This is a genomic window from Chitinophaga filiformis (genome assembly GCF_023100805.1).
GTDB lineage: Bacteria > Bacteroidota > Bacteroidia > Chitinophagales > Chitinophagaceae > Chitinophaga > Chitinophaga filiformis_B.
Genome location: NZ_CP095855.1, coordinates 5694332 through 5925017 on the forward strand (window position 1 = coordinate 5694332; position 230686 = coordinate 5925017).

At 47.9% G+C, this 230686-nt stretch carries 186 protein-coding genes (1 of these 186 only partly in view); 84 read left to right on the forward strand and 102 right to left on the reverse strand.

All coding sequences use genetic code 11. From position 1 onward, the window contains the following. Positions 1–52: 52 nt before the first annotated feature. Together MYF79_RS22055 and MYF79_RS22060 are read right to left on the reverse strand one after the other, a co-directional pair. On the reverse strand, positions 53–1288 hold the full coding sequence (locus MYF79_RS22055) for a vWA domain-containing protein (protein WP_247810000.1): 1236 nt from the start codon (positions 1286–1288) through the stop codon (positions 53–55). A 168-nt stretch (positions 1289–1456) separates the two neighbouring features. Beyond that, on the reverse strand, positions 1457–2254 hold the full coding sequence (locus MYF79_RS22060; protein ID WP_247810001.1) for a DUF1080 domain-containing protein: 798 nt from the start codon (positions 2252–2254) through the stop codon (positions 1457–1459). Between the two features lie 310 nt (positions 2255–2564). Here MYF79_RS22060 and MYF79_RS22065 point away from each other — a divergent pair, with 310 nt between their 5' ends. Beyond that, complete coding sequence (locus MYF79_RS22065; protein WP_247810002.1) at positions 2565–3059, forward strand: hypothetical protein; 495 nt, start codon at positions 2565–2567, stop codon at positions 3057–3059. A 66-nt stretch (positions 3060–3125) separates the two neighbouring features. Here the strand turns inward: MYF79_RS22065 and MYF79_RS22070 are convergent, their stop codons facing one another. After that, positions 3126–5078 (reverse strand): M1 family metallopeptidase, encoded by a 1953-nt coding sequence (locus MYF79_RS22070; RefSeq protein ID WP_247810003.1) that lies wholly within the window; start codon positions 5076–5078, stop codon positions 3126–3128. A 349-nt stretch (positions 5079–5427) separates the two neighbouring features. On the opposite strand from MYF79_RS22070, the gene MYF79_RS22075 reads away from it, so the two are divergent. The 3 genes from MYF79_RS22075 to MYF79_RS22085 all read left to right on the forward strand — a co-directional run bounded on the left by MYF79_RS22075 (position 5428) and on the right by MYF79_RS22085 (position 10866). Then, positions 5428–6171: a hypothetical protein gene (locus MYF79_RS22075; protein ID WP_247810004.1), complete on the forward strand. Its 744-nt coding sequence runs from the start codon at positions 5428–5430 to the stop codon at positions 6169–6171. Between the two features lie 627 nt (positions 6172–6798). Beyond that, entirely contained in the window at positions 6799–7809 is a 1011-nt protein-coding gene (locus MYF79_RS22080) for an SDR family NAD(P)-dependent oxidoreductase (RefSeq protein WP_247810005.1), read from the forward strand. Between the two features lie 327 nt (positions 7810–8136). Further along, positions 8137–10866 (forward strand): glycoside hydrolase family 78 protein, encoded by a 2730-nt coding sequence (locus MYF79_RS22085; protein WP_247810006.1) that lies wholly within the window; start codon positions 8137–8139, stop codon positions 10864–10866. Between the two features lie 147 nt (positions 10867–11013). On the opposite strand, the gene MYF79_RS22090 is transcribed toward MYF79_RS22085, so the two are convergent. Further along, positions 11014–11154, reverse strand: coding sequence for a hypothetical protein (locus tag MYF79_RS22090; protein WP_247810007.1), 141 nt, complete (start codon positions 11152–11154; stop codon positions 11014–11016). On the opposite strand from MYF79_RS22090, the gene MYF79_RS22095 reads away from it, so the two are divergent. Together MYF79_RS22095 and MYF79_RS22100 are read left to right on the forward strand one after the other, a co-directional pair. After that, positions 11155–12147 carry an SDR family oxidoreductase gene (locus MYF79_RS22095; RefSeq protein ID WP_247810008.1) on the forward strand — a complete coding sequence of 331 codons (993 nt, stop codon included), beginning with the start codon at positions 11155–11157 and terminating at the stop codon, positions 12145–12147. After that, entirely contained in the window at positions 12137–12583 is a 447-nt protein-coding gene (locus MYF79_RS22100) for an SRPBCC domain-containing protein (protein WP_247810009.1), read from the forward strand. The genes MYF79_RS22095 and MYF79_RS22100 overlap by 11 nt, the downstream gene beginning before the upstream one ends. 129 nt (positions 12584–12712) lie before the next feature. Here MYF79_RS22100 and MYF79_RS22105 read toward each other — a convergent pair whose 3' ends face one another. Beyond that, positions 12713–13465 (reverse strand): SDR family NAD(P)-dependent oxidoreductase, encoded by a 753-nt coding sequence (locus MYF79_RS22105; RefSeq protein ID WP_247810010.1) that lies wholly within the window; start codon positions 13463–13465, stop codon positions 12713–12715. A gap of 166 nt (positions 13466–13631) precedes the next feature. Between MYF79_RS22105 and MYF79_RS22110 the strand changes: the two genes are divergently transcribed. Both MYF79_RS22110 and MYF79_RS22115 read left to right on the forward strand, forming a co-directional pair. Further along, positions 13632–14522, forward strand: a complete 891-nt coding sequence (locus MYF79_RS22110) for an NAD(P)H-binding protein (protein WP_247810011.1) — start codon at positions 13632–13634, stop codon at positions 14520–14522. Positions 14523–14536: 14 nt separating this feature from the next. Further along, positions 14537–15451, forward strand: a complete 915-nt coding sequence (locus MYF79_RS22115; protein WP_247810012.1) for a helix-turn-helix domain-containing protein — start codon at positions 14537–14539, stop codon at positions 15449–15451. A gap of 44 nt (positions 15452–15495) precedes the next feature. Here the strand turns inward: MYF79_RS22115 and MYF79_RS22120 are convergent, their stop codons facing one another. The 7 genes from MYF79_RS22120 to MYF79_RS22150 form a co-directional block, all read right to left on the reverse strand. Continuing rightward, positions 15496–17016, reverse strand: coding sequence for a family 43 glycosylhydrolase (locus MYF79_RS22120; RefSeq protein ID WP_247810013.1), 1521 nt, complete (start codon positions 17014–17016; stop codon positions 15496–15498). 230 nt (positions 17017–17246) lie between these two features. Next, positions 17247–20411, reverse strand: coding sequence for a DNA/RNA non-specific endonuclease (locus tag MYF79_RS22125; protein ID WP_247810014.1), 3165 nt, complete (start codon positions 20409–20411; stop codon positions 17247–17249). 172 nt (positions 20412–20583) lie between these two features. Further along, positions 20584–22770 carry an alpha-N-acetylglucosaminidase gene (locus MYF79_RS22130; RefSeq protein WP_247810015.1) on the reverse strand — a complete coding sequence of 729 codons (2187 nt, stop codon included), beginning with the start codon at positions 22768–22770 and terminating at the stop codon, positions 20584–20586. A 69-nt stretch (positions 22771–22839) separates the two neighbouring features. Beyond that, the gene (locus MYF79_RS22135) at positions 22840–24309 is read right to left on the reverse strand and encodes a RagB/SusD family nutrient uptake outer membrane protein (RefSeq protein ID WP_247810016.1); all 1470 of its coding nucleotides are present in this window, start codon (positions 24307–24309) and stop codon (positions 22840–22842) included. Positions 24310–24330: 21 nt separating this feature from the next. Beyond that, the gene (locus MYF79_RS22140; protein ID WP_247810017.1) at positions 24331–27750 is read right to left on the reverse strand and encodes a TonB-dependent receptor; all 3420 of its coding nucleotides are present in this window, start codon (positions 27748–27750) and stop codon (positions 24331–24333) included. Positions 27751–27951: 201 nt separating this feature from the next. Further along, complete coding sequence (locus MYF79_RS22145) at positions 27952–28902, reverse strand: FecR family protein (protein WP_247810018.1); 951 nt, start codon at positions 28900–28902, stop codon at positions 27952–27954. 126 nt (positions 28903–29028) lie between these two features. Continuing rightward, the gene (locus tag MYF79_RS22150) at positions 29029–29577 is read right to left on the reverse strand and encodes a sigma-70 family RNA polymerase sigma factor (protein ID WP_247810019.1); all 549 of its coding nucleotides are present in this window, start codon (positions 29575–29577) and stop codon (positions 29029–29031) included. A 202-nt stretch (positions 29578–29779) separates the two neighbouring features. Here MYF79_RS22150 and MYF79_RS22155 point away from each other — a divergent pair, with 202 nt between their 5' ends. The 9 genes from MYF79_RS22155 to MYF79_RS22195 all read left to right on the forward strand — a co-directional run bounded on the left by MYF79_RS22155 (position 29780) and on the right by MYF79_RS22195 (position 38581). Next, a complete protein-coding gene (locus MYF79_RS22155) occupies positions 29780–31039 on the forward strand; it encodes a dihydroorotase (protein WP_247810020.1) in 1260 nt (419 codons plus the stop codon). An 18-nt stretch (positions 31040–31057) separates the two neighbouring features. After that, the gene (locus MYF79_RS22160; RefSeq protein ID WP_247810021.1) at positions 31058–31588 is read left to right on the forward strand and encodes a DUF4199 domain-containing protein; all 531 of its coding nucleotides are present in this window, start codon (positions 31058–31060) and stop codon (positions 31586–31588) included. Between the two features lie 59 nt (positions 31589–31647). After that, positions 31648–32595, forward strand: a complete 948-nt coding sequence (locus tag MYF79_RS22165; protein WP_199655361.1) for a glycosyltransferase family 2 protein — start codon at positions 31648–31650, stop codon at positions 32593–32595. A 6-nt stretch (positions 32596–32601) separates the two neighbouring features. Next, the gene (locus MYF79_RS22170) at positions 32602–33735 is read left to right on the forward strand and encodes a glycosyltransferase (protein ID WP_247810022.1); all 1134 of its coding nucleotides are present in this window, start codon (positions 32602–32604) and stop codon (positions 33733–33735) included. A 939-nt stretch (positions 33736–34674) separates the two neighbouring features. Next, complete coding sequence (locus MYF79_RS22175) at positions 34675–35694, forward strand: dehydrogenase (protein WP_247810023.1); 1020 nt, start codon at positions 34675–34677, stop codon at positions 35692–35694. A gap of 26 nt (positions 35695–35720) precedes the next feature. Then, positions 35721–36296, forward strand: a complete 576-nt coding sequence (locus MYF79_RS22180) for an SIS domain-containing protein (RefSeq protein ID WP_247810024.1) — start codon at positions 35721–35723, stop codon at positions 36294–36296. Continuing rightward, a complete protein-coding gene (locus tag MYF79_RS22185; RefSeq protein WP_247810025.1) occupies positions 36293–36988 on the forward strand; it encodes a nucleotidyltransferase family protein in 696 nt (231 codons plus the stop codon). The genes MYF79_RS22180 and MYF79_RS22185 overlap by 4 nt, the downstream gene beginning before the upstream one ends. An 18-nt stretch (positions 36989–37006) precedes the next feature. After that, positions 37007–37546, forward strand: a complete 540-nt coding sequence (locus MYF79_RS22190) for a D-glycero-alpha-D-manno-heptose-1,7-bisphosphate 7-phosphatase (protein ID WP_247810026.1) — start codon at positions 37007–37009, stop codon at positions 37544–37546. A gap of 57 nt (positions 37547–37603) precedes the next feature. Next, positions 37604–38581: a hypothetical protein gene (locus tag MYF79_RS22195; RefSeq protein ID WP_247810027.1), complete on the forward strand. Its 978-nt coding sequence runs from the start codon at positions 37604–37606 to the stop codon at positions 38579–38581. Between the two features lie 389 nt (positions 38582–38970). Here the strand turns inward: MYF79_RS22195 and MYF79_RS22200 are convergent, their stop codons facing one another. The 4 genes from MYF79_RS22200 to MYF79_RS22215 all read right to left on the reverse strand — a co-directional run bounded on the left by MYF79_RS22200 (position 38971) and on the right by MYF79_RS22215 (position 44864). Further along, the gene (locus tag MYF79_RS22200) at positions 38971–41505 is read right to left on the reverse strand and encodes a DNA gyrase/topoisomerase IV subunit A (RefSeq protein ID WP_199655368.1); all 2535 of its coding nucleotides are present in this window, start codon (positions 41503–41505) and stop codon (positions 38971–38973) included. 4 nt (positions 41506–41509) lie between these two features. Beyond that, positions 41510–41908, reverse strand: a complete 399-nt coding sequence (locus MYF79_RS22205; RefSeq protein WP_247810028.1) for a cupin domain-containing protein — start codon at positions 41906–41908, stop codon at positions 41510–41512. 149 nt (positions 41909–42057) lie between these two features. Then, positions 42058–42921 carry a DUF1835 domain-containing protein gene (locus tag MYF79_RS22210; RefSeq protein ID WP_247810029.1) on the reverse strand — a complete coding sequence of 288 codons (864 nt, stop codon included), beginning with the start codon at positions 42919–42921 and terminating at the stop codon, positions 42058–42060. 38 nt (positions 42922–42959) lie between these two features. Beyond that, positions 42960–44864, reverse strand: coding sequence for a DNA topoisomerase IV subunit B (locus tag MYF79_RS22215; protein WP_247810030.1), 1905 nt, complete (start codon positions 44862–44864; stop codon positions 42960–42962). Positions 44865–45285: 421 nt separating this feature from the next. On the opposite strand from MYF79_RS22215, the gene MYF79_RS22220 reads away from it, so the two are divergent. Then, entirely contained in the window at positions 45286–45441 is a 156-nt protein-coding gene (locus MYF79_RS22220; protein ID WP_199655372.1) for a hypothetical protein, read from the forward strand. Positions 45442–45674: 233 nt separating this feature from the next. On the opposite strand, the gene MYF79_RS22225 is transcribed toward MYF79_RS22220, so the two are convergent. After that, positions 45675–46307 (reverse strand): response regulator transcription factor, encoded by a 633-nt coding sequence (locus tag MYF79_RS22225; RefSeq protein WP_233259880.1) that lies wholly within the window; start codon positions 46305–46307, stop codon positions 45675–45677. A gap of 105 nt (positions 46308–46412) precedes the next feature. Further along, positions 46413–49526: a triple tyrosine motif-containing protein gene (locus MYF79_RS22230; RefSeq protein ID WP_247810031.1), complete on the reverse strand. Its 3114-nt coding sequence runs from the start codon at positions 49524–49526 to the stop codon at positions 46413–46415. Between the two features lie 314 nt (positions 49527–49840). On the opposite strand from MYF79_RS22230, the gene MYF79_RS22235 reads away from it, so the two are divergent. The 4 genes from MYF79_RS22235 to MYF79_RS22250 all read left to right on the forward strand — a co-directional run bounded on the left by MYF79_RS22235 (position 49841) and on the right by MYF79_RS22250 (position 55186). After that, positions 49841–50746 carry an oxidoreductase gene (locus tag MYF79_RS22235; protein WP_247810032.1) on the forward strand — a complete coding sequence of 302 codons (906 nt, stop codon included), beginning with the start codon at positions 49841–49843 and terminating at the stop codon, positions 50744–50746. Positions 50747–51051: 305 nt separating this feature from the next. Continuing rightward, a complete protein-coding gene (locus MYF79_RS22240) occupies positions 51052–53445 on the forward strand; it encodes a glycoside hydrolase family 31 protein (RefSeq protein WP_247810033.1) in 2394 nt (797 codons plus the stop codon). A gap of 569 nt (positions 53446–54014) precedes the next feature. Further along, positions 54015–54395, forward strand: coding sequence for a KGG domain-containing protein (locus MYF79_RS22245; protein ID WP_247810034.1), 381 nt, complete (start codon positions 54015–54017; stop codon positions 54393–54395). Between the two features lie 122 nt (positions 54396–54517). Further along, positions 54518–55186, forward strand: a complete 669-nt coding sequence (locus MYF79_RS22250) for a phosphatase PAP2 family protein (RefSeq protein WP_247810035.1) — start codon at positions 54518–54520, stop codon at positions 55184–55186. 573 nt (positions 55187–55759) lie between these two features. Here the strand turns inward: MYF79_RS22250 and MYF79_RS22255 are convergent. The 15 genes from MYF79_RS22255 to MYF79_RS22325 form a co-directional block, all read right to left on the reverse strand. Beyond that, positions 55760–56362 carry a toxin-antitoxin system YwqK family antitoxin gene (locus MYF79_RS22255; protein WP_247810036.1) on the reverse strand — a complete coding sequence of 201 codons (603 nt, stop codon included), beginning with the start codon at positions 56360–56362 and terminating at the stop codon, positions 55760–55762. Positions 56363–56459: 97 nt separating this feature from the next. Further along, on the reverse strand, positions 56460–57359 hold the full coding sequence (locus MYF79_RS22260) for a DUF4382 domain-containing protein (protein ID WP_247810037.1): 900 nt from the start codon (positions 57357–57359) through the stop codon (positions 56460–56462). Positions 57360–57516: 157 nt separating this feature from the next. Next, entirely contained in the window at positions 57517–59457 is a 1941-nt protein-coding gene (glgB, locus tag MYF79_RS22265) for a 1,4-alpha-glucan branching protein GlgB (protein ID WP_247810038.1), read from the reverse strand. A gap of 211 nt (positions 59458–59668) precedes the next feature. After that, positions 59669–61405 (reverse strand): DEAD/DEAH box helicase, encoded by a 1737-nt coding sequence (locus tag MYF79_RS22270; RefSeq protein WP_247810039.1) that lies wholly within the window; start codon positions 61403–61405, stop codon positions 59669–59671. 119 nt (positions 61406–61524) lie between these two features. Continuing rightward, positions 61525–62832: a 30S ribosomal protein S12 methylthiotransferase RimO gene (gene rimO, locus MYF79_RS22275; RefSeq protein WP_247810040.1), complete on the reverse strand. Its 1308-nt coding sequence runs from the start codon at positions 62830–62832 to the stop codon at positions 61525–61527. 173 nt (positions 62833–63005) lie between these two features. Then, complete coding sequence (locus MYF79_RS22280) at positions 63006–63890, reverse strand: cupin-like domain-containing protein (protein WP_247810041.1); 885 nt, start codon at positions 63888–63890, stop codon at positions 63006–63008. A 284-nt stretch (positions 63891–64174) separates the two neighbouring features. Continuing rightward, entirely contained in the window at positions 64175–65137 is a 963-nt protein-coding gene (gene ftsY / locus MYF79_RS22285; protein WP_247810042.1) for a signal recognition particle-docking protein FtsY, read from the reverse strand. Positions 65138–65350: 213 nt separating this feature from the next. Continuing rightward, positions 65351–65524 carry a DUF4295 domain-containing protein gene (locus tag MYF79_RS22290; protein WP_089835999.1) on the reverse strand — a complete coding sequence of 58 codons (174 nt, stop codon included), beginning with the start codon at positions 65522–65524 and terminating at the stop codon, positions 65351–65353. A 109-nt stretch (positions 65525–65633) separates the two neighbouring features. After that, on the reverse strand, positions 65634–65816 hold the full coding sequence (gene rpmG, locus MYF79_RS22295) for a 50S ribosomal protein L33 (RefSeq protein WP_012790733.1): 183 nt from the start codon (positions 65814–65816) through the stop codon (positions 65634–65636). A 31-nt stretch (positions 65817–65847) separates the two neighbouring features. Then, positions 65848–66084: a 50S ribosomal protein L28 gene (gene rpmB / locus MYF79_RS22300; RefSeq protein WP_089836001.1), complete on the reverse strand. Its 237-nt coding sequence runs from the start codon at positions 66082–66084 to the stop codon at positions 65848–65850. A 243-nt stretch (positions 66085–66327) separates the two neighbouring features. Continuing rightward, positions 66328–66915 carry a carboxymuconolactone decarboxylase family protein gene (locus tag MYF79_RS22305; protein ID WP_247810043.1) on the reverse strand — a complete coding sequence of 196 codons (588 nt, stop codon included), beginning with the start codon at positions 66913–66915 and terminating at the stop codon, positions 66328–66330. An 84-nt stretch (positions 66916–66999) separates the two neighbouring features. Then, positions 67000–67563 carry a peroxiredoxin gene (locus tag MYF79_RS22310; protein ID WP_199655386.1) on the reverse strand — a complete coding sequence of 188 codons (564 nt, stop codon included), beginning with the start codon at positions 67561–67563 and terminating at the stop codon, positions 67000–67002. A gap of 740 nt (positions 67564–68303) precedes the next feature. Then, positions 68304–69035 (reverse strand): bacillithiol biosynthesis deacetylase BshB1, encoded by a 732-nt coding sequence (gene bshB1 / locus MYF79_RS22315; protein WP_247810044.1) that lies wholly within the window; start codon positions 69033–69035, stop codon positions 68304–68306. Positions 69036–69076: 41 nt separating this feature from the next. Then, positions 69077–69601, reverse strand: a complete 525-nt coding sequence (locus MYF79_RS22320) for a hypothetical protein (RefSeq protein ID WP_247810045.1) — start codon at positions 69599–69601, stop codon at positions 69077–69079. 263 nt (positions 69602–69864) lie between these two features. Then, a complete protein-coding gene (locus tag MYF79_RS22325; protein ID WP_247810046.1) occupies positions 69865–70485 on the reverse strand; it encodes a DUF4294 domain-containing protein in 621 nt (206 codons plus the stop codon). Between the two features lie 428 nt (positions 70486–70913). On the opposite strand from MYF79_RS22325, the gene MYF79_RS22330 reads away from it, so the two are divergent. Then, the gene (locus MYF79_RS22330; RefSeq protein ID WP_247810047.1) at positions 70914–71114 is read left to right on the forward strand and encodes a hypothetical protein; all 201 of its coding nucleotides are present in this window, start codon (positions 70914–70916) and stop codon (positions 71112–71114) included. Here MYF79_RS22330 and MYF79_RS22335 read toward each other — a convergent pair. From MYF79_RS22335 to MYF79_RS22345, 3 genes are all read right to left on the reverse strand, one after another. Then, entirely contained in the window at positions 71107–72111 is a 1005-nt protein-coding gene (locus MYF79_RS22335; RefSeq protein WP_247810048.1) for an alpha/beta hydrolase, read from the reverse strand. The genes MYF79_RS22330 and MYF79_RS22335 overlap by 8 nt on opposite strands. Positions 72112–72178: 67 nt before the next feature. Further along, a complete protein-coding gene (gene ccsA / locus MYF79_RS22340) occupies positions 72179–74689 on the reverse strand; it encodes a cytochrome c biogenesis protein CcsA (RefSeq protein WP_247810049.1) in 2511 nt (836 codons plus the stop codon). A gap of 84 nt (positions 74690–74773) precedes the next feature. Continuing rightward, complete coding sequence (locus MYF79_RS22345) at positions 74774–75166, reverse strand: cytochrome c maturation protein CcmE (protein ID WP_247810050.1); 393 nt, start codon at positions 75164–75166, stop codon at positions 74774–74776. 318 nt (positions 75167–75484) lie between these two features. Here MYF79_RS22345 and MYF79_RS22350 point away from each other — a divergent pair, with 318 nt between their 5' ends. From MYF79_RS22350 to MYF79_RS22360, 3 genes are all read left to right on the forward strand, one after another. Next, positions 75485–76531, forward strand: a complete 1047-nt coding sequence (locus MYF79_RS22350) for an agmatinase family protein (RefSeq protein ID WP_247810051.1) — start codon at positions 75485–75487, stop codon at positions 76529–76531. A gap of 309 nt (positions 76532–76840) precedes the next feature. After that, complete coding sequence (locus MYF79_RS22355; RefSeq protein WP_247810052.1) at positions 76841–77431, forward strand: hypothetical protein; 591 nt, start codon at positions 76841–76843, stop codon at positions 77429–77431. Between the two features lie 47 nt (positions 77432–77478). Continuing rightward, the gene (locus MYF79_RS22360; protein ID WP_247810053.1) at positions 77479–78774 is read left to right on the forward strand and encodes a radical SAM protein; all 1296 of its coding nucleotides are present in this window, start codon (positions 77479–77481) and stop codon (positions 78772–78774) included. 541 nt (positions 78775–79315) lie between these two features. On the opposite strand, the gene MYF79_RS22365 is transcribed toward MYF79_RS22360, so the two are convergent. Further along, positions 79316–80446 carry an MFS transporter gene (locus MYF79_RS22365; RefSeq protein WP_247810054.1) on the reverse strand — a complete coding sequence of 377 codons (1131 nt, stop codon included), beginning with the start codon at positions 80444–80446 and terminating at the stop codon, positions 79316–79318. Between MYF79_RS22365 and MYF79_RS32445 the strand changes: the two genes are divergently transcribed. From MYF79_RS32445 to MYF79_RS22380, 4 genes are all read left to right on the forward strand, one after another. Beyond that, complete coding sequence (locus tag MYF79_RS32445; protein WP_262922335.1) at positions 80445–80570, forward strand: hypothetical protein; 126 nt, start codon at positions 80445–80447, stop codon at positions 80568–80570. The genes MYF79_RS22365 and MYF79_RS32445 overlap by 2 nt on opposite strands. A gap of 144 nt (positions 80571–80714) precedes the next feature. Further along, the gene (locus MYF79_RS22370; protein ID WP_247810055.1) at positions 80715–81602 is read left to right on the forward strand and encodes a hypothetical protein; all 888 of its coding nucleotides are present in this window, start codon (positions 80715–80717) and stop codon (positions 81600–81602) included. A gap of 180 nt (positions 81603–81782) precedes the next feature. Next, positions 81783–83201, forward strand: a complete 1419-nt coding sequence (locus MYF79_RS22375) for a DUF5723 family protein (RefSeq protein WP_247810056.1) — start codon at positions 81783–81785, stop codon at positions 83199–83201. Between the two features lie 78 nt (positions 83202–83279). Continuing rightward, the gene (locus MYF79_RS22380; RefSeq protein ID WP_247810057.1) at positions 83280–84566 is read left to right on the forward strand and encodes a bifunctional folylpolyglutamate synthase/dihydrofolate synthase; all 1287 of its coding nucleotides are present in this window, start codon (positions 83280–83282) and stop codon (positions 84564–84566) included. 386 nt (positions 84567–84952) lie between these two features. On the opposite strand, the gene MYF79_RS22385 is transcribed toward MYF79_RS22380, so the two are convergent. The 5 genes from MYF79_RS22385 to fbp all read right to left on the reverse strand — a co-directional run bounded on the left by MYF79_RS22385 (position 84953) and on the right by fbp (position 88845). After that, complete coding sequence (locus MYF79_RS22385) at positions 84953–85510, reverse strand: NUDIX hydrolase (protein WP_247810058.1); 558 nt, start codon at positions 85508–85510, stop codon at positions 84953–84955. Positions 85511–85529: 19 nt separating this feature from the next. Next, positions 85530–86066 (reverse strand): YfiT family bacillithiol transferase, encoded by a 537-nt coding sequence (locus MYF79_RS22390; protein ID WP_247810059.1) that lies wholly within the window; start codon positions 86064–86066, stop codon positions 85530–85532. Between the two features lie 192 nt (positions 86067–86258). Further along, complete coding sequence (locus MYF79_RS22395) at positions 86259–87023, reverse strand: ABC transporter ATP-binding protein (RefSeq protein ID WP_247810060.1); 765 nt, start codon at positions 87021–87023, stop codon at positions 86259–86261. Between the two features lie 190 nt (positions 87024–87213). Beyond that, positions 87214–87744: a CAP domain-containing protein gene (locus MYF79_RS22400; RefSeq protein ID WP_247810061.1), complete on the reverse strand. Its 531-nt coding sequence runs from the start codon at positions 87742–87744 to the stop codon at positions 87214–87216. 93 nt (positions 87745–87837) lie between these two features. Then, positions 87838–88845, reverse strand: coding sequence for a class 1 fructose-bisphosphatase (gene fbp / locus MYF79_RS22405; protein WP_247810062.1), 1008 nt, complete (start codon positions 88843–88845; stop codon positions 87838–87840). Positions 88846–89022: 177 nt separating this feature from the next. On the opposite strand from fbp, the gene MYF79_RS22410 reads away from it, so the two are divergent. The 3 genes from MYF79_RS22410 to MYF79_RS22420 are packed head-to-tail and all read left to right on the forward strand — an operon-like array spanning position 89023 to position 92968. Further along, on the forward strand, positions 89023–90288 hold the full coding sequence (locus MYF79_RS22410) for an aspartate kinase (protein WP_247810063.1): 1266 nt from the start codon (positions 89023–89025) through the stop codon (positions 90286–90288). Between the two features lie 60 nt (positions 90289–90348). Further along, positions 90349–90546 carry a hypothetical protein gene (locus MYF79_RS22415; RefSeq protein ID WP_247810064.1) on the forward strand — a complete coding sequence of 66 codons (198 nt, stop codon included), beginning with the start codon at positions 90349–90351 and terminating at the stop codon, positions 90544–90546. A gap of 4 nt (positions 90547–90550) precedes the next feature. After that, the gene (locus tag MYF79_RS22420) at positions 90551–92968 is read left to right on the forward strand and encodes an outer membrane beta-barrel protein (RefSeq protein ID WP_247810065.1); all 2418 of its coding nucleotides are present in this window, start codon (positions 90551–90553) and stop codon (positions 92966–92968) included. Here the strand turns inward: MYF79_RS22420 and MYF79_RS22425 are convergent. Further along, positions 92965–93405 carry a CBS domain-containing protein gene (locus tag MYF79_RS22425; RefSeq protein ID WP_199655409.1) on the reverse strand — a complete coding sequence of 147 codons (441 nt, stop codon included), beginning with the start codon at positions 93403–93405 and terminating at the stop codon, positions 92965–92967. The two genes, MYF79_RS22420 and MYF79_RS22425, sit on opposite strands and share 4 nt — an antisense overlap. A 188-nt stretch (positions 93406–93593) precedes the next feature. On the opposite strand from MYF79_RS22425, the gene MYF79_RS22430 reads away from it, so the two are divergent. After that, a complete protein-coding gene (locus MYF79_RS22430) occupies positions 93594–94724 on the forward strand; it encodes a glycoside hydrolase family 105 protein (protein ID WP_247810066.1) in 1131 nt (376 codons plus the stop codon). 35 nt (positions 94725–94759) lie between these two features. After that, entirely contained in the window at positions 94760–96706 is a 1947-nt protein-coding gene (locus tag MYF79_RS22435; protein WP_247810067.1) for a glycoside hydrolase family 97 protein, read from the forward strand. A 270-nt stretch (positions 96707–96976) separates the two neighbouring features. On the opposite strand, the gene MYF79_RS22440 is transcribed toward MYF79_RS22435, so the two are convergent. The 9 genes from MYF79_RS22440 to MYF79_RS22480 form a co-directional block, all read right to left on the reverse strand. Next, entirely contained in the window at positions 96977–98782 is a 1806-nt protein-coding gene (locus MYF79_RS22440) for a glycoside hydrolase family 35 protein (protein WP_247810068.1), read from the reverse strand. A gap of 99 nt (positions 98783–98881) precedes the next feature. Further along, a complete protein-coding gene (locus tag MYF79_RS22445) occupies positions 98882–102430 on the reverse strand; it encodes a hypothetical protein (RefSeq protein ID WP_247810069.1) in 3549 nt (1182 codons plus the stop codon). A gap of 247 nt (positions 102431–102677) precedes the next feature. Further along, on the reverse strand, positions 102678–103139 hold the full coding sequence (locus MYF79_RS22450) for a hypothetical protein (protein ID WP_247810070.1): 462 nt from the start codon (positions 103137–103139) through the stop codon (positions 102678–102680). A gap of 105 nt (positions 103140–103244) precedes the next feature. Next, positions 103245–104942, reverse strand: a complete 1698-nt coding sequence (locus MYF79_RS22455) for a GMC oxidoreductase (RefSeq protein WP_247810071.1) — start codon at positions 104940–104942, stop codon at positions 103245–103247. Positions 104943–105024: 82 nt separating this feature from the next. Continuing rightward, positions 105025–106722: a GMC oxidoreductase gene (locus MYF79_RS22460; RefSeq protein WP_247810072.1), complete on the reverse strand. Its 1698-nt coding sequence runs from the start codon at positions 106720–106722 to the stop codon at positions 105025–105027. A gap of 53 nt (positions 106723–106775) precedes the next feature. Continuing rightward, on the reverse strand, positions 106776–107351 hold the full coding sequence (locus tag MYF79_RS22465) for a gluconate 2-dehydrogenase subunit 3 family protein (RefSeq protein ID WP_247810073.1): 576 nt from the start codon (positions 107349–107351) through the stop codon (positions 106776–106778). Positions 107352–107512: 161 nt separating this feature from the next. After that, positions 107513–108289, reverse strand: coding sequence for a murein L,D-transpeptidase family protein (locus MYF79_RS22470; RefSeq protein WP_247810074.1), 777 nt, complete (start codon positions 108287–108289; stop codon positions 107513–107515). 578 nt (positions 108290–108867) lie between these two features. Beyond that, a complete protein-coding gene (hppD, locus tag MYF79_RS22475) occupies positions 108868–110004 on the reverse strand; it encodes a 4-hydroxyphenylpyruvate dioxygenase (protein ID WP_247810075.1) in 1137 nt (378 codons plus the stop codon). 383 nt (positions 110005–110387) lie between these two features. After that, positions 110388–110972, reverse strand: a complete 585-nt coding sequence (locus tag MYF79_RS22480) for a TlpA family protein disulfide reductase (protein WP_247810076.1) — start codon at positions 110970–110972, stop codon at positions 110388–110390. A gap of 283 nt (positions 110973–111255) precedes the next feature. On the opposite strand from MYF79_RS22480, the gene MYF79_RS22485 reads away from it, so the two are divergent. Both MYF79_RS22485 and MYF79_RS22490 read left to right on the forward strand, forming a co-directional pair. After that, positions 111256–111852 carry a TetR/AcrR family transcriptional regulator gene (locus tag MYF79_RS22485; protein ID WP_247810077.1) on the forward strand — a complete coding sequence of 199 codons (597 nt, stop codon included), beginning with the start codon at positions 111256–111258 and terminating at the stop codon, positions 111850–111852. A 21-nt stretch (positions 111853–111873) separates the two neighbouring features. Continuing rightward, positions 111874–113022, forward strand: a complete 1149-nt coding sequence (locus MYF79_RS22490) for an FAD-dependent oxidoreductase (protein ID WP_247810078.1) — start codon at positions 111874–111876, stop codon at positions 113020–113022. Here MYF79_RS22490 and MYF79_RS22495 read toward each other — a convergent pair whose 3' ends face one another. Together MYF79_RS22495 and MYF79_RS22500 are read right to left on the reverse strand one after the other, a co-directional pair. Then, positions 113023–113616 carry a fatty acid desaturase family protein gene (locus MYF79_RS22495; RefSeq protein ID WP_247815095.1) on the reverse strand — a complete coding sequence of 198 codons (594 nt, stop codon included), beginning with the start codon at positions 113614–113616 and terminating at the stop codon, positions 113023–113025. A gap of 568 nt (positions 113617–114184) precedes the next feature. Continuing rightward, positions 114185–115177: an aldo/keto reductase gene (locus MYF79_RS22500; RefSeq protein WP_247810079.1), complete on the reverse strand. Its 993-nt coding sequence runs from the start codon at positions 115175–115177 to the stop codon at positions 114185–114187. A 140-nt stretch (positions 115178–115317) separates the two neighbouring features. On the opposite strand from MYF79_RS22500, the gene MYF79_RS22505 reads away from it, so the two are divergent. Continuing rightward, complete coding sequence (locus MYF79_RS22505) at positions 115318–115518, forward strand: hypothetical protein (RefSeq protein ID WP_247810080.1); 201 nt, start codon at positions 115318–115320, stop codon at positions 115516–115518. Between the two features lie 5 nt (positions 115519–115523). Here the strand turns inward: MYF79_RS22505 and MYF79_RS22510 are convergent, their stop codons facing one another. Next, positions 115524–116681: a homogentisate 1,2-dioxygenase gene (locus tag MYF79_RS22510; protein WP_247810081.1), complete on the reverse strand. Its 1158-nt coding sequence runs from the start codon at positions 116679–116681 to the stop codon at positions 115524–115526. A 971-nt stretch (positions 116682–117652) separates the two neighbouring features. Here MYF79_RS22510 and thrA point away from each other — a divergent pair. The 5 genes from thrA (at position 117653) to rpe (ending at position 124203) form a co-directional block, all read left to right on the forward strand. Beyond that, complete coding sequence (thrA, locus tag MYF79_RS22515; RefSeq protein WP_247810082.1) at positions 117653–120100, forward strand: bifunctional aspartate kinase/homoserine dehydrogenase I; 2448 nt, start codon at positions 117653–117655, stop codon at positions 120098–120100. 40 nt (positions 120101–120140) lie between these two features. After that, a complete protein-coding gene (locus MYF79_RS22520; protein ID WP_247810083.1) occupies positions 120141–121076 on the forward strand; it encodes a homoserine kinase in 936 nt (311 codons plus the stop codon). A gap of 6 nt (positions 121077–121082) precedes the next feature. After that, complete coding sequence (thrC, locus tag MYF79_RS22525) at positions 121083–122390, forward strand: threonine synthase (RefSeq protein WP_247810084.1); 1308 nt, start codon at positions 121083–121085, stop codon at positions 122388–122390. Positions 122391–122500: 110 nt separating this feature from the next. Further along, entirely contained in the window at positions 122501–123508 is a 1008-nt protein-coding gene (locus MYF79_RS22530; RefSeq protein ID WP_247810085.1) for a tetratricopeptide repeat protein, read from the forward strand. A gap of 29 nt (positions 123509–123537) precedes the next feature. After that, the gene (rpe, locus tag MYF79_RS22535; RefSeq protein WP_262922398.1) at positions 123538–124203 is read left to right on the forward strand and encodes a ribulose-phosphate 3-epimerase; all 666 of its coding nucleotides are present in this window, start codon (positions 123538–123540) and stop codon (positions 124201–124203) included. 288 nt (positions 124204–124491) lie between these two features. On the opposite strand, the gene MYF79_RS22540 is transcribed toward rpe, so the two are convergent. After that, positions 124492–124872: a response regulator gene (locus tag MYF79_RS22540; protein WP_247810087.1), complete on the reverse strand. Its 381-nt coding sequence runs from the start codon at positions 124870–124872 to the stop codon at positions 124492–124494. Between the two features lie 23 nt (positions 124873–124895). Beyond that, positions 124896–127109, reverse strand: coding sequence for a sensor histidine kinase (locus tag MYF79_RS22545; RefSeq protein ID WP_247810088.1), 2214 nt, complete (start codon positions 127107–127109; stop codon positions 124896–124898). 711 nt (positions 127110–127820) lie between these two features. On the opposite strand from MYF79_RS22545, the gene MYF79_RS22550 reads away from it, so the two are divergent. From MYF79_RS22550 to MYF79_RS22560, 3 genes are all read left to right on the forward strand, one after another. Beyond that, positions 127821–128780 (forward strand): PhoH family protein, encoded by a 960-nt coding sequence (locus MYF79_RS22550; protein ID WP_247810089.1) that lies wholly within the window; start codon positions 127821–127823, stop codon positions 128778–128780. A gap of 216 nt (positions 128781–128996) precedes the next feature. Then, positions 128997–129464 (forward strand): DUF4878 domain-containing protein, encoded by a 468-nt coding sequence (locus tag MYF79_RS22555; RefSeq protein ID WP_199655436.1) that lies wholly within the window; start codon positions 128997–128999, stop codon positions 129462–129464. A gap of 222 nt (positions 129465–129686) precedes the next feature. After that, on the forward strand, positions 129687–130232 hold the full coding sequence (locus MYF79_RS22560; RefSeq protein WP_089839101.1) for an inorganic diphosphatase: 546 nt from the start codon (positions 129687–129689) through the stop codon (positions 130230–130232). A gap of 105 nt (positions 130233–130337) precedes the next feature. Here MYF79_RS22560 and MYF79_RS22565 read toward each other — a convergent pair whose 3' ends face one another. Then, on the reverse strand, positions 130338–131111 hold the full coding sequence (locus tag MYF79_RS22565) for a C40 family peptidase (RefSeq protein ID WP_247810090.1): 774 nt from the start codon (positions 131109–131111) through the stop codon (positions 130338–130340). Between the two features lie 80 nt (positions 131112–131191). On the opposite strand from MYF79_RS22565, the gene MYF79_RS22570 reads away from it, so the two are divergent. The 4 genes from MYF79_RS22570 to MYF79_RS22585 all read left to right on the forward strand — a co-directional run bounded on the left by MYF79_RS22570 (position 131192) and on the right by MYF79_RS22585 (position 134081). Further along, entirely contained in the window at positions 131192–131764 is a 573-nt protein-coding gene (locus tag MYF79_RS22570) for a hypothetical protein (RefSeq protein WP_247810091.1), read from the forward strand. Then, positions 131757–132869: a tetratricopeptide repeat protein gene (locus tag MYF79_RS22575; protein WP_247810092.1), complete on the forward strand. Its 1113-nt coding sequence runs from the start codon at positions 131757–131759 to the stop codon at positions 132867–132869. The genes MYF79_RS22570 and MYF79_RS22575 overlap by 8 nt, the downstream gene beginning before the upstream one ends. A gap of 234 nt (positions 132870–133103) precedes the next feature. Further along, entirely contained in the window at positions 133104–133670 is a 567-nt protein-coding gene (locus MYF79_RS22580) for an RNA polymerase sigma factor (RefSeq protein WP_247810093.1), read from the forward strand. Between the two features lie 57 nt (positions 133671–133727). Continuing rightward, on the forward strand, positions 133728–134081 hold the full coding sequence (locus tag MYF79_RS22585) for an anti-sigma factor family protein (protein WP_247810094.1): 354 nt from the start codon (positions 133728–133730) through the stop codon (positions 134079–134081). A 76-nt stretch (positions 134082–134157) separates the two neighbouring features. Here the strand turns inward: MYF79_RS22585 and MYF79_RS22590 are convergent, their stop codons facing one another. Next, positions 134158–135411, reverse strand: coding sequence for a tetratricopeptide repeat protein (locus MYF79_RS22590; RefSeq protein WP_247810095.1), 1254 nt, complete (start codon positions 135409–135411; stop codon positions 134158–134160). 131 nt (positions 135412–135542) lie between these two features. Then, positions 135543–138131, reverse strand: a complete 2589-nt coding sequence (gene gyrA, locus MYF79_RS22595) for a DNA gyrase subunit A (protein WP_247810096.1) — start codon at positions 138129–138131, stop codon at positions 135543–135545. Positions 138132–138538: 407 nt separating this feature from the next. Here gyrA and MYF79_RS22600 point away from each other — a divergent pair, with 407 nt between their 5' ends. Next, on the forward strand, positions 138539–139864 hold the full coding sequence (locus tag MYF79_RS22600; RefSeq protein ID WP_247810097.1) for a saccharopine dehydrogenase C-terminal domain-containing protein: 1326 nt from the start codon (positions 138539–138541) through the stop codon (positions 139862–139864). A 95-nt stretch (positions 139865–139959) separates the two neighbouring features. Here the strand turns inward: MYF79_RS22600 and MYF79_RS22605 are convergent, their stop codons facing one another. Continuing rightward, complete coding sequence (locus MYF79_RS22605) at positions 139960–140646, reverse strand: SIR2 family NAD-dependent protein deacylase (protein WP_247810098.1); 687 nt, start codon at positions 140644–140646, stop codon at positions 139960–139962. A 77-nt stretch (positions 140647–140723) separates the two neighbouring features. Here MYF79_RS22605 and MYF79_RS22610 point away from each other — a divergent pair, with 77 nt between their 5' ends. Next, positions 140724–141581, forward strand: a complete 858-nt coding sequence (locus tag MYF79_RS22610; RefSeq protein WP_247810099.1) for a phosphatase PAP2 family protein — start codon at positions 140724–140726, stop codon at positions 141579–141581. A 32-nt stretch (positions 141582–141613) separates the two neighbouring features. Here the strand turns inward: MYF79_RS22610 and MYF79_RS22615 are convergent, their stop codons facing one another. The 6 genes from MYF79_RS22615 to pdhA form a co-directional block, all read right to left on the reverse strand. Beyond that, positions 141614–142555 (reverse strand): DUF4349 domain-containing protein, encoded by a 942-nt coding sequence (locus MYF79_RS22615; RefSeq protein ID WP_247810100.1) that lies wholly within the window; start codon positions 142553–142555, stop codon positions 141614–141616. Positions 142556–142618: 63 nt separating this feature from the next. After that, positions 142619–143029, reverse strand: a complete 411-nt coding sequence (locus MYF79_RS22620; RefSeq protein WP_199655448.1) for an EVE domain-containing protein — start codon at positions 143027–143029, stop codon at positions 142619–142621. Between the two features lie 30 nt (positions 143030–143059). Beyond that, positions 143060–143779, reverse strand: coding sequence for a (Fe-S)-binding protein (locus MYF79_RS22625; RefSeq protein ID WP_199655449.1), 720 nt, complete (start codon positions 143777–143779; stop codon positions 143060–143062). 120 nt (positions 143780–143899) lie between these two features. Beyond that, a complete protein-coding gene (gene ribH, locus MYF79_RS22630; protein WP_247810101.1) occupies positions 143900–144397 on the reverse strand; it encodes a 6,7-dimethyl-8-ribityllumazine synthase in 498 nt (165 codons plus the stop codon). 19 nt (positions 144398–144416) lie between these two features. After that, a complete protein-coding gene (locus MYF79_RS22635; protein WP_199655451.1) occupies positions 144417–145121 on the reverse strand; it encodes a tetratricopeptide repeat protein in 705 nt (234 codons plus the stop codon). Positions 145122–145259: 138 nt separating this feature from the next. After that, positions 145260–146270 carry a pyruvate dehydrogenase (acetyl-transferring) E1 component subunit alpha gene (gene pdhA / locus MYF79_RS22640; RefSeq protein WP_199655452.1) on the reverse strand — a complete coding sequence of 337 codons (1011 nt, stop codon included), beginning with the start codon at positions 146268–146270 and terminating at the stop codon, positions 145260–145262. 182 nt (positions 146271–146452) lie between these two features. Between pdhA and recF the strand changes: the two genes are divergently transcribed. The 3 genes from recF to MYF79_RS22655 all read left to right on the forward strand — a co-directional run bounded on the left by recF (position 146453) and on the right by MYF79_RS22655 (position 148434). Further along, positions 146453–147535, forward strand: coding sequence for a DNA replication/repair protein RecF (gene recF, locus MYF79_RS22645; RefSeq protein ID WP_247810102.1), 1083 nt, complete (start codon positions 146453–146455; stop codon positions 147533–147535). 24 nt (positions 147536–147559) lie between these two features. Then, positions 147560–147847 carry a DUF721 domain-containing protein gene (locus MYF79_RS22650; protein ID WP_247810103.1) on the forward strand — a complete coding sequence of 96 codons (288 nt, stop codon included), beginning with the start codon at positions 147560–147562 and terminating at the stop codon, positions 147845–147847. A 167-nt stretch (positions 147848–148014) separates the two neighbouring features. After that, positions 148015–148434 (forward strand): DUF3828 domain-containing protein, encoded by a 420-nt coding sequence (locus MYF79_RS22655; protein WP_247810104.1) that lies wholly within the window; start codon positions 148015–148017, stop codon positions 148432–148434. Positions 148435–148649: 215 nt separating this feature from the next. On the opposite strand, the gene MYF79_RS22660 is transcribed toward MYF79_RS22655, so the two are convergent. From MYF79_RS22660 to MYF79_RS22685, 6 genes are all read right to left on the reverse strand, one after another. Further along, complete coding sequence (locus MYF79_RS22660) at positions 148650–149159, reverse strand: DUF4252 domain-containing protein (RefSeq protein ID WP_247810105.1); 510 nt, start codon at positions 149157–149159, stop codon at positions 148650–148652. 29 nt (positions 149160–149188) lie between these two features. Next, positions 149189–149716: a DUF4252 domain-containing protein gene (locus MYF79_RS22665; RefSeq protein WP_247810106.1), complete on the reverse strand. Its 528-nt coding sequence runs from the start codon at positions 149714–149716 to the stop codon at positions 149189–149191. A gap of 36 nt (positions 149717–149752) precedes the next feature. Continuing rightward, a complete protein-coding gene (locus tag MYF79_RS22670; RefSeq protein ID WP_247810107.1) occupies positions 149753–150253 on the reverse strand; it encodes a hypothetical protein in 501 nt (166 codons plus the stop codon). Next, positions 150243–150758 carry an RNA polymerase sigma factor gene (locus tag MYF79_RS22675; RefSeq protein WP_247810108.1) on the reverse strand — a complete coding sequence of 172 codons (516 nt, stop codon included), beginning with the start codon at positions 150756–150758 and terminating at the stop codon, positions 150243–150245. Before MYF79_RS22675 ends, MYF79_RS22670 begins: the two co-directional genes overlap by 11 nt. A gap of 232 nt (positions 150759–150990) precedes the next feature. Next, positions 150991–152043: an ABC transporter permease gene (locus MYF79_RS22680; protein WP_247810109.1), complete on the reverse strand. Its 1053-nt coding sequence runs from the start codon at positions 152041–152043 to the stop codon at positions 150991–150993. A 4-nt stretch (positions 152044–152047) separates the two neighbouring features. Next, positions 152048–153136 carry a BT_3928 family protein gene (locus MYF79_RS22685; RefSeq protein WP_247810110.1) on the reverse strand — a complete coding sequence of 363 codons (1089 nt, stop codon included), beginning with the start codon at positions 153134–153136 and terminating at the stop codon, positions 152048–152050. 91 nt (positions 153137–153227) lie between these two features. Here MYF79_RS22685 and folP point away from each other — a divergent pair, with 91 nt between their 5' ends. After that, positions 153228–154091 (forward strand): dihydropteroate synthase, encoded by an 864-nt coding sequence (gene folP / locus MYF79_RS22690; protein WP_247810111.1) that lies wholly within the window; start codon positions 153228–153230, stop codon positions 154089–154091. A gap of 30 nt (positions 154092–154121) precedes the next feature. Then, positions 154122–154931 carry a diadenylate cyclase CdaA gene (cdaA, locus tag MYF79_RS22695; RefSeq protein ID WP_247810112.1) on the forward strand — a complete coding sequence of 270 codons (810 nt, stop codon included), beginning with the start codon at positions 154122–154124 and terminating at the stop codon, positions 154929–154931. A 429-nt stretch (positions 154932–155360) separates the two neighbouring features. On the opposite strand, the gene MYF79_RS22700 is transcribed toward cdaA, so the two are convergent. Together MYF79_RS22700 and MYF79_RS22705 are read right to left on the reverse strand one after the other, a co-directional pair. Further along, on the reverse strand, positions 155361–156242 hold the full coding sequence (locus tag MYF79_RS22700) for an FKBP-type peptidyl-prolyl cis-trans isomerase (protein WP_199655464.1): 882 nt from the start codon (positions 156240–156242) through the stop codon (positions 155361–155363). Between the two features lie 27 nt (positions 156243–156269). Then, the gene (locus MYF79_RS22705) at positions 156270–157274 is read right to left on the reverse strand and encodes a DHH family phosphoesterase (protein WP_247810113.1); all 1005 of its coding nucleotides are present in this window, start codon (positions 157272–157274) and stop codon (positions 156270–156272) included. Between the two features lie 157 nt (positions 157275–157431). Between MYF79_RS22705 and MYF79_RS22710 the strand changes: the two genes are divergently transcribed. From MYF79_RS22710 to MYF79_RS22720, 3 genes are all read left to right on the forward strand, one after another. Further along, the gene (locus MYF79_RS22710; protein ID WP_199655466.1) at positions 157432–157851 is read left to right on the forward strand and encodes a nucleoside-diphosphate kinase; all 420 of its coding nucleotides are present in this window, start codon (positions 157432–157434) and stop codon (positions 157849–157851) included. Between the two features lie 89 nt (positions 157852–157940). Beyond that, positions 157941–158837, forward strand: coding sequence for a site-specific tyrosine recombinase XerD (gene xerD, locus MYF79_RS22715; protein ID WP_247810114.1), 897 nt, complete (start codon positions 157941–157943; stop codon positions 158835–158837). A 1023-nt stretch (positions 158838–159860) separates the two neighbouring features. Beyond that, entirely contained in the window at positions 159861–160832 is a 972-nt protein-coding gene (locus MYF79_RS22720; protein WP_247810115.1) for a phosphatidylinositol-specific phospholipase C, read from the forward strand. A gap of 131 nt (positions 160833–160963) precedes the next feature. Here the strand turns inward: MYF79_RS22720 and MYF79_RS22725 are convergent, their stop codons facing one another. Then, a complete protein-coding gene (locus MYF79_RS22725; RefSeq protein WP_247810116.1) occupies positions 160964–161830 on the reverse strand; it encodes a hypothetical protein in 867 nt (288 codons plus the stop codon). A gap of 430 nt (positions 161831–162260) precedes the next feature. Here MYF79_RS22725 and MYF79_RS22730 point away from each other — a divergent pair, with 430 nt between their 5' ends. The 5 genes from MYF79_RS22730 (at position 162261) to MYF79_RS22750 (ending at position 165870) form a co-directional block, all read left to right on the forward strand. Next, complete coding sequence (locus tag MYF79_RS22730; RefSeq protein ID WP_247810117.1) at positions 162261–162671, forward strand: hypothetical protein; 411 nt, start codon at positions 162261–162263, stop codon at positions 162669–162671. A 58-nt stretch (positions 162672–162729) separates the two neighbouring features. Continuing rightward, positions 162730–163371, forward strand: coding sequence for a hypothetical protein (locus tag MYF79_RS22735; protein WP_247810118.1), 642 nt, complete (start codon positions 162730–162732; stop codon positions 163369–163371). After that, on the forward strand, positions 163368–164171 hold the full coding sequence (locus MYF79_RS22740; RefSeq protein WP_247810119.1) for a sensor histidine kinase: 804 nt from the start codon (positions 163368–163370) through the stop codon (positions 164169–164171). Before MYF79_RS22735 ends, MYF79_RS22740 begins: the two co-directional genes overlap by 4 nt. Positions 164172–164309: 138 nt before the next feature. Beyond that, the gene (locus MYF79_RS22745) at positions 164310–164969 is read left to right on the forward strand and encodes a response regulator transcription factor (protein ID WP_247810120.1); all 660 of its coding nucleotides are present in this window, start codon (positions 164310–164312) and stop codon (positions 164967–164969) included. Between the two features lie 64 nt (positions 164970–165033). Continuing rightward, positions 165034–165870: a DUF2911 domain-containing protein gene (locus tag MYF79_RS22750; RefSeq protein WP_247810121.1), complete on the forward strand. Its 837-nt coding sequence runs from the start codon at positions 165034–165036 to the stop codon at positions 165868–165870. A gap of 332 nt (positions 165871–166202) precedes the next feature. On the opposite strand, the gene MYF79_RS22755 is transcribed toward MYF79_RS22750, so the two are convergent. The 5 genes from MYF79_RS22755 to MYF79_RS22775 form a co-directional block, all read right to left on the reverse strand. After that, entirely contained in the window at positions 166203–167930 is a 1728-nt protein-coding gene (locus MYF79_RS22755; RefSeq protein WP_247810122.1) for a sodium:solute symporter, read from the reverse strand. A 134-nt stretch (positions 167931–168064) separates the two neighbouring features. Beyond that, a complete protein-coding gene (locus MYF79_RS22760) occupies positions 168065–168226 on the reverse strand; it encodes a hypothetical protein (protein WP_199655476.1) in 162 nt (53 codons plus the stop codon). A 9-nt stretch (positions 168227–168235) separates the two neighbouring features. Continuing rightward, positions 168236–170713, reverse strand: a complete 2478-nt coding sequence (locus tag MYF79_RS22765; RefSeq protein ID WP_247810123.1) for a PIG-L family deacetylase — start codon at positions 170711–170713, stop codon at positions 168236–168238. A gap of 80 nt (positions 170714–170793) precedes the next feature. Further along, positions 170794–171123, reverse strand: coding sequence for a DMT family protein (locus MYF79_RS22770; protein ID WP_247810124.1), 330 nt, complete (start codon positions 171121–171123; stop codon positions 170794–170796). 297 nt (positions 171124–171420) lie between these two features. After that, positions 171421–171735 carry a carboxypeptidase regulatory-like domain-containing protein gene (locus tag MYF79_RS22775; protein ID WP_199655479.1) on the reverse strand — a complete coding sequence of 105 codons (315 nt, stop codon included), beginning with the start codon at positions 171733–171735 and terminating at the stop codon, positions 171421–171423. Positions 171736–172119: 384 nt separating this feature from the next. Between MYF79_RS22775 and MYF79_RS22780 the strand changes: the two genes are divergently transcribed. The 3 genes from MYF79_RS22780 (at position 172120) to MYF79_RS22790 (ending at position 177274) form a co-directional block, all read left to right on the forward strand. Beyond that, complete coding sequence (locus MYF79_RS22780; RefSeq protein WP_199655480.1) at positions 172120–172659, forward strand: RNA polymerase sigma-70 factor; 540 nt, start codon at positions 172120–172122, stop codon at positions 172657–172659. 146 nt (positions 172660–172805) lie between these two features. Continuing rightward, positions 172806–173816: a FecR family protein gene (locus MYF79_RS22785; protein ID WP_247810125.1), complete on the forward strand. Its 1011-nt coding sequence runs from the start codon at positions 172806–172808 to the stop codon at positions 173814–173816. Positions 173817–173830: 14 nt separating this feature from the next. Beyond that, positions 173831–177274, forward strand: a complete 3444-nt coding sequence (locus tag MYF79_RS22790) for a SusC/RagA family TonB-linked outer membrane protein (RefSeq protein ID WP_247810126.1) — start codon at positions 173831–173833, stop codon at positions 177272–177274. Between the two features lie 142 nt (positions 177275–177416). Here MYF79_RS22790 and MYF79_RS22795 read toward each other — a convergent pair whose 3' ends face one another. Beyond that, positions 177417–178358, reverse strand: coding sequence for an aspartate carbamoyltransferase catalytic subunit (locus MYF79_RS22795; RefSeq protein WP_247810127.1), 942 nt, complete (start codon positions 178356–178358; stop codon positions 177417–177419). Between the two features lie 85 nt (positions 178359–178443). Then, positions 178444–178965: a bifunctional pyr operon transcriptional regulator/uracil phosphoribosyltransferase PyrR gene (gene pyrR, locus MYF79_RS22800; RefSeq protein ID WP_247810128.1), complete on the reverse strand. Its 522-nt coding sequence runs from the start codon at positions 178963–178965 to the stop codon at positions 178444–178446. Positions 178966–179068: 103 nt separating this feature from the next. Between pyrR and MYF79_RS22805 the strand changes: the two genes are divergently transcribed. Further along, positions 179069–179578 (forward strand): peroxiredoxin, encoded by a 510-nt coding sequence (locus tag MYF79_RS22805; RefSeq protein WP_247810129.1) that lies wholly within the window; start codon positions 179069–179071, stop codon positions 179576–179578. A gap of 297 nt (positions 179579–179875) precedes the next feature. On the opposite strand, the gene pruA is transcribed toward MYF79_RS22805, so the two are convergent. Then, entirely contained in the window at positions 179876–181510 is a 1635-nt protein-coding gene (gene pruA, locus MYF79_RS22810) for an L-glutamate gamma-semialdehyde dehydrogenase (protein WP_247810130.1), read from the reverse strand. A 247-nt stretch (positions 181511–181757) separates the two neighbouring features. Then, a protein-coding gene (prfB, locus tag MYF79_RS22815) for a peptide chain release factor 2 (protein WP_199655486.1) occupies positions 181758–182847 on the reverse strand; the annotation gives its coding sequence in 2 pieces (ribosomal slippage) (positions 181758–182786 and positions 182788–182847; 1089 coding nt in all). An 87-nt stretch (positions 182848–182934) separates the two neighbouring features. Here prfB and MYF79_RS22820 point away from each other — a divergent pair. Both MYF79_RS22820 and pgi read left to right on the forward strand, forming a co-directional pair. Further along, positions 182935–183741, forward strand: a complete 807-nt coding sequence (locus MYF79_RS22820) for a hypothetical protein (protein WP_247810131.1) — start codon at positions 182935–182937, stop codon at positions 183739–183741. A 156-nt stretch (positions 183742–183897) separates the two neighbouring features. After that, complete coding sequence (gene pgi / locus MYF79_RS22825; RefSeq protein ID WP_247810132.1) at positions 183898–185550, forward strand: glucose-6-phosphate isomerase; 1653 nt, start codon at positions 183898–183900, stop codon at positions 185548–185550. A gap of 951 nt (positions 185551–186501) precedes the next feature. Here the strand turns inward: pgi and MYF79_RS22830 are convergent. The 5 genes from MYF79_RS22830 to MYF79_RS22850 form a co-directional block, all read right to left on the reverse strand. After that, a complete protein-coding gene (locus MYF79_RS22830) occupies positions 186502–186930 on the reverse strand; it encodes a DUF3276 family protein (protein ID WP_247810133.1) in 429 nt (142 codons plus the stop codon). A 159-nt stretch (positions 186931–187089) separates the two neighbouring features. Next, entirely contained in the window at positions 187090–188937 is a 1848-nt protein-coding gene (locus MYF79_RS22835) for an ABC transporter ATP-binding protein (protein ID WP_247810134.1), read from the reverse strand. A gap of 42 nt (positions 188938–188979) precedes the next feature. Beyond that, positions 188980–189909 (reverse strand): phosphoribosylaminoimidazolesuccinocarboxamide synthase, encoded by a 930-nt coding sequence (locus MYF79_RS22840; protein WP_247810135.1) that lies wholly within the window; start codon positions 189907–189909, stop codon positions 188980–188982. Positions 189910–190045: 136 nt separating this feature from the next. Further along, positions 190046–191416, reverse strand: a complete 1371-nt coding sequence (locus tag MYF79_RS22845; RefSeq protein WP_247810136.1) for an exonuclease domain-containing protein — start codon at positions 191414–191416, stop codon at positions 190046–190048. Positions 191417–191580: 164 nt separating this feature from the next. Next, positions 191581–192153: a DUF4142 domain-containing protein gene (locus MYF79_RS22850; RefSeq protein ID WP_247810137.1), complete on the reverse strand. Its 573-nt coding sequence runs from the start codon at positions 192151–192153 to the stop codon at positions 191581–191583. Between the two features lie 304 nt (positions 192154–192457). On the opposite strand from MYF79_RS22850, the gene MYF79_RS22855 reads away from it, so the two are divergent. Continuing rightward, positions 192458–193030 (forward strand): TetR/AcrR family transcriptional regulator, encoded by a 573-nt coding sequence (locus tag MYF79_RS22855; RefSeq protein ID WP_247810138.1) that lies wholly within the window; start codon positions 192458–192460, stop codon positions 193028–193030. 56 nt (positions 193031–193086) lie between these two features. Continuing rightward, positions 193087–194118 carry an alkene reductase gene (locus tag MYF79_RS22860; protein WP_247810139.1) on the forward strand — a complete coding sequence of 344 codons (1032 nt, stop codon included), beginning with the start codon at positions 193087–193089 and terminating at the stop codon, positions 194116–194118. A 559-nt stretch (positions 194119–194677) separates the two neighbouring features. On the opposite strand, the gene uxaC is transcribed toward MYF79_RS22860, so the two are convergent. The 7 genes from uxaC to MYF79_RS22895 are packed head-to-tail and all read right to left on the reverse strand — an operon-like array spanning position 194678 to position 208029. Next, positions 194678–196111, reverse strand: coding sequence for a glucuronate isomerase (gene uxaC / locus MYF79_RS22865; protein WP_247810140.1), 1434 nt, complete (start codon positions 196109–196111; stop codon positions 194678–194680). 28 nt (positions 196112–196139) lie between these two features. Next, positions 196140–197807 carry a UxaA family hydrolase gene (locus tag MYF79_RS22870; protein ID WP_247810141.1) on the reverse strand — a complete coding sequence of 556 codons (1668 nt, stop codon included), beginning with the start codon at positions 197805–197807 and terminating at the stop codon, positions 196140–196142. 12 nt (positions 197808–197819) lie between these two features. Continuing rightward, a complete protein-coding gene (locus MYF79_RS22875; protein ID WP_247810142.1) occupies positions 197820–199265 on the reverse strand; it encodes a tagaturonate reductase in 1446 nt (481 codons plus the stop codon). Between the two features lie 15 nt (positions 199266–199280). Continuing rightward, on the reverse strand, positions 199281–201173 hold the full coding sequence (locus MYF79_RS22880) for a DUF4350 domain-containing protein (RefSeq protein WP_247810143.1): 1893 nt from the start codon (positions 201171–201173) through the stop codon (positions 199281–199283). Positions 201174–201178: 5 nt separating this feature from the next. Then, complete coding sequence (locus MYF79_RS22885; protein ID WP_247810144.1) at positions 201179–203374, reverse strand: glycosyl hydrolase family 28 protein; 2196 nt, start codon at positions 203372–203374, stop codon at positions 201179–201181. A gap of 19 nt (positions 203375–203393) precedes the next feature. Further along, positions 203394–205043 carry a RagB/SusD family nutrient uptake outer membrane protein gene (locus tag MYF79_RS22890; RefSeq protein ID WP_247810145.1) on the reverse strand — a complete coding sequence of 550 codons (1650 nt, stop codon included), beginning with the start codon at positions 205041–205043 and terminating at the stop codon, positions 203394–203396. Between the two features lie 25 nt (positions 205044–205068). Further along, positions 205069–208029, reverse strand: coding sequence for a SusC/RagA family TonB-linked outer membrane protein (locus MYF79_RS22895; RefSeq protein WP_247810146.1), 2961 nt, complete (start codon positions 208027–208029; stop codon positions 205069–205071). A 346-nt stretch (positions 208030–208375) separates the two neighbouring features. Here MYF79_RS22895 and MYF79_RS22900 point away from each other — a divergent pair, with 346 nt between their 5' ends. Further along, positions 208376–209398 (forward strand): LacI family DNA-binding transcriptional regulator, encoded by a 1023-nt coding sequence (locus MYF79_RS22900; protein ID WP_247810147.1) that lies wholly within the window; start codon positions 208376–208378, stop codon positions 209396–209398. Between the two features lie 9 nt (positions 209399–209407). Here MYF79_RS22900 and gap read toward each other — a convergent pair whose 3' ends face one another. After that, the gene (gene gap / locus MYF79_RS22905) at positions 209408–210415 is read right to left on the reverse strand and encodes a type I glyceraldehyde-3-phosphate dehydrogenase (RefSeq protein ID WP_410688420.1); all 1008 of its coding nucleotides are present in this window, start codon (positions 210413–210415) and stop codon (positions 209408–209410) included. 14 nt (positions 210416–210429) lie between these two features. Continuing rightward, on the reverse strand, positions 210430–211434 hold the full coding sequence (locus MYF79_RS22910) for a GlxA family transcriptional regulator (RefSeq protein ID WP_247810149.1): 1005 nt from the start codon (positions 211432–211434) through the stop codon (positions 210430–210432). 187 nt (positions 211435–211621) lie between these two features. On the opposite strand from MYF79_RS22910, the gene MYF79_RS22915 reads away from it, so the two are divergent. The 10 genes from MYF79_RS22915 (at position 211622) to MYF79_RS22960 (ending at position 225983) form a co-directional block, all read left to right on the forward strand. Then, the gene (locus MYF79_RS22915) at positions 211622–212206 is read left to right on the forward strand and encodes an RNA polymerase sigma factor (RefSeq protein ID WP_247810150.1); all 585 of its coding nucleotides are present in this window, start codon (positions 211622–211624) and stop codon (positions 212204–212206) included. A gap of 118 nt (positions 212207–212324) precedes the next feature. Then, on the forward strand, positions 212325–213509 hold the full coding sequence (locus MYF79_RS22920; RefSeq protein WP_247810151.1) for a FecR family protein: 1185 nt from the start codon (positions 212325–212327) through the stop codon (positions 213507–213509). Positions 213510–213772: 263 nt separating this feature from the next. Beyond that, positions 213773–217072 carry a SusC/RagA family TonB-linked outer membrane protein gene (locus MYF79_RS22925; protein WP_247810152.1) on the forward strand — a complete coding sequence of 1100 codons (3300 nt, stop codon included), beginning with the start codon at positions 213773–213775 and terminating at the stop codon, positions 217070–217072. 10 nt (positions 217073–217082) lie between these two features. Beyond that, on the forward strand, positions 217083–218507 hold the full coding sequence (locus MYF79_RS22930; protein WP_247810153.1) for a RagB/SusD family nutrient uptake outer membrane protein: 1425 nt from the start codon (positions 217083–217085) through the stop codon (positions 218505–218507). Between the two features lie 22 nt (positions 218508–218529). Continuing rightward, positions 218530–219285, forward strand: coding sequence for a DUF4843 domain-containing protein (locus tag MYF79_RS22935; protein ID WP_247810154.1), 756 nt, complete (start codon positions 218530–218532; stop codon positions 219283–219285). 33 nt (positions 219286–219318) lie between these two features. Further along, positions 219319–220851, forward strand: a complete 1533-nt coding sequence (locus MYF79_RS22940; protein ID WP_247810155.1) for a PKD-like family lipoprotein — start codon at positions 219319–219321, stop codon at positions 220849–220851. Between the two features lie 22 nt (positions 220852–220873). Next, entirely contained in the window at positions 220874–222862 is a 1989-nt protein-coding gene (locus MYF79_RS22945) for a TlpA disulfide reductase family protein (protein WP_247810156.1), read from the forward strand. A 1-nt stretch (position 222863) separates the two neighbouring features. Further along, positions 222864–223946 carry an alpha/beta hydrolase family protein gene (locus MYF79_RS22950; RefSeq protein WP_247810157.1) on the forward strand — a complete coding sequence of 361 codons (1083 nt, stop codon included), beginning with the start codon at positions 222864–222866 and terminating at the stop codon, positions 223944–223946. Positions 223947–224046: 100 nt separating this feature from the next. Beyond that, positions 224047–224889 (forward strand): helix-turn-helix domain-containing protein, encoded by an 843-nt coding sequence (locus MYF79_RS22955; protein WP_247810158.1) that lies wholly within the window; start codon positions 224047–224049, stop codon positions 224887–224889. Between the two features lie 89 nt (positions 224890–224978). Continuing rightward, complete coding sequence (locus MYF79_RS22960; protein ID WP_247810159.1) at positions 224979–225983, forward strand: NADP-dependent oxidoreductase; 1005 nt, start codon at positions 224979–224981, stop codon at positions 225981–225983. A gap of 78 nt (positions 225984–226061) precedes the next feature. Here the strand turns inward: MYF79_RS22960 and MYF79_RS22965 are convergent, their stop codons facing one another. The 3 genes in view from MYF79_RS22965 to MYF79_RS22975 are tightly spaced (at most 33 nt apart) and all read right to left on the reverse strand, a layout consistent with a single transcriptional unit that may run on beyond the window. After that, positions 226062–227183, reverse strand: coding sequence for a glycoside hydrolase family 76 protein (locus MYF79_RS22965; protein WP_247810160.1), 1122 nt, complete (start codon positions 227181–227183; stop codon positions 226062–226064). 33 nt (positions 227184–227216) lie between these two features. Further along, positions 227217–229016: a RagB/SusD family nutrient uptake outer membrane protein gene (locus tag MYF79_RS22970; protein WP_247810161.1), complete on the reverse strand. Its 1800-nt coding sequence runs from the start codon at positions 229014–229016 to the stop codon at positions 227217–227219. Positions 229017–229031: 15 nt separating this feature from the next. Then, positions 229032–230686, reverse strand: the 3' portion of a protein-coding gene (locus tag MYF79_RS22975) for a SusC/RagA family TonB-linked outer membrane protein (protein WP_247810162.1). Its footprint extends 1726 nt past the window's final position; the window shows 1655 of its 3381 coding nt (coding positions 1727–3381); the start codon falls outside the window, past its right edge; its stop codon occupies positions 229032–229034.

Consider the following 230686-nt stretch of genomic DNA (forward strand, 5'->3'; position numbering starts at 1 on the left):
TTTATAGTCTTTATGTTTGTGATCGGGTACTGTTCAGATGCCCAATAGGCCTCTAAAACTTGGCATTGGCCTTCAGGTGGATATTCTTCTTTTCAGTTTGCTTCTGTATGCTTTTGTATATCCTGTTTGTAAACGAGCTATCTACGCTCGCAGCTTCGCGGCTTTTCAGATCTTTCTCTATATACTCCTGCCGCTGTTTGGTGAATTTGACCAGTTCCCTGTTGAGGCTATCTCTCTCAGCTATTTTTTGCTCAAGGAATACCTTCCGCTGTGCAGCTGTCATGTTTTTAATAAGATCAGGCAATTCCTCTTCTTTTATAGAATCAAGGCTTACTGATTTGTCTTTATAACTCTCCAGCAGTTCTTTCTGACCATAGTATGCAACTTTACCCGCTTTGGTTGAATTATACTCTGCCCTTTGCGCCTTTACGTTCGCTTTGGTTCCACTGGCAATTATTTTGCTGTTGGATACTTTTTCATATGCAGCTGACTTTTCTTTTGCACTGCCATAATAAATCCTGGTATTATCCAACTTGTCTGACAGATCGGCAATCGCCTCATCATACGGGGTGTTCACTTCTATATCATTGGCATCCATCCCTACCTGTGCATAGCTACCCTGGTTGCATGCCGCTATCTCCTTCCATATACGCATTGCCTTACTGTCGTTCCCCATCAGGATCGTATTTAATACAATGTCCCTTTTTTTAGCCAGCCCACAACTTACCGGGTATTTTATATCGTCCTGGTAATCCATATGCGGAGCACGATCCCCCACCAGGAATACTGTTTTATACGTATTGTAAGCGGTATCCCAGCTAAATTTTGTCACTGCCTCATACAGGGCCTGGTTCACGCTCTCCGGCTCATCTCCCCCACCTTCTGCCGCTATCTGCATCAGTTTTGCATATACGTCGTCTATGTCGCTGGATAAAGCGACCTTCCTGGTGACAAATACATCTCCTTTGTCGCGGTAAAACAATAATCCCATCTCAATTACGGGCGCCGGTTCAGCCTGCGCAAGACTGCCCGCAATAGACCATATCTTCTCCTTTGCAGCGCCTATCAGGCCACTCATGCTGCCCGTGGCATCTAAAGCGAATACTATCTGGATTTTAGCCTGAGTGGTATTGCGTTTATCCTGCACCTTATCCAAAGCAGTATCCGCCGGCACTGTTATAGATCGCCGGTCTGTAATACTGTTTTTCTGCGTGTAAGGATTAAAGTTACTGGTAAACAATGAGGCTCCAACAATTGTCAGAATAGGAAAGAGAATTCTCTGGCTCATGAAAAGTTGATTTTAGGTGATACCTAACAGGATTCCCTGAAAATCAGATTTCCATAAATGCAGTTGTTAAGAATATCTTAAAAGAAAAAACAGCTTGATTTTCATGCAATTGCTGAATTGAAGAAATACATCTTTTTGTGGATACAAGATCAAACTTTAACGCTGTTCTTATTCTTTCCGGAACACACCTTCCAGGTTCAGTATCCTGATATTCCTGAAATCTATCGGTTGTCCTTCACTCTGCAGGGCAATAAATCCGCTACTCAGCAATTTCCCGTCCTGCTTCTGCGTAGCGTCAAATCCGTTCACCACTGGTCCGCCTATTTGTGGTTTCGAATACCTCAATACCGTGTCGCCGTTGATAATATGTGTGATCAGCGAATCTCCCAGCACGATCAGTTCTGCCTGTATCCACTCGTCCTTACCATAGGTCTTTGAACTGGAGTTTATACAATGCCGGGTATCCAGTTTTCCTTCATATACGATATGTGTACCGGGAGAGCACATATTACCCGTAGGTCTGGGTTTTCCGTCGTCCAGCCCCGCCAGGAACTGCATTTCGATAGAAATAGGCCAATCCTGCTCTTTGGGCATAGTACGGGGATCCTGCGAATGATACATCAATCCGCTGTTAAGCATCGTATAAGAAGGCGCTGTTTTCACCCATTCTCCCGTAAAACGGTACTCCAGTTTCAGATGGTAATAAGAAAAGGGAACTTTATAATACAAGTGTCCAAACTGCTCATTAAAATTACCGTATTGATCATAGCGCACCTGTATAGTACTGTCCTGCACCCGGAAGGTATTACCAAAATTATCACCGGTTTCATGATGGTGGATCTTTACGATCCAGTCATTAATATCTTTACCATTAAATAACGGCGTCCATTGCTCCTGCGCCCGGGCAACATACTGAAAGATGACAGCCGGCAGCAGGAAAGCCAGCATTCGTAATGTGTTTATCATAACGGAAAATAAGTGCTAAACCTAAATATAAACAGAAATTATTGCTTTTTCATTTCTCTTTGGTAACCCACCGCTCAGGTATCCTGTCATCGATTAATATTCCGGTCGGGTAACACCGCCAACGTTGTGACATAATACACCAGGGAAATCACCATTAAATTAAATATGGACAGTTGCCGGAACTCCCGTACCTTTGATCCAACTTTTCTCCCTATAACCAGCTCTTAGCACCAAACATCCCATCTTATTTAAACCCCGTTTTACAACAGCGCTTTGCAGAAATTATCAGATCAACCTATAAATTTTTGCGATGAAAAAGAACTATTACCTGCTGCTGCTCCTGCTGCTCTGTAGCGTAAGCCCCATAGCGGCCCAAAAACGGTTTATACGGATTTACGACCAACAGGGGCAATTGATTGCCAAAGGCGATTTCACGGCCACCACAGACACCTCCATCATACTTCAGGGTCATAAGACACAGACTGAGGTTCCCCTGAGAGACATCGGCACCATCAAAACCAAAAGAACATTTGGTCATGCCATCGCTATAGCAGCAACTATTGGCGTAGTATCGGGTGCTATTCTTGGCCTGGCAACAGGACAAGCCAGTGAGGATGTATGGGGAGGATTGGGGTACGAGAGCTCTCCCGGCGATGACATTGCTACAGGTGCATTAAGCGGTCTTGCGATCGGCGCTACCGTGGGTACCATTATCTCCGTGAGCCAGAAAAGAAAAACAATCATTATAAATGGGAATATGACTGACTGGCAGCTGAAAAGGAAAGTCCTGGACAATTGGCGCTGACGAGGATCTGCCGGTGACGGACATTCAATACAAGTCACGGAATTCACCATTCAGACTGTCCCACGTTTATTTCTTCAACTCATACACATTATTACTTCTGTCTACATCCGGATAAACCTGGTCGGGATCAATAACAACCCTGGAAACAGTCTCATTCCTGTCAGCCGCAAAGGTATAAGCCGTATTATACTGCCATATCTCTATGGGAAAAGACCTCCGCTCGTGTATGCCATTCACGTACGTAATGTCTACCAAAAGAGGCATGGCCGCCCTTTCAATATTCTCGATAGTCACCATGGTCTTGTTCCCGCCACTATTCTCAACTTTAGCGATCTTCTGGTCCAGCCTGAAGTTCTCCATAAACATGGACTTCCAGAACCAGGTCAGGTCTTCCCCTACTGAAGCGTTCATACTTCTGAAAAAGTCCCATGGCGTAGGGTGTTTATATGCCCAGTCGTTGATATATTTCCCGAAAGCTGCGTCAAAACGTTTGACGCCAACAATTTCATTACGCAGCAAGGCCAGCAGATATGCTACTTTCTGGTACTGGACATTATACACCTGGTTACCGGGAGTTATGTCAGGCCTGCTTAAAATAGGTAATAATGAATCGGCAAAAAGAGCTGTAACAGGCATGTCAATCTCCGCATATCCCCTGAACTCACCTTTGTTAAACTCCTTTGTTGCGATATTATCTATAAAGAGGTTGAACCCTTCGTCCATCCAGGCATATTTTCGCTCATTACTGCCGACTACCATAGGGAACCAGGTATGCCCCAATTCATGATTTACAACGGCCCAGTAGATGTTACCTGTGTCTCTCGCGGAGCAGAACACGATACCGGGATATTCCATACCATCCAGGTTGGATGCAACATTGACCGCCTTATTGAATGGATATGTAAACCATTTTTCTGAAAAGTGCTGCAGGGTGAATTTAATGTACTCGCCAGACCTTGCCCAGCTATTCGGCTTGTCTGATTCCAGGGGGTACAAAGAACTACCCATTACTTTTTTCCCGTTTCCCAGGCTGAATGAGGACGCTTCCCATATAAATGATTTAGATGCTGTCCATGCGAAATCCCTGGTGCGGTCCATCTTAAACTTCCAGGTACATGTTGGTTTCGCTGGCCGGGAAGAAGCTTCCGCCACCTCTTTTGCCGATCTGATAAACACAGGGTCTGAACCAGCTTTGGCAGCCTGCCACCGTTTGAGTTGAACAGGCGTCAACACTTCCTCAGGATTCAACAGATCGCCGGAGGCCTCTACAAGGTAGGATGAAGGCAGGGTGATATTCACCTGGAAATTACCGAAGTCAAGATAGAACTCACCGTTGCCAAGATATGGTAGGGTATTCCAGCCTTCTGCATCATCTAAGACACACATCCGCGGATACCACTGCGCTACAGCATAAATATCACCATTCTTCGAGGGCATAATATCCGTTCTGTTCACCTGGAAATCCGCATTCTTATAATTGACCGGGAAGAGATAACTGTATTGTATCCGGAAAGTTAACTGCTGACCTTTTTGCAGCGGTTGTGACAGCGACAACTTCATTCTTGTATCGTAAACATCATAGGTAATACTGCCTGCAGAAGCGCCGGCGGGTTTTACATCTTCAATCTGAAATCCACCATCGGCTACTTTTTTTTCAGCATCCTTATACTGAAATAACCCCGACAGGATCCCCCTGGAATCATGTTTGTAGACATTCTGGTCCAGCTGCAGCCACAAAGAAGAAAGCGCCTTCGGACTATTGTTCGTGTAAGTAATCGTTGCCGTCCCTTTAATAACATTTTTATGGTCATCCAACGTTACATCCAATACATAATCAGATTGGTTCTGCCAATAGGCGGGCCCTGGTTCTCCGGTGGCTGTGCGGTACTCATTGCCCGGCGGCAGTAAGGGGAGTGCGGGGAATAATGTAGCCGGATGATACCTGGATTGACTACGTGATATGTGACCGGTAAAAACGAGGATAGTGATGGCGGCAATTTTTGCAAAACGCTTATACATGTTGTAATCAGGTTATGAATATTATCGGAAAACAAGCATTCAGCCTCTCTTCTATACGGAAAGCAGTTCATCATCTCATTGTTCACCTGCCAGCGCATTTCAATGACAGCCCGGACGGCGGAATCCTGATCCGGGGACGTTCAATCCGGGTAAACTACAATATTTTTTTTCACCGGCAAAGCCCCATCCATCGCTTCACCCAATGAAAAAAACGGCATCCTGACATCGTTCACACAGGTAAATAAAAATTCGGCCATTAAATTAATATAATTTAACTTTATTACTCATTATCTACCTAGTAATTACCCCTCCTCTCTACCTATTTTTTAATTTTAAAAAACCAAAATCGATGAAGCAGTTAAGATTCTCATGTATGCTCGTTTATGCAACTGTGATAGGTTTACTGACCTCCTGTGGTGGCGGGGGCAAAGAGAAAACCAACACAGACACCACCGCAATGGACACCACTACGCCAACCGCTGAAGTGGCACCTGTAACCAATACTGTTGTTACAACCCCCCAAAGTATGATGGTTGCAAAATTCAAGGTCAGCAGTTTCGAAAAATGGCTGCCCTCCTATGAAGGGCATGATTCCGCACGCCTGGCCAGTAAAATACATAACTATGTAGTGGGCCGTGGCGTACAGGATCCGAACATGGTACTGGTGGCGGTAAAAGTGGAGGATATGGACAAAGCAAAAGCATTTAGCAAAGACGCCAGCCTGAAAGAAGCCATGAAAAAGGGCGGTGTTATGGGCACCCCGACCTTTAATTATATTACCATGGTATATCAGGACACAGCACAGCTGAGTACAGACCTCCGGTCCAGTGCTATGTTTAAAGTGAAAGACTGGGATGCCTGGCAGAAAGCATTCGAAGAAGGCAAACAGGATAGATTAGATAATGGTTTAATGGTAAGGGCCTACGGTCACGATGTAGACGATAACCACAAAGTAGTGGTGGTAGCCGCATTAACAGACAGCGCCAAGGCACATGCCTACTGGAAATCAGATATGCTCAAAAAGAAAATGAAAGATTCAGGGGTGGAAGGTGAACCTGAACGTTTCCTGTTCCGTGTAGTAAAGCGTTACTGACAACAACACGCCCACATAGATCAGCAGTCGCTAACCCGGTTGCGGGGTAAGCTACCCACTGTAAGGTGTTTTGCATAATAAAACAAAAAATACTAAAGCCTCACTGTCAGCAGGAGGCTTTAGTATTCATCTTATCCCTTTTAATGCTCCCTGTCCCTTTCTTCCGGAACAGTACTTCACGCTCACTGTTCTGATCCCGGCGGCGGTGTTATTCCCCGGCCAGCGTTCTTTTTCGGGCGAATGCCTACATACTCGCAAAACTCTTCACTTTCCCATCAGGTACTATCTTCGTCATCCAGGCGGCACCTATCTCGAATATACCCACAATCAGGTGCGGCAACCATACAACATCGGCGCCGCAATCAGCAGTATAGCCACGATGTAGTCAAGATACCCGTGCGCCTTTGTTCCGATAATTTTCATAATAATGATATTTCTCTATGCGGGAACAGAAGTTATGCCAGGAAGCCATTTAAGCGCTTCAACCAGGCTGCGGGGAAAGAAGTGTTGACAAACATACATGCTAGGTGTAATTAATGCCTTATCCGGCTGCCAATCGCATATCCACCTGCGTATTGTTCACCCATGGTATGTAATTGGCTACTATTCCATGTATTCTGATGTTTTATGAGCAAATTTCCACTCCTCTTTCTGCTGGCATGCATCTGCACGCTGGCCAGCTGTAATACCTGGAAGCCGGGGAAATCCGGCCAGCATAAACTTGCGCAAAAGACCTTTGTAATACTGGGTGCATCAAGCGGTTTTGGACGCGGTGTTGCAGAGCAGTTGGGAAGGTATAGGGCACGTGTTGTTATTGCTGCAAGACGAACAGATCTGCTACATGAAATAGCGGATACTATCCGGAAATATGGAGGGTCTGCCCTGGTTGTGACTTGCGACATCTCAAAACCGGAAGATATAAAGCACCTCGCTGATACAGCTGTTAAAACATATGGCAAGATAGACGTCTGGATCAATATGGCAGGCATTGCTACCATCGGGAAATTTTGGGACACGCCTCCCGCCGACCAGGTGAGGGTTATTGACGTTAATCTCAATGGCTTTGTTAACGCGAGCTATGCAGCTATAGACATCTTCCGCAAACAGGGTTATGGCACGCTGATCAACATGGGCTCTGTCGACAGCGAGGTGCCATTAGCCTACCAGGCCGCCTACGCAGCGTCAAAGGCGGGGGTGAGAAGCCTAAGCCTCGCACTCAGCCAGGAGCTGCGTATTGCAGGATATACACGCATAAAAGTAGTCACTATCGAGCCCTGGGCAGCCGATACTCCTTTCTGGCGACATTCGGCCAACTATACCGGCGGCACTCCCTCGATGGCATTACTGGACCCACCACAAAAGATCGTGAACGCAGTACTCCGTAAGTCGCTTCGTCCCCGCCGGGAAGTGCCCGTGGGCTGGAAAGCACACAGCATATCAATGTTACATCGCCATTTCCCCAGGCTTACAGAGCGGATCTCTGCCAACGTGGCCCACCACTACCAGATAAAGGCCGGCCCGCCGGTACCGGATACTGTAGGTGCTATTTATCACCCGATGCCAACGGGAAGAGGTATTGATGACGGTGTACGGGCAAGGGAAAAGAAGGAGAAAAGACAACGGAAGGGGCAAAAGTAAATGTATTCTTCTGGTATAGGGTTATTACTGATGGTATGAGAAAAGTGTCTTCGTTGTTATCGCATAATACTGAATAAGAAAGGGGCTGTATATAGCCCTTTTTTATTCGGATACCTGATTGAGATTGTCAGGCATATAGGCGATTTCCTGCGCCTGCTTTTATTTTTGGGTCTTCCTTTTCTATATTTCAGCTTGTACAGGTCATTAAATCATTCACCATTACCGCCGTAGCCAGCACCTTATCGCCACCACTATGAAAGTACAGGACAGTTAAAAACGGCCATTCTTTATATTTAGCCCTCAGATTATTAACCAAAATTTCGCGTTATGCAAAAACTGGTGCTTTTGTGCCTTATCTTCTTTAACTTTTTTGCCGGCGCCCTGGGCCAAACCCAGGTAAACAGCCTGCTCTGCGAAAACCGCATTAATCCGACCGGTATCGACGTATCTCAGCCCCTGCTTAGCTGGCAGTTATCGGGTAACCGGAGGAATATCCACCAGTCAGCATACGAACTACGTGTCGGTACCTCCTCAAAATCGCTCAGCCAGGGTAAAGGACTGGTATGGAACAGCGGTAAGGTAAGCGCCGATCAATCCGTTCACGTACCATACGGAGGCAATCCTCTTTCTTCCGGTAAAAAGTATTACTGGCAGGTCAGGGTATGGGACGATAAGGGACAGGCTTCGGGATGGAGCCCCGTAGCGGAATGGCAAATGGGATTGCTGCAGCCGGGCGACTGGAAAGCCAGCTGGATAGAACCGGGGTTCATACAGGATAGCGTTTCACGTCCCAGTCCCCTGTTCCGTAAAACATTCCAGGCCTCCAAAAAAATACAGTCTGCCACAGCCTATATCACCGCCCGGGGTATGTATGAGGCGCGTATTAATGGTCAGCGCGTTGGAGATGCCCTTCTCACTCCCGGCTGGACCAGCTACCGGACAAGGTTACAATACCAGCAGTATGACGTAAGCAACCTGCTTCGCCAGGGCGCCAACGCAATTGGCGTAACATTGGGCGTTGGCTGGTACAGCGGTCACCTGGTATGGGAAAACAGTAAGAATCACTATGGCGCCAGAACAGCACTGCTGTTCCAGTTAAACATCCAATATACTGATGGTACGGAAGAAGTGATCAGCTCCGACAACAGCTGGAAATCGTCCACCGGCAGTATCCTCTATTCTGAGATCTACCATGGAGAGACCATCGATGCCAGGAAGGAAAAGGAAGGCTGGTCTGATCCCGGTTATGACGACCATACCTGGTCAGGGGTTCAGCTAAGCGGCGATAATAATAAAAGTAACCTGATCGCTACCATAAATGAACCGGTAAAAAGGCATGAGCCATTCAAACCGATAAAGATATTTACTACCCCGGCCGGCGAGAAAGTGATGGACTTCGGACAGAACCTGGTGGGATGGGTACAGGTAAGGATCAGGGGTAATGCGGGCGACAGCATCGTGCTTCAACATGCAGAAGTGCTGGATAAGAACGGGAACTTCTACACTGAAAACCTCCGTCTGGCCAGGCAAAAAAACACTTACATCTTCAAAGGGAACGGTACCGAGCTTTTTGAGCCCCACTTCACGTTCCAGGGTTTCCGTTATGTTAAGGTAACAGGCTTTAACGGTGAAATAAGCCCGGACAATTTTACCGCTTACGCGCTCTATTCCGATATGCCTGCCACCGGCGAATTCAGTTGCTCCAATCAGCTGATCAACCAGTTGCAGCACAATATTCAATGGGGCCAGCGCGGGAACTTCCTCGATGTTCCAACAGACTGCCCGCAACGTGACGAACGACTTGGCTGGACCGCCGATGCCCAGGCCTTCTCCCGGACAGCAGCATACAATCGCCAGGTGAATAATTTCTTCGCCAAATGGCTGAAAGATGTAGCGGCCGACCAGCGTGCCGACGGCAGCGTTCCTTTCGTTGTTCCGAATGTACTGGGACCATCCGACATGGGCTCCGCCGGCTGGGCCGACGCGGCTACTATCGTTCCCTGGAATATGTACCTGGCCTACGCCGACAGGCGATTGCTGGAACAGCAATATCCCAGCATGAAAGCATGGGTGGAATATATTCGTGGTAAAAGTCAGCAGGACCTCTGGAATTCCGGCTTCCACTTCGGCGACTGGCTGTTCTATCATCCCGATGATGACCTGGACGGACGCGCTGCCGTTACTGATAAATATCTTATTACACAATGCTACTATGCCCATTCCACACAGTTGCTCATCAATGCAGCACAGGTATTGGGTAAAACGGCTGATGTGGCCGAATATACTGCCCTGCTGCAACGTATCAAGGCGGCGTTCATGAAGGAATACGTTACCCCCAGCGGACGCCTGGTATCCAGCACCCAGACAGCTTACGTGCTGGCATTGAACTTTGATATGTTACCGGAAGATCTGCGGGAGCAGGCTGCCCTCCGCCTGGTAGAAAATGTCAAAAGCTATAATAACCACCTTACAACAGGCTTCCTGGGCACGCCCTATTTATGCCATGTTTTAAGCCGTTTCGGGCATCTGGATGTAGCCTATACCCTGCTACTGCAAGAGAGTTATCCTTCCTGGTTATACCCCGTTAAAATGGGCGCTACAACCATCTGGGAAAGATGGGATGGACAAAAGCCGGATCACACCTTTGAAAATGCCAGTATGAACTCGTTCAATCACTATGCTTATGGCGCTATCGGCGACTGGATGTACAGGGTGATCACCGGCATTGATACAAAAGAAGATGCACCAGGCTACCGCCAGATCATTATCCGCCCACGTCCCGGTGGCTCGCTTACGCAGGCAAGCGGTACCCTGCAGACTTATTATGGACAGATTAAATCGTCCTGGCAGTTGCAGAACGGACAGTTTATACTCGATGTGGAGGTACCGGCAAATACAACTGCGACTGTTTATGTGCCGGTAAAAAATGGTGGTACCGTAATGGAGAACGGGAAAGCTGTCAGCGAACTGAAAGATATAAAACTCCTGAATAATGATAAAGACCAGGCCTTGTTTGAAATAGGGTCAGGTAAATACCATTTTACAACGGCGCTGTAAGCCGGTATTAAAAACAAGTGGCCCCGCAATTGTCGTACAATTGCGGGGCCACTTGTTTTTCAATCCTTGTTGCATTCCTGATACCAGGAATTTCAGCTTTCATCGCTGCCGCCATTGCCGGCGGAACAACGGCTGCTTCAATATCAGTTACCCTGGCTGTAAGCCGGTACCCGCATGCTTATTGAACCGGTCATAACTCAGCTCGTCCTGTACCCATAAAAAAATAAGCAGGCTGCAGGATGGCACACAGGCCTTACCGATTGGCGCAGGTTTTGATTTCCTATACATATGGAAAATAATATCACAGGCAAAGTCATCGTAATAACAGGCGCCTCCAGCGGCGCGGGCCGTGCTATTGCCCTTCATCTCGCACAGGATGGTGCATTTCTTGTACTGGCATCGAGGAACGAGACTGTGCTGGAAGAACTTGCCACAGAATGCAGGGACTTAGGTACAAAGGCGCTGGTTGTACCCACAGACGTCACCGACCATTCATCTGTCTGGCAGCTGGCACGCACTGCCTACGACTGGAAAGGCAGGATCGATGTATGGGTCAACAATGCAGGCGTGCTTGCTGCCGGCACTTTTGAGAAAATGCCCTGGGAAAACCACCAGCGGGTGATCGCTACCAACCTGCTCGGTTATATGAGCGGCGCACATGCCGTACTTCCCTACTTCAAATACCAGCAAAGAGGCATTCTCATCAACAATATCTCTATTGGCGGTTTCCTGCCAGTTCCATTTGGTGGCGCCTATAGTGCCAGTAAATTCGCTTTAAGGGGCTTTTTTGAAGCATTAAAGGCCGAGTTGACCGACTGGCCCCATATTCATGTAGTTGACCTGTTTTCCGCCTTTCTGGACACACCAGGCATACACCACGCCAGCAACTATACTGGTAAGGTGTTAAAGTCTGCGCCCCCGGTATACGACCCGATGATAATAGCCCAGGCTGCCAAAGCGGCTATCCTGCATCCGAAATCTACGAAGTACCCGGGAGCGGCCTCCCTGTTATTCAAACTCGGCCATGCCATTGCCCCGGAACTGACGGTGAAGCTGGCCGGCCGGCTCATGAAGATGTACCTCAGAAAGGCGGAAAGCGCCTCTTCTACTGACGGTAACCTCTTCAATACGGTAAATTTCGCTATGAGTACGAATGGCAACACAAAGCCACGTATTAAACCCGGTACCAAACGCCTGTTAAAAGCATGGGCGCTGCTCGCCGGAGCCGGGTTTGCCGTATATTTGATAGCAGGAAGAAAAAATAAACGACATGCCAGATAAATACCCCGTACATGCAGTTATAACCGGTATCTTCTCAGCAACACCGGACGAGGCTTTCAGCGCATTTCTCGATACCCGGCAGATCGGGCAGTTTATGTTCGGCCCCTGCGTCAGGGACGAAGAGATCGTTAGTCTTATCAACGAGCCTGTTGTCGGAGGTAAATTCACCTATTCGGTACGCAGGCAGGGCAACCAATTTGACCATATCGGTGAATTCCTTGCCATAGACAGGCCACGTCATATGGCATTCACCTGGTCAGTGAAACAAGACCCCGGCGGCAAACAGTCGAGGGTACTGATCGACATTGCCCCGATCCTGGAGGGATGCGAGTTGACATTAACACATCAGATGCCTCCCGGATCGGAGGATTTTATCGAGCAATCCAAACAGGCATGGGGTAAAATGCTGGATGTATTGACTGAAGTACTGGCTTAAATCCCTTGCAGATACATCAGCGGATTTTCAACTGTGGCAATGAGTCACAGCTGTATCCATATGCCTGAAGAACCGCTTTATCTGCACATGCTGATGAGGCATTCCCGGGCAGGCTGCCGGCGCCAGTCGTCAGAACGGATGATGCCGCATACCTCCATCCACTACTGCTACCGACCCCGTTACATACTTTGCCCTGGGCGATACAAGAAATACCGCCATATTCGCCAGATCCTCCGGCTCACCAAAATCACCCAGTGGAATCTCCCTGCTTGCAAACTCCCTCCTTTCGCCGCCTGGAAAAAAACGACGGATATTGTTTGTATCGATAAGTCCCGGCTGCAGACAATTGATCCTGATACCATACTTACCCAACTGCCCCGCAAGCTGCTTGGACCATACCACTACAGCCGCTTTTGCAACAGCCGAACCATTCACCGAGCGTAATTCGTAGGTACTGATCACATTCAGGATGGCCCCCTGCCTGCGTGCCATAAAATGAGGCAAAAACTGTTGTGTCAGTTGCCGGTGACGGTCGAAATCCAACGTCATCGCAGCTTCCCAATCCTCCTCTGCCCCCACTACTTCCATTGGTGCGCTACGCCCGGTGTTATTGACAAGAATGTCTATATGACCCAGTGCCGACAGCGCCGCTGTGGCAATGTTTTGCGGGGCATCCGCTGCCACAAAATCCTGCACGAAAATGACAGGCTCCGCTCCTCCCGCAGCTACTATTTCATCTCTTAAACTGCCCAGCAGGTCTTCATTCCTTGCGGTGGCAAAAACCTTCACGCCCTCTATGGCCAATTCCTTTGCTATGGCGCGCCCAATGCCCTGGCTTGCGCCGCTTACTACCGCTGTTTTCCCATTTAAATACAAGTCCATATCGAAAAATTTCGATCAAATATATTCAGTATTATCTGATTGCCGGATACCTACAAATTTGTTAGTACTACAGGATAAGTACCCCTGTTTTGACTACAACAATATTAGATCTGGCTACGTCTGTTCTTTCACTACCACTGACCTTTGTAACATAAAAATCAGCACTATGAAAGTCATTGTAACAGGCTCCCTGGGCAATATCAGCAAGCCGCTCACAAAGGAATTATTACAGAAAGGTCACGCAGTTACAGTTATCAGCAGTAACCCGGAAAAGCAGAAAGACATTGCAGCTTTAGGCGCCACTGCCGCTATTGGTTCAGTGGAAGATGCTGATTTCCTTACGGAGACATTCAGGGGTGCAGATGCAGTATATGTGATGACGCCACCCAACTACTCAAAAACGGAGGACCCGAGGGCTTATTACCGGGGCATGGGCATTCAATATGCAAAGGCTATCCAGGCCTCAGGCGTAAAAAGGGTCGTTCACCTGAGCACGATGGGCGCACACCTCGATAAAGGCACCGGCCTCCTCCTCGGCGCACATGATGTAGAACAGGTACTGGGCCGGTTACCAGGCATCTCCCTTACCAGCCTGAGACCGGGTTACTTCTACTACAATCTTTACAACTATGTTCCGATGATAAAGGCAGCCGGTTTCATACAGGCAAATTATGGCGGGGAAGATAAGATCGTGCTGGTATCGCCAAAAGATATTGCCGCTGCCGCTGCAGAAGAACTGACCACCACCGGCGCTACCAAAAAAGTGAGGTATATTGCAAGTGATGAACGTACCGTCAACGAAATTGTCCACCTGTTGGGTACCGCCATCGGAAAACCTGATCTGAAATGGGAAGTATGCACAGACGAACAAATGCTGGAAGGCCTGCAAAAGGCCGGCGTACGACCTCCCATTGCCGCCAGTCTCGTTGAGATGTATGCCTGCGTTCATAGTGGCGCATTTGCCGAAGACTATGAGCGGCACAAGCCAATTCCTCCCGGCAAGGTAAAACTGGAAGATTTCGTGCGGGAATTTGCCGCTGCTTTTCAACAGGGATAATAATGCTTTAAGGAATGAAGAACAAAGAACCACATCTGCTCAAAACAATATCTGACTACCACCAGTTCAGGGAATTACCGAAACCGGAGCATCCCCTGATCAGTGTCATCAAAATGGAAGCGGTAAGACAATTGCGGGAAAATGAACCGAAAGGCATCATACAGAATTTCTATGCCATCGCATTGAAAAGGAATTTCACCGGCAAGCTGAAATATGGTCAGCAGGAATATGATTTCGACGAAGGTGTGATGTTCTTTATTTCCCCGGGACAGGTTTATTCTATCGAAGCAAATAAGGCATTGGAACATTCGGGATGGTTGTTGCTCATCCATCCCGATTTTCTCTGGAATACGCCGCTGGCAAAGACTATAAAACAGTATGAATATTTCAGCTATGCGGTCAGTGAAGCCCTGCACCTCTCAGAAAAAGAGGAAGCCGTCATTGCCGCGATCATGCAGCAGATAGAGCAGGAATATCATTCCAATATCGACAAATTCAGTCAAAGTGTGATCATTGCTCAGTTGGAATTATTGCTTACTTACGCGGAGCGGTTTTATCACCGCCAGTTCATTACCCGGAAGATCAGCAACCACAAGATACTTGCCCGCCTGGAGGAGCTCCTGAACAGCTACTTCAACAGCGAGGACCTCCTGAAAAAAGGTCTGCCCACTGTTCAGTATATCGCCCAATCCCTGAACGTATCTCCCAACTATTTAAGCAGCTTACTGAAAGTGCTGACCGGGCAGAATACCCAGCAGCACATTCACAGTAAGCTGATTGAAATAGCCAAGGAAAAACTCTCCACCACGGCGTTGTCTGTAAGCGAGATCGCCTACGAATTAGGCTTCGAACATCCTCAGTCATTCAGCAAGTTATTCAAGACAAAAACGAACCTTTCACCTTTGGAATTCAGACAAACATTCAATTGAACAGCTCATTTGTTGTTGCCGGTGCGTAACGGGTATCTGTCTTTTTAAGGTATGATCTGCCATAGTTCGGCATCATACTGGTTCTCATACCATTGTTCCAGTTTGGTGCCCGGCGTCTGGTTGCTGTATGGTACATTCAAAGCGAGCAGGCTTCTGCGATTGATCAGCTTAAAATAACCGTTACCCATGTCCTGCACCCGCCAGTGCTGTGCGATGTTCTGGTTATCCGTCCACTGGATCAGGATATTCCCCGCGTTCAGCTGTCCGCCGGCATCATCCAGGTTCAGACCAGAGGCCACACAGGTTATCTTATAATAGCCGTTACCCAGGCTGGTGAAGTTCCACTTTTGCGCGGTGACGCCATTATCGGTCCATTGCTGTATCTGTAATCCTGGTGTTGGCGCTCCGTCAGGAACATCTACACATTGTCCTGTCACCTTCGACTTTATCCTGTACACGCCATTCGCTATTGGCATGGCATAATCCGGCCCGATAGACGGCGCCGCTACAGGAATACCCTTTTCTATCGGATAGCCGAAATAAGGGATGTTTCCGTCCCAGGAAAACTGTTGCGCCATCACTCTCCTGTTCCATCCGGAGCCATCCGAATTGGCGGCATGATATACGATCCACCACTGAATGTTGTCCGGCGACTTCACAAACGAAGCATGCCCGGGCCCATATACATTGCCGAACCTTGAAAATGCGGGCGTGGATGCCTTTGTCCAGGCACTTTTTGATAACAGGTCGCCATTGGTACAGGTCAGTCTTCCCAGGCAGTAATCGTTCGTCCAGCTGCCGCTTGCGGAATAAATAATGTTCACCGTGTTCCCACTGATGAGAGCCGTAGGGCCTTCATTGACGGTCGGCGACCCCACCTGTTCCCAGGCATGATCCGGCCTTGATATTTCCACCCTTTCACCGGAAATAGTATAAGGATTGCTCATTCTCGCTATGTAGATGTACTGGGAAACATTGGAAGTTCCCTCCCACCCGGACCAGATGAAGTACTGCTGCCCGTTGAAGTCAAAAACAGATCCGTCAATGGCCCATCTGTCGGTCGCCGCACTCAGCCTGGCCTTGTACGCATATCCGCCGTCCAGCGGATCGTTGGCATTGCTGCCGCCCTCCAGTACAAACATCCGGTGATTGTCATTATTACCATCATCCGCAGCAAAGTAAACATACCACCTTCCGCTACGGTAATGCAGCTCCGGCGCCCATAACTCCGACGAATATCCGGTACCCGGAGGCGGTGTAAAAATATAGGTCTTGGGTTGCAGCAGGATATCCTGCAGGGTTGCTGATTTTGTGATCCATAAACGACCACCGTCAGACCCGCAGTAATAGTAAAATCCGCCTACCGTGATGACCCAGGGATCATAATAACTGCCATTGTCTGAGGAAGGCAATGGATTGGTGAAGATCACGGAAGTGCTTAAAGTGCCTGATGTTGAAGCCCGCGTGCCGGTAAGTGGCGCTTTGTCTGCCTGTGGCTTCCTGCAGCCTGCAACTGACGCAAACAGGGCAAGCATGCAGAAGGGTAACAAATAGTTGTTTTTCATATCGGTTATTTTGAGGTGAATAAATGCGGTAATTCCGCTATGTAATGCAATGTTAAGAAAGATTTGCAAGCCATGCGTAGGATTATCCGCAGGATGTAAAATGGCGTGTACAAGACGCAGGAACGTGGAAACAAAACGTAAAAACATGCACCTCCCTTTTGACCAGAAAATTAAGGGAGGACGAGCCTGTCAAAGCGTGGTAAAGTTATTCGGGAGAGTAAGGACCGATTTTACAGATCTTTCCTGTCGTTCCGGTTAAACCAGTCGTCCTGATTGTTTCCCTGATCGCGCCTGCCATACTGATCGTGCTGATCGCGCTGATTATACCGGTTCGGTAAACCACGCTGGTTATACCGGTTCCCGTCATGCTGGCCATGCTGCTGCGGTGGCGGCTGTCTCCGCGGTGAATGATGCCGTGGTCTCTTACGCTCCCTCTCATCTGTAGGAGGACGATCAGTACCACGGTCTCTCTGCCGCTGATCCTGATTTGTTCTCGTTTCATTGGGGAGGGGTCTTTTTTTAAGCGGCAGGGGGCTCTCTTTTCGTTCTTCACGCCGCCGGTCGCGCGGTTCTTTCAGAGAATGACGCCGGTCACGTGTATCCGGTTTAAGTCTGTCTCTTTCGAAACTCCCCGAAGTAGAAGGCTGCTCATCCCTTTCCCGGCTATTACCCCGGCCGCCCCTTCCTTCTCTTCGCCGCTGCTTGTCATTGCTATCCCTTCTGCGGGAACGTTTGTCCGTGTCACCGTCTCTTCTCCCCCTTTCAGGATCAAGATCGATCAGATGGTCATGATTTGAATGGGACCGCCTGGTATCTTGTGTTGGAGTGCGGTATGAATCTACCATAGAAGTGACAAACGAACCCCTGTCGTCCTGCTGCGGATAGTTACTTCCGGGCGGCGGCGGATACCCACCGTTATCCCTTCTCCGGTCATTGTTTCCGCGCCCCTGCAGATTGATGGTAAGCAGGTGTTGCTGCTCCCGCCTGAGTCCCTCTATCTCCCTGTCCCGTATTCCCTGTACAAAGCCTGACTTGTAGGCTGGCGCCAGGTTGCTTATTCCATCAGTGAATCCATTATTATAAGCATCGCCATTATCCCAGGCTCCTTTATTCAGGTAAGACAAACGAAATAATAATACCGATGGGATATTATCCGGCAGTATATCAGTCTGCTGTGCGTCCATCCATCCAAGCTTATGCGCCTCCTGCTGGTACCGCGAGGCCATTGCAAACCCTCTGTAATACTCTTTTTCGCTATGCAATTGATCCACCTCTTTCCGATGTTGTTCTCCACGGCTCCAGCCTTCTTCATATATGCTGTTGCTTATCGGACTACGTGGCTCATATATTTCAGGTGAATCTTCGTTTCTATAGGCAGACTCAAATCCATATCCGCCGATATGCCGCCGGTTCAGGCGCTGGTAGTGATCACGCTCTATTTCTACGCCCTCCAGTTTTTTCCTGGTAATGTAAAGTTCTTCTTTTAGCTTTTCGATTTCAAGCCGCTGCCGCTCTGCCGCTCCCAATACCACTTCCAACCGCTTCTCCAATTGGGCCAGATCAAATTTGTCGATTTCAGAGAGTTCAATATCTGAAGACTTCTTATCCTGTTCAATTTCGCGACCAATCTTATTCAGGCCCGAGAAAAGCTTTTCCAGCAATTCCCTGTTCTTTTCAATATCTCCTTCCAGTTTGTTTATTTCCGCTACCCCTTCACCTAACAGCTTATCTTTATAACTTCCTTCTTTCTGGTAATGCTCTATTTCCTCCTCTTTCCTGTTGATTTCCGTTACTCCTTCACCCAATAGCTGATCCTTATAACGGCCTTCTTTTTGGTAATGCGTTATTTCATCTTCTTTTTCGCCGATTTCCTTCGCCCCCAAACCCAACAATTTGTCCTTATACAAACTCTGCTTTTCCAGGTCTGCAATTCGTTCATTTAATTGCCTTATCGGCAGGGAATAGATGGCATAGGAAATAAATTCGAGCTTTATCTGTTTAGTATCTTTTAAAAGAATATGGTCCTGTACATTTACATTGTACGTTGCCCTTTTTGCGCCCGGCGTAAGTCCCGTTAAATTAGGGGCCGGGTCGCGCAAGCCACCCGAAGTATAATGCGTGTCGGAAGATGATAAATATCCCTTTCCGGTACTATAGGCGGTGGGACTTTGTATAGGAAGATTATGTTCATAAAAATCTTCCAGATCTGCTTTAGGTATACTGTTAAAATTATTGAACTTGGGATCAGTAAAATCAGTACCTTCTTTATAAGTACCAAAAGAAGATCTGAGGTTACTGGCATACCACGTTGTGTTATCCTGTGCATAAGTTACTTCCACCTGGTAAAAAACAACTTCGTGCAGACTGTTTACCCGCAGCTTGACCTTCTCTTCAATTTTATCTGACTGCTCGGTATTTACATCTTTGGGGATAGCTGTTATATTCCGCTTATCGTTTCCAGGCCCTCCCAGATGGTCATTCAGCAGGTGACCCGCTATATAACCTTTGCCTGTAGTCTTCTGCAGCTTGGCAGCTTTTTTCTTTGCTGCTTTTGATGGCGTAGTGCCCAGCGGGTGGTCCGGGCCCAATAGCAATGCCGTTACCTTTTTGCCTTCACCTGAACCATCAACCGGCTCCCATTGTATCTTTGTCTTTACGTCTGTCTGCAGACTTGTTTTGGCGCCCACCCCATCTGCATTTGCAACGAACGTCTCCTTATTTTTTTTCCGGCTTCCCGCAAATTCCGGCTTGTACTGATCCCAGGAGGCTTCATCTTCAACAAGCCGTATGCCGTCCATCAGTAAACCGCTCGTCTGTAAGGCCTTGAAAGTGATCCCTTTCAGTCCGGTATCTTTTTCCTGCAAATAAAATGCTTCCTGGGTGATCCGCTTATTTTTCGGGTGTTTGACCTTGCTCCTTTGCTTCAGCCTCTTCTTGTTGATCAGGCCCAATTTAGCCAGGGCGTCTACATAGTATTGATTATCTTCTGCGTCAGTTGTACCGTAATGATAGATCCCTTTCATCACATGGAACTTTATCTGATCCATGAAAACATCTTCCTTCGTCTTCAATGCCCGTTGTACAACAGGCTTTGAGGGAGATACCTGCTTCATTGCGGGAGCAAGGTGCCCCTGCTTTTGCTGAACAACATGCCAGGCTTCATGTGACTGGTGCTGCCCCTGTAAGTCAGCATCATTCCTTTTCAGCTGAAAACGGCCTGGCTCTTCCTGGCGCCCATCATACATCTGAATAGCCCCTTTATCTCCTTTCTGCTTTTCAACAGGCACTTTTTGCTGCTGAACCGCTTGTCTGGATATACCCGAAGAACTTTCGCTATTGGCTGCTGCACGGGAAGAAGTATGTATAGCTTTGGTACTTTTGCTCTCGGTGGGCATGGGCGTGAGGGATTGTGTTAAAATACTGTTGTAATATACAGTAAAGTTTTTATGAAAACGAATTCCACGGGTGGCGTTGCGGAGACATAAAAAAAGGGCCCCCGGAGTAGAAGGGAGGCCCAACATGCAGTGGTCGACGTCTCACGATCGACCGACTACAATCATTTTATAATTATATCATTTTTCTATACTTCCCGTACAGTCTCACCACTGTTTTCACTGCATCCCCCTTCGGCACTGCCGCGTATTTATCATGACTGTTCACCCATTTCCACTCGAATGCCCTTACCTGCGTTTCAAAAGCCGCTAAATCGGCTGTTTTACCACTTTGCAGGCTGGACTCGAGCAATTTAAAGAACTGTGCCCAGCGGGGCTTATAAAAGCCTTTAATGAGGCCGTTCCACTGACGGTTGGAATACTCGTGCAGCGGACTGTCTTTATCGCCCCACAAAGTTACCAGGTCTTTCGCATTGAGCTCATACAGGTTACGTTCCGCTTCGGTAATACCATTGCTGCGTGCATCGCTCACCCATTTGCCCAACAGGAAGCCTTCCTGCGTACCCAGTAAGGTATCCATATCGTCCAACAATGCTAAGAACTGCTTGCTGTATTGCTGAAAAGCAGCCAGGTCCTTCTGCTGATAGGCCGTAGCAACTTTCTGCTGTAAGGGGCTGGCATAATTGCCCAATACCTGTCTTGTAAGATCTACCAGGTCGTACCTGAATCCGGCAGTAGGTTTTACCTGCGGAATAGCCTTTACGAACAGGTCCCAGGCAGGTATCAGTTTTGCCGGATCATAATTGAGCTTCGTTTTCACCCTTTCCGCTGCAATGTCCAGCGTAGGACGGGCCACGATAATAGACTCAGGCGCTCCTTCTGTAGGGCCACCGCTGTATACTGTATGGTACAGTATCTGCCAGGCCTGGTCTATCTGCTCATTATGCGTATTATAACGGCGTCCGGCATAGGTTTTCAACCACTCGTCCACATTCAGCGGCTGGTCGCGCCATACATTATCCAGCATCAGATGATATAAAGCCGGGTTCTGTTCAATGCCTTCCGGCGTAAGACCAATACCCGCCAGTTGCTTAGACCCCGGATGATGTAATGCTGCCGCCGGGTTGTGTGCTACGGAATCCATTCCTCCCCACATGCCGGTATTCCCCCCAAAGTTATGTAACATATTCCAAATCCAGGGCTTTCCGTAGTAGGCTTCTGTGTTATACCATACCGGGTGACTCTCACTGTACAAATCCAGTATGATCATATTATCGTCTGGCACCGCCTTCAGCAATGCACTGATCTGCGTTGGATGCCAGTAACTTGCGTTATAATGGAACATCCATCCCTGCATCACCCAAACCGCTTTAGGGTCTGCTGATGCCATGGAAGCAAATACTTTTTTACTCATCGCATCCAGGAAACTGGAATCGTTGGACGGGGGTACATTCTCATTAAAAGTATCCGCAGAATAGAAGTGATCAGTACCAAATGCCTTTGTCTGTACCTCGATGAAACGTTTACCGATCTTATCAAACATCGGGCTGCCGGGGTCAAGGATATAAACATCCGGGAATCCTGCATCCCAGTTCGTTTTCTTAACGGTCTCACCTGGGAATTTATCTTTGAAAGCCGGCGGTACATGCCCTGTAAAAGCCGGGAGTACGGGCATCATACCCATATTGCGTTCCGCCGCCAGTATCTTTTGCTGTAAAGCCTTGTGACTGTCCTTCCAATACTTCGGAAGAGGACCGCCCCAGGCATCAATGTTGCCCATCCATAACCAGGAGAAATAAGCAGGGCCGCTGAAGAATTTATCCAGCTCAGCATCCGTAAAACCCATCTCCTTATACACTTCCTGCCAGATGGCTTCTTCACCGGTAAGCGCCAATGGCATGTTGATGCCATTCATCGCCATCCAGTCAATTTCCTGCTGCCATCTTTCCCAGTTCCACCAGCACATACTGTAGTTGAACGTACAGTAGTTAATGTAATAACGGTATTTATAAGGCGTAGCATGATGTTCTTTCTGCGTCACTGCCGGTAACTTCGCCGGCAATTGCAGGTTACTGCCATTCCAGGTAATAATGCTGTTACAATAGTTCTTCAGGTAATAATTCAAGGCTGATGCAATGCTGACGCCATTGTTACCACGCAATACGATCCGGCCCGCCTTACTCTCTATCTCAAATACATCCCTGCCGCTGTCTGCAGCCAGGTATTCAAAGGTAAATGCAGCAGCCCTGTCTTTCACGATCCTCTTCAGAAATGCTTCCGTGGCTGTCTTGTTTAGCTGCGCCATGGCTGGTATACTCAGACCGCTTACCAATAAGGCAACAATGATTCTTTTCAATTGCATGAAGGAAAATTACTTTAAAGGGAGATGGCTGCAATGTATCAGCCATCTCCCCCACAAATTTATAAAATGCTATTTATAGTTTTCATTCTGGATCAGCACACCATTACTCCTGTCTATTTCAGACTGTGGCAGCGGGAAGTAATAGTGCTTGGGACGGATAAACGTACGGGCGGGTACCAGTACATTGCCGCCTTTTCCATACTTAGGCTTGTTATAATAGGTAGTGATATCGATCAAACCTGCTTTGTCCCAACGCATCAGGTCCTGGTGGCGTTCATTCTCACCACTCAGTTCGCAGCGACGCTCATGGATCACAGCTGCCATACCTGCACCGCTTACATCATTCAGGCCGGTCCTTTTACGCACCATGTTGATCTCTTTATCGCCCGCACCTGCACCCTGTGTACGGATCTTTGCTTCTGCTACCAGCAGGGCAATATCAGCTGTCCTTAACAGGGGCGTTTTCAGGGAATAGTTCAGACCACCATTCGGTTTCCAGTAAGAGAACTTATGGAAGTGATAGCCGGTTTCTGACATATCAGCGCTATAGGTAGCGATGCCTGAACCGATGTTGATCTTATCGCCGGGCGACATAATAGATACCGCTTTACGTACATCTCCCGGTTCAAACTCATCCACCAGGCTTTGTAACGGCTGATGGAAGTTCCATCCGTTCCATTCACGCGGTGTATAATAAGTGGTAAAATCTGAATAACCCCAGGTATCACTGGTCTGTACAGCAAACAGCATTTCGTCGTTGTTGCTGGTCTCTGGTGTGAAGTTAGCTACATAAGTAGGCGCAAGATTGTAATCGCCGCTGTTCAGCACTTTCTCACCATATATGAGTGCCTGGTCCAGTTTGTCCCAATACATGTACAGCTTACACAGCAATCCCCAGGCAGAGCCCTTGGATGCGCGTCCCCTGTCAGCACCCTCATTCTTGGCCGGCAGCAGATCTGCTGCTGCCAACAGGTCTGACTGGATGATGCCACGCAGACTATCGGCACTCACTTTAGGCTTCACATAGTTGCTCTGCGCAACATCTTCTTCCGTCACTACAGGCGCTTCTCCATATACCAGCAACAGGCGCCAGTAAGCGAATGCACGCAGGAAACGCGCTTCACCCAGGCAGCGGTTCTTGATGGTCTCATCCATGCCTTCTATCTTCGGAATGTACATCAGCGCACTGTTTGCACGGTTGATCATTTCATATTTCCATCTCCAGCCAAATCTTACCTGTGCATTGGCTGCATCATAGGTAAGGTTCTCAATGGCCACATCCTCAGAGTGGTCGCCCGCACGGTACTGATCATCAGAAGGGTCGTCAAAGGTAAACTCCGCATGACCGGTGAAATCTTCTTCCAGCAGTACGTTATAGATACCGGTAATACCGTTCACTGCATCAGATTGCGAACGCCAGTAAGTGGCGGTTGTATAGGTGCCTTTCGGCGTTACGTCCAGGATGCTGTCGCATGAAGACATGGACAGTAACAGGCCCGCAGCTATTATTAAAAACTTATTGTGAATACGTGTTGTCATGATCCATTAGTTAAATGAAGCTTAGAAATTCATTGAAGCACCTGCGGTGAAACTTCTTGCCTGTGGGTAAGTGGCTACGTCCACACCTCTCTGTTTATTACCGTCTGTATAACCCAGTGCAGGGTTCAGACCGGAATAATTGGTGATGATGAACATGTTCTGGCCTGCTACATACACACGGATGTTTGTAGAAGACTTGCTACCCCATAAGCGGGAAGGAATGGTATATCCCAATGCTGCATTACGGAGCGTAAAATAGTTACCACTTTCAATAAACCTGTCTGACGTACGGTAGTTACCGTTATTATCACTTAACGTCATGCGTGGTACGCTGTTGCTGGTACCTTCACCATGCCAGCGCTGCAGTTCTTCTGCGTAGTAGTTATAAGAATAGGTTGGATCCAGGCCCTGCATTTTATCGGCGTTGTACAGTTTCACACCTGCAACACCTGTAAAGGACAGGCTCAGGTCAAATCCCTTGTAGCTGGCGCCGGCCTGCAGACCGTACTGGAGACGCGGATTAGGATCACCCAGGTATACCCTGTCAGCTTCGGTGATAGCACCATCGCCGTTCACATCCACAAAACGTACATCGCCTGGTTTAATATTATCCTTTCTGCCATCTTTCGCAATATTGGGATCGCTGTCGATCTGTGCCTGGTTCTGGTAGATACCGGCAGTTTTCCATCCATAGAAGGAAGCGATCGGCTGTCCTTCATAGGTACGGGAGATTTCCTGGTTCTGACGGCCGTAGCTGCTGGAACCAATGTAAGTATTGGCAGAGTAGAGCTTTGTTACTTTGTTTTTGATAAGGGTAGCATTTGCCGCAATGTTGTAGGTAAATGCTTTTTTACCGCCCTGGTAAGACACTTCAAATTCCCAACCGTGGTTGTTCAGTTTACCGATGTTTTCATCAGGCACCACGGAAGTACCATGCAGGTCTGGCTTTGCAGCAGGCACCAGCATGTCGATCGTGTTCTTATCGAAGTAAGACACCGTTGCATTCAATGCATTGTTCAGGAATCCAAGCTCCGCACTGATGTTGGTCATATGTGCCTTTTCCCAGGTGATGTTAGGGTTGGCCAGACTGGAGTTCCAGATACCGGTGAATGGCTGATCGCCAAAATTGTATTTACGGTTTTTGATGATAGTAGCCAGGTACTGGAATTCAGTTACGTTCTGGTTACCCAGTACACCCCAGCCACCTGTCACTTTCAGGTTATTCATGAAGTGTACATTATCCTTGAAGAAGTTCTCGTCAGATATACGCCAGCCCACAGATACTGCAGGGAAGTAACCCCAGCGGTTGCCTTCAGCAAACCTGGAAGAACCATCCGCACGCATGGTCGCAGTCAGCAGGTATTTACCTTTATAGCTGTAAAAACCTCTCGCAAATCCTGATGCCAGGATATTGGTAGCATAATAGTTACCGGCAGCGTTGTAAACAATACTACCGTTGTCCAGCACCAGTACATAAGGCGATTCATCATCGAAACCATTACGCTGTGCGCTGAAATAGTTACCACTGTATTTCTGGTAGGAAATACCACCGGTCAGGCTAAGCTGGTGTACTTTATTCAGTGTTTTGTTATAAGACAGGAATGCCTCGCCCAGGTGAGTGCTGGTGCTGGTATTGCTCTGTGTTAATTCCGCATCATCACGGGTACGTACCTGTGTTAATGTTTTAGGCAGGAAGTTGAAAGAGTTGCTCAGTGTACCATCAAATGCATAGTTCAAACGCAGTTTCAGGTCTTTGATGATCTCTACTTCAGCGAAGGCGTTCGCCAGTATGCGATAGTTCTTGGTCCATGCGTCTGTTGTTTCTGCAGTATACACCGGGTTGTTGATATCGCCCAGTTCATTGTTTGCCTGTGCAGAACCATAGTTACCCATATCATCCTTCACAGGAATAGCAGGATTGAAACGCAGTGCGCTGAATATCAGACCTGTCTGGGAAGAATAGGTGTCCAGCGAGTTACCTTTACGGGCAGTCAGCTGGAGGTTCTCTCCTACCTTCAGGCGACTGTTGATGCGGTGCTCAGAGTTGATGCGGACAGTATATCTTTTGAAATAGGTATTGGTGATCAGCCCTTTCTCATCATAATAACCCATAGAGAACAGGTAGTTGGAATAGGCGCTGCCACCTTTGATGGAAACATCTGCATTCGTTACATGTCCTGTATTGAACAATGCCTTCTGCCAGTCAGTACGCTGTACTGCATAGTATGGGTCCTGCCAGAATGCAGGCACGGTAAGACCATCGTTGGTGTAACGTTCCTGTTTCAGTTTTACCAGGTCAGGAGCGGTCAGCAACGGTATATAGCGGTTTACATTGGAAATACCGCGGTAGATGTTTACGTTGGTATTTAATTTCTCATTGTAAGATCCTTTTTTAGTCGTGATGATGATCACACCGTTTGCCGCACGGGTACCATAGATAGCGGAGGAAGATGCATCTTTCAGTACTTCCATGGAAGCGATATCGTTGTTGTTGATATCACTGAGACCGCTGAGGTTAGGAGCAGGCACACCATCGATGATGATCAGTGGTTCTGCGTTGTTGATGGTACCTGTACCACGTACGCGGATGCTGGGAGTAGTACCCGGCGATCCATCGGAACGAACGATGTCCACACCGGCCACACGACCCTGAATAGCCTGGGCGGCATCACTTACAGGCAGGTTTTTGATATCAGCGCCTTTTACGGTAGAAATAGCACCGGTGAGGTCGCGGCGGGTCTGTACACCATAACCCACTACTACCACATCACTCAGGCTGGTAGTGGCTGGCAGCAGTGTGATGTTATCCAGGTTACCGGAAGCACTCACCGTCACGCTGGCAAAACCGATGGTTTTAAACACCAGGGAATCTCCATGGTCTGCCTTCAGGGTAAAGTTACCATTGGGTTCTGTTGCAATGCCCCTGTTCTTGCCTTTCACACTTACAGTCACACCGATCAGGGGCTGACCTTTGTCATCCCTCACCTTTCCTCGTACCGTAATGGAGGTATCTGCCGCCATTGCAGGCGCAATACCGGTCAGGTTAAGACCGAAAGCGGGCGTTTCAAATTTGCGGGTAATAATGATCTGTGTCTTGTTCTGTTCAAAGTTCAGATCATTAGGCTCCAGTAACTGGAGCAGTATTTTCTCCACAGAGGTATTGCTGGCATTGATGCTCACGGGCCCTGCAGCTTTAACCTGGGACGAATTGTATACAAAACGGAAAGGCGTGACCTGCTGGATCCTCTCCAGGACCGTTTCCAGCTTCATTTTGCTGGCTACGAGATTGATCTTCACCTCTTTAATATCCTGACCTTCAGTGCTCTTGGCGAACAGCGAAAGCGAAAAGGTATAGAAAAATACCAATATATAAGCCGAACATCGCATGAGGAATAATAAGTATTGGATACACGTCTCCCGTGTATACGCTGTTTTTTTCATAACTTTAATACGATTTGTTGTTATAAAATGATGAATTCAGGGTATGCAGGTTTGGCGACATGAAATACCCTGCCATAAAACGCTCCCTGTACTTTCTTTGCAGGGACGTTTTATTTATGCTACGTGCTGTTTGTCATTTTTAGCATATGATGTCCTGATATTTTGGTATACTTCCTTAATTTGTGACAATCTTTTCCCCCGTTACTGACACCCCTTTCCTTCCAAAGTAATAGTACTACTGTCTGCGCTAAAGGTATAGGTCGCATTGTTGATCTTACATAAGAGATCTATGACCCGTGACACCGGCGATTCCTTCTCGAAGGTGGCGGTGATCATGCATTGCTCCAGTGATTTGTTGGCAAAAACTATATTCACATTGTACTTTCGGTTGATGGTCCTGGCAATTTCCTCAAATGACTGGTCATAAAATGCCAGTTGTCCCTTTGTCCAGGAGTAGGCCATATCCGCCTTTACTGCTACCAGTACCGGTGACTGCCGGTTCGCATATTTTACCTGTTTATTCGGTGTTAAAAAGGTAACGATTTTGGTCTTCTTATCCTCCAGCTTTATTTTACCCTTTGTTACGGTAACGGCGAACGGCTCGCCGGGATATGCTTTTATATTAAAGGCGGTTCCCAGCACCTGTGTCACCATATTGCCCGACTGGATAATGAAGGGCTTATCCGGATCGCTTGCTACATCAAAATAGGCTTCCCCTGTCAGGCTAAGCCGGCGTTCTCCCATAAAAGGAAAATCTGTATAAACCAGCCTGGTAGCAGAATTGAGCCATACCCTGCTGCCGTCTTTCAGGACGACAAACCTGGGCTGCCGTTGTGCATTGTAAACCTGACGGCCACTGAAAAATACGGACAGTAACGCGGCGGTGAGCACCAGGAAAACAGCAGCGACTATCCGGAAAGGTCTTACCTGCATTAATATGCGCTTCCGGCTGCCTGCCCGGGCGTTCAGCTCATCGATCTTCGCCTTCATCCTGCTTTCCAGCGCCTCCTCGTCCTCTCCTTCCGGCAGTTCCACCGCCAGTTCCCCTCCCTCAAAGGAATAATACCACTGTTCGAGTATCTTCCTTTCAGCAGCTGTTGCAGTGCCATCCAGGTATTTTGTAGTTAAGTCAGTCAACTGCGCTTTAGTCATAATTTGATAGTAATGCAGATAAAAAAAACTACGTGACCAGATCACAGCAAACTGTATCCAATATAATAGTGTGAGAAAAAGCAGGCTACCCTACCTCATGATAAAAAAAAATTTCCGGAGGAAGATTCAGAACAATAATGACATCAACATGTGTTTAAACTGTACCCTTAACTGGCGGAGTGCCCGGGTCATATGCTTTTCTACAGCTTTGGTCGAGATATTCAGCTTTTCAGATATTATTTTATTGGCCAGCCCCTCTTCCCGGCTGTAACGGAATACCAGCCTGCACTTCTCGGGCAGCCGGTCTATTTCACGCCGGATCTCTTCTTCCAGCAGGCGGGAATCCGCCGTGCTCTGTTCTGCCGCCAGGGCATGCAGTTCTTCCAGGGATCCTGTGTTCCTGGCCGGCTGGGCAAAGTAATGGAAAACGGAATATTTGGTGGCTGTAGCCAGGTAGGTATATAAATGTTTGATCTCAGATCTTTCGCGGGAGGCCCAGAGGCTCGCAAAGATCTCCTGTACTATATCTTCAGCAGCGTTGCTGTCTCTCAGATGGTACAAGGATAAAGCGTATAATTTACGCCAGTAGCGGCGATAAATCTCGTCAAAGGCCTTCCCGTCAGAAAGCCTGACCTTGTCCATTAATTCATTGTCCTCCAATATGCTGTACGACATATGTGCCTATAAAGTGCCTTAAGGTAGCAATAATAATCTTTAAATCCAACCCTTCCTTTTTTTAGAGGGCGGCGCAAAGGTGCAGTATTTTTCGATAATAGAAAGTAAATCCCTTCACTTGCACGCCCTATTCTGAATTTCTATTACTTTTGCTGCCGGTATTTTTTCTCAGACAAGGTATAGACACAGTTAGTATTAAAGCATGCACATATTACTCAAAAGCGTACAGATAGTCGCACCATCATCCCCTTTTCACGGGCAACAGCAGGACATTCTGATTGAGAACGGCATCATCCGCCAGATCGGGAAGGACATTTCTTCCGCTCAGGCCCGGGTGGTGACGGGCAACAACCTGCATGTATCTCTGGGATGGACGGATATCTTCGCGCATTTCTGCGATCCTGGCCAGGAATATAAGGAAGACCTCCAGAGCGGGGTTGCCGCTGCTGCCAGGGGTGGATATACCACCGTACTGATAGTGCCCAATACCCAGCCGGCGCTTCACACCAAACCGCAGATGGAGTATGTGCTCAGCCGCACGCGTAACAGTGTTGTACAGGTGCTTCCTATAGGGGCGGTGACCAAAAACCTGGAAGGCACCTCCCTTGCCGAAATGTATGAAATGCAGCAGGCGGGAGCTGTAGCCTTCTCCGACGGACTGAAACCGATCCAGTCGCCCGGTATCATGCTGAAGGCCCTGCAATATGTAAAAGCTGTTAACGGCACCATTATCCAGCTTCCTGATGACCTGAGCATCTCTGCCCATGGCCTGATGCACGAAGGTATTTACAGTACCCAGCTGGGTATGCCGGGTAAACCTGCCATTGCGGAAGAACTGATCATCCAGCGCGACCTCGAGCTGGCACAATATACCGACTCACGTATCCACTTCACTGGCATCAGTACACGAAAATCGGCAGAGCTCATTGCCAATGCCAAAGGCAAAGGTATCAAAGTGACCTGCTCTGTAACCCCCTATCATCTTTCCCTTACCGATGCACACCTGGTTACCTACGATACTCACCTGAAGCTCAATCCTCCGCTGCGTAGCGCCGAAGACGTGAAAGCACTGCAGGATGCGGTAAAGACGGGAGTGATCGACTGCTTCGCTACCCATCACCTGCCGCAGGACTGGGATGCCAAACAGGTAGAGTTTGAATATGCAAAGAATGGCATGATAGGACTGGAAAGCGCTTTCGGCGTATTCCGTAAACATCTGCCGGAAGTATCTGTGGAAAGGCTGGTGGAAATGCTTTCCGCACAGCCCCGCAAAATATTCAATCTGCCGGAGCTGAGCCTTACCGAAGGTGCAACGGCCAATCTGACCATATTCGATCCTGAAGAGGATTGGGTGCTCACAACAGATCACCTGGCCAGCAGGTCGAAAAATTCAGCGTATATTGGCGCGGAATTGAAAGGAAGTGTGAAAGGGACCATCAATGGCCAATATGCCCAACTTTAATTAAGTCATTCGTGTACTATGAGTAATGCATCATATCCTAATCCCGGTGTAAAATGGGGACTGATAGCCGGTTTTGTAGCCATCGCTATTGGCGTCGCCCTCTATTTTACCAATATACCTATGTTGTTTAGCCTGAAATACGGCATCCTCCTCCTGATCGTTTTTGGCGTGACCGGCGTATTGGCTGGTCTGGAACGGAAAAAAGCCAATGGTGGCCTTATTAATTTCAAAGAGGCCCTGCAGCCTGTTTTTACCACTTTCGTGATCGGCTCGCTGCTGAGCAGCATTTTTATCTATGTGCTGGCCAATTTTATCGACCCGGGTATCATTGTGAAGATGAAAGAAGCCGCTATTAAAAGCTATGAAAGCATGGCGCCCATGCTGCGCACAATTGGCACACCGAAAGACGAATATGAGAAAGGATTGGCAGATATCCGGAACCAGGACTTCTCTGTGACGCTCTCCGGCAGCTTTATGTCCTATCTCATGGGCCTTTTCCAGTATTTTGTGGTGTCTGCCATAATAGCACTTGTACTCCGTAAAAAGTAGCGGACTCAGATTGGCACTTTATTAGATAGAAAAGCATCCTAAACACATTGCTATATAACATGGATATTTCCGTTATCGTTCCTTTAAAAAACGAAGAAGAATCACTGCCCGAACTGGCTGCATGGATTGACCGCGTCATGCAGGAACATCACTACTCATATGAGGTATGGATGATAGACGACGGCAGCACTGATAATTCCTGGAATATCATCCAGCAGCTGGCAGCAGCCAACCCGAATGTGAAAGGGATCAAATTCCAGCGCAACTACGGCAAGTCTGCGGCCCTCAATGAGGGCTTCCGTGCCGCACAGGGCGATGTGATCATCACCATGGACGCCGACCTGCAGGATAGCCCCGACGAGATACCGGAACTCTACCGTATGATCAGGGAAGACGGTTTTGACCTCGTCAGCGGCTGGAAGAAGAAACGCTATGACAGCGCCCTTACCAAAAATCTCCCTTCCAAACTATATAACTATACCACTACCCGCATGAGCGGAGTAAGGCTGCATGACATGAACTGCGGACTCAAATCCTACCGCAGGAAAGTGATCAAAAGCATCGAGGTATATGGAGAAATGCACCGCTATATTCCTGTGATCGCCAAATGGAACGGTTTCAGGAAGATCGGTGAAAAAGTAGTGGAACACCGTGCGCGTAAGTACGGCACTTCCAAGTTTGGCCTGGAACGCTTTATTAACGGCTTCCTGGACCTGGCTTCCATTATGTTCATCAGTAAGTTCGGGAAACGTCCGATGCACCTCTTCGGCGCCCTGGGCACTCTTTCCTTCGTGATTGGTTTTGGCATAGCATTATACCTGGCGATCGAGAAAATTATCTATTCCCAGTATAAGATGACCGAACGTCCTATTTTCTTCCTGGCATTGCTGGCGATGATCATAGGGTCGCAGCTGTTCCTTACCGGCTTCATCGGAGAACTGGTGACCAGGAACGCACCTGAAAGGAATGAATATCTCGTGGAAACTATCCTGGACCGAACCAAATAATAGCTGATGGGCAAAAAGAAAATCCTCTTTCTCGGACCGGCCTGGCCTTACAGGGGTGGACTAGCCGCCTACAATGAAAGGCTGGCGGAAGAACTGCAAAAGGATGCAGAAGTAGAGATCTGGACATTCACCGTACAGTATCCTTCTTTCCTGTTTCCCGGTAAAAGCCAGTACGCTACGGAACCGGCGCCTCCCCACCTGAAAATACGCAGGCTGATCAACTCTGTCAATCCGCTGAACTGGTTGAAAGTAGGCCGCATGATCCGTAAATGGGGACCAGACCTTATCGTCACCAAGTACTGGTTACCGCTCATGGGCCCCTGCCTGGGCAGCTTGCTGCGCCTTGGGAAAGGTAAAAATACCCGGGTGGTATCCATCCTCGACAACGTGATACCGCACGAAAAAAGGCCCGGCGATATACCCTTCACCAGGTATTTCCTGAAACCCGTGGATGCCTTCATTGCCATGAGCCAGTCTGTACTGGACGACCTCCGGCTGTTCGAGCCCGGCAAACCTGCCTCCCTGATCCCCCACCCGATCTACGACAACTACGGCCCTGCCGTATCTAAATCAGTGGCCAGGGAACAACTGAAACTACAACAGGACAAAAAATATATCCTCTTCTTTGGCTTTATCCGCCAGTATAAGGGACTGGACCTCCTGCTCCGTGCCATGGCCGACGAGCGCATGAAGCAGCAGGACGTACACCTTATCGTAGCAGGAGAGTTCTATGAAGATGCCGCCCCCTATCACCAGTTACTGGAACAGCTCCAGCTGGGCGACAGGGTGCTGATGCACACCGATTTCATCCCCAACGAGGCTGTCAAGAATTACTTCTGCGCAGCCGACCTGGTAGTACAGCCTTATAAGAGCGCCACCCAGAGCGGTATCTCGCAGATCGCCTACCATTTCGAAAAACCAATGGTCGTGACCCGGGTTGGCGGCCTGGTAGAAATGGTGCCAGACAACATCGTAGGTTTCCAGTGTGAACCGGAACCAGCCGATATTGCCGCCGCCATCGAAAAATATTACCGCGACAACCGCGAAGCCGATATGACCGCCGCCGTACGCGTGGAAAAGAAACAATACTCCTGGGAACGCCTGGCCGCTGAAATACATAAGTTGGCCGCCAGCAAATAGTTTGAGCAGTCTGGGTAATGGAAGAAGGTTGATGAGAATGGGGAGTGTGATGAATGTGGAAAGTATGAGATAGGATGAGGTGAGGATAAAAAGTATGAATATGATGAGAAGTATGAAGAGGATGAGGAGCGTGAGGACTATGAGGTGGTTTGAGGGGGGCTGAAAAGAATGAATATGATAAGAAGTATGAAGAGGATGAGGATGAGGAGCGTGAGGACTATGAGGTGGTTTGAGGGGTCTGAAAAGTATGAATGTGATGAAGAGGATGAAGAGCGTGAGGAGTATGGGAAGTAGATGGTATCAGGCAGTGAGCAATATTGTTATGTAGTATATTGACGCAATAACATAATTTGAAGACCGTACGCAACGAGCGGCAGGAGGGAATCGCTGGCCTTGGTTGTTTGAAGTATGCTGAAGCGACCTACCAGGAGTTTAATAGCATTACCAAAGCCAACCCGTCTTCCACAGCCTCATCGTAAGGAACTTCAAAGAACCACAGCCAGCGATCCCAGCCTGCACCGCGAGCAGGAGGTCGGCGCTATAATCACTGTAAGCCGACAAGCCACCTACCATACCTTCATTAGCACATCCAAAGCCAATCCGTCTTCCGGCGCTCCATCGTAAGGAACTTCAAAGAACCACAGCCAGCGATCCCAGCCTGCACCGCGAGCAGAAGGTCCGCGCAAGAATCACTGTTAGCCGGTAAGCCACATGCCATGGGTTCCAAAGCCAAATCCAACTTCCAGAGTTCATACAAAGAACCACAACCATTGCCCCCAATGACGTCCACGCAAGAATCACTGTAAGCCCCTAACCAATCCTTCCAGTTATCTTTTCACCACCAGACATATAAACATATTTTAACTTCTTTTAAACAAGATAGCCTTATATGCATGCGCAATTGTTTTATCTTGCATCACTTATAAAAACGGAAATACTGTGATTTATCGTAGCAAAGCACCTTTACGCATAGGCCTGGCCGGAGGCGGAACAGATGTAAGCCCTTACTCAGACATGTACGGGGGCGCCATTCTGAACGCCACTATTTCGCTCTACGCGCGTGCAGCCATAGAGCCAATAGCTGATAAAAAAGTCCTGTTCGAATGCGCCGACAGGAATGAAACCCTGGTTTGCGACGCCACCTTTCCGCTACCCCTCGACGGTAAGCTGGATATCCTGAAAGGTGTGATCAACCGCGTAGCGAAAGATTACGGCATTCCTTCCGGCTTTAAGCTCACCACTTTCGTAGATGCACCCGCCGGTTCCGGTCTCGGTACCTCCTCTACCCTTGTAGTGGCTGTGCTGGGCGCCTTTGCTGAATGGCTGAAACTTCCTTTGGGAGAATACGATATGGCGCACCTGGCCTATGTGATCGAAAGAGAAGACCTGAAACAGGCCGGCGGTAAGCAGGATCAATATGCAGCAACATTCGGGGGCGTAAATTTCATGGAATTCTACAATGGCGATAAAGTGATTGTGAATCCCCTCCGTATAAAAGAAAAATACCTGGATGAACTGGAGAATAACCTGGTACTGTACTACACTTCTACCAGCCGTTTGTCCAGCAGCATCATTTCCGAGCAGCAGAAGAACGTACACGAGAAAAAGGAAGCAAGTATCGAAGCGATGCACCACCTGAAAGAGCAGGCCGTAATGATGAAAGAAGCCCTGCTTCGCGGCAGCATCGACAAGATCGGCGAGATTCTTGATTTTGGTTTCCAGCACAAAAAGAACATGGCAAAAGGTATTACCAATTCCCAGCTGGACGACATCTACGAAGCAGCCAAACGCGCAGGCGCTTCCGGAGGTAAGATCTCAGGCGCCGGCGGCGGTGGTTTCATGATCTTCTACTGTCCGGGTAACACCCGCTACAGTGTGGTGGAAGCCCTCAAAACTTTCGGCGGGGACGTAAAACGTTACCATTTTACACACAATGGGATCAATACCTGGTGTATCTGATCTGCTAACCAAAACGACTTACAGCTATGGCGAACAATATTATCAAAACAATACAGGAAAGCATTGCAGTAAAGCAGGCCATCTGCCAGGACGAAACGCTGATCAGCACTATCCAGCAGGTAGCCAACGTTATCACAGGCAGCCTGCAGCAGGGACATAAGATCCTCTTCTGTGGCAATGGTGGCAGCGCAGCAGATGCACAACACCTGGCAGCAGAATTCTCCGGCCGTTTTTATAAAGACAGGACGCCCCTGTATGCAGAGGCCCTGCATTGTAATACTTCTTACCTCACCGCGGTAGGCAACGATTATGGCTATGACCAGGTATATGCGCGCATCCTGCGGGGTATCGGCCAGCCGGGCGATGTGCTGGTAGGTATTTCCACTTCCGGCAATTCTGCCAATATCCTGGAAGCCTACAAAGTGGCCAAAGGCAAGGGTATGATCGTCGTAAGCATGACCGGCCATTCGGGCGGTAAAATGAAAGATGACAGCGATTACCTGCTGAATGTGCCTTCCGCTGATACACCACGTATCCAGGAATCACATATCACCATCGGACATATCATTTGTGAAATCGTTGAAAATAATCTCTTCCCATGATCAGGGAATGTATAGTACTGGCCGGCGGACTGGGAACACGCCTGCGCAGCGTGGTAGCCGATAAACCGAAATGTATGGCGCCGGTCAATGACAGGCCCTTCCTCTATTACCTGCTGCAATACCTGGTTAAACAGGGCATTGGGCATGTAGTGCTCTCCCTGGGTTACAAGTCGGAACAGGTCATTGAATGGTGCGAACAGGCCGATCTGCCGCTACAGTTCTCCTACGCTATAGAAGCGGAGCCCCTGGGTACCGGTGGCGCCATCCTGAACGCCGTTTCCCACCTGAAAGAAAATGAGTGCTTTATCGTAAACGGAGACACCTTTTTTGATGTATCCTTGCCTGATTTTTACAGCTTCCACCAGCAGGCCCACAGCAAGCTGTCCCTGGCGCTGAAGCCTATGCGGCAGTTTGAACGCTATGGCAGCGTACAGCTGGATAAAGACGCACGTATCACCGCATTCCTGGAGAAGAAATACTGCGAGGAAGGACTGATCAACGGCGGCGTTTACCTTACTTCCAGGCAATACATGGAAAGTCTGCAGTTGCCTGCACAGTTCTCCTTCGAAAAGGAAGTCCTGGAACCGCAGGTAAGAAACGGACAGCTCTACGGCTTCATCAGTGATACTTATTTTATCGATATCGGAATTCCGGCTGATTACGAGCAGGTACAAACAGATTTCCGTTCATAAAACCTGCACTATAAGATTATGCATATCGACGCTTCATGGACATTATTCCTGGACAGGGACGGGGTGATCAACAACGAGATCAAAGACGGGTATGTGCTCAGCTGGGATATGTTCCGCTTTGAAGAGGGCGTCCTTTCCGCCTTACCCGCCCTCGCGGGGAAATTCGGCCGTATTGTGATGGTTACCAACCAGCGCTGTATAGGTAAAGGCCTTTTAACAGAGCAGGGCCTTCATGATATCCATGCAAAAATGCTGGAAGTTATCACGCAGGGAGGAGGACGGATAGATAAGATCTACTATTGCCCGGACCTTGACAATGACAGCCCCTGCCGTAAACCGAACGGCGGCATGGCCCTGCAGGCAAAGGCCGACTTCCCGGATATTGACTTCTCCCGTGCAGTAATGGTCGGGAATACCCTGAGTGACATGAAATTCGGTAAGGATAAAGGAATGACCACCGTATTCATTCCCTCCACCAAACCGGATCTCCCCTTTCCCCACCCGCTGATGGACTATCGCTGCAAGGGACTACTGGAATTTTCGGCCATCATACAATAATTTTGTATTATATAACGTAATAAGCCTGTAGATAAAGTTTTCATTTCAAATAAAATTATGATCAGAGCCTGTCTTCTATTGTTATGCTGCACTTTCTTCACGTACACCGGCCTCCGGGCGCAGCGTGTAAGAATAAGCCCTGCTAACGAAGCTGCCCTGCGTTCACAGCAGGATTCCCTACAGGTCCTCTCCGCCACCATACTGAGAGGCAGGGATGAAGCCACGAGGCAGCAGGCAAATGACCGTTTTATTCCCAAACTGGTACAAGCGCTGAAAACGCCTTACTCATTCGATTTTAAGTTCGATTCCCTGACCACTGTCTCCATCCAGTACCCGGCCGACAGCACCTTCCGGATCTTTACCTGGGGACTGGAACAGGAAACCAGCTTTTATCATCACTATGGCGCTATCCAGATGAGAACTGAAGGAGGTGAACTGAAACTGTTCCCCCTCTTCGACGATTCCGATTATATGCAAAACACCGACACCATTGCCGGCAATAAAAACTGGTATGGCTGTCTTTACTATAAGGTGCTGCAGCGCCGTTACTTTAACCAGAACTATTACACGCTCTTCGGCTGGGATCCTAACAATATCCGCAGCCAGAAGAAGCTGCTGGATATGCTGACCTTCAAAGACGGCCAGCCCGTATTCGGAGGTCCGTTCTTCAGTTTTATGGAAGACACTATTCCTAAAAAAACACGCAACCGTTTCATACTGGAATTTAAAAAAGACGCTACCATCAGTTTAAGTTATAATCCTGATATGGATATGATCGTATACGATCACCTTATTTCGGAAAGTAACCAGCCGGGTAAGCCATCCACCTTCGTGCCGGACCTGGACTATGAAGGGTTTAAGTGGAAAGCAGGCAAATGGGTACACATCGAAAAAGTATTCCATGATGCGCTGCCCCAGGGCAAAGTACCTGTCGCAGAACCATTGAATCAGAAACAGAAGAAAATGACCAAACCCCGAACAGCGGAAGAGATCAATGAAGAGTTACAACCGAAGCCGAAAAAACCTAAACAATAAATAAAAGAGACTGCCTTTCTATATGGAAAAGCATTCCCTGAGATAAAAAAGATTTATAAAGGCTGGTTCTTAAAGACCCGGCCTTTATTGTTCCTGAAACATTCCTCCTTAAACCGACATCGTTATGCAAGCTGCAATTTCTTCCATTAACTTCTATGAGATGTCGCATACAGGCTCAAAAGAGCTCTAATAGTAAGTCACACGCAGACTCATACATTGACTGAACAGGCGTTATACAAGAACTTATTTTTAAAAATTGCTTACGGATATCAGATGATTGTTGCTCGCAGGAATATCTCCAACAGCGGGCAGGGGTAGCATGCAGATCGTAATTAATAAAAAAGCCGTCCGCTTGCGGCGGACGGCTACTATAGATCGATAAGATATTATCAGAACAATTCTCCCTGAACACCGTCGCCATCCGGTTCTTCCTCTTCAGACGCCAGCTCAGCGCTGATCAGCTCTTCACCTGCTATACGGGTACCTACGGTTCTGTAGCTTGTCACCTCCACAAATTCAGCCAGGTCCACTTCCTCCTCTTCCGGATTCCGTTTCTTGCCTGTCTTCAGCAGCACCACGGGTTCTGCATGGGTGGTGATCATCTCGAGGTAGTTACCTGCGCCTTCCTTGATGAACAGGAACTTGTTGTTCAATGTCTGCGTTTCAACCTTGAAACGTTTGGCGTTGAATTGTTTCTTGTCTGCATCAAAGTAGATGGCGGAAACGATCTTTTCAGGATTGAATTTCTCAATATAAACAAGCTCATTCGGATCGTAACGGTTCGTCAGCTCAAAATTGGTCAGCTCATAAGTACCGTTCTTGAAGGCTACAAAGATCTTGTCGTCTCCTTCAAAAGAACCGATATACACACCTCTTTCTTCCGTGTTGAGACGGCCTACTTCTGTATCGTACCAGAGCTTCTGACCAGACAGGGTGGATACGCCTTTCTCCTTGAATTTCACACTGCGGATCGGGTATTTCGTTACCTGGTTACCCTGTGAGTTACGTCCCTTAATGGCGATCGTCTCAAAGTACAGGTCAAACTCTTTATTTCTTGCCGCACAGTTAGGGCTCAGGCGGATGCTCACCACTTCCGCTTCCCCGTTCGGGTTGGCAGAGAAATAATGTACTTTGGAGTTCTTCTCACCTTTGATGGTCAGGTCGTATTCCTTGTCGCGCGTAATACCTGTTACATTGAAGCGTTTGGCATAACTCATACCGGTTTTGCCATCCACATAGATCATGTTATAGGTGGTACGCTCATCGTTCTTTCTGAAGACGTCGACATGAATGATGTCTTTACCTACGAATACCTTATCTGCCACCTTGGTAACGATCATCTTACCATCTCTGCGGAAGATGATGATGTTGTCCAGGTCAGAACAATCTGCCACGAACTCATCTTTCTTCAGTGATGTACCGATGAAACCTTCTGCCCTGTTCACATAGATCTTGGTATTGGCCATTGCCACCTGCTGTACCTGGATGGTGTCGAAGGTCTTGATCTCGGTAATACGCTCACGGCCTTTACCGTATTTCTTCAGCAGGTTTTCATAATAGTTAACAGTGAAATCAACCAGGTTGGCCAGGTCGTGTTTCACCTGTTTGATGTCGGCCTCAAGATTTTTGATCTGCTCATTCAGCTCATTGATATCCAGTCTGTAGATACGGCGTACCGGTTTTTCTGTCAGTTTCAGGATATCTTCACGGGTGATCTCCCTTTTCAGGTTTTTCTTATAAGGCGCAAATCCTTTGTCGATGGCTACTATTACAGCTTCCCAGTCTTTATGTTTCTGCTCCAGTTCCTTATAAATACCCTTTTCGAAGAAGATCTTTTCCAGGGAGGTGTAGTGCCATTTGTCCTGCAGTTCCTGCAGTTTTATTTCCAGCTCCTTTTTCAGCAATGCCTGGGTAAAGTCAACAGAGTACTTCAGCAGTTCGCCTACTGTCAGGAAGCGTGGTTTATCGTCAATGATCACACAGGCATTCGGTGAAATAGAGATCTCACAATCAGTGAAAGCATACAGGGCATCGATAGTGATATCCGGAGAGATACCAGGCGCCAGCTGTACTTCTATTTCCACGTCTTTAGCGGTGTTATCTACCACCTTTTTGATCTTGATCTTGCCGGTATCATTCGCTTTTACGATAGACTCCATCAGGGTCGTTGTCGTAACGCCATAAGGCACATCCTTGATCAGCAATGTCTTCTTATCCTTCTCCTCGATATGCGCACGCACACGCACTTTACCGCCGCGTTTACCATCATTGTAGTTAGCTACGTCTATCATGCCCCCGGTAGGGAAGTCAGGATAGAGGTCAAACTTCTTCCCTCTCAGGTGTTTGATGGAAGCCTCCAGCAGTTCTATAAAGTTGTGTGGTAATATTTTGGTAGACAAGCCCACGGCAATACCTTCCGCTCCCTGTGCCAGCAGCAGCGGGAACTTCATGGGCAGCGACAATGGCTCGTTCTTACGGCCATCATAGCTCAGCTGCCATTGTGTGGTCTTGGGATTGAATGCTACATCCAGTGCAAATTTAGACAGGCGTGCCTCGATATAACGTGCAGCAGCGGCATCATCGCCGGTACGCACATCGCCCCAGTTACCCTGGGTCTCGATCAGCAGGTCTTTTTGTCCGAGGTTAACAATCGCATCGCCGATAGAGGCGTCACCATGCGGGTGATATTGCATGGTAGAACCTATGACATTGGCCACTTTATTGAAACGGCCGTCGTCCATTTCCTTCATCGCATGCAGGATACGGCGCTGCACGGGTTTTAAACCGTCTTCCACGCTGGGCACTGCACGCTCCAGGATCACGTAGGAAGCGTAATCCAGGAACCAGTTCTCATACATGCCCCCCAGGTGGAGGATGTTATGTAATGACTCGTCTGTCGGTTGTGTATTATCGATGTCGCTCATAATCTTATTTATTGATCATCTTTTCAAATTCATCTCTCCAGATGCGTATGGAATCTTTCCGTACGTCAGCCATCGAGTTCAGTTCAATAAAGCAGCAGTCGGTCACTGCTATCAGCTGATGCCAAACATTGACCGGCACCTCTATTCTTGCCGGCGCTTCCATCTCCACCCTTTCAATGCTGCTGCCGCCCAGGGGGCACCAGTCCATTGCTGCTTTACCACTTAACAGGTACAGGACTTCCGGATTCTTATAATCCGCCTTCCCTTCATGATAATGTTGTCCGCTGCTGCTGCCGGCCTTCCGGTAACACAGAATGAAATCGCCGCTACGGTCGGTATTCCATTCGTAGTTGCTGCCTCTCTCATCTTCCCCCACCAGCTGTACAGGCGTTACTTTTACCATGTGTTTATCTATTATCTGTAATTACCTTTTCCGTTTTTAATACTGGTGATATTTCACTCACTACCGCCCTGTCAATATACCGGCTTACATGCACCACTGCCCTGCTTTCATCACCGGCAGCTGTTTACTTCCTGAGTGTTTGCAAGCTGCTATTCTGCAGGTGGCAGTTTCACTTCAAAATCCCTGATCGTTTTCAGTTCTCCCTTGCTTTCCAGTTTACCCTGTTTGATCAGTTCTTTCAGGCGCCATCCCAGGAACTGGTCCATAACAGGATATTTCAGTTTGCCGGTTACCAGCCCTACTACCTTCGATGCTTTCTGGAATTCTGCAGTACTTTGCTGCAAGAGTTCCTTATCGTAGAAGACGGCAGGTTCTCCCTTGATCTTCTTACCACCTTCCAGTAAACGCACACCGGCGTTCTCATTCATCATCCTGCTCCATTCATCTCCGTCTATTTCAAATTCAGCCAGGGAAACAGGCCTTGCGAGTTTCTTTGCTTTCAGGAACTCTTTTGCCAGGATTTGATGCAGATGGGTAGGATAAAATACGCTTCCCTTCTCATTGAGGAAAGGAAGGTTATTGAGGTAGATAATGTGAATGCGTCCTGCAAAGTCGTACAGCTGGCTTACCAGCCAGTAATATCCGCATACGTCCCTGGAATTCTGTCCAGCCCAGACGTATACCTGCTGTTCTGGTTCAGACTTCAGCAGGGCTTTCAGCTGCCGGAACTTCTCCTGGTCGCCCGCCTCCTCTTCCGCGACAGCCGGAGCCGGCGTTACCATCTGCGCTTCTGCCGCTCCCTCTGCCACTTGTTGCGGTTGTATGCCTGCCAGCTGATTCCACCACTGTTTACGGGCGGCCTGACCATCTTTAGTGTCAAGGATGAAAAGAGGACCTACTGAGAGGTCATCTTCAAAGTAAAGTATGTCTCCTTTCAGCTGCTCATCCAATTCAAATGCACCTGCCAGTGCTGTAGCGGATGATTCACCGAAAACGATATGTAACAGTGCCATTGATCTTGTTAAAATAATGCTGATTTAAATACCTGCTTCTATTCCGCTACCAGTTCATCAACCAGGTCCTTCTCATAACGCAGGTTGCTGATAATGAACTCCTGTCTCGTCTGTGTATTCTTACCCATATAGTATTCCAGCAGCTTCTGGATATGCGTGTCTGTAGAGAGGATCACCGGTTCCACCTTCATATCTTCGTTGATGAAGGCGCCAAACTCCTGTGGAGAGATCTCACCCAGTCCCTTAAAGCGGGTGATCTCAGGCTTGCCTCCCAGTTTTTTGATGGCTTTCTGCCTTTCCTCATCGCTATAGCAATAGATGGTCTGCTGCTTGTTGCGTACGCGGAACAAAGGTGTTTCCAGGATATACAGGTGACCGTTCTTTACCAGGTCAGGGAAGAACTGCAGGAAGAAGGTCAGCATCAGCAGGCGGATGTGCATACCGTCCACGTCGGCATCAGTGGCTATCACGATCCTGTTGTAACGCAGCCCTTCCAGCCCTTCTTCTATATTCAATGCATGTTGCAGCAGGTTGAACTCTTCGTTTTCGTATACGATCTTCTTGGTAAGACCGAAACAGTTGAGCGGTTTACCCCTGAGACTGAATACCGCCTGTGTTTCCACGTTGCGGGACTTGGTAATGGAACCACTCGCAGAATCACCCTCTGTAATGAAGATGGTAGTGTTCAGGCGTTTGGTTTCCAGGTCGTTCTTATCCTTACCGCTCACTTCTTCGTTGAGGTGGATGCGGCAATCGCGCAGCTTACGGTTATGCAGGTTCGCTTTCTTGGCCCTTTCGTTCGCCAGCTTTTTAATACCGGCCAGCTCCTTACGCTCACGCTCACTCTGCTCAATACGTTTCTTCAGCGATTCTGCTGTAGTAGGATTCTTATGCAGGAAGTCGTCCAGGTGTTTGGAAAGGAAGTCCAGCACAAACGCCTTCATAGACGGACCGTTCTCAAATACGGTAAGAGAGCCCAGTTTCGTCTTGGTCTGGGATTCGAACACCGGCTCCTGTACCCTTACTGAAATAGCGGCACAGATAGATGCACGGATATCCGTAGCGTCATAATCCTTTTTATAGAAATCGCGGATAGTTTTTACGAATGCCTCACGGAAGGCTGCCAGGTGCGTACCGCCCTGGGTGGTATGCTGACCGTTCACGAAAGAATAATACTCTTCTCCGTATTGGTTCTCATGCGTGATCGCCACTTCTATATCTTCTCCCTTCAGGTGAATGATAGGATAACGCAGCTCATCCTCATTGGTTTTACGCTGTAACAGGTCCAGCAAACCATTCTTGGAAACGTATTTTGTGCCGTTGAAGTTAATGGTCAATCCCGCGTTCAGGAAGCAATAATTCCAGATCTGGTTTTCCAGGAACTCAGGAATAAACCTGTAGTTACGGAAAACGGTATCATCAGGCGTGAAAGTCACCAGGGTACCGTTAGGCTCCTTGGTAGCTGCCTCTTTATGTTCTTTTGTCAATACCCCACGCTCGAACTCTGCTACTTTAACCCGGCCATCACGCACAGATTCCACCCTGAAGTAGCTGGACAGTGCATTCACCGCTTTGGTACCCACACCGTTCAATCCCACAGATTTCTGGAAAGCCTTACTATCGTACTTAGCCCCGGTATTGATCTTGCTCACCACATCCACCACTTTTCCCAATGGAATACCACGCCCGTAGTCACGGATGGTGACGCTGTGTTCCGTTACCTTGATGTCGATCTGCTTGCCAAAACCCATGGTGTGCTCGTCAATACAGTTGTCAGCCACCTCCTTTAACAGGATGTAGATACCATCGTCCATGCTGGAACCATCTCCCAGCTTGCCGATGTACATACCCGGACGAAGACGGATATGCTCACGCCAGTCGAGTGACCGTATCGAATCTTCGGTATAGGAGTTCTGGAGATCTTTCTTATCCGTAGTAGCCATAATTATATAGAAATTCCAATTTACTTTGTTACAATGCCCGGTTTCGATGCACCATTTATGCCAGGTTCCTCAAGATCAGTCAAATGGGGCATTTTCTTCCGGAAGGCAAATTTACTAAAACTTTTAGCAAAAGCCGGTTGCTGGCAAAAATAAAGGTTTCAGCGTATCATCCCAAGTATTAGTTATACACTATGCTTAAATAAATGAATAACAATTATTTGAGGGTAGCGCCAAAAAGAATTTTCGCTCCTGGCAAGGTTTTCCCGGTTTACGACGATAAAACAAATATAATTTCTTCAAATATTGTACAAAAGGGCATAAAAATTTATTCACAAAAGTGATTCAGAAATGACAATTTATATAATTAAATATTTTATATTTACAAAGTCGTCTTTTTGAAAACAAACCTCTGTCCTAAACTATGAAAGCTACATTCTTTATCACACTGTTAGCAGTGCTTACCATTGCACTCCTCATTACTTATATGGTTAATAAAGAGCAACGCTCTATGAACCGTTTAAGCAGCAGATTCATCAGATTGCTGGAAAGATTCAATTCCTGGCAGATGATGAGGTAACAACATTTCATTATCTTAATAAGACTTTTACCTATGAAAGCCGGTCTCTTATTTAAGTTGGCCTGTTTACTGATTGCCTCAATGGCCCTCGCGGTACATTTTATGCGCAAAGCGCTGGGGAAACTCGGGACAAGCAATGAACAGAAGTAAATCACTCATTATCCAGTAAAATTATAAAGGGCGCAAAGACAATCTTTGCGCCCTTTTCTATGCAATAAGTTAAAAGTAGTTGATTACCTGTTATAATATTTGTTCACCGCGTCAGTCCGGCTTCTCACATGCAGTTTCTCATAAATATTGTGTACGTGCCTGCGTACCGTTTCAATGCTGATAAACAGGTTGCTGGCGATCTCCTTGTACAGGAATCCCTTCGACAACTGGTCGAGGATCTCTTTTTCCCTGGAAGTCAATGCCTCCAGTGCCGGGTTAGGCTTGGCCTGCTTCTGGAAATATGCCACCACCCTGCGCGCTATCTGTGAGCTCATGGGAGAACCACCTTCATGCAGGTCGCGAATGGCGCCCAGCAGCTCGCTCGGCGGCGTTTTTTTCAGGATATATCCGCTGGCGCCCGCTTCCAGTGCCTGAAATATTTTATCGTCGTCTTCGTATACCGTCAACATCATGAAATGCATATCCGGGTATTCCCCCTTTAAACGGGCAATACACTCGATCCCATTCATACCGCCGGGAAGATTAAAGTCCATCAGCACCACGTTAGGCAACAGATTGGGGATCTGCTCCACCGCTGTCTCCCCATTGTTGAACGCTCCTATGCAGGCATACCCATCCGAGCCATTAATCAGTAATTCCATGGCTGTACGGATATCATGGTTGTCTTCTACAATCGCCACAGAAATAATATCCATGTTATCCTGAGATTTCTTTTTCGAGTATACAGTCATTTATAATCAGTTGTTATGTTTAGACAGAGGTCAACGAAATACCACATTTATGTTATTTACAAATCTAGACTAAATTAACGGGATATCTAACAAAACTATCGTACCGTGATGCGATGTGATATCAGCATGTCCCCCTACCGCCTGCATTCTCTTCTGAATGTTCTTCAGGCCATTTCCGAACAACCTCACTTTCTCCTGATCAAAGCCTTTGCCATTATCTTTTATCATAATCGTCATGTTCTTATGCATCTCTATTTGTATTACTACTTCCGAGGCCTGGGCATGTTTTACCACATTATGTAAGGATTCTTTTACTGCCAGGTATATATTCCGCCTGGTTCCACCGCTTAGTTTAATATTGGGGATAGATTCCGGGATATAGAACTGATGGGTGATATGCGCATGTTCCAGGAAGTCGGCTGCAAAACTACGCATGTAAGCGATCAGGTTTTCCAGTGAGTCGTTCGATGAATTCATGGCCCAGATGATCTCGCTCATCTTATCCACCAGCTCTCCTGCGGCTTCGGATATACGCTCCAGCTCCTTCGTCTGCGAAGTATCTGTTATTTTCCGCTTCGCGATCTCACTTAACAGGCGGATCGTAGACAAGCCCGAACCAAGGTCGTCGTGCATATCGCTTGAGATCCTCGCACGCTCCTGGTCTACCGCCTGCTCCTTCTCCAGTTTCAGCTTCTCGTGGCGGATCTTATAGTCGAGGTACAACGTTGAGAAGTAATACGCTACTCCCAATAGTAGCAACAACAACAGGAACCTGAACCAGAGCGACTGCCAGAACGGTATCCGTATCGTTATTTCCAGCGTGGTAGGCGTTGAGTTCCAGATATCGTCGTTATTAGACGCCCGCACATTGAACGTATAAGTGCCCGGCCGCAGGTTCGTATAACGCGCCATCCGGAAAGCGCCGGCCTGTACCCAGTCCTCGTCCGCGCCGTCCAGTTTGTACTGTACCTTGTTCTTCAGCGGATTAGTATATTCCAGCGGTACAAATTCAATGGCAATGGTATTGTGATTATAAGGCAGTTCTATTCTCCTGAGCAGTGACAGGGCCGTATCCGATTCGTAGGGTTTATCCAGCACTTCCATGCGCATGATCACCACTTTCGGCTTGGATGGATTGTTCCTGAAGTCCTTGGGATAAAAACCATTGGATCCGCGGATGCCGCCAAAGAAAAGCTCTCCGTCTACCGACTTGAAAAAGGCGCCGGTATTAAACTCGTTCGACTGCAATCCATCTTCGTAATTGTAGGTTGTGATCTCGTCATTGGCAGGATTGATCTGCGACAAGCCCTTGTTATGACTCACCCATATCCTGTCCTTCTCATCCAGCAGCACGCCATACAGGTAGTCGTTGATCAGTGCCGGATAATCGTAGCTATTGTAATGCTTCTTACGCAGGTTGTCTTCACCCAGCATGAACAATCCCTTGGAAGTTGCCAGCAGCAACTCTTTTCCCGCTCTTTTCGCGATGGATTTTACAATGGTGCCCGGTGGCAGGGTGATAAGGTCCCAGCCTGCACTGCCCACTTTTTTTACGTAGGCAGCCACCTTCGTTCCCACATATTTGTTTCCCAGGAAATCTTCGTAATACGTGGTCAGTATTTCATCAGGAAATTCATGTACGATCGCAACCTTGTATCCGCCTCTTTCTCCCCGCACGATCTGCAGCAGGTAACTGCCATAGTTGAAATACACTTCTCCGCTTGTACGTTTGAATATAAAAGGATAAATGTCTTCCTGCGGCGGTAACCCCGCAGCTTTTACGTACTTTGTCAGATCGTCGAACCGGCGGGTATGCACATTGAAAAGACCTATGTGCATATCAGAGAAATGGAACCACAGATGTTCAAAATCTTCCCTGCAGATGGCGTTCAGGTTCTTCGCCGGAAAAATGCTCTTTCCGTCATCGCTGGGTATACGTTCAAGGAACTTCCCTCCTTTCTCATAAATATCCAGTCCGTCGTTCAGCAGCCCTACGTATAGCTTGCCGTCGTCGTGCTTGTATACGGCCCTTACCATATTGTGCGTGGTGGCCGGAGAACGGTAGAGGTTAAATACTTTTTTATTGGGAGAATATTTCTTGATGCCATCGCCATCGGTGCCCACCCACATATTGTCTGCTGCATCCCTGTATAGGTAAGTCACAACATTCCAGGATCGCGTTTCCGAACCATTGAAAGAAACGATACGGTTCACGATCTCGTTACGCTTCACATTGTAGATCATAACACCGTCCGTGCCGCCTATCCAGATATTGCCGTTAAGGTCCAGCTCAAGGCATAAAGGAATGAAATTCGCATCTTTAGGATCGCGCTGGTCGAACGACAGGTCACTGTACTTATTCTGTTTTTTATTGAAAATGATCAGATGTCCTTTGCTGGCAATGATCAGGGTATCGCTGTTCAGGTTGCGGAGCACAACGTGAGAGGTAATGCCGGGCAAACAATAGGTGGTGAGCCGCATATTCTGCGTATTCATGGCCAGCAGCTCTCCCGCTTCAAAGTTCATCCAGATGGTATTGCCGTCTTTGTACACCGCGCTGGCTGCTATTCCCCGTTGCAACATGGGCTTAGGGTACAATATCACCTTCTTCTTGGCATAAGTGGAATCGTCCAGCACATAAAGCCCTTTCGCCGGGCGCCATACCCATAGATTATGATGTACGGAATCTTCCCCCAGTATCCTGAATTTATGACCGCTGTCGCGCTCGCCGTTGTTCTCGTAAGTAGTGTCTTCCAGTACGCTTTCGAAGGAATTCTTATACTCATCGTACAGGCTGATACCGTAATTGTGCGTCAGTATGAGCTGATGCCTCCGGTTACGGTAAAGAGAGTAGCCCTTATACCCTTTCAGGGCAAAGCGGTTAATCAATGCACGTCCCCCGTTGTTGTTCCGGACCACCAGGTTTCCCTTCCCCTGACCGGCCCGCTCCTGTAAGCTCGGATTGAACCTGTATTCATTGAACCCATATCCGTCGAATCTGTTGATGCCATCATGGGTGGCAATCCACATAAATCCCTGATTATCTTCCAGGATATCATATACCGAGTTCTGGGATAAACCTTCATTTACGCCATAAGAATCGAAAATGTACGGCTTGTCCTGTGCGCTCAACACAGATACGGATAGGGTACATAGGAAAAAAAATAATAAGGTCCTCGTCATCTGCGCCCGCGATTGCAATGCTTTTAAAGTAATAGAGGTTATTAAATTACTGAGTCCACCATAACGCAGTGCTTGCAAATATATAAATCTAGCGCACACTTTCTAATGATTTTGTATTTTTCTTCCGGTAATCCATCCCATTAAAAACACAAAAAAACATGCCCGGAAAAACTTCCATAGCTACAGTCAAGGTTTCGCAGTACAAATCACTCATGCTGACCCTGTTTTTATCTGTATTTTTTTTACCTGCAAGGGCTCAGTCCGGGTACAGCATCCAACAGCACCCTACTCCTCCAATCAAAAGCATCAGGGGCATGAGCGTGCTCAATAACGGCGTTATCTGGCTTTCAGGTACGGATGGCAAAGTGGGCCGTAGTACCGACCACGGCGCTCACTGGGACTGGATCACGGTACCGGGGTATGATTCCTGCGACTGGCGTTCACTGGTGGCCTTCAACGATAAGCGGGCACTGCTGCTGAATGCAGGAGAACCGGCCCATCTGCTGCTGACCACAGATGGGGGCGCTACCTGGAAAGAAGTATATTCCAACTATACCAAAGGCGTTTTCTTTGATGGTATGGCTTTCAGGAACGCCAAAGAAGGCATCGCCATTGGCGATCCTATCAAGGGCAGGTTTACGGTCATCCGGACGAAAGATAGTGGTAATACCTGGCAGGCAGATCCTTTTGAAGCATTGCCTGTGGCAAAAGAAGGTGAAGCCATCTTCGCTGCCAGCGGCACCAGTGTACGCATTATACCCGGCGGACAAGCCTGTTTTGTAACAGGCGGCACCAATAGTCGTTTCATCAGCGGCTGGGAGCGCTGGACACCCGTAGAATGGAATTTCACACACGGTAGTCCGGGCACCGGCGCATTCTCTGTTGCATTTGCCGATAAGCAACATGGTATAGCTGTAGGAGGCGATTATACAAAGGATACCCTTACTACAAACAACTGTCTCATCACGAAAGATGGCGGCCGCAGCTGGCAGCCTGTTGCTACACCTCCCAGGGGTTATCGTTCCTGTGTGCAATACATCGGCTATCATACTTTCGTTACAACAGGCACATCCGGTACGGATATCTCTGAAGACGGCGGTCTCAACTGGCATAACATCAGTAAAGAAGGATATCATGTAGCCGGTATAGCGCCCGCGGGTAAACAGGTATGGCTCGCCGGCAGTAAGAAGCTGGGCAGCTTCGGCAGGTTCAAATTATAATATATCACATAAAAGGGGTGCTGCTAAAGCACCCCCGGAAAAAATAGGTTAAAGCAAAAAGTACATTATTGATTCTCAAGATAAGGTACACACGAATATGTTACATGGGTATTTTAGCGAATGTGTTAATTTTACCGGTAAACGATTAGTTAGCAGCATCCATCGTAAAACCATGTGATAACAATATTTTTATCTATTTTGGGTGCTGAATGAGAATGGGAATCAAGGTATTCAGGACAGTACTACAACTGTTACAACCGGCCTCATAAACCGGAACGTTGATTCGGGAAACTTAAAAGCCAATTATGCAAGTAACAACCTCATCGGGTAAGTATTCAGCCAAGCATTATCCGGATATAATTAAAGAGTGGAAAAAAGAAGGGAACTACTTCTATTTTTATACATCAGAAACCATTTTGGAAGTCAGGATCATTTCAGATAAGATCGTTCGCTTCCGCTACGCCGCCGACGGTAATTTTCAAAGAGACTTCTCCTATGCTGTCAGCGAGCGGCTCGAAGAATCTCCGGTGAACTTCGGACTGCGCGAGTACGAAGAAAATTTCGAAATATATACTGAAGCCTTACGTATTTATATCGCCAGAGATGATATGCGCCTTACCATCACCGATCCGGAAGGCTTCATCATCAACCAGGACGAACTGGGCTTTCACTGGCAGTATTATCTGCAGAAAGGCGGCAAGATCGTATACTGCAGCAAACAGATACAGGAAGATGAATATTTCTTCGGTATGGGCGATAAACCTACCGATCTGAACCTGCACGGCAAACGCCTGGAGAACTATGGTACAGATGCCTACGGTTTTCAGAAAGATACAGATCCTTTATACCGTAACATCCCTTTCTACTATGGTCTGCATCGTGGAAAAGCATACGGCATCTTCTTCGATAATACCTTCCGCACCATCTTCGATTTCGGTAAAGAAAGAGAGAATGTGACCAGCTTCTGGGCAAGAGGCGGTGAAATGAACTATTACTTCATTTACGGACCTGAATTGCTGAAAGTAGCTGAAGGGTATACCAGCATCACCGGTACTGCCGAATTGCCGCCTTTATGGGCCCTGGGCTATCAGCAATGCCGCTGGAGCTACTACCCCGACAAAAGGGTCAAAGAGATTGCAGCCGAATTCCGGAAACGCCAGATCCCCTGTGATGTGATCCACCTGGATATTGACTACATGGAAGGATTCCGCTGTTTCACCTGGAGCAAGGAGGGATTCCCTGATCCCGTAGGACTGATAAAAGAGCTCTCCGCGCAGGGCTTCAAAGTGGTGGTGATCATCGATCCCGGCATCAAGGTAGACCCCGACTATAACATCTATAAACAGGGCATACAAAACAACTATTTCTGTAAAAGACAGGATGGCGCGCTCATGGAAGGCGATGTGTGGCCTGGCAAATGCGTGTTCCCCGACTATACCAATCCCGAAGTACGTAAATGGTGGGCCGGCCTCTTCAAAGAACTGGTGGATGCAGGCGTGAGAGGTGTATGGAACGATATGAACGAACCGGCAGTGTTCGAAATGGGTACCTTCCCTGAAGATGTGCGCCACGACTATGACGGAGAAGCCGTAAGCCACCGTAAAGCGCACAATGTGTACGGACACCTGATGAGTAAAGCAACCGCGGCCGGTATGAGGAAATTCCTGATGCCCAACAGGCCCTTCGTGATATCCCGCTCCTGCTACGCAGGCGCACAACGGTGGACCTCCTTCTGGACCGGCGATAACGTATCCAGCTGGGATCACCTCTGGCTGGCTTCTATACAGTGCCAGCGCCTTGCCGTATCGGGGATCTCCTTTTCAGGAAGTGATATCGGTGGCTTTATAGGCGAGCCCGATGGAGAATTGTATGTACGCTGGATACAGTTAGCGGTGTTCCACCCGCTGATGCGCACACATTCGGCCAGTAACGAAACCGGCTTTAACCAGGAACCATGGAGCTTCGGACCTGAATTCGAAACAGTGGCCAGGAAATTCATCCAGCTGCGTTATCACCTGCTACCTTACCTCTACACTACTTTCTGGCAATACAGCCGCTGGGGCACCCCAATGATCCGCCCCCTGGCCTTCGTTGCCCAGCACGATAAACAAACCTACGATCGCTCACATGAATTTATGCTGGGAGATTCCCTGCTGATCAGCCATGTGTCTGAACCAGGTATGAAAGAAAAGGAAGTATACCTGCCGGAAGGACAATGGTACTATTACTGGAATGACCAGGTATATAATGGCGGACAGGTAATTAAGATAGCCACGCCGCTCGATGAGATGCCGCTTTTCGTGAAAGCAGGGGTTGTAATTCCGAACTATCCGAAGATCCAGCATGTAGAAGAACGCAACACAGAAGAGATGATCTTACAGGTATATTATTCTACGCAGGAAACAAGCAGTTTTCTTTACGAAGATGCAGGCGATCATTACGGCTACAAAAATGGTCAGTATAACGATATCAGATTCAAACAAACTTCAGAAAAACATCGCTTCGCACTCCGGAAAAAATATTTCGGTCAGTATAACGCTGCATACAGAAGACATAACATACATGTACATGGTTTGCCATTCAAAGCAAAGGAATATATTTTGGATGGAAAGGCTGTAAAGCTTACTGCTGCTAACTTTGTGGGGAATGTGGTAAATATTGTAGTGGACAGGAAATTCGAAAATCTAGTTATCAGATAATATATTGATCCGATCAGCTTTTGATTATAAATCCCAAATTCTTCAGAGAATTTGGGATTTGTAGTTTTAAACCCTACATAAAAAAAAGGGCACATTAGATTGAGATCTTAGTGCCTTTTCATAACCTATGCCAACTTTAGAGTTATCCAAAATTAACATGTTATAACTGATACACAAAGCATATCAACGTCGTAAAGCCAAAATGAACAAAATGAACGGACGAAAAATTACTGAACAGATGAGTTTTGTTAATGCCAGGTTACAAAATGATTCCCAAATAATTAATAATTCAATTTCTTAACATCTCATTCACTTTTTATATGCGTTAATTGATGTGTTTTGACCCATATCCCTCGTTTCATCAGTGTCGTACTCATGCTACAGTTTGTTAACACTACTCCACGATCCTGATCATTTTTGTGAGAATTTCAACCGGCCAAAGCTGTTATCCAATGGGTTATACTACGGAATTGGCATACGCGGCATAATAGTTGTGCCTACTCTCACGATTCGATTCTATTTCCTCCGTTAAATGGAACCCATTTTTTAACCTTTCAAAATTCATTCTTATGGCTGCAGAACAAAGCAATCAATTCACACAAGAGCAGGAAAAACTGGAAAGGGATCAAGAGCGTGAAACCAGGGAATCAGGAGCACATGCAGAGAACAAACAATCATCCGAAGAAAAGAGTACTACAAACCGCAAAGATAAACGTGGTTTCGCATCCATGGATGCAGCGATGCAACGCGCTATAGCCAGTAAAGGTGGACGCGCCGCTCATGCTCAGGGTGTTGCTCACGAATTTAACTCTGCTGAAGCCCGGGAGGCCGGACGTAAAGGTGGAGTAGCTGTCAGCAGAAACAGGCAGCACATGGCCGAAATCGGTAAAAAAGGTGGTGAAGCTGCTCACAACAAGAGGAAGAAGGACAATTCCAACTCATCGGTGTAAAAGCTACTCCACACCGAAATTTCTCTTTCCTTAAAAAGGAATACCTGGCATGCATGACATGTATACCAGGTGTTCCTTTTTTTTATATTTGTCAGATACTTTAATCGTTAAAACAAGCATCCTTGCAAAAACTAACTGCCAATACCCGACAGCTCTATCCCTTTCTCATTCCCTATCTCTTCCTGCTTATCCTGGTACTTGTCTTCAAAATATTATATTCAAAAGAGGATATCTATTACTTCATTAACGGGCTGCATTTCCCTGCAGGCGATGTTTTCTTTCCTTACATGACGGAAGCCGGCAGCACTGTTTCCGCTATTGTAGCCTGCCTGCTCCTGCTTTTCGTGAGTTACCGCAGCAGTGTACTGATGGCCTCCAGCCTCATACTCACTACACTGATCAATGTACCGCTGAAGAACCTGTTCTTTGCGCCAAGGCCCAGGCTCTATTTTGCGGCACATACACGCCCGATCTATTATGTGCCCGATGTGGAAGTACTGGCCAACAATTTCAGCTTTCCCTCAGGGCATACCGTATGCGCTTTTACGATGGCTGTCGTACTGACATATATTACTCCCCGGAAAACCTTCGGATATCTTTACCTGTTACTGGCCCTTCTTGTGGCCTATTCCCGCATGTATATGAGCCAGCACTTCCTGGAAGATGTTACCGCGGGCTCTGTCCTTGCTACTGTCGTTACCATCGTCTGGCTTTCCTGGTTCGGCAACAGGCCTTTTTTCAGTGATCCACGCTGGAACGGATCCCTGAGCAGAAAAAGGAATGCCGCTTAGGATATACCATAAAAATAAAAGCTCCCTGGCCATTGACCAGGGAGCCTGAAGATTTTTTACTGAGACCGTGTAACAGTTGCGCCATCTGGAACAGGGTTTCTACCCTGTCGTCACCCCGATTGTTGTCATCACCGCGGGTTGTATCATTATCACGGGTTGTCACCCCTGGCTACAAACACAGGGCCCTGGCGGAGCCGATTGCGTTTTGTTGATTTGGCGTATATCCGGGTTGTTACCACCACCGCGAGTTATATCATTCCCCCCGGGTTGTCACCCGGGGCTACAAACACGCTGCTCCTAACGGAGCCGGTTGCGTTTTGTTGGTTTGGCGTATATCCGGGTTGTTACCACCACCGCGGGTTATATCATTCCCCCCGGGTTGTCACCCGGGGCTACAAACACGCGGCTCCTGACGGAGCCGATTGCGTTTTGTTGATTTGGCGTATATCCGGGTTGTTACCACCACCGCGGGTTATATCATTCCCCCCGGGTTGTCACCCGGGGCTACAAACACGCTGCTCCTAACGGAGCCGGTTGCGTTTTGTTGGTTTGGCGTATATCGGGTTGGAATACTTATGACCTGCCTTTCTTTTTCTGATGCGGCAGCGATGCAGGTGGTGGCGGTAGTGCAGGTTTTGCAGTTGCAGGTTTTGCCGGCTCTTTGCCGAATTCTTCTTCTGTGATCGGTTCTCCCCTTCTGTAATATTCTTTTGTCATCTTCCCTTCCTCGTCATATATCTTCCACATCCCGTTACGCTGGGAACTACCATCGCGCTTTACTTCCTCAAACCGCTCTTCACCGGTGATGGGGTCTATGATCCTGTAATTGTCTATCTCACCGTCTATACCCATCGCTACAAAAGAACCTTCGGCGCTTACCAGGCCATTGGAATAAAAATAACGGCAATAACCATTCAGCTGTCCATGTTTGTAGGTTTCTTCGGCAATCAGCCCGCCGGACAATGCATACTTCTTCCATATGCCCTCCTTCAGGTTATCGACATAGGCCCCCTCCCAGGTATAGCCCGGCTCTCCACGCACTTCGGGCATCTCCTCCTGCCATTCGCCCTGTTTGCGTTGCTGCGCGTCCACTTTGTTGGGCTTTATCTGCGGCATCTGCGCAAAAGCGGCCAGCATCATGAACTGTAGAAATAAAAAAACACTCACTTTTCTCATAGGATTAATTTCCGCAAAAGTACTCATAAAAAAAAACCGGCACAACAAACGTTGCGCCGGTACTCAATGTCGTCTTTTTGCTTTAACCTGTTTTGTCCTATTTGCGTAACTTAATGTCGCCTACTTTCGTATTATCACCCCTCTTCACGACGATACCCGTGATGGTAGTGTCTTTGTAACCATTTGAAGCATTTACAAACAGGTTGTATGTACCTGCTTTCAGTCCCCTTACTTTATACTGCCCGTCTATCCAGGGTAATGCATAGGAAGTATCCTTGTCATTATACACAGTGATCACAGGGAAGGCATCCCGCGGTGTTACCCTGCCGGAAATGCTGCCAGTCTGTTTCAAAGTGAATACATGGAGCACAGGACGCAGAATGAACTGTCCCTGACGGGTCTGGATAATAGAACGGTCGATGTCAAAGTCGAGCCAGAGTCGGAAATTCTTATCAGAGAATTCCTCCCACTCGTCGTGACGCACCTGGATAACGATCTTTACCTGGCCGGAAGGTGATTTCAGCGGATAAGTAGTGCTGTCCTTCACCAGGTAGTTGTTGTCGCCCAGGGTGATCCTGATCTTTTTCACCTTGCCCTCAGGTACGATACCGTCGCCCAACACCGTATCGGCGCCATTGCGCAGGGATAATACATCGTACACGCCGGCACGGATGCCAAGAGAATCCCACACATCGCAGTGATCCTTGTCATCGTGGTGGTCTTCCCACCAGCCGCAACGCTCGTAGTCATTGTCCCAACGGTCGTTGTCGTCGTCCGCATCAGTAGTACAGGTATCTACCAGTACTTCTACCTTGCGGATGTCCAGGAATACGTTGTCAAAGTAACCCGGATCGTCAGCGAAATAAACACTTAATCTTTGTTGCCCTGCGCCAGGTGACATGGACGCGGAATTGTCCTTCTGGCAGGCATGGAAGGCGAAAGCCAGCAATACTAATGCGGCTAGTCCCCATCCGGTAGTTCGGAGATAGGTCTTCATAAAAAAGAATGGTTTTGGTTAATAATACGCCCGCGTCAGATGGATTGCTTCCCTGAGTAAAGGCAGTATTTTAGATGGCAAAAATAAACAAAAGTTTAACAGAGAAAGAAAAACTGTTATATGTTCATAAGCTCATCCATATCAACCACTTACATTCCTATTGTGTCACTCTTTTTAAAATAGTCGCGCCCAGCGGGGGTATGCGCAGGCGCAATACATGGCTTTTACCATTGAATGGCTCCTCAGCGGCACTAAGGATGCCGGTATTTACAACGCCACTGCCAAAGAAACGGCTGTCGTCACTGTTGAGGATCTCCCGCCATTTTCCGCCACCTTCCAGGCCCATAGCATAATGTTCCCGCGGTATCGGTGTCATGTTCAGGATGATCAGTATGTCTTCTTCCGGTTTGTAGCCCTTGCGCAGGTAAGACAGTACACTAATGTCATAATCAGACAGGTTGATCCACTCAAAACCATAATAGTCGAACTGCTTGATATACAGCGCCGGTTCTGATCTGTACAGGTGATTCAGTTCCTTCACAAACTCCTTCAATCCCTGGTGGGAGCTATGCACCAGCAAATGCCAGTCCAGCTCTGAACGGAAGTTCCACTCGCTCGTCTGCCCGAATTCATCTCCCATGAACAGCAATTTTGTTCCGGGATGTGTGAACATATAACTATACATCAGGCGCAGATTGGCAAACTTCTGCCAGTCATCTCCCGGCATCTTATACAGCATGGGCGATTTACCATGCACCACCTCATCATGGCTCAGGGGCAGCATGAAGTTTTCCGTAAACGCATAGGCAATACTGAAGGTCAGCTGGTCCTGGTGCCATTTACGATGATAGGGATCGCGTTTGAAATAAGCCAGCGTATCGTTCATCCAGCCCATCATCCATTTCATGCCAAAACCCAGCCCTCCCATATATACCGGTTTGGACACACCGTAGAAGGAAGTTGATTCTTCTGCAATGGTCTGTACATCCGGGAACAAACGATAGATCGTTTCATTCATATGCTTCAGGAAAGAGATCGCCTCCAGGTTCTCCTCTCCCCCATGTATATTCGGTTCCCAGGCGCCCGTGTCGCGTGAATAGTTCAGGTGGATCATAGAGGCCACCGCATCTACCCGCAAACCATCCACATGGAATTTGTCCAGCCAGAATACCGCATTGCTCAACAGGAACGAGCGCACTTCATTACGTGCATAATTGAAAATATAGCTGTTCCAGTCGGGGTGATATCCCTTACGCATATCCGCATACTCGTACACATGCGAGCCGTCAAACCTGTACAGGCCATGTGCATCGTAGGGGAAATGTGAAGGCACCCAATCGAGGATCACGCCGATGCCTGCATGGTGGAAGGCATCCACAAAGGCCATAAAATCCTGTGGAGAACCATATCTCGACGTCGGCGCATAATACCCCGTGCCCTGGTAGCCCCAGGAGCCGTCAAAGGGATGCTCCATCACCGGCATCAGTTCCACATGGGTAAAACCCATTTCCTTTACATAGGGCACCAGCTTTTCAGCGATCTCGCCGTACGTATAGAATACTTCATGATTATGCCTGTCCGGCCGGCGCCAGGAGCCCAGATGTACTTCATATACACTGAAAGGGCTTTCCAGGCTATTGTGCGCTTTCCGGCTTTCCATCCAGCGTTTGTCCTTCCACTTATAATCCAGGTGCCAGGTAACGGAAGCCGTTCTCGGACGTACCTCCCAATAGTTGGCATAAGGATCTCCCTTACGGAGCTCCTCTCCTGAATTGGAACGGATAAAATATTTATAGAGGGTTCCTTTCTTTACGTTTGGCACAAATCCCTCCCATATACCGGACTTGTCCCATCTGGGGTACAAAGTGTGACTATAATGGTCCCAATCGTTGAAGTCGCCAATAAGGGATATAAAGGCTGCATTGGGTGCCCATACTGCGAAATAAGTGCCTTTCACCCCTTCATATTCTACTGCATGCGCACCGAATTTCTCATATAAATGGGCATGCTTTCCTTCCTGGAAAAGCTCTACATCCCTGGCGGAGAACAAGGAAAACGGTACTACTGCCTGTAGTTTCGGCTTTTTTTCTGTTGTCATAATTAGGGTGCGCTAAGGGTAACAATATAACGTAAATTTTTACATTTTGTCCCGCATGCTATGGTGAGAACGCAAGTTTCAGACCATTTAAACTACGGTGACATGAAAAGAAAAAGTCCACAGACGCTAGCCAGACATTCGAATGACTATCATCTGTGGACTGAATATTATGCCTGCCGGCCAGGATCTGCTTCCTGCAGCCGCTCAGCTATTAATATCTCTTTTTAAAACCGCCGCTACGGCCAGCTCCGCTTCCGGCGCTGCTGCCTTCCCAACGTCTGCCGCTGCTACCGCCTTCACGTGGAGGACGGCTGCCACCGGAACGACGTTTATCGCCATCCTGCGACATTTCTATACGCACGCTGCGGCCATTGTATTCTGCCTTCTTGAAGGTCTGCTGGAATTTCTCTACCACGTCGTTCTCAACTTCGAAGAAGGAGTAAACACCCTTCAGGTCAATACGGCCGATCTTGTTACCGCGTACGCCACTGGTATCGCAGAGGTAGCGTAACATGTCGCCACGGGTAAAGTCGTCTACAGAACCCAGGTTGATGAACAGGCGGGTAAATTTACCGTTGTTGCTTCTGCGGTCGGTACCACCATCCAATGACCTTCTTTCTTCCTTCACGTTCAGGTCCGGTGCATCCTGGTAGTATTCCAGGAACTGGTTGAACTCCAGGGAAGCAAAACGTTTGATGATCTCTTCCTTGCTCATGGCCGCAAACTCTTCGAATATGCGTTCCAGGTAAGGTTCTATCTGTTCTTCGTTCACTACAACGTTGTGTACCTTATGTACAAGTCCGAAGAGTTGTTTTTCACATACTGCGAAACCATCCGGTACTTCTACTTTGGTAAATTTCTTACCGATCACTCTTTCGATCTGGCGGATCTTTCCGATATCGCGACCGCTGATGATAGCGATAGATACACCGGATTTACCAGCACGCGCCGTACGGCCGGAACGGTGAGTGTAGTTCTCCACGTCATCAGGCAGTTCGTAGTTGATCACGTGTGTTACGTTGTCAACGTCGATACCACGGGCAGCAACATCCGTAGCTACCAGTACCTGCAGTGATTTCTCACGGAAGCGTTTCATTACCTTGTCACGCTGTTGCTGTGTAAGGTCGCCATGCAGTGCATCGGCATTATAACCGTCACGGATAAGTGATTCTGCAATTTCCTGTGATTCGATCTTGGTACGGGTAAAGATGATACCGAAGATCTCAGGGTTGAAATCCACGATACGTTTCAGCGCCGCGTATTTTTCGCGTGGCCGTACTACGTAATATTCGTGCTCGATATTGACGTTACCACTGTTCTTGTTACCTACAGTCAGCTCAAAAGGATCCGTCATGTATTTCTGTGCAATACGGCGAACCTCCTGCGGCATGGTAGCGGAGAACAACCAGGTGGTCTTCTCATCAGGTGTATTGGATAATATATTGTTGATGTCTTCCTGGAAACCCATGTTCAGCATTTCATCTGCTTCGTCCAGTACAACATAACGTACGTTGGTAAAGTTTACCGCCTTTCTCTCGATGATATCGAGCAGACGGCCGGGAGTTGCCACTACGATGTGCACGCCTCTTTTCAGATCGCGCAGCTGCTGCACGATGCTGGAACCACCATACACGGCTACGATGCTCACATCACCCAGGTGCTTGCTGAAGTTCTTCAGGTCATTGGTGATCTGTAAACATAATTCACGTGTCGGACACAAGATCAATCCCTGTGGATGACGTTGTTTAATATCTATCTGCTGTAGCAGCGGCAGGCCAAATGCTGCCGTCTTACCTGTGCCCGTCTGGGCCAAACCTACAAAGTCCCTGTCGCCCCCTAATAACACAGGAATAGCTTTTTCCTGTATTGGCGTAGGTGCAATAAATCCCAGGTCCTGGATTCCTTTTAAAATCGGCTCTTGTAAGCCTAATGTTTCAAATGTAGTCATTGATTTGCTTTGATCAGGCTCCGTCGGGAGCCTTGGTATACTAACTCAGCTCTTCCTGAACTGATTAATTTTATAAAGTTTTATATGGTCCGGTCAACACAATGGACATCACTGGCTTATTATACCAGTTCACCTTCCAGGTCATAATCATATGCCCTGGTGATCCTTACATTGACAAAATCGCCGGGTTTCAGACGTTTGCTGGTATTAATGATCACTTCATTATCCACTTCAACAGAGTCGAACTCTGTACGTGCCAGGTAACGGCCTGATTCTTTTTTGTCTACGATCACACGGAAAACCTTGCCAACTTTTTCCTGGTTCTTCTCAAGGGAAATTTCCTGCTGTACTTCCATGATCTCCTGCGCCCTGCGTTCCTTTTCCTCTGCAGGGATATTGTCTTCCAGCTCGTAGGCGCTGGTGCCCTCTTCATGACTGTATGTAAATACGCCCACCCTGTCAAAGCGCATCTTTTCGAGGAAGGCCTTCAGTTCTTCCACGTCTTCCAGCGTCTCTCCGGGATAACCGGTGATCAGCGTGGTACGCAGACAGATGCCAGGTACTTTTTCGCGGATAGCAGTAACAAGTTCCTCCATTTCCACGCGGGTGATCTGGCGCTTCATGGATTTCAGCATATTATCAGCCGCATGTTGCAACGGCATGTCAATATAGTTACAAATATTGGGGAATTCATTCATTACGTCCAGCACTTCCATCGGAAATTTGTGCGGGTAAGCATAATGCAGGCGTATCCACTCCAGCCCCTTTACATTTGCCAGCGCCCTTAAAAGGTCTGCCAGCCGGCGTTGTTTGTACAGGTCCAGGCCATAATAGGTCAGTTCCTGCGCAATCAGCATGATCTCTTTCACACCTGAATTCACCAGTTTCTCCGCTTCAGCCACCAGTTGCTCAATAGGCCTGGATACGTGCCCGCCTCTCATCAGCGGAATAGCGCAGAATGAACAGGTACGGTTACAGCCTTCAGCTATTTTCAGGTAAGCATAGTGTGTCGGAGTAGCCAGCAAACGTTCGCCGATCAGCTCCGCTTTATAGTCGGCATCGAATTTCTTGAGGATCAGTGGCAGCTCCATGGTACCAAACCAGGCATCCACGCCAGGTATTTCCGATTCCAGGTCTCCGCGGTAACGTTCACTCAGACAGCCCGTAACATATACTTTTTCCAGGCGTCCGCGATTCTTTAATTCAACCTGCTCCAGGATGGTGTTGATAGATTCCTCTTTGGCCTTATCAATAAAACCGCAGGTATTTACAACAACGATATTATGGTCCTTTTTGGCATTTTCATGCACTACATCGATGTCGTTGGCCAATAACTGACCACTGAGCACCTCGGAATCAACCATATTCTTGGAACAGCCAAGCGTAATAATATTAACCTTATCTTTCTTTAAAGTTTTTGTCTTCAAGCGCGAATAATTTTATCTGGCAAACGGGCCTGACACCTGCTTGCTTACCGCCACGAAGACATCCAGACACGAACGGAGAGAACAGCGAGACTTACTGTTATGTGACTATGAGCCTTAGTGGGGGTTATTTAACTAAAGAAATGCAAAGGTAACATTAAATTGCGAATTGTCAATTATTCAATTACGAATTCTGTGCGTAACAACCTTTCGGCTCTCTTTCTGGCCACTTTGCGTTTGTAATGATACCACCATTCCGGCGCCAGCCTGATCAGCAGGTTGTTCATTCCCCGCAGCCCCACCAGGTGGTACAGGCCATTCAGCTTCCCGGCCAGCGTTTCGTCCAGCGCCCGCAGGCTCATGGCAAACCCGCTGTCAATATATTCCATATGGTGCCAGTAGCCGCCGGGCATAAACAGGGTATCGCCATGTTCCAGGATGGTGGTAAGCGCCTTTGCCTGCCGTAATGCCGGGAAATGGTCCGTATCCAGCTGTTCATGCCAGTTCACAAAGCTGGCGGCGCTCTCTACCGTAAAGGGCATGCGGTAGATGTAGGGCGACTGGCTGTTCTCCAGCAGTAATACTCTTTTCCGGCCTATAAACTGGGTATGGAAGATGTGCGACATGTCTATGTCGTAATGCATGTGGGCAATGGAGCCAGCTCCTCCTACAAACAACATCGGGTATTTTTTAAGGAAACCGGAGGCCAGCTCGTCCGGCCAGGTAAAATCCTGTACCAGCTGCGGTGCATGCTGAAAGATGTTAAAAAGGAAGATCCGCAATTGTACGGGCCCCTTTTTGACCATGTCGAGGTATTCTCCGAAAGAGATGTAGGCGTCGGCCCCGTTTACCAGGGTCCTGGCCCCCGCCCTTTCGTTGTTGTACAACCCGACGGTCTGCTGCCCGACAATGGATTTGAAATAATCCCAGGTCCATTTTTCATAGGCCGGCCAGTCCCTGCTCAGACCTGTGATCACCACTGGTTTCCTTGGCTCATAATACTGTTTTCTGAATACTTCCGCAGAAATACTCTCTACGCGATCTATGGAGGTTAAATGCATAAAGAACAAACATTAAGGAGTTCTGAAACAATAAATCCTTTAGACTTTATGATGAGGCTTCGTTGCCTGATGGTAACTGTACGCTGGGTCTGGCAAATCCCGCAATAATAATGCCGCGTCTGTTAGTTCAGCGGGGGTAAGTTCCATGTCCATTTCGGGTTTCCCGTTCCCGTCGCCGAACACAGGAAGTTATGGGTCTTCTGCGGCCATCGTTAACAAAAAAAGAGACCTGCCAAGGGTCTCTCTTATTATTTTACAGACAGCATTATGCTATACTTTAATTATCAGTCATTTAAACTAAATAAAGAATCTACGAATTCCTCCTTGTTAAATACCTGCAGGTCTTCCATCCTTTCGCCTATACCAATGTATTTTACCGGTATTTTGAACTGGTTGGCAATGGCCAGTACCACACCGCCTTTGGCGGTACCGTCCAGCTTAGTGATGGCCAGCGCGGTTACTTCAGTGGCTGCGGTGAAATGACGGGCCTGTTCCAGCGCGTTCTGCCCGGTAGAACCATCCAGCACCAGCAGTACTTCATGAGGCGCATCCGGTAGCACTTTTTTCATCACACGTTTGATCTTGCTCAGTTCGTCCATCAGGTGGGACTTATTGTGCAAACGGCCCGCGGTGTCTATAATGATCACATCCACATCTTTTGCGGCCCCGCTCTGTACGGTGTCAAAGGCCACTGCCCCCGGGTCGGATCCCATCTGCTGCTTTACAATAGGCACGCCTACCCTGTCGCTCCAGATGGTCAGCTGATCAACAGCTGCCGCCCTGAATGTATCAGCGGCGCCCAGCAATACGCTCTTGCCAGCCTTTTTGAAGTTATAGGCCAGCTTACCGATGGTGGTTGTTTTACCCACCCCGTTCACGCCTACAACCATGATCACGTAAGGCTTCTTTCCAGCCGGCGTGTCAAAATCACGAAAACCGCTGTCCGGTGCATCTACCAGCAATCCTGCAATTTCCTCCTGCAGTATCCTGTTCAGTTCACTGGTACCGAGGTATTTATCTTTCGATACGCGTTTTTCTATTCTGTCAATGATCTGTACGGTAGTATCCACACCAACATCAGCAGATACCAGCGCTTCTTCCAGGTTGTCCAGTACTTCTGTATCAACACTGGCCTTTCCGGCAATGGCCCTGCCTATTTTGGTAAGAAAACTCTCTTTGGTCTTCTGTAATCCCTGATCCAGGCTTTCCTTCTTCTCCCTTGAAAATAGCTTATTGAAAAAACTCATGGTGATTCTTTTGCGGCCGACAGTCCTACGTCAACAGGACGGTGAAAGGCGAATATACTGGTAATTTACCGTATAAGCCCCGGGTTTGTTGCCGGTAGTCGGTTGTTAACGGTGCGTAAGTTACAGAAAATACTTGACGGGTACCATTTTGAGAGAACACAAAAAGCTGTCCTGATAACGGACAGCTTTTTTAGTATAATTGGTAAAGCCGAATTACTTCTGGTTCATGTGCTCCTGAACCTTATCCTTGTGCACGATAGCTTCTTTAAAAGTATATGCACCAGTTTTAGGAGAACGTACCGCTCTGATCACTTTAGTCCACACTTTAGATTCCGCGGCTGCCTTAGCATCTTTTACTTTCGCGTTCTTGGAGGCTGCTTTTGCCATAATATTCTAGATTAAAAGTTAATGTTAAAGTCAAAGGTTACCTGTTAATTGCTAATCGCGAAGGAATGCACTAACATGCTAACGATTAACGCTCAACAATAACTGTCAATTACTTAATTTCTTTGTGTACAGTCACCTTTCTCAGGATAGGATTGTACTTTTTCAGCTCCAGACGCTCTGGAGTATTCTTCTTGTTCTTGGTGCTGATGTAGCGGGATGTACCGGGCTGGCCAGAAGTTTTATGTTCTGTGCATTCCAGTATCACTTGCACCCTGTTGCCTTTTTTTGCCATTTTGTATACAAATTAAGTTGAATGCTTACAATTAGATGTTCTGTCCAGCTGCACGCAAGTCCTTTACTACTGCATACAAACCATTCTTGTTGATGGTTCTTAAACCATCAGCAGATACTTTCAAAGAAATCCAGCGATCCTCTTCCGCCAGGAAGAAACGCTTTTTCTGCAGGTTAGGCAGAAATCTTCTCTTTGTCTTAATATTAGAGAAGGAAACATGGTGACCCGTGATCGGCTTCTTTCCTGTCACCTGACATACTCTTGCCATGATAGAAAAATTTTGGATTGCAAAAGTCGCGCTTTTTTATTGATTTTGCAAATAATTACAATCCGATTTTATTAACAATAACGGAATGTGTAAATGTAAATTACAAATCACACTTCCTAATTCATTGAATACCATTAGTTACGACAACCTTAAAAAGCCTCAACACCAAGATATCCACATTTTAAAAAAACATAAAATCAGCTATCTATTTTACAACAGGGCCGCATTTTATGGTGATTACGATTACAAAAGTACAACTAAACTTCTCAGCACAGCACCTAATCTTACACCTTCCAGTACACGCTGTTGTGAAGTACCATGTTTCAGCAGCGCCTCTTCATGAGAAGTCACACACATCTCACAACCATTCAGTGCAGACACCACCAGGCTCACCAGCTCGAAGAATTCTTTTCCTAAAACCGGGTTGGCCATGATACTCATACGGATACCTGCCGGCGTTGCCGTATAGAACTCCTTGTTTACAAAGTGACGGAAACGGTAGTATACGTTGTTGGCATTCATCAGGGAAGTACAGCTGTAGATCTCAGCGATCTCCTTATCAGTAGCGCCTTCCTGGGTAGCCAGCTTTTCAAACGCAGCCTGCAGCTCCGCATGTTTCTCATTGGCGGCTACAGACAGTCCCAGCAGGTATGCTTCCTTTTTGGTCAGTGTAGTAGCTGATAATGAGTTAGTTACATTTATCTTAAGATCTTTCAGATAACGGGCGTCTGTATTGGCCAGGGTACGCAGGCGCTCAGAAAGATTGGCTTCTGTCAGCCCTACTGCCTGCAATAACTGCACAGCCGTATCTGTATTTGAAGTTGCGAACATAATATTAATTTTTTAAATATCTGGTAGAAATAAAAAGTCCATAGCCGGACCCTAAAAGGGACATGGACTATGGACCCTGCAAAATTAGTTAGCCTTGCCGGACAAGGTAGCCTCACCTTTTTCCCAGTTACAAGGGCACAGCTCGTCTGTCTGCAGTGCATCCAGTACACGCAGTACTTCTTTCACGTTACGGCCTACATTCAGGTCGTACAGGGAAACCCAACGTACAATACCTTGTGGATCAACGATGAATGTAGCGCGGTAAGCGATCTTTTCGTTAGCTTCCAGGATACCCAGTTCGTCAGCCAGTGACTTGGAAGTGTCAGCCAGCATTGGGAACTGCAGACCACGCAGGTCTTCATGATCCCTTCTCCATGCAACGTGTACGTATTCTGTATCAGTTGATGCACCGATCAGGATAGCATCACGGTCAACGAAATCCTGGTAGTGCTTGTTGAACTCAGCGATCTCTGTAGGACAAACGAACGTAAAGTCCTTTGGCCACCAGAACATCACCAGCCATTTGCCGGAATTCTTCAGTTCTTCGGAAGACAGTTCATAGAACTCCTTACCTTTTTCGATTGATACTACTGCAGTCTTCTTGAACTCAGGAAACTTTGAGCCTAATGATAATGTTACATTCTTCATTGCGCGTTATGATTTATTTTACGTTAATACATGACCACATGATGTGTCGGGTAGTACCTGGTATCTGTTTACATGATTCCCCGGTTGGTTTTACTGATATCGTGTTTATAATGATATCTTCCCTTTACATCTTTTTCCGCCGGCGGATACATTCACCTTAATGGCTATATGTCTTTGTTGGTTAATTCGGGTGCAAAATTGCGGCTCTATTCATTATTAATCAAATAGATTTTCAAATACATGGCATTGAAAATCTCTATATAGGGCTAAAAACTGCTATTGTATTGCTATTCCGCGGTTTTCCCTGTAAAAAACCTGCGCATTAATACAATCTTAACAGAATTTCCAGCCAAACGGAACAATTTGGCACGTTATTTAGTTATTATTGTAGTACCCGAATTTTAACAAAACATAATAAAACGACAGGCTATGAAACTAAAAAACGTACTCCTGGTGATCTTTACGATTGGAATTGCACTCATCCCGTTAATTAAAAACAGTCTCGGCAAAAATGATGAATTTGATGCTACACAAGACCTGTTCATCTAATGGTTAACGCGCAAGATGGTGCCATGTCCTGTAATGTTGGCCTTCTCCCCGGAGAAGATGGCACTTTATTGTCTTAATTTCACAAGGCTCCCTGCCGGCGCAGGGTTAAATATATAAGCCCAGCCTACGGCCGGGCTTTATTATTTTATATTGGTTAAGCTGCAACTCACCTGTTCAGGTTCATGCACACATCATGTTACATTGTTGATAATATCCTTAAAACTATTGATTCCCAGCACCTTAGATGTTTTAAATCCTTCTGCGTGAGACACTCCTACAATCTTCCCGAAGGTCACATCCCTGTTGATCACGCTGTCAAAAAATGCGGCGGAGGAAATATAGGTCTGCGGTTCCTTATCTGATGCCTGTCCCAGGAACTGTGTCTTATAACACCTGATAGCCTCTTTTTTACGCTCGATCACGGTACTCGTATCTACCACAAAATCAGGTGTTTCGTAGCGGTCCTGCATAAAATGGAAGACCTGTTTCGGGCGCCATGGGGCCTGTGCCTGTCCGTCTTCAAATGTCTCGATCTTCCTCAGACCGGCCAGGAAACAGCTATCGGCAATCAGGCGGGCGGCCCTTCCGTGGTCAGGGTGACGGTCTTCAAATGCGTTGCCCAGTACAATATCAGGTTGGTACTTTCGAATTGCTGCGATTAGTTTCATTTGCTCTTCCGTATCGTTACGGAAAAAGCCATCGGGTAAGCCCAGGTTATCTCTTACCGTCAATCCCATTACTTTGGCAGCTGCTGCCGCCTCTTCTGCTCTTGTTTCAGGAGTGCCACGGGTACCCAGCTCTCCCCTGGTGAGGTCCAGTATGCCTACCTTCATGCCCTGCGCTGCGTGTACCATCAGGGTACCTGCACAGGCCAGCTCTACATCATCCGGATGCGCAGCTATTGCCAGTATGTCTAGTTTCATCGGAAATATCCTTTCTTTTGGTGGAGTGCAAAGATAAGGGTTTACCTGCTCGTCTTGCTTTTGATCAGCACCCACAACAATTTGTCGTTCGGCTCATAATCCTTTACAAGGTCTTTTGCCGTTTTGGGAGGCAGCACGACAATGTCCTCTATGTTTTTCCGTTCCAGGGCCGCCAGCATCTGGGGTATACTGCTGTTGATCTGAGAACCGTCCAGCACATACTGAAAACTGCTGTCGCTTCCGTACTGCTGTAACATCTTTGCGTAGGACTGGGAAATATCACTGAACATCCGGGTATAACGTTTACGGGCAAAATCGACGGTTTCTATAAAAATCACCCCGTTCTCTCCCCTGGGGCCATACTTTTCCTTCAGTTTTGCGCCTTTTACTATGTCTATCAGCGCTATTTTGCTGGGATCCAGTCCTTCCATCCCCTTTTTACTCTCAACGCTATCCACAAACATAAGGGCATTCTGCGGAACGCCCGGTATCGAGCTCAGGTCTTGCGCCATAGCGGCAGTCCTCCATACAAGAAGGCATACGGTAATAATAAATCTTACATGCATCTGTGAATTTACGGCAGAATTGGCATAAAGCCGGAGTAGTTAGTATGGATGGCGCTAAGTAGTGTCGCCCGGCCCGGTAAGCAAGGCCTCCAATCAGCTACTCATCCTCCTGCCATGACAATGAGGTGCCGGTTGCAGGGGCAGTCGGACAACAGCTTATAAATATGTTGGGAAATCAGGGTTAAGCATACACATGAAGGCATGTGCCGCGGCATTGATCATCTACGATGCCGTTTCTGGTAGCAGAGAATAGGTCAGCATGATCAATTATAGGCCCGGGAGCCTCTGTACATCTCGATCTCCTGGATGATGGCCTCAATATCCTTGTCTTCCTGGGCGTCGTATTCACTTTTCAGGTTGCCTCCGAAGAAGAAGGCCACCGTCTGCCACATCCTGGCGGAAAAGCCGCCTTTCAGTTCTTTAATGATCTCGTAGCAGTTCTCTCCCGTTTCCCGGTTGATCAGTTTCATGAGCACCTTACCCTGGTACACGGAAAGGTTTTCCAGTTTGTCCCCGAACTCTGCCTTCATCTTCTTTTCGATGTCAGCCAGGTATTTCTTCCGGTCACGTTTCTCCGGCAGGGAGGCCAGGTGACTGTTGACATCTCTCAGGATACGGGCGGCAGATTTAGCGTACGGGTACGTCACATACACTGCATTACGCAGGCGGGTCCAGGCTTCTCTTTGTTTACGGAATTTTTTGGGGAGCTTATCTACCACTTCCACGATCTGGAGAGTAATATACGGGATGGTATCGGAGCCTACTACCACAGCACTCACCGCAATACTGTCTGCACCATGGCGCGTCTGGGCACTGACCCTACTGCGCCCTGCAAGACACAACAAGCTGGCTGACAGGATGATAAAAGCGATGAGACGACGCATAAACTCCTAAACTAATCTTAAAATTATACTAAAGATATGCTAAAAAGTCGATAGGTCCCCCGATCTTATTTCAGTCCACGCACACATATAAAAATGCACTTCCTGTTGAATCTTTCCGCCTTTTCAGCAAGGTTTCGCTAATACTATCGTCGGCTCACACTGATGATGAACATCACGCATTTTATGACAGGTTTGGCTACGCAATTATCTCCTGACCATTCACTATGAACTTACGCATGACAGGTTCAGCTACGCGATTCTTTCCCCTCTCCACTGATAACGAACTAATGCACCGCCTATGACAGGTTCAGCGACGCGATCCTCTCCCCTCCACTGACGAACTAACGTATTGCCTATGACAGGTTCAGCGACGCTAAAGCCGGCCTCTTGTACCTGTTCGGAGTTGCTGATCACATAAAACCGCTTTAATGCTACCAATAACATCCGGAGCCCTTGTCCGCATTTTCAGGAAATGCTTCCATCCGGCAGCTGGCGCAGATTGGTTTGCATATATTGCACTTACCTCAGGCGCAGGCAGTTATAGCTATGCCTTTCCGGTTGGCTCTTTGTTGGTATCCGCAACAGCCGAGGCCATTGCGGATCAGTATCTTCAGCAGGATCTTACCTGACAGGTAACAGGCCCAATTTCCGTTCTGCAAACGAATCTATCGCTTTCTCCACAGACGGAATATCTTTCCCCGTCAGGTAACAGCCCATTACATGCGCCCCGGCACCCGGAATAGCAACAGCATCCTTTAATGCAGGCGGCGTACCCAGCTGCTGCTCCATATCGAGGATAGCAGATACCCTGACGGTCGGATCCTGGTGTTGCTCATCCTTGTAGTAATACAGGTTCAGCGCCGGCTGTTTAACAGCGCGGAATACAGACGGCCCCATAGTCGTCTCCAGCAGGTTTTGCAGCTCCGCAACCGCCTCGAGACGGTACTTATTATACCAGTACTTCCCTATCTCCGGATTTTCCGGTACAGATTCTCTGTATTTACCTTTACAGACAAACTGCGCCAGCTGTAATCCCCATGGATTGTTACTCAGGAAAGCCAGATCATTGTTGATAGCAATATTAGGCGACATGTTAATGATCGCAAAGATGTCGTTCGGATAGGTAGCCGCCAGCTTTAATCCCAGGGTTCCGCCCGTAGAACAGGTCACCAGGATCACTTTTTCGCCCAGCGCCTTGCCTATACTGAGGGCTTCTTTTGCATCATTCCAGAGACCAGTGGCCGTCATGGTCAGCAATGGCTCGGAGGTATCGAGACCATGACCGTCCAGCCGGGACAGGTACATGTTACAGCCATATTTTCTGGCAAAGTCGCGGTGTACAGGGTCTCCCTCTTCCTGGCTGGCGGAAAAGCCATGCAGGTATACCACGCTGTAAGGCGTTTTTTGACGCAGGGAATCATACCATACAATACGGGCTTCGTTATTAGGCTTGAGCTTATGCCGGTGCTCCTTAGCGCTCACATATTCTTCTAAGGCGTGGGATTGCCGGGGTACGGAAGGGAGTATGGGATCGTACCGGGGATTAGCGGGTCTTGGACCCAGGTAATATACAATTACCAGTAGTGCAACTACTATCAGGGATATTCGCAGCCAGCTGCTTTTCATGGGAGTAGTGTATTATTTTGATCCGGGGATGCAGGATGTTCTGGCCCCCGCATCCCGGATCAAAATGTTATGACTGAATCTTTTTTGCCTTATTCGCCTTCACCCGGTATACAATACTCATTATAAATCCGACGATCATGATCAGAATGCCTATCCATAGTACATTGATGAATGGGAAGATGAAGGCTTTCATCACAATATAGTCCTTAAATGTATCCGATTCCTTTACTTGTAAGAGGATCTTTTTCTCTTTCGGCAGTATTTTGCTGAAGCGCACATATAATGACAGTGGCGCTACAGTATCTGCAACGGATACTTCCTTTGTACTGTCGCGCAGACAATAGACCGGCAACAGGTTATACTGTTCGTTATTTTTAGTGACTACCTTCAGTTGTGCGCCCACAGCCAGATCGCCTGGTTCTGTCTTATAGTTCGGATTATTCGGTTGCGGTTGTATACCCTCCAGGATCATGTAACCATTAGCGAAGAATACAGAGTCGCCCGGCGCTATTTCATGAGAGCTGTACTGGGCGGTATCGCTCGCCTCATCCTTGATAGGCACTGCCGTGATATAGGTGAAGATATCTTTGGTCAGATAATGCCGGGAATCAGGGTTCGGCGTTAACTGTTGCTGGCCCCTGTTGCTCAGGAAGGCATCGGGATGCAGGGTGAATTTCTCCAGGATATTTCCATTCTCCGGGTCGCGGCGTTCGTACCTCACCAGGTAATAGGTCTTGGCGTCGCCGGGTGCTATTGAGTCGCCGGCATAAGTCACGTGATAATCGCCCATCTGCACAGGGAAGTTCCTCGGCAGCATCAGGTTCTCTCTTGGATTCTCTTTACTTTCCTTTCCGAAGAAACCACCGTCCAGCATCTTCATACGGTCGATAGAGATCACTTCACGTTTGGAAGCGGAGATCAGGATGCCCAGCAGCACCATACCGAAGCCGACATGCGCGATGGAAGCGCCGGCTGCTCTCAGTTTACCTTTCTGGCCGATGAATATATATGCCGCATTACCAATGATGGCATATACGCTGCAGAACAGCATGATGTAAATTGCCACCAGGAAGCCGGCGCCATAAACATCGTAGATGATATTTCCAAAGATCCCTATCAGGCCTGTTATTATGAGGCTCAGGATGGAAGGAACAGCTATTTTCTTTGTAAAGAACCCTTTCGGTGTATCCTTGTATTTCAGGTATTGTACAACGGCGGTCAGGAGCCCCAGTACAATAGCGATCCAGATCTGAATCTTATTGTAGTGGAACACACCATCTGACGGTGGTGCAATATCCTGCTGGAGGTTCAGCAGTTTTTTGATACCCAGTCCGTTAATGATCTTATTCCACACCGGGATGGAGGTGGTAAAAGTGATCTGTATCGCGCCTATCAGGAGTACCAGCGATCCGATGAACAGCCAGAACTCGCGTGAGTAGGTGCTTTCCTCCTTCACAATAGTGGGGATCTCTTTCCTTCTGGCGATCAGCATTCCAAAACCAGGCACTACAAACACGACCATGTACAACAACAGCTGACCACTCATACCCAGGTCGGTAAAGGAGTGTACGGAAGTATCGCCCAGCACACCGCTACGGGTCAGGAAGGTGGAATACAGGATGAGGATGAAGGTGATCAGGAAAAAGAAGAAGGTGGACTTCAGCGCATGACCGGAGAATTTGAATGCCAGCAAGGTGTGAATTCCCGCCACCAGTGTTAACCAGGGTACCAGGGAAGCATTTTCTACCGGATCCCAGGCCCAGTAACCACCAAAGGTGAGCGATTCATAGGCCCAGGCGGCGCCCATCATAATACCTGTGCCCAGCATCATGGCAGAGAACAGGGACCAGGGCAATGCCGGCTTGATCCATTCTTTGTAGTCGCGGGTCCACAGACCGGCAAAAGCATATGCGAAGGGGATAATGGTGGAAGCAAATCCCAGGAACAGCACCGGCGGGTGGATCACCATCCAGTAGTTCTGCAGGGAAAGGTTCAGGCCATTACCGTCGGTGATGAAGTCGAGGTAGTTGGCATTGGATACCCAGGGCAGTCCCAGGTTCTCTTCCGCCTGGCGCAGCAACAGGAATGGATTGCTGCCCACACGGTAGCCCAGTATATAGATACCGATCAGCATACTTCCCAGGCACACCTGTGCAAAGGAAATTACGGTCATTACAGGCGCTTCCCACTTTTTACCTACACGTAAGAGGATAAGCCCCAATACACTGTGCCAGATGGACCACAAGAGGAAACTACCCTCCTGGTCGGCCCAGAAGCTGGACAGGAGGTAACTTACCGGCAGATCGCGGGAAGAGTTCCTCCAGACATATTTGTATTCGAAATAGTGATTGTATAAAGCGTAGTACAGGCTGCCGAAGGTAGAGAAAACGGCCAGCGCCTGTATAATAAAGGCCCAGCGGGCCAGTTTCTTCCATGAATCTTTTACCAATTCCTCTTTGGACTGCACCGACATGAAATAGCTTACGGTAGCTACCATCGACGCAACAAAAGCCAATACCGCTGAAAAATGCCCTAACTGTCCGGGTAACAAATGCTCCCCTATATAATTTGTATTCAAAACCTGCTAGTATGAAAGCCCGCAGACGGCTGCCTGCGGACAATAGAATGAATAATGTTTTTCTGCATGATTCCCCCGGGCTACCTATGCTTTGCCAATAGCCACCTGGTCATTCTTATATTTGGACGGACATTTCATTAGAATCTTACTGCATTTGAATTCTCCGCCTGACATCTTACCGGTCAGTACAACACTCTCCGCCTTCTCGAAATCAGTTGGTTTGGTACCATAAAAAACAACGGGCCTGGTTTCTCCTGTTTTATCAATTACATAAAAACGGAACAGGTTGGCATCTTTCTGAGGATTGTACTCCATTACCTTAGTGGTATCCAGTTTTCCGATCACCTGGAATTCTTTTCCCTCTTTCTGCCTGGCAGTGGCAAAAGTCTCATAAGTACTGAAATCGCCTGCTACCGTTACAATTATTCCTATAGCCACAGCAATAAGTATCAGCAGGATAATGTTAGATTTCTTCATATCGTAAATAATTCAGATTCTTCCTTAATGCATTCCTTTGATTAAAAAAGCCGTACACCTTGTTTTACAATCAATATACAGTCTCGATCAACCGCAAAATTACACCAAAATGAAGTTCAAGTTCATTTTTTTACACAAAAGAAGACATGATATTTGTCATAAAAAGGGGTGACACCCATGCAGCCCCGACAGTGGGCCTTATCCTATGGCCGATGGTTCATAAATTACTATCTTTGCGCCGGAAAAATCGTTTTAAACGGTTGATCCCCTACGACAGGCCCGCCTCTGGTTGGCCTCTTTTTATCAAATTACATTATCATGGCGGATTTATCTCAATTTGATCCCAATTCGGTCAGCCTGTTGTCCAACAATATATTCGGGCTGCCTACAACTGAGGAAGATGCAAAACTGGTATTATTACCTGTTCCCTGGGAAGTGACGGTATCTTACACCCACGGCACAGCCAGGGGCCCCGAGCAGATCTTCAAGGCCTCGCACCAGGTAGACCTGTACGATGCAGATGTGAAGGATGGATGGAAATGCGGCTTTTTCATGCGCGATATTGACAAACAGCTGCTGTTGCGCAGTGATTATCTCCGGAAAGAAGCGGAGCTCTACCTCAAATTCCTCACCGAAGGCGGCGACATCAGTGATAATGAATTCCTTAAGAAAACGCTTGTAGATGTAAACACCGGTACCATTGCCATGAATGAATGGGTGTACCGTCATACCAAAGAATTACTCAGGAATAACAAACTCGTGGCATTGGTCGGTGGCGACCATAGTACTCCCCTGGGCTTTTTTAAAGCGATCGGCGAGTTCAAAGGCGAGTTCGGCATCCTCCAGATCGATGCCCACTGCGACCTGCGCGAGGAATATGAAGGTTTCCAGTATTCCCATGCATCCATCATGTATAATGCGATCAGGGAAGTGCCCCAGCTCAGCAAACTGGTGCAGATAGGCATCCGCGATTACTGCGAGGAGGAACTGGATTTCATCCGTAACAGCAATGGCAAAGTAGTGACCTTCTTCGACAAGAATATCAAAACCCGTCAGTATGAAGGAGATACCTGGAAAATGATCTGCGACGATATCATTGCCACATTGCCGCAACAGGTATATATCAGCTTTGACATTGACGGCCTGGATCCCAAACTTTGCCCACACACCGGCACACCGGTAGCGGGTGGTTTTGAAACAGAACAGCTGTACTATCTTTTCAGAAAAGTAATAGAAAGCGGCCGTAAACTGATCGGTTTCGATCTGAATGAAGTCAGCACTTCGCACGATGAGTGGGATGCCAATGTAGGTGCGCGCGTACTGTTCAAACTATGCAACCTGCTGGTACATTCCAATAAAGAATAGGTACGCTGATTTGCCGGACATTCAGGCGGTTCTGAATGCCTGCTGGTACATTCAAATAAAGAATCGGTACGCTGGTTTGCCGGACATTCAGGCAGTTCTGAATGCCTGCCGCTACATTCAAATAAAGAACAGGTACGCTGACTCGCCGGACATTCAGGCGGTTCTGAATGCCTGCCGGTACATTCAAATAAAGAATCGGTACGCTGGTTTGCCGGACATTCAGGTGGTTCTGAATGCCTGCTGGCACGCCTGCCGGACAGCACCTGACAATATTAAATAAATTAAGCCCGATAGCTGATCAACGACGATATGAAACAATATAAGATACGGATACTCCACCCTAATGCGGTCACTCGTCTTCGCCTGCAACCGGTAATGCATGGCCTGGCAGGTATACTTTTTTTAATGAATGGAATTGGCGTTTACAACAGCCCCTCACCCAACTGGGGCATGGCCATTTTCTTTATACTGCTGGGCCTGGGCAGCCTGGCCTTCCCGTTCTTCATGAAGCGTTTCCGCAACATACAGGCGGCCAACAGCCTGGCGCGAATGGTGCAGGCCTTTGTGAGCCTGACAGGGAGCCTATACTTTCTCAGCCATATGCAACCGCTTATCAGCGCACTGCTTTTCCTGACGGGTATTGCATCTGCCTATATCGGCTGGGCCGAATACAGGATATTCCAGCCCTGTTTTGTGAAGATAGACATGATGGGCGTACTGCTGCCGGGTACCTTTTCTGATAAGCTGATTGGCTGGAACCAATTGAATAACGTAATTTTGCGGAATGACCTGCTCACAATAGACTTCAAAAACAATAAAGTATTGCAGCTTGAAGTGCTGGATGAAACAGGCGCCGTTACGACGGATGAAATGAACGCATTTTTCAGAAGCCGACTCTGATAACTGCAAGGGAATATTACCAATTCAACAAGAAACGATTTGATCATTTGAAACAGTCGCCATACATACTTTATTCTGACGGGAAAGGCAACATCTTTGAAGACACCACCATGCTCACTACCGGCCGCAGTGGCTGGGACGCATGGCCGATTGAGCCGGACGAATGGATAGAACTGCCGGAGGGCGGTTCCCTGTATGAACTGCCTGGCCGCCGTGGTATAGGTCTCAACGCGAAAACCGGCGAAATGGAGCTCTGCGACAAAGGATGGGCGGTAGCTGCCTTCATTCCTCCGGCGCATACCGGCTATTACCTGGCTGCGTATGAAACCATGCCGGATGCACCTACCCTGCCGCTCTTCTGCTATACCGCTGTGGGTTGGCTGGATGGTAAATTTTATGTCCCTGCTACCCGTATAGAACAGGACATCCGCCAGGAATGTGCCGGTTTCGACGACAAAAAAGTGAAACAGGGTGTAAACCAGTTGCTGGAAGCATATCCGCATAATCGCCTGGTAAAACACCTGGCCGACAACTGCGCATTGACATATCATTGCCCTGCCGCACGTAACTACTTTATGGGGCGTTGGGAATGCCCGATCCCTTCCTCTCCTGCCTGTAACGCCAACTGTATCGGTTGTATCTCTTTCCAGCCGGAAGAAGAAACGATCGTTTCCACACAGGACCGTCTGCGTTTCAAGCCTACAGCGGAAGAGATCGTGGAATATACTGTTCCCCACCTGGAAACAGCGCCCTTCCCTATCGTGAGCTTCGGACAAGGTTGTGAAGGAGAGCCCCTGCTGATGTGGGAGACTATCCGCGATTCCATTATCGAAATACGTAAACATACTTCCAAGGGAAGCATCAATATCAACACCAACGGCAGCAAGCCCGACGCAGTACGCGAGCTCTGCAAGGCAGGCCTGAACAGCATCCGCGTGAGCACCAACTCAGCACAGGAGAAGTTCTATACGCCTTATTACCGCCCGAACAACTATGTGTTTGAAGATATTATCGAGAGCCTGAAAGTGGTGCGTGAATTCGGTGGATGGACCTCCATCAACTATTTCACCTTCCCCGGCATGACCGACAGTGTGGATGAATATGAAGCACTGCGCAAACTGATCAGGGATACTGATCTCCAGATGATCCAGTGGAGGAACTTCAATATCGATCCTGACTGGTACCTGGGTCGCCTCGGTGTGACCGAAGTGGGCGACTGCCTGGGTATTAAACAACTGCAGGAGCTGATCCATGAAGAATTTCCACACCTGAAATACGGTTATTTCAATCCTCCGATGGAAAGGATCAAAGGGGACTATACCAAAGACTTCGCACACTATTAATAAGGTTTCCTGTAAAATAACTCCGGCCTGTATCGAAACGATACAGGCTTTTTTATTTATGCAGCCTAAAGGAATGGCTGGCGCGAAATCAGGCAGGAAAAGATTGCTGTCATAAAAAGGCTTCAGGATAACTATAACAAAGACCTCGCATACGCTTACAAATAAGCGTTTTCCCAATCGATGCGGTGAAGTATCAATTCTTCTGCTAAAAGATTAACCAGACTTCAGCAAGCAGTTCCTCACAGCATAACAGGCCTTTCCTGCGGAATCAGTTGGGAAAATATTTTAATTCCGGCCTAAAGAGAATCCGGGTGATTTAAGGGAAACTTCACACCACCGACAAGCATTTCTTCGAAATCAGTTAGGAGGGTATTTAATGCTGTCTTCAAAATCAATCAGGAGAAGATTTTAATGCTGTCATTGAGAAGCTCATAAAGGCTTTAATGACGGATGTTCCGCACTACTGCTAAGCGTTTGCTGCGCAAATAGTTGGGAGAGGGATAAAGTTGCAAATATTCGCGAAGCGCGAAACAAAAACAAACTATCGCGAATGCTCGTGTACAACAGTCGTCATACTATTCGCCATTACTTTTTTGTACAGGAAATAGAACCCTGCGCCTGTGCTCATGCAAAGCGCTGCCGTGCAATACCACCAGGCAGAAAAGCCGAAATGCCCAACCATGTAAGATCCTAATGTCGGCGCACAAATGCTGGAGATCGAAAACGCCATCGTGTACAGACCTGCGTATTGTCCGCGGTTATGTTCACCACTGCGGTGTACAAAGAAAGAGTTCATAAAGGGAATGCTCAGCATTTCTCCTATGGTAAACATGAGGATAAAGAACAGTCCTGCTGCAGCCACCGGCGGCAGGATATTAAAGCTGAGGTATCCCAGTCCTGCCAGCAGCACACCTCTCGTAATATACTGCAGGCTGTGCATCCTCCCTTCCAGCTTATACACGAGCACCATTTCGATAAATGCCACGATCAGGCCGTTCAGCCCCATCAGCATACCAATATGCGCTTCTTCCATATGCACAACAGATTTCAGGTATAAAGGCACCATGGTGGACAATTGCAGGAAGCCCGTGGTGAAGATGGTGATCAGTGAAATAAAGGCGATATAGATCCAGTCCTTGTATACACTCGGCGCTCCCGGTACCACGGTACAATCCGGCGTGGCTTTCAGCGGTGGTTTCACCTTTACCGGAGGCAGGAGGAAGCGCATTGTTGTGACTGCGATAATACAGGTAAGGCCGTCTACCCAGAACAGCAGATGATAACTATAGCCAGCCAGTATACCACCCAATGCAGGACCAACGGACCATCCGAGGTTGGAAGCCAGCCTGTTCAGCGAATAAGAACGCGTGCGGTTCTCAACAGTGCTGTAATACGCGGTAGCGGCCACGTTAGCCGGCCTGAAGGTATCGCCCACGCAGCTGAGCACGAATATACAAACGCAGAACTGCGGCAGCGTTTCCATCTGTCCCAGCACCAGAAAGATCAATCCCTGCATTAACAAGCTCCAGAACTGAACGGGGTAAAAGCCGATCCTGTCAGACAATCTTCCTCCGATAAATGAACCGCAGATCGCCCCCATTCCAAAACAGGCCATCACCATACCCGCCTCCTGCACGGAGAAGTGTAATTTCTGGGTGAGATAAACCGTCATGAAAGGAATTGCCATCGCACCGCTGCGGTTGATCAACAAAACAACCGCCAATAACCAGGTAGAAGGAGATAAACCCGCGTATGCTTTTCTATACAGAGAAAAAATGAGTGACATCGTATCGTAAAACTCTAGGCGAGACAAAAGTACTTCAATAAACCCGATGCCCGTAATAATAATTCTAACTGGAAAACAGTTATTAAGGTATCAAAGCCCGAAACTGAGACAGGCAGACGATGTACACTTTAAAAAATATCCTTACTTTTGGTGTATGCCGAAAAAAGAAGACAATACAGACAAAAATTTAAAAGCAGCCGGCGCCACCATTGCCGTACACGCATTGGTGTTAGTGGTACTGCTGCTGGCAGGCTTCTCTGCCCCGCCCCCATTACCAGACCAGGATCTTGGTATGGAGGTAAATCTCGGTACTTCGGATGAAGGTATGGGAGAAGAACAACCCCTCAACCCGAATCCACCCAGCAGCGGTGAGGCCAGCGCCTCCACCCCGCAGAATGAGCCTGTGCCCTCTGCCGACAATGCTACGCAGGAAGATATCGCCACCCAGGATAATGAGGAAGCCCCTGAGATCACCAAACCGGAAAAACCGGTGGAAAAACCAAGGGAAACACCTAAGAACCTGGAGCCACAACCTTCCAAAACACCACCTAAAAAGAACTCAGATAATCCCCCTGCGCCAGTGCCGCCTTCGCCGAAGCCTAAAGCCGTATATAGCGGTGGAAGCTCCAGCAGCAGCAATAGCGGCAATAATGCCCAGAGCAGCAATAACTCTACCGGGGAAGGTAATACCGGCAAACCCGGCGACCGCGGACAGATCAACGGTAATCCTGACGGCGGTGGTTATACCGGCGGCGGTCTGGGTGGCGGACGCTCAGATTTCCGTCTCAACGGACGTACCCTGCTGAGCAAACCCTCCCTCACTTACGATGGTGATGAATCGGGTTATATTGCCATCAATATCAAGGTGGACAGGCAGGGCAACGTGATCGCAGCCTCCCATTCACTGAAAGGATCTACGCTGAATAACTCCCGTCTGATAGAAATTGCCAAAAGAGCGGCTACCCAGTTAAAATACAATGTCAACGACGACGCTCCTGAGGTGCAATTCGCACTTATAAGATTTTATTTTAAAGTCCAATAATATATTTAAATATATTTGCATAGGAAAAGACTACTGGTCTTTTCCTATTTTCTTTTGTAGTGCCCGCCAATAAACGGCCAGGTTTTTGCGTTATTGGGGGGAAACCGAACTGCCAACTAATTACTGTATATGCCATTTAGACTGTTTAGAGCCGCCTACTTGTTATGTGTTATTATCGTTATGTCATTGTTGGGTTCATTCAAAGCCCAGGCTCAATTTACTTTAGGGGGATATTCCAATAGCCACTACGCCGGCATACACGGTGTTCCGAACAACCCGGCATCTGCCGCCGGCACACACTATAAATGGGATGTCAACATTGCCGGCATTAATGCTGCCGCCGGAAATACATATATCCGCTTTCCGCGCTCTATCCTGCTGCATCCACCGGATTCACTGGAGGCACTGAAAAAGAACCGTGATTATTTCCTCGATACTGCCGCTACCGGCAAACAGTTTGGCTGGGGTAATATCGACCTCATGATGCCTTCTGTGCTCTATTCCATCGACGAACTGCAGTCTGTGGCCTTCACCTGGCGTGTACGCGCTATGGCCAATGGCGGTAACATCACCACAGACGTAGCGAACTTCTTCGCACAGGACTTTCCGAATCCGAACTTTGTAAAACGCCGTTATGATATGCCAATTGCCAATGGCAGCTTCCATTGGTGGAATGAATTTGGTTTCACTTACGCCCGTGTATTGAAAGACGATGGTTCGAACGTACTGAAAGGTGGCGTTACCCTGAAATTATTATCAGGTGTGGCGGCAGGTTATGCGCAGGTCGATAACGCTACATTCGTGATGAACACCACTACCAGCGGAGAGATCAACGATGGCACCCTCAAAGTAGGCTACAGCGAAGGAATTGCCAATTGGGAAAGGCCTAATGCCAGCAACTATAAAGTGTTTGGTAACATGGGAGTTGGTATGGACGTTGGTGTTACTTATGAGTGGCGTGAATCGATGGATGGCCTCACCGGTTATGATGACTCTCAGTGGAATCCGGAAGCTGACGACTACCGCTTACGTTTAGGCTTGTCCATTACCGACCTTGGGGCCATCACCTATAAGAAAGCGCCTAATGTTACTGATCTGGACCTGCGTGCCACCAACGTCAATCCGGATGATCTCCGTCTCCGTAAAAACGAAAGCTGGCAGCAATATTACCGTCGTATCCAGACCTACTTTACGCCGGTGGCTTCTTCTGAAAAATTCCGTATGAATACGCCTGCGGCATTAAACCTCATGGCGGACTATAATATTGATGGTCGTTTCTTCGTCAACGCTGGCGGCAGAATTGCCCTCAATGCCGGCAAATACGATCCGAGCAAAACATACGTGGTATCTTACTTCCAGGTAACGCCCCGTTATGATTCCCGCTACATCGGTGGTTACCTGCCGCTGTCTGTGAACAGGAATGGCCAGTTTGACGCTGGTCTGGGCCTTCGCCTGGGACCGCTGGTGATCGGTTCATCCACCATGTTGTCGAACCTGTTCCAGAAGAACAAGAACCGCCTGGATGGTTTCATTGCCCTGCGTATCATTCCTATCAAGCGGGGTGAGGGTAAGACCGGATGTCCGGCTGCACAGTTCTAAGTATTTTACTGATAATTTTCCTGGTTAATTTACATTTGATGCCGGAACAAATAACTTTGTTCCGGCATCACTATTTATATGAACTACCAGGAAACGCTAGAATATCTTTATCAGCGGCTGCCCATGTTCACCCGGGTAGGCGCAAGCGCCTTTAAAAAGGACCTGCATAATACCATCGAATTATGCAAACAACTGGGCGATCCCCAGCACCAGTTTAAATCCATCCATATAGCAGGGACCAATGGTAAAGGTTCCACCAGCCATATGCTGGCGGCGATCTTCCAGCAGGCTGGCTATAAGACAGGTTTATATACGTCTCCTCATCTCCTTGACTTCCGTGAAAGGATCCGCATCAATGGGGAAATGGTACCTACTACCTTCGTGACGGAATTTGTTGAGCAGCTGAAGCCTGCTATTGAATCGCTCGAACCTTCGTTTTTCGAACTGACCGTGGCTATGGCCTTCCAGTACTTTGCACTGGAACAGGTGGATATAGCCATTATCGAGGTAGGTCTTGGTGGCAGATTGGATAGTACGAATGTGATCACTCCCGAGCTGTCTGTCATCACGAACATCAGTTATGACCACATGCAGATACTGGGTAATACCCTGCCGGAGATTGCGTCCGAAAAAGCGGGTATCATCAAACCGGGTGTGCCTGTAGTCGTTTCAGAAACACAGTCAGAAGTAGAGGCTGTGTTTGCCGATAAAGCCAAAGCACTTGGCGCTCCTATTCACTTTGCTGACCAGGAATGGCTGGTGCAGCAATCTGAGTTTGCCGAAGGACATCTCATGCTTGGATTACAGCATAGTCATAACGGTGATCTTAAAACGATCCGCACAGATCTTACCGGTCAATACCAGATGAAAAACATTATGGGTGTTCTGTCGGCAGTAAAGATCTTACAACACGCTGGCTGGGAACTACCTTCCCAGACGGTGATGACGGCGCTGTCGCATGTTAAAAAGCTAACCGGTCTGCGTGGCCGTTGGGAGATCATCTCCCGCGATCCGCTGACGATCTTTGACGTCGGCCACAACCAGGCGGGCATCACGGAGGTTGTTCAGCAACTGGAGCATATGGTATACCGGCATCTGCATATTGTAACAGGCTTTGTGAAGGATAAGGAAGTGAGTAAGGTATTACCTTTATTCCCGCCTGCGGCGACTTACTACTTTTGTAAAGCGCAGATCCCGCGGGCAATGGATGAGAAAGAGCTTGCAGCAGCAGCGCAGCAGCATGGGTTGCGCGGGCATGACTATCCTACAGTGCAACAGGCGTATCAGGCTGCGAGGCAGCAGGCGCATAAAGAGGATATCGTGCTGGTGTGCGGGAGTTTCTTTGTCGTGGCGGAGGTGATGTGATTAGCTGGTTTGTTGTGCATTATCAAGCGTATGGGCTTGGGACCGCTGATTTAACTCCTGTCAATCGTATCAGATGCTGCGAAGGGCTAAGGCCCGTAAGCTCTATCTGGAACCGTCCGCTGCTTAGTGAGGGTTTATTGATAGATTGGCCTAAAACAGTTATAACCGTCATAGTAAGACAATGTATCAGAATAAACGAAACGTACTTGGAAACGTATTTGGAAACGTCTTTGGAAGATCCCTGGAGGCCACTGGAACACCTTAAATAACTGCAGTACATTGTTATGTACATAAAGCTAAGAGGCTGCTCAAATGAGCAGCCTCTTAGCTTTATAAAAAGATTAGTAATTACTAATTGCCCAATCAATCAACTGCTGATTGACGGCTTACAACTTCAGTTCCTTCAACTTTAGCAGTGCATAGAACAGGCATGTTACGTGCAGGCTTTGCAGGATCTTGTTTTCCTTCAAAAGCTGCTCTACATCTTCCAGGTCCATGAGTACTACTTCGATCTCTTCATGTTCATCCAGGTCCTGGTCCTGTACCTTTCTCCCCCCTGTAGCGAGGAACATGTGTGTAAGGTTATTGCTGGATGCAGGATTCGGTGCCACTGCTCCTAATGGGATCAGTTTTTCAAATTCATATCCTGTCTCTTCCAGCAACTCTCTTTTCATGGCAAATTCCGGATCGGGATCAGTATCATCCATTGTGCCTCCGGGGATTTCCAGTATGGTCTTTCCAATGCCCTGCCTGAACTGTCTTACCATTATGATACGACCGTCGGCTGTTACAGCGACACAGTTTACCCAGTCATTATATTCCAGCACATAGTAGGCGTCTACAATCTTCCCGGCGGGTGTTTCGCATGTATCCTTACGTGCTGTTAACCAGTTGCTTTTGTAAATGTATTCAGAACTTAGTGTCTTCCACTCTAACGATGCCATAATCCTTCTGTTTGATGATTTATTGCCAGTTGTTTCGCTCCTTCAGTCTTTCAATATGTGCCAGGTGATGTTTGCCATGCCATGAATAATTACCGGCAACCGCCTTCAGTACAAAGGTCTTGCCGCTTTCAGGATGAACAAATGTACGCTGCCATTGCTCTTCCGTCAGGTTATCCATCAGGTTCACCCAACGTGTATGTAAAGCGTGTAACAAGGTCAGTGAAATATTGATCGGCGTCTTCGACACATCAGGTAATTCCGCCCATGCAGCTTCGTCATATGCCTTGATGGTAGGATTGTCCTCCGTCAACGCCCATTTAAAACGTGTCAATGCATTGGTATGACTATCTACCAGATGATGTACTACCTGTGCAACAGTCCAGCCATCAGGTCTGTAAGGTGTTGCCAGTTGCGCGGCATCCAGGCTCTGAACCGCTATCTCCACCAGCGATGGTAAATACCTGATGTCGTTGATATATCCCCTTAGTATAGCAGCACTGATTTCAGCAGGCGCCTCATATTTGCCAATGGGATATTTTAATTGCTCAAGATCCATTATCTAAATATTAAGGTTAGAATTGACCATTCATCGTCAAAATCCAGAATTATTATCACGCGTCACAGCCACGATGTGATTTAAAATCCAGCACCAAATCCTGTATCATATTGACCAGGTGTTATGATAACAAGGGAAGTGCTCATGGGAATAAGCCATATTTATTTCCATGGACCAGGTCAGAAGCGTGTTTTATTCTTCTCTCAGGCCTTTCCCTGTCATATGGATAAACACATCTTCCAGGTTTGCCTTTTTCACTTCTTTCTTGCGCTCAAAGCCTCCTGCTACCAGCTGGTCGATGAGGGCATCAGGAGATTCGAGTGCGATGATCCGTCCGCTATCGACGATGGCGCAGCGATCGCACAGGAATTCAGCTTCATCCATATAGTGGGTGGTGATGACAACGGTAGTACCTTTTGAGCGTACTTCCAGGATCAGGTCCCAGAGGTTGCGTCTTGCCTGGGGATCGAGACCGGTAGTCGGTTCATCCAGGAAAATGATCTTTGGCTTGTTGATGAGCGTAGTAGCGATGGAAAACCGTTGTTTTTGTCCGCCGGAGAGGTTTTTGAACTGCGCTTTCGCTTTGTCTTCAAGATTGAATGCAGCGAGCAGTTCTTTTGGATTCACATCCTGGTTGTAGAGGCCACAGAAGAGGGTGATCAGCTCTGTCAGGTTGAGCCTTGGATAGTAACCGGAACTTTGCAATTGTACCCCGATCACCTTTTTAATGGCTTCCGGGTTTTTGTCAAGGTCAATGCCGTCTACGATCACTGTTCCGGAGGTCTTATCCCTGAGCGTCTCAATGATCTCAAGGGTAGTGGATTTACCGGCCCCATTAGGACCTAATAATCCGAAGATCTCGTTCTCGTATACATCAAAGCTGATGCCTTTAACTGCCGTAAAATCACCGTATGTCTTTACCAGGTCCTTTACTTCAATAATCTTCCTCTTTTCCATGCGTCTAAATTAATGCAAATAGCGACAGGCTGCAAGCCCGTACGGTAAAAAGCGGCATTATGACGATAAAAGAAGGCGCCGACCGGCATCCCATACTGAAACCGAGCTACTTTGCGTGAAAAAAAGAAGCGCCCTTTTTCCCCTGAACTTCGTTCCAGGAAAAAAGGGCGCTTAAATAAAATCGCCGATATTATTTCTTAACAAAGAACTGCGTAAAGTAAGTGATCCTTCCCTTAGGCGCAGCCCCGATACCGATCATATTGAAGTCTCCCAGCATATTACGGCGGTGACCAGGACTTTTGATCCAGCCATCCACTACTCCTTTCGCATCCAGGTTGCCATACGCAACATTCTCCCCTACACCGGACACACCATGAAATTTCAATGTCACAGCGTCATTACGGATCTCGAACTGGTCATGTCCGAAAGGAACCTTTCCAGCCGCCATGTTCTCGCTGTGCTTCTGCGCCAGCTGCGAACAATACGATTCCAGTTTCAGCGGAGGCAATCCTTTCGAGGCCCTGAACTCATTGGTGTAATAAAGAATATCCTTAATCAGCTTGGCTTCCCCTCCTGCAGGCGGTTCCTCACTTACAGCTGCCGGGGCATTGCCCTTTGCAGGTGAGGTTTTGGCCGGTACGGCCGACCGTGTACAGGAAAATACGAGCAGGTGAAATGCCAGAAAAAATGAAAAAACGGTAAATGTGAGCTTCCGGGTCATAGTATATGGTATAATAAATAATTTACATTAGACAAATATAACCAGTGCAGGTTTAGCAATAGTTATACCAAAAGCTCATATTTTACTTTTTTACTAACTATTTACTATTCGTTGCCATACATCCATCATGTTCTTTGACCCTAAAAATACGGGTACACGCTGGTGTAATTTGGACGGTTTCAGCTCCAGCAGGCGTTGTCTGCCAGTAGCCATTGCCAGTCCGCCGGCCTTTTCCATGATGAACGACATGGGATTGCACTCATAACATAAACGCAAACGTCCCCCTGCATATTTTCCGAAAGCCGGATACATGAAAATGCCCCCCTGGATCAGGGTGCGGTGTACCTCAGCCACCATACATCCTACGAAACGGTGGCGGTAGATCTTGTCATGCTCGTCTTTAGCCAGGAAATAGTCGATCGCCTTACGGATCTTATCCTCGTAAAGGTGATAATAACCGATGTTAACGGAAAATATATCGCTTTCTCCCGGGCACCTCAGGTTAGGATGCGAGAGGCAGAATTCCCCGATGGAAGGATCGAGGGTGAAGCCCTGTACGCTGCGCCGGGTAGCGTATACCAGCATGGTGGAAGAACCGTAGATAACATATCCTGCGGCAATCTGCACATAGCCTGGCTGCAGGAAGTCTTCCAGTTCGCAGACGCTCCCTGTAGGCGTGAGCCGGCGATATACTGAAAAAATGGTCCCGATAGACACATTCACGTCTATATTGCCCGATCCATCCAGGGGGTCCAGCAATACGACGTACTTGGAGTTTTTGGAGTATTCATCGTCAAACGCAATGAAGTTCTCCTCTTCTTCCGATGCCACGCCGCAGCAATAAATACTGCTGCGCAGGGCGCTGATGAACTGATCATTGGCGAATTCATCCAGTTTCTTGACCAGTTCCCCCTGTACATTGATCTTTCCTGCCTCACCGAGTATGTCTGCAATACCGGCCTTGTTGACCTCCACATTGACCCGCTTCGCGGCCAGACCTATATCACGCAGTAAACCAGATAGTTGTCCTGTTGCACCGGGGTAATTCCTGAGCTCCTGGATGGTGAATTCGTCCAGGGTCATTACTTTTCTGTTATTCATGTATAATGGATTAGTTTTCTCGTATTTGTGAGCTGCCGCATGCATTCTTCCTTTCAGCTAATTTACCGAAACAGACGCTATTTTAATGGAACTGTCATTTTCAGGTAAACAAATTTTAAAACATATTTAAAGTTGCCTTACTTTGCCCCGTATTTTTTCACGGAAGATTAAGCATATATGAAGGTTTTCAAATTTGGCGGTGCAAGTTTAGAAAGTGTTGAACGTATTCAACAGGTTGCAGCCATCGTACAGTCATTCCCGGAACAGCAACTGCTGATCGTCATATCGGCTATGGGCAAGACGACGAATGAACTGGAAAAGGTCGCCCAGAACTTCTTTCTGCGTAAACGTGAAATTGCCGCCCAGCTGCTGCATAACATTGAGCAACAACACCTTGAAGTGGCAGATAAACTGCTGGGTACCCGTGATAATCCCCTCTTCGCCCAATTACAGCAATTCTTTACGGAAGCTGAATGGACCCTGGGAGAAAAACCCTCCCGCTCATTCGACTACTATTACGACCAGCTGGTAAGCCTGGGTGAGCTGCTGAGCACTGCCATCGTCAGCGCCTATTTTAACCTGGCAGGGGTGAACAATGTATGGATGGATGTACGCGATGTTTTCCGTACAGACGATACCTTCCGCGATGCCAATATCGACTGGACGGTGACCAGCCAGAATGTACAGGAAAAAGTGTTACCGCTGTTCAAAAAGCATAACATCGTGATCACACAGGGCTTCATCGGCAGCACCGATCAGAATGAAAGCGTGACCCTGGGCCGTGAAGGCAGTGACTATTCCGCAGCCGTATTTGCCAACATGCTCAATGCCGAAAGCCAGACCATCTGGAAGGATGTGGAAGGCCTGAAAAATGCAGATCCCAAATTATTTCCCAATACCATCAACATACCCGAGATCACTTACAGCGAGGTGATTGAAATGGCGTACTACGGCGCACAGGTTATCCATCCGAAGACGATCAAACCGCTGCAGAACAAGCAGATCCCCCTGTACGTGAAGAGCTTTCTGAATAAAGATCTTCCCGGCACCGTCATCAGGGAGGAATCCGACATTAAGCAGTTACCGCCCATCATTGTATTAAAGAAAAACCAGGTACTGCTGACCATCACTTCCCGTAACTTCGATTTCATTACGGAAGACCGGATCAGCGACATTTATGAACGCTTCCACAAGCTGAAGATCAAGATAAATTTGATGCAGAATGCAGCTATCAGTTTCTCCTGCTGTATTGACAACAACCCTGAAAAGATCGAACAGTTGATGAAAGAGCTGCATAATGATTTTAAAATCTCATATAACGAAGGTTTGGAATTATTGACCGTCCGTTATAACCAGGATGGCCTGCTCGAAGAACTGAGCAAGGACAGGACCGTTCTGCTGGAACAAAGATCACTCATCACAATTCAGCGCTTACTGAAATAATTTTTCCTACCTTTTTGCAACCTTTTCTGTACCCGGTCGTCTTTTTAAAAAACAACCTGCATGAAAAAGGTATCCATACTGATCATCATAACCCTGGGTATCCTTGCCATTGTAGCACTGGAGGGCAGGGCTTTGCATCAACTGCGGAAGGAACATGCAGGCACCAATCCTGAAATGCTTCCTTTCTACCTGCTCAGCATAGGGCAAGAGTGGGTAGCACCAGTTAAGACACAGTCATGCCGTCACTCTGAGATTTGAACTTATGAAAAGAATTCTGCTTATCATGTTCCTGGCCATCGCCGGTACAGGGACTATCTATGCCCAGCATGTTTCGGGAAAGATCACTGTTAAAACCGCTGAAACAAATGGGCAACCCCTTCCCTTTACAAACGTATTGCTGCGTCATGTAAAGGACTCCTCCCTGGTAAAGGGAGAGCTCAGCTCCCAGGATGGTAGCTGCACCTTCGATAAGATTACCGAAGGCAGGTACTTTATAGAAGCTACCTTAATGGGCTATACCTCTGCAAGCACTTCGGCCTTCACCATTGATGCTAACCACCAGCTTGTTCAGCTGCCCACGCTAAGTTTATCGACCGCCAGCAAAACGCTGCAGGCAGTAAATGTAACGGCGCAAAAACCCTTCATTGAAAGAAAGAACGGCGCCACCGTATTAAACGTTGAAAGCAGCCTGGCCGCTTCCGGCGGTACAGCCCTGGATGTCTTAAAAAGAGCGCCGGGCGTGCAGATAGATAAAGACGATAATGTCATTCTCCAGGGTAACCAGGGCGCTACGATCATGCTGGATGGTAAGCTGACCTACCTCTCCGGCGAACAGCTGGCGAACCTGCTGAGAAGCCTTCCCGCTGAGAATATCGCTACAATAGAGATCATTACCAGTCCTTCCGCCAAATATGATGCCGCCGGCAAAAGCGGCATCATTAACATCAAGACCAAGAAAACCATTATCACCGGTATCAACGGTTCCATCAACCTGGGCGCCGGCGCCGGTAAATACGGCTTCTATAACGCAGGCCTCAACCTGAACTGGCGGACGGAAAAATTCAACCTCTTCGGTAACTACAACAACGGTAGCAGAGGCTTTTTCCAGACCCGTTACCTGGCCCGTCATATCCAGGGAGATGTTCCGCAGTTCTTCGAACTAAATGCATTTAACAGACGCCGTTTCAAGAACAATAACTATAAGGTGGGGATGGATTATTTCCTCGGTTCCAAACATACCGTGGGCGTACTGGTGAGAGGATATGACAATGCCTTCAACCAGGACGGCTTTAACCACACGCCTATCAGCAGCAATGGCAAGCTCGATTCTACGCTGTATGCCGGTACCTATGTCAGGAATAAATTTTCCAATATCTCTTTCAACCTGAACTATAAAGGCCAGCTGGATACTTTGGGGACAGAGATCGGCTTTGACGCCGACTGGGCAAGATTCAATGACAATAACTACATGACGCTGAACGACAGCATGTATTATGTAGTAAATCCTGTCAGGAATACACATGCCATCCTGAACAGGCCTGTTAACGAGGTGACTATCCGCAGTGTAAAGGCAGATCTCGTACTGCCTTTCAACAAGACCACCAAACTGGAAACGGGTGTAAAGTTCAGCTCCGTTAAAACGGATAATAATCTCAAGTACGATTCCCTGCTCAACGGGAAATACGTGAACGCCATTACCCAAAGCAATCAGTTCATTTATACCGAGGATGTTTACGCTGCATATGCCATCTTCAAAAAGACGATCCATAACACCGACCTGCAGATCGGTCTCCGTGCGGAACAAACAAAATCCGACGGTTATTCCGTTACACTTCAATCGCACGTAAAGCGGTCTTACCTCGATTTCTTCCCGAGCTTCTCCCTGGATCAGAAACTGAATGAATCGCATAAGATAGGGTTAAACTACTCGAAGCGTATTTCCAGGCCTAATTATGGCGACCTGAATCCTTTTGTATTCTATATCGACAAATACAATTACTTCAAAGGGAACCCCTACATGCTGCCGGAGTATACACACAAGGCAGAGTTGAGTTATACCTTTAAACAGAAGTATGTAGCGGCATTCTCTTACAGCATGACAAAGAATATCGTGCTGGAATATATGGTACAGAATGATACGTCCAAAGTAACGACTTACTACGACAGGAATTTCGACCGCAGTTACGTGTACAACATGTCACTGACCATTCCGATCGATCCTTTCAAGTGGTGGAACATCACCAACAATATCAACGGCAACTACAATTACTATAACATCAAGGATAGTACGATTGCCCTGAAGACAAATACATTCGGCCTGAACTATCAAACCACGCATACGTTCACATTCCCGGACGACTGGAAATTTGAGATCAACGCTTATTATGAGAGTCCTTTCGTATGGGGTGTATACAAAATAAGGCCCTCCTATGCCATCGGCTTAGGCGTACAGAAGCAGCTGATGAACAAAAAGATGACCATCAAAATGAATGTCTCTGACATCACCAACAGGGAACAATTCCGCGGCAGCGCGAAGTTTGAGAACATCGACATGTACATCAACAACCGCTGGCAGAACAGGCGCGTTAACCTGGCCCTGACATGGAATTTTGGTAACAGCAATATCAAGGCTGCCCGCGAAAGGGAAGCTGGTAGCGAACAACAAAGGGTAGGCGGTTAACGCGTACCCTTGATATAACCTTCCAGGTTGTCGATGATGAACTGCTGTTCACCGATCACATACTTTACGACATCACCAATGGAGATCATGCCGACCAGTCTTTGCTGGTCATCTGTAACTGGTAAATGGCGGATATGTTTATCCGTCATTTTTACCATACAGTCCTGGATGCTGTCATCTTCCGAAACCGTAAAAGGATTCTCCGTCATAATTTCGCTGATCAGCGTTTCTTTGGAAGCCCTGCCTTTGAGGATTACCCGGCGGGCATAGTCACGTTCTGAAAAGATACCTACTACTTTGTCGTTTTCACTAAGGACAACCAGTGCCCCTACATTCTTGTTTACGAGCACGCTTAAAGCGTCAAACACGGTATCATTTGGCTGGATAGAATAAACCACATGGCCTTTCACGCGAAGGATGTCACGCACTGTTCCCATAACGAGGTAATTTAGGTGTGAAGAATGGAAAATGACCCTATATTCCTAAGTTAAGATTTTATACGCAAATTTGCCTGCGTCATATAAATTTTCCCCCACAATTTGCATTGAGAATATTAATATATTACTTTACGCAATCGTTCGTCAATTTTTTATGTTCTATTTACAACCCTGATAATTAGCATTGTATGCGCAAATTGAGAATACACCTGGCAATCATGGCCTTAGCGGGCCTGCTGGTACCGTCCGGTACTGTATTTGCTCAGAAAAGTTTTAAAGACTGGCCTATGGGGACAGAGCCAGCAGCAATTGGGTTATTTGTTGCCAACCACTATGTGGCTGGTCCGTTTTCAAATTTTGGCAATCCCGGCCCTCCACAATCCATCACCTATCCCGAAGTATGTACCTGGTATGGCGCCTTACAGTTTGCGAAAGCAAGCGGCAACAGGGAACTGGCAGAAAAACTGGCTGCACGTTATGAACCATTACTGGCACAATCCCACAGCCTGATGCCTAAGCCAGACCATGTAGACCACAGCGTATTTGGCGCTATTCCACTGGAACTGTATGTGCAGACGAATCAGTCAAAGTACCTCGAAGACGGTAAAAACTATGCTGACAAGCAGTGGGAACTGCCTGAAAATCCGCTGCCCAATCAACAGGAGCTGCAACAGAAAGGGCTCTCCTGGCAAACCCGTATGTGGATCGATGACATGTATATGATCACGCTGCTGCAGGTAGAAGCATTCCGTGCCACCGGCAATAAAGAATACCTTGACCGGGCCGCCCGCGAAATGGTGGTATACCTCGATGCTATTCAACAGCCTGACGGCCTGTTCTACCACGCCAGCGACGCTCCTTTTCTCTGGGGCCGCGGTAACGGCTGGATGGCCGCCGGTATGACAGAACTGCTCAGCGCCCTGCCGGCCGCCCATACCGACAGAGCAAGGATCATGGATGGCTATAAGAAAATGATGGCCTCCCTGAAGAAAACGCAGGACAAAAACTACATGTGGCACCAGCTCCTCGACGATCCTAACTCCTTTGCTGAAACTTCCTGCTCCGGCATGTTCACCTATGCCCTGGTGGTGGGCGTGAAGAAAGGCTGGCTGGAAGAGAAGGAGTATGGCCCTGTAGCCAGGAACGCATGGACCGCACTGGTCAGATATATCAATGAGGCCGGCGACGTAAAAGACGTTTGCGAAGGCACCAATAAAAAGAACGATCAGCAGTATTACCTGAACCGTTCCCGCGTAACCGGCGATCTTCACGGCCAGGCGCCTGTATTGTGGGCTGCCGCCGCGCTGATAGCCAATTGATCGCGCTTAAGAAAGACACTAAACTTCCACTTATAATGATGTACAAAGGCCTGTCCATAACAGGATTTTTCCTTTTTTGCTTTTCCGGAATCCATGCCCAGCAGCAATACACGGTTGTTTCTCCCGACAGATCGGTAACACTTACAGTCACCGTTGGTGCAGACATTTCCTACAGCCTTTCCCAGGACAGTAAGGAACTGATCGCTCCATCCGTCGTATCGTTCAAAACAGACGCCGAAAAACCGGGCGCCTGGAAAGTAAGCAAAGCCAGACCAGGCTCGCATGATGGTGTTCTCACGCCTGTTATTATGCAGAAGACGAAGACCATTGCCGACAGATACAATGAACTGCATCTCGACTTTACCAACGGCCTGGCGCTGGAATGGAGAGCTTATGACAACGGCATCGCCTGGCATTGGATCGCCAATAGTAAAAAGCCTTACAAGATACTGGACGAACAGGCCAATTTCGTAATGGATAAAGAAGGCCGCTCCTGGTACCCTCAGGAGGATGGCATGTTCTCCCACAACGAACGTAAATACATCAATTATAAGCTGGACAGCCTGGACGATAAGAAACTGGCCAGCCTGCCCGCCTTATTCGAAGTAAAAAATACCAAACTGCTGCTGACAGAATCCGGCCTTTTCAACTATGCCGGTATGTGGCTGCGCGGCCAGGGCGGCGGTAAATTAAAGGCTGTCTTCCCCGCTTACCCGCGTGAGAAGAAAGTAACCAGCGACAGGGATGAAGAGGTAAGTTCCCGCGAGGATTACCTGGCTAAAATACAGGGCCCGCAATCCTTTCCATGGAGGATCGTGATGATAGCCCGCCATGATGGCGACCTGCTGACCAATCAGCTGGTATACCAGCTGGCGCCGCCTGCTACCGGCGACTATAGCTGGGTAAGACCGGGGAAAGTGCAATGGGACTGGTGGCATTATAACAACATCTATGACGTAGATTTCCGCGCCGGCATCAACAACGATACCTACAAGTATTATATCGACTTCGCCTCCAAATACGGTATTGAATATGTACTGCTGGATGAAGGCTGGTGCGACACCCGCGACCTGATGAAGCTGACGCCCGGCATCGACGTTAAAGAACTGGTGGAGTACGCCAAAGTAAAGAACGTACAGATCCTGCTCTGGACCAGCTGGCTGGTGCTTGACAAACAGCTGGACATGGCATTGGATAAATTCCGGGAATGGGGCGTAAAGGGTATCAAAGTTGACTTTATGCAGCGCGATGACCAGGATATGGTCAACTATTACGAAAAGGTATCCAAAGCCGCTGCGGCCCGTAAACTGATGGTGGATTTCCATGGCGCCTACAAACCTACAGGCTGGCTCCGCACCTATCCGAATGTATTGACCTCCGAAGGTGTATTGGGCAATGAGATCAGCAAGTTTGCCGACTGGATCACGCCACAGCATACTGCTACCCTCCCCTTCATCAGGATGGCTGCCGGTCCGATGGATTTCACTCCCGGCGGCATGCTGAATGTACAGCGGGACAACTGGGCAGCCGTGCCGGCCGAGCCAATGACACTGGGTACCCGTTGTAACCAGCTGGCCATGTATGTCGTGTTTGAGAGCCCGCTGCAGATGCTGTGCGACCTGCCTACGCATTACTACCGTGAACCGGTGGCCATGGAGTTCCTGAAAACAGTGCCTACCACCTGGCAGCAAACCATTCCTTTACACGCAAAAGTGGGTGAATATGTTGCCCTTGCCAGGCAGGCTCCTGACGGCGACTGGTACATCGGTGCAATGACCAACTGGACGCCGCGCGAGCTCAGCATCGATCTTTCTTTCCTGCCTGAAGGCAGCTATAAGATCGACAGCTGGAAAGACGGGATCAATGCAGACAGGAATGCAAAAGACTGTAAAATGGAATCCGGCACTGTAGACAATCATGCTAAACTCACCTTAAAACTGGCCCCCGGCGGCGGCTATGTGGCAAGGATCACGAAGCAATAAACTTAGCTTTAAAGATATCAGCTGCTTTAAAAACGAAAGCCCCCGGAAAGCATCTTACTTCCGGGGGCTTTTCATTTCTAAAATAGTCTCTTATTTCTTCGCTATATGTTTGTTTTCCTGGCAGCTGTTTCTTTACTGTGATGTTCATGGCGTCTGCTCGTCTGTATGCGCCGTTACGCTAATGCCATCTGTCTTACAACGATGTATTTTCTCTCACACTGATGTCATCTGCCTTCGGTATATTTTCGCGCACGCTGACGTCGCCCAATCTTATTCCAGCGTCTTCTCTCCTTTCACCGTCGCAGTTTCCAGCTGATGCTGATCCAGCACAATGATCTCATTCTCTCCTTTCTTCAGCCATGGCGCAGGGCAGTACAATCTTTTCTGCGGACCGATCTCCCAGTAACGCCCCAGGTTATGCCCGTTTACCCATACCATGCCTTTCCTGAAATTCGTCATGTCCAGGTAAGTGTCTCCGGTGCTGGTCAGCGTAAAGGTACCTTTAAAGAACTCGCCTGGTTTCACCGCTGCAGATGTTGAAGGTGATAGTTGCTGTACAAATTCGCTCTTCATCGGTAAGCCGAATACTTCCCAGTTCATCAGCGTCATGCCGTTCAGGGTTACACGGTCGGTAATACCCTTGCGATCTATCAGGGCCTGTGCAAAGTTGATACGTCCCATTCCTTCCACCAGTATTTCCAGTACAGGATCTTTCACATCTGATTTAGGCAGTTCGATGCTGTGCTCTCCCAGGCGTCGGTCTATCTTTCCCACATATTGCCCGTTCAGGAATACCGTTGCGTAGTCGTGCAGTTCAACGATGTCCAGCTTACCACTCTTATGACCGACAAGCGTTGTTTTATATACCATGAAGCCATAATCCTGACCATAAGCCTCAAATGTTTTCGGCTGAACAGATTTCACCGCAGATGGCAGATGCTCCCATATACTGGTGTATGGTTTCAATGTAATATCAGGGATGGTGATGGCGGGGATGGGCGCCGGAATAGCAGGCAATTTCTTTTTGCTATAGGAACCTATCGCCTCACGTAGTGCCATGTATTTCTCAGTAGCCCCGCCCTGCTCATTTATAGGCGCATCATAGTCGTAAGAGGTCAGGTCCGGCTCATACCCTTTGCCGCCGGAATTAGCGCCCGCAGTGAAGCCGAAATTGGTTCCTCCGTGTATCACGTACAAATTGAAGGAGCGTTTGGTGTCCATGAGGAACTTCACCTCTTTCACGATACCTGCTTTATCAGGACGGGCCCATTTCTCTCCCCAGTGTGTCAGCCAGCCGGGATAGGACTCACTGCTGAACGACGGCACATCGGGATTCTGTTTACCGGCAGCGGCAAAATCGCCTTCCGAGCTACCGGAATCCAGTCCGATGGCTGCACCCGGTACGGTACCTGCTTCCAGCAATGCAGATACGGGGCCGTCAGCCGTGTAGAATGGAACATTAATGCCGTTCTGCTCCCACAGTTCCTTCAGTTTGTATAAATACTGCCTGTCATTACCAAAGCTGCCGTATTCATTCTCTACCTGTACCATCAGGATAGGGCCGCCATTTGTAACCTGCAGCCCCTTTACCTGTTCTGCCAATGCCTTTACGTAGCGCGCTGTGGCCGCCATATAACGCGGGTCCATACAACGTACTTTGATATCCGGAATTCTCAACAGGTAAGGCGGTAAACCTCCGAACTCCCATTCCGCACATACATAGGGTCCCGGACGTAATAATACCCACATGCCTTCCTGTTGTGCGAGCTTCACAAAGGCGGCGATATCCCGGTTCTCTGAAGAGAAGTCGAATTTGCCTTCTTCCTGTTCGTGATAGTTCCAGAATACATAAGCCGCGATGGTATTACATCCCATGGCTTTAGCCATTTGAATCCTGTGTCGCCAGTATTCTTTCGGGATACGTGCCGGATGCATCTCCCCGCTGATGATCTGGTAAGGCTTACCATCCAGCAGGAAGTCTTTTTTTGCGAGGGTAAAAGAGTGCTTTGACTGGGCGGATACCGCAGAGGTAAGCGCGCACAATGCCAATGCGCTCATTACTACAATCTTTCTCATTGAGCCTGTAAACTTGAGTGAGGAAGTAAAATAGCAATTGTGACCATGATAATGAAAGGTTTGGGAAGATAATTGGGAGATGAGTGAAAATAGTATTGATTATCTCGTAACTGCTCCCTGATACTGGTATTGCAGCTGCTTCAGTATCTTTCCGTCCTGGTCCTTTATGGTCACTAAACGACCATCGCTGTCGTACAGGTAATAATTGGTGTTATTGCTTTCGTTGCAGATACCTGTCATGCCAACCAGCGGATCGTACGTATATGTGATCGCCGTGCCATCTGCAGGATATAAACGCAACTCGTCAATGAACCCTGTACCGCTGATGGTCACGGCCGCCTGAGCGCTTATTTTATGCTCATAACAGGTCCATCCGTTCGTCGTCTTTCCTTTCAGCGGGTAACCTGCTACCGTTCCCGTAATGCTATAAGGCGCTGCATTCTTTGTCCAGTAAGTTAAGGTGTAATTCCTGGCTGTTGTCAGCCCTGATCTGCTGATCGGACCTGCCGCCAGGTTATAACAATACTTCCCACTTATTGTTGTGGCATCGGGAACAGCGGCGCCAGCGTATGTCCAGTTACCTTTCCCATCCGCCTCAAAACCGGCATAGGCCACATCTGCCTGCCGCGCGTTCCTGAACTGTGCTACCATATAACCGCGGTTGTAATCCCATATATAAGCGCTCAGATCACTGCCCTGTTTTTCGGCTTCAATGATATTATAGCTGGCATCATACTTATGCGCCGTTGCTTTTAAGACATAGGCAGCGCTCTTCACGATGCCATTGCCTGCAACCGCTGCGGGAACAATGGTTTCCGAGAGCGCATCCGTTTCTGCGCTGTATTGCTTGTCAAACAGGACCACAGGGCCCGATGCGGTGGCAAGAGACCTATACGCCATATAATCCGCTGCGCTTGTCTGCAATACCTGCGATGCCAGTTTCCGCTGTTCATACCATTCTATAACCGGATGCATATTCGCGCCCTGCAGTTGCTTTATAGCCTGCGCCTCCTGCGTAAGCGTGCCGGCAGGCAGGGTATAATCGAGCGGATAGCGCATGGTGGTGATCAGTACCGTTCCATCAGACTGCTGCGCGGTAATTTTACTCGCCTGCAGATGCGATACATTGTCATAGGCATAAGCTTTTGAAGTCGTGAATGCCCGGGAAGGAAGCGTCAGATCATACGTTTCTGTGATGGTGGAATCGAGGTGGAACCATTCCGATGGATACAACCAATTTTTCCCTCCGGCAAATACCGGCTTATCACTTTCAAAATTGCCGGCAGGCGCACAGGGATGTTTGACATAGTAGTCGACCGTACTGCATGCAAAAGCCTTAAATCCCCTGCTGTCCAGGCTATATACGTTCCTTTCTTTACTCACAGGCTGAGACAGGTTGTTGTAAATTGTCTTTGCGCGCAGGTAACCATTCCTCCAGCCGGGATTGAATTCTCCCTGGAAGCTTGTGCTGTTTTGATACTGGTAGAGAATACATCCATTCGCTGCCCCTTCTCCGATGTTTTCTTTGACATAAGTATATCCTATATGGCTTCCCGTACCCAGTGATATCATACTATTGGAAGATAAACGGATACCCGTATACATGGCATAAGCGCATCCGGATCCTGTCTGTACAAACTTCACCACCGGCCTGTTATACATCGGCATTCTGTATAGCCTCCCGCTGGAATGGGCCGTATCGCCGGGTATGCGGTAAGTATATGATTTCACGATGGACTTTGCCGCCACAGGGTCCCAAAAAGTCATTCTCTTCAGGCGGCAACCACCTATCAATTTATTCGGTGCAGCAGTACTGCCTGTGCCTACTTTACCACTCAGATTACCTGTTACTGAAAAGCCGTTATCCCTTACTTCTGTCATTACAAAATAACGCTGACCGGCTTCCAGGATCAGGTTGTCTGTCTGGTTGTACTGGTTGCTCTCATTATAGGAAAATACAAATGTGGCGACGGCCATTCTGCCTGCCCGCCTGTAAACAGTAACGCTTCCGGCTGCATGATCGATCTTGGCAGCATCGCCAATTGCAGTGGCGGGGATATTCAGTCTGCCGGTAAATGTGGCGCAGATACCATCAGGATTAGCTGCGGGATCCACATAGTAATCCGCAGAACTATCTCTTTTAAAAGCAGTACTGGTTGGGTAAGAGGCGGTGGAACCAATATTCCGGGTCTGGTATGTAGTAACAGGTGGATCGTAGTTCACTACATCATGCAGTTCCCATTCAAAATTAGTATACCCTCCTGTCGGATAAGTGATCCTTTCCAGCATGCCGGCGGCTGCATAGTTGCCATTCGCTTCCCTGTCGGCGCCCGCAAAACGCAGTGTACCGGCTTCAGTGGCACAACTACTGCAATCCGGAGGAGCCGGACGTTCCACACAATTCGTATACGAAGGGATCAATGTGGTATTGTCATCAGCCCCATTGTAATAGCCCCAATGATCTTCGGCCCTGGAACTCTTGGCAGGCAGCTTCATGGCGTTGTACAGGAAATTGTACCGCTGCGCTTTCAAGGTGTCCGTACTGTTACCCCCGTTGATATAGACGCCTGCCAGTTTAAGCCGTTTATTATCTGTTCCGCTGCCATTATTGGTGAAATAGTCATACCTGAAGCTAATCGTCCTGAGTATCACTCCTGCCTTATTTTTTACGACCATCGCATTGATCAGCGGTACCATTCCCGCATCTCCGGGAGCAATGTCCGTTCTTGTATTCCAGGCAACCGTAAATTCGACACTTCCCTGGCTGAATTCAATTTTCGTAAGTTGTTTTCCGCTAAGTGTGTTCGTAAAGAGACTATACGCCTCTGCTCCTTCCTCATTCCATTCACCGCTACTCCCCTGGTAGAATTCCTGTATAAAGCTTTCTCCCCCGCCGCTGATATAACGGGTATTAGCGTAGGTAAAAACAACAGAGTCCACCCGGTCTGCCGAGAGTATCTTAGTCAGGTACCAACCGGCCACATTCGTGCTTCCGGCGCCATCCGACTTATTATAACTGCTTTCTGTTGCGTTGAAAATATACTTATGGCCATCAGGCGTCACAATCTGGAATTCACCGTCGCTGACCGTCGTTATCCGGAGATTGGTCATGGGCAATTGCCTGATCTGATCTGCAATAATAAACTTCCCGCTGTAACCAGGGATAGTATACATGTAGAGGTCCGGCACACCGTCAATCGTGTTCTGCGAAAGCGCATATGCCTGCTGATAATCCACGGGATCCCTGACATCAAAACCACTCTCCCTGGCCATTCTGTACTGCTGCCAGGTACTGTTATCAGCACGGCCATATACAGTGCGCGATATAACGCCTCCCGCATGCAAAGCCCAGCCCAGGCCAATATTGGACGCCTCCTGGCCAACGGCAATACCAGCCGCATGATAGTTCAGCGAAACAGGCACTTTGACAAAAGACGTACTGATCTCGTACAAAGGAATATTGATATCGGGCATGCCTGTAAAGCCACTCACAGGAATATCGGTAAACTTTACCAGGGATGCAGTTGCAGGTGATGGTGCAGATAAGCCGGAAAAGGGATCGGGTATGACAGGTTGTTGCCCTGATACAACTTTCACAAACAATGTTACCGCAGCCATTGTGTTAACAAGCCATTGATGGTATCTCATAGAAGTATGGTGATTACTGGATTAACTTTTTACAGCACTGTTGTAACTATATCATGCCCGTCTGACTGACAGTAACGTCACGCAGCATCCTTAATAAGACCTATAAGAAAGCTTATAAAGATCCTCTGTTCACATGCATAAGTCAGATGGAAAATGAAGGGTGTGACAAACAAAAAGGATTAACAGAAAAAGCAGCGTTTATACGAAGTAAATAAATTTCAGAACATCCAGCAAAAAAATTATGCTGCTAAAAATTTATTCCGTTGAAGAACCATTTCACCACCTTGTTATCTTTCGGATCTATCTCAATAAAAAAACTATTGAAGAACCTGTATCCGTTAAGTTCGATCCCTACCATGCAGTGCCCGTTTTTCAAGGGCATCCTTGTATATACTTCCAGGTAGAGAAAATATGTATTATCCTCGATCCCCTCATGGTGTTCCGTGATCTTCACACCTGGCGGTGCCACCACCTGCAGGCGTACCCCGCTCAGATCAGGGATCTTTACCGACCTGTCAATAGTATAGGCTTCTTCCGGCAGGTCTCCCATGAGATCGGAACGGCGGAAATGGAACTGGCCCGGATGAACAACAGGCTTATAATAAGCCATTTGATAGAAATAATCCCTCCCGGGGAATATATGTTGTAAGAAATAATCGAGCGCGGTCTGTTCGTACAGCACGCTATCATGGCTAACATTATCTTTCATGAGATGCAGTATAGGAAATATTGCTACGATATTAGCATTATTTTATTAAAGGAAAAAGCCTGCCGGTCATCACACCAGCAGGCTTACTATTTAACCTCAACAAACTTACAGGTTACCTTTCTTCAGTTCCTTCACTGCATAATCGCAGGCTCTTGCCGTCAACGCCATATAGGTGATAGACGGGTTCTGGCAGGCGGAAGAAGCCATACATGCGCCATCAGTGATGAACACATTCTTTGCAGCATGTACCTGGTTCCAGCCATTGAGCACGGAAGTCTTCGGATCGCGCCCCATTCTTGCAGTTCCCATTTCATGGATGCAATGTCCCGGAGGCGGCATACTGTCGTAGGTACCTACGTTCTTCAGACCTGCTGCTTCCATCATCTCTTTCGCACTCTCCGCCATATCCTTTCTCATCGCCAGTTCATTCTCTTTGAAAGAACAGTCTATGTCCAGGGTTGGCAAACCGTATTTATCTTTTTTATCCTTGTTCAGCGTTACTTTATTCTCATAGTAAGGCAGATGCTCGCCCCATGCGCCTACACCAAATGTCCAGGTGCCTGCCTCTGTCAGTGATTCCTTGAAACCAGCCCCGATACCATCAAAGGAAGTACCACGGCCACGGTCTGCACCTCCCTGGTAACCGAAGCCACGCACGTAGTCATTACGTTTGGTAGCCGCGTTCACGTTACGGAAACGGGGAATGTAGATACCATTGGGTCTGCGCCCGCTACTATAATACTGATCCTGGAAGCCATCATATTCCCCACCGGCGCCAACACCGAAATGGTGGTCCATGAGGTTATGCCCTACCTGCTCACTGTCATTGCCAAATCCGTTAGGGAAGCGGTGGGAAACAGAATTCAGCAGGATAGATGCTGTACCCAGTGTGGAAGCATTGAGGAAGATGATATTTGCGTAGTACTCTATCGTCTGCATCGTATGCGTATCCAGTATTTTAACGCCGGTAGCCTTGCCCTTCTGTTCATCATAGATCACTTCCAGCACGACAGAATCGGGCCGCAGGGTCATATTACCGGTTTTAGCCGCTGCCGGCAGTGTTACCCCATTACTGCTGAAATACCCCGTAAAAGGGCATCCGCGGGCGCAAAGATTACGGAACTGGCATGGGCCTCTGTCGTTATGTTTTTCTGTCACATGCGCCACACGACCGATGGTCATGATGCGGTCTTTGAACTGCTCCCTGATCCTGCCGGCTACATGTTTTTCCAGGCAGTTCATTTCCATGGCCTTGAGGAATTTCCCGTCGGGCAACTGTGGCAAACCTTCTGCCTGTCCGCTGATGCCTATGTAAGTTTCTACATAATCGTACCAGGGCTCAATATCTTTATAACGGATCGGCCAGTCAACGCCGAAACCGTCTTTTGCATTGGCTTCAAAATCAAGATCACTCCATCGGTATACCTGGCGGCCCCACATCAGGGAACGTCCGCCTACCTGGTAACCACGGAGCCAGTTAAAAGGCTTTATCTGGTTGTATGGATTCTCTTTGTCATTCACCCAGAACTGCTGCGTTGCTTCGTCAAAAGCGTAGCACTGGCTTTGTACAGGGTAGTTGTCCTTCTGTTCTAATGTTTGGTTAAGGCGGTGCTGGAACTCCCAGGGCGCCTTCATTGCGGTGGTGTAATCCTTGATATGTTCTACGTTACGGCCACGTTCAAGTACAAGTGTTTTTAATCCTTTTTCACACAGCTCTTTTGCTGCCCATCCCCCGCTGATACCCGAACCGACTACTATAGCATCATAAGTATTTTCTTTCTCCGCTCTAATGTTGAGATGCATAGTCCTGAATTAAATTAGGAATTAAGAACAAGGTACCCGGAATATCTTCCGTCATACACGAATTCCTAATTCCTAACCGATATTAAATATTTCCTTTCTTCATTTCTTTCACCGCGTAATCCACCGCCCTGGCAGTCATCGCCATATAGGTCAGTGAAGGGTTCACGCAGGCTGCAGACGTCATGGAGGCGCCGTCGGTCACAAATACGTTCTTTACAGTATGCATCTGGTTCCAGCCGTTCAGGATGGAAGTTTTAGGATCGCGTCCCATACGGGCTGTACCCATTTCATGGATCGCCATACCGGGATATGAACCCGCATCATATGTCTTCACATCTTTCAGGCCCGCGGCTTCCAGCATTTCCGCTGCATCATTCATCATGTCCTTACGCATCTTCATTTCGTTCTCCTTGAATTCTGCATCGAATTTCAATACCGGTTGTCCCCAGTCATCTTTCACGGATGTATCCAGTGTTACTTTATTGTCTTCATATGGCAGACACTCTCCGAAACCGCCGAGGCCCATGCTCCAGGACCCTGGTTCAGACAGCATATCTTTGAAATCTTTACCCACGCCCAGTTCAGCAATACCACGTGCCCAACCGCCACGGCTGGCGCCGCCCTGGTAACCGAAACCACGCAGGTAATCGCGTTTATCGCTGCCGATGTTACGGTAACGGGGTATGTAGATCCCGTTTGCGCGGCGACCAAAGAAATACTTATCGTCAAAACCTTCTGCACGGCCGGAAGCGCCTGTACGGAAGTGGTGGTCCATCAGGTATTTACCCAGTACGCCACTATCGTTACCAAGACCGTTCGGGAAACGGCTGGAGGTTGAGTTCAGCAATACGAAGGTGGTGCCCAGAGTAGAGCCGTTCACGAAGATGACCTTCGCATAATATTCGGTCATCTGTTTGGTATGCTTGTCTATCACACGCACGCCTGTTGCCTTGCCCAGTTTTTCGTCGTAGATCACGGAATTTACAATACTGTCTGGTCTCAGCGTCAGGTTGCCGGTAGCCATGGCCGCCGGTAAGGTGGAAGACTGTGTGCTGAAGTAAGCGCCGAACGGACAGCCCCTGCTGCACAGGTTACGGAACTGGCACTGGGTACGGCCCGGTAATGGCTGTGTGATGTTAGCCACACGGCCCATGGTGATCTTACGGCCCTGGAAAGCCTGCTCTACTTTCGACTTCACATCTTTCTCCACGCAGTTCATTTCCATGGCCGGCATGAAGTGGCCATCCGGCAATTGCGGCAGGCCTTCCGCCTGACCACTGATACCCGCAAATTTCTCTACATAATCGTACCAGGGCGCCAGGTCCTTATAACGGATAGGCCAGTCGATCGCAATACCGTCTTTCAGGTTCGCTTCAAAATCTATATCGCTCCAACGGTAAGACTGACGGCCCCACATGATGGATTTACCACCTACGATGTCAGGACGGTACCAGTCAAAACGTTTTACTTCGTTATATGGGCTCTGGGAGTCGTTGATCCAGTATTTTTCGTTATGCTCGCTGTAAGGATAATCGCGGCTCAGTTTAGGATGTGTTTCACGCTGGTCAACGGTAAGACGTCCGCGATGTGGAAATTCCCAGGGATCTTTTGTTGCAGTTTCGTAATCCTTAACGTGCTCTAATTTTTTTCCCCTGTCCAGCATTAATACTTTAAGGCCTTTCTCGGTGAGCTCTTTGGCAGCCCATCCGCCGCTTACGCCGGAGCCAACTACGATCGCATCATATGTGTTCTGCTCCTGAGCTTTCATATTCAGATTCATGGAATTCTTTGTTTTTTGTTGACATACTTGGTTCTCTTCTTACTTAGGAGGACTTATACAGCCCATGCCTTGTCCCCTTTCTTGTAAGGGATACAGCCTTCATATTTACCCGGCACGGCTACATAGCGCAGGGCTTTCGTAGCACCCGGTTCTGAAGTGAAATAACCGGTCAGGGTCAGTTCTTTCAGGATCTGGAAGTAATGTGTAGGATCTCCTTCTTTCTTGTTGTCTCTTTTATTGTAGTCAACACGTTCTTTATCGATTGCAGTCAGCACCGTGGTCTTTTGCTCTGCAGACAGATCTACAAAAGGTTTCTTGAATTGTTTTTCACTCGCTTCATCGATCTTTTTCAAACCATCCAATACTATTTTCTGGTCCTCCGCCTTATAACAGTCATTCAGCATCGTGACGATGAACTCATCTACTTTCGCGGCTTTAGCGCCCGGTGTGCTTGTTTCCGGAATGATCGTTTCCGCTATCTCTGCCAGGATATTCTTCGTTTCCTGCGCTTTCAGCGCATAGTTCTCAGGTGCCTTCGGGTTACAGCCTTCCAGGGCTGACAACGTGGACGCGGAAATAGCGGTACCCAGTAAAAGGGCAACGTTCCGGATGGCTTCTCTTCTATTCATAATAGTAAATTGATTTGACCTTTCGCCCTAAGTTTCAAAAAAAAATTGACTTTTCATAAAAAAATAATCAAACGGAAGGTTAAAATCTGAAAAATGTAAAAAAGCGAAAGGGCGTTTCATCTAAAACGAAACGCCCTATTCTATCCATTTTGTTGAGATATCTACATGATGTATTTGCCCTTTTCGTCTACCAGTATCACCGGTAATTTGTGGTGGGCCTCGAAATATTCGTATGCTCCTTTCAGGTCGGTCCACAGTTTTTCGGCTGTGGTAGTGGTGTCTTTGTCCTTCTCCTTCTCCCTCATGGCGAAATTGGTCAGGTAGTCCATGGAGCGCGCATTTCCGAACTTAACGGGGAATACGTGTACCGGGATGAAGTCCTGTCCGGCATTCTTGGCGTTCACTGCCAGGATATATACTTCTTCAATAAAATCGTCTGTTAAAGGGATACAACCTATGGTCAGGCAGCTGCCATGGATGTAGATCTCGCCACCAGGCTTTTTAGGATCGCTCAGGATCCTGTCTGCAAAGTTGGGATAGTTGATACCCAATGAGAGGTGGTAATTGCTGTTTGGGTTGAAATCATTGATATAGTAGAATCCTTCCGGTACCTGCCTGTCCCCTTCCTTCCGTTTAGGGCCCATTTTCCCCGACAGCGTACACACACGGTATGACTTAAATAACCGGAATGTGTCTGCCACACTATTCTTTACCCAGATCTCCAGTTCACTGTCCAGCTTAAAAGAGCGTAAGAAGATGTATTTAGCCGGATAAGTCAGCCCCTTCTTCTTAAACTCCTCCTTTAACTGCTCTTCTTTGTCCCTGTAGGCATACCCTACTTTCGGAAACATTTTCTGGTTGTCCAGGAATGATTGCTGCTGGGCCTGCACCTTGCCTATTGCCATCAGCATTAAAACTGCTAAAACGACCTGCTTCATAGATATTTTAACACAATTTTACAAGTTCACTTACGCTTCCACCTATCTTACGGGAGCATTTTGCTGTGGTTCCATATTAAAAGTCCTGTAAGCCAGGAAGAATAGTAACAATGCAAAAATAGCGTATATCACCATTCCCACCTTCCGGTTGGCGAAACGCAAAATGTAATGACGCTCGCCCTGGTAGATCAATACAGCCGTTATACATTGAAAAATCCCTCCCAACAAAAACAATACTCCTAACAAAGTTTGTACTCTCATAAGAAAACGATCTCTTATGCAAATTATTTTAAATTCCGGAACATTTACAATACCATGAAAGGGTCAGATAAAAAACAGGAACCGGTATACCTATCCTATCCCTGCTTTCGGAACCCTTCCAAAAGCAAAGATAGGACAGAATATCCCGATTCCTGATCATATCAGTTAGCGCTTACCGCTTAGCTGTCGCTTCATTCAGCCCACGCAACAAACGCCCTTTTCTCTCTAAAGCAAAGCTTTATAGCATTCCCTGCGCCCTGGTATTACAGCCCTGCCCGCGCAGGGGCTGCAAGGATATGCCTGATCAAAGCGAAGCCTTACAGGTTCCCTCTCAGGGCCTGTTCCCTTTCTATTGATTCAAACAGCGCCTTGAAATTGCCTTTCCCGAAAGATTTAGCCCCTTTACGCTGGATGATCTCAAAGAAAACAGTAGGACGGTCCTGAACCGGCTTTGTAAATATCTGCAAGAGGTAGCCTTCATCATCCCTGTCTACCAGGATACCCAGCTGCTTCAATGGCAGCAGATCCTCATCGATATGCCCTACCCTGTCCAGCAGAGTGTCATAGTAAGAACCGGGCACTTTCAGGAATTCCACGCCCCTGTTCTGCAGCTCGGTAACGGTCTCTATGATATTGTTGGTAGCGATGGCCACATGCTGTACGCCCGGACCACGGTAGAAATCCAGGTATTCCTCTATCTGGGATTTCTTCTTGCCTTCTGCCGGCTCATTGATAGGGAATTTCACACGACCGTTGCCATTACTCATTACCTTGCTCATCAGTGCGGAATATTCCGTGGAGATGTCCTTATCATCGAACGACAACAGGTTGCGGAAACCCATCACTTTCTCATAGAATTCCACCCAGGTATTCATCTCATGCCAACCCACATTACCTACGCAGTGGTCTACATACAGCAGCCCGGTATCTGTCGGATTGTAGGTTGTTTTCCATTCCCTGTAACCTGGCAGGAAGGGGCCATTGTAGTTCTTACGTTCTATGAACAGGTGCACGGTATCGCCATAAATGCGGATACCGCTGCGTACCACGGTACCAAACTCGTCTTTCTCAGTTACCGGCTCCAGGTAAGGTGTTGCCCCTCTTTTAACCGTCTCTTCAAAAGCGGAACGGGCGTCGTCCACCCAGAGGGCCAGGACTTTCACGCCATCCCCATGTTCTGTGATATGGCGGGCCATGTCATTGTCAGGGTTCAGGGGCGTGGTCAGCACAAAGCGCAGCTTATTCTGTACCAGCACATAGGAAGCCCGGTCTCTTACACCGGTCTCCGGACCGGCATATGCCAGCGACTGGAAGCCAAAGGCTGTCTTATAGAAATGGGCAGCCTGCTTCGCATTTCCCACGTAAAATTCAACGTAATCGGTACCATTTAACGGGAGGAAATCCTGTACATCGGCAGGAATAGCCGAAACGGCGACATCTGAAGTTGTATGCATGATGGATTGGTTTTAGAAATTTTGGTGTATGAAAATATTGTTGACTATACGTAATAGATGTTGAAACAATGCCTCAGCGCATTGAAGAAATGACAGGTAGAACCACTGTAAATGGGCGTGGAGAAAACTCAGTAAACAGATTGCGAAAAGGAAAACAGAACGCCCGTAAAGGCAGTATCATACCTGCACTTAGGAGAGTGCGGAATCCATAGCCAGCGTAGCCATCAGGAAGTAGTACTTGCTGTGACGCTGATCGGATATTTTATGGTATGTATGCAGGTGAAGCATAAATTAGTTGCTAATGCAATATTAGCACTTCGGAATATCAAATCCAAAAAAATACTGTAGAGAATGCAACCGGATCAACATAAACAACTTGTGTATCATTTACGGATGTATTGCTCAAAATAAGCCATGAACTTTTCATTGCCATAATCGGCCGCCCCTACATGCCGGTAAGCGACCTGTCCCTTTTTGTTGATGATCACCGTTGTTGGTATAGACCTGCCCAGCAATTCCCCTGGTATCTGGCTGTCGGCCACATACAATGGCAGGCTGTATTGTTGCTTTTTGAGGAAGTTATTTGCTTTCTTATAGTTACCATCCGTATCCACCGTCAGGAAGATCACGTTCTTATCTTCCCGGAACCTTTCATATAAAGCGTTGATAGAAGGCATCTCCGCACGGCAGGGAGGGCACCAGGTAGCCCAGAAATTCAGGAATACCACCTTCCCTCTCAGGGAAGACAACGTGAACGTTTTTCCATCACCATCCACAAAAGACATATCGGGCGCCATCTCACTTTCTGCGTTTTTCTCTTCAGGCATTCCCGGCTGGAACAGCCCCACCTTCATCAGTCCCTGCATCACGCCCGCCTTCACCGAAGGATTCACCAATACCAGTACCAGGAAAAGGACCATGATGCCCGTCGTAAAATTCGACCATGAGAAAAAACGTCTCAGATTCATAAGTGCATAGCTGTTTACAACACTAAATTACAACTTTAGCGGCTAACAGCCACTGCGGCAATAATTGGCATCAGCTGCCGGTACGCTGGGGAATATTAACAGCTGATTGTCAATCCTTCCGCTGATTCAAAAATTTGAACGTTTGATTAGCAGCAAGCCCTGCTCCTCTCTGCATTATTGAAAGCTTTATTGTTGTCTGCCGGAAAGCTTACTGAAAAATATTTCATAAGTAAACAAACATTTACTTACTTTTGTTCTGTCAACGATCGAAAAGACATATTTCATGAGACCTAAAAACCTGGAAAAGGAAGAAGCGATCCGTACCATCGCCCTGCAGATCATTGCTGAAGAAGGACTGGAAAACCTCAGCATGCAGAAGCTGGCGAAAGCGGCCAACATATCGCCCCGTACTATTTATATCAAGTATGAGAACAAGGAAGACTTTCTCGTCAAACTGTTCATCGATGAAGTATTGGGGGCCTATGAAAAAGCCATACTGGAGAAATTTAAACCGGAAATGGAATTCGCGGAAGGCGTAAAAAAGCTATGCACCAATGCATTCCGCTTCTTTAAGAACAATCCGCATGCCTTTGCCCTGATGAAATACGGTAAGTCCTCTCCCCTGCTGAATAAAGCATTCCAGGAAAAAGACATAAAGGAAGGCGACTTCTTCGCTCCCATTCACCGGTTCCTTGAAATGAACGCAAAAGCGGGCGTTATCAGGAAACTGCCGCAGGAAGCTTACAGGGCGCTGTTATTCTCTCCCATATTAGATCTGATCAATGAATATTTCGACTATCAGCAAAGGCATAAACAGATCATTACAGATAAGGTATTTTCCGACTGCTGCGACGCTGTCATAAAAGGTCTGCTGAAATAAAGCGCACTAATAAACCAACATATGAGTATCCTCAAAAACAAGAAAATTGCTATCGTCGGAGGTGGCCCGGGAGGCCTTACCCTCGCCAGGATCCTGCAAATGAAAAATGCCAGCGTAACCGTCTATGAAAGAGACGCCGGTAAAGATGCCAGAGCACAGGGCGCCACACTTGATCTTCACTATGAATCAGGATTAAGAGCATTACGTGAAGCAGGGCTCATGGAGGCATTCAAAGCCAACTACCGCCCGGGGGCAGACAAGCTGCGGGTGATGGACAAACACGCCAACATCGTCATGGAAGATGAAGACAGGGAACGCGGTGCAGAAGAATATTTCCGTCCCGAGATAGATCGCGGGCCGCTAAAGCAGCTCCTCCTGGAATCACTGCATCCCGGTACTGTTGTGTGGAACAGTCATTTTGCATCGCTCGCGCGACTGGATAATGGCTGGCAACTGAGGTTCCGTGATGGAAATACTGCCACTGCCGATATTGTGGTTGCTGCAGATGGCGCCAACTCAAAGATCCGTCCTTACATTACGTCCATCAAACCTTTCTATGCAGGGCTCACCGTGGTAGAAGGCGCTGTGTACAATTCCGCTGCGGTCATTCCTGACATACACCGTTTGCTTCAGAACGGGAAGATCTTTGCCATGGGCGATGATAAATCCTTAATTATAAGTTCCAAAGGAGATGGTAGCCTGGTATTTTATACCGGTTGTAAAACCGATGAACACTGGAGCCGGGATTGCGGGATCGATTTCTCTGATAAAGCGCAGGTCTTAGCCTGGTTCAAGACTACTTTCACAGGCTGGGCGCCGTTATGGAATGAACTGTTTGAAAATGCATCCTCACCATTTATTCCCCGTCCGCAGTATTGCATGCCATTAGATCAGACCTGGGAACCTTTACCCCACCTCACCATGCTGGGTGATGCAGCGCATCTCATGCCACCCTATGCAGGTGAAGGCGTCAACATGGCGATGCTGGATGCACTGGAACTGGGTCAATGTCTCACGAATGATGCATTTCCTGATACGCTTGCTGCTATTACATATTACGAACAGCACATGCGCGAAAGAGCAGCAGCAACAGCGGCTATGTCACTCGAATCGACAAACGTACTGCATTCACCCGATGCCATCCCTTTCATGAGGCAGACCGTCGGTTGATCAGAAGGTATTCTTCTTCTCCAGCTCCGGCAATACCTGATCTATACGCCTCGCTAATTCCGGCAGTTTAATGGTAGGCACCGCAGGGAACAGATGATGTTCCAGGTGATAGAACATGCTGAAAGTAATTTTATTCTTCCAGCCGCCCCGCTGTGTCCGTGCGAGTTCAGGATGCTCTTCCGTATCATGATGCACTGTCCAGACAGCAAAGAAGGCCATCAGGAATTCACCAGCGATCATGATGATAATATGATAGATGAGAAAAGGTATCTTAAAATAAAACACGATAAACGCAAAAACAGCAATAGCCGCCAGTTCTGCCAGTACATTCCTTACATACTTCCTGTTGCCGATCTGTAGTGTTATCTTATGGATCAGGAACATATGTACAGGGCCATAAAAGATAGCGCCGTACCAGCTCATACCGGCCGATTTTCCTTCACAATCCTCCTCAGACAAACAATACTTATGATGCCTGATATGATTGAACTTCACTGCATGAATAGATGCCATCATCAGTACACTGTTTGAGAACAGGGTGAACCAGGTCAGGAATCTGTTAGTGCCGAGAGAATTATGAAACCCGTTATGCACCTGTCGTAAACCGGTCAGAAAGAAAAATGCGGAACAGGGCAAAGCCAATATGTAATAACCGGAATATGCCAGTATCCAGGAAGAGAACAACCAGGTAGCGTCAGGTTGTTTTCAATCAGCATTTCCCTGACAGATAAGTCTTTGAGGTCTTTCCATGTTACCTTTTTTACTATCTCTGCATGTGTCATGTATAGGAATTTTAGTAGGGTTCATCAAAAGTACGGATCGTATACAGGTAACATATGACAAAAGTCATCTTCCACAAAACAAACCGGGCCATTCCGTAAGGAACGACCCGGTTTTTGTTTCACTGTTCTTTGACCTGTAACCGTTGTAGCAATAATTGATCATTTACAGCTATCAGCCATCATTGAGCTGATGTGTCCATCGTTATATAATCCTGAATTAGCCTGACAGATTTGATTCGCATTCAAATATTGGTAGTCATCTTTCAGATCAGCTGTAACTGGTACAACCTATCATTGATGAATTTTATTTCTTCCGCGCTCAGTTTAAATCCTGAATTAACCTGCGGATTTGATCCGCATTCAAATATTGATACCACCTTTCAGACCAGCTGCACCTGGTATAGTTTATCATTGATAAACTTTGTTTCTTCCGCGCTCAGTTTTACATTGATAGCCCTTGCATTCTGTATAGCCTGTTCCGCATTGCGCGCTCCCACCAAGGCCACGGTAATACCAGGACGGTTTATCGTCCAGCGGATCACCAGCTGCGCCAGTGTCACACTTTTGCTTTCCGCCATAGGTCTGATCTGATCAAGGAAAGCATTGATACGCTGCAGGTTGTCCGGCTGGTAGAACTTCGTGTTGGGACGATGATCGCCCTCCCCAAAGGGATGACCGGCTTTGATCTTACCGCTCAGGATACCTCTCTGCAAAGGGCTGTATGCCAGTATGCCCTTTTTGTTCTCTATACAATAAGGCACCAGCTCTTTCTCGATCTCTCTTTCTACCATGCTGAAAGGCACCTGGTTGGAAGCCAGTTTTATTGTTTTCTCCGCCTCTTTCATTTGTGCAACGCTGTAGTTGCTTACACCCGCTTCGCGGATCTTTCCCTGCTCCTTTAAGCGCAAAACTGCTTCGAAGGTTTCATCCATCGGTGTAGTTACATCCGGCCAGTGGATCTGGTACAGATCGATGTAATCCGTACCCAGTCTCCTGAGACTGTTTTCACATTCCAGTATAATACTTTCCTTGCCGGCATATTTGTAAATGTCGATGTCCCTGCCATTGTTATCCTTGCTGCTGAACGCCAGGGTTCCCCTGGCCAGGTCCCAGCGCATACCGAATTTTGTCATTACCTGGATCTTGCTTCTGTCCAGGCCTTTCAGTGCATCTCCGGTCAACTCTTCACTTAATCCCTGGCCGTAAACAGGGGCTGTATCTATAGAGGTAACGCCCTCGTCAATGGATGCGCGGATCGCCTTTACGGCATCATGATGTTCTGTTCCGCCCCACATCCAGCCACCAATAGCCCATGCTCCAAATGTAATTGCTGATACTTTCAGATCGCTTTCTCCTAATTGCCTGTATTCCATTAATTATCTGTTTCTGTTTTGGTTGTCTGTAAACGCGTGATATAAAAATATAAATTCCGGTTGAGTGCTCTTTACTACGAATTAAAATAGTCGTCCTGACCGTGGCACAGATTTAGTTGCCTGTTCTTAAAAATTAAAATATGGGAAATAAACAAGCTAATGAAAAGCCCGCCGGCAAACAACAGGATGAAGTCTCCGAAAAAGAGCACATCAATAAACAGGGAAAGAAAGAAGATACCAGTCCCATATATCTGGAGCCTGAGGAGGACAATACCCTTCAGACTCCAGAAGAATTTGCGAAAGATAAAGGAAAAAAACTGAGTGACGAAGACGAAAAATAACCTGGCTATTCAGCCCAGCTCATCACATATCTTTCATCTTCTATTCCTAGCGCATCCTGTGTGATCTGCAAAGGATGGAAGGTGTCTACCATCACTGCCAGTTCCTTTGTTTCCTTTGCGCCGATGCTCTTTTCAACTGCACCTGGATGCGGCCCGTGCGGAATACCACCCGGGTGCAGGGTGATCATGCCCCTTGTTACGTGCTTGCGGCTCATGAAATCGCCGTCCACATAATACAGCACTTCATCACTGTCTATATTACTGTGATTGTAAGGCGCCGGAATGGACTGCGGATGATAGTCGAACAGGCGCGGACAGAAAGAGCATACCACAAAATTATGTCCCTCAAAGGTCTGATGCACCGGTGGCGGCTGGTGTACACGCCCTGTGATGGGTTCAAAATCATGAATGGAAAATGCAAAAGGATACTCATATCCATCCCAGCCTACCACATCAAAGGGATGATGCGCATAGTGGATAGGATACATCATTCCCTTCTTTTTGATACGGATCAGGAAATCGCCCGCTTCGTCGATGGTCTCCAGGTTCTGCGGCTGCCTGATATCGCGTTCGCAGTAAGGCGCATGCTCCAGCAACTGCCCGTACTGGCTGAGATAGCGTTTCGGGTAACGAATAGGACTGAATGATTCGACAATGAACAAACGGTTGTCTGTTCCGGTAAATTTCATCTGGTAGATGGTCCCCCGGGGTATCTGCAGGTAATCGCCATACCCGAAAGGCAACTGCCCGTATTGCGTATGCAACACGCCTGAACCTTCATGTACAAATATCAGTTCGTCCGCATCTGCATTCTTGTAAAAATATTCCGTCATGCTTTGCCGCGGCGCCGCCAGCACGATATGACAATCGCTGTTGACCAGGACGGGTTTCCTGCTTTGCAGATAATCATCTTCCGGCCGGATATTGAAACCCTGGAAACTACGATGCTTCAGCATCTTTTCTTCAGCAACACGGGGAGCAACATCATAGGGCGTATCCACGCGCACGATCTCCGTAGGAGGATGACAATGATATAACAGGGTGGAATTGGAGGAAAATCCCTCCGTGGAGAACAACTGTTCGGAATAAAGAGAACCGTCGGGTTTGCGGAACTGTGTATGACGTTTATGAGGGACGTTTCCCAGTTTATGATAATGCGGCATGATGAATTGGTTTTTCAGTCCCTGCCTTCCGGCGAAAGACCGTGGAATATGAATGACAATTTTATGACAATAAGAATAACAGTGTACCTGCCCTGACAAGTTTCGTACCTGTCATCTGGCAGATCAGTTGTAAAAGGAAATAAGGAACCCTTACCGGGACAGCCAGATAAGGAACGGAGACGGGGAACAGGGCCTATCGGCTTACAATGCCCTCCAGCAGGAAGCAATACTTCCAGCGGCGCTTGTCTATATGATATGTAAAATTGCGGAAATAAGGCATGAATCAACGTGGTTAGGACAAATGTAAGGAATAGGATCGAAATAGGGCCAAAACCGCAGAAAGAGGCCCTCCTATCCAGCAAAGACATGGTACAGGCAGGGGCCTGTGTATTCGACTGGTATTCGCTACTGATTCGGTGGAACCTATAGCCTATAGGCTCTCTTCTATAGCATATTAGCCACTGTTCTATAGCGAACGCTATAGAACAGTAGGCTACATGTAGGACTATAGCGCCTTTAGGTAGTAAGCGGTAGGACAGTTGCATACTATTTGTACCGAAGAAGCTCCCTTGTCAACCCGGCCAGGCGACGGCAATCGAAGCCGCCGCAATCCCATAACACCCCATCTCCCTTGAAAATCAATAAATTTGTCCTGCCCCGCTCGATATGCGTAAAATTTCACAATTTCCCCTACCGAAATTTAAATAATTTCAAAACTTTGACAATTCATTTGTTAATCCGAAAGTAATTCCAGACTTTTGTTAGCGAAAAGTAAATTCATAATAGTGCTACCAATAGTTACATACTTCACATCTGCATCTCGCACCATCTCCGGCGCGGGTATCAGCACTATTACAATTACATCTATTACAACCCCGGTGCGGGGTTAATATTCACATATCATCCAACGACCACCCAGGTGGTACTCCCGGTAAGGGGACAGGACATTTTACGTATCAACATCTTCAGACATGCAAGTATTAAAATTCGGCGGAACTTCCATGGGAAGTGCCCAATCCATAGAACAGGTTTGTAACATCATACAACACAAAAAGCCTAATGGGCGCTTTTCCATTGTTGCCTCTGCCATGAGTGGCATTACCGATAAGCTGATCCAGTGCGGACAGCTCGCCGGACAAGGACAGGAACAATACAGGACAGTATTACAGGAAATTGAAAACAAACACCTGGATACGATCCGCACCTTATTCCCCATTACCGTACAAAGCGGCATCATCAGCCAGATAAAGAAACGCTTAAATACACTTGAAACTCTCTGCGATGGTATCTTCCAGGTGGGTGAACTAAGCGCCCGCTCCCTGGATAAGATCATGAGCTTCGGAGAACTTGTTTCCTCCTATCTGCTCGCAGAAAAACTGAAGTCCAACGGACTGAATGCCGTATGGAAAGATAGCCGCGAACTGATTGTTACTGATAATAATTTTGGTAATGCAGCAGTCAACTTCCTGGCCACTAACCATCAGACTGCACAATATTACCAGCAGCAGAATGCCGACTTCGTGGTATTACCCGGTTTCGTTGCAGCTACCGCCGACGGTGAAACCACTACCCTTGGCCGTGGCGGTTCTGATTATACCGCTGCTATCATTGCTGCCGCCCTCCATGCAGAAGTACTGGATATATGGACAGATGTAAGCGGTATGATGACCGCAGATCCCCGTATGGTATCACAGGCTATTCCCATCCCGCATATCTCTTATGAAGAGGCGATGGAACTGTCCCACTTCGGCGCCAAAGTGATCTACCCTCCTACCATACAGCCGGTCATGGATAAACGTATCCCTATCTGGATCAAAAATACCTTTGCCCCGGACGATTACGGTACTCTTATCCATACGCAGGATGGCAACGGCCGTACCTATCCTGTAACCGGTATCAGCGGTATCCAGAAGATAGCCCTGCTTACCCTGGAAGGTAGCGGCATGGTGGGTATCCCGGGTTTCTCAAAAAGACTTTTCGAAGCCTTGCTGACCGAGCGTGTGAACGTGATACTCATCACCCAGAGCTCGTCGGAACACTCTATCACGGTAGGCATCCATGAAGCAGATATGTTGAAGGCCAAAACAGCTGTGGACAGTGAATTTTCCCAGGAGATACTGGAAAAACGCATAGAACCGCTCATCGTGGAAAGAGATATGAGCATCGTAGCGGTTGTGGGCGATAAGATGAAGAACCATCACGGCACCAGCGGTAAGCTCTTTGCCGCACTGGGTCGTAATGGAGTGAACGTACGCGCTATTGCACAGGGTTCCACTGAAAAGAACATCTCTGCGGTGATCAATAAAGCCGATGTAAAAAAAGCACTGAACGTCATACATGAAGCTTTCTTCGAAGAACCACTGAAACAGGTGAACGTGTTCATTGCCGGTGTGGGCAATGTAGGCAGCAAACTGCTCGAACAGCTGGACCAGCAGCATAAATTCCTGATGAACGAACTCGGTCTGCATGTACGTGTAACCGGTATCGCCAACAGTAAAAAAATGGCCTTCGGCCATGAAGCGATCAACCTTGCTGAATGGAAGTCTGCCCTCGAAGCAGGTGAAGCCTCCGACATGGTTGCATTCGCACAAAAGATAAAGGCGCTGAACCTTCGCAACAGTGTATTTGTTGATAATACAGCCAGCCAGGAAGTAGCGGCTACTTACGGAGAATTCCTCCAGCATGGCATTTCCGTGGTGACCTGCAATAAAATCGCCTGCTCTTCAGACTATGCTTATTACAAAAGCCTGAAAGACCTGGCGCGTAAATACAATGCGTCATTCCTGTTCGAAACCAATGTAGGCGCTGGTCTGCCGGTGATCAACACCCTGAATGACCTGATCCGCAGCGGCGATAAAGTGAACAGTATCGAAGCAGTGCTGAGTGGTAGTCTCAACTTTGTGTTCAACAATTTCGTGAACGGCGCCAGCTTCCGCGAGGTGGTGAAAGCCGCACAGGACGAAGGTTATACAGAACCGGATCCACGTATTGACCTCAGCGGTGTGGATGTAATGCGTAAGATCCTGATCCTGGCGCGCGAAAGCGGAGCAAAGATGGAGCTGAATGACATTACCAACCATTCCTTCCTGCCGGTTGAGGCTTTGGAAGCGCCTTCGGTAGATGCTTTCTATGAACAGCTGGACGTGCATGCCGGTCATTTCCTGGCACTGCGTGAAAAGGCAGATGCAGAAGGAAAACGACTGAAATTCGTTGCCCGCTATGAAAATGGGAAAGCGTCTGTAGGCTTGCAGTCCATCGCGCCAGACCATCCGTTCTTCAAGCTGGAAGGAAAAGACAATATCGTACTCTATACCACCAACCGCTATGCGGAACAACCACTGATCGTAAAAGGCGCCGGTGCGGGGGCAGATGTAACGGCTTCGGGTATATTTGCTGATATCATCAGATCAGCCAGATAAACCGTACATCAGTAACACATATCTTAAATTTTGATTCCTCATGGGAAATGACTGTATAAAAGTATTCGCCCCTGCTACTGTTGCCAATGTAGCCTGCGGCTTTGACGTGATCGGACTGGCCATGGATGCTCCCGGCGACGAAATGATCATGCGGAAGAGTGACAAACCGGGCGTTACCATTACAGCTGTACATGGCGCATCTCTTTCCACTGATCCTGCCCAGAACGTATGTGGCGTTGCCATCCAGGCACTGTTGCAAAAGTATGGACAGCCGGAGGCAGGGATAGAGCTGGAACTCTTCAAGAATATCCCTCCCGGCAGCGGCATAGGCTCTTCTGCCGCCAGTTCGGCCGGCGCCGTAGTTGGCGCCAACCATCTGCTGGGCAATCCTTTTACGCCAAAACAACTGGTACGTTTTGCCATGGAAGGCGAACGACTTGCCAGTGGCGCAGCGCATGCTGACAACGTATCACCTGCCATACTGGGAGGTTTTACACTTGTAAGGAGTTACAAACCACTGGACATTACCGGCCTGCATACACCGGCAGAACTATGGGTGACCGTTATACATCCGCAGATAGAAGTGAAAACTTCCGATGCCCGTGAGATCCTGAAACAGAAAGTACTGATGACCGACGCCATCCGCCAGTGGGGCAACGTAGGCGCGCTTGTAGCAGGGCTTTACCAGGAAAATTACGATCTGATCAGCCGCTCCCTTGAAGATGCGATCGTAGAGCCGGTACGCGCTATACTCATCCCTGCTTTCTATGAACTGAAAGTAAAATGCAAGGAAGCCGGCGCGCTGGGCGGAGGCATCTCCGGCTCGGGGCCATCTGTCTTCATGCTGAGCAGAGGTGAAGAAAACGCCCGTAAGGTGGCGGCGATGATGGATACTGTCTATGCCCCGCTGGGCGTGGATTACAAGATCCATGTATCGAAAATAAATACGGAAGGTGTGAAAATTACAAAAGTGTAAAGTCTAATGAAATATTTCAGTCTACAGAATAAACAACACATTGTCTCTTTCGAGGATGCAGTAGTACAGGGGCTTGCGCCGGATAAGGGTTTATATTTTCCCGAGCGCATACCTGCTTTTGAAAAGGATTTTCTCGATAACATCGAAAAACATAATGACCTTGATATTGCCTACACTGCCATCCGGTCTTTCGTAGGCGATGAGATACCGGAAGCCACCCTGCGCCAGATCATAGCAGACACCCTGAGCTTTCCTTTTCCCGTACAAAAGGTAGCAGGCGATATCTATGCACTGGAACTGTTCCATGGACCTACCCTGGCCTTCAAAGATGTAGGCGCCCGCTTTATGGCCGGCTGCCTGGGCTATTTCAGAAGGAATGACACCCGTCCGGTAACCGTTCTAGTAGCCACCTCCGGCGATACCGGCGGTGCAGTGGCCCACGGCTTCTACAATGTTCCCGGAGTTCGTGTGGTGATACTCTATCCTTCCGGCAAAGTGAGCACCCTGCAGGAAAAACAGCTTACCACCCTGAACGGCAACATCACAGCACTTGAAATAGCAGGTACCTTTGACGATTGCCAGCGCATGGTGAAAACAGCCTTCCTGGATGCGGAACTACAGGCCCACTGCCTGCTCACCAGCGCCAACTCTATCAACGTAGCCCGCTGGCTGCCCCAGATGTTCTACTACCTGCTGGCATGGAAACAGCTGAAAACAAGCTATCCCAATGTTGTTTTCTCTGTGCCCAGCGGCAACTTCGGTAACATCTGCGCCGGTATGATGGCTGCGGCCATGGGATTGCCCGTTACACATTTTGTAGCCAGCACCAACGTCAATGATACGGTGCCAAGGTTTATGCAGACAGGCCAGTATACCCCCGGACAAGCCACACCGACCTTGTCTAACGCTATGGACGTGGCCGACCCGAGCAATTTCGTCCGTATACTGGAACTCTTCTCCAACAGCCTGCCGGCTCTGAAAGAAAAGCTGACATCCATCTCTTTCGACGATAAAGCGACCGCTGCCACTATGGAACAGGTATGGAAGGAACATCAGTATATGCTGGACCCTCACGGTGCAGTAGGTTACCTGGGCCTTCAGCAATACCTGCAACAAACGGGCGCAGGCAATGATACTGCAGGCGTCTTCCTGGAAACGGCTCACCCGGTAAAATTTGCCGATACAGCTCCGGCGTCCCTGCAGGACAAGATCGTTACCCCGGAAAGGGTACAATCCCTGTACGCCCTTGAAAAGAAAGCCGTACAACTTCCCAATGACTATAAAGCCCTGAAAGATTGGCTGACCGCCAATTGATCCGGCATGCAATCCATACAGAAGGGGCTGTCTCAAAGTATTGAGCAGCCTCTTTTTTTAGGCATATCTCCTAACTCCAAAAGATCGAGCATTTTTTATATTATTGTCTTATGAAATACCTGTTCGTTTTATCAATTCCTTTTTTCTTTTCCTGCCAGTCCGGCAAGCCGGAAGAGCAGGCCAGCCATAATGATGCCGACTCTTCCCTGTACGCGCCAATGGTACTCCCTTTAACAGATTCCATTGCACAGTTCCCGGATAACGAAGCGCTCTATTTCCGCCGGGCCCTGCTCCTCTTCAACACTGACCCTTCATTGGCGCAAAAGGACTTTGAAAAGGCAGCACAGCTGAAACCCGATGTGACCGACTTCTGGGCGGGCGCGGGTGAGGCTGCATTGGTATTGAAAGACTATTCCCGTTCCATCGCGCATTTCAAGAGGGCGCTACAGACCGCTCCAGGGTATCCCTACCTGCTGTACCAGCTGGCCACAGCCATGATAGAGGACAAACAGTATAAATCCGCCGACAGTGTAGCGTCCATATTGGGAGAATCGGAGGGTACGCACGACAAAGCCTTTTACCTGAAGGCCCGTATTGCGGAAGATAACAAGGACACTGCGCTGGCCATCGGTCACCTGACCACGGCCATCGATAAAGCAGGTTTGCAGAGTGATTACAGCGCTGTAATGGAGCTGGGCGACCTGCTACACATCCGGCATTCCCCCGCCGCTATAAAGTACTATAAACTGGCAGCACGCCTGGATTCTGTCAACTCAGAACCACTGGTCTCGCTGGCACAATACTATGAAGAGACCGGCAATTATGCAGAAGCGATCGCTACCTACAATAACAGCATCACCACTGACCCGGACGATGAAAGGGCTTACCTCGCTTTAGGCAGGATCAATATGAAGAAAAAGGACTGGAAAGAAGCCTTCCGTTATTTCGACCTGGCCGCCAAAGCATCTCCAGCCAATGCGGAAGCCTATTACTACCGTGCACAGTGCCATGAAAATTTAGGACGCGGGGAAGACGCCATAGACGACTATGTGAAGGCGCTTACCTTTAAAAAAGACTACCCGGAGGCAAAAGCGGCCCTGGACAAACTAAAAAAATAACCGCTATATTCGTGAACAACTTTAAACGCGTGGCTTTGGAAAACAGAAACACATTTGTCGCACCGTCTCTGCTGGCATCCAATTTCCTGGAATTGGGTAAAGAAGTAGAAATGTTAAACCGCAGTGAGGCTGACTGGTTGCACCTTGATGTAATGGATGGCAGATTCGTACCGAATATCAGCTTTGGATTACCCGTAATATCACACATCAGAAAGGCCACCAAGAAGACCTGCGATGTGCATCTCATGATAGAAGAACCGGAAAGATATGCAGAGGACTTTAAAAAGGCTGGTGCAGATATACTGACGGTTCACTATGAGGCCTGTACGCACCTGCACAGGAACATTCAACAGATCAAAGGCCTGGGCATGAAAGCCGGTGTAGCATTGAATCCGCACACACCGGTACATCTCCTGGAAAACATCATAAATGACATTGACCTCATACTCATCATGAGCGTGAACCCAGGGTTCGGCGGCCAGCATTTCATTCCGAAAAGCCTCGAAAAGATCCGTCAGACCCGGGAGATGATCAACCACTATAAAGCCCATGCCCTCATCGAAGTAGATGGCGGCATCAATGTTGAAAATGCCACTTCCATCCTCGATGCAGGCGCCAACGTCCTTGTTGCCGGCAGCACTGTTTTCGCTTCAAAAGATCCTGAGGCAACCATCAGCGCTTTAAGGAAGGCTTGAGACTGTAATCAGGAAACCGATCTGTAATTGTATTTCGTCCCCCGGTTGAAACCGGGGGCTACAAACACGCCGCTCCTGACGGAGCTGATTAATACGAATGATACCCTTGACGGTCTGCCGCCCAGCTATTATTTTGGAGACCGTACGCAGGCGAGCGGTCGGCACAGGAATTACTGTCAGCCTGTAAAAAGCCAAAGAAATCCGTGTTCCAACACATACCACTACAAAACATAAAAGGGCTGTACCTCCCGGTACAACCCTCCCATATAAAAAATATCACGCTGGCTCTCAGCTCGCCTGCAACTTCGTAATGATCTCGCTGGACAAAGGCTTCGTCAGATACCCTTTCACAAAAGAGTAATTATCTACTTTCTTCCGGTCTTTATCATCAATAGACGACGTCAACACAAAAATCCCGATCTGCTTGGCAAGATCTTTATAAAAGCCGGCATAATCATTCAGGAAATCCCATCCATCCATGACTGGCATATTAAGATCCAGTAAGATCAGATCAGGCAATTGCTCCGGTTGAAAGGAATGTTGGCGCAGATAATCCAACACATCCTGTGCGTCCGAAAAGGCCCGCACATGCTCACCAATCCCCTGTCGTTTGATCATAATGTTCGCGATCTGCTGATGTATCGGATCATCATCTACGATAAAAATCATGTTGTGCAATTGCATACAGGGATTTATTCAGTTTTAAAGGTAATAATAAATTTTGTACCCTGCCCCGGTGTACTTTCCGCCCGGATACTTCCTCCCATTGCCTCTACCTGGGTTTTGGTAATAAACAGGCCGATGCCTTTTGCGTCCTTGTTCTTATGAAACGTTTTCCGGAAACCGAACAGCTTGTGTCCGAAGCGCTCCATGTCTATTCCCAGGCCATTGTCTTCGGCTGTCAGAATGGTATGCCCGTTCTCCTGCCAGCTGGTAAAATGCAGGCGGGGCCGGCGTTCCTGCGTACGGTAACGGATAGCGTTGGTGATGAGGTTCTGCAGGATGCTGTCAAGGTACAGACGTGGGAACTCCAGCATAGGCGCATCAAAGTTGGTAGTGAGCTGGATACCGCTCTTTTCGATATCTGCAAAAAGCACTTCTTTCACGTATTGCAGGCGCTCGGAAAAGATCAGCGGCTCCCGTTCCATATCCACGTTCTTACGGATCTGTACAACGTCTACCAGGTCGTTCAGCGTCTCGTCGATCTTAAATATTACTTCCTGTAGTAAGGAAAGATACTGCTCTTTTTCATGTGGTAGCGATGAATCATTATGCATCTGCATCAGCGCGCTGAGATTGGCGATGGGTGCACGCAGATTATGCGAAGTGATATGTGCGAAGTCTTCCAGCTGCTGATTCTGGTTCACGAGGCTCTTGTTCAGTTTACTCAATTGTTTATTGGCGCGGAAAAGATCTTTCTGCATGTTACGGCTATCCGTTATGTCGCGGATGAAGACAGACACCGTGCCATCCCTCAAAGGAGTGATCAGGAACTCGTACCACTTGTAGCGGCGGGGAAAGTAGCTGCTGAAAGAAGCCGAAGCGGCACCTGCCAGCGCGGCAGAGAAACGGGTCTTGAAGGGTGTGGCATAGCCCAGTTCGGGGAGTATCTCAAAGATGTTTTCCCCCTCAAATATCCGCCTGCCGGCCATCTCTTCCGCCTTGCGGTTAGCGAATGACAGCGTACCGTCTTTTTCCATGGTAGCGTAACCCATATCCACCGCGTCAAAGAAAAGGTGCAATTGTTCCGTATTACGTTGCAGCAGGTTGCGCATCTGCTGTTCCAGCTTCCTGTCGGTAATATCGTTTACCAGCACCGCGACGATCTGTTGCTTATCCACCGGGTCTTTCAGCGGAAAGAGGGTAAGGTCCAGCCACACCTCACGGCACTGTGCCGTCCAGCGACTGTCCTTAGAGAAGTCCAGCTGCTTTTCCACCCGGATCACCTTATTTCCCACCATCACGTTCTTGAAGAGCCTGTCCAGCCCATATAAACGGGCGAAGGGATCGCTCATGATATTGAAAGGGGCTTCACCCTCTTCGTATTCGTACTGGAAGAATTCGCGCTGGGTATGGTTAATACGGCGGACAAAACCGAAGTGGTCGAATTGAATATAGCCTATAGGCAGGTGCTCGATGATCAGATCCAGCAGGCGGGCGCTTTTCTCCAGGCGTCTGAACGACAGTTGTTTTTCTGTGATATCCTTCATCACCAGCTGCAGCGTTGTGATAAGGCCTTGCTCATCTATCACAGCAAATACTGTTGCCTCGTAAAATGCGGGTAATATCCTGATCACGCCCTTGCTTTCCTTTTCGCGGTATCCCAGCAGTATCTCTTTCCTGGCGGATGCTTTTGTGCGTAGTACTTCTTCAAACAGTTCGCAGAGACCGGTTTCCCGGAAAACCGGTTCATCAAAGAGGTTATAGCCAGGCCGGGACATTGCAGGGTCTATCTCTTCCCATATTTCCCGCTGTACGTCGTTGATGCAGCAGTGAATGCCCTCCGGGGTGAACTGTTGCAATCCACACGGCAGGGAGCTTAACAGCGCATGACTATCTGCCAGGGGACGCCTGCCACTAAGGTCTGTACCTGTCAGCAGGAAATATTCTCCCGCAGCGCTAAGCTGCCACTGCACCCACTGGCGGGTATGGCAATACATATCCACAAAGGCATTTCTGCCCATTGTATGCAGATGACAAAGCATAGGCCAGTACACGCCGGTACCTTTCCCTATGACCTCGTTAAAATGCAGACTATTTAAATCTCCTGCCGGATGAAATTCCCCCTCCGGTACCTGCAGCCATCCCGCTGCCCCCTGGTTGACATATAACAGGTTACCGTGCAGATCCAGTAACAACGCTGGTATGACTTTTGCCAGCGCATTACCCATTATGGCATTCATCATAGATCCCGAACGATAATCCCTTTAAAAATACTCAATATATGATTAAAAAAGACTATTCCTTATAACTATCTGGCGGGACGACAGTCATTTATATTATTTAAGCAGTAATTTTGCGCTTTTCCACAATGTGGATTTCGGTTTTTCGGCAAATGTTCAAGGATAAATATCTTTGTCTCACAGCAACATGGCATAAGCCATAAATACAGATAACGATGAAAATACTCATTCTCATAGAATAAGAGGTGACAGACTACTATCAATCAGTTTTAAAGTTCTTTGGTATGAAGGTAATTGGAGGTAACATCTACACATTGTCATCCGGGCAAGTCAGGAGACGGTGTAACTTCACGCAGGAAATGCTTTGGCGTGGTTATTGCCGCTGCTGAAATAGCGACTGTTCTTCCTGGCGTGGTGCCGCTTATACCTCTCTGCCAGTTTTAGAAAGTACTATTGGAGGTAGCTTAGCCCCGGGGACGTTGACGAACTGTATTTCATTGTTGCAGGTACACCGGCCGTGGTAAAGCCGGTATAAAAATGCAGCTGTATCTGCTGCACGAATCCAGGCACCGCGAAATCCTGCCATAGCAGCAGGCAGCGGCCTTCAAAAAATTAAGGTTATAAACTATAGGTTTCTTAATGTAAAGCGTTTAAGGTATATTGCCTCAGACACATTACTCTCAGACACCTCAAACGATCTAAATAAAATATCACTTGACAGAATCAATTATCAGCTTAGATAGTATTAACCCTATCGAGTTCTTCGGAGTTAACAATGGAAAACTTGATCTGCTGAAGAAAAAATTTCCGCTGTTAAAGATCCTCTCCCGCGGTACACAGCTCAAATTGTCCGGCGCTCCGGAAGAAGTGGCTACTGCACAGGAAAAAATCGGGCAAATCATTTCTTACCTCGAGCGTAATGGCAACCTCAGCGAAAATTATTTCGAACAGATCCTGGGCGACGAGGAGAGAGTGGACAATTTTAAAGACCGTAATTCCAACGACATACTGGTCTTCGGCCCTAACGGACGCAACGTAAAAGCCAGAACCGCCAACCAGAAGAAGATGGTAGCCCTGGCCGACAAGAACGACATCATCTTCGCCATAGGCCCTGCTGGTACCGGTAAGACCTATACCGCAGTAGCGCTGGCAGTAAGAGCGCTTAAAAACAAAGCAGTCAGGAAGATCATACTGACACGTCCCGCTGTGGAAGCAGGTGAAAACCTGGGTTTCCTGCCCGGCGACCTGAAAGAAAAGATCGATCCATACCTGCGCCCGCTCTACGATGCGCTGGATGATATGATCCCTGCCGATAAGCTCAGTTACTTCATGACCAACCGTGTTATTGAGATCGCCCCCCTGGCGTATATGCGCGGACGTACGCTCGACAATGCATTTATCATCCTGGATGAGGCACAGAACGCTACAGACCTCCAGCTGAAAATGTTCCTGACGCGTATCGGTTCTTCGGCTAAAGCTATTATCACCGGCGACCTTACACAGATCGACCTGCCTAAAAATCAGAAATCAGGATTGGAAAAGGCCACCCGCATTCTCCGCCATGTGGAAGGTATCGGCTATCTGCAGCTGGACGAAGAGGATGTAGTAAGACACCGACTGGTAAAAGCCATCATACGCGCGTACGATGCAGCAAAGGAAAGGGAGGAACACTAATATTAACAATTCCTTAACAGTGTTTTAAGTATGTTCACGGCTTAAAGTAAACTGTTAAAAGTCTTCCTTGCCTATACCGGTTTACAACAAGGAAACCAACAATTTTCAAAAACAGGTCTGGAACTTTAAAATTTACAACCCGCTGCCTAGCTGCTTTTTGTAATTTTCCACTTTCCACCTATTTTTGTTAACTGTATTATAATAGAACATTTTTGCATGACCAGTTATCTGCGTATCCTCACCTTGGTATTATTATTCGGTACTGTACTTAGCAGTTGCAAAAAGCGCGCTTCCCCGCAGGAAGTAGCACTGAATTTTATGCACGCGATACAGGATTCGAACTTTGACCTGGCAAGGGATTACGCTACCAAGGAATCGCAACAGGTAATACAGCTTTACTCCTTTTTTGATGCCCGCCGTAACGATTCAGAACGGGATAAGATCAAAAAAGCCGGTATCAAGGTAATTGAAACAGAAGAAAACGGCGACAAGGCAACAGTAACCGTCCTGAACTCTTCTTCACAGCAAAAGGAAAGACTGCAACTGGTAAAGGAAAATGGCCGCTGGAAAATATCTCTCACTTTCGAAAGTATTATTCCAAACTATCTGCCGCCGGCAAGCGCACCATTGGATTCTACCAGTATGCCGCCTCAGGATACGACGTCTCCACTCCCAGCCAGATAAAACATTACGATTACTCAAATCTGTATAATTTTGCCGCTATTGCGAAATTACAGTTGAGTTCCTTATTTTTGCGACGCGCCAGCAAACTTTTATTCTAAATTCCACACTAGCATACGGTATAAACTCTGCCAGGGTCCCGAAAAACGACTTTGTGCTGTTATATCTTTGCAATGCGGAATAAATGCAGGGCACCAAAATAATAATAAACGAAAAAACAAGTTGATGATGACGACGAACAATCCCTGGCATAGTGTCAGCACCGGATCTGAAGCGCCTAAAATAGTGAATGCTATTATTGAAATTCCTAAAGGCTGTCGCGCCAAATATGAACTGGATAAAGAAAGTGGCCTGCTTAAACTGGACAGGGTACTCTACTCTTCCGTATATTACCCGGCTAACTACGGTTTTATTCCAAAAACCTACTGTGACGATCATGACCCGCTGGATATCCTCATCCTCTCCCAGGTAGATGTTGTTCCTATGTGTATCATGGAAGCCAAAGTGATTGGCGTAATGCAGATGATCGACAACGGCGAGGCAGACGATAAGATCATTGCCGTAGCTGCTAACGATATGAGCGTAGCCCACATCAACGATATCACGGAACTGCCTCCGCACTTCACTGCTGAGATCCGTCACTTCTTCGAAGAATATAAGAGACTGGAGCATAAAACAGTAAAGGTTTCTGAATTCCAGAACAAAGCTGTGGCTGAACGTATCATCCTGGAAAGCATTGAGTTCTATAACAAGACCTTCGGCGACAAATAATTAAAAAGGCCGGTAGCTACCGCTGCCAGCCTTTCAAAAAGAAACATCCCATAGCTACAGTACCATCATGGTGTCTATTGCTATGGGATTTTTATTTTCCAGTCATCAAAAGAATCTTTTGATGATCCTTAGTTTGTGCGTTCTCACACCGGTATCCACATTGGTAATTCCCTGGTTGTCAATAGGGTCTACCCTCACTTTCCCTGAAGCATGAATGATCTCGTGATCATTCAGCAATATTCCTACATGCGTAATGCGCCCTTCGGCATTATCAAAGAAAGCCAGGTCGCCCAGACGCGCTTCCTGCAGGAAATCGACCGTTTCTCCCTGCGTCGCCTGCTGGTATGCATCTCTCAGCAGTTCAATGCCCAGCGTTTTATATACTGTCTGCGTAAAACCGGAACAATCCACGCCAAATACCGATTTGCCGCCCCACAGGTAAGCTGTGTTCAGGTACTGGAAAGCAGCTGCCGTCAGCGCCTCAGTATTTACTGCATTCGCTTTACCTATCACAGCCGGGCTCTCCTCAAAATGTACCGTCACCCTTCCCCAGTTTGTAACAGGCCCCGTTCCAGGCTTTATGATGCATCCGAAAGGCACATACATAGGTTTACCATTCAGCTGGATCCTGTTCACCCAGGCGGTCGTATAATGCGTATAAGGAGCATTATACAACTCCTCATCAATGATTTCTACATGATTAAAAGTAGCCCATCCTTCATACCCGTCAAACTGGCATTTCACTCTCACCCACCCATCGGCGCCGGTAGTAATAATTTCACTGCATTCCCCCCACAAGGCTTGTGAGATAATTTCACTTTTATGAGATGGTTCAGACCTTAATGGCATCACCGGTACAACAGTAATCGCGTATGGCATATTAATTGTCTAAAATAATTATATGTCAAAGACAACAAAATGAACATTTTTGTCTTTAATATGTAAATATAGGTAACACTATGCTACAGCAGTTAACTAATTTATCAGATAAAGAATTGATTTCCCGGGCAAGAAAACTCAAGGACCAGGAAGCAGAAGGTGTTTTGATGGAAAGATACAGCCACTTAATGGTCGCTGTTTGCCTCCCTTACCTTAACAATGGTCCCGGAACCAGCCCCGAAGAAGTATATCCCAGGCTGCTGCAGCGCCTTAGCGCCAGTCTTAAAACCCAAACGATCCCGAAAGCCAATGAATGGATCCACTACACTATCAGGGCACAACAGGCTCAGACAGAAAAGAACAATCCATTTTTTCCCAGTACGGAATCCAGGGAACAGCAACAGATGGAAAACAAAGTAGAGAAGGCAGCCACCAACCTCAAAGAACAACAGCTGCTTGCAGCAGCAATGGAAGAGGCACTCGGTAAACTGCCCGCAGAGGAGATGTATTTTCTGAAAGAATTTTACATGAACAATAAGACCTTTACAGAACTGGCGGCCACCAAAAAGTATACTGTCGAAAAAACAAGGCAGATTCTACAGCAGGCAAAGCAAAAAATGGCTTCCTTATTGATGAATGAAACCTATGAGTAACTTGGAAAACAATGAAAAACTACTGAAGATCTTCAGTAATATCCGCTGTCTGAACAGGGATCAGCTTCCCCGTTACCTCGATGGCCGTCTCACCGATCTCGAAAAACACCTGGTGGAACAGCACCTCGTTGACTGCGACCTCTGTTTCGACGCATTACAGGTACTCCAGCAACCCCAGTACAGGGAAAAATATCAACCGCTCGCTACCAGCATGCAACAGTTCATTCGCAACAGCATCAAGCGGATCTCACAGGTGCATAAAGTGGAACGCTATCAGCGCCAGGAGCAGAAAAAGGAAAGCTTCCTTATCTACTTCTGGGTAGTAGCAGCTATTGCCATTGGTGCAGGCGGTATCTACCTCGTACAACAGCAACGTAAGTTCAAAGCGCCTGTATCCAGGGCTATTGCCAGCAATACAGAATTGCCCGCCGCACAATCGGAGACAAGACCTCCGGTACAGGCGGCCATTGTCACTCCCGTGCGTAATGAAAATGAAGTAAGTCATAAACCGGCGGCGCCCGTTACAGACCTTGCACCGGCAGCTGAACAGCCTGCGGCAGCAGCGCCACCTGTTACTCCTAAACCTGTAGTGAAAGACTCGGTGAAAGCGCCTGCCAAACCACCGGCACCCGCCGCCGTCAGAGATAGTATTAAGGACAGCGCCCGGAAACAACTGGCAGCAACTGCCCCTAAATCGCCTGAAGTAAAAGACGCGCCGAAAGACAAGCCACCTGCCCCCGAACATAAGGATACGCCAACCGTGGCCAAGAAAACAGAAGATAAACCTGAGCCTAAAGCGCCACCAAAGAAAGACAAGGACGATGCACCGGAAAAGAAGCCCGCTGCGGAGCCCGCAAGTACCGATGAATTCCTCTATAAGGCTGCCATGGTATATCACCAGCAGGGAGACCTGAACGAGGCTATTTCGCGCTATAAACACCTTTCTGAAAGCCCCGGCAAGTATGGTGAACTGTCCCGCTATCAGCTGGCCGTCTGCTACCGCAGTAAAGGCCAGACCGGTAAAGCCCGCCGCATGTTCAAAGAAGTGGTACGCATGAACGGCAGCATGAAGGAAAAAGCACAGGCAGCGCTGGACAACCTCTGATCATGTCAATTCTATAGCTCACCCCATAAACTGGTCAATAAGTCCATAAAGCATTCCTGCACCCCATCAAACGGAGTTCTTTATGGGCTTAACAGGCTGACCTGTCATTGCTTCTCTTCTTTTCAACTTCATCAAGCAAGCTGAAGACCGCTTCCTCCCCTGCTCATCATTTAATTTTTATGGAAATTCTGCGGCTCACGCATCTTTATATTACAAGTATTTTATCTTTATCCAGTGATTTATAAGAATAGCCAGGAATTAACAGACGAAGAGCTGCTGGAACGGTTCAGGACCGATGAGAACAGCGATTGGATAGGCATCCTGTTTGACAGGTATGCGATCCTTTTATTGGGTATGTGTATGAAATACCTTAAAAATGAAGAGGATGCAAGGGACAGTGTACAACAGATCTTCCTGAAGGTATTAGCTGAGGTCAATAAGCACAAGGTGCAATTCTTCCGGGCCTGGATCTACCAGGTAACCAGGAACCATTGCCTGATGCAGTTAAGGCAGAAAAACCAGGTAAGACAGGAGGAAGTCAGCGAAAAACACATGAACGACGCTGCAGAACAGGAAGAAGATAAAGCCAGATTCGTAGAAAAAGATAACTTGCTGGAAAATATGCAGTATGCACTGGAGCAGTTAAATCCTGAACAGCGTACCTGTGTCAAACTATTTTACCTTCAGAAATTATCTTACCAGGATATTGCCGGCCAGACCGGCTATACCCTGTTGCAGGTAAAGAGTTATATTCAGAATGGAAAGCGTAACCTGAAGCTGTTACTGGGTCAGCAGGGATAGTAAAGTATTGTTTGAACGCATCAGTAAGTATGCATGAATTTAATTATTGACGATTTTATGAACGAAGAATATCAGGATATTTTCACCACAACGGCTTGTCCTACACAGCAGCAATTGCTGGATTATGTGCAGGGCCGGTTATCGGCCGAAGAGCAACATGAAGTGGAACTTCATCTGGCTGATTGTGAGATGTGCAGTGAAGCTGTGGAGGGATTATCTGCATTTGAGCAGAAGGAAAAAATACCCGTATGGCTGCGCCAGATGAAATGGCAGATGCTACATAAACTGCGTGCCCGTAAACGCCGCAAGCACCAGGTGTCTTATTTTGTTGAACTGGCCATCATTGTGCTTGTAGTCCTTTTCATCATCCTCGGTGCATTCTGGACATACCATTTCATGACGCATAAATAAACATCTTTCACTCATAAAAAAAGTCCCGGCTGTATATACAACCGGGACTTTTTTTATGAAAAATGTATCAATACAATTATTTCAGATTTTCCAGCTTTTTCTTCACAACTTCTACTTTCGCATTGTCGTTCTTGATAGCATAGATCTTCTGCAGTGCATACAGACAGCTTTCGTAAGTCTGTTTGTCGCTTGGCTCCAGGCTTGCAGCTTTTGCAGTGAAGTTTTCGTCTGCTTTCTCGAAGAAGGGCAGCGCCTGATCCATCAGACCAGTTACTTTTGCCTGCAGTTCTTTTGCTTTAGGCGTGTTCAGCGATTTGCTGTCCATTGCGTTCAGTTCTTTGTTGAAACCTACCGCACGGTTGAAGTACAGCGCACCTAACTGGAAGTTGGCAGTAGCATCATCCGCTTTCAGCTCGATCGCTTTCTTGTAAGCAGCTTCTGCTTTGTTCATCAGCTCATCGTAGTTAGCTGGCTTTGCAGCATCTGAACCGTTTTCACCACGTGGGTTTGCCAGGTTGTCTACACGGATACCATAGTCCAGTACTGTCTGGAAATCGTTTGGATTTTCCTCCATTTTCTTTTCCAGCATCCCCAGTAATTCAGAAGTTTTACCGGTTTTGGAGTAGTACATCAGCTCCATATCGTTAAAACGCTTGTCTTTAGGGAAAGTAGCTTTACCTTCTTCGATGGTTTTCAGCCAGTTGGCATTATCACCTTTTTCTTCGTAAGTCTGCGCCAGGAGTACATACAGGGCTGGTTCAGCCTTGAAGTGCAGGTCAGCAGCTTTTCTCAGGTAAGTCAGCGCATCATCTTTCTTACCAGCCTGGCTGGCAGCGTAACCTGCGTAGAAGGTCATAGATGTATCTGTACCGATGGTGCTACCTAAGTTCTTACTGTTATAGAAATCAGCTATGCTGAAAGCATCTTTAAAGTGGAGATATGCAGAATCCCATTTCTGGTCATTCAGGTTAGCGTAACCTGCGTTACCGATAGTAGCATACAGGTTAAACATACGATTGTACATTTCCAGCAGCGCTTCAGGTAATTTGGCATTGATATCCAGTGCTTTTTTATAAGCATCGAATGCTTCCAGTGCTTCTTTGGTATCTTTCTTCTCAGTAGCTGTTGCTTCGAAGATCTTACCTTTTACATACCAGGTTTTAGCGTCGCCCTTGGTTTTTTCATTTTCCAGTGCTGCCTGAATATCAGCTTTAGCTTTATCATAGTCTTTTTTAGCGAGTGCATCTTCTGCGCTGTTCACCTTTGCACGTTGCGCTACAGCAACCAATCCTGCACTGCAAAAGACCAATGATACCAGTAATTTTTTCATGTTGCTCAATATTTTTTTGTTTTCTATAAGTATGGCCTTAGATTTTAATGCCTGTTTCAACCATAATAAATACAATCTGCCGCAGGTTAACCATTATTAGTTCGCACAAATATTTTGCGGTTTCTTATAATTTATTCTGCAGGCGTTTCATCTTCCGAAGCCTCAGCTGCTGCTGTTCCCGGATCTTCTGAGCTGTTTTCCCCGAGCTGTTCGCTTCCTTCTGTTTCCATACCTTCGTTATCAAGTTTTTCTTCTTCCTGTTCATCCAGGCGTGCTACGGCCGCAATGGCATCAGTATCATCCAGTCTGATCAGGCGCACCCCCTGTGTGGCCCTGCCGGCCTCACGGATGTCAGCTACCGCCATACGGATGGTAATACCGGATTTACAGGTGATCATCAGGTCATCTTTCTCTGTTACGTCAAGGATCGCGATCAGGCTACCGGTTTTTTCTGTGATATTGATTGTCTTAACCCCCTTACCACCGCGGTTGGTAATTCTATATTCCTCAATATCAGTACGTTTACCGAATCCTTTCTCAGAAACCACCAATACAGTACGGGTGGCATCCTCCTTATTTACACAAATCATACCAACCACTTCATCCTTGTCATTATCCACCTCAATACCCCTTACACCGATCGCTCCACGGCCTGTGTCACGTACGGTATTTTCAGGGAAACGGATAGCGCGGCCGCTTCTGATAGCCATCATGATCTCGCTGTTACCGTTGGTCAGCTTAGCTTCCAGCAGCTGGTCGCCTTCATTGATGGTAATAGCGTTCACACCATTCTGACGCGGGCGGGAGAATTCTTCCAGCAGGGTCTTTTTGATGATACCGTTAGATGTACAAAGTACAATATAATGAGAGTTGATAAAATCTTTATCGCCCAGGTCCTTAATATCTATAATTGCCCTGATCTTGTCGTCTGTAGGCAGGTTGATCAGGTTCTGGATAGCACGTCCCTTACCGCTCTTCTCACCTTCCGGGATCTCGTACACTTTCAGCCAGTAACAACGGCCTTTCTCAGTAAAGAACAACATGGTATGGTGCGTAGAGGCAACGAACAGGTGCTCGATATAATCCTCTTCACGCGTTTTGCCGCCCAATGCGCCACGTCCGCCACGTTTCTGCTGACGGTAGTCGTAAGCGGAAGTACGTTTGATATAACCCAGGTGAGAGATAGTGATCACCACATCTTCTTCTGCGATGATATCTTCCATACGCATTTCGCTGGCCAGGTACTGGATCTCCGTTTTACGCTCGTCACCGAAACGTTTCTTCACATCTTCCAGTTCATCCTTGATGATCTTGAAACGCAGTCCTTCGTCAGATAATACATCCTTCAGGTAAGCTATCAGTTTCATTACTTCGTCGTATTCCTCCTTGATCTTGTCCCGCTCCATACCGGTCAGACGTTGTAAACGCAGTTCCAGTATTGCCTTAGACTGAATTTCACTCAGTTCGAAGCGGCTCATCAAACCATCTTTCGCTTCATCCGGCGTACGGGATGCACGGATCAGGGCGATCACTTCGTCCAGGTGATCCAGCGCTATCAGGTAACCCTGTAAGATATGCGCTTTTTCTTCCGCTTTGCGCAGCTCGAAACGGGTTCTGCGTACTACTACTTCATGACGGAAATCAACGAATTCTGCCAGCATCTCTTTCAGGTTCAGTACACGCGGACGGCCTTTTACAAGGGCCACGTTATTGATACCATAAGAGGTCTGCAATTCGGAATATTTATAGAGCTGGTTGATCACCACGTTGGCAATGGCTTCACGTTTCAGATCGATCACCAGGCGCATACCGTCGCGGTCACTTTCATCACGCGCTTCGGAAATACCTTCAATTATTTTATCGTCAGCCAGCTGCGCTATCTTCTGGTGCAGGGCCGCCTTGTTGATCTGGTAAGGCAGCTCATAGATCACCAGGCGCTCACGGCCTGCTTTTGATGTTTCTACGTTGATCTTACCACGTACCACTACCCTTCCGCGGCCGGTCTCGAAGCCCTGTTTAACACCTTCATAACCGTAGATGATACCTCCGGTCGGGAAGTCAGGCGCTTTCACATATTTTATCAGTTCCTCAATAGTAATATCACGGTTGTCGATGTAGGCGATCAAACCTTCCACCACTTCTGTCAGGTTGTGCGGCATGATGTTGGTAGCCATACCTACCGCAATACCGGACGCACCATTTATCAGCAGGTTCGGGATACGTGTAGGCAATACAGTGGGCTCTTCCAGGGTATCGTCAAAGTTCAGGGAGAAGTCCACTGTTTCTTTGTCGATATCTTCCAGCATCGCCTCTGCCATACGCTGCAGACGGATCTCCGTATAACGCATTGCTGCCGGCATATCCCCATCTACAGATCCGAAGTTACCCTGACCGTCTACCAGCATGTAACGTAAGCTCCATGGCTGGGCCATACGTACAATGGTATCGTAGATGGAAGAGTCACCATGCGGGTGGAATTTACCCATGACCTCCCCTACAATACGGGCCGACTTCTTGTAAGGCTTGTTACTGTTGTTACCTAACTCATTCATACCAAACAACACGCGGCGGTGTACCGGTTTCAAACCGTCCCGAACATCCGGAAGCGCACGACCCACGATCACCGACATAGAATAGTCGATGTAGGCCGTTTTCATCTGCTCCTCAATGTTGATCTGGATTATCTTGCCGTCTTGCTGATTTTCCGTATTTTCTGACATTGTATATTGTTGATTTACAATTTACTTCCTAAAAAAATAAATAGACGCAAATATAGCCATTTTAAGCCGTATTCCGGCCTTTTTGACAGAGAATGTGAATAAAAAAGGAATTGTCATATGCAACAAATACGATATGCAACTGCAACAAATTCTGCAGATACTCTATTTAATCCTTATTTTGCGACAACTCCTTCAATTAATATTCCATATAATAGAAAAGTGGAATATTGGGAAAATAAAATATTGGCAAACATTTTGTTTTTAACCCGGTGAAAATCAGAGGGTCACGGACAGTTAATTAAAATTCAGGTAGGTTAAAAACGAAATTTACTGAAATTTCGAACATTAGTTACACGACTGATGTTAAATCCCTGTTCTGTAACCATATTAAAGATGAACAAATTAATATGAAGAATATACTCTTGTTTGGCGCCGGTAAGTCGGCCACTAGCCTGATCGACTACCTGGTATCAAATGCTCCGCGGCAAAAATGGCATATCACTGTCGCGGACCAGGACCTTGCACTTATTAAGTCTAAGACCGGCAAATCCTATTACGTTACCCCCGCCGTTATTGATATCCGGGACCAGGATGCCCGGCAGAAACTGGTTCAGGAAACAGACCTCGTTATATCCCTGCTTCCACCGCCTTTGCATATTTTCGTTGCCAGGGACTGCCTGCAGTTCGGCAAAAACCTGCTGACCGCCTCCTACATCGATCCGGAGATCAGATCACTTGAAAAGGAAATAGAACAGGCCGGCCTGCTCTTCATGTATGAAATGGGGCTCGATCCCGGGATTGATCACATGAGCGCCATGAAGCTCATTCACTCCATCGAAAAGAAAGGCGGGCAGATCTCCGCATTCCGTTCCTACTGCGGTGGCCTTATCTCTCCTGAAAGCAATGATAATCCCTGGCAGTACAAGATATCCTGGAATGCCCGTAATGTCGTGCTGGCAGGTAGCTCCGGAGCCGTATACAGGGAAAAAGGCAAGGTGAAGGAGATCACTTACCAACAACTGTTCGATCAGCCTAAAACCATCCATATTCCCAGCCTGGGCAAACTGGCTTACTATCCCAACAGGGATTCCATGGGCTATATGAACGCCTATAAGCTGGAAGATATTCCCACCTTCATGCGGGCTACCCTGCGCTATCCTGACTTCTGCGAGGGATGGAGCACACTTGTAAAGCTGGGCCTTACAGACGATTCCAAAAAGATACAGACCAATGATCTCACTTATTACGACTGGGCCAGCCAGAAAATAGAGCGGGACCAGAAACTGAGCCATGAAGAGAATATTGCCAATTACCTCGGCATCAGCGCCAAATCAAAAGTACTCAGGCAACTGAAGTATCTCGGACTGCTGAACGGCGATGCCATCGGGCTAGGCGAACAAACCAATGCATCCATCCTCCAGCATGTAGTGGAATCCAAACTGGGCATGGAACCATCCGATAAAGACATGATCGTGATGACACACGAAATAGAGTTCGAAAGAAGAGGCATGACTACACGCCTGCATAGTTACATGATCACACAGGGAGAAGACAGCCTCCGTACCGCCATGGCCAAAACAGTAGGATTGCCCCTGGGTATAATGGCTAAACTGCTGCTGCAGGAAAAGATCCAGCTCAAAGGATTAAAGATCCCGATCATGCCGGATGTATACAATCCCGTGCTGAAAGAACTGGAAGAATACAATATCAGGTTTGAAGAAAGCTTTGAATAAAAGTCATTTTATATAATTGAAAGAGGCCGTCCGCCAATAAGGTGGATGGCCTCTTTCAGTTTAATCATTTCCGTTACCCTGCAGGCAACGCATTTTTATAACTTCGCCAATGCTTCTTCCAGGTCCAGTATTCCCAGCGTAGCCGGTTTTTCTATTTTTACCAGTCCTTCACGGTGAGACATTTCAGGCAGTTTTTTATCGATCACATAGGCAGGTACGCCGCCCCTCAGGCAATCAACCAGGCCGGCGGCAGGATATACGACGAGTGAAGTGCCTATCACCGCAAAAATATCGGCCGACATTACTATTTCGGCAGCATCCACGATCTTGGTTACGTTCTCTCCGAACCATACGATGTCCGGACGTAATTGCCCACCGTCTGCGGCCATATCGCCCAGATTGATATCTCCTTCTATCACATAACTGCGTGTTTCATCCAGCACACTGCGCATCTTAAAGATCTCTCCATGTAAATGCAATACATGCTTTGAGCCCGCCTTCTCATGCAGGTTGTCTATATTCTGCGTGATGATCTGCACATCAAATTTCTCCTGCAAACGGGCCAGGCCAAAATGAGCAGCGTTGGGTTCAGCCGCCTTTACATCCCTGCGGCGCATGTTATAAAAATCGAGCACCAGCTGCGGATTTTTCTGCCATCCCTGCGGACTGGCAACTTCGTATACATCATATCCCTCCCACAGTCCATCACTGTCACGGAATGTACGCAGCCCACTCTCTGCACTGATGCCTGCACCTGTCAATACTACTAATTTAGGCTTCATTTGTACAAGACATTTTTAAAATTTAAATATACGAGTTTTAACATTTACCGTAACTTTATCGCCATAAATAACAGCAATTGAAGATTTTACAGACGCTTATTCTGTGCGGCGTATTGTTAGTGCAATTGAATGCCAACGCACAATCCGACACCACTACCCTCCAATATACCGATAGTACGAAAACGAAGGAGGTACATACACTGACCGCTGCGGATACCACTATACGTTACCGCATCAACGGCGCCTATCTCGGAAGTATGTGGACCGACCTGAAATACACCGTATCCAGGCCCGCACACTGGAATGGTAAAGACTTTACCAGGCTGGGTATCGTTCTTGGTACTGCCGGTGGCTTACTGGCGGCAGACTATGAAGTGAAACAGTTTTTCCTCCGTAACCATACGAATTTCTGGAACAGCGTAACGGGGCAGATAGAACCTTTTGGAAACGCCTATTCTCCATACCTGGTAGGTGGCATGTATGTGGCAGGTGTGATATCAAAAAACAGGCAGCTGGAACATACTTCCCTGATGACGGCCAAATCATTGCTCATTTCTACCCTGATCTATACATTCTCCAAATCTGTGGTAAGGCGCGGCAGGCCAACATACTACGACGATCCGCTGGTATTCAATGCGCCCTTCTCCATGGATAAATACCATACCTCCTTCCCGTCCGGACATATGCTGACCGTCACTTCTGTGGCTACTGCCCTGGCAGAAGCCTATGGTGAGGACCATCCATGGGTACCCTGGGTAGCTTATTCCATTGCTATCATGACAGGTACCACCCGTCTTTACCAGGAAAGGCACTGGAGCAGCGATGTATGGCTGGGCGCGTCTCTCGGCTATTTTGTAACGAAAGGCGTTTTCAAACATCACCGCCAGCTGGAACGAAAAAAGGCAATGGCAGCCTTAGCGGCCACCATGCCTTAATCACCATCAATCACTACAAATCACTAATAAGATCACGCAACAGCTTTTGCCAGGCGGCGGCGTTTTCTGTACCTGCGGATAACGATAAAAAGTACAAACGTCACCATCCATACCGGCCATAAAGCGGTGAACGAGATAAGGGCTGTCAGTATACTGTTCCAGCCATCTTTGACAGAAAAGAAGATACGGGAAAAGAAACCTGGCCCCTGTGGCGTTGTATTGGAAAATGCCTGGTAAAAAGAGAGATGGATAAGGCTCATGGACACATTGTGATCTATATATTGCAGGCGTCCCTGGGCAGCTTCCACCTCCTCCCGGATTGTCTTTAGCTGCTCTTCTACTTTCAATACATCTTCCACATTCTTTGCCTGTTTCAGAATATCGAGGTAACGCTGCTCTATTTCCTTCCTGGCCTTCATCCGCGCTGAAACATCCACATATTCTTCCGTAACATCTTTTGAGGTAATATTTTTTTCAAGCAGGGTCTCATCTGCGCTTGCCAGGGAATTCAGGCAGCTGTCAAATTTAACCGAAGGTACCCTGATCTCCATCTGCGTTTGCTGTGCAACCTCTGAACGGCTTTCCTGCTCGCTGATAATTTCCCCGCCAAAGCGGGCAATGATCGCCGTTAGTTCTTTATGTGCACGTTTGAAATCGCCGGTAGTATAACGGATGGTAGCTTCTTTAATAATCTTTTTGGGAATGTCGGCGTAGTCCTCCGGTTTTGATGCCGCTGGCGGCTCTTCCGCATACGCCGTGAGCCCGTTATCAGATGCGGCCATAGCTCCGGCGGCGACTTTGTCGGTCTCCATTTCTTCCGACTTGTAGTAGGGTGCGCTTTGTATAGCAGCTACGCTTTGCGAAGCAGTGTTTCCGGAACGGCTGCTGCAGCCGTTTAATACCAGTGATATGGATAAGAGAACACAAGGGATAACAATAACAGTATGCCTTAAAGCAGAACATCTTCTTGCCATAGGAATTTATTTTTAGATAAATACTATAACAAGAAGATGCGGCTGGAATTAAAATTCCATAAATTATTTCATGTCTCCCATTTCCAGGATGGTCTCAAATTCGTCTGCAGTCACGGCACAGACGGAGAGACGGCCCTGGCGGATGAGGGAAAGATTTTCCAGTCTTTTTTCAGCTTTCATCTGCGCCAGCGTCACCGGTGTTTTAAACGGCTTCAGGGGCTGCAGGTCTACCACTACCCAGTTCGGATCCGGCGTGGTCGGGTCCTGGTAATGTTCTTTCGCTACTTTGGCAATACCCACTACGGCCAGGCCTTCATTACTGTGGTAGAACAATACCTGGTCTCCCTTCTTCATGCCTTTCAGGTTATTGCGCGCCTGGTAATTGCGTACACCGTCCCAGAAGGTTTTCCCGTCCTTTACAAATTGATCCCACGAGTATTTAAAAGGTTCTGATTTTACAAGCCAGTAGTTCATTGTCTGATGATTTTAATTCGTCTTCGCCGCTTACCAGCCACTGGCCAGTACATCGGCAATATGCATCGTTTTAATATTCAGTTCATGTTTCCTGATATAACCATCCAGGTGCATCAGGCAGGAAAGGTCTGTAGAGATCAGGTAATCTGCGCCGCTGGCCACTGCATTGTTCACTTTCTGTTCGCCCATACCGATAGAGATAGGTTCAAACTTCACTGAAAATGTTCCGCCAAAGCCGCAGCATACTTCGCAATCGTTCATTTCCTTCAGCTCCAGTCCTTTCACTTTAGAGAGCAGGCTGCGGGGGCCTTCCTTGATACCGCATTCGCGCAATGCACCGCAGGCATCATGATAGGTAGCCACACCATTGAGCGTTGCACCGATGTCTGTAACATGCAGTACGTCTGTCAGGAATTCTGTGAATTCATACAGTTGCCTGCGCAGCATCTTCACATCATTGTGTGCAGCGGAATTGTCAAACAGCTTGCCGTAGTAATTACGTACAAACCCTGTGCAGGAGCCGCTTGGCGCCACTATATAGTCGACAGTATGAAAGTCCTTGATGAATTTGTTGGCAACGGAGCGGGCTTCATCCCAGTATCCTGCATTAAAAGCAGGTTGTCCGCAACAGGTCTGGTTGGGATTATAATTAACGTTACATCCCAGCTTTTCCAGCACCTTCACCATATTGAAGCCTGTTTCCGGGAACAGCTGATCTACGAAGCATGGAATAAAAAGCTGTACGTTCATTGAGTTAGTCTTTAGTTATAAAGCCGCAGTTTTGGTAGCTGCTGGCAACAGGAATAAAGTAACCGGCCTGAAACTGTAGCGACAATGAACATCACACGTAACTAATATGGGGCTTAGTGGCTATGCCTGCAATTGACGCATCATAGATATCATTTTCAGTGCGGTGATAGCGGCTTCCTCCCCTTTGTGCCCATGTATGCCACCCAGTCTTTCCTCCGCCTGCTGCATATTGTCGACAGTCAGGATGCCGAAGATAACGGGTACCGGTAATTCCAGGTTTAATTGCATGATACCTTCCGTTACACCTTTACAAACATAGTCAAAATGTGGGGTTTCTCCTCTTATCACGCATCCGAAAGCAATAATAGCGCCAGGTTGCCTGGATGTACCCTGCGTACGTTCCCAGTACTGTTTGCAGGCGAAAGGCAGCTCAAATGCGCCTGGTACAATTACTTTTGAGACCTTGGATACCTTGTATTGTGCCAGCGAGCGGTCGCAACCTGCTACCAGTTCGTTGATCACCGTATCATTCCATTCGGTATATACTATAACAACACTGGCATCCTCTAAATTGAGAATGCCAGCATCGTTCAATAAACTTTGATTATGTATTGACATGACCAGATTAAAATATCAATTAATTCCTCACTTCGCCCAGGCGCGCCAGGTATTTGTCCATTTCGCGGCCTTCTGCGGTCTGAGGATATTTGTCGCGGATTTCTTTATAAACAGCAATGGCATCAGCAGGTTTGTTTGCTTTTTCCAGTGCCAGACCTGCGCGGAACAGGTAAGTAGGAGCAGTCAGCTCATTGTTGCTGTGATGACCTGCTTTCTTATAATATTCAATACCTTCTTCAGTTTTGCCCAGTTCCATGTAAGCGTCGCCGGCCAGGCCATAAGCCATTGCCTGTACGATCTGATCGCCGCTGCTATAGCTGCTCAGCAGATCTGCACCTTTCTGGAATTCACCCAGCTTTACATAGCATACGCCTGCATAATATTTTGCCAACTGACCTGTTTTGGTGCTGCCGTATTTATCAATTACCTGCAGGAATCCGTAATAGTTACCGTCTCCATTTAATGCAACACGGAAAGAATCCCGCTCGAAATACTGCTGTGCATGGAATACCATGTCCTGTGCCTTCTTTTCGTTAGGGCCTTTAATGAATCTGTTGTAGGCAAAAGAACCGCCCACTACCACTACTATTACGAGCAGGGCTATGATGATGCTGTTTTTATTCTTGTTAAAGAACTGTTCCGCCTTGTGGATTGAGTCTTCCAGTTGGAATTCCTTAGACACCGAAGTATTTTCAGCTGCGGTCTTATTTTTTGTCTCGGTCATTGTAAATGTGATCGTTAAATTGTTATTTCTTATTACGGTACAGGTACGGCTGTGTAAAATTCCCGCAAATATAAAAAAGGTTAGCGAATCTACCCGTTTATATTAAACAGCCGGGATCGCTAACCTTTTACATATTATTTAGTCAACAATGAATGGGTAATCCTGTTGAACATATACGTCTTTCAGCAGCTCATCATCTGAAGGCCATGGAGACTCTTCTGCGAACTGTACGCAATGCTCCACTTCCTGTTTCACCTTTTCGTTGATAGCTTCGATCTCCGCTTCCGTAGCCCATTTATTCTTCTGAATAGTAGCCAGTACCTGGTTGATCGGATCTTTTTCCTTATACTCTTCTACTTCCTCTTTGGTACGGTATTTAGCCGGATCGCTCATGGAGTGACCACGGTAACGGTAAGTCTTGATTTCCAGTAAGGTAGGACCTTCACCGGCGCGTGCACGTTTTACGGCTCTTTCAACGCCTTCGTGTACAGCTTCAGCGCTCATACCATCGATAGTAGCGCTGGGCATATCGTAGGCGTTCGCTAACTTATAGATATCCAGTACGTTGGAAGTACGTTCTACTGAAGTACCCATCGCGTACATGTTGTTTTCGCAAATGAATATTACCGGCAGTTTCCACAGCATGGCCATGTTGAAGGTCTCATGCAGCATACCCTGGCGGGCAGCACCATCACCGAAGAAGCAAAGCGCTACGTTGTCAGTGCCCTTGTACTGCTCAGCAAAAGCCAGTCCGGCGCCTGTACCGATCTGTGCTCCCACGATACCATGACCACCATAAAAACCTTTATCCGGAGCAAAGAAGTGCATACTACCACCTTTACCCTTTGAACAACCTGTAGCTTTACCATACAGCTCAGCCATACACTCATCAGCAGTCATTCCTTTTGCTATAGCCAGCGCATGGTCGCGGTAGGCAGTGATGAACTTGTCGTCCGGTTTAGTCGCAGTCATTGCACCTGCGGCAATTGCTTCCTGTCCGATGTACAGGTGACAAAAACCACGAATCTTCTGCATCCCATACAATTGGCCGGCTTTTTCTTCAAAGCGGCGCAGCAAGAGCATCAATTCATACCAGTACAAATATGTCTCTTTGGTGAATTTCGTCTTTACGTCTGTTTTTGTAGCCACTGTTTCTTAATTTGTCCGCAAATATAACAGGAAAATCCTAAAAACTAAATACTTTGCAACTTTGCAGCAACTTGTCCGTAAATAGCGGGTTTCCCGGAAGGCCTGATTACCAGTCTTTCCATGCACGCAGGCAGGTTACGATAAATTTATTTTTAATTCATAACTGATAATCAGAACGTTAATTGCTGTCGCTCAGAAAGATATCACTTGTTCAGTTTAAAAATTACTCCGGGAAAAGTTTCACCTTCCATAAACGCATCATCGGCATCACCGGGCGCAACGGTTCCGGTAAGACCAACCTGCTCGATGCCATATATTATATATGCTTCACCAAAAGCTACTTTACAAGCAGCGAAGCGCAGAATACCCATTACCATACCAACGGTTTCCGCCTGGAAGCATACCTCGACAGGGAGGGCCAGGAAGGAAAGGTGGTCTGTACCCTCAAAGACGGCAAAAAGGAAATTGCCCTCAACGATGAGCCTTACGAACGTTTCTCCCGGCATATAGGTCAGTACCCTGCCGTGATGATCGCTCCCGACGACGCCGAGATCATCCTGGGCGGTAGTGAAGAACGCCGTAAATGGCTGGATGCCCTGCTCTGTCAGCTGCATCCGGGCTATCTCGATCACCTCATCACCTATCAGAAAATATTACAACAGAAAAACAGCCTGCTGAAAACCATCGCTACCCAGGGCGGCAACCAGGACGCCCTCCTCGATATATTTGATGAACAGCTGGTGCATCATGGCACGCCTGTTTTTGAATGGAGACGCGCCTTCCTCCCCGGATTTATCAAACAGGTGCAGGAGCTATATGATTACCTGGCGGGTAAACATGAAATTGTCAATATACAATACCAGTCCGGTCTCCACGAACAGACCTTCACTGAACTGCTGGCTGCCAACCGGTATAAGGATATGATGATGCAAAGGACCACCGGAGGCATACACCGTGATGACCTGCAGTTCCTGCTGGACGATCATGCCATGAAAACAAGCGCCTCGCAGGGACAACGTAAAAGTTTTCTCTTCGCACTGAAACTTGCACAGTTTGAAGTCATTAAAGCACATAAAAAATTTGCCCCCCTCCTCCTGCTCGATGATGTCTTTGAAAAACTGGACCAGGAAAGAGTGAGTAGACTGATAAAATTAGTGAGTAGTCCGGCATATGGCCAGGTATTCATTACCGATACACATGCATCAAGAATATGCGAAGCCTTCAAAGAAAATGAAGAGAGTTTTCAATTAGTAGAGATGGAGTAACAACGAAATTCCTATCTTTGCCACATGCGCTACGGAATGACGTCAATGGAGGATGCACTCAGGGATTTTATGTCTAAAAGCCGGCTTAAACCGAGGCTGACAGAGGTGCGTATACAGGAGAACTGGGAACAACTCATGGGTAAGACCATCTCACGTTATACAGAGAATATACAACTCATTGACAATAAGCTACACATTACTACCACTGTTGCTCCACTTAAACAGGAGCTGAGCTACTCTAAAGACCGTATTATCAAACTGGTAAACGAAATGCTGGGAGAAGCCGTGGTAAGAGAAGTGATCATCAGGTAAATAATAACATTATTAATAAAAAGAAGCCGTTTCAATAATTGAGACGGTTTTTTCTTTATATAAAGGCTGTTACTGCTGCCGGCGATAGTATGCGCCTGCTGATAGCAGTAGTCAGGAAAACCAGCAAGCTGGTGCTTCCGACCTCCTGAAATTTATAGATGGTATATATGAAAACACAATTTTTAGCTCCCTTTTTTGTTGGCATCCTGCTGTGCTTCGGCTCATTTTGCCAGGCGCAGAATAAGACCTCCGGCGATAGCGCGGTTATTATGTTAAAGCAGTTCTATACCGCTTACATTACTGCAGATGACGAAAAGCAACTCAGCTCTCTTCAAAAGAAATATTGCACCAAAAAGATCCTGAAGAGGATAGCAGATGATGAAGAGTTGGACAGCGATCCTTTTATAAACGCACAGGACACGGACGCTGATTGGCTGAGGACCATGGTGATCAATAAAGATGCGCAGAAGCCCAATGTTTATGTCGTGTCTTATGTAAATAATTACACCAAAAAGCGGATCATTAACAAGCTACTCGTTGTAAAGGAAGGCAAGGCTTACAAGATAGATGATATCCTGACATATTAAGAAAGGAGCCTGTATCAAATGCGAAGGGCCTCGGAAAGTCAGACACTTTCCGAGGCCCTTCGCATTTGATACAGGCTCCTTTCTCAGATACCTGATGAAGTCCCGCAGGCTGTAAAACAATTCTCAGGAGATTCATTTAGCTTGGGGTATCTCCTTTCTTCTTTATAAAATGCGGTATATGGACTATCAGCAGTAATATCCGGCAAGCATGTTCCTTAATTCTTTGCGAATCCTTTTATCAGCATATTCACATCCTTCATCTGGAGGGTAGTTCGCAGGTTCACCATTACAAAATCGCTCTCATCCTGCACCAGTATCACCACACGGCCCAGTTCATCATCTTTTCCCCTGTTCAGGACATGCACTACACTGTTGCCCTCCCTTACTTCCACCAGGGCCTCAAATTTATCTTTCTCTACCAGCGTCTTTTTTAATTGCTGCATGTCGGCAATGTCAACAGCAGGTCTTCCCTCACCGGAAATAGTGTACACCTTTACTTTCTGCACCCGGGATAACAGGTGCTTCAGTGGTATGCTGTCTTCCTTCATCGCACTCTTCGGCACTATCCAGCTGGCGAGTTTCAGCGGCACCCTGCCTACGCCGATCCTGAAGGTGAACGCATCGCCGCGGTGCGCACGATAAAATTTACGGAGAGACTTCTTCTGGGCCATCGCCGGACTTACTGCCAGCAAAAGCGCTGCTACTAGGATGGAAAGATATTTCATGTCAAAAGCTTATGTGGTGATAAAGTGGGTTAAGGCTGCTTCTTGATGTTCTTGAGCTTGTCAAAACCATCTATATTCATATTCGATGCCAGCTGGCTGATCTCCGCTAGGTCAATGTCTCCTATCAGGCTCATTGCCAGGAATTCATTATCGCTGCCTACCAGCATGATCAGTTCTGCAATGTTCCCTTTCGCATTTTCCTTTACCATGAACCGGAGATCATCCTTTCCATCGCGCACGGTCATCAGCTCTTCAAATTCTTTATTCAGCATGGACGATGCCTCCTTAAATAAGAGATTACCTCCTTTCGTGTTTTCTTTCGCCAGGATGCGCAGGCCCCTGATCTTTTTTACGATCTGGAGGAATTGCTTTCCTTCGGAGGAATTGATGTCCAGTTTACTGAACATACTGAACATCTTGGGTGTGACACTTATCAGGGTGAAGCTCTGATCGCTCTCATACTTTTCAAAAAAGCGGTCGATCCCACTTCCCTGCTGGGCAAATAGCGGCGTGCTGGTGACTGCAACAAGCAGCAACAGTAACAAAAAGCGTTTCATGTGTTTTTTTTTTATCGAAATGTAGAATGGCCTTGATTAATTTGATTTGATCTTGTCGGTAGCCTCGTTGAAGTAAGCTAATTTCTGCATCTGTGCTGTACCCTTGTTCAGATTGCGGGACAATAGCTGCAAAGCTTTCTGTGTGACAGCAAATGCTTTTTCCGGATCATCATAAGTGTCCTGCTCCGACAGTGACGCCATTATCCGGTCCTGCCTTGACTCCGCCTGGCGGGCTGCATAACCTATACCCACCGCTACCAGCAGAACGGCTGCATACTTCATCCAGTGTTGCCATATCATTTGCCTGACCGGCCTTTCCGGCGCCTGCGCCACGGCGATCTCTATATCAGGGAATACCGGCATCGGTATATCTTCTTCCGCAGCGAAGTATCTGAATAAGGGCTGTGCCTCTTTCAGGTCTGCGGGAAGGTTGCTGATGTCCTTGCTGAAAAAACTGCGTAATGCTTCCTCTTCCTCCACTGTAGAGGTACCATCCCAATAACGGTCCAGTAATTCCCTGACTTTATTAAACTCCATACACTTGCAGTTTTTGTAATTGTTCACGTACTGTTTTCCGTGCCCGGTGAAGATTGATCTTCACTTCACTCATGTCAACACACAGTATATCTGCTATCTCCTGATAGCTATATCCGTCAATATCCCTTAGTTGCATAATAGTACGGTATTTTTCCGGCAGTGCCGCAATAATACGGTGTACCCTGTTCATCACGTCCTGTTGCTCTGCGGCGGCATGAGGGCTCTGCTGATGCGTTGCAGGCATATCCCCTGCCTTATCCAACTCTTCCGCCCTCCGGTATTTCCTGGCTTTCAGCTTGTCCAGCGACAGGTTACGCACTATGCGCATACACCAGGCTTCCATGTTTTGCAGATCTGTCATCCGCTCCTGCTGCTGCCATACTTTCATCAAAGCATCCTGTGTTACATCCATCGCATCTTCCTCGTTCTCCAGCAGTCTGTAGGCAAAGCGATACAGCTTCTGCCTGACTGGCACTACCTGGGAGAGAAATATCGCTAAAGACATAAATAACAGATTCCTTGTTCTAAGTTACTAATTACCCTCACCGCTTTTCTCTTCTCTCCTATCCGGATGCTACAGGGCGTTTATACAAAGAAGACGACCCATAAAATACTTTGTTACAAAAAAAATGAAGATTTTCAGAAAAAGAAGTTAACCTGTTTAAAATGAGCGTATTATAATTTCATCCGCCGGTCCATTTTCAGAACAGGCGATTAAACCGTTTAAAATGGACAAATTATAATTTTATCCGCGGATCTATAATGGTGTACAGAAGATCCGCCAGCAGGTTGATGATCACGAAAATGCCCGCCGTAAATAAGACAGCTCCCATCAGTACCGGGAAATCGAACTTCTCCAAAGCATCCACCGTTACTTTCCCGATGCCTTTCCAGCCGAAGATGTACTCTACGAAAAATGCGCCTGCCAGCAACTCGGCAAACCAGCCGGTGATAGCAGTTATAACGGGGTTCAGGGCATTCCGGAGTGCATGCCTCAGTACTACCAGTCGCCCGGGCAGGCCCTTGGCATAAGCAGTACGGATATAGTCCTGATGCAGCACGTCCAGCATGGCGCTTCGCGTTAACTGCACAATAATGGCCAGTGGCCGGATACCCAGCGTAATGGCAGGTAATATAAGGTTATTCAGATTGATGGTCCTTCCGGCAAAAGGATCCGTTTCATACAAACTACCCGTCATATGCAGCCCTGTATAGTCACTCCACACAAAGCCAAACAGGTAAGCCACCACAATGCCCATGAAGAAAGAGGGGGCAGAAATGCCCATTACACTTGCAAACACGGCCCCGGTATCCATCCAGGTATTTTGTTTTACTGCGGATATGATGCCTAGTCCTATCCCTGCCACTGTTGCAAACAGCATAGCGGCAATAGCCAACACCAATGTTCCCGGCAGGGCTTCCGTCAGTATTTCCCATACGTCCTTCTTTCCCTGGTAGGAACGGCGCAGATAAGGCGTTTTCAGCACCAGCAACCTGTTGCCCGATAAATGGCCCAGTGTGACATAATGCAACACACCTTCGGCTTCTTCCTGTGTATGAATACTCAGTGGGGAAAGGTCATTTAAATACAAAAGGAACTGCACCGGTAATGGTTTATCCAGGTGCAATTCCTTTCTGACATTTTCAAGCGATGTCACATCTGCTCGCTGTCCCAGTGTCAAACGGGCCGGATCTCCCGGCAGTACGTTGAACAGGAAGAATACAAGCAGTACTACGCCCAGCAGCACCAGTATTCCATAACCGAGTTTACGCAACAGAAATCTGAACATGCATTTATGGTATATCGTTATAATGCCATTTGCCCTTTACAGTGCCCTTTTCCAGCAATATCAGGCATGGATTGCTCCTACCTGCCGTCTTGATGGCGGTACCGTCCATCTGCAGGAAAGGGAACTGCAATCCATGTGCAGCGGTAAAGGCCGAAATATCAGCTTTACCGGAAGCGGTCACACCATATATATATACCTTGCCGGCTTTAAACTGTTCCTGCAGGGCATGCATTTTCGCATCCCAGCCTTTACCTGCTTCATTGACATTCTTCACAAGGAACAGGTATACCGGTGTTGGCTCAGACAGGATAGCCTGGGTCTGGTCTGCGCCATCCAGGTCAGTGAGGATGAAATCTTTTACAGGCGCCTCTCCTTCTGCTTCACGTACCAGTTTATCGCGACGGTCTACAAACTTCCAGGTGCTGTCTGACCATGGATAGTTTTCAGGCGTAAATTCCTTCTGCTGGCCATCCTTTTCGTATATCAGCACGGTTTCATATTCAGCAGGACGGGCGCCGGGAGGCAGTTTCATCTTCTCAGGCAGGTTGTTGCCCACTTTATATCCCAGGCAATCCACGATAGGCAGATGCGATAACGTATACCATTGTAAACCGGCCGCCAATAAAACAGACAGGAGGGTGAGCATCGCCGTCAGCTTTTTACCAAACAGCGGCTGAATGCGTTTCCGGTAGATGAAAATGATCAGTATCATCACCAGCAATATCACATCTTTCCAGAAGGTCTCTGTTGCCGTCAGTTTGATACAATCGCCAAAACATCCGCATTCCCTTATTTCCCCGCTGTACAGGGCATAGCCTGTCAGGAAAGTAAAGAACGCGATCATGATCAGCAGTAAGGTAGAGGTTAAACGCATGCTGAAGCCTAAGAGCAAAGCAGCGCCCAGCGCGATCTCCAGGGTATTCATCACCAGGGAGTAGGTAAGCGATAAGGGGGACATGAAGGTCATGTGCAGGACCTCGAAAAACTCCTCCATTTTATAACTGAGCCCAAGGGGATCGTTTGCTTTAACAAGGCCTGAGAATATAAATAAAACACCAACGATAATTCTTAATAGGTTCAGGAGCAGTTTCATGGATAACTTATTTTAAGTGGTGCTCACATACTTACTTGCAGATCACCACATTATTCTATTTTTGTCTGGCAAAATAATCAATAAAACGCAAATGGATACTATGGAAGGGAAGAACGGCGAATATAGCGGCACGATCAACTGTCAGGGCGCATTACTGGATTTGTCCAAACCAGTTATCATGGGCATCATCAACATCACGGAAGATTCCTTTTTTGCCGGCAGCAGAACGCAGCATATTGATCTCATTCTTGAAAGAGCCGCAAAGCTCCTGGAAGAAGGTGCACAGATCCTGGACATCGGTGCACAGAGTACCCGTCCCGGCGCCATAGACGTTGGTCCTGAAACAGAACTGGAACGCCTGCTGCCGGCGGTCAGGATACTCAAAGAACATTATCCGAAAGCCATCCTCTCTATCGATACTTATTATGCGAATGTAGCAGAACAGACTATACATGCGGGCGCAGCCATCGTCAACGATATCAGCGCCGGTGATATGGATAAGGAAATGATCCCGATTGTTGGCCGCCTGCAGGTACCTTACATCGCCATGCATATGAAAGGTACGCCTGCCAATATGCAAAAGCAGCCCAGCTATGAAGACGTGACACAGGAAGTACTGGATTACTTTATCCGTAAACGCGCGGAATGCCTGCAGGCAGGCATTAAAGATATTATCATCGATCCGGGGTTTGGCTTTGGCAAAACCATCGCCCACAACTATACGCTGATGAAGAAGCTCCACGTATTTCACATGCTGGATTGTCCGCTGCTGGTAGGTATTTCCAGGAAATCGATGATCTATAAACTGCTTGACACTACACCTGCCGAAGCGCTGAACGGTACAACAGTATTGCATACACTCGCTTTACAGCAGGGTGCGCAGATACTGCGTGTGCATGATGTGAAAGCAGCCATGGAAGCAATAAAGATCACACAGTATATGAATGCGCTTTAGCTAGTAAAATATTCGCTATTTTTACAATCTATGGAAAACTTATTTAGTTTTTACGGTTATCGTTTCCACTGGTTAAATATACTGGACCTGGCGATCGTGATCTTCCTGGTGGTACAGCTGTACCGCCTGTTGAAGGGAAGCCTGGCCTTCAATATCTTCGTCGGACTGCTGATCATATACCTGGCTTACTTCGTAGTGCAACACCTGCAGATGCCGATACTCTCCACCCTGCTGCAGAGTTTCATCAATGTCGGCTTGATCGCCATCATTATCATTTTCCAGCCGGAGATCAGGAAGTTCCTGCTGGTACTGGGAAAGAAGGCTCCGCTGAGTAAAGACAGTTTTTTCACCAAGCTGTTCCTGCCCGATAAATTCAAGAGCTACAAGGAAGAAGAGAATATCATCAATGAAGTGATCACCGCAATAGCCCGCATGGCCGGTAGTCGTACGGGAGCATTGATCGTGATCGCCAATACTTATCGTGTGAAGTTTGACACTGCTTCCAGCATAGCTATCGATAGTAACATCAACGCTAAACTGCTCGAAAGTATCTTCTGTAAAGGAAGTCCCCTGCATGACGGAGCACTGATCATTGTTGGCAACAAAATACTGGCCGCAAAGGTAATACTACCCGTATCAGAGAATCCTAACCTTCCTACCCGCATCGGTTTACGTCACCGTTCCGCCGTAGGCATCACGGAGCACAGCGATAACCTGGCCCTGATTGTTTCGGAAGAAACCGGTGCTATTTCCTACGCACAGGATGGTAACCTTGTACAGGATGTTTCACTGGAAGAGCTGAAGGTGAAGATGTATGAGGTGATGGTTGACGGGTATTAGAGGAGCGTGTGTTTTAACCGGCCGATAACCTGCACAGCACAACAAGGCATCATTCGTGGCATCATTCCACGCAATCGGCTCCGTCAGGAGCCACGTGTTTGTAGCCCGGGGTGACAACCCCGGGTTCGCGTGAAACCCCGGGTTGATAACGACAATTCACGGCGATAACCGGCACAGCACAACAAGGCATCATTCCAGGTCTCATTCCAGGCAATCGGCTCCGTCAGGAGCCACGTGTTTGTAGCCCGGGGTGACAACCCCGGGTTCGCGTGACAACCCCGGTTCGCGTGACACCCCGGGTTCGCGTGACAACCCCGGGTTCAGGTGACACCCGCCGAATCCCCCGCAATAGATGGATCACCAATAATCCAATAAAAAACGGCCGTCCACCCAAGGCGAACGGCCGTTTTTAATATTGGTAATTACTGATTATTTCTTACCTGGTTGCAGTGCAGCAGGAGCAGCAGGAGCTTCAGGAGCGCCAGCTTTAACGTCTACCAGCTGAACATCGAATGCCAGTACAGAGTTACCTGGGATAGCAGGAGGACTACCCTGTAAACCGTAAGCTAAAGTAGAAGGAATGATCAGCGTAGCCTTGCTGCCTTTTTTCAGAGCAGCGATACCAGCATCCCAGCCTTTGATCACGAAACCGCGACCGATAGGGAATTTGATAGGCTCGATCTTCATACCTGGTCTCAGTGTAGAATCCAGGCTGGAATCAAATACTTTACCATCCAGCAGTTTACCGGTGTAGTGTACGTAAACGGTATCGCCTGCTTTAGGCTGAGCACCGGTACCTTCTTCCTTAACGGACACATATACGCCCTCAGGAGTAGCAGTAGCGGTGATCTTGTTTTTATCCATGTATTCTTTAATGACCTTTTCGTCTTTTGCTTTCTGTTCAGCAGCTGCATATTTACCTACTACGATGAAAGTCACATTCAGCTTATCGCCTTTTTTACCGAATGGTGGATGAGGTTCAGGCAGACTATCGATAGGAATAGAGAAAGTAGCGCTATCGCCTTCTTTCAGCATAGCCAGACCATCCATCAGGTCGTACTTGTTAACGGACTTGGAGATAACGAAAGGTACGGGACCTCCGGCCATCTTGCGGGACTCAACGAGTACGGAATCGTTCAGACTTTGGATGATGTTCAGCAGTACAGTGTCACCCAGCTTCAGCTGCGCACCACTTCCTGACTTATGAACAACGAAGTCTACGCCACCAGGTGTCTTTTTACTGCCACCGGTACCGCAGCTGGCCAGCAAAAGGCCTAATGCTGCAACTAACAACTGTTTGTTCTTTTTCATTTGACTGTATTAGTAGGATTGAATAACTTATTGTAACTGTTCTTCGTTCTCTTTAATGGCTTCAATAAAATGCTGCACGGTTCTTTCAAGTGTCTCGGAGCTGTGGCCGCCGGCTGCGTGGAAATGCCCACCACCGTCGAAATATTTCCGGGCAAACGTGTTCACATCAAAATCTCCTTTGGAACGGAAGGATAGTTTTATTTCCGCATGACGGTCTATGATCAGCGCTGCCAGCTTGATACCCTGGATAGACAGCAGGAAGTTCACAACTCCTTCTGTATCGCCGGTCTGCAGGTCAAAACGCTTCAGGTCCGTATACGGGATGGCGATCATGGCTGTATTATATTCGTAATAGACCTCCATACGGTTCAGCAGGCTGTGGCCCAGGAAGCGCAGGCGGTTTTCAAGGAAATTGTCGTAGATCGCTGAGTGGATGATCTCGTGTTTGAGGCCGCGGTCAAACAGATCGGCCACCATACGGTGTACTCTTGCAGAAGTGGAGGTAAAACGGAAAGAACCTGTATCTGTCATGGTGCCTGCATAAATACACTGGGCCATATCTTCGTTGATCAGGTCCTCATCTCCCAGTTTATAGATGATCTCGTATATCAGCTGGGCTGTAGAGGCGGCGGTAGTATCGCTGATACCATAGTCAAAAACGGGCTGCGGCTCCAGGTGATGGTCTACCAGGATCTTGGTGCAGGCCATCTGTGTCAGGTATGGCTCCATACCTTTTGTACGGTACAATGCATTGAAGTCCAGGCAAAACAGCAGGTCAATTCCTTCCAGCGCCTTCAGCGCTTTATCCTGCATGGATTCAAAATCAATTACTTCCTTGGCACCCGGCATCCAGATCAGGAAATCCGGGAAATTGGTAGGGGAAATAACAGTAACATCATGACCTTTCTGTCTGAGATAATGATACAAGGCCAGTGATGAGCCCATTGCGTCTGCATCTGGTTTCTGATGCATTGTTATTACCACTCTTTTAGGGGTTTCCAGCAAGGGCTTAATTTCCTCTATCCTCTTCATTCTTAACCTTTAAGTACAGGCGTGCCTGCTTTTATATTAACAATAAAATATAACCGTTTTCTGCCAAAAAATGAAGTGCGAAGTTCTCTTTTTTTTCATCACTAAACAAATTCTGGTTACATTTGCGCGCAAATTAGTTAATTAGGAATCTAAATATATGGCTAACAACAGAACTTTTACAATGATTAAGCCGGATGCCGTTGAAAATGGGCATATTGGTGGTATTCTTGCGCAAATTAACGCTGCCGGTTTCCGTATCGTGGCAATGAAAATGACCAGGCTCTCTGCAGAGAAAGCGGGTGAATTTTATGCTGTGCATAAAGAAAGGCCTTTTTATGGCGAACTGGTAGAATTCATGAGCAGCGGTCACATCGTGGCAGCTATCCTGGAGAAAGCCAATGCTGTGGAAGACTTCCGTAAACTGATCGGTGCTACTAATCCTGCCAATGCAGAAGAAGGCACTATCCGTAAAAAATACGCTGAGTCTGTAGGTCGTAACGCCGTTCACGGTTCTGACTCTGACGAGAACGCAGAGATCGAAGGTAGCTTCTTCTTCTCCGGTCTGGAAAAATTCTAATTAAACTGCCGGCAAACTGATTGCCGGTAAATGATATAAGAGGCTCTCCCATCGCTTTGGGAGGGCCTTTTTTGTGTATATTGCCGTCCATGTGGGACATATACCTGAAAGGATTCAAAGCATATCTTCAACTGGAGCGATCCCTGTCAGTCAATTCTATCGAGGCCTATATCCGCGATGTAGAGAAACTGGTGCAATACCTGCAATCGGCTGGTCTGCAGCTTCCCCCCGACCAGGTAACATTAGCTGAATTGCAGGCTTGTGTACAATGGATCGCTAACCTGGGCATGAGCGCTACCTCACAGGCCAGGATCATTTCCGGTATCAAAGCCTTTTACCGCTATCTGTTGCTGGAAGACATCATCCGTCAGGACCCTACCCTGCTGATCGAGGCGCCCAAAACACGGCGGCAATTGCCGGATGTGCTCAGCTTTGATGAAATTGAGCAGATCATTGCCCAGGTAAAGGCAGGTACGCCGGAAGGCCAGCGTAACCGGGCTATCCTGGAAACCATGTACAGCTGTGGCCTGCGCGTCAGCGAAGTGGTCAGCCTCAAAATATCCCAGCTACATTTTGATGCAGGCTTCATCCGCGTAGTGGGCAAAGGCGACAAAGAACGCCTGGTGCCTATCGGCCCTGATGCTATCAAATACATCAATATCTACAAAGACGAAGTACGGGTACATGTGCCTGTTAAAAAGGGACATGAAGATATCCTTTTCCTGAACCGCCGGGGCAGCGCGCTGACCCGGGTAATGATCTTCCTCGTTATTAAAGACCTCACCGCAGCAGCAGGCATTGAGAAACAGGTATCACCCCATACCTTCCGCCACTCCTTCGCCACCCACCTTGTAGAAGGCGGCGCCGACCTTCGTGCCGTACAGGAAATGCTGGGGCATGAGAGTATCACTACAACCGAGATCTATACGCATCTCGACAGGGAGTTTCTGAGAGATACTTTGCAAAGGTTTCACCCGCGGTTTTGAGCCGGTATTCTGAAGGCTATTGAGCCTTGCCTGTTATTCTTCCTGTCCCGCCTTGCCGCTTATGCACGCTAAGCAGCGCGGTTCCAGTATGGGATGGCGGTCGGCGCCTCTCCGGAAGCCGATTGAGCGTTATCAATCGAATAGGATTTTGAATACGGATTGAACTGCACCGATCATGTCACCCGAGAGCCGAAGGCCCGCCATTCCCATCTGAAACCGGTGCCACTTACGCTCTCCCTACGATAATAGTTGGATCCTGCTTATCAGGACAACGATCGGGATACTGTCATTCTCCCCGGGTTTGCCATTCTTTGGTCGTCATCCGCTTGCTGTCATTCCGCATACAAACTCATTTTCATTCGACAGTGCGCCCCACCGGATTTCGTCCGGTTACCATCCTCCGTTTGTCATTCGTCATGAAAAAATATCTCCGTCCGATAGCGAAAACTTCGGATTTTTTGCCTGAAATCCATCTTATAACAACTGTACTCAATACAAATAAGATTCATTTTCATACACTAACGAAATAACTATTTTACATACTCCTTGTAAAGTCCCTACTATACTGCATTATCAGAGATAACCCATATATAACCCATATATAAGCCATATATGACCCATATATAACCCATATTTATAGAGATATGGGTTATATATGGCTTATATATGGTTTTAGGATAGATCACATATGGGATAGATCCCTGATTTAACCGTGTTGCAAAGAAATTTTCAATCCCTGTCCGGCCGGAGAAGCAATAAAAAAAGCCCTCAGCGTAAAACCCTTTTATGGGTTCTTACGCGGAGGGCCGCAACCCTTCGGACGGATTTTCGTCCGATTATTATCGTATTGTTAACTCCTTTTTTCTGATAGTTGTGCCCGTTATCTTGTGTGTCTTATTCATGCAGACTGAATTGATCCGTGTTGACGAATCCCTGCGAAATACCTGTAAACAGAGAACCTGTTAAACGTAGACCTAAAAACAGAAGACCTATAAAACCTTATAAAACCTTAAACCTACACTGATGAAAACACAACGTTTCATGCCTGTTGCAGGCATCCTGCTGTCTGCAGCATTTTTTTCCGGATGTTACAAGGAGGATGTGACCCAACCGGCGCTGAAAGCAGACAGTGAAGTAGCTGTGACAGCCCAGGCAACTGCGGTAGCTATGAACAGCTGGATGACCAGCCTTCCTGACAACAGCAGCATTGCTGCCCTGTCCATCCCGGGTACACATGACAGTGGTGCACGCGTTGAACCTGTGGCAGGCACCGCCAAATGCCAGGACCTGACCATCGCTGCCCAGCTGGAAGCAGGCGTTCGTTTCCTGGACATCCGTTGCCGCCACATTGGCAACGCATTTGCTATCCACCACGGTTCTATTTACCAGAACATGAACTTTAACGATGTGTTGGTGGCCTGTACCAGTTTCCTGACAAGCCATCCGGGAGAGACGATTGTGATGAGTGTGAAAGAAGAGTATGATGCTACTGACAACACCAGGAGCTTCGAGCAGACTTTCGACACTTATGTACAGCAGTATTCCGCCTTCTGGTCTTTAGGCGCCACTATCCCTACGCTGGGACAGGTAAGAGGAAAGATCGTATTACTGAGAAGGTTTGGCGCTACGGCCACTCCAAAGGGTATTGATGCCACTGCCTGGGCAGACAATACCACCTTTACCATCAACAACAGCAATGCCAGCCTGAAGATCCAGGACCAGTATGTGGTGCCTGACAACAATGTAAAATGGAACAACATTAACGCATTGTTCACCGAAGCCAATACGCAGAGCAATAATGTGCTGTACGTTAACTTCACCAGCGGTTACAAATCACTGATCTTCGGTATACCTAGTATTACGACGGTATCCGGCAATATCAACCCAAGGATCAATACCTACTTTACCAGCAATACGCACGGCAGATTTGGTATTATTCCGATGGACTTTGTGAATGCTGAAAGGGCTTCGCTGATTGCCAACACTAATTTTTAGGCATAAAAAAACAGCTACCCTGGGAACTGGAAAGGGGTAGCTGTTTTTTTAAATGTGTGTGTATGTGGGTCACCAAACTTAGTATCTGAGGGTATGTAGTACTGAATATAGGTTAAATAGTACCTTATCTCTTAATGACTTACCAGTGAGGACTTCCGTCCTGACACCGCCCAGTTGCTTAACCAACCGGGTACATAGCCCGATGTCTTTTTAAGTGCTACATCCTGCATAATGATGTTGATCATACTGCAGGGCCTCACACCTTTGCGTTCCGGCATAGCAGCTATCTGAGCTTCTTCTTCCCAGAGCAGCTGTTTGTCGCGGTACACTTTAAAATAGATATCCGGTCCGCTGACATTCCGGCGTTCACCGACCAGCATTAGTCTGCTGGTCAGTTGTTTCTTGCTGAACCGGAGTTGATAGCGCCCATTTTCATCGGTGCGCGCACATCCCAATAAGCGATGGTTTCCGGCATTGTACGCTTCTACTTTTAACTGTGCTTGTCCCTCCCTGGCATGTAATCGTCTTACTGTTCCTGCGATTATCCAGGTACCATAATTGGCCCTTATCTGCCGCCAGCTCTCAACTGGCAGGATATATGCATAAGCCGCAACATATTGTTGTCCAGAACGTTTCCATTGTGGCACCGTAGTAGTCAGATGGTAATGGGACTCCATCCCTCTGATATCTGCCTGTTCAGGCATGTGGCGCAAACAAATGTCAAGTTCAAGTGGTTCCGTAAATAAGTGTAATTGTTCCCAGGCCAGCATATAATTCCCCTTCTCATCCAACCTGGTCTCGGCAAGTAAGCGATCCCGCTTTGCCTCAACCTGTCCCGCTGTAAGCTGACCGGGACCATTTAATATGTCTTTTTTGGGGTGGGCTCCCATTGGGTGACGCCCATCTGGTAAATAAACACGTAAAAATGCATCTACCAAAGGTTCTGTACAATCATCCGAGATCAATGCAGAAATGTTTCCAATTAACAGGTAACACATAGCTTTAAAGTTTAAAAGAAGGGGTTAACATACTTAACCTCATTCTGGCCGATATGGATAGCCGCTTTTTTTCTCTCTGCATTGTCTAGTAAAGGAAGAACAAACATGGGTAGAAAGGCCCATTTTACTATGCTCGCGTGAGATAAAGAATTTATCCTCAACTCACAATGCAAAGATTACTAAGTTATGGACGGCAGACAAGCGTTAAAGTACTGTTTGTAAAAAATACGTAGTTCTACGTATTTTTTGTGGAGCACTACGTTAGTATTTACCCCATTAGAATGGACAAAATCATCATAACTAATTAATATTCATAATACTAATATATTATCTAAACACTACGTGGTACAAACATGTTATATACGTATGTGCTTTGCAAAGTGATTATTTATAATAATTTTACCACCAACTTAAAAACCACAGCACAATTATGGAGATACCTAAACACTTCCCCCCAGACGCCGGCTCCTTTGTCTCCAAAAAGGAAGCTGAAAGAATGAGGGACAATTACATGAAGAGGAAGAGAAAGCAACATGGCCATGAAGATTTCATCCAGGCTTACTTCTTCGGAAAAGAAAAATTCTTGGAGCTTTTATCCTGTCAAGAGGACGTCGTAGGATTACGCATCTACTACGGTGAGGATACCGACAATGACGGAATAGAAGACAAAAAAATGGTGATTTACGCCGTTGACAAAAATGGCCAGAACATTCTTTACAAGAAAAAGAAGGAAACGACAGATGCAAATGCATTTTCGGCATCCGCTGCAGCTAAAGGCGCAGACGATGACGAGGGTGGTGCACTTGATGGCGGTTTACCTTGTCCTGCAAGTTGTCCATGAGTGGTTAATCTAACTAAACCCAAATTAAGTGTACATTCAAATCATTTTTTTTTACATTATGCTGGGGATCGAATGCTTGCTTTTGATCCCCTTTATTATTCACTCGGGCAAGCTTGAGAAAAGTGGGAAGTGGGTATACTATTATCTCATCCTCAGCGTTGCTTCCGGTATTGGAACTATTGGACTGGCGTACCTATTGAAAAACAATCTTTGGTTTTACAATGCGATGTTCTATCTCCAGTTTGTAGCCCTTTCCTGCTATTTTCACGAGGTAATCAAATATCAGTTTGTCAAGATTGTCATTAAACTTATGATTCCGTTGGTATTCGCAGTCGTTGTGCTGGATTATGTCTGGTTTGAGGGTTCCTCGGCATATAACTCTTATGCTATCTCTACAGAGACATTCATTAAAATGGTGTACGGCGTTATATTTTTCTGGCAGTTACTGAGAGATGAAGAACTGGTCAAGCAGTCCATTTTTGTCAATATCCTGCCCGATTTCTGGTACAATGGAGGGCTGTTTGTTTATCATTGTGGCTTTTTCCTATTTTGTTTAAGTTATAATCTTCGATCATTTACCGGAGCAACGCTGTTAAAAAGTACATCTGACTCCATCCTCGCTATCACCTTCATTGCTGGCATTATTCAATTAATTCTTTTATATATTGGCCTAGTGAAAGAAAAAAGAATCCGGCTATGAATATTTCAGAATTAGTTATCATCGGAACGGCAGTCATGTTGCTGTTAAGTATACTGGTAGTTGTACTGGTTATTTTTCAGCAGAAACAGGTAATCCAGCACAAACTCGCTATCCGTGATAAAGATCTGCAATTACAGAAAGAACGGTTAATGGCCATTCTCCAGGGCCAGGAACAGGAACGCAAACGCATTGCCGAAGACCTCCATGATGAAGTGGGGGCGCAGTTATCCGTACTGAAACTCAATCTAAACCAACTACAACCTTTATTGAAGACCGGTAATGGAGAAATGGAGCAGTTAAAGGAAACCAAAGATTTTACAGATACGATCATACAGCATCTCCGCTTCATCTCCCAAAGCCTGCATCCCCAGGCGCTGGAAAACCTCGGACTTTCCAAAGCACTCGACTCTTTCTGTAGCCTGATGAATAAGAACAAACAGGTAAAGATCCTGTTTAAAGATGAAGGCGGACAACAGGAGGTGGAATTTGAGAAGGCGCTGAACATCTACCGCGTTGTACAGGAGCTCATCAATAACATTCTGAAACATGCCCAGGCTACTCAGGTAGAAATCACTTACAGAAGTACCCCTAACTTATTACAGATCAACGTAGCAGATAACGGTAACGGCTTATTGCTGCGTTCCCTGGACAATTCCCGCGAGAAAACCGGCAGCCTCGGATTAAAGAATATTGAGAGCCGGCTGAACGTTATTGGCGGTAATATCAGGTATCTTCCCGGCCAGAATTGTGGTACAATTGCTGAAATAAGAGTGGAAAATTTCCAAAGACCTGAGGAATAAGACGATTTTTTCTAGCTTTGTCCTGCTGAGCAGTCGATATATCCTATGACCGGGACCTGCAAATCCCATTCATAGTGAGCATTTATTGTGCTGTAAAGCAAGGGACAATCTAATAAAATACTTAAACAGCCTCCCCCTATGGTGAACAACATTAAGGTGGCCATTGCCGACGATCATAAGATCTTCCGTAGTGGCGTTATTAATACCCTCACCCCTTACGAGAATATAAGTGTTGTGTTTGAAGCTGAAGATGGGGCGCACCTGCTGCAGATAATGGAAGAGCAACAGCCTGACGTTATCCTGATGGACCTGAAGATGCCTAATATGGACGGTATTGAGGCCACCAAAAAGGTGCGTGAAAAATACGCAAACGTAAAAGTGATCGTTCTTACCATGTATGAAGACGATAACTTCATTGTGCACCTCATCGAAAACGGCGCTAACGCTTACCTCCTCAAGAACGCCGAACCAGGAGAGATATACGAAGCTATCTGCACCACCTACGAAAAGGGCTTCTACTTCAACGAGAACGTCAACCTCGCCCTCCTCAAAAAAGTGATGCACAAAAACAAGCAGCACTTTAAACCTACCTTCCAGAACGAAGTACAGCTGACCGACCGTGAACTGGAAGTACTACGTCTTATCTGTAACGAATACACTACCCAGGAAATATCAAAGGAAATATTCCTGAGTCCACGTACCGTAGAAGGCCTCCGGCAGAAACTGCTGGAAAAGACAGGCGCCAAGAACATTGTAGGCCTGGTCATGCATGCTTTCAGAAACGGATTGATTGAATGATAAGTGGGTTGCCAGAATGATAAAGATGATTCATCTTTGCAGCTCATTAAACCACCAGTCAATTATGAAACCTTTATTTCGTTACCTGGCTGCCGGCTCTCTCCTACTCAGCGCTCACTTATCTTTTGCGCAGGTAAAAATGCCAGCACCCAGCCCCGGACAGACTATCCACCAGGATTTTGCATTGTCATTCGTTGAGGTAAACTATTCCCGCCCCGCTATGAAAGGCAGGACCATCATGGGCGATCTCGTTCCTTATGGTAAAGTTTGGAGAACCGGCGCCAACAACGCTACTACCATCACTTTCGGTGATGATGTTACCTTCGGTGGCACCGCGGTGAAAGCTGGTAAATATGGTCTGCTGACCATCCCCGGCAAGTCAGAGTGGACAGTTATCCTGACTAAAAGTCTCGATGTAACCAGCCCTGCTGCCTACAAACCTGAAAATGATGTGGTTCGCGTAAAGGTAACGCCAGCGGAACTACCTTTCGCTGTTGAGAACTTCATGATCTCTTTTGACGATATCAGTGCTAATGAAGCTAACATGCTGCTGATCTGGGAAAAAACCATGATCACTGTTCCCTTGAAGGCTGATGTAGACAGTAAAGTAATGGCACAGCTGGATGCTGCTATGAAGGGTGATAAAAAGCCTTATTTCCAGGCTGCATCTTACTACTATGAAACAAACCGCGACCTGAAACAGGCGCTGGCATGGGTAGAAGAAGCTGTGAAGGAAAATCCTACCGCTTTCTGGGTAGCTACACTGAAAGCCCGTATCCAGGCTAAAGCCGGCGACAAAAAAGGCGCAAAAGCTACTGCTGAAAAAGCGATCGAACTGGCAAAAACCGCCAAGAACGATGATTACGTAACGATCAATCAGAAGATCATTGCGTCTTTGTAATATGCGATAAACATGCGCTGTTTCAGTAAGTGTATTATCAACCAGAAGTTCATTGCTTCTCTGTAATATGCGATAAACGTGCTGTGTTTCAGTAAGTATAAGATGTGCTGTACCCGCCTGGTAGTGAATCCCGATTAAATATTTTTCAATCGTATCATCGTTAGATGTCAATCGATCAGCATCAAGCGCAGACCAACCGGCTAAGGCACATCTTATCACTTACTGAAACATATTCTTCCAGCCTCCACCACTATTATCGAGGCCCCTACTCTTCTGTCGATTATTATTCTTTATCTCCCTGCTTATTACAGCTACTTAGTACTTACTGCTTACTATTTACTGTCACTTCTTTCGTTTGCAGCCGTCAATGAGCGTTCATTTTTTCCAATTATGAACTGGAAGATCGCGGCAATACCGATCACCAGGAAACAGCCGATGGCATTTAACCAGAGAAAGGATACAATGTTGCACAGCCATATCACAATAACACCTGCCTCCGAAACAACAGCGGCCCAGAATGTGGCAGTGCCGCCAATCCTTTTACAATAGAATGCCACGAGGAAGATGCCCAGAATAACGCCATAGAACAGCGATCCCAGGATGTTCACTGCCTCTATCAGGCTACCCAGCTGACTGGCAAATTGTGCTACCACGATACAGAATAGTCCCCAGGCAACCGTCCACCTGCGGGATACCTGCAGGTAATGACTGTCGGTCTCCTCCTTTTTATACATGCGCTGGTAAATATCGATCACCGTAGTGGAGGCCAGCGAGTTCAGTGCTGCGGCAATACTCCCCCAGGCTGCCAGGAAGATGATGGCAATAAGCAATCCCACCAATCCCTTCGGCAAATTGTTGACCACGAAATGCAGAAAGATATAATTCGTATCGTTTGTATCAGCTGCGGGATCTGCTTTTTTGATCAGGGCTATGGCTTTTGTGCGGGCTTCTTCGGCAGCATGCTCCGTTTGCTGCAAAGCAGCTTTGCCGCCGGCAATAGCCGCTTCGTCGCCTTTTTTTATAGCGGCAGCCATCTCTTTGACCTGCGCCTGCTTTACTATGGCCAGGCGATTGTATTCCTGCTCTACAGCTTTGAATGCAGTGCCCTGCTCCGATCTGTATACTTTCTTTATCTGTGCCTCATTGAAAAATACCGGCGCCCTGAAATAGAGATAGAACACAAATACCAATGCGCCGATCAGTAAGATCAGGAATTGCATAGGCACCTTCACCAATCCGTTCATCAGCAATCCCAGGCGGCTTTCCGTAACAGAGCGGGCAGTCAGGTAACGGCCTACCTGCGACTGGTCTGTTCCAAAGTAAGACAGCGCCAGGAAGAATCCTCCTATCAGACCACTCCATATATTGTACCTGTCCTTCCAGTTGAAATCGGTTACAATAACGTTCAGTTTATCCATTTTACCGGATACCTGCAAGGCATCGATGAAACCAACATTCTCCGGCAACAGATGCACCACCATCCAGCCAGCCAGGAACATCGCAGCAAAGATGATCACCAGCTGAAATGTCTGCGTGTAGCTCACTGCCCTGGTACCGCCCGATACGGTATAGATGATGAGCAGTCCGCCCATGATGATGTTTGTGAGATAGATATTCCAGCCCATTAAGGAAGAGAGGATAATGGACGGTGCATAGATGCTGATACCTGTCGACAACGCCCGCTGTAACAGGAATAATCCGGAGGTAAGGGTGCGGGTTTTCAGATCAAAGCGTTGCTCCAGGTATTCATAGGCCGTATATACTTTCAATTTATGAAAGATGGGTACAAAGGTGATACAGAGCACCACCATCGCCAGCGGCAACCCGAAATAATATTGCACAAAGCGCATCCCGTCAGTGTAGGCCTGACCGGGAGCAGACAGGAAGGTCACTGCACTTGCCTGCGTGCCGATGATAGATAATAATACGATGTACCAGGGCATCGACTGGTTGTCCAGGAAATATCCCTGCATGTCGCGTTGACCGCGACTTTTCCAGACACCATATAAGATGATCCCTACCAGTGTAACCACCAGTACAATCCAATCAGCTACGCTCATGAAAATACTTTAGTGAACAAATAAAAGCCTGCTATCAGTAGTGCCAGCCAGATAATTACAAATACGTACCACATCCACCAATGCGGCAGTAATGGCGGTTTTTCTTCTGTCATAACAGATTGTTTTTACTTCCTTTATCTTTTCCTCAACATGTTTCCGCTCAATAATCCCAGTCCAAGACCTATCAGCAGCCCTATATGCACTCTTTTGATCTCAAAACCGATTACCAGCCCTACTACTATGCAGAGAACAGCCATTATAGTAAGCCGCGATCCGCTTTCCCTTTTCTTACTCATGGATTGGGTTTATTTCTTAGTTGAAATAAGGTTCACGAACAGGCGGTAAGCGCCGGGGACACCTGCAGGCAATTCCCTGAAGAATGCCAGTGAAGTGTACACATATCTGCCCTTACCATATTTCGCTACCAGTGTGGAACCCTGCAATGCTTCCTCTCCCTTGTCGTGCATGGCAAACAGCTTTTCATATGCCGGATCGGCCATCTGGGTGAAGTAAAGTCCCCTCTCCTGTATCCAGCCATCAAAGTCATGATCAGTGATGTTGTTAGGATAATGCATGATCTCATTATCGGGTTGTAACAGGGTCACAGCGGCTGTTTCATCAGTTACACGATCGCGGGTGAGCGTAAAAGGATAAGGTCCGATATCGGTTGTTACCAGCGGAGAGCTGACATTGTACTGTACCAGGTAAGTACCACCGTTCTTCACATATTCCATGAGACGTGGCTGCCAGTATTTAATACGTGGATTAACGTTATATGCCCTTACACCGGCAATGATGGCATCGTATTGCTGCAGGTTGCCATTCATGATCTCCTTCTCGTCCAGCTGTGTCACTTCGTAACCTACCTGGCGCAGGGACGCGGCCACCATATCGCCCGCACCCGGGATATATCCCAGCTTACGGCCGTTATACTTCAGGTCTACAGTTACGAGTTTGGCTAATGCCTCAGGGAAGATATTGATCTCAGGAATATGATCGTATGCAATGGTATGCAGGCTTTGAGTATATAATTTACCCTCGCTGCGTACTTCCACCCGCAGGGTATCAGTGCGGTTAATGCCGGCTACTTTCTGCGGAACGATGTGAAAGGTCACCACGGTTTCATCTCCCTTGGACAACAGTTCATAGGGCTGCTCTGCCTCCTGACTGCTAAAGCCTGCAGGCAACTGCAAACGTACGGTGCCTTTTGTCTTTTGTCCCATTGCACGCAATTTCACCTGTACCGGCTGCGCCTGCGTTTGTGTGAAGATGAATACATTGGTATTCAGCATGGCCACTACCGGTGGCGCTACTACCAGTGGTTCGTATAATTCTCCCTTTACTGGATCAGTGAATTTGTATTGTACGGGCCTGGTGATAGTCAGCGGCTCTCCATTGATACGCAGTTTGATAACGGCTTCCAGGGCTGGCTTGTTTTCCGGGTAACCCACCTGCATAGGATCTTTAATAGTATAGATCCCGATCGGGTGTGGTGATTGCAGCCAGTAAGGCTGGGATACGGGCAACGAGGCCGGTAATGTCAGTGACTGGGGTATAGTGCGCAGACGGTTATACTCCAGCTGCAGTTTATTGAACACGGTGTCTTTCCCGTCAAAGCTGATCTGATCTACCGTAACATTGGTGTTGCTGTTACACAGCAACTGTACGCTGCCTTCCATCGGCTGGCCGGGCACCACCACCTGTGTATTGCTGTATGCTTCTGTCCAGATAGCAGCGCATGCAATGATCAGGTCTTCCGTTTCCTTCAGTTTCTGCGTACGCCAGTATCCTTCAGGTAAAGCCTGAATGGCCTTGCGGATCTCCAGCAGGGCTGGTACGGATGCCGCAGGATCTTCTATGTTATAGGCTGCCTGGGCCTTGTCGATCATTTCACCGATCGGTTTACCGCCTGGTACACGTGACCAGGTGGCGTTAACGCCGTCCAGCAAGCTATGTACAGGTTTATCTCCTTTTACGGGACTGAAATATTCGAAGGAGCTACCCCTGGAAGCCGGTACGCCGAATCCCTGGCTTTTATGCTGGGAGCGGCTTTCTGCAGCAATTTCCCCATATCCCCGGCCCAGCAGGTAATTGTAGGTACCCACGTTCATTTCAAAGAGATTGCCGGCAGAATTATCTACCTGGCCCGTCCAGTTAAAGGTATTCCACATGATGCGGTGCGTTTTCCAGGGCTTCAGCACTTTAAGCTGCTCCGGGAAGCGTTTCGGGTCGGCAGCCGCTTCAAAGGCTTCTTCTGCCAGCATAGCGGAGGCGGTATGATGCCCGTGGCCTGCACGGCTATCGGGCGGGAAACGGCATACGATAACGTCTGGCTGGAACTTGCGGATCATCCAAACCACATCTCCCAGGATCTTTTCCTTGTCCCAGATGGTGAATGTTTCGGTAGGATTTTTTGAGAAGCCGAAGTCCAGGGCACGGGTAAAGAACTGTTCCGCCCCATCTATACGGCGGGCGGCCAATAGTTCCTGGGTGCGGATCAGGCCCAGTAATTCCCCCTGCTCATCCCCTACCAGGTTTTGTCCGCCGTCCCCCCTGGTGAGGGACAGGTACCCGGTACGGTATAATTTCTCTTTTGCCAGGTATCCCAGTAAACGGGTATTCTCATCGTCAGGATGAGCGGCGATATATAAAACGCTACCAAGCGTATCCAGTTTCCTTAACTGTAACCTGATATCTGCCGCATTTACCAGCGGTGAGCGCTGAGCCCATGTGGTAGCGGCGAACAATCCTGATATAAGCGTTAAAAACAATCCTTTGACCATTGCTCTTGATTATTAAACAGTGGCCAAAAATAGTGATTAAATATAGCTGTTAAAGAAAATGTGATAAAAGGTGAGTGTCCTCATTTCTTAAACATAAAATAGACGGCACCGAGGATGAATAAAAAGGAGACGAGATAGTTCCAGCGGAGTGGTTCTTTTAATATAAAGATGGCAAAGAGGCTGAAAACGGTGAGTGTGACCACTTCCTGGATGGTTTTGAGCTGGAAGCCGGAAAAACCTTCCTGGGCGCCATAGCGGTTAGCGGGCACCATAAAGCAGTATTCAAAAAAGGCAATGCCCCAGCTGATCAGGATCACCTTCCACATGGGAACATTTTCATATTTTAAATGGCCATACCAGGCAAATGTCATGAAGGTGTTGGAAATCAATAAAAGAATGATTGTACGCATGATGTTCGAAACTAAAAGAAGGCATAAAGATAGACGATAGATCAAAAATAACCCCATTAACAGGCAAGCATTGTTGGAATTATCATCACTATCGTCTATCTGGTTAATAATATAAGGGGCGGAACAGGATATTCTTACAGGGCAGCAGGCGGAGGTTCCCTACGGCCGGAAGCCCTTCCCTGTTTCCGGAAACTCAGAAAAAAAATAAACCGGCCCAAAAGAGCCGGCCGGTTGTTACAGGTCTCAACTTTCCTATCATGCTTAGGAGTTGTAAGTTTAAACGCTAAAGCGGTAATGTTAGTCCAGCTTTATTTCCCCCAGGTCTGTTACTTTGCCGTCTTCGACTTTTACGTCTTTGAGGGTGGCGTCTTTATAAGGATCTTTAGCGTCGATAATCACGGTATAGGACCCCGCTTTGGCGGGCTGTACGGAAAATGCCCCGTCGGTAATGGGTGCTTTCAGGGTATCCATTCCTGAAATAGCCCATACTTCTGATGCCCCATCTGCCGGCGTTATCTTGCCGCTGATAGTTCCTCCATCGAAGGTGGTAAAAGCAAAAGCTCCAACTACCAGCGCAACAAGGGCCGACAGCCCAAACGTTGTCGTTTTCATACAATTTGGTTTTAGGTTTTTTACAATATTGAATGGTTATAAAAAACTTTATTAAAACCGCACTTGTTTAGCAGGCGCCTGCAAAGTGCCGCTTTGTTCACTGTCTACATATACAATACAACCAATTTGAACCTCACCATTAGTCCTTTTGAAAAAAAAGTTGTCTTTTTTTTAGCATTTAGGGAAATTCACTGAAAACCCTTTACTATGGCTGATTTAACTTTTTATAAATACTAAATATCCGGTTCAGCAGCCTATGGGTCAGGCAATTGGCTGATTAATTGCGAGAATAAACTAATTTTGCTACGTTCTGTTTTTGATAGCCGACTTTAGTCCGTTGCAAATAGCAATTACATAAAAAGAATAGAAAAGATTAGTTACAGGATGCCGCTCAACAATACAGATATAGTTAATGGGGTCCGGAACAGGGATAAACAGGTTTTTGAGATCATCTTTAATCAGTTTTCCTCCTCTATGTTCAGTATCGCCCTGCGATACCTGCGTGACCAGGACGAGGCACAGGATATTGTGCAGGACGTATTCCTGAACCTATGGCGCACGGCAGACAACCTGGACGAACGTGCTCCTATCCAGCATTACCTGGCAAGAGCGACCGTCAATACCTGTTTAAACCGGATAAAGAAAGCACAGAGACAGCAGCAATATAGTAAGGAACAACAGCTTACCGCTACGGAATCTACTGTCGAACACCTGTTATTGGAGCATAAAGAATTGGAAGCTCAATACTTATCCATCCTTGAGAAATTGCCGGAACAATGCCGCCGGGTATTTGAGATGAGCCGGTTCAAGGGATTGTCCCCCACAGAAATATCCCAACAACTGAATATTTCCATCAACACAGTTTATACCCACCTTACCACCGCGTTGAAAAAGATCCGGCTGGGGCTGCTGAATCAGCAGTAAAGGGGAACAAAGACCTTATATTATCTGTTTACCTGCTATATATATTATTATATAGCACTGATAATAAAGACAGCGCTCCCACTCACGAAGGTTTTTTTAAAAGAGACTAATGGTAATGGTATTTTTGATTGTATTAATACTAAGAGATGAAACAGCAACCTGATATCGATGTCGTTATCCGCTACCTGGAGGAACCAGGGAATGAGGAGCACAAACGTTCACTGGATGAATGGTTGCAGCTGGATGCTGCCAATCTGGATATCTTCCTGGAAACTAAAGCGTTGTGGCAGGGAGATGTATTACCGGCTGCTGCATCTTATGATATCTCCGGCCAATGGCAACTGCTCGATGCCCAGCTTACCGCAGCTGCCATCCCTCCAACTGTCCTTATTCCCCAGTCACAGGCTGCCCCGGCAGCACCCGCTGAGGAAAAAGGCCGGATAAAACCACTCATCACCCGTTACTGGTGGGCCGCTGCCGCTGCCGTCCTGGTTGTCGTAGCGCTGACCATGTACCGTCAGCCTTTATATATCGCTCAGCAAACCGCTCAGAACACAGACAGCCTCCTGCTGCCAGACGGCACACGCCTCTACCTGAATGCTCATACCAGCGTAAAATACCCCCGCCGTTTCCAGGGAAACAGCAGGGAAGTGTTTGTACAACAGGGTGAGGTATTCGTAGATGTAAAACATATGCCGGAAAAACCCTTCTCCGTTCACCTGAAAAATGTGGATGTGGAAGTGTTGGGGACCTCTTTCGACGTGAAAGAGACCAAACAGGGCGTGAAAGTCTTTGTTCAGACAGGAAAAGTGAAGGCGGTTTATAAAAACGGTAAGAAATCAGTCGTACTCACTCCTGGTGAAGAAGCAGAAATGCTGCTGGCCGGTACAACCATCAGTACCCGTCATCACCGGAACGATAACCCCATTGCCTGGAAAACAGGTCAGCTGACCTTTGTTGACGCTCCTCTCTCAGAGGTTGCCGCGGTACTGGAGGATTACTATAAAGTAAATATTGTTCTGAAAGGAGAAGGACTGGCAGATAAGAAACTGCTCGCTACTTTCCATAAAGAAACACTCCCTGAAGTACTGGACATCCTGTCCAAAACGTTGCAGGTAAAGGCCATACAAAAAGATAGCCTGGTAGAAATTTATTAGTCGTACGGAGGAAAATGCATTTGACGATACAGGCACTCCGTAAGGCGGCTTATTATAAGCGCTGGTGCATACTACTATTTTGTGTATGTATAGGCCTGTCATTTGCCCATGCTTCCCGAGCTACCAATAGTCCTATTCCCTATGCCGCTTTCCAGGATGGCGATACCATTAAAGTAACATTGAAGGTATACCGGGCCAGCCTCCGGCAGGTGATCCGCCTCATTGAAAAACAAACAGGCCTCACATTCGCGATCTCTTCCACCCTTCTCGATAATGCCCGCACTGTATCCATACAGGTACAACGTCAGCCACTTACATCCGTGCTCCGCCAGATCTTTGCAGGCAGCAGGTATGCCTTCGAGATCCGCAATAAACAGATCATCGTCTATCCCGAAGATGAGGCCCCGGCAAGACCGGGTATCATCAAACGGCCGGCAGACAAAGAGCTGGAAAAGTTTGTCGTAACAGGCCTGATCACCGACGGCGAAAGACCGCTGGCAGGTGTTTCCATACGCGAAAAAGATACGCATAACGGCGCCAGTACCAATGAAAGTGGCCGCTTCCGCATTGCTGTGGCCAACGGACAAGCAGTGCTCCAATGCTCACTTATCGGCTATGAGACACGTGAAATTGCCCTGAGAGACAGGAAAACCCTCGAAATCGTCCTTCAAAACGATACCAAGACATTGAGCGACCTCGTTATCATCGGTTACGGTATCCATAACAAAGCCAATATCACCGGCTCTATCACGAAAGTAGAGGGCCGGCGACTGAAAAGCCGTCCTGTGACCAACGTCATGGCAGCATTGCAGGGTACAGCGCCCGGGCTGCTGGTGACACGCAACAACGGCCAGCCGGGTAAAGAAGGCTTCAATCTCCAGATCAGGGGATTATCTTCCGGCAACTATAGCGAGCCGCTTGTACTGGTAGACGGGGCGCCCGGTTCCATTACCCTGCTCAATCCTAATGATATTGAATCCATCTCTGTGCTCAAAGACGCTGCCGCTGCATCGATCTATGGTCCGCTGGCAGCCGGTGGTGTTGTGCTGGTCACTACCAAAAGAGGTAAGCCCGGCAAGATCTCCGTTGAATATAACAGCCTGTTCGGCATAGAAAAGCCTATTGCACTGCCTAAGCGGATGCGCTCCTGGCAGGCGGCTGCATTGCAGAACGAGGCAGCACAAAATGCTGGTCTGCCACCGGTATGGACAGCGCAGGATATTTCGCTGATGCGGGATCCCAATATTAATTTCCTGCCCAAACTGGATGGCAGCGGGAATTATAATTATTATGACGATTTTGACCCGCTTGACAAGGTTACCCGCAACAACAGCACTACCTCCACTTATACCATCACGGCCAAAGGTGGAAGCGAAGCGCATCAGTACCTCCTCTCCCTCGGTCAGTTCTCCCGCCAGGGATTGTTCAACACAGGACCCGACAAAACATCCAGGACCAACGTGCAGTTCAATGCCAACAATCGCTTCAGCGATGTATTGAGCCTGGAAACAAGTCTGCAGTATGCCAGTAGCAACACCCTTTCTCCCGGCTGGCGTGTGGACGGCAACTATGGATTGCTCAACTTCTTATACCAGGCTCCGGGCAATGTACCAGTGTATGTACCTGGCACCAGGGAATTTACAGCAGGCTTTAACAGCATTGCCTTACTGAAGGATGCCGGCAAAAGGGATGAACGTACCTCCTATGCAGATGCCGTATTTACACTGAAAGCGGAGAACCTGTATAAGGGGCTTACCTTAAAAGCAGTGTACAGTCCCCAGCTGACTACCAGTCACGACGGCCTGGGCAAGCGTACTGTCAACTTCTACGACGGCAGCGGTTATATCAATAGTGTCAATGATCCTAATTCGCTAAAGGCGGGTTACCTGATGGAGGTGCAGCATAGCCTGCAGCTGCTGGCCGACTATGACCTTCCTGCGGGAAAGAACAACACCGTGCATATATTGGGCGGCTATGCCTACGAAAGCCATTATCAGCATCAGCGGATCATGACCGCGGCCGGTGTAACGAATAATGAACTGTCGCAGTTATCCTTCAATGATCCGCTAAAAGCCAACACCATACATTTTAAAGGCGCAGGAGGCCTGTCATCGCTGTTTGCGCGTATCAACTATAACTTCAATGACCGCTACCTGCTGGAAGCGAACCTGATAGCAGCAGCGCTGACTTACAACAGTACACAGCAGCCGGAAATAAACAGGCAGCATGTCTTCCCTTCTTTCTCCGGAGGCTGGCGACTGAACAACGAGAAATGGTTTGCCGCTGCATTTCCCTTCTTCGATGAATTTAAGCTACGTGCCTCCTGGGGCATGCTGGGCAATTACAACTGGCGCAGCGGGCTCAATGATTTTAATTACCGCGATCAGATACTGCATCCGGCAGCATATCCGCTCATGTCTTACGATGAGAATGACCGCTACATCCCCGGGAACAATAACTGGGAGACGGTATCCACTACCAACGCAGGACTGGACCTCACCTTCTTTAAAGGCAGGCTGAATATCAATGCGGACTATTTTGTGAAACACAATACCCGTATGCAGATCGCCACGCAGACCTATCCGCAGGTCAACTGGTTATCGCCCACCTTCTACACCGCGGAACTGCGCTCCTGGGGATGGGAGCTGAACCTGGGCTGGCGCGACAACCGCGGGCCATTCAGTTATTGGGTAAATGCAAACCTCTTTGACGATCAGAATAAAATATTAAAGTCCAATGGTACTACTGCCTGGCTGAACGGGAACAACCGCGGCCTGGTAGGACGTCCTTATAATGCCATAGCAGGCTACAGGGCCACGGGCTATTTCCAGAATGAAGCGGAAGTAGCAGGTCATGCTTACCAGGCTGCTAATACAGCGCCGGGCGATATCCGCTACCAGGATGTCAACAACGACGGCGTTATCAGCGGAGGCAGCCATACCGGCGATGACCATGGTGACCTGGTATACCTGGGCAGTACCCAGCCCAGATATTCTTATGGTTTTGATGCAGGTTTCTCCTGTAAGGGTTTCGACTTCTCCATCTTCTTCCAGGGAATAGGCGCCAAAAAAGTACTGGTGCCGGCAAAGTACAGTATGCCATTCGTGGATAGCTGGCAGCAGCCCTGGCTGATACATAGTGACCACTGGTCGCCATCTAATCTGCAGGCTGACTTTCCCCGCCTGTATGCCGGTTATAACCAAAACCTGCTGCCATCGTCTTTCTGGGTGATGAATGCATCTTATATCCGTTTGAAGAATCTTCAGATCGGTTATACCTTCCATTTTGACAAACGCCATCCGCTCATCAGCAGTCTCCGTATCTATTTCTCCGGGCAGGATCTCTGGGAGGTCAATAAGATGAAGATCCGGTATTATGATCCGGAACAGGCTACGAGTATTGGGTATCAGTATCCCTTCTTCCGTTCCTTTACGCTGGGATTGAATGCGAATTTCTAGGGAATATTCCGCCAGGCTCCCGGCAGAGTACATCGACTTCTGTCTACGGGTCTATTGCAACGCGGGGCTCAAGCCCCAGGGGCATAAAAAAAGGTGAAAGGTAGACGAAACCCTTCACCAGCTTATTTTTTAGTTGTGTTAATTACTCTCCTAATTTACCGGCTTTCTTTCCTGACAGCAGGTATAGAACCGCCATACGGACTGCCACCCCATTCTCTACCTGGTTGAGGATGATGGAGTGCCCGGAATCTGCAACATCAGAGCTGAGCTCCACTCCACGGTTGATAGGACCTGGGTGCATGATCACGATCTCTTTCTGCAGGCTGTCCAGCAGCTGCCTGTTCACACCGTAGGCCAGGGAATATTCCCTGAGGGAGGAGAACAAAGGCGTATTCTGTCTTTCCAGCTGTATGCGCAATACGTTTGCCACATCGCACCATTGGAGCGCTTCACGGATATCATAACTCACATTCACTCCCAACGCCGCTTCCATATGTTTAGGGATCAGTGTAGGAGGACCTACTACTGTTACTTCCGCTCCCAGCTGCCGCAGGCAGTAGATATTGGAAAGGGCCACCCTGGAATGCATAATGTCACCACAGATAGCGATCTTCTTTCCTGTTACATTCCCCAATCTTTCCCTGATGGAAAAAGCATCCAGCAATGCTTGCGTGGGGTGTTCGTTGATACCATCTCCTGCATTCACGATCGGTACATCAATATGTTTTGAGAGGAAGTGAGGCGCTCCGCTGGCAGAGTGTCTCATTACCACCATATCCACTTTCATGGACAGGATATTGTTGACCGTATCAATGAGCGTTTCTCCTTTGGAGACAGAGGAACCCGATGCGGAGAAATTCACCACATCTGCACCCAGCCTCTTTTCGGCCAGCTCAAATGAAATGCGTGTACGCGTTGAATTTTCGAAGAATAAATTAACGATGGTAGTATCCCTGAGAGAAGGAACTTTCTTGATCGGCCTTTGCAGAACCGCTTTGAACTCATCAGCTGTTTGAAAAATAAGCTCTATGTCCTGGCGCTGCAGACCGCGAATTCCGAGAAGATGATTTACTGATAATGACATTTAAGATGCAAATATAAATGACCTGACTACAAATCCCAAAATCAAAATCCGGATGCGGGCAATCCTGCGCATCCACCAGTATTGCTTATTCGAGGATGACCTCGTCTTTTCCGTCACGTTCTGCCCAGCGCACCTTCACTTTTTCAGAGATGATCGCATCGACGGTACGACCGGTATAGTCTGCCTGGATGGGCAGCTGACGGGTAAAACGGCGATCGATCAGTACCAGTAATTCCACCACGGAAGGACGGCCGTAGTCCAGCATAGCATCCAGCGCCGAACGGGTGGTACGGCCTGTATACAATACATCATCCACCAGGATCACTTTCTTATTTTCCAGGGAAAAATCTATGGTAGTTTCGTTGGGTACATGCAACTGGGTATTGAAGTCATCCCTGTAAAAGGTGATGTCCAGTTTCCCGTAGTTGATATGTACGCCCGGCAGTAATTTTTGCAGGGTGTGATAGATACGGTCGGACAGGTAGATCCCTCTCGGCTGTAAGCCTATCAGCACGCTCTTTGAAAAATCCAGGTGATTTTCAATCAACTGGTGACAAAGCCTGTCTACAGTTATGGCCACTTGCGTACCATTCAATATGGTCTTCAAATTGTGTGGATTTTAAAGCGTCAAAAATAGTGATTAATAGCGGGTAAGAAAAGTTTCCCGCCTATTTTCTATTTCCGGCGTACATTTATCACAACGTAAACAGATGAAAAATCTATCCATACTCACACTCTTTTTTATGTTCTTATTTGGTAATGCCGACGCCCAGCTTAAAGCGGGTGATAAAGTGCCTTCTTTTCAGTTGCAGGACCAGGATGGTCATATTTTCGATATTAACAGCGTGCTGGGTAAGCAACCGCTTGTTATTTATTTCTATCCCAAGGATGAAACCGGGGGCTGTACCAAGGAGGCCTGCTCTTTCAGGGATGCCTACGAAGATTTCACCAGCCGCGGGGCAAAGGTGATCGGCATCAGCGGGGATGATGTTGCATCGCACAAAAGCTTTGCCAACCATCACAAGCTGCCGTTTACATTGCTGGCTGACACGGGCAATAAAGTGCGTAAATTATTCGGTGTGCCGAAAACCTTATTCATACCAGGCAGGGTAACCTACATTGTAGATAAGCAGGGTGTTATCACCTATGTGTTCAATAACCTCAGCGATGGTCCGAGGCATGTAAAAGAGGCACTGGCAGCATTGGAGAAAATGAATTAAGCGAAACACAGTTGATACTAACACCGTCAGGAGTTCTGTGTTTGTAGCCCTGGTGACAAGCCCGGTTGATGAATGCGCGAGACGCCCAGTTACATTATTCGGATTGTAATGGCGTTATGCTCGATGGTGTAATACCCCGGTTTGGTAATACCCGTACACACCGTGTTACGTTCACCGTTGTATTATTGGGATCATAACGGCATTATGCTCAAAGGGTATTTCCCACAGGCGACACGACATAAAAAAACGGGGAGATCATTCCGATCTCCCCGTTTTCTATTTCAACGTATACACGTTCTATTTATCTTCCTTCAGGAATGGATACCTGTAATCGGTTGGCGGTACAAGTGTTTCCTTGATGGTCCTTGCGCTCAGCCAGCGATAGAGGTTCAGCGCAGAACCCGCCTTATCGTTGGTACCGGATGCACGGGCGCCACCGAAAGGCTGCTGTCCTACTACTGCACCGGTAGGCTTGTCGTTGATGTAGAAGTTACCGGCACTATTTACCAGTCGTTTGGTGGCCAGGTCAATAGCATAACGGTCCTGAGCTATGATGGAGCCTGTCAGTGCATATGGAGAAGTAGTATCAACGATATCCATGATCTCGTCGAATTTATCAGCCTCATATACGTAGATAGTTAGTACTGGTCCGAAGATCTCTTCGCACATCGTTACATATTTCGGATCTTTTACCTCGATAACGGTCGGCTCTACGAAATAACCTTCTGTTTTATTGTAGTTACCACCGGCGATGATCTTCACGTTAGGGTCATTCTTGGCGTTGTCGATGTATTTAGCGATCTTATCGAAAGAGCGTTCATCGATCACAGCGTTGATAAAGTTGGTGAAATCTTCTGTAGTACCCATCTTCATGGTCTTCAGTTCAGCCACCAGTTTCGCTTTTACGGCTTCTGCTATGTTAGATGGCAGGTAAGCGCGGGAAGCGGCGGAGCATTTTTGTCCCTGGTATTCGAAAGCACCACGGGCCAGTGCAATAGCCACTACATCTACGTTAGCAGATTTGTGGGCCAGTACGAAATCTTTACCACCGGTCTCTCCTACTATGCGGGGATATGTTTTGTATTTGCTGATATTGGCACCGATCGTCTTCCACATTTGCTGGAATACGCCGGTAGAACCTGTGAAGTGGATACCTGCAAAATCAGGGTGGCTGAAGCAGATATCGCCCAATACCGGACCATCGGCATATACCAGGTTGATCACGCCTGCAGGCAGGCCCGCTTCCTGTAATACCTTCATGATCACGTGTGCTGCCAGTACCTGCGTATAGGCAGGTTTCCATACCACCACGTTACCACACATAGCGGCAGATGTTGGCAGGTTACCGGCGATAGCGGTAAAGTTGAAAGGCGTGATAGCTACCACGAAACCTTCCAGCGGACGATATTCCAGGCGATTGTGCACACCCGGTGAACTAACCGGCTGCTGATTATATATATCGGCGAGATAGTGAACGTTAAAGCGGAGGAAGTCGATCAGTTCACAGGCGCTGTCTATTTCCGCCTGGAAAGCATTTTTGCTCTGCCCCAGCATGGTGGCAGCGTTGATCTGGTAACGGTATTTGGTAGCGAGTAATTCCGCTGCTTTCAGGAACACGGCGGCGCGCTGTTCCCATGGTGTATCCGCCCATTTGGCGCGGGCTGCCAGTGCTGCGGCAATAGCGTCTTTCACGTGGCTGGCGTCTCCCTCATGGAAGTGGCCCAGCTTGTGTTTTATTTCGTGGGGAGGACGAAGGTCAATGGTTTTACCGGTACGTACCTCTTTATCTCCAATGTACATGGGGATATCAAATTCCTGGGCTTTAAAAGCTGCCAGTTCTTTTTTCAGCGCATCCCTTTCGGGTGAACCCGGAGCATAGCTGTACACTGGTTCGTTGGCAGGTGCAGCAAAGTGGAAATAAGCGTTATGCATTCTCAGAAGTTTTTATGTTCGATCTTGTTGTTTTTCTTCCAGTTATTTGCAGGAATCATTTGGATTTTTCTCTCATCAGGCAGGGCCGCCGGGCCACCAAAAACAGGTTACGCATTGACGCGCAGGCATGCTGGTCCCGGCAAAATGCAAGGCGCCGGTGTCCGGGCCAGTGCTGCCTAATATGCAAAAGTGCTGATAAGTTGAGCATTCTCAATTTATCAGCACAGGGCATATTTGCAAAGTTACGTCAATCTTCTCCTTTGGACATCATCAGGTAAGCCTTGATGAAGCCCTCCAGTTCGCCGTCCATAACAGGCTGAACGTTACCTACCTCATAATCCGTACGGTGATCTTTGATCATTTTGTAAGGATGGAAGACGTAGGAACGGATCTGCGATCCCCATTCAATTTTGCGCTTGTTGGCGTTGGCGGCGTTCTTCAGTTCTTCCCTCTTACGCAGCTCTTCTTCATACAAGCGGGACTTCAGCATGGTGAGCGCCTTTTCACGGTTCTCGCCCTGCGTACGTGCCTGCTGGCATTCGATGATGATGCCGGAAGGAATGTGTTTCAAACGCACTGCGGTTTCTACCTTGTTTACGTTCTGCCCTCCTTTACCACCGGAACGGTAGAATTCCCATTCCAGGTCGGCAGGGTTCACTGCAATTTCAATGGTATCATCCACCAGCGGATATACAAAAATGGAAGCGAAGGAAGTATGTCTGCGGGCATTGGCGTCAAACGGAGAGATACGCACCAGCCGGTGCACACCGCTTTCCGCTTTCAGCAAGCCATAGGCAAAGCTTCCGTCCATTTCCAGGGAGGCTGATTTAATACCGGCGCCATCCCCGTATTGTACATCTATTTCAGATACTTTCCAACCCTGCTTTTCGCCATACATACGATACATACGTAAGAGCATCTCCGCCCAATCCTGGCTCTCGGTACCACCGGCGCCGGAATTGATGGTGAGCACTGCCGGCATCTCGTCTTCAGGCTCGTTCAGTGTTGATTTAAATTCCAATTCATCAAGAGCTGTCAGTGCCGCCTGGTATGCCTGCTCCACCTCTTCCTCAGTGGCTTCGCCTTCTTTCTGGAAGTCGAGCAGTACACTGCTGTCCTCTATCGACGTTTGCACGCTTTCATAGAGTTCCACCCAGAATTTGTTCACCTTGATCTCTTTCAGAATTGACGTAGCCCGGGCATTGTCGTCCCAGAAGCCGGGGGCTAACGTAAGTTGCTTATCATTTTCTATTTTTGCTATGCGGTCCTGGACGTTAAAGAAAACCTCCCAGGACATGGAGACGGTCCCTCATAGCTTTAAGTTGTTCTGCTGTCATAGGGCGCAAATGTACGGAAAAAGGGGAACAATATTTGCGGGACTTTTATCATATTAATTTCCAGTTATTTAAAAACTTATGCTATCTATGACGACCTCCCACAAAACCCTCTATTACAAGAACAGCGCGGTTTTCAATACAATAGGGTACGTGATGGTGATCGTTGTCAATGCCTTGGCCAACCTGAATCTGATCAACAACAAGAACACCGGCGACATCTCAGACAAATACGACAACCTCTTCGTTCCGGCGGGATTTACCTTCGCCATCTGGGGGATTATCTATCTGTCATTGCTGACCTTTATCGTGTTCCAGTTATGGCTGGCATTCTCAAAAGGACATCTGCCGGCCCTGGAACTATTCATGGAGCGGCTGCGCGGCTGGTGGCTGATCAGCTGTATGGCCAATTCCTGCTGGCTGTTTGCCTGGCATTATGAGCTGCTGCCGCTCTCCATCCTGCTCATGATAGCCCTGCTCGTATGCCTGCTGGCCATTCATCTGAACTTTAATGTGGCACTGCCGCATTCCTCCGCAAGCAAAGCGGAAAAACTGTTCGTACATCTCCCTTTCAGCCTGTACCTGGGATGGATATGTATAGCAACTGTGGCTAATATTGCGGCCTTCCTGGTATACCTGGGCTGGGACGGCATGAGCATTCCGGGGACTATTTTTCTCATTGTGTTATGCACGGCCGCTTCAACGTTGCTGATTATACGCAGACACAACATTGTTGTAGGACTGGTGGCCATTTGGGCGCTTTATGGCATTATTATGAAACGCCAGTCCGTAGGCGGCTCCGCAGAAATGCCAATTGTCGGCGCCTGCATCGGGGCCATGGTTATTATTGCGGCCAGCAGCACCTGGCGACTCATCACCAACAGAAGATTGTCGTGACACATGTCCTTTTTCAGGATTCCCTTGTATATCTTACCGGAAGTATAGTTTACACTGCCTGAGTGAATTATCTTTATTATTGGTCTTCCTTTCCGGCGGATTGGTTCTGAGACTATTCAACTATTTATTACTTTTGATACCATAAATTGCGTTTTTATGTTCCCAACGACTAATCCGACTGCTACAAAAGCCTGGCAACAATTGCAGCAGCATGCTTCCAAGATGAAGGAAACGCACCTGCGCACATTGTTCGCGGAGGATGCTGACAGATTTAAGAAGTTTACACTCTCTTTTGAAGATATTTTGTTCGACTATTCAAAGAACATCATCACAGAAGAAACGCTCTCCTACCTCCTGCAGCTGGCAAAGGAAACCGGTGTGGAAGAAGGTATCAAAGCCATGTTCAGTGCTGAAAAGATCAATGCCACTGAAAACAGGGCCGTATTACACACTGCCCTCCGCAACTTCTCCGGCAATCCTGTTGTACTGGACGGAAAGGACGTGATGCCCGAAGTACAGGCCGTGCTGAAGAAAATGGAAAGCTTTACCCAGCGTATCCACAACGGCGAATGGAAAGGTTATACCGGCAAGCCTATACGTTATATTGTGAATATCGGTATCGGTGGTTCTGACCTGGGCCCGGTAATGGTGACCGAGGCATTGAAACCTTACTGGAAAGAGGGAATTCAACCCTATTTCGTTTCCAATGTAGACGGTACGCATATCGCAGAGACACTTAAAAAAGTAACTCCGGAAGAAACCCTCTTCCTTATCGCTTCCAAAACTTTCACCACCCAGGAAACGATGACCAACGCGCTCACCGCACGTAAATGGTTCCTGGATGCGGCGAAAGATGAAGCATTTGTAGCGAAGCATTTTGCTGCCCTCTCTACCAACGAAAAGGCTGTAAAAGCATTCGGTATAGATCCGGCCAATATGTTCGAATTCTGGGACTGGGTAGGCGGTCGTTATTCATTATGGTCCGCCATTGGTCTGAGCATCGCGCTGACTGTTGGTTACGACAACTTCAAAGCACTGCTGGAAGGCGCACACGCCGTAGACAACCACTTCCGCACTACTCCGCTGGAAAAGAACATCCCGGCTGTCATGGCTTTAATTGGCCTTTGGTACGGTAATTTCTTTGATACATCCACCGAGGCGATCCTGGCCTACGACCAGTATATGCACCGTTTTGCAGCGTATTTCCAGCAGGGAAATATGGAGAGCAACGGTAAATATGTAGACCGCACCGGTAAGCCGGTATCTTACGAAACCGGTCCTATCGTATGGGGCGAACCTGGTACCAATGGTCAGCATGCATTCTACCAGCTGATCCACCAGGGTACCCGTATCGTGCCTGCCGATTTCATTGCGCCTGCTATCAGCCATAATCCTATCGGCGACCATCACGTGAAATTGCTGTCCAACTTCTTTGCACAGACAGAAGCGCTGATGAACGGTAAGACAGAAGCAGAAGTACGTGCTGAACTTGAAAAGTCCGGCCTGAAAGAAGATGAGATCAAGGCACTGCTGCCGTATAAAGTGTTTACCGGTAACAGGCCTACGAATTCCTTCCTGGTAAAGGAGATCACACCACGTTCACTGGGTTCACTGGTAGCCTTGTATGAGCATAAGATCTTTGTGCAGGGTGTTATCTGGAATATCTACAGCTTTGACCAATGGGGTGTTGAACTGGGTAAACAGCTGGCGAACAAGATCCTGCCTGAACTGGAAAGTGCTGATAAGGTGACCAGCCACGATGCGTCTACCAATGGGTTGATCAATGCGTGGAAACAGATGAAGAAATAAGTTTGTTCATTATATTTATCGGCAAGGGGCTTCCAATGGAAGCCCTTTGTTCTTTTAGTTACAATTGATATTTTCCATTCGTTGATTGACATTGCTTCGGTTCGGGGTTGATAAACATTGTTTCGATCCCAGGTTGATGAACATTGCTTCGGTTCCGGGTGGGACCACTGGCTGTACTTCTTTGAAGTTCCTTGCCATTGAGCCACAGGAGGCCGTATTTGTCATTTGCATATCTATAGAACCCCTGGTAGAGCGCATCAGCATACTTCAAAGAACTAAGGCCAGTGATCTCCACCTGGAACCGCCACTGCTTAAAGACTGATTATTCAATTAATGCCTACTTCATTTTTCATCCTTATTCATTGTGCTCCTATATTATGAACAACGTTTTTGTTCATATGATGCCTTCGGGGAAGGATACATCACACTATCATCCGCTTCAATAGGCTCCGTCAGGAGCCACGTGTTTGTAGCTCCAGGTGATAACCTGGGGACGTATATTGTATATTTACGCGGTTGTAATGCGTTTATACCCGAACATGCGTTTGTTCCCCGCAATACCCCTGGATACGTGTTTGCAATTTTTTAATACGCCCCGAACATGCGCATATTCCCGCGATGCTTGAAAACACCCGTTTGTAATTTCGTAATACGCCCCGAACATACACTTGTTCCCCACAATATCAGAAACACGTGTTTGCAATTTCGTATACACGGAACATGCGCTTGTTCCGACAATAACCTGGAGACACGTTCGCAATTCCGTTATATCTACCGGGATATTTGCTTGTATACCGCAATGCCCGGGAAACACCTGGCGGTAATTTTGTTATCCCCCCAAATATGCGCTTATCCCCGCAATCCCCGTACTATACATCACACACAAAAAAACCCCCGGAGAAACCGGGGGTTCTATTTATCATCAAATAAAAATGAATGATCAAGCTTAGATTACCACTTGTCTACGTCTTCGCTATGAGAAGAAGCGGATGCAGCAACAGCAACAGGTGCTTCTGATACCGCAGCTTCAACTACAGCTTCAGAAGTTTCAGCACCTTCACCATCTTCATCATCGCGCACGTAATCGTGGTTGTAGGCATCAAAATCGAAGTCGGGCATCAACTCAGTTTTCACGTAGTTGATGGTCTCTGTCAATGCATTCAGGAACTTGTTGAAGTCTTCCTTGTACAGGAATACTTTGTGCCTGTCATAACCATTGTCGTTGAAGCGTTTCTTGCTTTCGGTAATGGTCAGAAAATAATCATTTCCACGAGTGGTCTTTACATCAAAGAAGTAAGTCCTTCTTTTGCCCGCTTTCAATCGTTTAGAAAAGATACTGTCATTATTTCTTTCCTGCTGATTGGTATTTTCGTACGCCACAGTTGATAGATTTAAGTTGTTAACGAATCAAATCCTTTTTCCAATAAGAAACAAATATACTATTAGTTTACAAATATCAAAATAATTTTAAATGATTTTGAAAAATGATAGAATACTACTTTATCTACTGGTTTACAGGCATGTATAAGAAAATGATTACTATTCTATTACAGATTCCTCTTCCCCGGACTGCTGGCGGGCGTACAATTCTGCGTAATAACCGTTTAATGCCAATAATTCATTATGTGTCCCCGTTTCAACTATCCTGCCATCATCAAGTACGATGATCTTGTCAAATTCAAACAGCGCAAATATGCGGTGGGTAATAATTATAGCGGTTTTGTCCTTCAGATAGGCATACAGGTTACCGATGATCTCTTTTTCCGTACGCGCGTCAACGGCCGACAGGCAGTCGTCGAATACGAGCAGGTTAGGGTTCTTGATGAGCCCCCGGGCGATGGAAATACGTTGTTTCTGCCCTCCGCTGAGTGTTACCCCTCTCTCCCCTACCACCGTATCGAATCCTTCATTGAAACCCAGGATGTCCTTCTCTACCGATGCCTGGCGGGCAGCGGTCCTCACCATTTCAGGACTGGCCTCGGGGGTACCGAAGCGAATGTTGTTCATAACAGAATCAGAAAACAGGAACACATCCTGTGGCACATAACTGATCTGGTGGCGCAGGCTGTCCAGGGTCACCTGGCGGATATCCTGTTTATCCAGCAGGATCGCCCCTTCCTGCGGATCATACATACGTATGAGTAACTGGGCAAGGGTGGATTTCCCGGAACCGGTACGGCCGATCACCGCTACCTTCTCCCCTGGTTTTACCGTCAGGTTAAAGTTTTTAATGGCCTGGATGCCGGTATGCGGATAGGTGAAGGACACATTCTTAAAGACCACCTCCCCCTTAATGCTGAGAGGCTGGGCGCCGGGACTGTCTGCTATAGCCGGCTTTATGTCAAGAAATTCGTTGATACGTTGCTGGCTGGCGGCCGCACGCTGGATCATGGAGGCTACCATCCCTATGGAAAAGAAGGGGAACATCAGCATATTCACATATATCACAAATTCAGCGAGGTTACCTACCGTAATATTGCCATGAATGACCTGTATACCCCCGATAAAGATGGTCAGGACCACGCTGAGGCCGATCATGAGGGACATACTTGGCTGGAACAGGGCATCTGTTTTGGCCAGGCTCACAGAACTTTCCTTGTACGCTTCACTGGCCTCTTCAAAATGCCTGATACTGGCTTCCTCCTGTACATAAGATTTGATCACCCTGATGCCGGAATAGGACTCTTGGGCAATGGACGTAATATTGGACAACTGCGCCTGTATACGCTCACTCTTACGGTGAATGATATGGTTCACGTAATAGATGATCAACGCCAGCACGGGCAGCGGAGATAAGGTATAAAGGGTCAGCAGCGGGTTTACCTCTATCATCAGGTATACCACTATCACGATCATAAAGATGGTACGTGTGGCATACATGATAGCCGGCCCTACATACATACGCACGCGGGACACGTCTTCCGTAATACGGCTCATCAGATCGCCCGTACGGTGCATTTTGTAAAAGTTCAGATCCAGCAACTGGTATTGCTGGTAAATTTCGTTCTTGAGGTCATATTCAATATAGCGGCTCATTACGATGAGCGTCTGCCGCTGGAGATAAAGGAAAAATCCGCTGAGGAGGGCAAACAGGAGGATACTGATGCCATAGAAAGCCAGCACATTGGTGAAATCTCCCCGGAAAGGGGCTTTCAGACCAGTGTCGCTGAGCAGGTTATAATTGTTAAGGTTCAGGGCGAGAAGGTCGAAGATCTGCCTGACCATGATAGGCTGGAACACGCTGAATACAATGGATACAGCAGTACAGATCAAACCCGTGAGGAATCTCCATTTGTATTTTACAAAGTACTTGTTAAGCGTGGCCAGGTGTTTCATATTCGTCTGTAATCGGATATCTGTCAGTAACCGGCCGCAAAACAGGAACACAAAGTATTCTTTTGTTCCTGTCTGCGGTCAGTTGACATTTTCTTATAATTTCGGCAACGTCTCAATGATCTTCTTTTCAGCATCTGCTTTGGATACATCTTCCTTCACAAATTGCTGGCCAGTGATACTTTCGAACAGCTCGATATACCGCTCGCTTACGCTGGCAACAAACTCATCGCTCATTGCAGGCACCTGCTGTCCGTCTTTACCCTGGAAGCCGTTTTCCATCAGCCACTGACGAACGAACTCTTTGCTGAGCTGTTTCTGTGGCTGGCCGGCCTGCTGTTTCTCCTCATATCCTTCTGCATAGAAATAACGGGAAGAATCAGGTGTATGGATCTCATCGATCACGTAGATAGTATCGCCGATCTTACCGAACTCGTATTTGGTATCTACGAGGATCAGGCCGCGTTTAGCTGCCATTTCCTTACCACGTTCGAACAGGGCGAGTGTATACTTTTCCAGTTGCTCATAATCTTCCCTGCTTACAAGCCCTTTGGCGATGATCTCTTCACGGGAGATATCTTCATCATGGCCTTCATGCGCCTTGGTAGTAGGCGTAATGATCGGAGAAGGGAAGAAATCATTTTCCTTCAGTCCTTCCGGCATGGTTACACCGCACAGTTCGCGTTTGCCGCTTTTATAAGTTCTCCAGGCATGACCGGTGAGGTTACCACGCACCACCATTTCTACAGGGAAGGATTCACATTTCAGACCGATCGTTACATTTGGCAAGGGCACTGCCTTTACCCAGTTAGGAACAATGTCCTTTGTGGCCTCCAGCATGATGGAAGCCACCTGGTTCAATACCTGTCCTTTGTAAGGAATAGGGCGAGGTAATACCACATCGAATGCCGAGATACGGTCGCTTACTACCATTACCATCAGCTTGTCATTGATTGTGTATACATCTCTTACCTTTCCCTTATAAAAAGCCGTTTGCCCGGGAATCTGAAATTTTGACTCTAACATGAGCGTAATAATTACCTATTAAAATTGATTAATGAATAGCCCTCATTCCCAGGCTGTTGACAAGGAAGTCAACAAGTGGTTGTGCATTCAGGTTCGCAAAAATACTTTAGCTTGAGGGAATTATTGCAGATAATATCTAAGAAAACTTTACAAGTTCCTGAACATTGTTCCCCGCATGTGCGTGAATGAGGTTCAGAATATATTCATTTTCAGGGTACTGCGTCAGCCATTCCTTCACGGCATGTTCTTCTGTAACAGCCGTATCACGGGGAATATAGCCCATCCCGTAGAAGCGGCCCTTCTCCATCAATATACAACTCAGCTCCTGTGCATCACGACCGTTGCCCATGATCACAAAACTTGGCTGTTGCTGCTGCATATGGTTGATGGCGGCTTTTACCCGCAGATTATAGGTTTCAGGTCCTTCTTTCTTCTCGCAGGCGCCCCGGCAGGTATGATCGGGAATAGGCGAACAGGCGCCATTCCCTTTCTGCAGGAAGCATAAGCGCGGACAAAGATCAAACTCCCTGATCAGGCCCCGCAGCATCTGGTGCCCTTGTACCAGCAAGGGGAATGCATGTAAAGGCATGGTATACTTCCGCCGTTTCTCGATAGCCAGGCGGAGATAACCCTGCTGGTCTTCGAAACAGTAGAAGCCATATTTAAATTCTATATGTTTCTGCGAGTAGTTATATATCGGCCACAGACGTTTGATCTCCACACTTTCCAGTATATGGGCCATCAGTTCTGTGCCTGTCACCTCATGGGAAACGCTATAAATATTACGGAGGAACTCCTGCCGTTTGCGACTGGCGCTGTTGCCGGTAAAGTGGCTGTTGACCCTTTTCCGGATATTTTTGGCCTTGCCTACGTACACCACTTTCCCTTTCTGATCATGGAAATAATAAACACCCGGACTACCCGGCAATGCAGTAACCTGTTCCGGTGGCAGGTTAGGTGGCAGGAACTGCTCTTTGGAATGTGCATTCAATGCATGGGCAATGGCACTATTCACGTCCTGCCGCTGCAGGAGGGCGAATAGCTTCACCGTTGCCGCCGCATCGCCGCTGGCGCGGTGACGCTGGGTAACCGCTATCTGTAACGATTTACACAGGTTTCCCAGGCTGTAGGAGGGCAAACCCGGAACGATCTTACGCCCGAGCCTTACCGTGCATAATTTCTTACTGCGCAGCTGGTAACCAGCTTTCGCCAGGTGATATTGTAAAAAGGAATAATCGAAATTAACGTTGTGGGCTACGAAGATCTTATCGTGTATAAGGGCGTATATGTCGGCCGCCACCTCTTCAAAAGACGGTGCCCCGGCTACCATATCGTCAGTAATACCGGTCAGGGATTGAATGTACCTTGGGATGGGCACACCCGGATTGATCAGCGTTTCATACTGCTGTACTACTTCCTGGCCGTCGTAAATAAAAATGGCTACTTCAGTAATGCCATTCGCACTTGCATGGCCTCCTGTGGTTTCTATATCAACTATTGCGTACATAACTCTCCACTCAGCGAACAAATATAAAGACAAGTTCGTACCTGGAGAATTATATATTTCAACAAAAGAGTTGTTAGCCACCAGGAGCGACATTCCCGAACTCAACAATCTCTACCATCACCCGGGGACTAACAACTACTTATTTAACATTAATGCCGTAGCGTTTATTTCTTAATAATGGCCTGGATAGCCTTGGCTGAATCCTGGTGGGCTCTCAGTGTAGGCAAGGTATTGCCGGCCCATGTTTTCAGATCAGGATCAGACAGGTTGTTGGCGGCCTTGTCAAATTTGTCCACATCTTTGTCATGATCGTCCACCATCATGTCGATATAGTGTTTGTCAAAGTCTTTCCCTGACATCTTACTCATCTTATCCATGTGGTCTCTCGCATCTCCGGACACGCTATCCGGCAGCGCAATATTCTTGCTCTGTGCCAATCCCTTCAGTTCATCATTTGCTTTGGAATGGTCACGAACCATCATAGCGGCAAAATCTTTTACACGCTGATTCGTTGCTTTTTCCTGCGCCAATTTACCAAGTTGTACTTCCATCATTCCCCCATTGGCAGCTTCTACTGCAAAATCAGAAGATTCTTTGTCAACAGGAGCTGTTTCTTTGTTTACGGCCTGTGCGCTATCCACAGCATCTTCATGTTTAGCAGTGTTACTTCCTCCATTACAAGCCTGTAACATCCAGGCGGCCAGCAAAGTCGTGGCAAAAAAAGTGAGCTTTTTCATTTGTACCCTTTTTGGTTTAACAATTTTAGATGTAATCAGTAATAACGTATCGTACCGTTTACGTCTGATATTTGGCAAAAAGAGTACCATGCCGGCCTTTGAGCCGCAGAAGCAGCGGGCCAATCCCTGCAAGCCCTTATCTCTCCGTGATTTGACCAATGCGGCCTGTACCATAATGATAATCAATACTTATATAAGAAATTTGTAGATCATTCTCCCCGTCCTGTCCTTTCAGAAATATAATTCCAGAACATTCGTTCTAAAATAATTTGGAACATTCATTCTGAAATTCTAATTTTGTGACATGGCACGGAATAAAGCATTCGATCCTGAGGAAAGGCTGGCAAAAGCAAGGGATCTCTTCTGGGAGAAGGGATACAATGCTACATCTATGCAGGACCTCGTGGAAGGCATGCAGTTGAACCGGGCCAGTATATACGATACTTACGGCGACAAATATGCCCTCTTCCAGCAGTGCCTGCAGAACTACGCGAAAGAGAAGCTATTTGATTACAAACAGTGCTGCGACAAGGTATCTCCCATGACAGCAGTGGAAAGTATCGTACGAAGAGCCGTAACAAATAAGAAAGAGGGTAAAACCTGCCTGATGGTCAAAACATCCTTCGAACTGGCTTCTATGGATGATGGTATCAAAATGATCGTCCAGGAGCAGGCCAAAGCAAGCATCAGCGTTTTACAGGAACTACTGGAGAAAGCCAAACAAATGAATGAGATACCGGCAGAGAAAGACCCTGCCACGCTAGCCCAGTTCCTTTACGCCAGCTTTAGCTCCCTCTGGATGATGGACGTCCTTTTCGGTGATAGAGAGATGTTGGAACGTATGGCGGATCATATTTTACATAGCATCAGGCATTGATATTTTTTTACCCATTTTTGGAACAATCATTCTGGAATTATTAACCAACGACAGGCATGTATCCAACACTATTATCATCCACTACTATAGGCAACTACGCCATATCCAACAAGGTAGTTATGGCGCCTACCTTGAGCAAAACACACGTTCCTGCGGGTATTCCGAACGACGTGATGGTGAACTATTATAGCCAGCGGGCCAAAGCAGGCCTGATCATAGCAGAGGGGACCGGTCCTGCGGAAAACGGTATGGGCAAGGCACACATGCCCGGCATTTACACGAAGGACCAGATAGCGGGATGGAAAAAAGTTACAAAGGCTGTTCATGAGAACGGAGGCCGGATCTTCCTGCAGATCATGCATACAGGGCGCATATCGCACCCGGCAAATATGCCGGGAAAGGCTGAGGTAATTGCCCCTTCAGCAGTACCCGCCAAAGGGCAGATATGGACCGAGCAGCACGGATGGCAGCCATATGCTACTCCGAGGGCCATGACAACCTCCGAAGTACAGAAGATGGTGCAGCAATACGTGAAAGCAGCCACACAGGCTATTGATGCGGGTTTCGATGGAGTAGAGCTGCATGCAGCGCATGGCTACCTGATGGACCAGTTCCTGCACCCTGACACCAATCAGCGTACAGATAAATACGGCGGCAGCATCCCTAACAGGATACGCTTTATACTGGAAACAGTGGCCGCTGTAAGTCATGCTATCGGCAAACACCGCACCGGCATCCGCCTGTCGCCTTACAGCCAGGTCAACGACCTGCAGCATCACGACGAGATAGATGCTACTTACGAATACCTGGTGGATGCGCTGGATACGTATGGTCTATCCCACATCCATCTGCTGACAGAACCTGCTACTCCGGCTACGCTGATAGCAGGTATCCGCTCAAGGTTCAACGGTACGCTCATCCTGAATGGCGATTACGACGCCATACGTGCAGAACAGACAGTGCAGAACGGATTGGCGGATCTCATCGCTTTCGAAAATCCATGTGTTTCATCTCCCCTCTCCGGGAAGTTCGAAATGACTTCCAGCGAGCCACTTAAAAAACCCAATTACGCTTGCGCGAATTGTTGATCATAAATCTGAGAGTTGTTTAGTTGTTTACACTTCCGTAACGGAAGAGCTGTTGCGGAAGTGGTTCTTTCAAGTAAGAGATCAGGATACTTAAGTGCAGGACATAAATACGATTAGCTTTAATCAATCGCTTGAAGGACATTAAATAGGTAAATAGAACTTAGGCTGGGAAGAGCAATTCTCAAATAGTGCCGGCAGTATAAAATGGGCTGGATCTGTTTTTTAGACTGATAAAAGACGTAAACGGACAGGATTTCAAAAAAACAGCTTAGCCATAATTAACACACAACAGATCAGGCCCATTTTATACTGCCCGGATTTCTATGAATATTACCTGTGCGAATGTATTACCCGATACGTTTTTATGCACCATCAATAATCGACATTGCGATATGTGTAATATTCCTGCGATATGCGATATTTGCGATACCCCGGGTTGAAACCCGCGCTACAAACACTGACACCCCTAAAGGGGTGTAATTGAGCGTATATCAAAGTGCGATACCCCCCTCTTTTCATTCGGGCACCTGATTGGGCCAGATAGCCATTTAAGCGATTCTCAGCGCTCGTTTTCCGCTTCAACACCCAGCTCTTTCCAGTTAAAATATTGCTGCGCGTTATAGTAACAGATATCTTTTACCACCTTGCCGATCCATTCTATATCATTTGGTATTTCTCCATTTTCCACCTCCTGCCCCAGTAATTCACATACAATTCTCCGGAAATATTCATGACGCGGATAAGATAAAAAGCTGCGGGAATCTGTCAGCATGCCTACAAAACGACTGAGCAATCCCATATTGGACAAGGCATTCAGCTGTTTGATCATACCGTCTTTCTGATCCAGGAACCACCATGCAGAACCGAATTGTACTTTCCCGGGAACAGAGCCATCATTGAAGTTGCCGATCATAGTAGCCAGCAGTTCATTGTCGGCCGGGTTCAGGTTATACAAGATGGTCCGTGCCAGTTTATCCTGGCTGTCCATGCGGTCCAGGAACTTCGCCAATGCTTTGGCCTGCGGGAAATCGCCGATTGAATCCCAACCGGTATCAGGCCCTAATAAACGCATCATACGGGAGTTATTGTTGCGCAATGCGCCCAGGTGATATTGCTGCACCCATCCCTTCTCCCAATCCCATTCGGCCAGCTGTAACAGCAATGCAGACTTGATCTGCCTTGCTTCCTGCAGGCTAAGTCCTTTACCACTTCTCACTTTCAGAAAAATAGCATGGATGTCTTTGTCCCGGAAATCTTCCGCATAGATCTCTTCGATACCATGGTCAGATACGGAACATCCCTGCCCTGCAAAGAAATCGTGCCTGCTTTTTAATGCATCCAGCAGATCGGTATAAGTGGCAATCGTAATGCCGGAAGCTTCTTCCAGGCGTTGCAGGTATTGATTATATTTTTCAGGGTCATCTACATGCATGGATTGATCAGGCCGGAAAGCAGGCAGAATAGGTATCTCAAACCCGTCCTGTCTTAACTGCTGGTGATGTTCCAGCGTATCTGCGGGATCATCGGTTGTACATACCAATGCCACGTTCATTTTTCGCAACAGGTTGCGGGTGCTGTAAGCACTGGTTCCCAGCTGTGCGCTGGCATTTTCATAGATATCTGCCGCTGAAGCGGGGTTCAGTACATCATGTATATCGAAATAACGTTGCAACTCCAGGTGAGTCCAATGATACAATGGATTACGCAGGGTATAGGGTACCGTTTCCGCCCATTTCTCAAACTTCTCCCGGTCAGACCTGTTGCCGGTGCAATAGCTCTCTGGCACCCCATTGGCGCGCATCGCTCTCCACTTATAATGATCGCCATACAACCATGCCTGCGTAAGATTGTCAAATCTGGTATCAGCCGCTATCTGCGCAGGCGGCAGGTGACAGTGATAATCGATCACAGGCATTTCTTTCGCATAGTCGTGGTATAAACGTTTCGCAGTATTATTACTCAGGAGAAAATGTTCATCCAGGAACTTCTTCATTGTTGACATTAATTAGTAGTTAGTAAGATTACAGTGACACACCTCTTTTCCAGGGAATGAAATCATCCTGTCCGTTTATAACGGATCTGGCCTGCGTAATTCCGCTGGCTACATCGATCACATAATTAAGAATGCGTTCACCTGCTTCGGGGATGGACTCCTCTCCATCTATGATAGTGCCTGTATTGATATCGATGATATCGGGCATACGCTCATAGAGCTTCGTATTGCTGGACAGTTTTATAACGGGCGCCACAGGATTGCCGGTAGGTGTACCCAGACCGGTTGTGAATAATACAATAGTAGCCCCTGCGCCCACTTCCGCCGTAGTAGACTCCACGTCGTTACCGGGTGTACAAAGCAGGTTGAGACCAGGCTTGCTTACCTTCTGCGGATAATCCAATACAGCTGTTACCGGGGAAGTACCGCCCTTTTTAGCCGCCCCGGCCGATTTAATAGCGTCTGTGATCAGACCGTCTTTGATATTGCCCGGAGACGGATTCATATCAAAACCGGAACCTGCTTCTTCCGCCCGGCGTTGATAGGTACGCATCAGCTCTATAAAACGCAATGCATCTTTTTCATCTGTACAGCGGTCGCTTAACTCCTGCTCTACCCCACACAGCTCGGGGAATTCGGATAATATAACCGAACCGCCCAATGCCACCAGCAGGTCAGAAGTATAACCAATAGCCGGATTGGCAGAAATACCGGAGAAGCCATCAGAGCCTCCGCATTCCAGCCCTATACACAACTTGGACAGTGGTGCAGGCTGGCGAACGATCTTATTCGCCTCAATCAATCCTGCCATGGTCTGCTTTACAGCCGCAGTGATCAAAGCCTGTTCAGTCCCCGTCTGTTGCTGGTCCAATATGTACAGAGGTTTGCTGAACTGCGGCGAGCGCTTCCTGATCTCTTCTTCCAGCATGGAGATCTGCGCATTCTGGCAGCCCAGACTTAATACTGTAGCACCGGCTACATTCGCATGAGTAATGTATCCGGCCAGCAGCCCGCACAGCGTCTGTGCATCCTGCCTGATACCGCCACAGCCGCCTTCATGTGTCAGGAACTTGATACCGTCTACATTTTCAAAGAGCCGTGCTTGTTGTATTGCCCCATCATCTTCCGTATATATCGTTTCCAGTATACCTGCTGCATCTGCCCCCTGTTTGTACTTTGCTGCCAGCTTGCGTGCAAATGCCGCATATTTCTTCGGACGGCCATATCCCAGTTCTTCTACCAGTGTTTCTCTCAATACCTCCACATTCCTGTTCTCACAAAACACCATGGGGATCACCAGCCAGTAATTGCCTGTACCTACGCTGCCATCTGCGCGGTGGTATCCCATAAATGTGCGTTGCTGCCATTTGGAGATATCCGGTATATGCCAGGCCGTTCTTCTCGCCGGGGCCAACCGGAAATCGCCGGCTGCATGCTGTACATTACTTACCGCTATTTTAGCACCTGCAGGTAATGCCTGTTTTGCACGGCCTACCAGCACACCATACATCGTTATTGCATCTCCTGTATTGAGCGCTGTCTCTGTAAATTTGTGCTTTGCCGGTATATCTTCCGTCAGGACATATACGTGGCCATTATCTTGTACACTGTCTCCTTTTTTCAGGTCAGTCAGCGCTACTACCACATTATCGTGCGGATGCACTTTTAACACTTTCCGTTTCATCCCCGTCGTCATATCTGTTTTTATTTAAGCAATCGTTGTTTCTTCTGATACCTTCCTGATAAGCGACACTGCGCCCTCCGTGAGTAATGCTCCCAGCATCACCGTCACTGCATGTGCGAAACCTGTCAGTGCCGTCAGGTCTGTTCCCCATAGTGCGGCATCCTTCAATACTGTTTGTACCAGTACCGCCGGCTCCAGCCGCTGCCACTGCTCCTTGAAATATCCTGCATGGTCGTCTGTTACATTACTATCCCGCATGAACAGCAGGTAAGCGGCAAAGCCAAGCGCCATCAATGCAGGCACTTCTTCGTAGCGCTGGTAATGGCGTTGTAATACCGGTATCACCCGCATCTTCATCTTGGAAGTATATTGTATGGTGATGCTTAACCAGCGGTGTTCTATATAGGGATTCCTGAAACGGTCCAGCACACTTCCGGCAAAACGCAAAGCCACATCTTCACGGATAGCTACATCTGTAATAGCCGGTACTATTTCATGTTTCATCACTGCTGATATGCAACTTTCCATAGCAGCATCTTCCATGGCATCTTTCACTGTCTCAAAGCCGGCCAGGGCTGCCAGTCCGCAGCTCAGTGTATGGGTGCCGTTCAACAGGCGTAGCTTCAGTTCACGGAATACATTGATGTCGGGCGCGAGCACTACACCACTGTCAGTTTGATAGAATGACAGTTTCTTCCTGACGGTTTCATTGTCTGTCTCTATGGCCCACAAGGCATAAGGCTCAGACATGATCATCAGTTTATCTTCATAGCCCAGTTGTCGTTCCATCGCAGCTTGTGCCGCCGGCGGCAAGGCGCCGGGTACGATACGGTCCACCAGTGAATTGCAGATATGATTAGCTGCCGTTAACCATTGAATGAACGGCTCTTCCAGTTGATTACGCCTGGCCAGTTCCAGCAGAATATTTTTCAGTTTAGTACCATTGTCAGGGATCAGTTCCGTAGGAATGATCACCATTCCTTTACCCGGGTCTCCCTTGAAATGCTGGTAACGGTGAAGGAGAAATGCCAGTAGCTTGCCTGGGAAAGAAGCAGGCGGAGCTGCATGTACATCATCGTCTGATAGGGTGATGCCTACTTCCGTAGTATTGGAGATGATGATTTCCATGTCAGGAGCAGCAGCGCAGGCCAGTATTTTATCCCATTCCGCAGCGGCCGACAATACCCTGCTGATAGCGGCATTGACAATATATTCCTCTACCCTCCGCCCCTGCATGATCCCCTGTATGCAATGGGTATAGAGGTTATCCTGCTCCTGGTAAGCGTCTGTATTGCCTTTGTCCGTAGACTTGACCACAACAATACGGCCATTGAAAATACCCGCCTTATTGGCCTTATCAATGAAATAGTCAGGTAGTCCCCTTAACAACACCCCTGTACCGAATTGCAGCACCTTTTCGGGCAGCGCAGGCAATTTTCCACCGCTCAATAACTGTTTGTTCAATTGCATGATACCTCGTTTACATTATTTACGCACTACTTGTTTGAACAGCCACTCCGTAAGGTCCACAGCTGCCTGGTAGTTTTCAAAAGATGCCGGTAAACGGCGTCCGTCAAGATATTCGTTATAAAACCATGGATCGCCAACGGCGAACACTGTTCCTTTACCCACTTTGGATACGGCCATGATGACGTCCCCCTTATCAGTGTATACCGACTTTGCCGGTGGCGCCGTTGTGATAGTAGAGATCTCCTTGATATAAACCTTTTTAGTGTGCGGGAGCACCTCATTGCCTGCTGGCAGGAATAAGGCGCCCTGCTCGAACTGTTTGCCCTCCACATGGTTACGGCTGTCTTCTTTGAAAGTGATGCCGAAACGGCTTGTTAGTTTGTTGAAGCCCTTGATCTCGGAATTACCGGCATCATTCTGCAGGATCACTAATACCCCTCCGTTCTTTACCCAGTTGTATATTTCCGTTGCATGAGCATCTGTCATGTAATTCGGCCGCGCAGTTTCTTTTTCCGTATCCGGATCAACAATGAGGAAGATATTGGTCTTCGCCAGGCTGGCCGCAGTAGGCGCTGCAGACAATGTTGTTGTTGCTGCTCCCCTGTTATGGAAAATATGCCCCCAGAGAGAATAACCGCCATTGTCCATTTCATTCCATACATAATGCCAGGACTCGGGCTGTCCTGCAGGCCCCTTCCTGAACTCATTGTTGAAGTAATTATCAATAGTTACCGTCATGCCTTTCCCCGTCTTCGGAATAGCTGCCTGCTCCATTTCGTTGGCCGCCAGCATATATGCGCCTACGCCTTTGGGATCGTTCACCACTACCTTCTCACTGAGATAGTAAGCATAGCTCCCATCGCGGTAAGGATCTCCCCCCAGGCCGGCCACGCTCACGGTCCCCTCCAGGTTCACGCCACCTTCCGGTGCAGGCCTTACAAACTGTTTTGTCAGGCCCTTATACCCTTTATCTGCTACGGCGCTGTAACTGGCCGGTAAATATCCCAGGCGTACACCTTTAGCCAGGGTATATACAAACATGCAGGAAGCAGATGCTTCAAGATAGTTACCCTTCTCTTTGCCTTTATCCAGCACCTGCCACCAGCAACCACTGGCAGGGTCCTGGTATTTCTTCACCGCCAGTGCCATCCTGTTCAGGATCTGTATAAGACTGTCCCTGCCCGGATGTCCCTGTGGGAAATATTCCAGTGCATCTACCAATGCCATTCCATACCAGCCCATGGCACGCCCCCAGAAATTAGGTGAACGGCCGGTCGCTTTGTCCGCCCACCGCTGCTGACGCGATTCATCATAACCATGATACAGCAAGCCTGTTTTGGCGTCGCGGGAATGCACTTCCATCAATACAAACTGACGGGTGATATCATTGAATGCCGCTTCATCATGAAAGAGCGCTGCATACTCTGCATAGAATGGTTCTGCCATATACAGGCCGTCCAGCCACATCTGGTAAGGATAGCGCTTCTTATGCCAGAAGCCGCCCTCATTGGTACGCGGATGTTTGTCCAGCTGCGCCTTGAGCTTGTCGGCCGCCAGTTTGTATTTCTCTTCACTGGTCACTTTGTACAGCAACAAAAGAGAGCGGCCGTTTTTTATATTATCGATGTTGTAATCTTCAGCTTTATAAGTACGGATCGTACCATCCTTTTCCAGATAGTGATCGATACCTGTCTGTATGAAACGGAAGTATTTTCCGTCTCCTGTATTCTTCCATAATCCTGTAAAACCTTCCAGTACCACACCCTGGTCATATGTCCAGTGTGCGGGCCTTCCTGCCAGTTGCAATGAATCTCCCCATATCCGGATCATCGTTTCAGCCATCTTTGCAGACTGGGCAAAAGCGAATGCAGGCAGCAGGAGCAAAAGGGTGTTCAGTAGTTTTTTCATGCCGTTTATCGTTTTGTAATATCAAGTTTCACCTGTTTGCTGTCCTGCACATTGATCTTACCGCTATCTTTCGTAACAAGGGTAACATTGGTCAGACTGATATTACTGCCCGCAATACAGTCTCCCGCCGCCTTTGCCTTGATCGTGATATCTTTCAGGTAGATATCACTGATGGGCATTTCCGGTAGTCCGCGGATGAAGATCGCTTTCTCCGCTCCATGACAGACCACATTGCTGATATGAAAATCCCTGAACTGTGGTGTGGCTTCCGTTACAGGGAACAGCTGCACTTTAGGCGCTTCCCGCTTTTCTCCCGACAAGGGCACAGGATCTTTCGCCATGTAATACATATCAAACAGGATCGCCTCTGCCGGAATATCCTTCATATTGATATTGTTCACATAGATCTTCTCTACGATGCCTCCCCGGCCGCGGGTGGTTTTAAAACGCAGCCCGATATCCGTACCCAGGAAGGAGCAATTGGATACAAACAGGTTACGCGCACCGCCCGACATTTCACTGCCTATTACAAAACCGCCGTGTGCATGATATACGGTGCAGTTATTGACGATCACATCTTCCGTAGGCACGCCCCTTTTACGGCCCTGTTCATCCCTGCCCGATTTGATACAGATACCATCATCACCCACATCAAATGTGCAGCCTTCTATGCGGGCATAACGGCAGGACTCAAGATCCAGCCCGTCGCCGTTCTGTGCATACCAGGGATTCTTTGCATATACATTACGCAGTGTAATATGTTCTGTCAGCAGCGGATGGATACACCAGGCCGGTGAGTTCTGAAAGGTTACGCCTTCCAGCAGCACATACTTACAGGAGGTAATGCTGATCATATTCGGACGCAGGAAGTCCTTAATACTGTCATAGTCAGCCGCAGTCTTGCCTGGAGCTATAACGCCCGCCAGTTTAGTGTGAGAACCTTTTAATGATTTTTCGGAAGGGTACCAGGTCTTTTTATCCTCTCCTTCTATACCACCGGAAGCCAGCAGTTTGGTCCACTGCGTTTCCGTCAGCTTATCCTTCTTCACAATACGCCAGGCGTCTCCACCTCCATCCAGGACACCGCTGCCTGTGATGGCGATGTTTTCTGCATTGAGCGCGGACACCGGCGCCTGGCAACGCACGGCCATTAAACCTTCGTAGGTGGTTTCCACCAGGGGATACTGGTCAAAATCTGTCGTGAACTGTAAGATGGCATTAGGCGCCAGGTACAGGTTCACATTGCTCTTCAGCACAATGGGGCCGGTCAGCCATAAGCCCGGAGGCACCATTACCACACCGCCGCCTTTACTGTTGCAGGCGGTGATAGCATCGTTGATACCTTTATTGTTCAGGGTGATACCATCAGCTTTGGCGCCGAAAGCCAGGATGTTCAGTGTATCGCTTCTGAAATGCGGTTCATAGATCTCCGGTAGCTCAAAACGGTACTTCCCTTCAAAAGCGGTCTGTTCCAGGTATTTTTCCAGACCAATATGCTTCTCACTGATCTCCCTGGCCACCAGTCCTGCTACCAGGGTGGCGCCGTAGGTATTGAAATGCGTATTGTCGGTAACGCCATTGGGCAAGGTGGTATAATGCCCCGGCCCTGTGGTCTTAAACAATTTCTCAGAGCCCTGTACGCCATGCTGTACCAGCAGGGCTTCACTGCTTTTATGCAGGTCTATCAGCGGCACTTCATTGCTGGCGGCTATTTCCCGCACCACGCGTGGGTATTCCCCATGCTGGTCCACAAAGGCGCCCTTCTCATCAAACTTCCGGCGTTGTACCGGGGTAACAAGAATGGGATTTGCCCCTTTCGCCCGGGCTTCCTTCACAAAGCGGACCAGGTTATCCCTGTATTCGCCCTCAGGAGCCGCATAACGGGTCGGATCTTCCTTCTTGGCATCATTGTGCCCGAACTGGATAATAAGCCAGTCACCGGGCTTTAATTGCGCTAAAACACTGTCCCAGCGATGCTCATTGATGAAGCTTTTGGTACTGCGTCCGTTGACGGCATAGTTCCTTACGGTCACGCCTTTCCTTAAAAAGAGCGGGAACAGCTGTCCCCATCCTCTCTCCGGATTATCTTCCAGGGGCTTGTTGGCCATGGTAGAATCACCGATCATAAACACGCGCGGCGGATCGTCTGTCGCTATCCAGCTGATCAAGGGAAAAAACAGCGCCAATAGGTACAACTTCATGAGCTTTCGGTTTATAGTATTACTGATAGTTCGGGTTTTGAGTGAACTCACTCTTGTTTGTCACCGCATCGATCTGGTCCTGCGGGATAGGACGAACAGTGTGGAATGACTGGAAATTCTTCGCTGCGTCAGGATTATGTGCTGATATCTGTGTGCCCAGCTTACCGGTACGTTTCAGATCAAACCAGCGCAGCTGTTCTCCTGCCAGTTCGCGGGCCCTTTCAGCCAGGATGAAATCAATGGTCATATCTGCATCTGTCACCTGCATTTCCGCCTCGTGACCGGGAATGATCGCACGTTTGCGCAGCGTAGTGACATATTCCGCTGCTTTGGCCTTGTTGCCCAGGTTGATCTGTGCTTCTGCTGCGATCAGGTACACCTCACCCAGGCGAATGATATATGCATCACGGGCGCTTTGTTCCTCATCCTTTCCTCCGCGGGTCGGGTCTTCAAATTTCTTCAGGGAGATATAGTGGGTACGGTCAGCACCTCCCTCACCCGGAAGATAAGAAGTATTCCTGTCATACACACGATATGGTTTACCGGCAGTGTCTGCAGGAGCTACCACGTATTTGGTACATACCACCGCAGTGTCACCCGTTTTCATGCCTCTTCGTCCTGTTGCCGGGTTATTACAGTACCATACGCTTTTGAAGCTGGCGTCAAACCGTGCATCCGCTTTCTCATTGAAAAGTTCCAGCAGGTACAGGGTAGGCATATACCTGTTAAACGGACGGCCGTTGGCAACATCGCGCTGCATACCCGGCAGGTCGTCATATTTCATCGTAAACATCAGGTGCCCGTTGTTGGCGCCACGGGAATGCCCGTTGGGATATAAAGTAGCATCCAGCCTGTCGTTGAACACCAGATTCTTCATGTAGTTAACGGCCCATACGATCTCTTTGTTCTGCAGGTTGTCCATACGCCAGAGGTCAGCGTATTTGGCCTGCAGCGCATACCCGAAGTTATTGATCACCGAATCGGCCAGTGCAGCGGCCTTATCGTTCTGGCCACGGGTAAGGTACATGCGTGCCAGGAACGCCATGGCTGCCGGTTTGGTAGCACGGCCATAGTCGCTGGTAGTACGTGGCAGATTAGCAGCTGCCATTTCCAGGTCGCGGAAGATCTGCGCATAAAAAGTGTCTACCGGCGTACGGTTGGCAGTTGTCTGCACACCGCTGGTTTCTGTCAGCGTAAAATGAACACCGCCCCAGGTCTCTACAATGTGCCAGTAATAGAAGGCCCGGAGGAAACGCAGTTCTGCTTCGCGGATCACTCTTTTGTCTTCTGTCAACCCGGCATTGCCCACCCTGGCTATGCCCGTGTTGCAAAGATTGATAGCCGAATACATTTGCCGCCACAATCCGCTCATCACGCTATTGCTGGCCTGGAGGTTGATATATTGTGTAAGATCAGGGTATTTGTCGCCGGTACCGCTTGTCCACAGGTCAGTGCCCATCTCTGAGATGCTGTAGCCCTCTTCTTTTCCGTACCACCAGCGGTTGTAGGAATAAGCAGCATTTACCAGTGTTTCGAAACCCTCAGGTGTACTGAACACCTGGTCCACGGTGAGCCCGGAAGGATTGTACTCTTCCAGCTGTTTGTTACAGGCCGCCAGCAGACCGACGCCCAGCAGTATGGTAATGAAAAGATTTATATAATGTTTCATGGTTTGTCAGGTTAATTGAATGAGATCAGAATTCTACATTGAGGCCAGCCACATACATCTTCGTCAGCGGATTGCTCAGGTCACCTCCTCTCTCCGGATCATAGTCTTTCACCTTACTGAAGGTGAACAGGTTCTTACCTGTTACATAAACGCGCAGGTTACTCATATGCATGGTCTTTAAAACATCTGCAGGCAGGGTATACCCCAGTGAGATATTGCGGATCTTTACGAAAGATCCATCCTTATATCCCAGCGTTTTGATAAAGGGCGTACCGTCTTTTGACACACTTGCATTCGGGCGTGGATAGGCGTTCGTCTCATGCTCCGGCGTCCAGTAATCAAGCGGCGCACTATTTTCCAGGCCCTGCGGATCATATTTGGCAGCATATTCTGAATTGATCCATTGTCCGATACGTGCAAACACATACACGTTCAGATCGAAACTCCTGAAGCGGATATCGTTGTTGAAACCACCGCTCCAGGCAGGCACCTGTTTACCTACTACAATACGGTCGGCAGAATTCAGTACGCCATTATTGTCCTGGTCGCGTACCTTGATATCTCCTGGTTTGTACTTGTATCTGGCAGCAGCATCTGCTTCCTTGGTTTGCCAGATGCCGGTCTTCTCATAGTCGAAGAACACTTTTACCGGCTGACCAATAAACCAGCTGTTGGCTACGTCATTGGTGTTGGCATCCGCCAGTGCCACAATCTCTTCTTTGTTCTTTGAGAAGGTGATATTGGAGGTCCAGCTCAATCCATTCACGCTTACATTGACAGTATTGATACCGAGTTCAATACCCCTGTTCCTTGTTTTACCGATGTTCTGGATCACCGTGCTGACGCCTGAAGATGTAGGCAATGTTCGCTGCAGCAGCAGGTCTTTGGTATGTGTATCATAGTAGTCGACCGTAGCATTGATCCTGCCGTTGAAGAAGCTCATGTCCAGTCCCACGTCAGTAGTGGACGACAGTTCCCATTTCAGGAACCTGTTACCTACCTGGCTACCGATGCCATAACCCATAGCGGAGTTGGTATCATCATAAGAGAATGGGATCTTGTTCAGATAACTGGCCGTTGCATATGGCGGTACCGCGTCATTACCGGCAATGCCATAACTGGCACGCAGTTTCAGATCGCTGAAGATATGCTGGTCACGCATAAAAGCTTCGTCAGAGATTCTCCATGCCCCTGCAACAGCCGGGAAGAAAGCCCATTTATTGCCAGGCGCCAGTTTTGACGATCCGTCAGAACGCCCTGTTACTGACAGGAGATATTTTCCTTTATAGCTATAATTGAGGCGCCCTGTAAAGGAGATCAGTTTGCTGGCCATGTAGCTGGAACGGATGGCAATACCGCTCACACTGTTCTGCAGGGCATAATACAATTGTGAAGGAAGTAATTGCCCCTCCCCCTGCAGGAAACTGGAATCGCGCTGGTCGGAGAGCAGGCTGGCCACGCCGGTCACACCGAATGAATGATCGCCGATGCTGCGCTGGTAGTTCAACACATTCTCCCAGCTGAGGAAACGCCTGCTACCGCTGTTGAGCTGCGAGCGGGAAGCGGAAGCCGTAGCACGGTCGATCGTATTTTTAGCTGCGTAGATGCCGGTACGGGTATTATCCAGTGTTACACCAAAATTGGAGCGTAAGGACAAGCCTTTCAAAGGTGTCAGTTCTACATAGGCGTTCACAAATGTGCGGGTTACCCTGCCGTTGTTCTGATATGCATTGGGTTGTTCATCCGCCAGTGGATTGATCATCGTACCGCCGTTGGGGAATGTCACCAGCTTGCCTTCGTTATCGTAAGGAAGGCCGAGCGGTATGATCTTGTTGCCCTGGTTCAGCGGATCACGACGGGTATCCTGGTTGTAGTAGGTGATCTGGCTTTGCATGCCCACTTTCAGGTAGTCGTTGATGAGCTGGTCGATGTTCAGACGGGCAGCATATCTCTTCAGGTGATCCAGTTTGAAAAGGCCTTTTTCATCAAAATAATCCAGTGAGAGATACACCTTCGTTTTATCGGAGCCACCGGATACACCTACCTGGTAGTCCTGTTGCAGGCCGTCATGGATCAGGAGGTCCGCATAGTTTGTCCAGAGGTTGTTCTGGATCGCATTCACTTCTGATGCATTGAAGATGAGCGGATCGTCTGCTTCGCTTTTCCAGCGACCGGTAGTACGGTTCGCCTCACGTTTCTGTGCTACGTATTGCGGGCCGGTAGACATGTAGGGATATCCTGCTACCTGCGAGAGGCCGACATAGGTGTTGACAGTAACACGAGGCTTTCCGCCAGCGCCTTTTTTTGTTGTAACAATAATAACGCCGTTGGCGCCCCTGGAACCATAAATAGCAGTTGAGGAAGCATCTTTCAGTACTTCCATGGACTGAATATCATTCGGGTTAATGTCCTGGATGTTCTCATATTGTACACCGTCCACAATGTAGAGCGGTCCGTTATCAGCACGGATAGAGCGGTTACCTCTTACCGTTACATTCACTTTTGCGCCGGATGCACCGCTGCTTTTGGTAATATCCACACCAGGCAGTTTGCCCTGTACAGACTCCATCACGTTCGTGGAAGGGATCTTCTTCAGCTCTTCTCCCTTCACAGAAACAACAGCTCCTGTAAGGTCGCGTTTCTTCACTTCACCATAACCTACTACCACGACTTCGTCCAGCTGCTTATTATCCTTTTCAAGTTTCACAATGAGGTTGTTGCTGCCGTTAATGTTTTGCGTCTGTGCCTGATAACCCAGATAACTGAATATCAATACACCTGTTCTGGCATCGGGAACTGTAAGGGAAAACGCGCCGGTGGCATCTGTCTGCACACCTGTTGTGGTACCTTTAAGATGTATGTTCACCATTACGAGCGGCTCTCCTGTTGCTGCGTCGGAGACACGCCCTTTTATAACCTGGCCCTGTGCAAATGCCATCCCGGCAACGCCCAGCAATAGCCAGTACATCAATAACAGTTTTTTCATAACGTAATGTTGTATATATGTCTTCTAAATTTGGGTCTTGTTAATCCGCAACGGAATACTATTGCTACAGTGGCAATACAAAGCAGTACTGGTTTGTATCGGATCCTTCTACCGATATCCCCGAAACAATTCTACAGCTATATTCATTAATTCGGAAAGGTTTGCAGGTATTTATTTACGCAAACGTTTGCGGACTACATAACCGCTGCCCGTGAGCAGTGGCGAAGCAGGTTAACCTCGCAACCAAAATATCAGCGCTTTATTCATCTCTGAGGCGTTTTCATACGTGTTGGGATGACACCAATATAGTATAAGATAAATTATAAGTATATTTACTTATTCCGTTATGAAATTCGAAGCCGCTACTATAAAAGATATCGCTATTGCGCTGGGGTTATCCACCTCTACCGTGTCCCGTGCCCTGCGGGACAGCCATGAGATCAGTATTGCCACCAAACAGCTGGTGCTGGAATATGCCACGAGGATCAACTACCATCCCAACCCGATCGCCTTAAGCCTGAAAGAAAAAAGAAGCCGCTCCATCGGTGTCATCGTTGCCGAGATCGCCAACAGTTTCTTTTCACAGGCCATCAACGGTATTGAATCCGTTGCAAAAGACAAAGGGTATAATGTAATGATCTCACAAACGCATGAATCGTTCGACAAAGAGGTGATGACACTGCAATACCTGGCATCCCGCTCCATTGACGGACTGCTCATCTCTGTGTCCAGTGGTACGGAAAACATGGACCCCCTGAAGAGATTGCATGAAAGAGGTTTTCCTATTGTATTCTTTGACCGTATTGTGGAAGAGATACAGACCCATAAAGTGATGGTAGACAATTTCAGGGGCGCTTACGATGCCACACTGCACCTGATCAATAAAGGGTACAAACATATTGCTGTTATTGCAGGTCCGGAGAACCTGTCTATCAGCCGCGAGCGCATTGCAGGCTACCGGGAAGCACTGGCGCATACCAGGGTAAAACCGGGCAAAGCCCTGATCAAATACAGCCGTTACGCCGGACTTCAACTACAGGAAGTAGAACAGGCCGTGAGCCAGCTATTGAAACTGCGCCCACGGCCTGATGCTATTTTTACGGCGTCAGATAAACTGACCACCAATTGTATGCGTGTGTTAAAAAACAAAGGTATCCGTATTCCCCAGGACATTGCCCTTGTCGGCTTTTCCAATTCAGATTTAATAGAACTGCTACACCCGCCGCTGACCGTTGTGAGACAGCCGGCCTTCGAAATGGGACAGATCGCTACCAACCTGCTGCTCCAACTGATAGAGAGCAAAAAGCCCGTAAAGGAATTTGAAAGGAAGATACTGAATACAAACCTCATCGTACAGGCATCTTCCTGATACAGTTTATCATGCAGGCACCTGCTGTGCGGCCAGTTCTACGGTCAGCTCGGCGATCCTGTTAGAGATACCCACTTCATTGTCGTACCAGGCTACTATCTTTACCAGGTTGCCTATTGCACGTGTCAGGGTACCATCTACGATGGAGGAATGTGTATTTCCCAGGATATCCGCAGAAACCAGCGGTTCCTCTGTATACTCCAACACACCTTTCAGAGATGTATCCGCATAATTTTTAAACAACTGGTTGATCTCAGCCGCAGAAGCGGGTTTCACCAGGTTGAGCGACATATCCGCAATGGAACCATCAATCACAGGTATCCTGTAGGAGAAACCATCCATTTTACCTTTCAGATCAGGCAGTACATCGCCAATGGCTTTAGCCGCGCCGGTAGTGGTGGGGATGATGGACTGCGTAGCTGCCCTCGCTCTCCTGTAATCTTTATGCGGACCGTCCTGCAGCATCTGGTCCATGGTGAATGCATGTACAGTGCTCATATAACCGGAAGCAATGCCATATTCCTTATCAAGCAGGTATAATACGGGTGCAATACAGTTTGTGGTACAGGAAGCTGTGGAAAGGATCTGATCATCTGCACTTATCTGGTCGTTGTTGACACCTGCCACGATCGTCTTAACGCCACCGCTTGCAGGCGCTGTGATCAGCACCTTTCCCGCACCGGCAGTAATATGCTGTTGTGCCAGTTCCTTTTGTGTAAAGCGGCCGGTAGACTCAATCACTACGTCTACTCCCAGTTGCGCCCAGGGCAGTTTCTCCGGCGAGCGCTCGTTCAGCAGCAGGATGTTCTTACCGTTCACAATCAGATGTTTATCGTCGTGTGTCACTGTTCCCGGGAATTTCCCGTGAGAGGTATCATATTTCAACAGGTGCGCAAGCAACCCGATATCCGTAAGATCATTAACCGCAACTACTTCTACTCCCTTCTTGTTCTGTAATGCTCTCAGCGTCATTCTGCCTATACGTCCGAATCCATTGATAGCTATTTTCATCGTTATATATTTTTGGGTGATCAATTAAGTGTTTGTAATGATGTTCTGAAAGAACGCCGGTAGTCAGATGGAGACACCATCATGTGCCGCATAAATGTGCGCCGCATGGATACAAGTCCCCCCAGCCCGCATTTCTCCGCGATCTGCTCCATGCTCAGGTCACTGTCTTCCAGGTATTTCCTCGCTATTTCTATGCGTAATTTTTCTACGAATTTCGCCGGCGTCATACCTGTTTCTTTTATGAACACACGGTTGAAATTCCGCAGGCTCATATTGCAATGTTCAGCGAGGTGCTCTACGCGGAGGTCTTCCTGTAAATGGCGGATGATCCAGGGATGCAGTTTCCCTGCAATGGAATTCTCCATCGTATGCACCTCTAATAAAGAACTGAACTGCGACTGATATCCTGTACGTTTCAGGTATAAAACGAGCTTGCGTGCTGCATGCAGGGCAAGGTCGCGTCCATAGTCTTCCTCCACCAGTGCCAGTGAGAGATCTATACCGGAAGCCACACCTCCTGAAGTATAAACATTACCATCACGTGTATAAAAAGGATTTGTGTCTACTTTAATACCCGGATACCGGCGCTGAAAGTCCTGGCTGAACTGCCAGTGAGTGGTGGCATGCCTGCCCTCGAGTATGCCGGCTTCTGCCAGCGCATAGGTGCCTACGCACACAGAGCAGATACGCCGTACCTTAGGGTAGGTGTCATGCAGCCAGCCGATAAATGCACCGCTTGTTTCCAGCATGGCCATGGGGAAACCTGCTATGATCAGGGTATCGATCGGCTTGTCGATGGCGTCTACCCTTACCTCGCAACTCAGTTCCATACGGCTTTTTGTGGTGATCTTTTTTGTAGTGAGCGGAGAAGCCAGCACCACATCATAGCCCTCAGCGGTCGCCCCGCCCATTTCTTTCAATATGGCGTCTGCCGCGGTAAAGACATCTACCGGTCCGGCGATGTCCAGCAGGAAAGTACCTGGCATAGGTACAATTACGATCAGTTTCTTTGTTTTTCCCGGCATAAGAATGCTTGAACGTTACAAATGTAGTATGTACAGAAGATGGCACAAATGCCATAATTTATACAATTTATGCCATTTGCTGCCTATAAACGCCTGCCTGACGTGAAATACCCTGCTGTTTGCAGGCATAGGATAAAAGAGCCTGTAAAGTTTCTTATCTTTAGCGCTTCAGCTAGTCATTATATACTTGGATATTACGGAATTACATAATGAACGTGAACTATTAGGGCAGGTCGCAGCAGGTGATGAACCTGCATTCCGTACTATTCTCCGCTTCTATCACCCCAGGGTGTTCTCCCATGCCCTGACCTTCACTAAATCTTATCCTGAAGCAGAAGAGATCACCCAGGACATCTTCCTGCGCATCTGGCAGCAAAGGGAAAAACTACCGGAGATCGAAAACTTCCGGAACTACCTCTTTATACTGGGCCGTAACCAGATCATTTCTGCCATGCGCAGGCAGGTCATAAAAACGGACGCGGCTGCTGAAGACCCGATGGAAGATATGCTGATCCCCGATCGGCAATACCAGTACAAGGAAACCTATGCGCTTATCCTGAAGGCGGTCGACAAGCTGCCTCCACGTCAGCGGGAGGTCTTTACCATGAGCAGGCTGGAACACCTGAGCCATGAACAGATAGCGCAAAAGCTAAATATCTCAAAAGCAGCGGTGAACTGGCATATTGTGCAGGCCCTGAATACCCTGAGGGCCTACCTGGCCAATTATCCCGAAGTGCTTATTTTCCTGATAGCTATCGCCCCAATGTATTAATAAAATAAAAATCTGAATTTATTTCCCGGCTGACCTATTATACCCCTTTTCCACCTGCGTCTTTATATGTGCAAGGGACAAATATTTTATTCAGAACCACCGTACAGGTTAACAGCTCATGGATCAAAACGTATTTACTTCATTACTGGACAAGTATATCGACGGCAGCATCAGCACAGCCGAAAAAGCACAATTTGCCCGTTTGATGGAGCAACCGGAAAACCGGGAGCTGCTGGAGCATGCCCTGCAGGATGCTATGCTGACCGACAAATACCTGTTCCCTGTACCTGTGGCCCAGACAGATCATTTTATAGAACAGTTGACAGCAAAACGCCATGAGCTGCCACCTGCACCTGTTAAACCTATATACATATACCGCCGCTGGGCTGCCGCCGCAGCTGTGCTCCTTTTACTGGGAACAGGCGCATACTTCTGGTACAGGCATACGCCTGCTTCACGCCCGCTTACATCCAACACTACTGTGAGGCCACTACACGATGCCACACCGGGTGTAACAGGCGCCGTGCTTACGCTGAACGATGGCTCGGAGGTGGTACTCGACAGCACCGGCAATGGCGTCATTGCCAATCAGAACGGTACGAAAGTGCTGCTCAGCAAGGGACAACTGGATTACAGATCCGGTACTCCCTCAGCCGGCATCTCCTACAATACCATGACCACTCCCCGCGGACGCCAGTTTAAACTGGTACTGCCCGATGGCACCAAAGTATGGCTCAATGCCGCCTCTTCCCTGAAGTATCCAACCGCATTCACGGGAAATGAAAGGAAAGTGGAGATCACCGGGGAAGCCTACCTGGAAGTAGCACAGGATGCTGATAAACCCTTTATCCTGTCTGCCGCCAACAATGTGACCGTAAAAGTATTGGGCACCAGTTTCAATATCAACGCCTATTCCGACGAAGCAGCGGTACATACCACGCTGGTATCAGGCAGTGTACAGGTAGCTACTGAAAACAACAACGCTGCTGTTACCCTGCAAGCAGGTAAACAGGCTATCCTGCAGAAACGAACAGGAAAATTAACGATACAGCCAGCCGACGAAGAGCAGGTGCTGGCATGGAAGAATGGCTATTTCTATTTTGACAGGGCCGATATTCAAACTATCATGCGCCAGGTATCTCGCTGGTATGATGTAGAAGTGGAATACCAGGAAATACCGGATAAAAAATTCAGCGGTACTATACCGAGAAATGTCAATGCTTCACAGGTATTCAAGATACTGGAGCTTACCGGTAACGTACATTTTACAATAGCGGGCAATAAAGTAATCGTAAGATCATAAACCAACCAATCAAATCAATCAGCCACCACAACAATTGTATTTGTTCACATTTTAAACAGCATTTTATAGATAGTACAAATCACATCTCTGAAACCGTCTTCCCATAAAAAATAAACCGGCGATGCGCTAACATCCCGGTTTGGTGGGTGACAATTGTAACGTTGGATCACAATTTCTTCAACCAAAACAAATTTATGTATTTAACTGCTTTGTGCAAAAACAAAGAGCGTGGCTTTGCTTTGCCAACCAAAATCTGGATGATCATGAAATTGTCCTTTATACTTATGCTGGCTTGTACGCTGCACGTCTGTGCAGCCGTCAATGCGCAGACCGTCACATTACACGGAAAAAATATCAGCCTGGAAAAGGCCTTTTCCGACATCCGTAAACAGACGGGCATGAACTTCTTCTATACAGCAGAAGACCTGGACCGTGCCGGGAAAGTAGATGCGGACATCAACAACCTCCAGCTCAGGGACGCCCTTTCCCTCCTTTTAAAGGATAAGGCGCTGACTTTTTCTATTGTGGATGGAGTTGTCATCATTAAGAAAAAAGAGGCGGTAAAGGCTCCGGAAACGCCTTTACCGCCCGGAGACATCACCGGCAAGGTAACCAACGAAAAAGGGGAGCCTATACCGGGGGCTACCGTTATGGTGCTGGGTACCAAAAACGGTACGCTCACCAACTCCTCCGGCGTATTCACCCTGCGTACCGGCAACCAGGATGTGACACTAATGGTAACCGCCATTGGCTTTAAACGGCAGGCGGTGAAAGTGAAAGGAGATAATGCCTTACAGATCGTACTGGAACAGGAAGCCACCAAACTGGATGACGTGGTGATCTCCACGGGTCTGTTCAACCGCCGTAAAGAGAGCTTTACCGGCGCTGTGGCCACCTTTTCTTCTGAACAGCTGAAAACAGTTTCCAATCAGAATGTACTGAAAGCACTCGCTATACTCGATCCTTCCTTCCAGATCGTTGAAAACCTGAATGCGGGCTCCAATCCCAATCAGCTGCCCGATATACAGATGAGAGGCCAGACTGGCTTTCCCGACCTGAAGGGCGACTATACCACCAATCCTAACCTGCCGCTTTTCATCCTGGACGGTTTTCAGACCACGCTGGAGAAAGTGAATGACCTGAACATGAACCTTGTGCAGAGCATTACCCTGCTGAAAGACGCTTCTGCCAAAGCCATCTATGGTTCCAAGGCGGGCAACGGCGTAGTAGTTATAGAAACCAAACCGCCTACCGCTGGCAAGTTAAGGTTGTCTTACAATGGTAGTATGGACATTACCGCACCAGATCTGAGCAGCTATAAACTGACCAATTCCATGCAGAAGATCGATGCCGAAGTGCTGTCAGGTAAATACAGCTCTGCAGATCCTGCTACCCAGGCACAATTGCTGCGCGATTACAGTACAAACCTGCAGGCGGCGCTGGAAGGCGTGAATACCTACTGGCTGTCACAACCACTCCGTAACGGCATCGGCCAGCGCCATGCTGTAACCCTTGATGGTGGCGACGATGCACTCCGCTATTCCGCTAGCCTGAACTACAACAACGTAGCGGGTGTGATGAAAGGGTCCGACAGGAATACCATTTCCGGTATTATCAATCTCATCTACAGGAAGAAGAATTTCCAGTTCAGGAACAGCCTGACCATAGACCGCAACCGCTCTGACAACTCTCCCTATGGCAGCTTTACGCGCACAGCCATGCTGAACCCTTACTGGAGAATAACAGACAGCAACGGTAACTATATCAAAACATACAACAACGGCGCCGCGGGCAATCCCCTGTACGACGCTACACTCAATTCAAAAGATTTCACGACCTATACCAACATCATAGAGAATTTCTACACCGACTGGGATGTGGCTCGTAACCTGCGACTTACAGCCCGTGTGGGAATACAGGCGCAGAAGAATGACCTGGAGCAGTTCACTCCGGCCAATCATTCGTCCTATGCCAACGTGCTGCCCGGTACAGATGCTTACCTCGACCGCGGGGAATACAGCATCCGCAACGGGAAAATGAATAGCCTGAACGCCGACCTGCTGGCCAACTACTCCTTCCGTCTCAACAAACATCATTTCTTCCTCAACGGCGCTTATTCCGTTACACAGGATGTCACTACTGCCAATGGCATGACTATGGTAGGTTTCCCGAACGACAAGATAGACGATATCTCTTTCGGCTACCGCTATAAACCAGGTACAAAGGCGCTGGGAACAGAAAATACCAGCCGCTCCATTGCACTTACCTCTGCGTTGAACTACTCCTACGACGACCGCCTGCTGCTGGACCTCTCCTATCGCGGAAATGCCAGCTCACAGTTCGGCGCTGACAGTCGCTGGGGACTTTTCTGGTCGGCCGGTGCCGGCTGGAACCTGCACAGGGAAAAATTCATGCAGTCGCTCCGTTTTATCAATGTGCTGAAACTACGCGGTAGCGTCGGTACTACCGGTACGCAGAATTTCAACTCCTACCAGTCGCTCGCTACCTACAATTACATCACCGACAGGACCTACAACGGAGATATGGGCCTTGACCTCGCGGCACTGCCCAACCCTCATCTTCAATGGCAGCAGGTGCAGGACAACAACATCGGTGCAGACATCACCCTGTTCAACAGTCTCAGCCTGCGCTTCGATTATTACATCCGCGATACCAAGAACCTGCTGAGCGACATGATCGTGGCTCCTTCAGCAGGCTTTGATACTTATAAAGAGAACATCGGCGAATCCCGCAACAAAGGCTTCCAGCTGGGCGCCAGCCTCCGCGTATTTAGTCGTAGTGAAACGCGCACTTCCGTAAACGTCTTTGCCAATATTGCACAGAATACCAACCGCATACGGAAAGTGTCCAACTCACTTGTGCAGCTCAATAAAGAAGCGGATGAAGGTAAAGGAGATGTGACCACCGGCAACAACGACAGCCGCAAGCCTGCTACCCGCTTTGAACCAGGTCAGTCAATGACCGCTATCTGGGTAGTGCCTTCACTGGGTATTGACCCTGCAAACGGTAAGGAGATCTTCATGAAAAAAGACGGTTCACTGACCTATATATGGTCTGCCAGAGACTATATCGTAGGTGGCGACAGCAACCCGGAATACCAGGGCTCTTTTGGTGTAAATGTGCAGCATAGCGGCTTATCGGCCAACTTCGCGTTCACCTTCAGGACCGGCGGACAACAATATAATACCACACTCGTAAACAGGGTAGAAAATGCGGACTTCAATTACAACGTGGACATCCGCGCAGTGGAACAACGCTGGAAACAGCCGGGCGACAGGACCCTGTTCAAGGATATTGCCGACAAAACAGATACCAGGCCCAGTTCCCGTTTCGTACAGAACCTGCATGAACTGCTGTTCTCTTCTGTAAGCCTGGGATACGATTTCAGTCGCGTCAACTGGCTCAGGACTGCCAACATCAGCCGTGTATACCTGGCGCTGAATATGAACGACCTGGCCCGGATCAGTTCCGTAAAAACAGAAAGAGGGCTGGACTATCCTTTCGCAAGGACCATCTCTACTTCTTTACAGATCACCTTTTAACAGTGCAATTATGAAACTCAGAAATATATTACTGCTGTTCTTTCCGGTCCTGCTGCTCACGGCCTGCAATAAGTTCCTGGATGTAAAGCCAAAAACACAGATCGACACCGACGATGCTTTCAGGGATGAACAAGGCTTTATGGATGCACTGACAGGCGTGTACCTGAAGATGAATGAAAATACGGTATACGGAAAAGAACTCAGCTTCGGACTAACGGAAGTATTGTCCATGCAGCACAGCCGCTTTACCAGCACCTTTCATGAATACTATTATGCTGCGCAATACAATTATACCAATGCCGCTATCAGAAGCAAGATAGATGGTATCTGGAAGGGACTGTACAATGCTGTTGCCAACGACAATAGCCTGATCAGCCATCTTAATACCACCGATCAGAGAATGTTCAGGGATGTGAACTACAGTATTATCAGGGGTGAAGCCTATGGCCTGCGGGCATTCCTCCACTTCGACCTGCTGCGTCTGTTCGCTCCTGCGCCTGCTTCGGCGGGTGGCCTCACGGCAAAAGCGATTCCCTACATGGATCAGCTGACAGTAAACGCTTTACCCAGGCTCACCGTTCAGGAGATCACCAATCGCATACTGGCCGATTGCGCCGTAGCCGAAGCCGCATTGAAAACCACAGACCCGATCGTACCAGGCAGCACTACGCCGACCACGACCACCGGTTATCTGCGCGACCGCTCTTATAAATTCAACTACTTCGCCGTAAAAGCGCTGCAAGCAAGGGTTTATCTGTATATCGGCGACAAAGAAAAGGCACGCGCTGCAGCTGAAGAAGTGATCAATACCAACGCGTTTGCCTGGATAAATATTCCGGAGATCTCTTCCGGTAATAAAGTATTTACCTCAGAACTGATCTTCGCTCTGTACAAGTCAGATATGGACGCATTTACAACATCCTATTTCACACCTTCTTCTACCAATGTGCTGACAAAAACAAACAGCGACGAGTTCCTGAGCATTTATGAAACAGATGCCGATGTCAGGTACACGGCACTTACTGCGCTGGAAAACACCTCTACTAATCTGCGTGTATCTACCAAGCTGGCCCAGCCTGCAGGCGTAAGCCTAAGCTATCTCAGGAAAATGCCGATTATGCGCATTTCTGAAATGTACTACATCGCAGCGGAAGCACTGAAAGAAAGCAATCCCGAGCAGGCAGTGGCGTATCTCAATACTGTGAGAAGAGCCAGGAACGTACTGGTTGACCTGCCGGCAACACTTAACACAGAACAGATACAGGAAGAAATATTCAAAGAGTACAGAAAGGATCTCTATTGTGAAGGACAACTATTCTTTTACTACAAAAGACTGAACCTGCCCACCATCGTTTATTCCAGTGTAAAGGCCGACAATAAGGTATACGTATTACCGCTGCCTGACAATGAAGTGGAATATGGAAACGGCAATTAATTCAGTAACAAAAAAGATCATCATGAAAACAGTTCATAAAATAACAGGTTTGCTGGTATTGCTGCTTTTTCTACTGACAGCATGTGAAAAGGATATTTCCTCTTACAATAACGATCCGCGGGTGTATTTCTTTGAAAGAAATACTGACCTTACGCAGACCCGTATCACTTTCAAATCTTTCTCCTTCCTGAAACTACCGATGGAAGTCACCAAAGATACCTTCCTGATCAGGGTGAAGATCATGGGGGACGCTGCTCCCTATGACCGTGTTGTACGCGGGCAGGCCATCCCTGACAGCACCACCGCCCAGGCAGGTAAGCATTATGATTTCATAGATGGCATTATACCGGCCGACTCCATCACCGGTTACCTTCCAGTCGTGTTATACCGTACTGCAGATATTGCTGACTCCTCCGTTACACTGAACATCGCCATCGCTCCTACCAAAGATTTCAAACCAGGTGTTACAGAAGACGATATCTTCACCCTCAGCTGGAGCGATAACGTGGTAAAGCCTTCCAACTGGGATGGGTTCATCAGCCTCTCTGCCTATTTCGGTACCTACAGCACTGTTAAATACCGTTTCATCATTGCCACCACCGGCATCGAGCAATTCCCTTTACAGCAAAGCGGAAGGGTGCCACCAAAAGATGGTGAATTCACCGCTGCAGCCATGACCGACATTAAAGCCATGCTGAAAGATGCACTGAAGGCATACAATGACGGCCATGATCCTGATCTCACCGACGAATTCGGACAACTGGTAACATTCCCCTGATGAGGGCCATTATTCACTAACAATGATGCTGACATGAAATTTATTTCCAGATATATACTCCCTTCCTTACTGCTCTTGCTGGTGCTGAGCGCCTGCAAGAAAGACCTGGGCGACTATGATTATACTACCGTGGGCATGCCTGTAATAGATACTGCCGGTATCGGTAATCCCTATTACATTGAACGCTATGCTTCCTTACAGATCGATCCCGCCATCCGTTACGAGGGGGGCGATACAAAGGCCTTACGCTACCAATGGTTGTTGTATCCGAATGTGACAGGCAGCTATAGTGGCACAATAGCAGTAAAGACAATATCGAGGGAAAAGACACTGAATGTGCCTGTTACCGAGAAAGTAGGTGAATATCGTGCAGAATTGATCGTAACAGATACCACCAACCAGTTGAAGGTAAATATGATCTTTACAGTGGTGGTGTCTGTAGGCATCGAATATGGCATCATGGTACTGCATACAGAGCAGGACTCTTCCGACGTGGATTTTATCACCACTGCGAATGCAGTGCCTGTTCCAGGTATTACGCCTAAACATATCCGGCATATGTTCTCAGCGTCTACCGGTAGCAAAATAGGCGGTGCACCACGTTTCATTGCACAGGAAAGACGCTCCCAGACCATGCAGAACTGGATCATGGCAGGTAGTGCGGGACATATCGCACGTTTGAGCGGTAGCGACTTCTCCCTGCTGAGAGAAGATAAAGCGCTCTTTCGCCGTAGTGATGCCGTGATCAATCCGCAGGCTTATATGCTGCTGGGAAATGGCTACAGTGCCCTGATCAATGCAGGCAGGTTACATATGTACACAACCGTCTATGAAACAGATGCATTGTTCGGTGCTTCCGTTCCGGGCGACTACGAACTGGCGCCTTACCTCGCAATGGGCTCCAACTACAGTATTGTAGCAGGCGTCTATGACCAGAAGCACGGAAAGTTCATTCACCCTGCTTCCATCGTGGGCTCCATGATAGACTTCATCGCCCCGCCGGATACCATACAACCGCCCTTCGACCTGCGTAATATCGGGAAGGATATGCTGTACATGGACCGCGGATTCAACAACTATACGCATGCCTTCTTCAAAGACAAGACGGGCGGCGGCTATTGGCTGTATATCATCAACTTCAATACTTCCGACAATGGCAATCTCGCTGTCAGTGCCAATGACATGAGTATGCTGCCTGACATCAGCGCTGCCAAGTTCTTCCAGGCCAGTGAACAGGGATATGTAGACCTCTATGCTACTGACCGGAAGATCTATGCATACAACTACCAGGGCGCCAATACAGCAACGCTGGCTTTTGACGGCCTGCCTGCAGGGGAGACTATCACCTGCATGAAGATCTATAAACCTAATCCCTCCTACAACCTGTCAACAGTTACAGGCTGGATATTGTATGTAGGCACCTGGGATGGTCAGCAAGGTAAGGTATACGAACTGCAGCTGAATGCACTCAGTGGTCAGATCGATGCTACACCACTTAACGTATTTGAAGGATTTGGAAAGGTGGCGGATATCAGCTCGAAAGCGAGAGGTTCAGGCACCTATTAACAACGGAAATCACAAAATATTTATGAGAAAGAATTTCATGATGGCAGCAACAATGATCCTGTTGCTGCTGACCACCTGCGTGTCTGCTCAAAAGGGATTCCGCGTTTCGCCTCAATATCCCAATGCCGGCGACACGGTCACCATCAGCTATAATCCCGACAGTACCATACTGAAGGGACTTGCCCCGGTAACAGGCACGATCTACCTGTTTGCCGACTTTAAATGGCAGGCAGATGACCTGAACATGCAAATGACGGACTCCGGTTGGGCAGCGAAATATGTATTGCCCGCCAACTCATCCATTATGGTTTGCAATTTCAGTGCTGCAGGCCAGACAGATAAAGGCGGTAAGATGACCTATGCCTGGATGATGACCGGCGATGACCATAAAATCGTACCAGGCGCTTTTCCCGGCTGGGCTTTCATACGCGCAAGGTCTATCCATGAAAGCGTTCCTGATGCTGTTGACACTGTAGCGTTCATCGATGATCAATTAGCCCTACAGTGGATGATATGGGAATTAAGAGATCATCGGGAGAGCGCCAGGAAGATCTTCTACAATGCATCCACATTCATGAAGAATTATTACGGACGCCGCGCTGATTCCTCCATCAGAGAGCAGATCAAATATATTACCGGCTTACCGGACGTGACGGAAGAGGAACTGATCGCTGTGTCCCGTGCCTATAATGATCTGCTGCATAGCAAAACCAGCGCCGACTCCATGAACAATATCATTATGCAGCAATTCCCTGCAGGCATCACCGCGAGGGATAAATGGATATACAGGATGTTCCGGGAATCCGACAAGAGGGACAGCCTCTGGCAGCACTTCGTACAGTTATTCCCGCCGAAGAAATTCAGGGATGTGAACACGGAGATGGACCGGATGTATTACCAGAAAGTGTACAGAGCGGTGGCCTATACGCCCATCATCAAACGTAATGACTACAGCGTCATGTATAAAATGATACAGGATGCGCCATTGATCTCCCTGACAGAGTTCCACCGCCAGGTGATCATGAACCCGGTTGAACATAATACCGTGAAACCGGACTCCGTTCTGTTCTACTCTCAGGCCATTGTTGATCAGCTGGAAAAATTATCCGGAGAGAAACAGGGCGCTGAGGCCCGGTTCCTTTCCCCGCTGGCCTGGAAGCGCTATGTACTGCAATATAGCAGCCCTGCCTTCTTCGGCCATGCCTCTCTCCTGCATATGACAGGCGATGACAAACGAGCCCTGGTATATATGGAAAAGGCGAAAGCATACCATGATCCTAAAAGGGTTGGCGCTGAATTCAACGGACTGTATACTACCTTGCTTGAAAAGAACGGTAAACATGCGGAAGCTATACAGATCATCGAAAACAGTGTACGTGAGAACAAGGCGACCCCGGAAATGATCGATATGCTGAAAAAAGAGTATATCGCCAAGCATAAAAGCGAGGCAGGTTTTGAGGCATACTTCAATAATATGAAGGATCCGGAGCAACTGAAAGCGCAACAGGAACACCTGAAATCAGCCCTCATCAGGCAGGCCGCGCCTTCCTTCAAACTGGAACAAATGAAAGGCGGATATGCTGAACTGGCAAAACAGAAAGGTAAAATTGTGGTACTCGACTTCTGGGCTACATGGTGCGGACCTTGTAAGGCAGCGCTGCCGGGTATGCAGATGGCGGTGGACAAGTATAAGAACGATGACAAAGTTGCCTTCTACTTTATTGCCACCCAGGAGATGAAACCTAACTACCGTGAAGAGATCAGGGCTTTTGTCAAAGAAAAGAACTACAATATCAATGTGCTCTATGATGCGCCTAACAAAAGGACCGGTCATCTGGACGACACTTATTCCAAATATGCTGCCGCCATGCACTTCTCCGGTATTCCGCAGAAGATGATCATCGACGGGAACGGGATGGTAAGATGGAGCTCCACCGGCTATATGGGAAGCCCCAGCGCATTGGTTGATGAGATATCTTATGTGATTGAATTGCTGAAAAAAGAGAATTGATATGTTAAGATCATTGATGCTTGTCCTGATTATTCCTCTACTGGTACCTGGCCGTACATACGGCCAGGTATTTCCCTACCGCAGCGATTCCGTGCATTTCAGCAATGCTGATGGTAGCGTCCGTTTTGGCGGCACGCTCACCATACCGGCAGGTAAGAAAAGCTATCCTGCCATTGTACTGATATCTGGTACAGGTAAGCAGGACAGGGACGGCACCATGGCCGGACATCCTATGTTCCGCGTACTGGCCGACTCCCTGACCCGCAGAGGTTTTGCCGTATTGCGTACAGACGACCGGGGTGTAGGCGAAACAAGCGGGAAATATGAAGACGCCACCACTAAAGATTTTGCGGAGGATGCACTGGCAGCGGTTCGCTTCCTTAAACAACATAAAGCGATCCGTAAAGCAGGTGTCATAGGCCATAGCGAAGGCGGCGCTGCTGCTATCATTGCCGCCGGTTCTTCCCGCGATATCGACTTTGTGATCACCCTGGCAGGCCTTGCCATCAACGGACTGGATGCCCTGAAACTGCAGAACTATGCCATCACCAGGTCGGCGCCCATCAGTGATTACGACCGTAAGCGTTACGATACCATCAACACGCGGATGTTTGACACCGTTTACAGGTATGCCGGCACGCCGGAACTGGAAAGTAAGTTGCGCAGCACTTATGCAGCCTGGAAACAGGCGGATGACAGCGCCTTTAAGAAAGACTTCCCGGATAAGTACGATCATATGCGCTTTTTCCCGGAATCTTACATCATGCAGGCTACAGGCCCCTGGTATCAATACCATATCAGGTTTAACCCCCTGCCTTTCCTGCGGCAGATAAAAGTGCCCATCCTGGCGCTGAACGGCGATAAAGATATTATGGTGACCTACCGGGAAAACCTCGATATGATTGCCACTACGCTGAAACAGGCGGGTAACGGTCAGGTAACCACGCATGTACTACTTGGTACCAACCACCTCTTCCAGCATTGTGTGACCTGCACAAGGGAAGAGATCAGCACCCTGAAGGAAGACTTCTCCGCAGAAGCATTTACGATTATCATTCAATGGCTGCAGCCATTCCTGGAATAACACGCTTCTTTGTTGAAGATTAATAGAGTGATGACAAACGCGGCCTTTCAAGGCTGCGTTTTTTTTTATTTGTGCCATTGATGATTTGTACATTTACGCTATGAACGATCGTCAGTCAGCTGCAACAGGGTACATTACCGGGCATATCCCCGTTCCCGAAGAATGGGACGAGGTATTTGACCCATTTTACTATGCAGCCAATTACCAGCAGGAGCCTGTCAGGAAAAAACTGTCTCCTACCTTCCAGACTATCCTCATCTTCAACTTCGGCGCCCCCTGCGTCTTCTACCTGACGCCGGATGAACCGCTGACTATCGAAAAGAGTATGGTGATCGGTCCTATCAAGCTGTCGCACGATTATGTATTGCACCCCGGCACAGACCTGCTGGTAGCCAATTTTAAACTGGACGCCTTTTACCGTTTTTTCGGCAGGCACCTGCAGTCCTATACCGACTTCATGCAACATCCTGACGAGCTTTTGGGAGACCACTGTTTTTCCAATCTCTGGCAGGAGCTGAAACGGCTCCCGGATATGCAGCAGCGGGTGAACCGGCTCCTGGATTTTTCCGCCGCCTACCTGCTTGAACGGGACAAAGGCTCGGAGGATATTGTGGCCGGCAGTGATCCCGATGGCGTAATCAGCCCCATTAAGGAGATTGCCGGCAAACAAGGACAGAGTGAAAGAAGCATACAACTGAAGTATAAGAAGTACCTGGGGTACAGCGCCAAAGAAATAAGCCGCTACCAGCGGTATAAAAAAGCGCTGGCCTGGTTGCAGGAACGCGCAGCTCAGGGCGACATCGACTGGTTCGAAATGATCCACGAATTCGGCTACTATGATCAGAGCCACCTGATCCATGATTTTAACCACTTTTTAGGCGTTTCCCCGGCGCAATTCCTCAAATTACAGTCAAGTATCTGTATCGCGTCAGGAAGGTCTTAATTTGGTCTTATTTTATATTTTTGCCAGACAGTAAGCTTACGGCAGCTATTCTATTCAACCTCAACCTGTTGAATACAACCAAAGAAAACATGAAAGCAATCACACTCAGACAGTTTGGCACAACGGACAATTTCTTCTTTACGGAAACCGATACCCCGGCATTCAACGACAACGACGTACTTGTAAAAATATATTCCACCGCCTTCAATCCCATCGACTACCAGATGAGAATTGGCGCCAACGAAAGTAAACGTATGCATTCCCATATCCTGGGAAGGGAATTCTCGGGCGTCGTGGCCCAAAAGGGTAAATCCGTAAAAGACCTGGAGATCGGGGATAGCGTGTATTGCGCATCCGGCAGCATGGGCTCCAATGGTACCTATGCGGAATATATCAGTGTGCCGCAGCAGATCCTTGCGAAGATGCCGGTCAATATCAGCTTTGACCAGGCAGCGGCCCTGCCCATCAGTACCCTGACCGCCATGCAATGCTGTAACCGGCTCAAAATATCTCCCGAAGAATCCGTTTTTATCAGCGGCGGCGCCGGCGGCGTCGGGCTGGTACTGATCAAGCTCCTGCTTTCCCATGGCGTAACCAGGATCATGACCACTGCCGGTAATCCCGGCAGCAGGCAGGAACTGATCAATGCGGGGCTCAGACAGGATCAGATCGTCGACTATAAAGCAGCAAACGCAGTTCCCCTTATTATCCAGGCGAACGGCAACCAGTTGTTTGATTATTGCATAGACCTCGTAGGGCGGCAGATGTCTGAACTCTGCAGCAATATCGTACGATTGAACGGGACCTATGTAGACGTGACTGCATTCACCACCGAAGAGGCGCGCGAAAACCTGTTCAACATCGGGGCCGTGGTGGTACACATCTCCAACTATGCCTATAGCCTGAAAGGCAATTTCTCCTACTATGGCGACCTGTTACAACGTATCACAACCCTGGTGGAAAAAGGTGTCATCAGCCCTTCTCCCATCCAGGTGGTAGGCAACTTCGAGCTGGACACCGTCAGGAAGGCCCATACACTCATGGAGACCAATCAGACCAAAGGACATAAACTGATCATGCGCATCAGCGAATAAGAAAGGGTGTACCAGCAAGCCGTGGAGCTGGCCTGTTGATACACCCTGTTGATATTGGTATGGCTGGATATGGACAGGCTATTTCTCCGGCGGACAAACCTGCATCAGTTCTACCGCGCTGCTGGCCTCATATGATTGCACAATGCCGGAAGGACAAGGCACTTTGTAATTCCGGTACATGATCCCTCTCGCAGCATCCCGGTTTCCCCATGCCATATTGATATTCTTCCGGATCCATGGCAGGTATTGCTGCTGTCCTGCCTCCTTCACCAGTGTCATGATATAGTGGCCGAAAATCGCTTTCAGTACCCCCTGTTCATTCCAGTCTCCTTCAGCGGGCAGGATACCATCGGCATCACACATATGCTGCTGTGTATAGTCGGCTCCTTTCTTTGCATTGTCCAGGTAAGACTGCTGACCGGTAGCCTTGTACAACATGACGGCCGCGCCGATAAAAGTGCCCTGGTTATAGGTATAGTCAGAGAACCCTTTGTGACCGTTAACGTTGTTATCTGCCACCCGGCCTGTGGTGCTGTCTGTCAGGTTTGCCAGCGACCAGCTATAGATGTCTTTCGCTTTATTCAGGTAAGATGTATCCTTCGTGATGTTGTACAATGTCATGGCGGCGATCACTGTCGGGAAATTGATGCAGGAATTCTTGCCTGAATGTTTAAAGTCCCACCACATACCGCCAGCTGCGGGATCGTATGATTCTTTGCAGACATACTGAAATCCCTCTGCAGACCTGTCCAGGTATTCCTTATTACCGGTGATCTCATGCGCCCTGGCCAGGGAGATGATCCACCACATCATATCATCATAGATAAACCACACTACCTTGTTACTCCAGTTATACCTGTCATAACGGTTATAACCACCCTGGTAGAGGTCGTCTATCATCTTACGGTGCGTTGCATCGCCGGTACGTTTATAGGTATCCATGATCAGGTCCCAGTACACGGCCTGTGTCCAGATAGCGCCTATATCTTTCTTTTCCGTATTGGAATAATACAGTTTATCCGTAGTGCTATAGAAATACTGGTTGAAGGTATTAAAAGCAGCAGTAGCATCTTTTGATGTAAAAGAAACAGGAGGCAATACCGGGGGATCTATGGTACCTGTACCCGGCGTATTGCTTTTACTGCAGGAGATGCTGCCCAGCAGTACCGCAATGGTCAGAAAACAACGTAATTTATTCATCACAAAAACAAGTTGGTATCAGTTAAATAAATATTACCATCCGGGATTCTGCACAAGCTGTTTGTCGTTATTTACATCATTGGATGGTATCGGGAAGAAATAATGGCGCCTGTTGAACACCCTTGTTTCAAAAGTCACCACCTTCAGGAAGTCCGGCATATCGGCACTGATGTTCAGTCCGTACATAGGTCCATTCTGTGTCTGCTCTCCTATCTTCCAGCGGCGTACATCAAAGAAGCGGTTATTCTCGAAGGCCAGTTCTACCCTTCTTTCTTTACGAATAGCCTCACGCATGGCATTCTGACCAGCAGGAGCCGGCAATTCGGCTGAGCCATATTGTGGTATACCTGCCCTTTCACGGATCAGGTTCAGGTACTTCAGTGCATCAGGATTGGAAGGATCTGCTTCATTTACACACTCTGCGTAGCTCAGGTAGACCTCCGCCAGGCGTACCAGTATGACCGTGCGGTTGGAGATATCCCATGCGCCAAGTCCCATGGCCTTACGGACAATGTAACCGGTAGGGGAATAATCGCCGCCACCTGTCTGTTTACCAGAGTTACCTGTATTATACAGGCGCGTGGTGATCTCACCAAAAGACCTGTTCAACCAGGTGCTGCCGTCAAAAGTGATGTTCACATAGAAACGTGGTTCCCTGTTCACCCACTGGTTGTAGATCTCTTTCTCATGCGTATCGTATGGCGTCCGGAACATAGAAGTGCCTTCCTTCATGTAACCGGATAATGGATCGTCTATGCTTCTGCCGTTCTTCATGAAAAAGGCATCCACCATGTTCTGTGTAGCACCCAGACCGCCACTGCCTCTTACATCGCGGGAGCTGGCACCATTGTGGTAAGGGGTCAGTTCATACTGCCGGGGACCAATGGAACTGCCTGGTCTGGCAAAGATCACTTCCTTGTTCCAGTCGGTCAGGATCGCATCCCGGCAGGACAGGTAAGGATCATAATTACCGTTGGCATCGTTCTTCCTGAACAGATCATAAGTGCCGGGAACAAACGTGGAAAGAAAGGCCTTATAAGCTTCCGCAGCCCTGGTCCATTTATTGACATCAAAGGTCTGGCTGATCAGGTGTTTACCATCTTTATTGGCCATATCAGCAAAATCAGTATTGCCGTTATACAAAGGACTGGCGGCGTACATCAGGGCATTGGCACGGAAAGCCAGGGCAGCGCCCTTCGTAACACGGCCATAGTCTTCATCATTCTCCTGTGTGACAGGAAGATCTTCCGCAGCCTTGGCAAGTTCTGTCGCCACATAATCCACGCACTCATCAAAGGAATTGCGCGGCAATTGCAGGTCCGCGTCCACAGGAGGCGCCTTCTCCCCCAGGATGATCACCGGTCCGTAGATGCGCATCAGGTAGAAATAATACATCGCCCGCAGCGCCCGGGCTTCTGCCTTGTATTGCTTGATCTTGTCGGGCGACAGATCTTTGATCGCATCTGCATTTTCCATAAATACACTGGCGCTGCGGATACCACGATAAAAGTTGCGCCAGTAGTCGCCCACAAAACCGGAGTTGGCATCCCAGTTGCCGATGTTCACGTCATTGGATTGCACAAAGCCCCATACATAATCGGCTTCATCAGAACCACCGGTCCACAGACCGCGATTATTCTCGGAACCGGGATTACGCTGTCCGTATTCATCCGGCACACTACGGTACACATCTGCCAGGAAGCGTTGCGCGGTACCCCATGTTCTGAAAGTTTCATCTAAGGTCAGCCTGTCGTCCGGTACCTGGTCAAGATACTTTGAACAGGAGGACATGAGTACAATAACGAGGAATAGATATAATAGCTTTTTCATCATCTTAGCTTGTAGTAATTAAAATCTCAGGTTCATACCCAGGGAAATGGTCTTGATGTTAGGATACCTGGAACCATTATCTGTATTCAGTTCAGGGTCCCAGAGTTTGAACTTGCTGAAGGTAAACAGGTTGATGCCCTGCAGGTAAACAGACGCATTGCGGATGCCCGTTCTGTTCAACCAGGTGGTAGGCAGGTTGTACGCCAGCTGTGCCGACTTCAGTCGCAGGAAGCTCACGTCTTTTATCCACCAGGAGCTGGCCTGTGTATTGTTCTTATTTTCCGCTTCTCCATATGCCAGTCGCGGATAGAATGCATTCGGGTTAGGATTATCTACTGTCCATCTGTCTTCCGCAATAGCGTACGCATTGGTCAGACCGCCGCCACCATTGAATGGTATGATGGCCGATCCTGCCAGCATCCTGTCTGCATCAGAAATTCCCTGGAACAGCAGGCCGAAATTGAAGCCTTTGTATCCCAGGTCAAAGCCAAAACCATACACGGTAGTGGGCAGATCGCCGCGGCCAATTTTAGTAACATCATAACTGTTGATGATGCCGTCGCCATTCAGGTCTTTGTACTTGATATCGCCGGGTTTTACTTTGGACTTATCTCCTGGTACTGCACTCTTGTTCACCTCATCCTCACTGCCAAACAATCCCTCCGCAATATATCCGTAACGTGCCAGCACATTATTGCCCCTGTGCTCCATCCATGGATAGGTCTGCGGCGGACGGTCGTCTTCTATCAATACATCTTTTGTATAAGTGATATTACCTCTCAGTCGCAGGTCAACCTCACCGATCCTTGTGCTATATTCAAGCGTGGCGTCAAAGCCTTTGTTATCCACGATACCGAGGTTGGCAAACTGCTGGTTCTGCAATCCCATGAAATCTACGTTCGAAGCCCTTTGCAGGAAGATGCCGGTACGGTGTTCCTTGAACAGGTCCACGATCACAGACAGGCGGTCTTCCAGGGTACGGAATTCAACACCCAGGTCCTGTTTATTCGATACAGACCATTTTACATTCGTTGCATAGCGGTTGATATTGATACCTCCAACATCATTAAACGTTCTGCCATACTTATATGCATGATCATACGTACTCAGGTTTGTAATGTAGAGGAAACGTTCTCTCGCACTTCCGAGACCAGTATTACCATTAGAGTAGCGGAATTTCAGGAAGGTGATGGCTTTCTTCAGTGGTGCGAAGAACTTCTCTTCAGAGATGATCCAACCCACGCCTACTGCAGGGAAGAACCCGAAGCGGTTGCCGGGTGCAAACAGTTCGGAACCATTATAACCGGCGTTCACTTCCAGGAAATATTTATCTGAGTAGGAATAAGCAACCCTGCCGGCAAAACCCAAAGATCTTTCGGGGATGGAGCCGATAAAATCCCCTGCCAGTGCATTTGTTTTGTCGCTGGAATAAAACAGTGCCAGTCCGCCGAAGCGATGTTTACCAAAGCTTCTGTCGTAATTCAAAGAAGCTTCGGTATAGAATTTACGACTGGTCTGCCTGTCGTTGCCGTTATTATCAAAGCCCAGATAGGCGTTCCCCGTGAATGTTTTCACGAGGTTGAGCGTGCCATCCGGTTTGTAAGGCATGTTCTGATCAGGATAATAGGTATCCTCTCTCTTGGAGCGGGTAATATAGTTCTGGTTATAGGTAT

What these genes read in the sequence shown, in the direction of transcription:
- MYF79_RS22055 (WP_247810000.1), bottom strand. Translation starts at nt 1,288, where the DNA reads ATGAGCCAGAGAATTCTCTTTCCTATTCTGACAATTGTTGGAGCCTCA.
- MYF79_RS22060 (WP_247810001.1), bottom strand. Translation starts at nt 2,254, where the DNA reads ATGATAAACACATTACGAATGCTGGCTTTCCTGCTGCCGGCTGTCATC.
- MYF79_RS22065 (WP_247810002.1), top strand. Translation starts at nt 2,565, where the DNA reads ATGAAAAAGAACTATTACCTGCTGCTGCTCCTGCTGCTCTGTAGCGTA.
- MYF79_RS22070 (WP_247810003.1), bottom strand. Translation starts at nt 5,078, where the DNA reads ATGTATAAGCGTTTTGCAAAAATTGCCGCCATCACTATCCTCGTTTTT.
- MYF79_RS22075 (WP_247810004.1), top strand. Translation starts at nt 5,428, where the DNA reads ATGAAGCAGTTAAGATTCTCATGTATGCTCGTTTATGCAACTGTGATA.
- MYF79_RS22080 (WP_247810005.1), top strand. Translation starts at nt 6,799, where the DNA reads ATGAGCAAATTTCCACTCCTCTTTCTGCTGGCATGCATCTGCACGCTG.
- MYF79_RS22085 (WP_247810006.1), top strand. Translation starts at nt 8,137, where the DNA reads ATGCAAAAACTGGTGCTTTTGTGCCTTATCTTCTTTAACTTTTTTGCC.
- MYF79_RS22090 (WP_247810007.1), bottom strand. Translation starts at nt 11,154, where the DNA reads ATGTATAGGAAATCAAAACCTGCGCCAATCGGTAAGGCCTGTGTGCCA.
- MYF79_RS22095 (WP_247810008.1), top strand. Translation starts at nt 11,155, where the DNA reads ATGGAAAATAATATCACAGGCAAAGTCATCGTAATAACAGGCGCCTCC.
- MYF79_RS22100 (WP_247810009.1), top strand. Translation starts at nt 12,137, where the DNA reads ATGCCAGATAAATACCCCGTACATGCAGTTATAACCGGTATCTTCTCA.
- MYF79_RS22105 (WP_247810010.1), bottom strand. Translation starts at nt 13,465, where the DNA reads ATGGACTTGTATTTAAATGGGAAAACAGCGGTAGTAAGCGGCGCAAGC.
- MYF79_RS22110 (WP_247810011.1), top strand. Translation starts at nt 13,632, where the DNA reads ATGAAAGTCATTGTAACAGGCTCCCTGGGCAATATCAGCAAGCCGCTC.
- MYF79_RS22115 (WP_247810012.1), top strand. Translation starts at nt 14,537, where the DNA reads ATGAAGAACAAAGAACCACATCTGCTCAAAACAATATCTGACTACCAC.
- MYF79_RS22120 (WP_247810013.1), bottom strand. Translation starts at nt 17,016, where the DNA reads ATGAAAAACAACTATTTGTTACCCTTCTGCATGCTTGCCCTGTTTGCG.
- MYF79_RS22125 (WP_247810014.1), bottom strand. Translation starts at nt 20,411, where the DNA reads ATGCCCACCGAGAGCAAAAGTACCAAAGCTATACATACTTCTTCCCGT.
- MYF79_RS22130 (WP_247810015.1), bottom strand. Translation starts at nt 22,770, where the DNA reads ATGCAATTGAAAAGAATCATTGTTGCCTTATTGGTAAGCGGTCTGAGT.
- MYF79_RS22135 (WP_247810016.1), bottom strand. Translation starts at nt 24,309, where the DNA reads ATGACAACACGTATTCACAATAAGTTTTTAATAATAGCTGCGGGCCTG.
- MYF79_RS22140 (WP_247810017.1), bottom strand. Translation starts at nt 27,750, where the DNA reads ATGAAAAAAACAGCGTATACACGGGAGACGTGTATCCAATACTTATTA.
- MYF79_RS22145 (WP_247810018.1), bottom strand. Translation starts at nt 28,902, where the DNA reads ATGACTAAAGCGCAGTTGACTGACTTAACTACAAAATACCTGGATGGC.
- MYF79_RS22150 (WP_247810019.1), bottom strand. Translation starts at nt 29,577, where the DNA reads ATGTCGTACAGCATATTGGAGGACAATGAATTAATGGACAAGGTCAGG.
- MYF79_RS22155 (WP_247810020.1), top strand. Translation starts at nt 29,780, where the DNA reads ATGCACATATTACTCAAAAGCGTACAGATAGTCGCACCATCATCCCCT.
- MYF79_RS22160 (WP_247810021.1), top strand. Translation starts at nt 31,058, where the DNA reads ATGAGTAATGCATCATATCCTAATCCCGGTGTAAAATGGGGACTGATA.
- MYF79_RS22165 (WP_199655361.1), top strand. Translation starts at nt 31,648, where the DNA reads ATGGATATTTCCGTTATCGTTCCTTTAAAAAACGAAGAAGAATCACTG.
- MYF79_RS22170 (WP_247810022.1), top strand. Translation starts at nt 32,602, where the DNA reads ATGGGCAAAAAGAAAATCCTCTTTCTCGGACCGGCCTGGCCTTACAGG.
- MYF79_RS22180 (WP_247810024.1), top strand. Translation starts at nt 35,721, where the DNA reads ATGGCGAACAATATTATCAAAACAATACAGGAAAGCATTGCAGTAAAG.
- MYF79_RS22185 (WP_247810025.1), top strand. Translation starts at nt 36,293, where the DNA reads ATGATCAGGGAATGTATAGTACTGGCCGGCGGACTGGGAACACGCCTG.
- MYF79_RS22190 (WP_247810026.1), top strand. Translation starts at nt 37,007, where the DNA reads ATGCATATCGACGCTTCATGGACATTATTCCTGGACAGGGACGGGGTG.
- MYF79_RS22195 (WP_247810027.1), top strand. Translation starts at nt 37,604, where the DNA reads ATGATCAGAGCCTGTCTTCTATTGTTATGCTGCACTTTCTTCACGTAC.
- MYF79_RS22200 (WP_199655368.1), bottom strand. Translation starts at nt 41,505, where the DNA reads ATGAGCGACATCGATAATACACAACCGACAGACGAGTCATTACATAAC.
- MYF79_RS22205 (WP_247810028.1), bottom strand. Translation starts at nt 41,908, where the DNA reads ATGGTAAAAGTAACGCCTGTACAGCTGGTGGGGGAAGATGAGAGAGGC.
- MYF79_RS22210 (WP_247810029.1), bottom strand. Translation starts at nt 42,921, where the DNA reads ATGGCACTGTTACATATCGTTTTCGGTGAATCATCCGCTACAGCACTG.
- MYF79_RS22215 (WP_247810030.1), bottom strand. Translation starts at nt 44,864, where the DNA reads ATGGCTACTACGGATAAGAAAGATCTCCAGAACTCCTATACCGAAGAT.
- MYF79_RS22220 (WP_199655372.1), top strand. Translation starts at nt 45,286, where the DNA reads ATGAAAGCTACATTCTTTATCACACTGTTAGCAGTGCTTACCATTGCA.
- MYF79_RS22225 (WP_233259880.1), bottom strand. Translation starts at nt 46,307, where the DNA reads ATGGATATTATTTCTGTGGCGATTGTAGAAGACAACCATGATATCCGT.
- MYF79_RS22230 (WP_247810031.1), bottom strand. Translation starts at nt 49,526, where the DNA reads ATGACGAGGACCTTATTATTTTTTTTCCTATGTACCCTATCCGTATCT.
- MYF79_RS22235 (WP_247810032.1), top strand. Translation starts at nt 49,841, where the DNA reads ATGAGCGTGCTCAATAACGGCGTTATCTGGCTTTCAGGTACGGATGGC.
- MYF79_RS22240 (WP_247810033.1), top strand. Translation starts at nt 51,052, where the DNA reads ATGCAAGTAACAACCTCATCGGGTAAGTATTCAGCCAAGCATTATCCG.
- MYF79_RS22245 (WP_247810034.1), top strand. Translation starts at nt 54,015, where the DNA reads ATGGCTGCAGAACAAAGCAATCAATTCACACAAGAGCAGGAAAAACTG.
- MYF79_RS22255 (WP_247810036.1), bottom strand. Translation starts at nt 56,362, where the DNA reads ATGAGAAAAGTGAGTGTTTTTTTATTTCTACAGTTCATGATGCTGGCC.
- MYF79_RS22260 (WP_247810037.1), bottom strand. Translation starts at nt 57,359, where the DNA reads ATGAAGACCTATCTCCGAACTACCGGATGGGGACTAGCCGCATTAGTA.
- glgB (WP_247810038.1), bottom strand. Translation starts at nt 59,457, where the DNA reads ATGACAACAGAAAAAAAGCCGAAACTACAGGCAGTAGTACCGTTTTCC.
- MYF79_RS22270 (WP_247810039.1), bottom strand. Translation starts at nt 61,405, where the DNA reads ATGACTACATTTGAAACATTAGGCTTACAAGAGCCGATTTTAAAAGGA.
- MYF79_RS22280 (WP_247810041.1), bottom strand. Translation starts at nt 63,890, where the DNA reads ATGCATTTAACCTCCATAGATCGCGTAGAGAGTATTTCTGCGGAAGTA.
- ftsY (WP_247810042.1), bottom strand. Translation starts at nt 65,137, where the DNA reads ATGAGTTTTTTCAATAAGCTATTTTCAAGGGAGAAGAAGGAAAGCCTG.
- MYF79_RS22290 (WP_089835999.1), bottom strand. Translation starts at nt 65,524, where the DNA reads ATGGCAAAAGCAGCCTCCAAGAACGCGAAAGTAAAAGATGCTAAGGCA.
- rpmG (WP_012790733.1), bottom strand. Translation starts at nt 65,816, where the DNA reads ATGGCAAAAAAAGGCAACAGGGTGCAAGTGATACTGGAATGCACAGAA.
- rpmB (WP_089836001.1), bottom strand. Translation starts at nt 66,084, where the DNA reads ATGGCAAGAGTATGTCAGGTGACAGGAAAGAAGCCGATCACGGGTCAC.
- MYF79_RS22305 (WP_247810043.1), bottom strand. Translation starts at nt 66,915, where the DNA reads ATGTTCGCAACTTCAAATACAGATACGGCTGTGCAGTTATTGCAGGCA.
- MYF79_RS22310 (WP_199655386.1), bottom strand. Translation starts at nt 67,563, where the DNA reads ATGAAGAATGTAACATTATCATTAGGCTCAAAGTTTCCTGAGTTCAAG.
- bshB1 (WP_247810044.1), bottom strand. Translation starts at nt 69,035, where the DNA reads ATGAAACTAGACATACTGGCAATAGCTGCGCATCCGGATGATGTAGAG.
- MYF79_RS22320 (WP_247810045.1), bottom strand. Translation starts at nt 69,601, where the DNA reads ATGCATGTAAGATTTATTATTACCGTATGCCTTCTTGTATGGAGGACT.
- MYF79_RS22325 (WP_247810046.1), bottom strand. Translation starts at nt 70,485, where the DNA reads ATGCGTCGTCTCATCGCTTTTATCATCCTGTCAGCCAGCTTGTTGTGT.
- MYF79_RS22330 (WP_247810047.1), top strand. Translation starts at nt 70,914, where the DNA reads ATGCTACCAATAACATCCGGAGCCCTTGTCCGCATTTTCAGGAAATGC.
- MYF79_RS22335 (WP_247810048.1), bottom strand. Translation starts at nt 72,111, where the DNA reads ATGAAAAGCAGCTGGCTGCGAATATCCCTGATAGTAGTTGCACTACTG.
- MYF79_RS22345 (WP_247810050.1), bottom strand. Translation starts at nt 75,166, where the DNA reads ATGAAGAAATCTAACATTATCCTGCTGATACTTATTGCTGTGGCTATA.
- MYF79_RS22350 (WP_247810051.1), top strand. Translation starts at nt 75,485, where the DNA reads ATGGCGGATTTATCTCAATTTGATCCCAATTCGGTCAGCCTGTTGTCC.
- MYF79_RS22355 (WP_247810052.1), top strand. Translation starts at nt 76,841, where the DNA reads ATGAAACAATATAAGATACGGATACTCCACCCTAATGCGGTCACTCGT.
- MYF79_RS32445 (WP_262922335.1), top strand. Translation starts at nt 80,445, where the DNA reads ATGAAAGGAATTGCCATCGCACCGCTGCGGTTGATCAACAAAACAACC.
- MYF79_RS22365 (WP_247810054.1), bottom strand. Translation starts at nt 80,446, where the DNA reads ATGACGGTTTATCTCACCCAGAAATTACACTTCTCCGTGCAGGAGGCG.
- MYF79_RS22370 (WP_247810055.1), top strand. Translation starts at nt 80,715, where the DNA reads ATGCCGAAAAAAGAAGACAATACAGACAAAAATTTAAAAGCAGCCGGC.
- MYF79_RS22375 (WP_247810056.1), top strand. Translation starts at nt 81,783, where the DNA reads ATGTCATTGTTGGGTTCATTCAAAGCCCAGGCTCAATTTACTTTAGGG.
- MYF79_RS22380 (WP_247810057.1), top strand. Translation starts at nt 83,280, where the DNA reads ATGAACTACCAGGAAACGCTAGAATATCTTTATCAGCGGCTGCCCATG.
- MYF79_RS22385 (WP_247810058.1), bottom strand. Translation starts at nt 85,510, where the DNA reads ATGGCATCGTTAGAGTGGAAGACACTAAGTTCTGAATACATTTACAAA.
- MYF79_RS22390 (WP_247810059.1), bottom strand. Translation starts at nt 86,066, where the DNA reads ATGGATCTTGAGCAATTAAAATATCCCATTGGCAAATATGAGGCGCCT.
- MYF79_RS22395 (WP_247810060.1), bottom strand. Translation starts at nt 87,023, where the DNA reads ATGGAAAAGAGGAAGATTATTGAAGTAAAGGACCTGGTAAAGACATAC.
- MYF79_RS22400 (WP_247810061.1), bottom strand. Translation starts at nt 87,744, where the DNA reads ATGACCCGGAAGCTCACATTTACCGTTTTTTCATTTTTTCTGGCATTT.
- fbp (WP_247810062.1), bottom strand. Translation starts at nt 88,845, where the DNA reads ATGAATAACAGAAAAGTAATGACCCTGGACGAATTCACCATCCAGGAG.
- MYF79_RS22410 (WP_247810063.1), top strand. Translation starts at nt 89,023, where the DNA reads ATGAAGGTTTTCAAATTTGGCGGTGCAAGTTTAGAAAGTGTTGAACGT.
- MYF79_RS22415 (WP_247810064.1), top strand. Translation starts at nt 90,349, where the DNA reads ATGAAAAAGGTATCCATACTGATCATCATAACCCTGGGTATCCTTGCC.
- MYF79_RS22420 (WP_247810065.1), top strand. Translation starts at nt 90,551, where the DNA reads ATGAAAAGAATTCTGCTTATCATGTTCCTGGCCATCGCCGGTACAGGG.
- MYF79_RS22425 (WP_199655409.1), bottom strand. Translation starts at nt 93,405, where the DNA reads ATGGGAACAGTGCGTGACATCCTTCGCGTGAAAGGCCATGTGGTTTAT.
- MYF79_RS22430 (WP_247810066.1), top strand. Translation starts at nt 93,594, where the DNA reads ATGCGCAAATTGAGAATACACCTGGCAATCATGGCCTTAGCGGGCCTG.
- MYF79_RS22435 (WP_247810067.1), top strand. Translation starts at nt 94,760, where the DNA reads ATGATGTACAAAGGCCTGTCCATAACAGGATTTTTCCTTTTTTGCTTT.
- MYF79_RS22440 (WP_247810068.1), bottom strand. Translation starts at nt 98,782, where the DNA reads ATGAGAAAGATTGTAGTAATGAGCGCATTGGCATTGTGCGCGCTTACC.
- MYF79_RS22445 (WP_247810069.1), bottom strand. Translation starts at nt 102,430, where the DNA reads ATGAGATACCATCAATGGCTTGTTAACACAATGGCTGCGGTAACATTG.
- MYF79_RS22450 (WP_247810070.1), bottom strand. Translation starts at nt 103,139, where the DNA reads ATGAAAGATAATGTTAGCCATGATAGCGTGCTGTACGAACAGACCGCG.
- MYF79_RS22455 (WP_247810071.1), bottom strand. Translation starts at nt 104,942, where the DNA reads ATGCATCTCAACATTAGAGCGGAGAAAGAAAATACTTATGATGCTATA.
- MYF79_RS22460 (WP_247810072.1), bottom strand. Translation starts at nt 106,722, where the DNA reads ATGAATCTGAATATGAAAGCTCAGGAGCAGAACACATATGATGCGATC.
- MYF79_RS22465 (WP_247810073.1), bottom strand. Translation starts at nt 107,351, where the DNA reads ATGAATAGAAGAGAAGCCATCCGGAACGTTGCCCTTTTACTGGGTACC.
- MYF79_RS22470 (WP_247810074.1), bottom strand. Translation starts at nt 108,289, where the DNA reads ATGAAGCAGGTCGTTTTAGCAGTTTTAATGCTGATGGCAATAGGCAAG.
- hppD (WP_247810075.1), bottom strand. Translation starts at nt 110,004, where the DNA reads ATGCATACAACTTCAGATGTCGCCGTTTCGGCTATTCCTGCCGATGTA.
- MYF79_RS22480 (WP_247810076.1), bottom strand. Translation starts at nt 110,972, where the DNA reads ATGAATCTGAGACGTTTTTTCTCATGGTCGAATTTTACGACGGGCATC.
- MYF79_RS22485 (WP_247810077.1), top strand. Translation starts at nt 111,256, where the DNA reads ATGAGACCTAAAAACCTGGAAAAGGAAGAAGCGATCCGTACCATCGCC.
- MYF79_RS22490 (WP_247810078.1), top strand. Translation starts at nt 111,874, where the DNA reads ATGAGTATCCTCAAAAACAAGAAAATTGCTATCGTCGGAGGTGGCCCG.
- MYF79_RS22500 (WP_247810079.1), bottom strand. Translation starts at nt 115,177, where the DNA reads ATGGAATACAGGCAATTAGGAGAAAGCGATCTGAAAGTATCAGCAATT.
- MYF79_RS22505 (WP_247810080.1), top strand. Translation starts at nt 115,318, where the DNA reads ATGGGAAATAAACAAGCTAATGAAAAGCCCGCCGGCAAACAACAGGAT.
- MYF79_RS22510 (WP_247810081.1), bottom strand. Translation starts at nt 116,681, where the DNA reads ATGCCGCATTATCATAAACTGGGAAACGTCCCTCATAAACGTCATACA.
- thrA (WP_247810082.1), top strand. Translation starts at nt 117,653, where the DNA reads ATGCAAGTATTAAAATTCGGCGGAACTTCCATGGGAAGTGCCCAATCC.
- MYF79_RS22520 (WP_247810083.1), top strand. Translation starts at nt 120,141, where the DNA reads ATGGGAAATGACTGTATAAAAGTATTCGCCCCTGCTACTGTTGCCAAT.
- thrC (WP_247810084.1), top strand. Translation starts at nt 121,083, where the DNA reads ATGAAATATTTCAGTCTACAGAATAAACAACACATTGTCTCTTTCGAG.
- MYF79_RS22530 (WP_247810085.1), top strand. Translation starts at nt 122,501, where the DNA reads ATGAAATACCTGTTCGTTTTATCAATTCCTTTTTTCTTTTCCTGCCAG.
- MYF79_RS22540 (WP_247810087.1), bottom strand. Translation starts at nt 124,872, where the DNA reads ATGATTTTTATCGTAGATGATGATCCGATACATCAGCAGATCGCGAAC.
- MYF79_RS22545 (WP_247810088.1), bottom strand. Translation starts at nt 127,109, where the DNA reads ATGATGAATGCCATAATGGGTAATGCGCTGGCAAAAGTCATACCAGCG.
- MYF79_RS22555 (WP_199655436.1), top strand. Translation starts at nt 128,997, where the DNA reads ATGACCAGTTATCTGCGTATCCTCACCTTGGTATTATTATTCGGTACT.
- MYF79_RS22560 (WP_089839101.1), top strand. Translation starts at nt 129,687, where the DNA reads ATGATGACGACGAACAATCCCTGGCATAGTGTCAGCACCGGATCTGAA.
- MYF79_RS22565 (WP_247810090.1), bottom strand. Translation starts at nt 131,111, where the DNA reads ATGCCATACGCGATTACTGTTGTACCGGTGATGCCATTAAGGTCTGAA.
- MYF79_RS22570 (WP_247810091.1), top strand. Translation starts at nt 131,192, where the DNA reads ATGCTACAGCAGTTAACTAATTTATCAGATAAAGAATTGATTTCCCGG.
- MYF79_RS22575 (WP_247810092.1), top strand. Translation starts at nt 131,757, where the DNA reads ATGAGTAACTTGGAAAACAATGAAAAACTACTGAAGATCTTCAGTAAT.
- MYF79_RS22585 (WP_247810094.1), top strand. Translation starts at nt 133,728, where the DNA reads ATGAACGAAGAATATCAGGATATTTTCACCACAACGGCTTGTCCTACA.
- MYF79_RS22590 (WP_247810095.1), bottom strand. Translation starts at nt 135,411, where the DNA reads ATGAAAAAATTACTGGTATCATTGGTCTTTTGCAGTGCAGGATTGGTT.
- gyrA (WP_247810096.1), bottom strand. Translation starts at nt 138,131, where the DNA reads ATGTCAGAAAATACGGAAAATCAGCAAGACGGCAAGATAATCCAGATC.
- MYF79_RS22600 (WP_247810097.1), top strand. Translation starts at nt 138,539, where the DNA reads ATGAAGAATATACTCTTGTTTGGCGCCGGTAAGTCGGCCACTAGCCTG.
- MYF79_RS22605 (WP_247810098.1), bottom strand. Translation starts at nt 140,646, where the DNA reads ATGAAGCCTAAATTAGTAGTATTGACAGGTGCAGGCATCAGTGCAGAG.
- MYF79_RS22615 (WP_247810100.1), bottom strand. Translation starts at nt 142,555, where the DNA reads ATGGCAAGAAGATGTTCTGCTTTAAGGCATACTGTTATTGTTATCCCT.
- MYF79_RS22620 (WP_199655448.1), bottom strand. Translation starts at nt 143,029, where the DNA reads ATGAACTACTGGCTTGTAAAATCAGAACCTTTTAAATACTCGTGGGAT.
- MYF79_RS22625 (WP_199655449.1), bottom strand. Translation starts at nt 143,779, where the DNA reads ATGAACGTACAGCTTTTTATTCCATGCTTCGTAGATCAGCTGTTCCCG.
- ribH (WP_247810101.1), bottom strand. Translation starts at nt 144,397, where the DNA reads ATGTCAATACATAATCAAAGTTTATTGAACGATGCTGGCATTCTCAAT.
- MYF79_RS22635 (WP_199655451.1), bottom strand. Translation starts at nt 145,121, where the DNA reads ATGACCGAGACAAAAAATAAGACCGCAGCTGAAAATACTTCGGTGTCT.
- MYF79_RS22650 (WP_247810103.1), top strand. Translation starts at nt 147,560, where the DNA reads ATGCGCTACGGAATGACGTCAATGGAGGATGCACTCAGGGATTTTATG.
- MYF79_RS22655 (WP_247810104.1), top strand. Translation starts at nt 148,015, where the DNA reads ATGAAAACACAATTTTTAGCTCCCTTTTTTGTTGGCATCCTGCTGTGC.
- MYF79_RS22660 (WP_247810105.1), bottom strand. Translation starts at nt 149,159, where the DNA reads ATGAAATATCTTTCCATCCTAGTAGCAGCGCTTTTGCTGGCAGTAAGT.
- MYF79_RS22665 (WP_247810106.1), bottom strand. Translation starts at nt 149,716, where the DNA reads ATGAAACGCTTTTTGTTACTGTTGCTGCTTGTTGCAGTCACCAGCACG.
- MYF79_RS22670 (WP_247810107.1), bottom strand. Translation starts at nt 150,253, where the DNA reads ATGGAGTTTAATAAAGTCAGGGAATTACTGGACCGTTATTGGGATGGT.
- MYF79_RS22675 (WP_247810108.1), bottom strand. Translation starts at nt 150,758, where the DNA reads ATGTCTTTAGCGATATTTCTCTCCCAGGTAGTGCCAGTCAGGCAGAAG.
- MYF79_RS22680 (WP_247810109.1), bottom strand. Translation starts at nt 152,043, where the DNA reads ATGTTCAGATTTCTGTTGCGTAAACTCGGTTATGGAATACTGGTGCTG.
- MYF79_RS22685 (WP_247810110.1), bottom strand. Translation starts at nt 153,136, where the DNA reads ATGAAACTGCTCCTGAACCTATTAAGAATTATCGTTGGTGTTTTATTT.
- folP (WP_247810111.1), top strand. Translation starts at nt 153,228, where the DNA reads ATGGATACTATGGAAGGGAAGAACGGCGAATATAGCGGCACGATCAAC.
- cdaA (WP_247810112.1), top strand. Translation starts at nt 154,122, where the DNA reads ATGGAAAACTTATTTAGTTTTTACGGTTATCGTTTCCACTGGTTAAAT.
- MYF79_RS22700 (WP_199655464.1), bottom strand. Translation starts at nt 156,242, where the DNA reads ATGAAAAAGAACAAACAGTTGTTAGTTGCAGCATTAGGCCTTTTGCTG.
- MYF79_RS22705 (WP_247810113.1), bottom strand. Translation starts at nt 157,274, where the DNA reads ATGAAGAGGATAGAGGAAATTAAGCCCTTGCTGGAAACCCCTAAAAGA.
- MYF79_RS22710 (WP_199655466.1), top strand. Translation starts at nt 157,432, where the DNA reads ATGGCTAACAACAGAACTTTTACAATGATTAAGCCGGATGCCGTTGAA.
- xerD (WP_247810114.1), top strand. Translation starts at nt 157,941, where the DNA reads ATGTGGGACATATACCTGAAAGGATTCAAAGCATATCTTCAACTGGAG.
- MYF79_RS22720 (WP_247810115.1), top strand. Translation starts at nt 159,861, where the DNA reads ATGAAAACACAACGTTTCATGCCTGTTGCAGGCATCCTGCTGTCTGCA.
- MYF79_RS22725 (WP_247810116.1), bottom strand. Translation starts at nt 161,830, where the DNA reads ATGTGTTACCTGTTAATTGGAAACATTTCTGCATTGATCTCGGATGAT.
- MYF79_RS22730 (WP_247810117.1), top strand. Translation starts at nt 162,261, where the DNA reads ATGGAGATACCTAAACACTTCCCCCCAGACGCCGGCTCCTTTGTCTCC.
- MYF79_RS22735 (WP_247810118.1), top strand. Translation starts at nt 162,730, where the DNA reads ATGCTGGGGATCGAATGCTTGCTTTTGATCCCCTTTATTATTCACTCG.
- MYF79_RS22740 (WP_247810119.1), top strand. Translation starts at nt 163,368, where the DNA reads ATGAATATTTCAGAATTAGTTATCATCGGAACGGCAGTCATGTTGCTG.
- MYF79_RS22745 (WP_247810120.1), top strand. Translation starts at nt 164,310, where the DNA reads ATGGTGAACAACATTAAGGTGGCCATTGCCGACGATCATAAGATCTTC.
- MYF79_RS22750 (WP_247810121.1), top strand. Translation starts at nt 165,034, where the DNA reads ATGAAACCTTTATTTCGTTACCTGGCTGCCGGCTCTCTCCTACTCAGC.
- MYF79_RS22755 (WP_247810122.1), bottom strand. Translation starts at nt 167,930, where the DNA reads ATGAGCGTAGCTGATTGGATTGTACTGGTGGTTACACTGGTAGGGATC.
- MYF79_RS22760 (WP_199655476.1), bottom strand. Translation starts at nt 168,226, where the DNA reads ATGAGTAAGAAAAGGGAAAGCGGATCGCGGCTTACTATAATGGCTGTT.
- MYF79_RS22765 (WP_247810123.1), bottom strand. Translation starts at nt 170,713, where the DNA reads ATGGTCAAAGGATTGTTTTTAACGCTTATATCAGGATTGTTCGCCGCT.
- MYF79_RS22770 (WP_247810124.1), bottom strand. Translation starts at nt 171,123, where the DNA reads ATGCGTACAATCATTCTTTTATTGATTTCCAACACCTTCATGACATTT.
- MYF79_RS22775 (WP_199655479.1), bottom strand. Translation starts at nt 171,735, where the DNA reads ATGAAAACGACAACGTTTGGGCTGTCGGCCCTTGTTGCGCTGGTAGTT.
- MYF79_RS22780 (WP_199655480.1), top strand. Translation starts at nt 172,120, where the DNA reads ATGCCGCTCAACAATACAGATATAGTTAATGGGGTCCGGAACAGGGAT.
- MYF79_RS22785 (WP_247810125.1), top strand. Translation starts at nt 172,806, where the DNA reads ATGAAACAGCAACCTGATATCGATGTCGTTATCCGCTACCTGGAGGAA.
- MYF79_RS22790 (WP_247810126.1), top strand. Translation starts at nt 173,831, where the DNA reads ATGCATTTGACGATACAGGCACTCCGTAAGGCGGCTTATTATAAGCGC.
- MYF79_RS22795 (WP_247810127.1), bottom strand. Translation starts at nt 178,358, where the DNA reads ATGTCATTATCAGTAAATCATCTTCTCGGAATTCGCGGTCTGCAGCGC.
- MYF79_RS22805 (WP_247810129.1), top strand. Translation starts at nt 179,069, where the DNA reads ATGAAAAATCTATCCATACTCACACTCTTTTTTATGTTCTTATTTGGT.
- pruA (WP_247810130.1), bottom strand. Translation starts at nt 181,510, where the DNA reads ATGCATAACGCTTATTTCCACTTTGCTGCACCTGCCAACGAACCAGTG.
- MYF79_RS22820 (WP_247810131.1), top strand. Translation starts at nt 182,935, where the DNA reads ATGACGACCTCCCACAAAACCCTCTATTACAAGAACAGCGCGGTTTTC.
- pgi (WP_247810132.1), top strand. Translation starts at nt 183,898, where the DNA reads ATGTTCCCAACGACTAATCCGACTGCTACAAAAGCCTGGCAACAATTG.
- MYF79_RS22840 (WP_247810135.1), bottom strand. Translation starts at nt 189,909, where the DNA reads ATGTTAGAGTCAAAATTTCAGATTCCCGGGCAAACGGCTTTTTATAAG.
- MYF79_RS22845 (WP_247810136.1), bottom strand. Translation starts at nt 191,416, where the DNA reads ATGTACGCAATAGTTGATATAGAAACCACAGGAGGCCATGCAAGTGCG.
- MYF79_RS22850 (WP_247810137.1), bottom strand. Translation starts at nt 192,153, where the DNA reads ATGAAAAAGCTCACTTTTTTTGCCACGACTTTGCTGGCCGCCTGGATG.
- MYF79_RS22855 (WP_247810138.1), top strand. Translation starts at nt 192,458, where the DNA reads ATGGCACGGAATAAAGCATTCGATCCTGAGGAAAGGCTGGCAAAAGCA.
- MYF79_RS22860 (WP_247810139.1), top strand. Translation starts at nt 193,087, where the DNA reads ATGTATCCAACACTATTATCATCCACTACTATAGGCAACTACGCCATA.
- uxaC (WP_247810140.1), bottom strand. Translation starts at nt 196,111, where the DNA reads ATGAAGAAGTTCCTGGATGAACATTTTCTCCTGAGTAATAATACTGCG.
- MYF79_RS22870 (WP_247810141.1), bottom strand. Translation starts at nt 197,807, where the DNA reads ATGACGACGGGGATGAAACGGAAAGTGTTAAAAGTGCATCCGCACGAT.
- MYF79_RS22875 (WP_247810142.1), bottom strand. Translation starts at nt 199,265, where the DNA reads ATGCAATTGAACAAACAGTTATTGAGCGGTGGAAAATTGCCTGCGCTG.
- MYF79_RS22880 (WP_247810143.1), bottom strand. Translation starts at nt 201,173, where the DNA reads ATGAAAAAACTACTGAACACCCTTTTGCTCCTGCTGCCTGCATTCGCT.
- MYF79_RS22885 (WP_247810144.1), bottom strand. Translation starts at nt 203,374, where the DNA reads ATGAAGTTGTACCTATTGGCGCTGTTTTTTCCCTTGATCAGCTGGATA.
- MYF79_RS22890 (WP_247810145.1), bottom strand. Translation starts at nt 205,043, where the DNA reads ATGAAACATTATATAAATCTTTTCATTACCATACTGCTGGGCGTCGGT.
- MYF79_RS22895 (WP_247810146.1), bottom strand. Translation starts at nt 208,029, where the DNA reads ATGAAAAAACTGTTATTGATGTACTGGCTATTGCTGGGCGTTGCCGGG.
- MYF79_RS22900 (WP_247810147.1), top strand. Translation starts at nt 208,376, where the DNA reads ATGAAATTCGAAGCCGCTACTATAAAAGATATCGCTATTGCGCTGGGG.
- MYF79_RS22910 (WP_247810149.1), bottom strand. Translation starts at nt 211,434, where the DNA reads ATGCCGGGAAAAACAAAGAAACTGATCGTAATTGTACCTATGCCAGGT.
- MYF79_RS22920 (WP_247810151.1), top strand. Translation starts at nt 212,325, where the DNA reads ATGGATCAAAACGTATTTACTTCATTACTGGACAAGTATATCGACGGC.
- MYF79_RS22925 (WP_247810152.1), top strand. Translation starts at nt 213,773, where the DNA reads ATGAAATTGTCCTTTATACTTATGCTGGCTTGTACGCTGCACGTCTGT.
- MYF79_RS22930 (WP_247810153.1), top strand. Translation starts at nt 217,083, where the DNA reads ATGAAACTCAGAAATATATTACTGCTGTTCTTTCCGGTCCTGCTGCTC.
- MYF79_RS22935 (WP_247810154.1), top strand. Translation starts at nt 218,530, where the DNA reads ATGAAAACAGTTCATAAAATAACAGGTTTGCTGGTATTGCTGCTTTTT.
- MYF79_RS22940 (WP_247810155.1), top strand. Translation starts at nt 219,319, where the DNA reads ATGAAATTTATTTCCAGATATATACTCCCTTCCTTACTGCTCTTGCTG.
- MYF79_RS22945 (WP_247810156.1), top strand. Translation starts at nt 220,874, where the DNA reads ATGAGAAAGAATTTCATGATGGCAGCAACAATGATCCTGTTGCTGCTG.
- MYF79_RS22950 (WP_247810157.1), top strand. Translation starts at nt 222,864, where the DNA reads ATGTTAAGATCATTGATGCTTGTCCTGATTATTCCTCTACTGGTACCT.
- MYF79_RS22955 (WP_247810158.1), top strand. Translation starts at nt 224,047, where the DNA reads ATGAACGATCGTCAGTCAGCTGCAACAGGGTACATTACCGGGCATATC.
- MYF79_RS22960 (WP_247810159.1), top strand. Translation starts at nt 224,979, where the DNA reads ATGAAAGCAATCACACTCAGACAGTTTGGCACAACGGACAATTTCTTC.
- MYF79_RS22965 (WP_247810160.1), bottom strand. Translation starts at nt 227,183, where the DNA reads ATGAATAAATTACGTTGTTTTCTGACCATTGCGGTACTGCTGGGCAGC.
- MYF79_RS22970 (WP_247810161.1), bottom strand. Translation starts at nt 229,016, where the DNA reads ATGATGAAAAAGCTATTATATCTATTCCTCGTTATTGTACTCATGTCC.